Raw genomic sequence first — 230,686 nt, forward strand, 5'->3', positions numbered from 1 at the left:
ATAGTTGCTTTAGCAAGACCAGGACCGATCGATTGCGCAACTTCCATTGTAGATACTGGGTTGTCAAATTGGCGCTGACTGCCGTCAGGAAGAGTAATAATAGGCATGCTATGTCCTTTACAGTGGTGTTGCATACCAAGCAACACATGTTATTCAAATTTAGAAGCTATTTGTTGGAAAATAGTTGAGAGTCGACAAAGGTCTCTCAGTAACACGAATACCGGACCATTATCGGAACAGCAGATTGTACCTAGCTCACAAATAGAATGCAAAGAACGATTTACGCTGTCATGCAATCTTCATCCATCGTCGACAAACGACTGCCAGTTTAGGAATCTGTCGTTAATCATTTAAACAAGATTCAGGTAGTTAATTAAGCTATAAGCTTAAAGTAGGTTCAATGGCTGCTGCCACTTGGGCATCGGTTGCATTGATAGGCAAAGTAAACGAACGATACTGATCACCAGATAAGCTGAGTGAACGGTCAATTTCCGCTAAACAGTGCACGACCTGCCCTTCAAGAATGAAGGAAAGTTCAATTTCTTTCGAAGAGATGAAGCCACTATTACGGAACTCCAATTCCTGATAGATACCTGAGCGAGAAGAGAAAGAGCCTCCACGTAAAAAGCCTTTTTCTACATCCGCTTTCACCATCGTAAAGCCCGCTTGCTCAATAGCCTGAATCACTCTCGATGCTACTGGCAACGGTTTAACTTCAATATAGTCACGGTCGCGAGGGTCCATGGCGAAGTCAATGTCTAAGGTTGTTTCTAACCAAACATGGCACTGATTTTTTAATGCGTTGACCAGTGTGATTGGTGTTTCATCATCTAGCTTCAATTGAAACGGTACTTGCTTCTCTTGATTAGCTTGAATCACGAAGGGGTCAACGGCTTTTAACTGATCAAGCGTAAACGTCTCGTATCTGACGCTGTCATCCACTTCTACTTTCATTTCCGTATTCAGTTTGATGGTGATGGCATCTATCCGCTGTTCAACATCGCCACCAATAATGTGGACATGGCCCGTAAGAGTCGAACCTTGGTAAACACTCATCTCATCCAAAATGGTATCCACTTTTGCCGAGCCAATTCCTAATGATGCTTTTAACTTTTTAAACATTTCTTCCCTTACGACTTTGTCATTTTTATTGTGGTTACCATCTGTTTACACAATTGCTTGGTGCGCTTCAAGCTATAGACAACAAGAATACGGGCTATTTCCCTTATTCAGTAAAAATAGCAGCGCTGTGCCTACACGAGACATCACGTCAGATGACGAAAAGTTGCTGCAAAACCTGCCCTTTCGACGCAAGTTTGAGAGAATCATTTGCTATTCTCACTTAAATTGAGCACTATTTGTATAGTCAATTAAAGGAAAGTCACGATGTCTGTACCACTCTACATACAAATTAAGCAATTTATCCTGGATAAAATTGAAACCGGAGAGTGGATGACCGGACAACGCATCGCAACCGAGTTCGAGTTAACCGAACAATTTGATGTCAGTAGGATGACGGTAAACAAAGCGATTCGAGATCTCGTTAACGAAGGCAAACTTCAGCGCCGACCGCGACTCGGCACATTTGTCTGTGATCCCGTTGAGAAATCGGAGTCACCACTGTTAGACATCCGCAACATTGCTCAGGAAGTCAGTGAACGCGGCCGTCAATATCGCAGCAAGGTGCTGAAACAGATCGCGATAAAAGCCGATGCGACTATCGCCACTAAGCTTGGGGTTATGCTTGGGACGACCGTATTCTATAGTGAAATTATCCACTACGAGGACAGCACTCCAATCCAGTTAGAACTGCGCTGGGTCAATAGCCAATATGCGCCAAGTTACCTGGACCAAGACTTCACTGATATCACGCCAAACCAGTTTTTGTCCGATAACTGCCCGCTCAGTGCCATCGAGCATACCGTTGAAGCTATCATTCCGGATAGCCGCATAAAGCTTGATTTAAAAATGCAAGCTAACGAGCCCTGCCTGCTATTAAACCGCAGAACCTGGAGCCAAGATAAACTCGTCAGTACTGCCTTGCTCTACCATCCAGGCAACAAGTACAAACTGAGTTCTAAAGTGCTCATTTAATCGAGTGGGAATAACAATCCCCCTACTCTTCGATCACACCTTTACAACATCAACCTTGTCATCGATACTTTCTTGTTATACACATTTGTATATACATTTACTGCTACCAACCAAATAGGATACAAAAATGGATTTGCTGATTGAAAATGCGCGTCTGGTCACTATGACGCAAGGGGAAGCAGGATATCTGCCTACATCACCTGCGCGTGTCGGTATTCAATCGGGGAAAATCGTCGCCATCAGTACTTGTTCACGTGGTGAAGACGACCCTAAAATCGAGTCACAGCTAGATCCTAAACACTACCCGCAAAGTCTCGATCTACAAGGCAAGCTAATGATGCCGGGTTTGATTGATTGCCATACTCACCTTATTTATGCCGGAAATCGTGCCAATGAGTTCGAGATGCGTTTAAACGGGGTGCCATATCAAGAGATTGCTCAACAAGGTGGTGGTATTCTCTCTACCGTAAAAGCAACACGAGCCGCAACCGAAGCGCAGTTAGTTGAACTTGCACTGCCACGTTTAGACGGCTTGCTAGCCAGTGGTGTGACTTCGGTAGAAGTGAAATCAGGCTACGGGTTAACGCTCAATGACGAGCTCAAAATGCTACGTGCCGCAAAAGCACTAGAGCAAGAACGAAAGGTGAAGGTAACGACAACGTTGCTTGCCGCCCATGCGTTACCTCCAGAGTTTGCTGGTCGCGCTGACGACTATATTGAACATATTTGTCAGGACATCATCCCTCTTGTCGCAGAAGAAAAACTCGCCACCAGCGTCGATGTTTTTTGCGAGTCTATCGGCTTCAACTTAGCGCAAACAGAAAAAGTGTTTGCCACGGCAAAACAACACGGCTTAAAAGTAAAGGGCCATACAGAACAGCTCTCTAACCTCGGTGGTACCGCGCTTACCGCACAATATAATGGTCTTTCTGCCGATCATATTGAGTTCCTTGATGAAGAAGGTGTTGTCGCGCTTTCTAAATCCAACACCATCGCAACCTTACTGCCAGGTGCGTTTTATTTCTTGCGTGAAACGCAACTGCCACCAATCGAGTTGCTGAGAAAGCACCAAGTACCGATGGCGATCGCAACCGACGTTAACCCAGGCACCTCGCCATTTTCCGATATGACCCTGATGATGAATATGGCATGCACCCTATTCCGTCTGACACCGCAGGAAGCACTGCGAGGCGCAACTCAACATGCAGCAAAAGCATTAGGTTACGAAGGTTCCCGAGGAGTGATCAAAGTTGGCTTTGATGCTGACTTCTCGGTTTGGGATATCGACCATCCAGCCGATCTGAGTTATCAAGTCGGTGCAAAACGTCTGGTAGGTCGTATAGTAAATGGTGAGTACATTGCACATGGAGGCCTGTAATATGTCTCATCCAGACTTACATAACCCACTATTTCATTGGCAAGGCCGTCATGATGCGGAAGACGGAAAACTCGGTCAACGTATCCACCATGTCGTCCAACATCAGTCAGTCAACGAACTGGAAAAACAACCGCATGGTGTCTCAATATTAGGCTTCGCAACCGATGCGGGTGTAGCCAGAAACAAGGGCCGCGTAGGAGCGAGGAAATCGCCAGACTTAATCCGTCGCGCTCTGGCGAATCTCGCTTGGCACAAAGATGCGCCAATTTATGATCTCGGTACAGTGGTTTGTGAGGACGATTTATTGGAAGAAAGCCAGGCGCGTTGTGCCAATACAATTTCTCAAGCACTGCCCCACACCCCGGTTATTGTTCTGGGTGGTGGACACGAGATCGCATGGGCATCGTTCGCGGGAATTGCAGAGTACTTTAAGTCACATCATCCAGATAAAAAGCCGAAAATTGGCATTGTCAATTTCGATGCACACTTCGATCTACGTGCTTTTGAAAGCCCGATAGCCGACGTGAAACCAAGCTCTGGTACGCCATTCAATCAAATTCATCACTTTTGCCAACGCAATGACTGGGCTTTCCACTATGCCTGCTTGGGTGTCAGTCGCAGCAGCAACACTCAGGCTCTATTCCAGAAAGCCGACGACTTGAACGTATGGTACGTGGAAGATCATCAGCTTAGTTACCTGAACCACAACTACCATTTGACACAACTGCAACACTTTATCGACGATTGTGACTACCTGTATCTCACGATTGATCTGGACGTATTTCCAGCAGCAACGGCTCCTGGTGTGAGTGCGCCAGCTGCTCGTGGCGTGAGTTACGATACGATTGCGCCATTCTTAGAGCGCATTCTTCATTGTAAAAACAAGTTGATGCTGGCCGATATCGCAGAGTACAACCCAAATTATGATGTCGACAGTCAAACGGCACGCTTAGCCGCCCGTTTGTGTTGGGACATTGCCAATGCAATGGCAGAGAAGTAGCAGGAGTTATTATTTAAGCTTCTGACACTAATGCAGTATTCAAAAGCTCTATCTAAAACATGTAATGCCGTTCGCTTAGCTGCTAACGGCGTCTTTAAGCCTCCAGTCATCCTGAACAACGACGAAGGAGTGTGATTCAGGATCTAATTTCTGAGCACTTTATGGCCGAAATATTTCATTAACTGCTCACCGCGCTGCGATTAGATTCCTAGTCTCGCTAGAGCTCGCTGGAATGACTCAGATAAAATCGTTAAGCGATTGATATTACATCTAAAACATGGGGCTTTTTTATGTCTATACTTTTATCATACAACTTCACACCCAAATACCGTCATATCATAAGCACGGAACGATGAGGTTGGTAAGTTTGAAAGTGAATCAAGTATGCGTTATTAACCATTTATCTTTCAATGACTACATGGTCATTAAGATAAGTTAAAATGTCACTGGATGGACCATTGCCCGTCAGTGTTTCGCATATAATCCCTTACAGTTTTGGTTACTACGTAAAAATTATGTTTCTAACACCTTATTTTTCTAACAATGAGCACCAGTTTCAGTTCACTCGCGAGCAGGCAAGTCACTTTGCTAAACGCGTAGCTGGTGATTACAACCCAATCCACGATGAAGACAACAAACGCTTCTGTGTTCCAGGCGATCTACTGTTTGCCGTACTTCTGAGCAAAGAAGGCATTAGCCAAAAAATGCGTTTTAACTTCTCTGGTATGGTGAATAACGGCGTTGCGCTTCATATCGAGAATAAGTGTGAGAAAGAAAGTGCTGTGGTTGATGAGGCTGGCAAAGAATATTTGCATATGTCTCGTGAAGGGGAAACTAATCACGACGCCGCATTTATCGAGCACGTAGTGACAAATTACGTTCAGTTTTCTGGCATGAACTTCCCGCACATCATGGTTCCTCTTATGGAAGAGCAACAAATGATGATCAACTGCCAACGTCCATTAGTGATTTACGAAAGTATGGAAGTTGAGTTTTCTCGTCTGGACCTAACCCATCCAGAAGTAGAATTTACTGGCGCAACATTCGACGTAGAAGGCAAACGTGGTGTTGTGACGTTGAATTTTGCCTTCAAAGAAGATGGTGAAGTTGTCGGCAATGGTATCAAGCGTATGGTTGCAAGTGGTTTAAAACCTTACGACCAAGAAGCGGTCGACGATCTGGTTCAGCGTTTCCACGCGCGTAAGGACGCATTCTTAGCAAAGTTCATTGAGGCAGCCTAAACACTGCCTCAAGCTCCTAAGCACATACCTTCAGCGGTAACGACCCACAAGGCGTTGCCGCTTTTCACAACGCTTCCCAGATTTTTCTCCATTTGCCCTTCACTAACATACTCTGCTCCTCCCCCGAATCAAGCGCCGCTGAAAACGAATGAACGCATTGAGATTGAACCTAACTCGACTCCTTGCGAGGTATAAACCAGTTCCTCTTTCAGATTCGATGCACCCGCGATCGTCAATGCAGGAGCGTAATGTTCGAGTGTCGGGTTAGCCATACGCATTAAGCTCCCCATAGAAGCGACATCGGCTAATGATTTAAAGTCACGGTTATTCAGCTTCTCAGCGACAAACTGATCAAACTCAATCGCCCAGTCGTGTGGTTTTCCATCAAACTGCAAAGCTCTTAAGTTGTGAACAATATTGCCCGAGCCAAGAATCAACACCCCTCGGTCACGTAATTCAGATAGTTTTTTACCGATGCTTAAGTGCCAGTTCATGTCTTTGGTAATATCAATAGATAGTTGAAATACCGGAACATCTGCAGCCGGAAACAACGAATTCAGTACCGACCATGCACCGTGGTCCAGTCCCCAGGTATCATCCGTGTGAACATGATGATCCGATAATAAAGCCGCAACTTCATTCGCTAGCTGTGGGTGCCCTTTCGCCGGATATTGCTTCTCATATAACGCATCTGGGAAACCGTAAAAATCATGAATAGTACGAGGTAATGCGGAAACATCGACCAGCGTACTGCCCTGTGTCATCCAGTGTGCGGAAACCACCAGTATTGCCTGAGGCCTTGGCAGTGTGCGTCCCAGTTCCACCCAGCTACGTGTGAATTCATTATCCTCAATGACGTTCATTGGGGAACCGTGACCAAGAAATACCACCGGCATTCTTGGCGAAGCTTTAAATCTGTTTTTCAGCTTTTGAAGTGAGGACATAACGCTCATCGCTTTTCCCTTATTTTTCAGTGCCACATCATGGCGTGCTTAACTTGGTATGAGGAAATTATGTACTCTGCACACTTTCAATACAATGACGATTATGTAGAATGATATTCAACAAAACGTTCCTAATATTGGAGTATTAAGATGGACCTGGTTTTTGGCTTAAAAGCGTTTGTGGCGACTGCACAGACCGGCTCTTTTACTGAAGCAGCACAAAGGCTCGGCGTATCGAACCGGATCACCTCTAAATATGTGGCTCAATTGGAGGAAAGGATTGGTGCGCAGTTATTACAGAGAACCACTCGCAAGGTAGGCCTTACGCCCACAGGCCAGGCGTTGCTTGCTCGAGCCCCTACTCTGTTAGACGAACTCGATGACCTTCTTGGCGCAATATCTGAAGAGTCCAAAGGATTAACTGGTGTACTGCGTGTGTCCGCACCATTAACGTTCGGCGAAATCTACATCACTGGCTTACTGAGCCGCTTTTCAGCCCTGCATCCACAGCTCTCCATCGATCTCCGTTTGAGTGACTCCTACGTAGACTTAGCCACAGAGGGCATTGATTTAGCATTTCGTATAGGGATGCCAGACACGGCAACGTTGAAAGTAAGAAAGCTTGGTGAAATAACCAGTTGTGTCGTCGCCTCACCTGAATACCTGAAACTACGAGGAACACCAACTACGCCTCTGGATTTGAACGATCACTTTTGTATTATTGATACCAACCGGAGAGGCCATAACAAGTGGCAATTTTATCGCGCTAAAGAAGAAACCGCCGTCATACCTGAGAGGAACCTGATGGTGAATAGCGCCCGCATCGCAAAAGACTGGGCGATAGATGGGCGTGGGATAGCTATTTGTCCAGATTTTGTTTTACAACATGATCTTGAGAGCGGAAAGCTAGTCAAACTGCTAGACGAATACAGCATGAATACACACCCGATTAATGCGGTGTATTTAGAAGGAAACGTAATACCGCGGAAAGTCCGGGCGCTGATTGATTTCGTGGTAGAAGACTTTGTCAAAAGACCACCTGGAGCTATTTAAATCAAATAGAAATGGCCTTCTGTCATAGAGAAAAGATCAGCAGCTATACCCAGCGGCGAACCCGGTTTTTGTATTTCAGGTAGTCTTCACCAAACAGCCTTTCTAACACGTGCTCTTCAGGTTTTATTTGGTAGCGATTCATGTAAGAGATAAATAGCGCACCGCAGAGGATTACACTAAGATGCTGCCACCACAACCCTAACGCGATAATAAGCAGCAACAAAGCAACATACATCGGGTTACGGGTATAAGCGAAGACACCAGTACTCACAACCGTTGTGGCAAACTCTGGCTTAACTGGATTGACGGTCGTCTTTAGTTTGCGGAATTCATAAAGTCCAGCAATACCAATGAAGCCCGATAAAAGGGTTAGAATTGCGACAACAAATTCGACAAAAGGCACGGTGATCATAAAGTTTGGCGTGAGTCCTTTCAGCCAATACATAAGCAAAACCACCAGCAAAAATACCGCGACTGGCGGCACTCTAAGTTCAAGTTTTCTCAAGGTTCAAATCCTATGAAGTCTCAAGTTAATGAGTCAATAAAAAGCCCAGCAGAACTGGGCTTATTCTTCATTGAAGTGATTAAATAAGGGTCAGCAACGCCTGAACCGGATGCTTCGGCTTGGTTCCTTCAAAGCGTTTGACCTGGCTTCGACAAGAGTAGCCCGTAATGAGACATCGCTCGTTATCCAACTTATCTAAGTTTGGCTTCCAGCTTAGATTGTAAATATCTCTCGACATTTCCAACTTATCCACTTCGTGACCAAAAGTACCCGCCATACCACAGCAACCAACCGGTACGGTATTTAGTACCGCACCAAAGTGAGCAAAAATCGCCCCCCACTCTTTTTCGGCATTTGGCATTTTGGTTTTTTCTGTACAGTGGGCAAACAGATACCAGGGTTCTTGTTGCGCGGACTCTACCGCAGCGAAATTCTCCAGTCTTGGATAGAGCCACTCGTGAGCAGTCAGCACATCAAATTCACCGCGCTTATCGCCCAGAACTTCGTTGTATTCGTCTCGGTAACAAAGCACCAACGCAGGGTCAACACCAACCATCGGAATGCCCAAATCGGCAACCAGAGATAAAAACTTCGCGGTATCCGTCGCTGTTTCGGAGAACTGGCGTAAAAAGCCTTTGATATGCTGAGCTTTACCATTTGGTTTAAATGGCAACAGAACCGGATTCATTCCCAGCTTTCTGGTCAGCTTAACAAAATCTTCTACAACGTCGGCATCGTAATAGCTGGTAAACGGGTCTTGAACAATCAGAACGTGTTTACTCTTCTGTTCCGAAGATAACTTCGATAAGGCATTAAGGTCATAAGCGGTAGTCAGAGACTCAATACGCTTGTGCAAAGTCGGCACAGACAGCAAAGGCGCATCCACGTAACCCACTGTCGATGCGGTTAAGCTTTTCACCCAAGATTGCTTGATAACACTGTTTACAACGCTTGGTGCTTTCGCCATCAGCGGTAGCATGGTTTCAATATTCGCCACCAAGTAATCTTTAGCCGGGCGTTGGTAGCGAGAGTGATAGATGTTTAGAAAGCGAGAACGGAAGCTTGGTACATCCACTTTAATCGGACACTGGCTGGCACACGCTTTACAAGCCAGACAGCCATTCATCGCCTCATAAACTTCATGTGAGAAGTCATATTCGTGACGACGGTTAATTGAATGGCGAACACGATCGATCATGGTTTTGATCGAAGCTTTGCTTTCCAGCGCTTGTTTTTCAAGGTCGAGAATATCGATACCTTGTTCCGTCAACTGACGCAACCATTCGCGGACTAATCCGGCCCGACCTTTCGGAGAGTGACGACGATCAGCCGTGACTTTCATCGATGGACACATTGGTGAGCTGGTGTCGTAGTTAAAACACAGGCCATTACCGTTACACTCCATCGCTTGCTTGAAGCTGTCGCGAACCTGAACATCAATCTGACGATCAAAGTAACCACGTTTGGTGTCAGTTACTTTCACTAACTCTGCATCACTGTCTAACGGCGTACAGATTTTCCCCGGGTTCATCTTGTTGTGAGGGTCAAACGCCGCTTTCACACGTCGAAGCTCGGTAAATAGCTCTTCACCAAAGAATTCCGGCCCGTATTCTGAGCGGAAACCTTTACCGTGTTCTCCCCACATCAAGCCGCCGTATTTCGCCACCAGCTTAACCACTTCATCTGAAAGTTCATGCATCAGCGCTTCTTGCTGAGGATCGCACAGATCCAAAGCAGGACGAACGTGCAGTACGCCCGCATCAACATGGCCAAACATACCGTAATTAAGCGACTTGCCGTCAAGCAGCTCACGGAACTCGGCAATAAAATCGGCTAAGTTTTCTGGTGGAACACACGTATCTTCAGCAAACGGTACCGGTTTAGCACGACCTTTAGCCGCACCCAGCAGACCTACCGCTTTTTTACGCATGTTGTAAATGCGGCCAATGCTCGCCACATCATTACACACCTGATAGCCAATAATGCCCGCTTCTTCTGTTTCGAGCATGGTATCAAGTTTGGCGGTTAACGCCGCGACTTGAGAGGCGATCTCCTCAGCATCCTCGCCTGCGTATTCCACCATGTTGATACCAAGCATCTCTTTGTCTGGTACATCCGTGATGAGATCGCTGACCGTATGCCAAACAATATCTTGTTTCGCTAGGTTAAGAACTTTTGAGTCAACCGTTTCTACCGACATTGCATTCGCTTGCACCATCAGTGGCGCATTACGTAAAGCGGAGTCAAATGTATTGTATTTAACGTTGACCAAGGTACGCACTTTAGGAATACGAGTCAGGTTTAATTTCGCTTCCGTAATGAAGGCAAGTGATCCCTCTGCACCACACAATACGCGGGTGATATCAAAACTATCATCCTCTTCGTTCAGTGCATTTTTCAGATCGTAACCGGTTAAGAAACGGTTTAATGGCGGAAATTTGTCATTAATTTGCTGACGCTTTTCACGACATACGGATTCGGTGACATTCAGTGCGGTTGCTGCAAACTCGCCCTCTTCTGGCAAACCATGAGACAAGTCTGATTCTAAAATCGAGCCATCGGCAAACACGGCTTGTAACGACAGGACGTGATCGGACGTTTTGCCATATTTTAGTGATCCCTGACCAGAGGCGTCAGTGTTGACCATGCCGCCGATAGTGGCGCGATTACTGGTGGATAAGTCAGGTGAGAAAAAATAACCATAAGGGCGTACTGCATCATTTAACTGGTCTTTTATCACACCAGTTTGAACGCGCACCCAGCCTTCTTCCTCGTTAATTTCAAGCACGTTGTTCATGTGGCGAGACAAATCAACCACAATCCCTTTTGTCAGGGACTGCCCATTAGTGCCAGTACCACCGCCGCGAGGTGAGAACGTGATTCGCTCATACTTTTCTTTATTGCTCAGTTTACCAATAAGCGCAACATCTTGCGTCGTTCTTGGGTGAACAACAGCCTGAGGTAACTGTTGGTACACACTGTTGTCAGTGGAAACCGCGAGTCGGCTTGAATATTGGCTTTCTATATCGCCGGTGAATCCAGCTTGTTCAAGCTCTTTTAAAAAAATCAGAACAAGAGGGTCGACGTCAGTTTGCGAGTGTAATCTTGGTAACATTTGCTTCCTGCCCCTACGACGCTGATCCTATCAGCTGCGGGTTATCTAATTATAATACTCAATCCTCAAGCTGGTTCTCGATAGAGTCTCGAGCCAGACAATAGAGTCAGAGTGGAGTGATTTTATTCGGGTTTGATCACTTTACAACATTTGAAAAAGCGATTAAATCAGAATCTCAATACAATATTGAAACTTATGCTTTATTTCTTGACTATTAATGCCTTACATTGAAAGAGAAATAGCCTTTCTCAATGAGCTTTCAGAATGAAAAAAAATAAAGTAGTAACCACGGAAGATATCCTTCTAAAACTTTGCCAGTCAGTTTCTGGCGTGCTTACCTCAGCCACTTCTTCTCAAGTAAACTATTCCGCCATGGTGCAAAAGATTCACAAAACCAGTCTTAAGCCTGATTTTGGTTGTTTTGTCCTGTTTGATGGCGGATTTACCGGCTTAGTTGTCATTAACTTTACAGCCAAAGCAGCACTTGAGGTATACACCAACTACATGCGCAACATGGGGATGCCGGAAGAAGAACTCGCCATTTCACATACGTCCGATGAAGTTGCCGACGTACTCGGTGAGCTGATGAATCAGCTAGTCGGTGACTTTACCAATAAAATCCGTAAAGAGCTGCAAACCAACATCACGCAAAATCAGCCCAAAATGCTGTCACTCAATAAACAAGTGATCTTACAAGTGGACACCAACCTTGATCGCCCTCAGGCTCGCCGTGTCACTTTCTCGACCGCCAACAACAATATTTTTTATCTCGAACTGGCCATGGATAAGACCGAATTCATTCAGCTTGAAGAATTTGAAATCGCTGAAGACGAAAATCCAGATGATATTCTAGAAGCCACCCGTAAAAAAATGGCAGAAAAAGAAACTCAGCAATCACAAGCGACTGATGATGCCATCGACTTGTTAAACCAGCTTGGCTTATAGTTCCTGCCGATTTCATCGGTCTTAAGCCAATGTCAGTGAAATCCAACCTTTTTAGTGTCACCTAAAAACTCAGCCTCGGCTTACGTCGGGGCGCTTTGCTTCTTTAACCGGCGCATTGTATTTCGTTTTTATGTCAAAAAAGGTAATATATCTGACTTCATAAATTTTCTGCTCTCGTAATTGGTTGTCGATGGATAAACAAAAAGCCCTGAAAAAAATCGCCAAGTGTTTAGAACTGGGAAACTCTGCCAACGTCAATGAGGCCGCTAACGCCATCAAGATGGCGCACCGCCTGATGATGAAGTATGGTCTGGACAAAGATGACATTGAGTTCATCAAAATGGGAAAAACACAATCTTCCCATCTGCTACCCGCGAACATAAGTTCTACCATCTTGCGCGTGATTCGTGGCATCAACACCAAATTTGGCGTTGAAGCGGTTTTGTTGAATCATAAAGGGCTTAAACGCGTGGAGTTTATTGGCGAAGCCGACCGTGCGATTTTCGCCGCCTTCGCGTTTGATATTATCTATCGCGAAATGAACGAAAGCACAGGCCAATTCCGCAACAGTTTTGCGGGTAGTGGTACTTCTTCAATGGAAGTGACACGCCGCGTGAACTCGTTTGTCTCAGGTTGGGTTGAAGGTGCGATTGAAAAGCTACCAGTGATCTCCCCTGACGAAGAGTCAGCCAACAAAATCAATGATTACATCGACAAAGAATTCAAAAACATTGATCGCGAAACCTTCAAGAAACAACTTAAAGAAGCGATGAAAAACCTCACTGCAGACTATGAAGTTGGTTTGAAGAAGGGCCGAAAAGTGTCTGTAAACCGCGGGGTGGGCGGTGAACAAGCAAGGAAAATGCTGGATAATCACTCAGAGTAGTCTCCCCAATTCTTTAAGTGGGCCAAATATTTTAACTGTGTAGTAAATACGTGGTGCTTATTTGGCCTGAGTAAGACAATTCTTACAATTTTCTGGTTCCATCTTACTTTCACCTAACAAAACTCGACAATGACTGCTTAATAATTTATGTCTAATCTTATACCCAAATAACCTCGAGATGCTTGGTTCAGCGAGAATGACTTGGCTCTCAGACGCGGCAACGATTTGAAGATCTAGTGGTTCTAAATCAAAAATCGTTAACAAAGGCTGTGAGTCAAGACAACTCGCCCTTTGGGAGCGTGTCACTGACACAATTTCTGCGTCAAATAACTTGGAAAGAGCTTGCTATTCCGCTGCATGTTCTTTCTTTGAGAGTAGGCCTTGAACTAGTATCAGTGACAACGCTCTGAATCCTGCATCTTGAAGTCATTTGGGTATATAAAGCAGCATTTCGCCTCACTTTTATACGGAGATTTTCCCTTGAAAAAGCTGTCTATTGCACTTGCCTTAGTACTTGCTCTTACAGGCTGTCAAGCCACTCAACGTCAAAACGCCACTACAGGTGAATACGAAACCAATTCCACGACTTTAGGCGCTATAACGGGTGCCGTCGCTGGTGCAGCAATCGGGCTAGCAACGGGTGACAATGCTAAAGAGCGTCGTCAACGAGCTTTGATTGGTGCAGCCGCTGGTGGTGCAACCGGTGCTGGCGTGGGTTACTACTTTGACAAACAAGAAGCGGCACTACGTCAAGAATTACTGAATTCTGGTGTACAAGTTCAACGTGTTGGTGAAAACCAACTGCTGCTTCGTATGGAAAACGGTATTGGTTTTGCGTCAGATTCATACCAACTGGATTACGGCATCCACAACACACTTCGTGGAGTTGCTCGCATCCTGGTTGAATACCCAGATACCAGCCTTGTGATTGACGGCTACACCGACAGCACAGGCAGTGAGTCACACAACCAGTCACTATCTGAAAACCGTGCAGAATCGGTACGTCAGTTCCTGATACAGCAAAATGTGGCAGCTGGACGTGCAATTGCACGCGGCTATGGTGAACGTAACCCACTTTGTTCAAATCAGACAACTGAAGGTCGCGCTTGTAACCGTCGCGTTGAAATCCAAATCTTGCCTCTGAAGTGATTTGATAGCACCATTAGGTAATTACGGATAATTACCGGAGCAGGCCTAGAAACGACTTCTAGGCCTGACAAATCAATGTCTTTCAGAACCACCTTTATTTTTATCTTCAGTACTTGCCTCTCAGGCCTCGTATTAGCCTCTCACTCCCCTTCATTAGCGGAAGAGCAATTTGAACTGGCACAACAACTGGCAACGAAGACAGACTCAACGTCGCCAGAAGAAGTTCGCTACTGGTTAGAACAATCCGCAAACCAAGGTTACCTACCCGCGCAAAAACAGTTAGCGGAAGATTTTACTCAGGGATTAACGGGGTTAGTATCCAACCCTCAAGCCGCCTACTGGCTGAGTTCCATTGCTCTGAGTGATCCAACCGATAGTGGCTACGCCCTTGCCAGTTTCTTGGAAAAGCACCAGAAAAACATCACCACCGATGATTTAATCGAAGCATGGTATCAACTTTCTGCAAAGCAAAACAAAGATGCAGAAACCGCGTATAACCATTTCCTAGAGCAACGTTTTAATCAGTTAAGAGCCAAACAAGTATCGGCAATGACTGAGTTGGACCAAAGATCCGCTGAAGCGCAACCAATGCAATCAGACGGCATAAACCAAACTAAAGGGTTTAGCACCGAGCCGTTTCTTGCTATTGGGTTCTGTGGGTTGATGCTGAGCGCCGGTTGGTTTGGGTATAGAAAACAACAGCAGAAGCGCAAACTTCAATTGGTTGATGAAGAAAATCGAACCCGACAACTGGATGTGCAAGTGAAAGAGTTGGAATTCACCAATAAGCAATTAAAACGCCAGTTGGAGCAGGTATTTAGAGAGTTTAAGAAAGTCAAATCTGAATCCGCTCCCCATGATCTGACCATTGCCTGTGCTGTGTTTGGTTACACGCCAAATTCGATTCCACAAGCTCAAGCCGTAAAACTACGTTATCGTCAATTATCCAAGCTTTACCATCCCGATGCTCAAGGAGGTGAAGCAGAGATGAAACGTCTTAATCAAGCTTTTAGAATAATTACACAAAATGTTACAAAAGCGTGAATTTTCAATATTCATTAGAAGCCACAACCTTTCAGATCCCACAAACAGGGAGCTGCAATCGATTTCCTTCTCAAAACAATTAACAGACATTTAACCTTTCCCACTTGTTTGTGTCATAATGTGCTGCGAAAAATAACACCTAAAGACTCTAATTTTTCTAGGTGGGGAGAAAAATCAATGTTCACTGAAGAAGGCACCTGTGATTGGTGTAAAAAACCAGCTCTTACTACACGTCATGACTATTTAGATGGTAAGCATCATCACTCATGCAAATCTTGTTACGATATGGCCAAAATCGATGTCCGCCTATTTAACCAAGGTGAAATGAAAATGCGTGAGCGTATGACTCAACGTGCAAGCTGAAATAACTCAATTCAACAGAACTGATTTCTAAAGGCGCCTCCAAGGCGCTTTTTTGTTATCTGCCCTTCTCAATAGCCCTTTAAACTCCCGGCGAACACCCTGAAAGTACTGTATAAACCGACCACAGCCACTGTATATACAGTAGTTTCTTACCTCAATACAAAGCTAGCACTGTTAATCACTTCACACTTTACAAGTCGTATCAAACATATCAGTAAAAACATTACTCCTTTATTTTCAATACCTTAAAAAAAGCCTAACAAAAAGACAAATACAGGATGCCACTATAAGCATAAAAACCAGTTGATCAGTTCCATAAAACAAACTACTGTATACACATACAGCATGTATAAAGGAACAGTAAGATGCAGTTATACGGTCAAACTCAAACATACTCTCGTTACAATGTACTGGCACAAGCTACTCAGCCTATGGACGTATCTGATCAGCTTCTTTCTAAATTGGCTGTTCTGTCTCAGCAGAAGCAATGGATCTTATTTACTTCCGAGTGCCCTCGTCCCAACTTTGATCAGCTCACTGCTTCCAATATTTGTTGTAAAAACGTTATTCAGATGAAGCCATCCCAACAGCTTTCTGAGGTCGAAATTGTGGTTAAAGCGATCCGTTCAGGTAACGCCAGTGCGGTGGTCGCATCAAATGACATCGCACCGATGAATCAATCCATGTTGCGAGACATTGGCCTGCGTTATCAGTGTGAAGTCTTTTTCGTCGAAGGCAGAGTAAACCAGTATCACTAACAAGTTCGACGTTATCCACCCTGCACCTCGCCTCCTTTTAAAGGGGGCATTTTTTACCTGCGACTTAGAGAATTAATAAATAAGGCAAACGTTTGCTTTTTCTCTGGCGAGTTAAAATAGTTCTGGTATGATGCCCACATTCGATTTATTCAGCGACTTACTTTGGCTGAATATCTTCTCTTTATGACGTTTGATTAAGATGATAGGAATGTCGCAATGAGCCTTGCTAATCAAGTACTTGCCGTCAATGACGACCTGCCAATTCGCACTCACAAACCCGTTCACAGCGGTAAAGTTCGTTCAGTTTACTGGTTAACTGAAGAAGACAGCGCCCGCCTGATCAAAGAAAAAGGATACGATGTCGCTCCAGACGCGCCTCTGGCGATCATGGTGATCAGCGACCGTATTTCTGCTTTTGATTGCATTTGGCATGGAGAAGGCGGTCTGAAAGGTGTGCCTGGTAAAGGTGCCGCGTTAAACGCGATCTCAAACCACTGGTTCAAGCTATTTCAAGACAACGGCTTGGCTGATAGCCACATCTTAGATATTCCTCACCCGTTTGTTTGGATCGTACAGAAAGCAAAACCAGTTAAAATCGAAGCGATTTGCCGTAAGTACATCACAGGTTCTATGTGGCGCGCCTACGCAAATGGTGAGCGCGAGTTCTGTGGTATTGAGCTTCCTGAAGGTTTAGAGAAAGACAAAGCACTTCCAGAGTTATTGATGACGCCTTCTACAAAAGGCATTTTAACTGGCATTCCGGGCGTACCAGAAGCAGACGACGTGAACATCACACGTCAGAACATCGTCGATAACTTCGAAGCATTTAACTTCTCTAGTGCAGACGATATTGCACTTTACGAAAAGCTATTAAAAGAAGGCTTTAATGTAATTAGCAATGCGCTAGAAGCCATTGATCAAATCTTTGTCGATACGAAGTTTGAGTTCGGTTACGTTCACGATGCAGCAGGCAACGAAAAACTGATTTACATGGATGAAGTTGGCACGCCAGATTCTTCACGTATTTGGGATGCAAAAGAGTATCAAGCAGGTAATATCGTTGAGAACTCAAAAGAAGGTTTCCGTCAGTTCCTGTTGAACCACTTCCCTGACCCAGATATTTTGCTGAACAAAGAGCGTATGCCTGAGCGTGAAGCACTGGCTCGTGACAATGAACTACCAGTTGAGTCATTGATGGACATTTCCAAGACTTACATTGGAATTGCTGAAAAAATCACTGGCAAGCCAATCACGCTAAGCGAAAATCCAAAAGCCGAGATCATTGACATTCTTAGCAAAGAGTACGGGTTAATCGACTAAATCATTCGATACCCATACTGAACTTTTCTAATACAAGAAGCTCGCATCAATGCGGGCTTTTTTTGGCCTACGGTTAAATCAAGTTAAGCAATAATTAGCGTGATTCCGACAATCTTGATATTGAATGAGTTATTTCGATTGGATGGTAGGTATGAATGACCAAATAGCGACTATTAGGAAAGTGATAACTCAATCCCAGTGAGTGACCACTCTAATCTAACTCTAACCTTGTAAAAGCGGTAGAGGTAGACCTATAGCTTGATATTTAGAATATCTTGCTCTGTTGTGTCCACTTTCAAATGGCTTCGAGATTCAATATATTCAATCTGTTTTAAGTCTAACGAATATGGCATGACAATACGCAGTTCATCGATCCCCTCACCTTTTGCCAGGCGAGTTAACTCGACCAGATTCGACTCGTCACTATGACGAGAAGACATCGACTTTAAGGCTGCGTCCCACAACCGATCTTCTGGTTCCCTAAGTTCTGCAAGGTTCTTTTTCCACATCAGACCAAAAATGGGGGCGATAGTGGCAAACGCTTCTAGGAAGGTCCACCTCTTACTGGCGGTTACCCCTAAAAAAGTGGTGTAGTCGAATTCAATGCACGTTTTTTTATGTTGATCCACTCTATGCTCCGACACTCGAAATGAGATATACCAACTATCGTCCAACTATTTTGATATAGCAATGGGATATAAGAGAATAGTCTTTTATGCCCTAATTTATAGTCAAAAGGAAATATTAAAACCAGCCTTGTAACATGTGATGTACAGCTTTATCTACATGCGCAATCAATTGATTAATATTTCAAATTAAAAAGAAACAACTACATAGATATTTAAAATATAAATGCCTGACCAATATGCATTCACATAAAGAATGGTAGTGTATTACGAAAATACCAAATCGTTATTATTTCACATCGATAACGCGACTGGCTTTTTTATATTGTACTTTCCAACCTGACCAACGTGGCAGTTCCCAACGCTTTGGATCGCCTTTTCGGCTTCCTTCACTGTATATAACATGGACCAGCTTGCGACTGGCGAAGTACTCAACATCCAGCTTGAGTTCAGCAAGCAATAATTTTAGCGGGAATTTTTGAGCAAAATCCTCGTATTCCCATTCTGGAACACCTGCGAAAGGCAAATCATCAGCATCGAAGAGCGCCATGTCTTCAACGGATGCAACACCCAGCGTTTGAAGTTGCTCAGTTAGCCAACCAGAAAGCGTTAGTGATTCCATAGCCGCAATATCTATCGTTTGTTGATTGAGTCCAAGTGAGTTATACAGCTTCCAATGTCGGATCTGCTGTTTTCTTAATGGTGCAAACCCCGGCATTAAGGTTTCATCTTCGATCATTTCTACGATAGATTGAATGGCAACGTCCCCTTGCAACTGCTGATATTCTGTTACGACGGTCCGACCAGCGTACACTAGGCTCATGGTTGCCCGTGGTGATTCTTTTTCATAATTGGTTTCGCCTTGTTGCCACTCTCCCAAGCTAAGGTCTTTAATGAGCGATAATGGAACTGGCATCATCACCGAAGCAAGATTGAGTGTCTGCTTTACACCTCTGCCGGGCACACTATGGCTATCCAACACTAACGCGGCTTCTTCGTTGTCAGGGAAACGGCTATTACGTCCTGTCACCATCTCCATCATGCCGTTCCCCAATGCATCTCGGCGACGTGCTCTGCGTACAAATAGCAGTTCAGGGTGAAGCTCTGCGATTGCATGACAGAGAGAATCGCGCCTGTATCTCGATGCAACTTCCAGTTGTGGTAACTCAAACAGCTCCCGCATTTGTTTAGCCAGTCCTTGCGCTTCTTCCAGCACATTTGCATCTACTGAAATTCCTGGTAATTGGTCACCGCGAACTAAACGAATCATCAGAGAAGCATCACATCCCCAAAGCTCTTCTTTCGCCAACGCTTCTGCCGCTTCACCACTTTGCAATTGATATAGCTGAGCTGGAATCGAAAGCGCGGCAGCTAAATCGATCATGGCTTCTTTTTCAGCTCGGGTTTGAATACGAGTCACTAAGTCAGCAAACAAGGCATCAATCGGCAAGGGATACACTTTTCTGCCATGCTCAGTGACCTCACCTTGGTCATCTACCGCTTGCATGGCTTTTAAGGTGTCAAACGCCAGGTTTAATGATTTGTCTGGGATCCTATCGAGAAACGGCAACTCTGCTAGACGGAATCCACAACAAGCGGCGGCTAACATCGGCTCAACTAATTCTTCTCGGTGCAGCTCGGGGGGCGTTATTAACTCTAAAGGCGCATGTTCTCCGTACAGTCTTATACAGGTCCCCTGCGCAACGCGACCTGCTCGTCCCATACGCTGTGCTGCGCTGGCCTTGGAAATGTTGCTTAGCGTTAATGCGGTGCGCCCGTTTCGCTGTACGGTTCTTCGCTCCAAACCACTATCAATCACAACTCGAATGTTGGGAATGGTCAGTGACGTTTCAGCCACATTGGTCGCAAGTACAACTTTTCGTTGATTTTGAATGGTCAAGGCTCGATTGCGTTCTTCATCACTCACAGAAGCGTGTAGCTTTACCACCAATACACTTTCCAGGCTTTGCAGCATCTGGGCGCATTGAGTGATTTCTTTACGACCAGGAAGGAATACCAGAATATCGCCTTCTTCATCCTCCAACGCTTCTTTAACTGCTCGAACGACATCATTCTCACAGCCTTTTTTGTTTGGAAGATAACGGCTATCAGCACTTCGATAGGTGACTGAAACAGGGAAACAACGACCTTCAGAGCGAAGACGTTTAGCCTGTAAGTAATGAGTCAGTTTCTCTCCCTCTAAGGTAGCGGAAGTGACAATAAGTCGATGGTTATTTTCCTGTTTCAAAAGCGCCGTAAGCAGATCAATGTCCCAACGGCGTTCATGAAACTCATCAACCATCACGATATCGAAGCTTGCCAGCTTATCTTCTGCGAACCACCGCAACGCCACTCCCGGCGTAACAAAAACCACTTCCGTGTTCTCATCAAAATAAGCATGCAGCTTAATCGCATAGCCGACTTTCACACCAATGGGCTCACCCGATTGCTGAGCCAGAAACTCAGATAATGACGTGCACGCAATTCGGCGTGGCTCAATCACTAAAACACGGCCATGACTCGCCGCCCACAAGGGTAAGCGTGTTGATTTACCCGATCCTGTTTCAGCTTCGACAACAAGATGGTTGTGTTTCAGGTTTTGATCAAATTCAGCTTTTAGGCTATCGATAGGTAATAGAGACATAAGATGTGGGATTTGTTCTGATAGTAAAGCGCATTATACCGAAATAATGGCGAGATACATGGCTGTGCGAAAATCACTTTAATTGCAGCCAATATCTTGAACGCTTTTGAGTATATATTTCCGCCAAACGTGAATTATTTTGCAACATTACCTTGATGTGTATCAACGAATGTTTACAACTAAAGTCGGAAACCGTTAAAATTTAGCGCGCATCCTTTAACCCTACATAAGGCACCTAATGAACAACGACAAACGCCCGCTATATATTCCATATGCGGGACCCGCTCTTATGGCAACTCCTCTTTTGAACAAAGGCAGTGCTTTTTCTGCTGAAGAACGCAGTTCATTCAACTTAGAGGGCTTGCTTCCTGAAGCCACTGAAACCATCCAAGAACAAGTAGAACGTGCTTACCAACAATACAAAGGTTTCGAAAGTGACATGGATAAGCATATTTATCTACGTAACATTCAAGACACCAACGAAACTCTGTTCTACCGCTTAGTACAAAACCACGTTTCCGAGATGATGCCAATCATCTACACGCCAACCGTTGGCGCAGCCTGTGAGAACTTCTCCAATATTTACCGTCGTGGCCGTGGCCTTTTCATTTCTTACCCTAATCGTGACCGTATTGATGATCTGCTGAATAACGCAGCAAACCACAACGTAAAAGTGATTGTTGTTACCGACGGTGAGCGCATTCTGGGCTTGGGTGACCAGGGTATCGGTGGTATGGGCATTCCTATCGGTAAACTTGCTCTTTACACCGCTTGTGGTGGTATTAGTCCAGCTTACACACTACCAATCGTACTGGATGTTGGCACGAACAACCCTCAGCGATTGGCTGATCCAATGTATATGGGCTGGCGTCACCCTCGCATCACAGGTGCCGAGTACGACGCGTTTGTTGAAGAGTTCATTCAAGCAGTACAACGCCGCTGGCCCGATGCTTTAATTCAGTTCGAAGATTTTGCTCAAAAGAATGCAATGCCTCTGCTTGAGCGATACAAAGACCGTATTTGTTGCTTCAACGACGATATCCAGGGCACAGCCGCAGTTACTGTTGGTTCTCTGCTTGCTGCATGTAAGGCTGCGGGCACTAAACTGTCTCAGCAACGCATTACCTTCTTGGGTGCTGGCTCTGCTGGCTGTGGTATCGCAGAAGCGATCATCGCTCAAATGGTTTCGGAAGGTATTTCTGACCAACAGGCTCGCTCTCAGGTTTACATGGTCGACCGTTGGGGCCTACTGCAGGAAGGTATGCCAAACCTTCTTGATTTCCAACAGCGCTTGGTACAGAAACATGAAAATACCAAAGAGTGGGAAAATGAAGGCACTGGTTACTCACTACTAGACGTAATGCGTAACGCGAAGCCGACTGTGCTTGTTGGTGTATCTGGTGCTCCAGGCCTATTCAGCCAAGAAGTCATCGAAGAGATGCACAAACACTGTAAGCGCCCTATCGTGTTCCCGTTATCAAACCCAACCAGTCGTGTAGAAGCAACACCAAACGACATTATTCGTTGGACAAATGGCGAAGCGTTGGTGGCAACGGGGAGTCCATTCGCTCCAGTTGTACACGAAGGAAAGACTTACCCGATTGCTCAGTGTAATAACAGTTACATCTTCCCTGGTATCGGTCTCGGTGTTCTTGCAGTGAATGCAAAACGCGTCACTGATGAAATGCTGATGGAATCTAGCCGCGCACTTGCGACGTGTTCTCCTTTAGCGATTAATGGTCACGGCGCGCTTCTTCCACCATTAGAAGAGATTCACCTCGTATCGAAGAAAATCGCTTTTGCTGTCGCTAAAAAAGCAATCGAACAAGGTGTGGCACTTGAAATCACCGACGAAGCACTTCACGTTGCGATTGAACAATCCTTCTGGCAACCGGTTTACCGCCGTTACAAGCGAACATCGTTCTAAATTTAACCGCAAAATAATAACTCGCCTAAAAATTAGCCCCTAACCCATAGGGGCTTTTGTTTTTTAAACGTTTTTTTATCATCCTAACCGTATTTTGGCACAAATGGACTTCTCTCTTTTTGTTTGTATCAGATATGATGAGACATACACTTTCATTTAAGGATAAAAAACGTTTTGTTGTTTTCTCGTATAAGGTCAAAGTGGATGCTCAAATTTACATGGAAGCGACTTGCTTTGATTTTGTCGATCGCTGTACTCGGCTTGCTGATATCCGTCATCGCTATCGACAGATGGGTAGTATTGCAAGCTAAAGAGAATATTTTTACTGACTACGAACCAATACCCCAACATGAGGTAGCCGTCGTACTCGGCACTAGTAAATACATCGGAAAGATCCTCAACACTTACTACACCCATCGCATCAACGCTGCAATTGAGCTTTACGAGCAAGGTAAGGTGAAACAATTTTTGCTCAGTGGTGACAACGCCCACCGCTCTTACAATGAGCCATGGACGATGAAACGCGATCTACTCAAGGCAGGCGTCCCAGAAGAAGTCATTCATCTCGACTACGCCGGTTTTCGTACGCTCGATTCGATTGTACGTGCGAAAAAGATATTCGCTTCTGAACGCTTCCTTATTGTGACTCAGCGTTTTCATTGTGAACGCGCTCTATTCATCGCTAATGCATACCACATCGACGCACAATGTCTTGCGGTTGCCGGGTCTGTTACCAACAAACAGAAAGCGTCAATGCGCATGCGCGAACTGCTTGCCCGCGTGAAAGCATTTCTCGATCTTTACGTTATAAATACGCAGCCGAAATTCCTCGGCCCTCAAGAGCCAATTTTCGCTGTCAAAGAGCCCATCGAACCGAGGCAAGTTCCTGTCGAATAGCCAACAAAGCTGACTTATGGCTCTAATAATACTTCTATAAAAAGAATGGGTAGCATTCTACCCATTTCTAATTCTCGACATCACATTTTCATCTTTGCTCTGCGATTCAAGCCAAACTTAACTCCTCATCCAATGTAACATTTGGGCAATAAATAAATACAAGTCAGTTACCTTGCCATAAAAAACCGACAAAAAGGCAATGAATAAGGAGCACACCCTATGACCGCACTCGCTGTGACATTGAAGAACTGGTTCTTCACTCGCAACAGCATGATATTGAATGCAAATATCCTGCTATTCATTATCTTGTTTAATACCCTACCCTTTGAACCACAAGTCGTAACCGGCATTAGCATCTTGGTTTTTGTTGCGATTTTGTGGCTAACGGAAGCCATTCACGTAAGTATTACAGCATTGTTGATACCGTTACTCGCCGTGTTCTTGGGCGTGTTTAATACACAAGCCGCGCTCAACAACTTTTCTAACTCAATCATCTTCTTGTTCTTAGGTGGTTTCGCCTTAGCGGCAGCACTACATAAACAGAAGTTAGACCAAGCGATTGCTGATAAGGTGTTGTTAATCGCCCAAGGAAAAATGTCGGTCGCCGTCTTTATGCTGTTTGGTGTGAGTGCGGGTCTGTCAATGTGGATCTCTAATACGGCAACCACGGCAATGATGCTTCCTCTGGTACTAGGTGTGATGAGCAAACTTGATGGCGATAAAAACCATCGTACATTCTTATTCGTTCTGCTTGGTATCGCATACAGTGCGTCAATCGGTGGTATTGCGACACTGGTTGGTAGCCCACCTAACGCAATTGCAGCAGCCGAAGTGGGACTTAACTTTACCGAGTGGATGGAGCTTGCACTGCCAATCTCATTATTGTTGATGCCAGTTGCGGTTCTGGTTCTGTACGTCATGACAAAGCCTGATTTAAGCCATAAGTTTGAGCTTGACCACACTCCTGTCGAGTGGACTAATGGCAAAAAAGTCACTTTAGCGATTTTCCTCCTGACGGTTACGCTTTGGATCTTTAGCAAGCCAATCAATGCGATGCTAGGTGGCTTTGCGAAATTTGACACTTTAGTGGCAATTGGCGCGATCCTTCTTCTGGGCGCCTCTCGCTCGGTTGAATGGAAAGACATCGAAAAAACAACCGATTGGGGCGTATTGATTCTGTTCGGCGGTGGTATCTGTTTAAGTAACGTCCTGAAAGAGACGGGAACCAGTGTTTTCTTAGCACACGGCTTGTCAGGCTTTCTGGAGCAGGCAGGCGTTCTACTGACGATTCTTGCCGTCGTTGCCTTCGTTGTATTCTTAACTGAATTTGCGAGTAACACCGCAAGTGCAGCACTGCTAGTACCTGTTTTTGCAACCATAGCTGAAGCACTCGGCATGTCGCCAGTGATTCTTTCAGCATTGATTGCGGTCGCAGCATCATGTGCGTTTATGTTGCCAGTAGCGACGCCACCAAACGCGATTGTATTTGGTACAGGTCATATCAAGCAAAAAGAGATGATGCGTATCGGTCTTGTTCTTAACATTGCATGTATTGGTGTACTGACACTGTTTGCTTGGCTTTTCTGGTAAGCCTAGCACTCACATTAGCACTACACTGCTGTACCTCATTACTTATTTCCCCCTAAATGGTGTACAGCAGTTTCCCGACAGGTGGCCAATTGGCCACCTTTTTTAGCTTAGTTCCCAAAATTTAAAGCTCCTGATTCCCGCCAACATTCTATTCACCCCTGCCCCTGACTTTGCATTCGGTATATACTGTGCAAAAACACAATAATGAGTAATGTTATGTCCTTAATTGCAACAGGTACGCTGAACAAAATGCGTGCTTCTCTGGATGGTGCAGTAAGTTACCGTCTTCCCGTCGGTGATGAAGAAATAGACCTTTCTCCATTCCTTGGTCAAACCTTAACGCTTACCCATACTGGCAATATTTTCTGCTGTTCATGCGGCAAGAAAACCAAAAAAAGCTACTCACAAGGTCACTGTTTTGTTTGTATGAGAAAACTGGCAAGTTGCGATATGTGCATCATGAAGCCAGAGACATGTCACTACGAACAAGGGACTTGTCGAGAGCCGCAATGGGGCGAAGAAAACTGTATGGTGGATCACTTCGTGTATCTGTCGAATACTTCCAGCCTTAAAGTCGGTATCACTCGTCACACGCAAATCCCAACACGCTGGATTGATCAGGGCGCGACTCAAGGTTTGCCGATCTTTAAAGTAAAAACCCGCCACATTTCTGGCTTAATTGAAGTTGAACTGGCAAAACATATTGCCGATAAAACCAACTGGCGCGCATTGCTTAAAGGTGATGGAGAGCCGATTGCGCTTCAAGACCGATTTGCGGAACTGCTTCCTCTGGTTGAAGACAAAATCGCCGAAATCAAGCAACAGTACGGTGAGGACGCAATCGTGGTGTTAAATGAGAACATCACAGATCTTAGCTACCCAGTACAACAACACCCGACAAAAATCACCTCGCATAACTTCGACAAGAACCCTGTGGTAACAGGCACTCTGCAAGGTATTAAGGGTCAATATCTGATCTTCGATACTGGCGTGATCAACGTGCGTAAGTTTACTTCTTATGAAGTTGAAGTGAGCGCTTAGAACTGCGTAAATCAAAAAAGCTCGAGTATTACGCTCGAGCTTTTTGTTATCTATTTGGATTCATACAAATCAGGAAAATTAACTGGTCAGGGAACAGGGTTCGATACGCAAACTCTATTTGCCATGGATGGCAAATCGAAGCCCCATGGATGGGTTGATGCGTGTTTGTGTTCGATGCCTGCTTTCTGGTTCTCTATAATTAACTATGACCACTTTCTTACTTAGGTTGGATTCACTAGGCATCCAGAATACTTTCAATCACATCAAACAACATATCCACTTCTTCAAGTGTGTTGTAATGCATGCAACCAATTCGCACAACACCACCGGTCTCTTCCAGTCCAAGCTGACGAACTAAACCCAATGCGTAAAAATGCCCGTTCCAGACACAAATATTGTGCTCACCCAGTGTTTTGGCAATAAACTCTGGCGAATATCTATCGAAAGTCAACGCAAATGTTGGTGTACGAAGCTGCGTATATTCCTTATCGATGCCATACAGTTTGACGCCCTCTAGCGCATCTAATCGCTGTAAGAAGCGCTCACTTAATCGCTGTTCATGCTGAGTGTAAAGCGCAAAACTTTGTTCCAGTCTTTGGCGAAGTGGTAACCCTTCTTCACCAAACTGCGCTAAGTATTCAACGGCTGCGGTTACGCCAGCCAAGCCTTCAAAACTTTGCGTCCCTGTTTCAAATCGGCCTGGGCCTATATTCGTTGCTGGCTCAACTTTATATGGACGAATGCTGTGTAGCCACTGGTCTGCAACATAGGCGATTCCGACATGTGGACCGAAGAACTTGTAGGCAGAACATGCCAGGAAATCACATCCTAACTCCTGTACATCCACAAGATGGTGCGGCGCATAGTGCACAGCGTCGACGTAAACTTGAGCGCCAACTTGATGCGCCATTTCCACGACACTTTGAATATCGACAATTGACCCAGTGGTATTAGAAGCATAAGTGACTGCGACCAAGCGAGTTTTTTCTGACAACAAGCTTTGTAGATGTTCAAGATCAAGCGTACAGTCATCCTCATTGATACGAACCTGATGAACGACTGCGCCTTTGTCTTCCGCAGCCTGCTGCCAACTCGACACGTTTGAATAGTGATCTAAGGCAGAAACAATAATTTCATCGCCCTCTTGCCACTCTCGGCTGATCGCACGACTTAATTGGAAAGTCAGCGATGTCATGTTTGCACCAAATACAATGTTGCCAGAGGACGGCGCATTCAATAGCGCCTGAGCTGATTCTCGCGCACTTTGCATCACATTAACGGTCGTTTGGCTAGAAAAATAGTGCCCACCTAAATTCGAGTTGTAGTAACCAAGGTAAGCCACCATAGCATCGAGTACTGACTGTGGTACTTGCGAGCCACCAGGGCCGTCAAAAAAAGTAACCGGTCTGTCGTTATGGTACTGCGCTAACGCAGGAAACTGCTGTCTGATTTGATTAAGATTGAAGTTCATTACGCTTGTCCGTTGCCGTAAGTACAAATACATCCATATGGCCAGCTTTATCGTCAATCACAGAGCGGATTGGACAGGCGTTATGCCAGAGTTTACTGTCTGCCAACATTGCGACTTCGCCGTTTTCCAGCACCTTACGAAAGAATGGTGCTTGGTTGTGGCTGCTGTATAGCATGATATCACCACCAATGATGTTGTGACGGCCAACCCCTACCATTGCGATGTGATCAAAGCCATCTTGGTGTACACCTTCTGGTGCTACTTGAGTCTCATCTTCAAAGGCGGTGATGCGGATTTGGTGAATTTCGATTTCTTGTCCATTCACTAGGTGATTCGCATTAACAAACAGCTCGCACATTTCTCTAAAGCCTTCACTAAGCAGAATATTCTTTTCAATCGGCTCAAATTGGCGAACAACATCACCCTGGAATCGGTTGATATCTGAAGACTGAACAAAGCTGTTTTTGTTCAAATCGATGACTTTGCCATTTTCAAAACTGACAACAGAGTAACGTCTCAATCGGTATTGGCCATCGGCATGATCCGTATGTGGTAGCGTTTCAAAAGATGGTGAAAGTTGCTCAATTGCTGCCATGCTGAGCTGGGTTAAATGTAGAGTATTCTCGCGTGAATGTAACATCATTTGCTCCTTTAATGAGGCACATTTAATTAACATTTAATTTACACGATAGGTTACGCAAATATTCTGCAATTACCAGCTTTTGACGTTGATAACTTCAGCAAATATCAAAAAATACAATAAAAAACCACAAAATGAAGATTAGATAGTTCCATGTTTCAGATTTTAACTTTGGCAACATTTGAAACTAGATATCTCTACTGTCATTAGAATTTTATGCTAGAACAAAAAGTAACCTACTACTTCAGAGTAAGTTCTAACCTATAACCAATTATTCGATCTCTATCTTGGTTTATGCTTTTAAAGCTATAAGAATTTCCATACAATCGAAGGAAATGTTCAGCCCTTTTTGGAGCCATAATGAGCGACGTAAAACATTGTAAACTATTAATTCTCGGTTCTGGCCCTGCGGGTTACACGGCGGCAGTGTACGCTGCACGTGCAAATTTAAACCCAGTGCTGGTAACAGGAATGCAGCAAGGTGGTCAGTTGACCACAACAACAGAAGTTGAAAACTGGCCTGGCGATGCAGAAGGCTTAACAGGTCCCGCGCTAATGGAACGCATGAAAGAACATGCAGAGCGCTTTGAAACCGAAATCGTCTTTGACCACATCAATGAAGTTGAATTAACTCAACGTCCTTTCCGTCTGAAAGGTGATTCTGGTGAGTACACCTGTGATGCATTAATCATCTCGACAGGTGCGTCAGCAAAATACTTAGGTCTTGATTCTGAAGAAGCTTTCAAAGGCCGTGGTGTATCCGCTTGTGCTACTTGTGACGGTTTCTTCTACCGTAACCAGAAAGTGGCGGTTGTCGGTGGTGGTAATACAGCGGTTGAAGAAGCGCTTTACCTTTCAAACATCGCATCTGAAGTGCACTTGATCCACCGTCGCGATTCTTTCCGTGCGGAAAAGATCCTAGTGAACCGCCTGATGGATAAAGTCGAAAACGGCAACATCATTCTTCATACCGATCGTACCCTTGATGAAGTACTTGGCGACGACATGGGTGTGACTGGTGTTCGCATTAAAGATGTTAATACCGACGCTACAGAAGATGTCGATGTAATGGGTGCATTCATTGCGATCGGCCACCAGCCAAATACACAGATCTTTGAAGGCCAGCTTGAAATGAAAGATGGTTATATCATCGTTAAGTCTGGCCTGGAAGGAAACGCGACCCAAGCGAGTATTGAGGGTGTATTTGCAGCAGGTGATGTGATGGATCACAACTACCGTCAAGCAATCACATCAGCGGGTACAGGCTGTATGGCAGCACTGGATGCAGAACGCTTCCTTGACGCACTGAATGACAAATAACTTTTCACATTTGTGTCATATCCTTAAAGCCCAGCGGTATTCCCGCTGGGTTTTCTTTTGTATACTACCGCCTCATTAAAACAATTATTATTAAGCCTTTACAATGGATAAGAAAAAGCATAGCAGCTTGAACAAGTGGCTTAAGCAACAAAGTAAGTTAGCCAAGCGCTGGCTTATGATTGCGATCGGCCTAGGCGTACTTTCAAGCGTGTTTTTATTGGCTCAAGCAGCCCTGCTCGCCTCTATTCTTCATCAATTGATCATCGAGCAAGTCGATAAAAGTGAGCTCATTTGGCACTTTGTCGGTCTGGGCGGAACCGTTATTGGCCGTGCAGCCTGTACTTGGGGCCGTGAAATTGCTGGTTATCGTTGCGGTGAACAAATCCGAGTTTATATTCGCCAACTTATCTTAGATAAAGTCCATAAGTTGGGTCCTGCATACATCAAAGGTAAACCAGCAGGTAGTTGGGCGACGCTGATCTTAGAGCAAGTGGAAGACATGCAAGATTTCTTTTCTCGCTACCTTCCTCAAATGTCGTTATCGGTATTGATTCCTTTCATCATTCTGATCGTCGTGTTCCCAATAAACTGGGCGGCTGGTTTGATTTTCCTGGTTACTGCTCCTCTGGTTCCTATTTTTATGGCATTGGTCGGTAAAAAAGCCGCAGAAGCTAATCGAAAAAACTTCAAAGCCTTACAACGCTTGTCTGGGCATTTCTATGACCGTTTACAAGCCATGACGACAATCCGTCTGTTTGATCGAACCAAGTCTGAGACAGAAACGTTAAAGGGTGCATCGGAGGTTTTCCGTACTCGAACTATGGATGTGTTAAAAATCGCATTCTTATCTTCGGCAGTTTTAGAGTTCTTCACCTCTATTTCCATTGCAATTACAGCGGTTTACTTTGGTTTCAGCTACATCGGTGAGCTAAACTTTGGCTACTATGGTGCAGGAGTCACTCTGTTCGCAGGTCTATTTATTCTGATCTTAGCCCCCGAGTTTTATCAACCACTGCGTGACTTAGGCACTTACTACCACGCGAAGCAACAAGCGGTTGGCGCGGCAGAAAGTATTGTCGATTTTCTGGAGCTGGATGTTGACCACGTGAAAGGCGGTAATCATATCCTAGACCAAGATACCCCAATCGAGATTGAAGCCAATGATCTCGTTATCTTGAGCCCAGAAGGCAAACAGCTCGCTGGGCCTCTTACCTTCTTACTAAAAGCAAACCAGAGTACGGCACTCGTTGGCCCAAGTGGTGCAGGTAAAACCAGCCTGGTAAATACCATTCTTGGTTTTATGCCCTATCAAGGAAGCCTAAAAATTAATGGCTGTGAACTGTCGCAACTCGATCTTGCCACATGGCGTAAAACCATTAGCTGGATTGGTCAAAACCCAATGTTGCTTCATGGTAGTATTCGTGACAACGTCACCCTGGGTAAGCAAAATGTTCATGATGATGCGGTTAATGCGGTTTTGAAGGACTCATTCGCCGCAGAATTTGTTGAAATGCATGGGCTGGATTACCCAATTTCAGATCGTTCCGGTGGTCTGTCAGTTGGTCAGGCACAACGCCTTGCCCTCTCTCGTGCTATGCTGCAAAACGGACAATTTTGGTTGCTCGATGAGCCAACTGCGAGCTTAGATGCGCGCAGTGAAAGGCTGGTGATGGAAGGGATTGGTAAATATACCCAATCGACCACAAATTTGATGATCACCCATCAGCTCTCTCCCCTTAAGAGCGTCTCACAAATTTTAGTGATGCAAAACGGTCAGATCGTACAACGTGGTGACTACAGCACTCTCTCGTCCGAGGAGGGTTTATTCAAAGAGATGTTAACGGCTAACTTAGCACAACAAGAATCAGACAAGGGGAACTTGGATGCGTGATTTACTCCCTTATCTAAAACTGTATAAAAAACATTGGTTTGGTTTGTCATTAGGGATGCTATTGGCTTTCCTGACGCTTGCAGCTTCAATTGGACTATTAACCCTTTCTGGTTGGTTTATTTCTGCTGCTTCGGTCGCAGGGTTAACCATCGCAAGAGAAACCTTCAACTACATGTTACCAGGTGCGGGTGTCCGTGGTGCTGCCATGGCACGTACCGCTGGCCGATGGGGTGAGCGTGTGGTGAGCCACAATGCCACATTTAAGCTGCTCACCGATTTACGTATATTCTTCTTCGAGAAGCTTTCTCCGCTTATTCCGGGTCGAGTTTCAACCATGCGTGATGCGGACGTGCTTAACCGCCTGGTTGCTGATGTCGATGCGATGGATCACGTCTATTTGCGCCTTGTCAGCCCGGTGATCATTGGTATATTCGGCATTCTGAGTTTAACCGCAGTGCTGGCATTCTTTGACTGGCACTTGGCAATGCTGTTGGGTTCCGTGCTCACTGTTATGCTGCTGGTTTGGCCAGTGCTGTTCTACAAACTCGGCAAAAAGAATGGTGCGCACCTGACACATCGCAAAGCTGAACTGCGCGTTGCCACTCTTGACTGGCTGCAAGGCTATAGCGAGCTGAGCATTTTCGGTGCAGAAGCGCGTTACCGCAACTTGATTTTAGACAAGCAAAAACAGCTGCTTTCCAATCAGTTTGTTAACGCGAACCTCACTGGGATGGCATCAGGTCTACTGATGCTGGCTAACGGTCTGACACTGGTCATGATGTTATGGTTTGCGGCAGATGGCGTTGGTGGTCGAGCTCCGGATCCGTGGATCGCGCTTTTCGCCTTTGCAACCATGGCAAGTTTCGAAATCCTAATGCCTATTGCAGGTGCGTTTCAGTATCTGGGTCAAACCTTGACGTCGGCACGCCGTCTGAACGAGGTTATTCTGGCTAAACCAGATGTTGTTTTTCCTCAGCAGTCGAGTCGTGAAGACAAACCGTTGGATATCGAGTTTGACAACATTAGCTTTGCGTATCCGGATGGCCAGCAAAAAGTGCTGAACGATTTATCGCTATCTCTACCTCTGGGTTCAAAAACCGCAGTGGTTGGTCAAACTGGTTCGGGCAAGTCGACACTCATTCAACTGCTGTGTCGCTACTGGGACGTAAACCAAGGTGAAGTTCGCATCGGTGGTGCTGCACTTCAGGATTGGTGTGAATCTGATCTTCGCGCAGCCATTACCGTCGTAAGCCAACGTGTAGACGTATTAAACGGTACACTACGTGACAACCTACTGATGGCTGCGCCCGATGCAACTGATGAACAACTCTCTGAGATCCTAATCAAAGTTGAACTTGGTGCTTTACTTGAAGAGCCAGGATTAGATTCGTGGTTAGGTGATGGTGGCCGTCAGCTTTCCGGTGGCGAAAAACGACGCATTGGTATTGCACGAGCACTGTTACGTGATGCCCCTATCCTACTCTTGGACGAACCAACTGAAGGTCTCGATAAGCGTACGGAACAGAAAGTGATGGCACTTTTCAATCAGCATTTTACTAATAAGACAGTGGTCTTCATCACTCACCGACTGATCGAGTTAGAAAACATGGATAACATCTGTTTGATGGAACAAGGCGAGATCATCGAGCAAGGCGATCATGAAACGTTGCTCGCTCAACACGGTCGTTACTACCAGTTGTTGCAGTCTCTATAGAGATAAAAGATACACAAAGGGCTCATGGTTAGATGAGCCCTTTTTCTTCGGCTTAACCAAGCAGAGAATAGCACTGTCTAGACCTTTGACTTAGATAGATAAGTCGCCATTTCTTCTTCTGGAACCATACCACCGCCCGTCGCCCAAACGAGATGCGTTGCACCATTCAGTTTCTCTTCGCTAATTTGCATACGAGCCAGATATTCACAGTTATTCGACACATGAATCGCACCGACTATTCCAGCAAGCGCAGACGGCTCGAGACGAATATTTTCAAGCTCGCTCAACTCACCTAAATGATGGTACATACGCTCATCGGAAATGGTGTAATACCCATCTAACAACCTTTCCATTGCGCGCCCAACAAAGCCAGAAGCCCGCCCCACTGCGAGACCATCAGCGGCGGTAACATTATCAATACCTAAGTCCTGAACTGAAATTTTGTCATGCAAACCGGTATGCACACCTAATAACATACAAGGGGAATGGGTTGGTTCAGCAAAGATACAGTGAACGTTATCACCAAAAGCCATCTTGAGCCCAAATGCAACGCCACCAGGGCCGCCGCCAACCCCACATGGAAGGTAGACAAACAGCGGATGGTGTTCATCGACAGCAATACCTAACTCTTCAAACTGTTGCTTTAGTCGCTCCCCTGCAACTGAGTAGCCCAAAAATAGAGTTTGTGAATTTTCGTCATCAATAAAGAAACAGTTAGGGTCTTGTTCTGCCTCTTTACGGCCCTGCTCCACCGCAACACCGTAATCTTGCTGGTATTCAATCACGTTAACACCATGAGAGCGGAGCTTATCTTTCTTCCATTGGCGCGCATCGGCTGACATGTGGACTGAAACGGAAAAACCAAGTTTTGCACTCATGATGCCAATCGACATACCTAAGTTACCAGTCGAACCTACGGCGATAGAGTATCGTTGGAAAAACTGGCGAAACTCCTCGCTGAAGAGTTTGCTGTAATCATCCCGTTCAGTCAGCAATCCCGCTTCCATCGCGAGCTTTTCTGCATGCGTCAGAACTTCGTAAATGCCACCACGCGCTTTGATAGAACCAGAGATAGGTAAATGGCTGTCCTTTTTCAACATCAAACGTCCTGAAATTGACGTTTTATATTGCTCTTCCAGACATGCTTGCATCTTAGGAATATCAACAACCGGCGATTCAATAATACCGTTAGAGGATTCTGTTTCAGGGAAAGCTTTCATCAAATAAGGGGCAAAGCGCTTAAGTCGTTCACTAGCGGCATGTATATCTTCCTCATCTAAACCCACATAAGGCAAACCTTCCGCGATAGAAGTTAGGTTTGGGTTGAACCAACTAACTTCTTTAAGTTCGATAAGTAGCGCTAAAAGTGGAAACTGCTTTATCAGCCCTTCAGTATTCAGCTTGGTCATTTTACCTTCCTGGAATTGTGTAAGTTTAGATAAACAAAAGCGCCGCAAGTGCGACGCTTTGAGTAGTTCAGTGTTGGTTCAAACTACGCGTACTGTTCTTCGAACTCTTTCATAAAGTCTACAAGCGCCTGAACACCCTCAAGTGTCATTGCGTTGTAGATTGACGCACGCATACCGCCTACGGCACGGTGACCTTTCAGAGACTTCAGGCCTTTAGCATCAGCTAGCTCTAAGAAAGTACTATCTAGCTCTGGCTTCGCTAACTGGAACGGTACGTTCATGAGTGAACGGTTCGCAGAGTGAATACCGTTACGGTAGAAGTCTGACTGATCAATGTAATCGTAAAGTAGTGCCGCTTTTGCACGGTTCACTTTCTCGATACTCTTAACACCACCTTGCTCTTTTAGCCACTTGAAGACTAGGCCAGATAGGTACCAAGCAAACGTTGGAGGCGTATTGAACATTGATTCTTTTTCTGCAAGTACAGTGAAATCCAGAATGCTAGGCAGTTCTTGTTTTGCCATACCCAATAAATCATCACGAACGATCACGATAGAGATACCAGATGGGCCAATGTTTTTCTGAGCACCAGCGTAGATAACGCCGTATTGAGAAACGTCGATTTCGCGTGAAAGAATCGTAGAAGACATGTCCGCGACAATTGGTTTGTCAGTCACAGGTAGATCGTTGATTTCAATGCCGTCGATGGTTTCGTTAGGACAAAAATGAACGTAAGCCGCGTCTGGCGCAATTTCCCACTCACTTGCAGGTTTTACTGCCAGTTTGCCGTCAATTTCTGTTTTCGCATCAAAAACATCCGGTTCACAGTATTTTTTCGCTTCTGCAACTGCACTTTCTGCCCAGTAACCGCCATCAATGTAAGTTGCTGATTTTGCTTCACCGAGAAGGTTAAGCGGGACCGCAGCAAACTGAGCGCGAGCGCCACCTTGGCAAAATAGGACTTTGTAGTTATCTGGAATGTTTAAAAGGTCACGCAGGTCCTGCTCAGCTTCTTCTGCAACTTTAATGAACTCTTTACTACGGTGACTGATTTCCATCACTGAAGTACCCAGCCCTTGCCAGTCTAATAGTTCTTTTTGTGCTTGTTGCATAACTGCTTTTGGCAGACCAGCTGGTCCTGCGCTGAAGTTAAATACGTTGTCCGTATTTTGTTCCATGATGCTCATCGCTCCTGCTAAATATATGTCGAAATTAATGTACTCAAATAATCTCGAGATGTGGGCTTGGGAAGGCTTTTAGGGTCATCAGCGCGAACACTGTTTATCGCGCGAAAACTCTCTAACAAAGTTCCGATGCCTTCATCTTGATATATGTTGGGTATATCACGTTTTTGCGGCGATAAAAACAAGAAAAGAGGTCCTACGACCTCTTTTTAAATTGGAAACGCCATATGAGCGTAATTAACTAACGCTAACTGCCTACTTTTGCATCAAAGCTGGCATCAATAGCGCGATCAACGGAAACTCGTGGCCATTTTCGAATTTTAACTTCCCGTCACCAATTTGAGCCTTAAGCTGGTAACCACCGTCGACTTTGTCTATCAACTCCATGATTAACAGCTCATCTATCCCTTCTTCGATAAACGGGTAATGCTCTACCAATTCATCGGAGAAGTAAGTACTCAAAGCTCCGTTAGTGACATTGACCAACTTCATCGGATTCTGAGTGATTTTCTCGGTACCTTGTGGGACAGACAACTCCCATTCGTTGTGAAACTTGCCTTCACCAAACGCGAGTGATAGTTCGTTAACGGAAAGGTTAAAACCTTTGTTAAACAGCGTATCGATGTGTGGTAAAAGACTGTTAATTTCTTGCTCGCTCAACACTGCTGAGCTCTGATAAATCGCCATAATCTTATCGAACGATTGGCTATCGACATCTGCAATGGAAAAATCGAGCTTAAAGTCGTCAACATCGGTGCCATCCGTCAAACGCATCGTTTGCGCTGCAAGATTGAACTGGCTATTCAGCTTTTCTCCGGTCTCATCCGTCGCAGTGTTACCACTGTAGTTCGCATTTTCAATTAAAAATATTTGGGTCATAGCGGAGTTAACCACATCCAGCTTCTCTAAAGAAAAAGCCTGTTCGCCTAACCAGTAGCCTTTAACTTGTTTGCCTTTGCCCTGCCCGCTTAAACCATTTAAATGCAGTTCGTCACCATTGACGAAATCAACCTGAACATAAGGGACTGAAACCTGGTAATTGAGGTCTCCCAAAACAGTCACGTTACCAGATACTTTCACCGGGCTCGTCGAGACCGAAAGATCTTCAGCTTCATTTCGGTAATGCCAACTATCCAAATCAAGTGTAAATGCGGTATTACCATTGAGCTGAGTCTGACTATGCAAAGTAAGCGGCACAAAGTCGCTATCGACTAATTTTGAGTCAGCAGTGAGACTTGTCAGCCCATGGCTAACATCACTGGTTACGTCAAAGGTTGTTGGGACGTTGTCACGGACAAGCTGTGTCTGCAACTCAGGGTCAACTACTGTATATCGGGTTAACACAACCGACGACAAGTAACCGCGTTGGTACTCAATCACTTCTCCTTTGATCATTTCATCGTTCATATTCGCGATGCCATCTTCAATGATGGACTGACCAATCTGACCTACTGCAAGAGGCCAACAGAGCGCGAGTGAGATTGCACCGCCAATGGCGCCAAGTTTTTTTAAATTTTGCATAACGTCACTTTTCAGGTATTTGTGTTCAGTCTAACCCAAACCCACGGTGGATAAAACATTGAGATAAATCAGACTATTGTTGCTTATTCTAGACCATTAATCAGGAATCATACTCAGCTCGCACTCATTCCATAATTTTATTGATAGAGTTTGCTTGAAGAAGTTTTAATCGGAGCTCAAACACCTGTGAATCGCTACGCTGTATTGTGTCTCGACAACAATCCAATCAGTGCTGAACAGTTTCGGTTGGAGCTGTCTGCTTTCGCAAGCAAATTTGACATTTTTTCTGTTGAATCCATTGAAGAAGCACAAAATGCGCTTGAATATCTCGAACAACAGAATCAAACGGTCGCACTCGTCATCGCCAGCCACCATGCTCATTTCAACGGCGTGGATTTTCTGGTAGGTCTTGACCGAGCACCACACACCGAGAGCGCGCGAAAAATCCTCATCAGTTGTTCCTCAGATATCCAAGCAATTCTTACCGCCGTCAATGAAGGTAGATTAGACCACTGTCTAACCAAACCCCTCCCTGATAAGGTTTTGTATATTACCGTTCAAAAGGAGCTGACCCAGTTTATTTTACGTTACTGTCATGAGGACTTGCTCGGCTATAGCCAAGTACTGGATCAGCATAAATTGCTTCGAGCTCATGTTGAAAATCAAATGCAGAAATATCAAGCGGGGTTTCTGCATGACGACTATCATTCAATGCCAGATGAAGAGCTCACAGAGCAGGTTATTTCTGCCTTACAGCTGTTTTTCAAACACAGTGATGATACCCACGCCTGCCGAACCTACTCACCAGAGCATCTATTGACCGTTGAAGGTGAACCCAACAACTTTCTCTGGTTTATTACTAACGGAGACGTCGCGCTATATAAGAAAGATGAGCAAGGAGTTCAGCGAGAAGTCGTTCGCTATACAAAAGGCAACATTGTCGGCAGTATGTCATTTGTGACAGGTGAAAACTCCTTTTCTACCGCCCTAACGTTATCGACAACGGAAGTGATAAAACTCGACCGACAAGTGTTCCACAATGTCATGCAGAGTGATTCCAATCTACTGCCGTTGTTCACCAACTTACTACTTCGCCACTTCAATCGACGTTTGCAACGCAGTATCAATACCAAACTACAACTGCAAAAAACGCTAGAGTCGCTAGAATCGGCTCACCAGCAATTAATAGAGCGAGAAAAAATGGCCATGCTCGGTCAGCTGGTAGCGGGTGTGGCCCATGAACTCAATAATCCTATTGCAGCGATTTTAAGGGGGGTAGAAAATCTCACTCATACCCTCGAGAGTCTACTCACAAAACTTCCTAGTTCTGATCTACAGAGCAAGGGCGTACAACTTCTGTCTCAAGCCCAAAACGCTAAGCCTGCCTCTACCGCAGAATTAAGAGCGCGAACAAAACAACTTAACCCTATCCTGCCCGATCGCTCGTTAGCAAAAAAAGTCGTACAACTAGGTCTGGAGTCAGATAGCGAGTTGTTAACCCAATTAGCTAAGAAGGTGGATAGTGCTGCTGAGACACTTGGCACACTTGAGCAATATCATAAGGCAGGCGCTTCATTGCGTTCCATTAACGTATGTGCAGTCCGTATTGCCGACATGGTAAAAAGCTTGAAAGGTTATGCGCGTGCTGACGATGAAAGCATGCATTACGCCGATATACACGAAGGTATCGAAGATACATTGGTTATCTTTGAGAACAAATTAAAACTTCACCAAGTCTCAACCGACTACGAAAAGTTACCTCGTATTCTTTGCCAGCCAATCGCTTTGCAGCAAGTTTGGACAAATTTAGTTTCAAACGCCATTGACGCATTTCCGGACAAAGGCGTGTTAAGAATCCAGACAAAATTAGTCGAAGAAAATAACAAGCGATATGCCGTTGTCTCATTCGAAGACAATGGGTGCGGCATCCCAGAATCACAAAAGACGTCGATTTTTGAACTCAACTTTACGACCAAAAAAGAAGGCAATTTTGGCTTGGGGATCGGGCTATCTATCTGCCATCAAATCGTTTCCGCTCACCACGGGTGGATTGAAGTGGAATCAGAACTCAACAAGTACACTCGTATGACAGTCTGGCTGCCAGTCATCGAAGAAGGAGATGAAATATGACAAAGTATCTGATTTTATGCGTCGATGACGAAAGAGAAGTCTTGGATAGTGTGTTGCAAGATTTGGCACCCTTCGAAGAACACTTCATTTTAGAAGGCGCTGAGTCCGTGACAGAAGCAAGGCAAGTCATTGAGGACATGGCGGAAGAAGAAGTAAGACTTGCACTCATTTTATGTGATCATATTATGCCGGAACAGACCGGAATTAGTTTTTTGATCGAACTAAGTCAAAGTGCCGACACGAGAAGCGCACGCAAAGTACTGCTTACAGGCCAGGCTGGGTTGGAAGACACCGTTGAGGCTATCAACCACGACAGTTTAGACTATTACATCGCCAAACCTTGGAAAGGGGATGAGCTAAGGCAAGCGATAGTCTCCCAACTGACTTCATTCGTGATCGAAAATGATGATGATTTATTATCTTGGACAACCATCCTCGACTCAGTAGCCATTCTAAACGCAATGGCAGAGCGCAGAGCAAGTTTTGGTGAATAAACAAAACCATTAGAAGTGCGCCATGATTACATACATGGCGCATTTTTTGCTTAAACCGAATAACAATTAAGTTAATTGACAAAACTTCGACACATTTATGTTGGTCGTAGACCTTTCTTTTGATTATGATGTCGGACAAATTAGATTACAGTTCAAGTGCTTGCTTGAACTCATGGAAAAATAAACAAGGTTTATCGTTAGTTATGCGTAAGACACTATTAGCCACAGCCCTATTGTTAGCATCAAGCCATGCCCTAGCTGCAAACGGCAATACGCCAGCAACTATGAGCAACTTCAGCTACGACTACTTCGAAGCTCGCATTGGCGCAAGCCCAGTGACATTTGGTGCTGGGGTCAGTAAATCAATTCACCCAAATGCACACGTTGTGGCTCGTATCGATTCTGAGTTTGAAAGCGACTTTGATTCAGCTGCGGGGTTTGGTTTTCATTCACCGCTAAATAACTGGGCAGACTTAACGGGCGAAATGCTAATGCGTGTTGTCCAACCATCTCACTCAAGCAGCACAGATGTGGGTATGGAACTAAACCTAGGCGTTCGTCAATGGTTGGGGCCTCAATTAGAAGTGGGCGGTAAAGTTGGCTATGTTTCTATTGATGACAACGACGACTGGATGGGCTCTGCCTATGCACGTTTCCACTCAACTGAGTTGTTCTCTCTAGGTGCAGAAGCGCGTATTAACGACTTCTATGGTGATCAAGTGATGTTCACTACACGATTCAAGTTCTAGTCATACCAATCACAGTAAGTAAGTGATCAGAAATAGCGTAGGAAAAATGCTTGAGAACAAGGCAAAATTTTTCGATAAGTAGTTATTCTACAATCAAACTTCTTTTACAACGAAAAGTTAACGCCGTTATCGAGTGTATTAACAAGCTAGAATGACCAGTTATTTACTACGATTGGTATCATACCGATTAAAAACAAAAAACCGAGGCCTTAACCTCGGTTTTTTTTGGTTCCAATAATTATCTCAAAACCGTAGTCAAAAGTGTCGACATCCCTTTTCTACTTTGACTATTACTTAAGCGAATTACTAACGCCAAAGCAAAGTTAATTGTTGCAAGAATCCGTCGCCTTAATCACACAGTTCCAACAACTGTTTTTTTCGTGGCTCTTGAATTAGCTTCCAGTGCACTCCATCTATCGCACCAGCAAACTTCCACAACAGTTTAACATCTACATCGTTGCCGTAGGCCTGTCTAACTTTATTGAAAACTTCCACAGGCCCGAGTTCCAAGAATGCCTCAACATCATCAACACCGGCTTTTTTCACCATACGCTCGAGCGTCAGTTGCATGTTAGGTAGATCTCTCAGCCGTCTACTCGCTGAAGATTTTTGGTATTTGCGTTCCTTAACTGAGTACTCAATTGATCTTTTTAACAGTTCATCCAACCCGGAAAAGCCGGATTCAAATAGGTCCGTTACATCATAGTAGTTAACGGTTGCCGTCGTTTGTCTCTTGACGTGCTTATATTTTTCACAATTTAGCCGAATCAGTTCTTCGTCTAGCCTATTACCTCCACGTAAATAACAACAATCGTTACTAACAAGTGCAAACATAGCTTCATCGCAAAATAAACCGATGCCGCCGAACATGGAACGTTTCTGATACTGGCTAAAATTGCGTACGTACTTAAAAAAAGCTTGGTCTGTCATGTCCATTGACCTCTTTAATCTGAATAAATTACCCCGATTAGCGATGTCACCAGATAAACAGCAGCTTATAGCGAATTTCAAAATGTCGATTTGTTGGCGATATATTTGTGAGTTTTGCTTGCCAACTTGGTTAATCATACTTAACGACGAAAAATAAGTTAGGACATAAATCACATATAAAAAAGTAAAAATTCCTCATACGTGATTGATTTCACAGTTATCCTTCTTTTAGTGGTATTTTTTTGACACCTTGCAGCCGCAAGTGAAAAATCATCATAATACATGCGGTAATTATGAACACAGCGTACGCATTTCATTGATAATCCGCATAATGTAAGGGTACACTGTACCAAAGATTATAAGCACAACGTCATAATGGAACACCTATCATTTTTTTGGCTACCAAATAACAAAGATAAGCTTTTAAAAGCGCTAGAATCCGAATTCGCCCAACTGGTAGAACAATCTATTACTATCGGTAAGATTTCTTTACCGCCGATACCTGATGTTGTGCTCAAAATTCAGCAGTTGTGCCAGGAAGAAAACACAACGATCGCCGATATTGCGAACTGTTTGTTAGAAGATCCCGGACTAGCAGCCGTTGTGGTACGGGTCGCGAACTCGGTAATTTTCAATCGTAGAAACATCACCTGTAATGATTTAACAACCGCGGTCTCGCGTTTAGGCATTCTGCGCGTACGTGACATTGTTACAGCTCAAGCGATTGAACAGATGAAACATTCGTTAAACCTAACGAATGAATGTAACGCGATAATGGTGAAAAGTGCAGCGGTCTCCCGTGAACTTGGTGCTGCGATGGTGTTAATTGTGCAAGAGTTCCGCAAGCACGATTCTGTGACGTATGGCCACCTTGAACAAGAAAAAGCATTGTTAGTCGGTTTGTTAGCAGATATTGGACTATTTTGTCTTATTAATGAGTACAATATGTACCTCGAAAGAGGCAACTATCTGGATCAAGATATTGCGTTACAAATTTTCCAAACACGTTGCGCTACAACCAGTAAACTGGTGTTGGAACGCTGGGGATTTGATAACGATTACAGAGAAGTGTCATCGAACCAAAAGTTCACAACATCACGCCCAGATGTCAGTTACTTAGACATAGCCAGAATTGCCAGCCATTTGTTGATGTTCCGCAATCAAGATGAGCGCATTAACGAACACGAAGTGGAATTCAATCTAACGGGAGCTGAGATACTCTATGACCTCAGCAATATGGATGATCAGGACTTCCGTCAGAAAATGAATACAGTTTTAACGACCAGTGGCTTATAAACTTTATTTTTAATCGAAACGTCATCCACAGTAAATGGATCCACCCAAGGTTGAGTGAACTTTTATCTGTGGCCAATTTTGGCTTATCTCACAAAGGAATAATTGAGTTTTATGTTCTCAGGGATGCTCTTCATTTTTGCCCCACTCGTTGTCGGGTACTTAATTCCTATTTCTCGCACTTCGATACTCGAGAAAATTAACCAATCTACGTCTTACCTTATCTACGTTATTCTGTCGTTGATGGGGCTGAGCTTGGCTGCACTTGATAATCTGGGCAGCAATTTACAAAGCATTCTGCTTTATGCAAGTACTTTCTTTTTGTGCTTGAGTGTGTGCAACCTTTTGGCATTGCCTCTCGTCGATAAGATTATTCCTCTCAAAACGGATCAAACCCACAGCAAGCTACCTCTTTCTTCAATGGCTCTCGAGTCTGCCAAACTGATCCTCGTCGTCGGTGGTGGTTTAGTGGCAGGTTTAATCCTTCCTATTGAGCTATCTTGGGTAGACACTGCAAGCGAATGGATACTGTTCCTCTTGCTGTTCTTTATTGGTATTCAACTGCGCAATAGCGGTCTTACCCTCAGACAAATTTTGTTAAACAAGCAAGGCATGGCAATCGCTGCCGTTATCATTGTCACTTGTATGCTTGGTGGCGTTATCGCTTCTCTTGTCTTGGATCTTCCTCTATATAAAGCATTGGCAATGGCATCTGGCTTTGGTTGGTACTCATTAGCTGGCATCTTGATGGGCGACGCGTTTGGTCCCGTATTTGGCGGCGCTTCTTTCCTGATCGAGCTGATGCGTGAATTGGTGGCATTAGTTGCCATTCCACTGTTTATCCGCCGTTATCCGTGTACCGCGATTGGTTATGCCGGCGCAACAGCAATGGACTTTACTTTGCCCGTTATCCAGACAACGGGAGGTGTACGCTGCGTACCTGTTGCCATTGTTAGTGGCTTTATTTTGAGCTTGCTCGTGCCTGTGATGATGCTTTTCTTTGTATCACTTGCTAGCTAGATCTCAGGTTTTGTCTTTAACATCCATTACAATACGGCAAAAATTTAAAAACCTAATTAACGTTGAAGTCGTCAATAAAGTAACGACAGCTTAATTCGCTATTTGAATCAACAGCCCAAGGCTCTCTTAGCTCCAACATGAATTAAGGTTCATTCATCGCCGAATGAAATTTGACGTTAATAAAGGAATAACTATATAGAAGGAAGAAGAATGAAACGCTTTGTCGTTGCCGCGCTCCTCGCTACAAGCTCAACTTTTACATTCGCCGCAGATCAACAATGTCTGGCCAATAAGTATGATGGCTACGTCGATGCTTCTCTACAGTGGTATCAAGATCTCGTGGACCTGACCGTTACTCAGTACCCGGAGCTGGATGAAGTAAGCCAATGGTTTTTAGATGGCCGTAAACACCACTTTGAGCTCAACCGTGAAGCGGTACACTATTTTCTTAAGAATGACCCAAGCCGCGTAGCAACAGAGCAACCTATTGAGGCGTGGCTAAAACTCGAGCAACACGATGTTAAGCAACTGGCTAGTCGCAGTGACAAGCTGGGTGAGGCTGCACAAAAAACATTTAGTGACCGCCAATCAACCAACCACGAGAAGAACTACGACCTTCGCTCTGCTTTCGCAGATCTTCTAAGCCACCCTCAGAAAATTGACTCGGCGCTTAATAAGTATAATCAGTCAATTGAGAAGCTAGAAAAACAACAATGTGAATAAGCATCGATAGCCAAATAACCGAATGGTTTAGGTTTCCCAGCCTTGTTAGAGACAGCAGAAGTCGGTGACAAGGCTTAACCACCGTTTCATGTTCTGAGACAGCCTTCGTAACTCACATAGATGTTGCGTACAGCACTCTCTACAAACATGAGACCGTAGAGAAACCACCATCAAAGTTATTGGCATATGACTTGGCTTTCATTCCATCAATATGGCTTTACAGAATTAAAACGGGACTTTGAAACCGTTTTGGTTTAGATTGTGCCGCTCGCATCACCCAAATTACTACAAATGATTCTTTGCTATGGTTAAGGAACAAAAAACCGCTGACGTTAGTTTTGAGAGCTTATTAAAGATCTTCACTGTCCCTGAAGGTCCGGACTCGACATTAACAAAAATTGAAGAAGGTCTCTCTAGAAACTTGAATCAATTTCTTCGTGAACACATCGTGGCAGAAGAAAAGCCTTTACGTGAAATAGAGAAAGACTTTTCTTCTGCTCAGATTCCTGAGCAACCTGAGTTTGTGTCAGACCATACCGAGCACTTGTTAGACACCTTGGTGTCGCACTCGGTTCATACGTCAGCTCCAAGCTTTATCGGCCATATGACATCGGCATTGCCTTACTTTTTAATGCCGCTGTCTAAAATTATGATTGCCTTGAACCAAAACTTGGTGAAGATCGAAACGTCGAAAGCATTTACGCCATTAGAGCGCCAAGTGCTGGGTATGCTGCACCGATTAATCTACGCTCAGCCGAATACCTTTTACGACCAATGGATGCATAGCGCCAACCATTCTCTCGGTGCGTTCTGCTCTGGCGGCACGATTGCGAATATTACTGCCCTTTGGGTTGCCCGCAATAAAGCATTGAAAGCAGACGGCGAATTTAAAGGTGTTGAGAAAGAAGGCCTATTCAAAGCCATGAAACATTACGGCTATGAAGGCTTAGCTATTATGGTTTCTGAGCGTGGTCACTACTCACTTAAAAAAGCGGCCGATGTACTGGGGTTGGGTCAGGAAGGCCTAGTCGCAGTAAAGACGGATGCAAATAACCGCATTATTGTCGATGATCTCAAAGCGAAAATCAGCGATCTCAAGAAGCAAAATATCAAGCCGATTGCGGTGATTGGTGTAGCGGGAACCACTGAAACTGGTAATGTTGATCCTCTCGCTTCGATTGCTGAAGTTTGTCAGGAACACGATTGTCATTTTCATGTGGATGCCGCATGGGGTGGCGCGACATTAATGTCTAATCATCACCGACACCTGCTGAATGGTGTTGAGCTCGCAGACTCAGTGACAATTGACGCGCATAAGCAGCTTTATATCCCTATGGGTGCGGGCATGGTTCTGTTTAAAGATCCAGATGCGATGAGATCCATCGAGCACCACGCTCAGTACATCTTGCGTAAAGGTTCTAAAGATTTAGGCAGTCACACCCTGGAAGGCTCACGTTCTGGTATGGCGATGTTGGTGTATGCGGCAATGCACATTATTAGCCGACCTGGCTATGAACTGCTGATCGATCAAAGCATCGAGAAAGCACGCTACTTCGCGGATTTAATTAAGAAACAGGACGATTTTGAGCTGGTTTCTGAGCCAGAGCTATGTTTGCTCACCTACCGTTATCTACCGTCTAACATCCGTGAAGCCCTAGAGAAAGCAGACGGTACACAGAAAGAAGAATTAAATGGGTTAATCAACGAGTTAACTCAGTTTATTCAAAAGCGTCAACGTGAAACTGGTAAGTCATTTGTTTCTCGTACCACGCTTAACCCGGAACAATGGGATCGCCTGAGTACTATCGTTTTCCGGGTAGTTCTTGCAAACCCTCTAACCTCGACAGACATCTTTGATGCTGTGTTGGACGAACAAAGAGTTATTGCACAACAAGCACCAAATTTAAACGCAAAAATCCAAGAATTAGTTTCTAAGATTTTGGCTTCTTGACGATAAGTTCGGGTTACATAAACTTGAAAATTTCTTTCTTTTTAATGTAACTCACTAATCATTATTGACTGACCAGAGTTACAAACCTCAGATTCCCCATTCATTTCTGTAGTTTTCAGAAAATTTTGTTTGAGGTTTGTCAAATTCTCACTAAATAGTAACCGTATTTGGTTTAGTCGAATTAAAGATAAGGTTTATACTGAAACTATGGCGCTGGTAGCTTTCGTTAACGCCCTTCACTACCGAGAAACTCATGAGTTTCTATCCGTTAACAGAGCCAGCGAGTTGTGCTCTATACCCTCGTGAACACTATGAATACATTAGAAAAAATTCAAAAAAATCTGGAGAATTTCAGTAAATCTGAGCGCAAAGTTGCAGAAGTAATTATGGCGTCTCCACAAACTGCTATTCACTCGAGCATTGCCACGTTAGCTAAAATGGCCGACGTAAGCGAACCCACTGTAAACCGCTTCTGTCGTCGACTGGATACAAAAGGTTTTCCAGATTTTAAACTTCACTTGGCACAGAGCTTGGCGAACGGTACTCCATATGTAAACCGTAACGTCGAAGAAGATGATGGTCCTGATGCGTACACGCACAAGATTTTCGAATCTACGATGGCTTGCCTGGATGTAGCGAAAAATAGCCTGGATGCAATGCAAATTAACCGTGCTGTCGATTTGCTGACTCAAGCGAAGCGCATCTCTTTCTTCGGCTTAGGTGCATCCTCTGCCGTTGCCCGAGACGCGCAAAACAAGTTTATTCGCTTCAATATTCCTATCACTTGCTTTGAAGATATCGTCATGCAGCGCATGAGCTGCATTAATTGCAGTGATAATGATGTGATTGTTTTGATTTCTCATACTGGCCGTACTAAAAGCCAGGTAGAAATTGCCAACCTTGCTCGTGAAAATGGCGCGACAGTTATTGCAATTACCGCAAAAGATTCGCCGTTAGAAAAAGCAAGTTCTTTGGCGATCACACTCGATATCCCTGAAGATACAGACGTATACATGCCAATGGCTAGCCGCGTTGTACAGATGACAGTGATTGATGTTTTAGCTACGGGCTTTACGCTTCGTCGAGGTACGGGCTTTCGTGAAAACCTCAAACGAGTGAAAGACGCACTCAAAGACAGTCGCTACGATAAATTAAGCCAATACTGATTATCGTTATAAAGGGAGCAATTAAGCTCCCTTTACTATTCCTTCTTCCCCAACTACAGCCAGAAACGTTTTATTCGTCTACACTCGTCAGGTCCGTTGTTGATTCGATCACCTCAACAAAGCTCGCTTGCTGGACACTATCAACGTCAATATTACCTCTACAATCACAGACTTGCTTCAGAATGAAAATAAGTCGTTCTTCATTCAAAGGTAACGGGTTTCCCTTTATCGCAACAGACTTAAGGGCATCACTCGCGACCTGCTCAAATGACGTCTGACACACACCAAATTGTCCAAGTGAAGGTAACTCTAACTTATCCAGCACCATTTTCACCCAAAGCACACCATCATGTTCATGCGCATTTGTACGATCTGTAACAAGTTTGGCAAGCTTTTTATAGCGATTAACTACGTCCATCCTGCCCGCTTTTTTCGCAGCATAGATATTTTCCTGCATCACATGAGGCGCTAAGCGCGCGGTTATCACACTATGAGGAGCGTCAAGCTTGCCACCTAGAGCAGAAGCTAAACCATGTGCGGCACCAAGTTTTGCATTAGTGATCGCCATTCCGCCCAACAAAGCTGCAAAGGATAAATCTGATCGCGCTTTATGGTCGTTGTGCTTACACCCAGCAATGACTGAGCGACTTAACCGACGTAAGCCTTCTTCGCACACCATATCGGTTAATGGGTTTGCTTCACCACATACATAGGCTTCCATCAAATGGGTAAACGCGTCCATTGCACCACGCCCTGAGGTATAGGGATCGGTATCGTAAGTTAAGGTTGGGTCGACAATCGCAACGTCCGCGAGCATATCCGGACTTCTCAGGCTGACTTTGACTTTGTCTTGCCCGGATTTTAATACCGCATTTCGAGTTACTTCAGATCCTGTACTTGCGGTGGTTGGAATCGCGATAAAGTGTAGAGGTTTTGCCTTTAGCGGTACATTTCTGCCAACGACTTCAACATAGTCATAAACATTACCATGATTGGGAATGATAGCCGCTAATGCTTTACCCATATCAAGCACACTGCCACCACCCATAGCAATAACCATATCGGGCTTAAATTTTCGGCCCAGCACCGCGGTTTCCTCCACCATGGTGATATTTGGCTCACCACTAATCGCAACATGCTGATATCGCATACTCTGAGCTTTGAGATAATTTAGGATCGGTATTGCCCTTTGCTTGTCCTTGCCTGTGACTAACAATACGCTGTAGCCGAATTGATTGATGATAGATAACGAAGACTGTAGAGCACCTTCACCAAAAATAATCCTGGTTGCAGTCATGAACTGAAACATACACTTCCTCCTACAAACAATAACTCCCAATAGATTGCTACGATTTAGAGTAAAAAAAGTTGACCAATCCCACTTTGCCACCAATAGCCATATAAAACATATGCTTTTATGCGTTAGTTCACATAGTGAATATGAGGAGTTTTTTTGTGCAATAGCTTTTGCCTATATAACCAAGAGGAAATTGCTACTTTATTTCCGTATTTGGATCGGGCATAGTTAGCCCAGTAAAAGAGAGCCACTTAAGCAACGCGTTTTTGTCTGCTTTCAAAAAAGAATAGATTTAGGAGAAATTAAAATTATGTTCGTTGTTATCTTCGGTCGCCCAGCATGTCCTTACTGTGTTCGTGCAAAAGAGCATGCAGAAACGCTAAAAGCAAAACGTGATGACTTTAACTACCGTTACGTTGATATTCATGCTGAAGGCATCTCTAAAGCGGACCTTGAGAAAACAGTAGGCAAACCAGTTGCAACTGTTCCTCAAATCTTCATCGACCAAGAGCACATTGGTGGTTGTGATGAGTTTGAAGCTTACGCGAAAGAGCACCTAGGTCTATTCGACGTAGCGTAATAACACAATAGAATTTGTTAAAAGCCGCTTCCTATTGCGGCTTTTTTATTATCTTTCATATAGTTACTCCCCTAAGCCTGCTAATGGAAAAACATAAAAAATTTCACTTATCTTTTTGCTATATTTAGTTACAATTCCCAACTCTAATCTTTCTTGGCACACACTTTATCGAGCCACACAGTGAACATAGACGTCGTATATCTTCTCGAACAAAACCCTATCCTTCTAATCTTCGTCGTATTAGCCATCGGCCTTGCCTTCGGAAAAATCCGATTTGGTAAATTACAACTAGGTAACTCCATCGGAGTGCTCATTACTTCGCTTATTATGGGCCACTTGGGCTTCTCTTTTAATGCTGAAGCGTTAACTATTGGATTTATGCTGTTTATCTACTGTGTAGGTATCGAAGCTGGCCCCAACTTCTTTGGTATCTTTTTTAGAGATGGTAAGCATTACTTTATTCTCAGCATGACTGTTCTGGTTACTGCAGTCTGTTTAACTTATGGGTTAAGCCATTATTTAGGGCTCGATTTCGGGCTTTCTGCAGGTATGATGGCGGGCGCACTAACCGCGACGCCTGTACTAGTAGGTGCACAAGACGCGCTTAACTCAGGTTTGGCGACGATACCACGCAATATGGACTTTTCGCTGGTATTAGAAAACTTATCTGTTGGTTATGCAATGGCTTATCTGATTGGCTTAATCAGTATGATCATGTTCGCCAAGCTGCTGCCAAGACTACAGAAACAAAACCTGTCAGATTCAGCACAACAAATCGCTCAAGAGCGTGGACTGGGTAATTCTGGGCAGAGAAAAGTCTATCTCCCAATCATTCGCGCCTATCGCGTTGGACCAGAATTGATTGACTGGACGGATGGCAAAAACCTACGTGAGCTGGGTATTTACCGTCAGACAGGCTGTTACATTGAGCGAATTCGCCGAAATGGTATTCTCGCCCACCCTGATGGTGATGCTATCCTGCAAGAAGGCGATGAGATCGCACTGGTTGGTTTCCCAGATAGCCACGCTCGATTGGATTCCAGTTTTCGCAACGGCAAAGAAGTCTTTGATCGCAACTTACTGGATTTACGCATTGTTGAAGAAGAAATCGTGGTAAAAAGTGACGCGATAGCCGGTAAACGTTTATCCGACCTTAACTTGTCTGAGTTTGGCTGTTTCTTAAACCGCGTAGTACGTGCTCAGATTGAAATGCCAATGGACTTGGACATCGTGCTCGCCAAAGGTGACGTGCTTCAGGTCAGCGGCGAAAAAAGCCGTGTGCACGGTCTTGCAGAAAAAATTGGTTTCATCTCGATTCACAGCCAAATGGCAGACTTACTGGCATTTTGTAGCTTCTTCATTCTGGGCATTATGTTTGGCCTGATTACAATGACATTTGGTCAGGTGTCGTTCAGCTTGGGTAATGCGGTAGGCTTATTGCTTTCGGGTATTACTCTGGGCTTCTTGCGTGCCAACCACCCTACTTTCGGTTACGTGCCACAAGGGGCACTGAACATGGTTAAGGACCTGGGTTTGATGTTCTTTATGGTCGGCATTGGACTCAGCGCTGGTGGAAAAATGTTCGAGCATCTGACACAAGTCGGCCCGAAAGTCATTGGTATTGCCTTTATTGTTAGTGTGGTTCCTGTGGCACTGGCGTATTTAGTTGGCGCTTATGTCCTCAAAATGAACCGTGCATTGCTTTTTGGTGCCATTATTGGCGCCCGTACGTGTGCACCAGCCATGGATGTGGTTAACGACTACGCCAAGTCGACCATTCCTGCACTTGGTTATGCAGGTACATACGCAATAGCGAACATCTTAATGACATTAGCGGGTACGATTCTCATCATATTGAGTTGATTTATCAACGTTCAAACATAAAAAAGGCGCTCAGTGAGCGCCTTTTTACTATATAAAATAAGCAATTAGATTTGAATGAAATCTGCTTCTACTGCTGGGTTCACGTCTACTTCGTAATCCACACCGTCAACACCAAAGCCGAATAGCTTCAAGAACTCTTCTTTGTACTCAACGTAGTCAGTCAGCTCTTTTAGGTTTTCAGTCGTAATTTGTGGCCATAGGTCACGACAGTGTTGCTGGATGTCTTCACGAAGTTCCCAGTCGTCCAGACGAAGACGGTTCATGTCGTCCACTTCTGCCGCAGAGCCATCTTCTTTGTATAGACGCTGGCTGAACATACGGTAGATCTGTTCCATACAACCTTCGTGTACGCCTTCTTCACGCATCTTCTTGAATACCATTGCAATGTACAGTGGCATTACAGGAATGGCAGAACTTGCCTGAGTCACAACCGATTTAAGAACCGCAACGTTCGCGCTACCGCCAGTTTGTGCTAGCTTCTCGTTAAGTGCTGTTGCTGCGCGATCCAGGTCCATTTTCGCTTTACCTAGCGCACCATCCCAGTAGATTGGCCAAGTTAGCTCAGTACCGATGTAGCTGTATGCGACCGTCTTACAACCTTCTGCAAGTACACCAGCTTCAGAAAGTGCGTTGATCCAAAGTTCCCAGTCTTCACCGCCCATTACGGTTACTGTGTCTTTGATCTCTTCTTCTGTTGCAGGCTCAACGCTCGCTTCGATGATCACGTCTTTGTTGGTATCAACCGCTGTCGAAGTGTAAGTTTCACCGATAGGCTTTAGAGATGAACGAATCAGTTCACCTGTTTCTGGCAATTTACGTACTGGAGACGCCAGTGAGTAAACCACCATATCAATCTGACCAAGGTCTTGCTTGATCAGCTCGATTGTTTTCTCTTTTGCTTCGTTTGAGAAAGCATCGCCGTTCAGGCTCTTCGCGTATAGGCCTTCTTCACGCGCCAATTTTTCGAAAGCGGCAGCGTTGTAGAAACCTGCAGTGCCTGGCTTCTTCTCTGTGCCTTCTTTTTCAAAGAACACACCGATAGTTGATGCACCGCCACCAAATGCCGCAGCGATACGAGAAGATAGACCGTAGCCACTTGATGCACCCACAACAAGAACGCGTTTTGGCGCGTTTTTAATTGGGCCTTGTGCTTTAGTGAAAGCAATTTGTTCTTTTACATTAGCTTCACAACCAACAGGGTGCGTAGTAGTACAGATAAATCCACGAATTCTAGGTTTGATGATCATATTCAACTTCCTTTAAAAAACCTTGTAAGGATAAAAGTTTCGCTCGGTGTTCGCATCTAATTTCTGTAAAAATGCTTCGAAAATGCAAGTGGTTGGAGCACTCTATTATCAATTTTTAATCGACATAAACAAAAAGCACCTCAAAGAGGTGCTTTCATCGATAACTCAAATCGCTCGTTAAGCGGCTGAATTAAGATGTGACTTTTTTGGCGCATCGGTACGAAGTTCCGAAAAGTCATGGCTGAAGTGATCGACTTGAATCGCTTTGTAACGCAGTTTGTCTGCCGCTTTAATCTTATCGACTTCTTCCTGGGTTAATACGTCAGCTTCTAGCGCTTGTTGTAAGCGGTCATCTAACAGGCCTTTACGAGCAACCTTACCATCTTTAACACCCTTAATTAGCTTGCGCTCTAATGGTTTGATCTCGTACATCGCAAGGAAAGCGTTTTCCATCAAACCGATATTGTCGTCATCTGCTTTACCTACGTAGCATAAATGAGTCAAGCGGTCACGTTGTGCACCCGGCGTCATGATAGCTTCTGCAATGCGCGTACTCAGTTCATCACTAGGCTTGTTGAAGTGGTTGCCCAATGGGAATAGCAGCCCCTTCAGTACTCCACCAACGTATTTCACTGGGAAGTTAGTATAAGCTTCATTTAGTGACTTAGCCGCGTTGTATAAACAGTGCTGAACTGCGTAGTGAACGAAGTCTAGATCGCCTTGCTGACGGCCTTCATCTTCGTATTTCTTAAGTGCTGCTGATGCCATGTACAAGAAGCTTAGGCCATCGCCCAAACGGGCAGAGATCATCTCTTTACGTTTAAGGTCACCACCAAGAGTCAACATAGCGAAGTCTGCACTTACAGCAAGATCTCGGCTTAGACGCGTGATGTCTTTGTAGTACTTCTTAGTTGGACCGCTCATTTCTGCTTTGATAAAGCGAGAACCTGTTAGTGCGGCACCCAATGCGCCAAATGTGTTCCCTGTCGCGTGCTTAATGTGTTTGAACAGTAGATCATCAAACTCTCTCGCACCTTGCTCTGCATCTGGGTTTGCTGCCGCTTCCATCTCTTTTAATACATATGGATGACAACGAGTCGCACCTTGGCCAAAGATCATCAGGTTACGAGTCAGAATGTTTGCACCTTCTACGGTAATCGCAACTGGAATACCCACGTAGTGCTTCGCCAGATAGTTCATCGGGCCATCCTGGATTGCCCGACCTGCGTGAATATCAAACGAATCGTTAAGAAGCGTACGTGCCATCTCAGTCATATGATATTTAGCAATAGCGGTGACGATCCCCGGCTTCTCTTTCATGTCTAACGACGTAGTTGTCAGGGTACGCGTCGCTTCAAGAAGGTAAGTTAAACCGCCGATGCGACCCATCGCCTCTGCCACACCTTCGAATTTACCGATAGACATACCGAACTGTTTACGCACGTATGCATAAGCACCCGTTGTTCTGGTTGTTAGGTGTCCGATAGCCGCGCCGAGTGCTGGCAGTGAAATACCGCGACCAGCCGACAGACATTCAACCAGCATACGCCAGCCTTTACCTGCGTAATCCGCACCACCAATCAACCAATCCATTGGAATGAACACATCTTCACCGCGCGTTGGGCCATTCATGAATGCAGAACCTAGCGGGTCGTGACGTTCCCCAATTTCAACACCCTCGTGATCGGCAGGAATCAGTGCACAAGTGATACCCACATCTTTTTTGTCACCAAGTAGACCATCAGGATCTTGCAGTTTAAATGCAAGACCAAGAACCGTCGCTACAGGGGCTAGAGTAATGTAGCGCTTGTTCCAGCTGAGGCGAATACCCAGCACTTCTTCACCATTGTGTTTGCCGTAACAAACAACGCCCTGATCGGGGATACCACCTGCATCGGAACCTGCTTCAGGGCCTGTCAGTGCGAAACATGGGATATCAGTACCGTCAGCAAGACGTGGCAGCCAGTAATCTTTTTGCTCTTGTGTACCATAGTGAGACAGTAGCTCACCTGGACCCAATGAATTTGGTACCATTACCGATACAGCCGCACTGATGCTTCGGGTCGCAATGCTCGAAACAATCGTCGAGTTAGCATGTGAAGAAAACTCGCGGCCGCCATATTCTTTAGAAATAATCAGAGAGAAGAAACGCTCTTTACGTAAGAATTCCCACACTTCTGGCGATAAATCTCGGTCTTCTTTTACGATCTTTTGATCGTCAAGCATATCGAGTAGCGTTACGAGCTCGTTATCCATAAAGGATTGCTCTTCTGCTGTTAACGTCGGAGTTGGGTATTGGTGCAGCGTTTTAAAATTAGGTTTGCCGGAAAACAGCTCTGCATCCCACCAGACACTACCTGCTTCCATTGCTTCTCTTTCCGTGCTGGACAACGGGGGTAGTACTTTTTTAAACAACTTAAATGCTGGGTCACTAATCCATTTTCTTCGTAAAGAGCTCATTGTTCAGATCCTTTTGTTCACGTCACTAATTTATTATTGGTTTAACTAACAGCTTACTTGCTCAGGTCAGTTACTTCGCTGACATACCAGCTGACAAGTAAGGAATTAACAAATCGACAACAGACTTAATATCGACTTCTTTATTAAATTTACTATCTGCAAGCTCTGATAGTGCTTGACTAGATGCCATCGTAAAGACACACGTTCCGAGCGTAAAATGTAATCGCCAGAACAGTAGCTCTTCCGTTAGCTCAGGGTTCGCTTTCATGATAGAGGCATTAAATAATTTCAATACTTCGTCGTAACGAGTGGTGATAAACCAACGCAGGTGCCCTTGGACGTCCGTATAACCCCGGCCTAGTAACAGCATAAATAAAGCGGTGCCATTAGGCCTTACATCATTTAAGGTCGTTAACGGTAGCCTCAACGATTCAAACACTTCTTCCATGGTGTAATCATCGCGTGTATTTAGCTCGATGAGAGAGGTTTTGATACTCGGCATCAGTGCTTCTAGGTATCGGTCTAAAACCGCTCTAACCAGCGTCTTCTTATCGCCAAAGTGGTAATTTACGGATGCAAGATTTACATTGGCTCTGCCAGTAATGGTTCTCAGTGATGTATCATTGAACCCATACTCTGCAAACAACCCTTCTGCGACATTAAGTATTTTTTCTTTTGTTGAAGTTCTCGGGGCCATTTTAATCACTCGTATTAAACAACTGTTTAAAATATACCTCGAACAGTGAGATTAACAAACGATTAACATCACATTTTCAAAATTTATTCTTTCAACAAAAAGAGTCAACGTTTTAAATTTCAAATGAAGTCATTTTAGTGTGATAACCATTCACAAAAGGAGCTCAGGCAGCTCGGTGAATTACAGGTAATAAAGTGCCGACAATATTGCCCAGAGATACAATGATTTAAATAGTCACAGCAAAATGTGCGGCACATTGGGGAAATATTTTTCAAAATAAATGGAACTGTTGGGAAAATGCTCGGTCTCAATATATGTAACAACTAGGGCATTTTAAGTTTCACTGGCCGTCAAACTTTTCCATCTACTTGTTACGTTGCTGCTTTTTTCTTATTAACTCCTATGTTTGTATCCGCCCAGTCAACGTTTCGACTGGGCTTTTTTTCGTCTGGAACATTTCTCTTAGTTCTACCTACAAGATTACAGGCATAAAAAAACCTCCCTTTTGGGAGGTTTTTCATTGAGTTACGCTTGCGCCTTTTTTGGTAAAGACAGATGCAACAACACGTAACCGATTATCGCTGCAGTCGTCGATCCCATCAAAATACCCAGCCTAGCGTAGGTATCGAACTCTGGACTCACATTTGCGAATGCGAGTGAAGAGATAAAGATAGACATCGTAAAGCCAATACCACAAAGCACAGAGACCGCGAAGATATGTTTGAAACTGATACCTTCTGGTAGCTTCGCCACGCCTAGCTTCACTGCCGCCCAGCTGAAGGTAAAAATACCCAGAGGCTTACCAACCAACAAACCAAGCGCAATACCTAATGGCAACATTGAAGTTAAGCCAGATAAAGATACGCCTTCTAACGAAATACCAGCGTTTGCAAACGCAAACAGCGGAAGAATACCAAACGCCACGTATGGGTGAAGAGCATGCTCCATGTGTTTCAGCGGTGAATGCTCGCCAGGCTTACCTTGAAGCGGGATAGCAAAACCGATTACCACACCAGCAAGCGTCGCGTGAACACCCGATTTAAGAACAGCAAACCAAAGGATGGCACCTACAATCATATATGGTGTTAGTTTGGTCACCTTCTTAGCGTTTAGTACGAACAGTACACCCGTCATGACGAAACCAACTAACAACGCCATTGTAGATAGATCGCCTGTGTAAAACAGAGCAATAATGACAACAACACCCAAGTCATCGATGATCGCCAGAGCAAGCAGGAATACTTTTAGGCTTACCGGAACTCGTTTACCCAGAAGAGCCATGATACCCAATGCAAAAGCAATATCTGTTGCTGCTGGAATCGCCCAGCCAGAAACCGCTTCAGCGTCACTCGCATTAAATGCCACATAAATTAGAGCAGGTGCCAACATGCCGCCTACCGCTGCAATCGCAGGGAAGATCGCTGTTTCTTTTGATTTCAACGCACCTTCAAGCAACTCGCGTTTAACCTCAAGGCCAATTAATAGGAAAAACACAGCCATTAGGCCATCATTGATCCAGTGTGATACAGACATACCGAAAACATAAGTATGCAGAATAGATTGATAAGTTTCGCCCAGAGGTGTGTTTGCAATAGTCATCGCAATCGCGGCAGCAATTACGAGAAGAATGCCTCCTGCGGATTCCATTTTGAAAAAGTCACGAATAGCATCGTTCATACATTTACCCTTATATTTATTATCTTAATAAACGATCGACAAAGAATGACATGAGTTTATAGCGGTAAGAAACTTTAGAATAATCGCTTGTTCAGAGTATAAACTTCGTTATTTCCGATAATTGACTCACAACACATCGTATTTTCCAACAATAACTTTATGGTTTTTACGACCAGTTGCATATCGGTTCTTTGCTATTTATTAATCAGTATTACTCACAATTCAGCATAACATGATTAAAATATCTATGATAAACACAGAGAATCATCATATTGATGTCAAACTACAGGAACAAAAAAACCACCTCAAGGGTGGCTATATAAATAAAAACAAATGGTAGTTAGCTAAAAACTAGTAGCCAGTTAATTGCATAAATCCCCATGCCTCGTTGGAACCCGATGCTAATGTAGGGCCTTCCCAGTAAGGGATAACAAAAGGGAGCCACATATTCGTGTTAACGACACGAGTCGTTAGATCAATGTCGTACTCTGGCACATCAATAACCCATTGTAATGGCAAGCGTTTTCCGTTCGACAAGCTGGTTACTTGTATCGGCTGAATCGTGATCTCTTTTTCTGACAGGTTAATCACTTTACCCGAACGTGTTGATAAGGTGCCAAATATATGAGGCATTTGACCATGATGACGATATCGGCTTACCGTCAACGCTCTGCCATCATCGAAGTTGAATGTGAACCAGTCCCAACCCTGTTGTCCTTCTCCGATTAGACCACTGCCCCACTCTTTTTGAGTCCAGGCCGTTCCTGATACCGGGATTCTTTGCCCATCGATATTCAGATTACCTTTCACATTAAGGAAAGGGGCACTAAAGCTAAAAGAGGCAACCGACTGCAAGGCATGCTTGACCTGAAAACCTCTGTCGCCATTAACAACAAATGGCCCACTCGTCTGCGTATTAAGGTCAACGCTGAACTCATCTGTCGAGACAACCAGTTTACCGGGGAAAGGTGTCGTGCCAAGCGATCGCCAGTTCCAATTGTCAATCCATAAGCTGAATGGACGGTTTTGCATCCCAGCCTGACCGATGCCACCGCGCGCAACACGTTGCTTTTTCCAAACCTGACTACCATGGCTGATGACAATATGTGAGATATATAGTTGTGGATTTTGCCAACCTTTGGTTTCACGTTCATCGGTAGCAACTCTAAAATAGCTCCACTGAACGTTATAGATCCCACCATTGTTATCTTGCAGCTTAGCAAAGTAATTCCACCATTCATGCTGGTATTCGGGGTGAAACCTAAAATCAGCTGGCAGTGAAACATGCTCATCAGGCAAAACCGGTTCGAAGATGGTTTGCCCCTCTCTGGTCAGTATCGAGTTTATCTCAGCCTCCTGAGTAACCGTCTCTTCCGACCAAAACGGCGAGTATAGAGAGCCTAGCAGTACACCCACTACCGCAATAAACAATACTGCTGCCAAGAAGCGCTTTTTGGAATTCTTTCTTGCCACTACAACGCATCCCTCAATGACTTCATTGGTGTACTTTTGATCATTCTAATAACAGGCAAAGCACCTGCCGCCATGATAGCCAACATTGCCCAAGCGATCGTCTTAGCGTATTCCCACGGGATCGTCTGTAACTCCAGTGACCAACCAAAAGATTGTCTGATAATAATATCCACAATCACATGAGCCAGCGCCAAACCAAGAGGCACTGCGATCAGCGCCGATATCGCCCCAAACGCGAACAGCTGTAAGCCACCGAGTAAAACAAGCTCTTTCCCGGACACGCCCATACATCTGAGTAATGAGAAGTGTCGCTGCCGAGATAGTTCACCTGCCAGTGTCGCAAAGAACAGACCGAAAACCGCGATGATAAGAGTAATATTGCCCAGCGTACCAGCGATAGCAAACGTATGGTCAAAAACACGCATTGCTTGGTTATAAATATTGCTATCATCAAAAATGCGATCCTGAGATAAGCGGAACACATTTTCCAACCTATTTTTCAGTCCTGCACCATTCACATTCTCTTCAAGGACAACGCCAAGCCCCACGTTACCCGTTCCTGCAAAAGCATACAGCCAGCTTCGATGAGACATCATCACTTGGTTATACGGGTTGCCATAGTCATAGTAGACACCTGCAACCTGCCACCCTTCACCAAGCGGCGCATGAAGATCAATCACATCACCAGGTCGAATATCGAGCTTTAATGCCATCGACTCACTCACCATCACGCTTTTACCATGATGTAACTGATACCAATAACTGGGCACACCTAGCTTAACCGTTAAGGAATCGAGTTCCCCTTCAGAAGGTCCGGTACTGACAACTTGTAGAACGCCCTTATCAGTAGGCAGATCTTTTTCCCAGCGCCACCACACGGACTTCACTTCAGGTTGCTGTTGTAACCAGCCGCTCATACGTGCCGCGTTATTGTTGTTGGGGTAAACATAAATGTCCGCCGCCAGACGTTGATTAAGCCATTTGTCGGTTGTATCTCTGAAACTTCCAACCATGGTTTCAACGCCAATGTTTGCGGCAAGTGCAAGCATAAATGCCATGCTCGCAACGCCACGATAACTCATACTAGCCGCGGCATCGGCGAAGAACCACCGGACTCTCACCCAGCGCAACGAGTAAGAAAAACTCTGAAATAGATGCCACATGATAAATGGCATCAGAAGGGCGACACTTAACATCATTAATGCGACGATGGTAAATCCGATCTCCTGTGTTTTCGGCGCTTGATATACGGCCACGGCGGCCACACAAAAAGCACACGCAGCCAATGCTTGCCAAGAGAACTCTCGGCCAGCAAAACGCATCAGAGAAAGACGGGAAGACAAGCGAATTGGTTGTGATTTAAGTAGGCGGATTAGCGGCCACAAACAAGAAATTAGAGCCCCCATCGCAGACATGATTAAGCTGTATATGCTCGATTTCCAAGACCAGCCGATAGATAAGCCAACGTTTGCATCGTACAAGTCGCTCAAACTTGCCGATACTGTCGGAATCAGTTCATTCGCAAGAATTATCCCGAAGAAATTACCACATGCCCAGGCGACCGTAACTAAAATAGAGAGCTCAAGTAATAAGGCTTGGGCAAGCTGCGTCCCAGACACACCTGCTTGGCGCAGCATCCCGACTAAGCGTTGACGCTGAATCAGAGACAAAGACATGGCTTGATAAAAGATAAACAATCCAACTAAAAACGACAGCATTCCCATCGCCGTTAAGTTCATATGGAATGCTTTCGTCAGAGATTCTAGCTCGTTGCGCGTATTGTGAGTCAGTGTCATGCCATTTGGCAGCATTTTCTTCAGAGCTGACAGCTTCTCTTCTGACATTTCACCACATAAAATCGAAGACAAGCCCGAGCTACGCTTCAACATGCGTAGTAAAGAGATATCCGTGATCAGCCTCGTGCCTGAAAGCAGACTATTCTGGTCAACTTGAAGCGGGCCCAGACGGCTACCATCGTTCATCTCAATAAAGTCACCATCTTGCCAACTCATGTAAGAAGCCAAGTCTTGGCTGATTAAGATAGGATAAGGGGGCTTCATAATTGACAGAATTGGCATTTCACCTAATGACTTCCCCTTTTGCAGAGGAATCATGGCTACCGGGTCAATACCAACCAACATCAGATTCATCTCTGACTTAGCGTCTAAATGAATGACATCAAACGGGGCACATTGATTAAAGCCAGCTCGGCGCAGTTGGATATAGAAACCTTGAGGAACTTTGTTGGCCGAATGTTTGGTACTGATTCGGTAAGGTAGCGGGTTAGAGAAAAGTCTCTCACCTGTTGTATAACTCTGTTTTGCATGTTGGTTAATGGAAGTAACACCAACAAGAAGTGATACGCCTAACGTTAAACCCAACCAGACGAGAATAATTTGCAGTGGGTAACGACGGTAATGACCGAGTAGTGCCTTAACTACGGGCCATAACATGCAGTTGCCCTCCTTGCAGTCGGATTTTACCTTCCATGTGATCGGCGACCTTCTCACTGTGGGTCACCAGCAACAATGTGCAATTCAGTTGGCGAGCAAGTGTAGTTAATAAACGCATTACCGCTTCAGCGTTTCGTTCATCCAAACTTCCAGTCGGTTCATCGGCCAGAAGAATTTGTGGCTCCATATAAAGAGCTCGAGCGATCGCAGCGCGTTGTTGCTGGCCACCAGAGACTTCTTCAGGATAACGGCCAAGAAGCGGCATCAAGTCGAGCGCGGAGAGAATCTGACGCCACAAACCTTGATCTTCCGGCAAGCCTTTGAGTTGACGACAAAAACGAATGTTATCCGCAATGTTTAGGGTCGGAAGGAGGTTAAATTGCTGGAAAATATTGCCGATATTATTTCTGCGATAGAGTGTTCTTAAGTGCTCAGGAGCATCATGCATCGCAAAACCGACAAACTGGATCTCTCCGGAGTCCACCGTATCAAGCCCAGCAATCAAATTAAGTAAGGTACTCTTACCTGAGCCACTCTCACCCATCAGAGCGACTTGCTCACCGCGTTGTAATGTTAATTCTGCCCCTTGTAAAACTGGGTGAAATTCTCCCCCATCTACATAGCCTTTACATAGGTCTGACAGTTTTAACATTAATATAGCCGCTCAACAGGTATCTAAAATCGGGGTATGAATCTACACTAAAATCCGACCAGTAGGAAGTAATTTGAATACTAGATCACATTATCAAACCGCAAATGCAACTCGACTCACCTTATCAAACTATTTTTATTGAAATTAAAGGAAAATTACTATCACTAAACGTATACATTCCCTTTGTAGGTGCACCCTTTACTTAATTATTTCCCAATTAGGTTTTTCATCCACTTTTTACTTCTAACACGTGGTAGGGAAATCACCCACTTCACCACTTCCTCGGTTAAAAAGAGCAAGTACACCCATTGAGGCTCCCAGCCAAGGTAAATAGCAGCAAAGGCAGCAAGCGGGATACCAATAACCCACTGTGCTATCAAATCCTGATAAAGACAGAACTTAACATCACCGCCCGCACGCAGAACGCCTACTATGACCATCATAGGAATGGAACGCAATATCACACCAATCGCCAGAATCAGCATGAACTGCTCTGATAGTTGACGCGTTTCTGGCGTCAAAGCGCTGAACGCATTCAGTATCCACTGGTTTGAAACCAACAATACTAAAGCAACCATAACTGCGATCAGAAGATTCAAAATCAGCGTTGCCCAGGCTTGATAGTAAACGGGTTCAAATTTCTTTGCGCCTAACTGATTGCCCACCAACACTGCAGCGGCATTCGACAAACCTATCATCATTGCCAACGCTATTGATTCAACGGGCGTCATCACTGACAGAGCCGCTAAGCCTTGGACGCCTGCTTGCCCCATAATCGCATGATAGACAAACAGCCCACCAGCCCATGCCAAAAAATTAAATGTCGTGGGTAATGACAAACTAAGAAAGCGCGTAATTTTTTCCAGCACTAGTCCAGCACGGATGTCATTCCAACCAAACGCAAGAATATGTTTCTTCGCCCATAAATAACCGAATAGGCAGCCCACTTCGATGGCACCGCTAATTACTGTCGCGATGGCAGCCCCGGTAATACCAAGGGCAGGAAAACCAAGGTGACCGAAAATCAACACCCAGTTCAACAACACATTCGAGACGATTCCAATTCCACTAAAGAATGTGCTTAAGCCCGGTTGGTGCATCGCTCGTAAACCAACGGCCATACTAGCAACACAAGCAACAGCAAACATACTGGCTGAAGAGGCCACCAAATAGTTAGCCCCCAGTTCAATAACCTGCTGTGAATCGGTGGTTAGACTCATGATGGGCTCTGGAAAGACCACAAACAAGAAAACGGCCATTGCGGCAAACACCATTGATATCACCCAAGTCAGAGATGTACTCTCTCTAACGCCCGCTTTGTCTCCGGCTCCCCAGTATTGAGCAGTCAACAATGCTCCACCGGTTGTGACACCGACTAACATGATGGTGGTGACAAACGTGGCTCGAGCGGCTACCCCAACAGCGGCAATTTCAGCCTCACCAAGCTGGCCGAGCATTAATACATCGACCAGGCTACGGCTGGAAAACATGATGCTTTGAAGTGTGATTGGAAGCGCTATGGCAAACAAACGACGTAAAAATGCCTTATCGGCGTGAATTAAAAGCTGAGAAAAAAAAGACACGAGCACTCCAACGACAACTTATTGAAAGAAATGGAAAAGTGTCTCATGATTATACTTGGCGGTGATTATTCCACCAACAAAAAAAGGACAAATAATGAAAAAGGTGTTGGTACTTGGCGCGTCTGGATACATAGGCTCTCAACTTCTACCTCTTCTGCTTGATAAAGGTTACAGCGTCACAGCAGCGGCGCGACATATCGATTATTTAGAATCAAGAGCCCGCCCTCATCCAAACCTGACTCTGAAATACCTCGATTTGGCGGACGCTGAAGCGACGTTATCGATTGTGACCGATTTTGATTTGGTGTTTTTTCTGGTCCACGGTATGGCTCAGGGCGATGACTTTGTCGAATACGAGCTTAACCTTGCGCTGAACTTCAAACTCGCGTTAGAAAGAAGCAAAGTCAAGCATGTAATTTATCTGAGTGCAATCCAACCCCAGACAGGGAACTCGCGTCATTTAGCCGCACGGAAAGCAACCGGAAAAATCATTCGTCAGTCCGGTGTTCCAGTTACAGAATTGCGTGCTGGCGTGATTATCGGTCCAGGCTCTGCAGCATTTGAGATAATGCGTGACTTCGTCTATAACCTACCCGTTTTAATCACACCAAAATGGGTAGACTCCAAAGCCAACCCGATAGCGCTTGCGAACCTTAATCATTACTTACTCTCCCTGGCCGCAGAATCACCACCAGCAGACAGTTTGATTTACGAAATTGGAGGGCCAGACACCCTCAGCTATCGAGAACAATTTCAAGTCATTTGCCAGGCAACCAACAAGCCATATCGATTGTGGTCTACCCCAATCCTTACTCCTAAAATGGCATCTTACTGGCTCGGGCTGGTTACTTCCGTTCCATCAAGTATTGGCAAGGCGTTACTTGCGGGATTAGAACACGATTACATTGCAGAATCTGGGGCTATTGAAGCGAAATTTCCGCAAGATATGATCAGTTACGAACAAGCGGTAACAGAGGCAATCGCGCACGAGGGAACGTTTGTTCGCAGTAATGTTTGGGGTTTCGAACCCGCGGCCTTAAAGCGTTGGCAGCCCGGATATGGTTACTTTCCCAAGCAGGCCGGAGCTAGCATCAAAACCAAAGCATCCGCAGAATCTTTGTGGAAAGTTGCCCAAAAAATTGGTAGCCGAGAGAAAGGATACTACTTTGCAAATATTCTTTGGCGCACACGCGAATGGATGGATATCTTTTTTGGTGGCGGTAAACCCGTTCGAGTCTCCCCTCCCGGACCGGAGCTCAAAGTAGGTGATTTCATTGACTCATGGAAAGTCATCCGTTGTGAAGAAAACCAGTTCTTATCACTGTTTTTTGGCATGAAAGGCCCTGGGCTTGGACGCTTAGAAATCACTATTAAAGATGGGGGCGATGAACGAGAGTTGGATATAACGGCGTGGTGGCACCCGCAAGGTTTTCTGGGGCTGCTTTATTGGTTTGCGATGATGCCGGCCCACCTATTTATCTTCAGAGGTATGGTGAAAGCAATAGCAAATGAAGCGCAAAACGATAATTCGAACTCTGCTGGCGGGGCTGATACCAGTAAGGCATAGAAAAGTAGAGCTTATAAAAAAGCATCAGAGACATTACAAATCTGATGCTTTTCTGTTTATCAAAGCGAAGAAATTACGCTTGGAAACTTAGCGGGATCTCTGCTAGCTGATTGCCTTCGTTAGCAGGGAAGATTAGGTACTCACCATGGTATTTAACAATCGATTTGTAATCCGTAACCTTATGCACCATAAAGCCCGCCTGCGATGCTTTTTCGACGAACTCAGCATGATTACCGCGCACAAACCAACTCATGGGTTTAACCAATAACTCACCATCAAAACAGCTTTCACACTGATCGGTACAAAGTGCTAATGAGTTTGGACCTTCGGTAAAAATCTGAACCTTACCGCATCCCAACAATTGCTCAGAGGTAGACACTTCCCAGCCGTCTTGCTCCATGAGATCCAAAAAGGCGTCAATGTCAGAATCTTTAATCGCTTTGGCTTCTTCTCCTTCAGGGAAGAACTGTGCGTAATAGGCTGAGATACGTTTAAAAATAAACAACAAGCCGGAATCATTCCCTTTTGAACGTCCCGCTTTTTGCCAACGAGTCAGGTCATCGCCCACAACTCGGCCAAAATTTTGCGATTTCAGTGCTTTTGTTACCCAACGTACCAAGTAATGGTTGTTAGCCACAGGCGCATTCGCCAGCTTACCTGAGCGATGCTGCGCATCTAAATCTGCCAACGCAGAGTTAACCAGGTTCTGAATTTCTTTGGTGTAATCCGACATTACGCCTTTCTTCCTAAAGTCCAATAAAACAGTGCTGACAGCACTGAACAAGCAAACATAACAATGAGCATTGGCCATGCAACGCCACCCGGAAGTGCCGCCACGAACGCACCAATCAACGATCCCATGCCGAATCTTAATGTGCCGGCTAGTGACGATGCAGTACCTGCCATGGATGGATAGCCACTTAAAAGTAGTGCCATAGCGTTACTGCCAATCGTCGATAACGTACCAATAAAGAGCACAACAAAAGGTACCGTGCCCCATAAACCTAAATCCAACAACCAGGCCACTAACAAACCAATACCGGCCAAAAGCTGTACAGACAGACCAAAACGAAGCATGGCATGCGACCCCACTTTTTTCACTAAGCGGCCGTTAATGCTGGTCATGATGATCATCGCGACAATATTCAAACCAAACAGGTAACCAAAATAGTCAGGTCGAACACCGTATATATCAATATAGACAAATGAGCCCGCGGTAAGGAAAGCAAACATTCCAGAGAATGAAAATGCGCCAGCTAACATCAGGCCCAGCGCTTCTGAGCTAGAACACAAACGAGCGTAGTTTCTTAGCGTGGTACGAAAGCGTAAAGGTTGACGATTTTCTGGTTTCAATGTTTCAGGAATCTTCCAAAATACCATTGAAATAACCACCACGGCGAATATCGCCAGTACCCAGAAGATCGATCGCCATCCAAACCAAATCGCAAAGTGACCACCAATCATCGGCGCAACCAGCGGCGCTATTGTGATGACGAGAGTCACGAATGACATCGTACGGGCGAAGTCTTCACGCTCAAACATGTCGCGAACGACTGCCTGGATAATAACCGCCGCTGCGGCTCCAGCGAAACCTTGTGCAGTACGAACATAAGTAAGAGCGTCAATGCCATTTGTAGTCGCACTCACGACGGCCGCTAATCCGAAGAAAAACACACCTAAAATCAGAACAGGTCTGCGTCCAAAGCTATCTGAGAGCGGGCCGTGGATTAACTGTCCGATCGCAAAGCCCGCGGTATATGCCGTTAACGTAATTTGTACTGCGCCTGGCGCGACACCGAGATCTTTCGCGATCGCCGGCATCGCAGGCAAATACATATCAATGGCAAGCGGAGTCAGTGCACCAATCGCCCCAAGAACGATGAATAGTAAAAAGGAGATTTGGGATTGCGGAGCACTTTGAGCTTTTTCTGTCATTCTTTTACCTCTAGTTGTGTCCTAATCACTCACACCCTGTCATGGATGCAGTGATCGATGAAGCTTCTCATGTCGTTGATTGTAGGAGTAACGGCAACGCCACAATCTCGTTTTACAAGGTTCAAAAGGACGAATGGATACCAAGATGCTGCAAACGACTCGAACAATAAAGCGCATGATAACGATTCAAATTCATACGCTGACGATGAGAGTAAAGAAGATGGACAATGAAGCCCACTCCACCATTTTTCACCACATCGGATGTTTTACGAGAAAAGTAAGTGTCTTAGATAAACGAGCCTCAGTTAATAACTTGAGGTTTGACACTGACTAAAATTGTCTGGCACTAAATCTATTTGGTAGGAGCCACCATTCTGAGCGATTTCCTACCAAAAAACCAGTTCCCAATAGGAACTAAATAATTTCCTAGAGCGATGATTAATTCCAGATTGAATCAATTTCACCTTGAGTCAAATAACGGTAATCACCCGGTTCGAGTGCTTCATCAAGCTCGATAGAACCAATGCGTTCACGATGTAGATACTCAACTTTGTTCCCGAGCGCAGCAAACATGCGTTTCACTTGGTGATATTTGCCCTCAACGATGGTTAGCAACAACTCATTTTCAGCTTCATTCACGATCTCTAAATGCGCTGGTAACGTCGCTTCCTGCTCATTGCGCAGCATGATGCCTTCGGCAAGTTTGTCAGCATAGTCAGGCTGAATAGCATCAACTAGCCAAACACGGTAGGTTTTTTCACATTTGTGTTTTGGTGAAGTAATGCGGTGCGACCACTTACCATCATCGGTAATGAGCACCAGACCAGTAGTGTCAACGTCCAGACGACCAGCAAAATGTAGATTCTCGATTTTTGGCTCATCTAACAACATGAATGCGGTTTGATTAAAGCCATCTTCATGTGAACAAACGAAATCAGCAGGTTTGTACAACATAATGTAGCGCGGCCCCGGCGCAGCAACTACACGGTCTTCCCACATGACTTCCGCACCTTCCGGTACCTTGAATGATCCACTTTTTTGAATGTCACCATCAACGGTCACTTCACCACTTTTGATGATCTTTGTCGCCTGCTTGCGCGTCGCACCCAGAGCGTCACACAAATATTTATCTAAACGCATGAATACCTCATTGAATTATACCCAAATGCTCTCCGAATCGTGGTTCTAAGATCACTTGGGTATAAAAGTCAGGTATTATAACGTCCCTAGTTGGAATAGTTGAGCAATTTCACATTTTTTCATGTATACACTTCGTCCCTATCAAGCTGACTCTGTAAAAGCGGTCATTCATTACTTTCGTAAACACTCGACACCTGCCGTGATTGTGTTGCCAACTGGTGCGGGCAAAAGCCTGGTGATTGCTGAATTGGCTCGTCTGGCTAAAGGGCGAGTGTTAGTTATGGCGCATGTTAAAGAACTGGTTGAGCAAAACCATGCCAAGTACGAAGGTTACGATTTAAAAGGGTCTATTTTCTCTGCAGGCCTTGGACGCAAAGAAACCGACCAACAAGTTGTCTTCGCTTCCGTCCAGTCGGTGGTAAGAAACTTAGAAGCCTTCAAAAACCAGTTCTCACTGCTGGTGATTGATGAATGCCATCGTGTGCCAGACGAGAAAAACAGTAGCTACCAGAAAGTGATTAGTCATCTGAAAGAGCTCAATCCCGGCATCAAGGTTCTTGGTCTTACCGCCACCCCATATCGTTTAGGCATGGGTTGGATTTACCAGTACCATACTCGCGGACAGGTTCGAACTGAAGAACCACGCTTCTTCCGTGACTGCATCTTTGAATTACCGATTCGCTACTTGCTCGATGAAAACTTTCTGACGCCAGCGCGAATGATGGACGCGCCCGTTTTGTCTTATGACTTTTCGCAGCTGAAACCCGCCAATACCGGGCGCTACAAAGAAGCGGAAATGGACATGGTGATCGACAAAGCCAAACGTGCTACGCCTCAAATCGTCGAACAAATCATTCAATACGCAAAAGACCGACATGGTGTGATGATTTTTGCCGCCACGGTTCGTCACGCGCAGGAGATTCATGGTTTATTACCTGAAGGCCAAACCGCAATTGTCATCGGAGATACGCCGACACCGGAGCGTGACGCCATCATTCAAGCGTTCAAAAATCGTGAAATTAAATATTTGGTTAACGTGTCGGTATTAACCACTGGGTTTGATGCACCGCATGTTGATCTGATTGCCATTTTGCGTCCGACAGAATCAGTCAGTTTGTATCAGCAAATCGTTGGCCGCGGGCTACGTCTGTCCGAAGGTAAGTCCGAATGTTTGGTTCTGGATTACGCCGGCAACAGCTACGACTTGTATCAACCAGAAGTTGGCGACCCCAAACCCGATTCCACCAGCGAGGTCATCACCATTCCCTGCCCTGCCTGTGGTTTTAATAACAACTTCTGGGGCAAATTGGACAGCAATGGCTTTTTGCTGGAACACTTCGGCCGCCGTTGCCAGGGTTACTTCGAAGATGAAGACACGGGTGAACGCGAGCATTGCGGTTACCGATTCAGAGCGAAATATTGTGGGGAATGTGGTGCTGACAACGACATTGCTGCGCGCATCTGCCACGAATGTGACGCCACATTAGTCGATCCGGATAAGAAGTTGAAAGAAGCGCTCAACCTCAAAGACGCATTGATATTCGAGTGCACGGAGATGGACTTGTCTGTATTCAAATCCAATGACGGCAAGTCCCAGTTAAAAGTTACCTACTCGGGAGAACCATACCAAGGTGAAGGGAACGCGTTAGTTCATGAGTTTTGGTCTCTCACTACCAAAAAGCAAAAACAGAACTTCAAAGATCAATTTGTTCGTCCTCACCTCGCGGACAAGCATCGTCCGTTTGAAGAAGCATCCCCTACTCGAGTCGTGGCGAATCAGCACCGATTTCGCTTACCGCAATTTGTCATAGCCAGAAAGTCAGGGCGATTTTGGAAACTGCGTGACAAAATTTTTGATGATGAACTGAAGTAGCGTTTACCAACTCGGGCGATCCATTTCTATGCTGGTAACCAGTGAACCTCTCCACTTTCTTGCTGACAGGTTCACCTTCTATTCATATACCGCTGCCTATAATCCTGCCAATTCTTCTGAAAAGGTTTTATTATGAACAAATCAACGAATTCTCAGCGTGTTGCGTTGTTTTTAAGTTTGCTTCCGATGCTAATTTCGGTACCTACGTTCGCACAACAAAAGGATCGGTTGGCATCACAAGACGGCCATGCGATTGTACAGGATGTCATAAAACCTGGCACCGAGATTGAATTTGATGAAGACCAGGATGAAGTCTACCGCGCGGTGCAAAATGGAGATATTCGACCATTCTCCGAACTCTACGCAACGGTCGAAAAGGACTTGTTTGGTCGTATTATTAAAGTAGAACTCGAAGAAGACAATCATGCGTGGGTTTACGAATTAAAAATTCTCTTTGACAACAACGTACTAAAAGTTGAGTACGATGCAGCAACATTAGAAATGCTCGAAGTGAAAGGTCGTAACTTCAACAAAGCACTGAAACCACAGCAACAAATAAATGAATAAAAGAAGCCACTATGAAAATACTTGTTGTCGAGGATGATCCTCGCATTGGTGAGCAAATCATCGAGACGTTGGAAAACACTGGCTGGGTACCAGAACTCTCTCAAGATGGGATTGACGCGCTATATCGTGCGACAACAGAAGAGTGGGATGCGATCGTTTTAGATCTCGGCTTGCCTAAGCTAGATGGTTTATCAGTATTGAAAGGCATCCGTGATGAAAACATTAACACGCCTGTGGTTATTCTTAGTGCCCGCGACGCGTTGACAGAGCGTGTTGAAGGACTGAATGCCGGTGCCGATGATTACCTCACCAAGCCTTTTGAGATGGTGGAATTGATCGCCCGTATCCGTGCCCAGCTTCGCAGAGCCTCTGGCAATGCTTCTCCTGTCATGCAAATTGGCGATCTGAGTTTGGACACCCGCACCTCTAAAGTGATGTGGAAAGGTGAACCGATTAACTTAACTGCGCTCGAGTACAAAGTGGTTGCCTACTTTGTACATAATCCAGACAAAGTGATTTCACGGACAGAGCTGGTCGAGCATATTTACAAACAAGACTTCGACCGAGACTCGAACACCATTGAAGTGTTTATTGGTCGTATCCGTAAAAAAATTGCCCCTAAAATCATTAAAACTGTCCGAGGATTAGGGTACCAATTAAATGCCAAATAAATATCGACTGCCGCTGTACCCTTTAAAACGGCTCAGTATCAAAAGCCGACTGGTACTGGCTGCCGTCGTTTGGTTAACCGCAATGATCCTGGCTGCTGGCGTCACCATTCCGACTCAAGTGTATAACTACATGGTGGATGATACTCGCTCACAATTGAGCGTCTTCATGGACGAGATCGCTGCGCAATTAGAAATCGACAAAACGGGCCACTTATCTCTCGCGGCACAACTTTCTGACCCACGCTTTAACAGACCTTATAGCGGTTTATACTGGAGCGCTTCAACCAAAACTCACCTCGAACGTTCTCGCTCTTTATGGGACAAAAGAATCGAATATAAAGAGCTTGATAAAGACGCTTATGGCGCTCGCGATGAGAAACTAATTACCTTGGAAAAAGTACTGTATTTACCCGACTACAATGGCCCGATTCATGTTGTTGTCGGCATTGATGAGGCCCCAATCAAAAATACGCTTCAAACGTTAATTGGCCAATTATGGTTAATTTTAGGCTTGCTGTTTGCTGGCGTGCTTACCGTTATTCTGGTGCAGATAGCATGGTCTTTAAGCCCTCTGACTAAATTACAGAAAGAGCTGGCAGAGCTTAAATCAGGAAATAAAACCAGCCTGGAAGAGACCTACCCCAAAGAGATCTCACCCTTAATCTCCGATCTTAACGCGCTACTCTTTCATTATCAGGAGCTTTTGGAACGGGCACGAAATCATGCCGGGAATTTATCCCATGCGTTAAAGACACCATTATCTGTCCTGAAAAACGAAGTCCGCACCTTGGATACAACCGTCCAGTCCCGATTAGATGAACCTCTGAATCAAATCCAATCGCACATTGATTACCACTTAGGGCGAGCGAGAATGGCGGGATCAATGAATATCCTCTCCGTCAAAGCCAATCCAGCGCAGCGAGTCGATGCCATTTCTATGGCCTTTGATAAAGTCTACGTCCAACGTGACATCACTTTGGTCAATGAACTCGACTCTGAATTAAACGTGGCGGTAGAGAAAAGTGATCTTGACGAGATGTTAGGTAACCTACTTGAGAACAGCTACAAGTGGGCAAACCAAATGATCCGCGTCCACTCCACTCAAGATAAGGAAAATATCCGCCTTATCATAGAAGACGACGGCCCGGGAATTCCTCAAGAGCAGTTAGAGCGTGTGACTCAACGAGGCTTTAGACTGGATGAAGAAACGCCGGGCTCTGGGCTGGGGTTAAATATTGTCAGTGAAATGGCGCATAGTTACCGCGGACAGTTAGATCTAGAATCAAGCAAAATGGGTGGGTTGAAAGCCACACTGATATTGCAGAGAAGCCGAGCATAAGCACTTTATTAACACTCTACTCTCGCGTTTAATAAACTGGCAAGTTGGTGAAAATAAACGCAAGTGGCACGATTTTTGTCCGACCGAATTAAAATGCCGCTATCAGACACACTTTATTAGGTTGTTTTTGTTGATTTAGATGCAATTTGGGTTGCTGAAGTTCGAGTGGAATGATAGTATCCGCGCTCGCTTGAACAGTTCCTGTTTCAAGCCTTACCACAAACAACAAGGTCGCATTGTTGATTGTGAAAACTTTATTTTTACTAATTTGAGAGTAAATACTATGAAATTCGAAGCAGTAGTACGTACTGAACTAGGTAAAGGTGCGAGCCGCCGCCTACGTCACGCTGGCAAATTCCCTGCAGTTGTATACGGCGGTGAAGAAGCAGCAGTAGCTATCGTTCTTAACCACGACGAAATCGTTAACCAAATGGACAAGCCTGAGTTCTACGAAGCGCTAGTTCTAGTTATCGATGGCAAAGAAGTTAACGTCAAGCCACAAGACGTTCAACGTCACGCGTTCAAGCCAAAAGTTGAGCACATGGACTTCATCCGTATCTAATTCCCTACCAAGGAATTACTCGGATTAAATCCAAACCTTTTGCATAAAAAGATAACCGGACTTACCAACCGACCTATCTTAAAAAATTTCAAAACCCCGGAGACTTACCACCTCCGGGGTTTTACTATTTTAGGCCTTTAATCTTTCTTGCTCAGAAAGAACCGTGCTGTCTCAGAAAACTATCCACTGCCCTAACAAGTATAAAGCCATGCGCTACCTGCTTCTTAATTGAGACAACAATAGAAAAATCTAAAATCCCACTCTTTATCTGCTTGATGCCTCAAAATATGCATCCCGAATCCCATCAATAGGGTGCAATTCTATTAACTGCTTCACAAAAATAGCCCCCAAAAAGTACAAGTTAGACTCTAAAAACCGTTTCTGTTTATTTGTAGACAACGCTTGCAGGCTTGCTAAGTTGTTGATTTGATACAAATATAAATAAGATCTTGATCACTAAACTTTCATGTTAATTCCGTATATTGCACGCCGTAACAATAACAAAATCACAAACAAAGGTTCTCCTTATGCAATTTTCCAAATCTCTCTTGGTATTTTCAGTAAGCGCGATTTTAGCAGGATGTGGTTCAGACAGTGATAGCATCGCTACAACTTGTGCAACCGCTGATTCATGTACTAAATTCACCGTTCTTCATACTAACGACAACCACGGCCGTTTTTGGCATAACTCTTATGGCGAATACGGCATGGCTGCACGTCACACTCTAATCCAATCTATTCGTGCAGAAGTGGCAGCAGACGGTGGTGAATCCATTCTCCTGTCTGGTGGTGACATCAATACCGGCGTACCAGAGTCAGACATGCAAAATGCGAAACCTGATTTCATCGGCATGAACCTTATCGGCTACGATGCAATGGCGGTCGGCAACCACGAATTTGATAACTCATTAGATATCTTAGATATGCAAGCTGAACTGGCAGATTTCCCTATGCTAGCAGCGAATATCTACAAGAAAGATACTGACGGTAACGTCACCGATGAACGTTACTTTGCACCGTACAAAGTGTTCACGATTAACGGCCTAAACGTCGCGGTTGTTGGTCTTACGACAAAAGATACGGCAAAACTGGTTAACCCGGACAACGTAGCGGACATCTACTTCGCAGATCCTCAAGACGAAATTAAGAAAGTTCTTCAAGAAATAAAAGACAACGAAAATGTCGACCTTGTATTCGCAACGACTCACATGGGCCACTATCACGATGGTAACCATGGCAGTGAAGCTCCGGGTGATGTACTGCTAGCCCGCTCTCTTGAAGAGGGTCAATTGGATGCCATCATCGGTGGTCACTCGCAAAATCCTGTTTGTATGGAGCCGGGCACCAACGAATACGCGGACTTCAATCCAGGCGATGACTGTACACCAGACCAACAAAATGGCACTTACATTATGCAAGCTCATGAATGGGGCAAATATGTGGGTCGCGCCGACTTTGAATACTTTGACGGAAAACTGCACCTAGCCAACTACGCATTAATTCCAGTTAACCTACTCGATGAAAGCGACGAAGTGATTGGCGAATATATCCAGCCAGACGCGACGGTCCAAGATACGCTTCGTACCTATCAGGAGCAAGGGCAAGAACTGCTCGATGTTGTTGTATCAAACACCGACGGAAAACTGGAAGGCGATCGCAACGTAGTACGTTCACAGCAAACAAATCTGGGCCACCTTCTGGGCGAGGCATACCGTAAATACAAACTAGTCAATGCTGACTTTGGCGTGATGAATTCTGGTGGCGTACGCGACTCAATCCAGGCGGGTGATATTACTTACCGCAGCGTCCTCACCGTACAGCCATTTGGAAACTTCGTAACTAAAGCGACCATGACAGGCCAGGAAGTAAAAGATTACCTGGACGTTGTGGCAACGAAATCTGCAGGCTCTGGTGCTTATGCGCAACTGGACAACATCACTCTGGATGTCGATTGTGATGCTGGCTCTGTATCAATCACGGATATTAATGGCAAAGGCTTCGATTTGAACGCAACGTATACCTTCTCTGTTATCAGCTTCAGTGCCGCTGGTGGGGACGACTACCCAGTCATTGACGTTGAATCAACCCAAATGACCGATGCTTCTGTATTACGAGAGTTCTTTGTTAATAATCCTCAAATTTCAGCGACTGATTATGAAAAGAATTTGGACAACATCCAATACTTCAGCAACAGCCAAAATGTAACAGGATGCCCAGCAACAAGTAGCTAATCATTTGATTTTATAAAATTTCATAGAGGCTCGATGGGGAACTTTCGAGCCTAAGCTTCTTCCTCAAATAACCGGAACCATCTCGCCCCGGTTATTTTCTTTTGCATAAATTGCTGAAAATTATCCACCTTCACAAACTGTTCAAAAAATGTTCATTTGTATTGTTGACGCCCCTGTGTTGGGCTTCTATGTTTGATAAGGTCTTTCGAATATACAGGCTCGTTAATTAACTTTTCCGGACAAATTGATCGGTAGTGAGAGCGAGTGTGAGAAAGATGCGAATGGCGTTGCAAACACTGCTCTCAAACAACTTGTCTTTGGACTTCCAACTACGGTGACTCGCCTCAACGCGTACACCAATGAGCAGCGATTCGGGGCGCCAATGTGTGTCAAATGCTGCCATCGAGTTCTGGAGGTCAAAAATGAAACGAGCCAGCAATAGCTACCGACTTCAAATGATAAAGGAAGTGGTTACCCGTAGAGAACGAGAAGCCTGTACGGATCCTATGGCGAAATATATCCATAGACTGATGGATGAACATCCGGCGAGTAAATTAGATGTTGAACTCAATCATCGATTTGCTGGAAATCACTTCGACGAACAAGCAGGAGGTTGGATTAGCGATACTTGGTCCATGAAAATGAAGTAGCGCCAGATGCCTGTTTTACAGAGCGTAATGTTTACAGAGCATAGTATGGATAGGAGCTTCCCGGCTCACAAGACGTTAATGCGGGCCGGGAATAAACGCTTTAATGCCCGTCTTTTTAAAACAAATCTTGTTGCGGTGAAGTCTCTTCTTTTGGCTGTTCTGTCTTTCCCTTCCCTGCCAACAGTTTTCTTCTGTAGCGCTGACGACATAACTTAATCACATGAAGCTGCTCAGCAGGTGTGTACTTCTGCCAGTTAAATCGCTCTTCTCGCTTACGCATACACCCTTTGCAGTAACCCTTTTCATCAGCGCTGCAAATGCCAACACAAGGGCTGGGGACGCTAAAAAACTCCAATTGCTCCATGCTAAAACCGTTCTTTAATTGTGAATGTCAAAAACGACTCAAATACAACAATACATTGCTGATATCCGGCGGTAAACTGCGTTATGTCAGGCTGATACGAAACTATTACCGTATGCTGACAAAAAACAGTGTTTTATTAATTACACTTCTTTTCGTTTTTTATAACGGAGTCTATTAAATGAAGCTTAGTCTAAAAACGTTGGTTGCTGCAATCTCCCTTCCGGTTCTAATGACTGCATGTGCAAACAACGGTGATAATGTGAAAAAAATAACGGCTCAAGATTTACAGCACCACAATTGGGAGCTGGTTCAAATCGATGGTAAAAACCTCGAACTTACTGAACGTCAAAAAGCACCTCGCCTGGAAATTGGTGAAAACCTCACAGCTAACGGTAATGCTGGCTGTAATAATTTCTTTGGTCAGGCTGAACTAAAAGACAACCAACTGCGCATCGAAAAAATGGGCATGACCATGAAGATGTGTGTTGGCGATATCATGAATGTCGAAAAAGCGATGTCAGCAACACTATCCGATTGGAGTGACATCACACTAACAAAAGATGGTCTGGTTCTTAAAAACGCAGAACACGAATTGACATTTACACTGCGTGACTGGATGAACTAATCCAATACCACGAGTTAAGTGATATTAAGAAAGCAGCCTAAGACGGCTGCTTTCTTGCTTTCAACCCCTCAAAATGCGCTGGTCTGCTTCTCTAATCTCAGCCGATGTTCGAATGACTCTATTCATCTGAAAGAATTTCTCGCTCCACACGGTCACTCTTACCTTGAAATAGCACTCAAGTATTCACGTTCTATTTTCTCTAATTGACCTCACATTGATGGTAATTCTATGAGTCAATGCGTTAACCCCAAGGGCATTCACGTTGATAATAATAATAGATAGCTTACTATCCATGTAAGAGATTGAATTCTATAAGCCTTATCGCACTCATCGAAGTAAGAATAAATTAACGTAACGCGGATAATGTATGAACAAGCTACTGAGCACCATTGGCATTTTAGCCACAACTTTCGCTACCAACACGTTTGCCGAAGACTGGCAAACCATTGAAAAACAAGCAAACGGACAATCTGTCTACTTTCATGCCTGGGGAGGCAGCCAAGAGATCAACCGCTATATCCAGTGGGCGGGTAAGGAACTTAAATCTCGCTATAATGTGACGCTCAACCATGTCAAAGTCACCGATATTTCTGAAACTACGACTCGACTTATCGCTGAAAAAGCCGCTGGGAAAAACACTGAGGGCAGTGTCGATATGGTTTGGATCAACGGTGAAAACTTCAAATCGATGAAAGACAACCAGCTTTTATTTGGCCCGTTTGTTGATACTTTGCCAAACTGGCAATACGTCGACAAAACGTTACCTGTCGATGTGGATTTCTCCGAGCCGACCGACGGACTTGAAGCGCCGTGGGGCGTGGGTCAGTTAGTCTTCATTCATGATACGGAAAAGTTGAATAACCCTCCTCACTCTTTTGCAGAAATGCTCAGTTATGCACAAGCGTTTCCTAATCGTCTGACGTATCCACGCCCACCCGAATTCCACGGCACCAGTTTCATCAAAGCCTTATTGATCGAACTGACCAATAATGACCCAGCCTTGCAGCAGCCAGTAGATGCCAAGTCATTTGAGCAAATCACGCTGCCGTTATGGCAATACTTAGATACGTTCCACAAAGTCGCTTGGCGAGGTGGTCATCAGTTCCCGGCTGGCACGGCAGAAACGCTACAGTTACTCGACGATGGTCAGATTGATTTAGCCATTACGTTCAACCCGAACGCGGTTTTTTCTGCACAGTCGAGCGGTACCCTTGCTGAGACGACGAAGGCTTATGCCATGGATGCTGGTGCGTTATCCAATATCCATTTTCTGGCCATCCCATGGAATGCAAACGCCAGTGCTGGTGCGCAAGTTGCGATAAACTTTTTACTAAGCCCAGAGGCACAGTCTCGTAAGGGCGATATCAATATTTGGGGTGATCCTTCGGTGCTAAGTAGCAAGTATTTGACAGGCACGGCCAAGAATACTCAACAATTTAAATCGATTAGTGAACCACACCCAAGCTGGCAAAACGCGCTAGAGCAAGCGTGGCTAAAACGTTACGGGAATTAGTACAGACAAATGTTAAGAGCGCTGTATTTAGTTATTATCGCAGTTTGTATTTTGCCCACCATCCCCGGCTTACTTGGGGTGGTGGTTTCTGCGCTCGGCTATATCCCTCCCATCGGCCTGACCCAGTTCTCGTTAAACGGCTTTGCTGCCGTATTTGATTGGCAAGGGGTATGGACCTCTATCGGACTCACCCTCTACTCTGCTATTTTCAGCAGTTATTTGGCGTGCTTGCTCACTTTTGCCATTTTACAATCGGCTTGGAATAGCAAGTTCTGGCGTAAAATCGAGGTTGTCCTTTCGCCTTTATTAGCCATGCCGCACGTTGCTTTTGCTATCGGCTTTGCCTTTTTGTTTGCTCCGACAGGCATGGGGGTTCGCGTTGCTACTCAATTTTTTGGCTTCGACCCGAACGCACAAACCGTGAACGATTTAGCGTTGCTGATTAAAGACCCGCATGCACTGGGCTTAATCATCATGTTGGCACTAAAAGAGACACCTTTCCTGCTACTGATGAGCATTCCGATTTTGCAGCAGCTGAATGTCGAAAAGATTGAAAAAGTCAGCCACTCAATGGGTTACAGTAGCGCACAAACCTGGTGGAAATGCATCTTCCCACAATGGTTAGCGAAACTGAGATTCCCCATGCTGGCGGTGATTGCCTATAGCTTATCGGTTGTCGATATTGCTCTGATCATCGGCCCGACAAACCCACCTACTTTTGCTGTGTTGGTTTGGCAGTGGTTTAATGACCCTGATTTGGCGCTTTTGCCAAGAGCGGCTTCGGGGGCAGTGATTTTATTTGTTATTGCCACAGGATTAATTGGCTTTACACGTCTTGTAGAGTGGGTTTTCACCAAAGGCGTTAAACGTTGGCAATACTCCGGCCGCTCAGGACTCAGTTTGCCCGGGAAAACGCTGTTTTCCCTAATCACACTACTTACTTTTGTTATCGTACCCTTAATGGTGCTTTGGAGTTTTGCTCAGCGCTGGCAGTTTCCCGATCTCTTACCCACCCGCTACACCCTGCGCTTTTGGCAATATGAATGGGATAGTATTTTAGGCACGATAGAGCAAAGCATCATCATCGCTGTGCTCAGTGCTTCCATTGCTTTAATTCTGGCGCTCATTGCCCACGAATATAGACTTCGCCACCGCTGGCAGGTGCCAGACTACATCATTGCTGTCCCGATGCTGATTCCACAATTGTCGGTACTTTTTGGCATACAGGTCGTTACCTTGTACTTTAACAGCAATGCCTACTTTTTCTGGGTTTGCTGGGCACATGTCTTCTTTGCTTTTCCGTTTGTCTATTTGTCGCTGGACGGCCCCTGGCGCAGCTTCAATAACGGCTTAACTCGTGTTGCCCTCAGTTTGGGGAAAACACCGCTCCAAACCTGGCTAAAAGTAAAACTGCCCATCCTGCTGCCAGCCATTGTTTTCGCCTGGGCTGTAGGTATCAGCGTCAGCTTGGCCCAATATCTGCCAACACTGGTGCTTGGCGCGGGTCGAATCAGTACAATCACAACGGAAGCCGTGGCGCTTTCCAGTGGATTCGACCGTCGGGTCACAGCAATTTACGCGATTTGCCAGGCGTTACTGCCATTAATGTTCTTCTCTTTTGCTATTTTGCTTAGCCGTTTAAACGGTAAATATCACCGACTTTCAATCAAAGGTTTACTTAACCATGAGTCTTTGTCTCAAAAACCTCGCCATCCGTAAAAACAATGGCGACACACTTTTCTCCGGATTTACTATCACCGTCGAGAAAGGCGAAATTGTAACCCTGATGGGACCAAGCGGCTGTGGTAAATCGACGCTGTTAGATGCCATCGCCGGACATCTCTCGAACGAGTTTCATTATTCAGGATGCGTGACACTTAATGATGAAGCTCTTGATTCTCTGCCTGCGCACAAACGCAAAGTAGGAATTCTGTTTCAGGATGACATGCTCTTTCCTCATTTAACGATATGGGAAAACCTGGCCTTCGCACTGCCCAATTCCATCAAAGGTAACGCAAGAAAAGAGCACGCGATGCAAGCCTTGAAGCATATCTCTTTACTCAAAATTGCCAACTCTTTCCCCGATCAGGTTTCGGGTGGTCAACGAGCCCGTATTGCACTCACGCGTATGTTGCTTGCACAACCTAAAGCAGCACTTTTGGATGAGCCATTTAGCAAGCTCGATAAAGACCTGAGAGTGCAATTTCGCAACTGGGTGGTTGAGCAACTTCAGCAAGCCAATATCCCGGCGATAATGGTCACTCACGATGAAGATGACATTCCGGAAGGAAGTCGCTGTATCACCTGGCCATGGGAGGCTGAGAATGCTTGATCGTTTCAGTATCAAAATCATCAAATGGCCACTGAGTCAAAGTGCGAAATTCGTCGATAAGTTTGGCATCACGGCTAATCAAACCACCCTGTTTGGTTTTGTTGTTGGCTGCTTGGCTGTGCCAGCCCTAATCACAGAGCATTATTTAACCGCTCTGTTGTTTATCCTGCTCAACCGGTTTTGTGATGGGCTGGATGGTGCCTTAGCGAGAATTCAGGGAATTACCGACGCTGGCGGCTTCCTCGATATCAGCTTAGACTTTCTGTTTTATTCCCTGATCCCTTTCGGCTTTGTGCTCGCTAACCCGGAACAAAATGCCATTGCAGGTGCTTTTTTAATTTTCTCGTTTGTCGGAACGGGTAGTAGCTTCCTGGCATTTGCGATCATGGCCAGTAAACAGGGTATCGATAATCCGGTTTATAGACACAAATCGCTCTACTATATGAGTGGCTTGACTGAAGGCACTGAAACCATTGGGGCGTTTATCGCATTTTGTATTTTCCCTCAGCATTTCGCCCTGATTGCCTATTTATTTGGTGCAGCCTGCTGGTTTACTACCTTCACCCGTATCTATTCCGGTTTCCATACCCTCAAAGACCATTGACACGGCTCGAAACGTCAGTTGCATTGAAGATTTTTGAGACAAAGTACCGTTAAGTAACTGTTTTATAGAAACTCTCAGCACAGACTAAAATAGGGGTATATACTCTTTGGGTACAGAAACCATTTGGAGGTTATATGAAAAAATACGTCAAGCTAGGCATGTTGCTCACCCTTTCCGTCGTCGCGCTAGGGGGCTGTAGCTCTCCTAACCCGTACGGTGATGCATATGGCTCGGCAGACACACGAAAAGTTCAGCAGGTTTACTACGGAACAGTGGAAAAAGTTGAACCAGTGACCATTGATGCCTCTACACAATCTAACGCCATCGGGACAATCGCGGGCGCAGCCATTGGTGGCATATTGGGTTCAAAAGTCGGTGGCGGATCAGGCTCTGACATCGCTGCTATTGGTGGTGGTCTGTTGGGGGGGTATGCGGGTAGTAAAACCGCCGAAGCAACCGCGAAACGTAACGGCGTCAACCTAACCATTCGCCTCGAGGATGGAGACATCATCTCTATTGTTCAAGAAGCGAACCCAAATATGATCTTCCAGCCTGGCCAGGCGGTGCAAATCAACATGTATGGTAGCGACGCAAGGGTCGTTCCTCGTTAATCTGAGCACGTTTAATCGGCGCCCAAGCTCCGAAGTTTTGATTCGAATCGATAGTCCGCGCAAGCATGGTCACATTCCCCGTACGCTTGCGCGTTTCTTTTACTATGACTAGATTTGATCGTCGTCAATGGAACATCAAACTTCTGGTATTTTCGATGTGTAAATGACATCAAGGTGTTAGCATGGCTTTATTCAAGATAACTTTGGAATCGCTATGTCTCCCACTGTCGATCACGTTTTACTTAATATCGCATTAAACCTCAGCTCTAATCGTTCTCATGATCACCAGTACCAAAGCCTAATCGATGGTGTCGCACAAGTCTTTCCATGCGATGCCACCTGTCTGTTTATCTTTGATGAAGATGGCTTCCTCACACCCGTTGCGGTAAAAGGCTTATCAAGTTCGGTACTTGGACGTCGCTATTTCCCCAAAGCTCACCCTCGGCTAGACGCCATTATCCAAAGCCGGGAGCCCGTTCGGTTCGATGCTGACTGTCCATTGCCTGATCCGTTTGACGGTACATTACTAACTGAAGATCAATGCATTGATGTTCACGACTGCATGGGATTTAGCTTGTATGTGGAAGGTCAACTCGTTGGAGCCCTGACGATGGATGCTCTGGCAGTAGGCGCGTTTGATGATATCGACCCCGTTGCTATCGAAACCTTTGCGGCTTTAACCGCAGCAACGCTACGTAACATCGCTCAATTAAAAGCGCTCAAGACTCAAAACCAAAAGCAGAAAAATGTGACTCAAACGCTTATCCAGCAAGCTCGTTCACAAAAAGGAGAGATGATTGGATTGAGTCCGCAAATCACTCAACTACGTAACAACATCGCCACGGTAGCTCAATCTGACTACGCAGTTCTGATTACAGGTGAAACGGGTACGGGTAAAGAGTTGGTCGCGCATTCGGTTCATGCACAATCCCACCGCAGCGATAAGCCAATGATCTACGTAAACTGTGCTGCCCTGCCTGAAGGGCTGGCTGAAAGCGAACTGTTTGGTCATGTCAAAGGCGCATTTACCGGTGCCAATAGCCACCGTGCCGGTAAATTTGAACTGGCCGATGGCGGAACGATTTTCCTTGATGAAGTGGGCGAACTGCCTTTGATTTTGCAGGCAAAACTGCTGCGCGTTATCCAGCAAGGCGAACTTCAGCGTGTGGGTAGCGACCAGCATTTGATGGTAAATGTGCGCATTATCGCTGCGACCAATCGACAACTGGAAAAAGAGGTCGAAGCTGGTACATTTCGCGCAGACCTTTTCCACCGTTTAAATGTATTCCCAATTCAAGTGCCACCACTGCGTGCTCGTGACGGTGACATTCCTGTTTTAGCCGGGTATCTTCTTGAAAAAGTACGCCAGCAATTCAACGCACCTAATTTACACGTCCATCCTAAAGTGTTGACTCAACTTGAATCTTTACCTTGGTACGGGAACGTCCGCGAGCTCGAACACACCTTAACTCGAGCGGCTTTGCACGCGATTCAACAAGCTGCAAGCACGATCATGCTAAGCCATTTTGATACCTCGCTGGCACTTGATGATGTAAAAAACACATCACATTACCTACCGAAAGAAAGTCAGCCGATGCGAGAGTTAGTCGAAGGTTATCAGCGTGATTTGATTGAACATGCTCTAAGCCAAACTGGTGGAGTTTGGGCAAAAGCAGCAGAGTTTTTACAAATGGATCGCGGTAACTTATATCGAATGGGTAAAAAATTTGGGATCAATAAATAAGCACACATGGCAATGCGATGTAATTAAGACATCAACCACGTTGTCTTAATTACATCACTCCACTCATCAAAAATAAACAAAACCCATAATAATCAATAAGATAAGAACTGGCACGCATCCTGCTCTAGTGTTCATCATCACGACTATTAAAACAAACACTGGAGAACCCAATATGTTCTGTATTCAATGTGAACAGACAATTCAAACCCCTGCTGTTAAAGGTTGTTCTTTTGCACAAGGTATGTGCGGTAAAACATCTGAAGTATCTGACCTACAAGACGTGTTGGTTTACACACTACAAGGGGGTTCTTTTTGGGCATCAAAAGCACTTGAATTCAACATCATTAACGATGAAATCAATCAATGGGCACCAAGAGCATTCTTCTCTACACTGACGAACGTAAACTTCGACCCTGAACGTATCCTTGAGCTAACGTCTCAAGCCGCGAATTACAAAGCACTGCTCAAAGAACAAGTACTGTCTGCTGCGACTTTGTCAGACACGGATCTTACTGACATTCCTGCTGTTGCCAACTTCGAGCTACCAAACAGCGCTGAAGCTATCCTGGAATTTGCGCCTCAAGTCGCGGTTAACCGTGGTAAAGACCAAGTGCATGAAGACGTGATTGGTTTGCGTCTACTTTGCCTGTACGGTCTTAAAGGTGCGGCGGCATACATGGAACACGCGCGCGTTCTTGAGCAAACCAACAACGACATCTACGCCGAATATCATGAAATCATGGCGTGGTTAGGTACCGACCCGGAAGATCTCGGTGAACTGCTTGATTGCTCAATGCGCATTGGTTTGATGAACTACAAAGTAATGGAAATGCTAGACCAAGGTGAAACGACGACCTTTGGTCATCCAGAGCCAACAACGGTCAACGTCAAGCCGGTAAAAGGCAAATGTATTCTGGTATCTGGTCACGATTTGCATGACCTGGAAAAGATTCTGCAACAGACCGAAGGCAAAGGCATCAACGTTTACACCAACGGTGAAATGCTACCTGCACACGGCTACCCAGAACTGAAGAAATACCCTCACCTGGTGGGCAACTACGGCAGTGCGTGGCAAAACCAACAGAAAGAATTTGCCAACTTCCCTGGCGCCATCGTGATGACATCAAACTGCCTGTTAAGCCCAGACGTCGGTCAATATGCAGATCGCTTATTCACACGTAGCATTGTTGGCTGGCCTGGTGTGGCTCATATCGAAGGCGATGACTTCAGCCAAGTGATTGAATGTGCAGTGGCACAAGACGGTTTCCAACACGATGAAATCGAACACCACATCACGGTTGGTTTCGGTCGCAATGCACTGATGAACGCCGCTCCCGCAGTTATCGACCAAGTGAAACAAGGCAACATCAAACACTTCTTCCTAGTGGGTGGTTGTGACGGAGATAAAGCGGAGCGCAGCTACTACACCGATTTCACAGCAGAAGCGCCGGAAGATACGCTAATCCTGACGCTAGCGTGTGGTAAGTTCCGCTTTAACAAAAATACGTTCGGCGATATCAACGGCATCCCTCGCCTGTTAGATGTAGGTCAGTGTAACGATGCGTACTCAGCAATCCAGCTTGCTCTAGCACTGGCTAAAGAGTTTGACTGTGACATTAATGAACTGCCACTCACTCTCGTGCTTTCCTGGTTCGAGCAAAAAGCGATCGTTATCTTGCTAACGTTGTTCGCTCTGGGCGTGAAAGGCATTTACACCGGTCCTACTGCACCGGCATTCCTAACACCAAACCTAATTGCGATCATCCAAGAGAAGTTCGATATGCGCAGCATTGGCAATGTTCAGGATGACCTAAAAGCTATCCTAGCAGCTTAATAAACTTGCTTGTTACTCGCCTCCTTCACTGGAGGCGTTATCTATTTCGAATTAAAAATAGCCACAACCAAAGAGATTGTTATGTTTTTTGAATGGCAAGGCAACCAACCAGTCACGCTCCGTTGTATCGACAAATATTTCGAAACACACGATACCGTCAGCATCAAGTTGGCCGAATTAACCGAGTCACTTCTGTTTCAATTTAAACCCGGTCAGTTTATTAACCTGGGTGTCGAAATTGATGGAAAATTGGAATTTCGTGCCTATTCAATCAGCTCTGTTAATGAAGATGATCACCTTCAACTTACTATCAAGCGTGTAGCTGGCGGTAAAGTCTCTAACTACATCGTTGACTCGCTGCTGCTCGGTGATACCGTTCAGGCTTTGCCACCAGCAGGCGAATTTAACTGCATCGACCACCCACCCGTTTTACGTAATGGCGAAACAAAAGCGCTGCTGATCAGTGCTGGTTGCGGCGTCACGCCCGTATTTTCGATGGCAAAACACTGGTTGAGTAATCAGGGTGAGAATGACATCGATGTGGATATTGAATTTCTTCATATTGCGCGTAGCCCGGAAGAGACGATTTACTATGATCAGCTAGAAACGTTCGATGCTGTGTATCCAAACTTCCACTTAAAACTGTTGCTGAAAAATCGAGAAGGCACCTCGCACCCGCAAGGCCGTTTGAATGCAGACTGGCTGCAAACGCTTGTTCCTGATTTCAAACAACGCACGGTATACCTTTGTGGACCAAGCCAGTTCATGCAAGATGTTCACGCTTATTTGAGTGAACTTGGTTTTGATATGGCGAACTTCTACCAAGAGAGTTTTACACCAGCGGCCAGCGAAACAGTAGCCAGTGAGCCAGCGGTTGTGTCCGATGAAACCGCCAGTGTCTCCGTCCCTGACTTTAGTCGAACCCTCGACGCACAAAAGGGGCAGGTACTGGCCGATGTACTTGAAGGTGCAGGTTTACCGTTAATCGTGGCTTGTCGCAGCGGCATTTGTGGCTCTTGTAAGTGCAAGGTTGGTAAAGGCAGCATCTCTTCCACCAGCCAAGAAACATTGACGCCAGAAGAGATAGAACAAGGCTATGTACTCGCCTGCTCATCAACCATTGAAGCAGATCTTGAAGTGCAGATTGGTTAAGACCGCTGGTAGTAATGCGCTGGTATTAATCTTTTATTATTTGCCGTCATTCCGACGAGCCTAAGCGAGATCAGGAATCTAATATCAGCGTGTTAAGACATGTTAGGAATCGCTCACTCTGAGAATAGACTCTGAATCACACTCGTGCCTTGCTGTTCAGAGTGACGGAGTATCGCGGAGATGCCAGCCGTACTCAAACGGCTGGTATTATAGATAGGTACAACTTTCGTTTCGTCGTAATTACTTCTAGCTAAACAGCAACACTTTCAGTGCCGCTTCGCTGTCCACATCCATAAACTCTGGCGGGTTATCCAGACGCTCGCGGAACGTCAGTTGTGGCGCTTCTTCTTGCATGCTTTCTATCAAGAATTCACTGGTCACTGATGGTGAGTTCACACACGCCATCACTTGACCACCTTCTGCCAACAAATCAGGCAATCGACGCAGAATCTTTTTGTAGTCTTTGGTAAGCGCAAAGCTGCCTTTTTGGAAAGAAGGTGGGTCGATAATAATCATATCGTACGGGCCAGATTTCTTAATTTTGCCCCACGACTTAAAGATATCATGCCCCATAAAGCTGACTTGATTTGTATTGTGACCATTCAGCTTGTGGTTCTCTCGACCTTTCGACAGCGATGCTTTCGCCATATCTACGTTGACGACTTTATCCGCGCCACCTGCAATGGCAGCGACAGAAAAGCCGCAAGTGTAGGCAAACAAGTTAAGCACGTTTTTATGCTTGGCATTTTCGCGTACCCAATCACGGCCGTAGCGCATATCCAAAAACAAACCGAAGTTTTGGTTGCGGCCAATATCTAACTGGTATTTCAAACCGATTTCTTCAACGACCGGGCGAGCATCTAACTCACCAACAAGCACTTCTGAAGGTGCGCCATCGGCATAACGGTGCTGAAGTACCATTGTACGGCCTTGTTTGCTCGCCCACAGCTCTGATTCAGCCAACGTATTGAGGCCACTTTTCAGTTCAGCGAGAAACGCGTCGTCGACTTCTTTAAACAAGTTAATGATCAACTGACCTTGTAACCAGTCGCAAGTGATTTGCTCTAGACCTTCAAAACGACGGCCACGGCCGTGAAATAATCGACGAATTTCATTTGGAGCTTGTGCGAGCTCGGTTTCTAGATGCTGAAAAAACAGCGGAAGTTGTGATGCTTGCATCGAGTTCTCTTTTTAATCTTTCAAACTTTTATTTGATGGTTGGCCAGTTCAATTCCCAAGGCGAAAGCCAGCTATCCAGGCCTTGAGAGACGATTTCATTGTGCCATTTGCTCCCAAGCGCTTTGTGGTCTCTCGGATCGCAGACAAAGCGATATTGTTCATCTTGATATTGAAAACAGAGCGAAAAGGCATGCAGGTAACCACGATCCGCCTCGCTACCCGCATTATAAATTGGATCGCCGACAATACCTGAGCCAACCGATTTTAATGCCACGCGGATTTGGTGCGTTTTGCCAGTGTGTGGCTTACACAAAAATAGGCGCTCACCGGGTTCTGCGGCAAGGGAGAAAAACTGTGTTATCGCAGGATTATGTTTGCTGTTTACCAGTTTCCATGATGAACGGCGTGAACGTTCCATATCGCCAATCACCAAACCTTGTTTCTTTTTCGGCTTTTTCGAGCCAATCGCCAGATAGAATTTTTCCACTTGTCGATCAGCAAAGGCTTGAGATAACGCACTGGCCGCTTTGACGTTGCGTCCGAGGAGCAAAATACCCGACGTCATTTTATCCAGTCGATGGACGAGATAAAGCTGTTCATCGCCACTCTGCTTGGCCACTTCTTGTAACAGCATGGTGTCGCCATCGTCTTTGTGAACAGAAACATTAGGATGTTTGTTGATGATCAGAAAGTCTTGATGGGTATGTAGTATATCGAACATAAAAACCTGGCTCCGCGTTTGGAGCGAGAAGTATACCGATTCTGATTGATTAGGCGAGCTTAAACTGCCCCATTACCTTTCCAGTTCTCAAACCTTAAGTTTTTTCGTGACTTGCTATAAACGTGTGACAGCTCAATCATTAAGCCAATATAACAAGCATAAAAAAACGGGAGCCAACAGAGGCTCCCGTTTTAAAAGTGAATATGCTGGAGGTTTACAGCTTCTTCGAGAAGATAGCTGCCAAACCGATAATCACGATACCAAGTACCATGATTTCACCTTTACCACTGTCAAATCCTGATTTGATGCCCATGAAAGCAACAATGGCAATCGCGACCGGAATAACGTACTTCACTAGGTTGTACCAAAGCCCAAATAGTGGGAAAGCCACTTTGCCGTCATTGGTGATCTCTTTTTCAAGCTCATCACGATTGAGTCGCCAGCCTGCAAAGATACACAGTAACATACCACCAACAGCCATAAAGATTTTATCAGTCAGTAGGTCGAAGATATCAAATGCGCCAGTACCAAACAGTGTTGGTCCCATGCCACCCAGTGACAAAGAAGCGAATACACACAATATTGCCATTACTGAGCTTGCTGAAAGCACTGCTTTTGAACGCTTCATACCTTTTTCATCGATTAGGTAAGAAACCACAACTTCAAGCAGTGAAACCGACGACGTTAATGCAGCCGCAGTCAAACCAACAAAGAACATGATCGCAAACAGGAAGCCGATTAGACCGCCCATTTCAGCAAACAGTTGTGGAACAACAACAAATACCAGACCAGGACCTGCTGCTGGCTCAATGCCGAAAGCAAACATCGCCGGGAACATTGCAATACCCGCAAGAATTGCGACGCCCGTATCCATGGCAGTAATCATGCCTGTAGTTTGCACCACGTTTTCTTTCTTCTTCAGGTAAGAGCCATAAGTAATCATACAGCCCATACCCAAACTTAGTGAGAAGAACGCCTGACCAAGCGCAGCAAGTACAACACTGCTGTTGACTTCAGAGAAGTCTGGCATGAACAAGAACTCAACCCCTGCCATTGCGCCTGGTAACATCAGACCTTTTATTGATACGACAATCAAAATAAGGAATAGAAGCGGCATCAAAACCTTACCCGCCTTCTCGATACCACCAGAAATACCTTTCATAACAATGAAAATATTCATGAACAGGTAAACCGCCATCCATATCAGAGGCTGAAAAGGATCAGAAATGAAACCACCGAAGCTGTCACCGATAGTTTCAGGTGTACTCAACAGGCCCCCGCCCACTTTAAAGATGTACGCCAGAGCCCAACCGCCCACGACAGGGTAGAAACCCATGATCAGCAGACCACTCAGCACCCCCATCACGCCAGTAAACGTCCAGCGTCGATCGGTTGATTTAAATGCACCAACCGCAGATCGACCAGTTTTACGACCAACCGCGAACTCGGTCAGCATTACGCTAAAACCAATAAAAATGACAAAGATAAGGTAAATAGCGACAAATGCGCCACCGCCACCTTCTCCTGCCGTGTAAGGGAATTTCCATATATTACCTAAGCCAACAGCGGAACCCGCTGCGGCCATAACGAAGCCTAATTTAGACCCCCACGTATCACGTGGTGCTGTATTAGTTGTAGCCACGTTTTTTCTCCAAAATTAAATGTGTTGTGTTTGCATAGAGATAGGCGTCGAAAATGTGTGTTTATATTAAGTTATACACTTATAAAATTATTGTTAGACGCACTATCCATCAGTAAACCAGTTCCCCGTTAAAATTAAAAGTCTCAACAAGTATATTTATCGCGCAATTGCTGCATCACGCATGTTATATGCTGTTTTTTTATCCATCGATTAAAGATTAACCTTGTAACTTAAGCAGGAATAACAGATTCCCCTGTTATGAACTCAATCCCTCATATAAAATCACTTTAATTCTTAATAAAAAGCGGTTTCCCCAACACACTTTTATGCCTAATATCCTTAATGGGCGTAATAATTTGAGCGTATATGGATAAGTTTTATCATTTTCTTACTCTTGCTGGCATTGGGCTATATTGGTTGCTCGTCGCTGGTGTCACCATCCGTGTGGTGTTAAAACGACGCGCCGTGAGTGTTTCGTTAGCCTGGTTAATGATCATTTATATTCTTCCGGTTCTTGGTGTCGCCTGTTATTTCCTTTTCGGCGAACTGAACTTGGGCAGAAAACGAGCTGAACGGGCAAAAGTGATGTTCGCCCCTTTTGCCGAGTGGTTCAGCCAGCTCAATGATTGTCACGCGCACATGCCAGAAACCATGGGACGTCATATCTATCGCATTGATGAACTGTGTAATAACCGTCTCGGGCTACCAGCACTCAGCGGTAACACACTCTCATTGCAGCAGGCCCCCGAGCAAATTTTGCATTCGATCATAGAAGATATCGAAAACGCCCAAACCAGTATTCGGATGGTGTTCTACATTTGGCACCCTGGAGGTTTGGCAGATTCCGTCGCCTCCGCGCTTATTCGCGCTTCCAAGCGAGGTGTAGACGTAAAACTCTTGCTTGATTCAGCGGGCAGTCCAAGATTTTTCAGAAGCCCTTGGTACCGGATGATGAAGGATGCGGGCATAGAAGTGATACAAGCATTGGAAGTAAAGATGTGGCGTATATTCTTGCGTCGTTTAGATCTGCGCCAACACAGAAAAATCATTGTTATTGATGATGAGATCGCCTACACCGGCTCAATGAACCTCGTCGATCCGGCTTACTTTAAACAAAGTAGTGGTGTCGGCCATTGGATTGACATTATGGTTCGGATTACTGGCCCAACGGTTAATGTGTTGAGCGCGATTCACTGCTGGGACTGGGAAGTCGAAACTGGCGAGCGTCAACTTCCGAAGCGACCGGTATGCAAAATCGATAGCTATCAGTACCAGCACCCGATACAAGTGGTACCGTCAGGTCCGGGCATGCCCGAATACCTCATTTATCAGGTTCTAACGTTAGCCATTAATCAAGCCAATCGTTCAGTGAGAATTACCACTCCATATTTTGTTCCGAATACGGATTTACTGGAAACACTGAAAATGACCGCGCAGCGAGGTATCGAAGTTGAACTTATCATTCCTCATAAAAATGACTCGGTCATGGTTCAATGGGCTTCTCGTGCCTTTTACAGTGAACTCCTCACGGCAGGTGTGAAGATTTATGAGTTTTATGGTGGCCTGCTGCATACAAAGTCCGTGGTTATTGATGAGCAGTTTTGTTTAGTCGGCACCGTAAATATGGACATGCGCAGCTTGTGGCTGAATTTTGAGGTCACGTTGGCCGTAGATGATGAAGACTTCACCAAAGAGATGTCATCTCTGCAAGACAGTTACATCAAACAGTCCTATCCAGTTGAAAAAAAGGTTTGGGATAAGCGGAGTCTGTTCTCGCGATTCTTAGAACGCGTGTTCTATCTTTTTAACCCTCTTCTGTAATGCTCTCTGACAATTAAAACGCCAATCCCGCACTAAACTCATTGGCGCGGGATTGTTTTATCGGGCTGCTGTAAACCCCAGAATAATTGAGATACCTCTAACTAGACTCACTAGGTATTCCCTTAGGCTATTAGGTGTTCCAAGTGGTTATGGCGTGATAATAGAGTTTTCCCTTGCAAACAACCCGTAGTCCATGTTTTAAATACTCAAAATCGTTTTATTTAAACAGGGAATTGATATGTCAGAGGGTAAAAAGACCAAACTGATTACCGCAGGCCGCGATAAAAAGTGGACAAATGGTGTCGTTAACCCACCCGTTCAACGCGCTTCAACCATCGTATTTGACAGTGTTGCTGAGAAAAACCAATCAACCATCAACCGCGCAAACAAAACGCTGTTTTATGGACGCCGTGGTACCAACACGCACTTTGCTTTTCAGGATGCCATGGTTGAAATTGAAGGCGGTGCGGGATGTGCTCTCTACCCTTGTGGCACCGCTGCGATTTCTAACACTATCCTGTCTTTTGTAGAGACTGGCGACCACATTCTCATGGTTGACACGTGTTACGAGCCGACACGTGATTTCTGTAACGTCATCATGAAAAAAATGGGGATAGAGACAACCTACTATGATCCAATGATCGGCGAGAACATTCGTGATTTAATTCAACCGAATACCAAAGTACTTTTCCTCGAATCTCCTGGTTCAGTCACCATGGAAGTGCAAGATGTTCCAACTCTGGCGCGTATTGCCCATGAACACGATATCATTGTGATTCTCGACAATACCTGGGGTGCGGGGGTTAACTTCTCTCCATTCGACCATGGTGTGGATATTTCAGTACAGGCTGCCACCAAATACATCGTCGGTCACTCAGACGTGATGCTGGGTACGGCAGTGGCTTCAGAGAAGTACTGGGATCAGTTGCGTGAACAAAGCTACTTAATGGGACAGTGTGTTTCTCCTGATGATGTGTACCTTGGCTTGCGCGGCCTGCGTACTTTAGATGTTCGTCTTCGCCAACATGCAGAGAGCAGCTTGAAAGTCGCTAAATGGTTAGAAGCTCGACCTGAAGTGGAGCGAGTGCTTCATCCAGGACTGGAATCGTCGCCAGGCCATGAATTTTTCAAACGCGACTTTACCGGCGGTAATGGTCTGTTCTCATTCGTACTCAAAACATCATACCCGAAAGCGACGACCGCTTTGCTCGATGGAATGAAACACTTCAGTATGGGCTACTCTTGGGGTGGTTTTGAGAGCTTAATTCTTGCTAATGAACCAAAGAGCTTTAACAGCCTACGCACTGTCGCACACCCACATTTTGAAGGTACTTTAATCCGCCTTCATATTGGTTTGGAAGATGTTGATGACTTGATTGCTGATCTTGAAGCTGGGCTGGCACGATACAATGCCCTGATTCTTGAGAATGAAGCTTCATTGTCGAAATAGTAATACTCAATTCTATAAGTAGAAAGTGAACTATTTTCTCAACTGAGTCATTCCAGCGAGCCTTGGCGAGACGAGGAATCTAATATCAACGTGCTGAGAAGCTGCAGAAAGTAATTTAGCTGCTACGAACTCGGATAGTAGATTCTGAATCACGCTCCTCCGTCGCTGTTCAGAATGACCAGGTGGATTAAATGCGCCGCTCGCGGCGCATTTATTGTATTAACTAAACAACGATGATTTAGCCCGACAGCTCCGTTTTACACGGACATCCGACGATATGATCATCGACCATGCCGACCGCTTGCATAAACGCATAGCAAATCGTTTCGCCGACAAACTTAAAGCCTTTTTTCTTGAGAAATTTACTCATCGCTTTTGATTGCTCGGTTGAAGCAGGTACTTCACTCATATCCTGAAATTGATTGATCACAGGTTTATGCTCAACAAACTGCCACAAAGCATCTGACAGACTGCCATACTCATCAATCAGCTGCTTGGCCGCTTTTGCGTTGCTGAACACTGAATTGATCTTGCCGCGATGTTTGACGACATCATAATTTTCTACGATATATTCAGCTCGCTCTTCACCGTGCTGCTCCAAAACATCTAAATCGTAGTGTTCAAATGCTTCTCTGTAGCCTTCGCGCTTCTTGAGTATGGTAATCCAGCTCAGTCCTGCTTGCGCACCTTCAAGCGTGATAAATTCGAATAGTACTTTGTCGTCATAAACGGGAACTCCCCATTCGGCATCATGATACTCACGCTCCAACGGGTGGTTCATCGCCCAAGCGCAACTTATGTGTTCTGTCATTTCAAGTCCTTATAAAAACGCCCCTGACTCAATACGATCTGTTGACCTAGCCAGAGGCGTTAACGATTTTTGCCAATTCTATTTCGGTACAGCTACTTTGTGGAAAAGACGGTACAACACGGGTACAACAACCAAAGTCAATACCGTCGCAAAGCCTAAACCGAACATGATTGTCACCGCCATTGGCTTGAAGAAAATATCGGGTAAAAGCGGAACTAAACCAAGAATAGTCGTGATGGCCGCCATACATACCGGGCGGACACGACTCACAGCGGCATCAACAACCGCAACGTAGGCTTCTTTACCTGACTTCATCTCAAGCTCGATTTGATCGAGTAGAACGATACCGTTCTTCAACACCATACCCGACAGACTTAAGAAACCAAGCAATGCCATAAAACCAAATGGTGTATTCAGTGCCAACAAACCCGTTGTAACCCCGATCAATGCCAAAGGTACAGTGAGCCAGACTATCAGTGGCTCTTTGACCGAGTTGAACAGGAATACAGTAATAAGGAACATGAACAAGTAGCCCATTGGCATTGTCGTAAACAACGATTCCTGAGCATCACCTGATGACTCGTATTCTCCTCCCCACTCGATAGAGTATCCCGATGGCATCTCAATTGCTTCAATTTGGGGTTGTAGACGCTTTTGCAATGTTGAAGCCGTTTCTTCACCCAATATGTCTGGATCAGCCATCACTGTGAGCATACGTTTACGGTTTTTACGCACGACGATTGGATCTTCCCAACGCATGTCATAACCCATCGTGACTTGTTGTAGCGGTATGAACTCACTTTTCGCCGGGCTCCAGATTTTCATGCCTTCGATATTACGAATATCGATCCGTTCATTTTCAGGTAATCGAGCCACAATTGGCATCAACGTCGTCCCATCACGGTAAAGACCAATGGTCATACCCGAAAAAGACATGGAGAGATAGTCGTCAACATCTGACTTAGTGATGCCGTAACGGCGAGCTTGGCTCTCATTAAACTGCGGCTCAAGCACCTGTGTACGCTCTCGCCAATCATGTCGAATATTCGTCGCGGCAGGGTCAGCGTACATGATATCCATTACTTGAGCGGCCAGCGTGCGAAGCACCGTTGGGTCAGAACCGATAAGGCGCGCTTCTATTTTCGCACCACCTCCCGGGCCTAACTCAATTTGTTTAAGTTTGTAGTTTATCTCTGGATAGTTGGCATTTAAATGCGCTCTGAAACGTACCATCAATGGCTCTAGCGCTTCATAGTTTTCCATTCGTGTGGTGATTTCACCATAGGCGGCATAACTCTTCTCTGGCGCATACGTCAACATGAAGCGCTGCAAGCCTTTCCCTGCCGTCGTCGTAATATGTTCCACATGTTCTTGTTGCGCTAACCAATGCTCAAGTTCGTTCAGCTTATCATTGGTTGCTCTAATATCCGTCCCCTCAGGTAACCAAACATCCAACTGAAAAATCGGTGTTGTTGAAGATGGGAAGAAGGACTGTTTTACAAACATAAATCCGTACACACTGGCCGCAAGCCCTACAATTAACACTACAACGGTGAACCAGGCTCGGCGCATACAGAACTCGAGAAATTTCTTATAGGCAACAAAGACAATCCCATTATACGGGTCGTTCTCCTCGCCTTCTGCTTGCTTAATCTTCTGGCCTTTGAAGAAAATATCCGCAAAAAATGGCGTCAAAGAAATCGCAGTGAACCAGCTCAGCATTAAAGAGATAAGCAGTACGGTAAATAAAGTACCACAGTACTCACCAGTTGAATCCTGCGAGAGCCCAATTGGCGCAAAGGCGGTGACCGCAATGATCGTGGCACCAAGCAAAGGCCATTTAGTTTGGGTAACAATATCGGTTGCCGCTTGTAAGCGCGTTCTTCCCTTTTGCGTACCTATTAATATCCCTTCAACAACGACGATGGCATTATCCACCAGCATCCCCAGCGCGATAACCAGAGCCCCTAAAGAAATACGCTGCAGATCAATCGCGAGGTATTTCATAAATATGAAGGTACCAAGAACGGTTAGCAGTAAGATCAAACCGATAAGCAATCCAGAACGAAGACCCATAAAGAACAGCAATACGACGATCACTATCCCAACCGCTTGTGCAAGACTAATAACAAATCCGCTGACTGATTTGTCCACTTCTTTCGGCTGACTGTAAATTTCTGAAATCTCAATTCCGACAGGTTGTTGATACTTCAGCTCAGCAAGTCGGTGATCAAACACTTTCCCCACTTCTACAACGTTGACGCCTTCTGCAAACGAAACACCGACATTCAGTGCTAAGCTGCCATTGAAATTAACAATGTTCGTTGGAACTTCAATGTAGCCACGTTTAATTTCAGCCACGTCTTTAAGGAAAATCAGCCCCTGAGCACCCACCTCAGTGATCAATAAATCACCCAACTCATCGACATTCTGGAACTGCCCGGTTGGTTGGATACGGATATACTCATCACCAATTCTGATCGCACCAGCATCTGAGATAACGTTTTGAGTTGAGAGGAGACTGAATACAGTATCAGGAGACAAGCCCAGACTACTCAATTTCTTCATTGAGATTTCGATAAAGACCTGTTCTTGTTGTGTGCCAGACACAGATACTTTACTCACGCCATCTACAAGTTCGAGCTCCCGTCTCAGGTAATCCACATAGTCCAGAAGTTCTTTGTAGCTGTAACCATCTCCGGTCACTGCGAGTAAAATGCCGTAGACATCACCAAAGTCATCAATTACCTGAGGATCATTCACACCTGGAGGTAATGTGCCTTTCAAGTCATTAACTTTGCGCCGTAACTCGTCCCAGATTTGTGGTAGGTCGTCCGGACCGTAATTGTTTTTCATCGTTACGGTAATTTGTGACAGCCCACGACTCGAAATAGAATTCACCTCATCCACATACATCAACTGCTGAATCGCTTTTTCAAGCGGGTAAGTTACCTCTTCTTCCACTTGCTGAGGTGTGGCTCCGGGATATGAAGTCACCACCATAGCGTCTTTAATGGTAAACGCAGGGTCTTCCAGACGTCCTAGCCCCAAAAATGCCGCGATCCCGCCGATCAAAAAGATCAACGACACCATCCAGCTGATCACATGATTTTTAATGAAATACGCTGCGATACCTGTTACGTCTTCATCCGTTTGAGGCACTCTATTTTGCTCGCTCATAAACCTGCCTCCTGCTCAACCACTTCTACTTGCATGCCTTCTCTGAGCCTCGATACACCAGCGACGACAACTTGATCGTTTAGTTCAAGTCCATCCAATACCTGTATGGACGTCTTGGAGGCTTTGCCTATGCGGATCTGTTTTCGAGAAACGGTGCTATCGTCATTGAGTACCCAAACAAACTTGTTTTCCCGATTAAGCGCATCCCCATCTGCGTTAAAAATCGCTTCAATAGGTACATTGAGTCCCACATCCAAATCCAAACCAACCTTTTCATCCTTTGAGGTAACTTCAACCGCCATTCCATCAAGAATGTACTCATCTTTTGGCATCGGTAGTGAGAGCGTTACCGTAAAGGTGCCAGTGGCTGGATCAGGCTCAGTGGTAAACTCTTTAACGGTTCCCGTGTATTCATTACCACTCGGAACTCTCACCACCGCCTGAATAGAGGTGAGCCTTTCTTCTGTGGGTGGTTGTTTCACATACAAACGATCCGGCAATTGAATCAATACCTCAAAACGTTCCAAACTATGGATATTGACCACGTGTTGACCAACCTGAACGTTTTCAAATTGGTCTATATTAACCCTAGAAATGATGCCATCTACTGGCGCTTTTAGCGTTGTGAATGACAAACGTAACTGAGCAAGCTTCCGCTCTGCCAGAGCAATTTGGCGCTGCGCGGCTATTTCATCAAATTGTGATTTTGCCAGTAAGCCTTTATCGACAAGAGGACGAGAACGACGGTATTGGCTGTCCACCACAGAAAAACGAGCCGTGGCGTTATCCACATCCAGTTGATAATCCGTGGGATCTAACGTTGCGATGATGGCACCTTTTTTCACCATATCACCTTCCTTTACCCTGACGCTGCTGACTTCTCCAGCGACTCTGAAACTGAGGTGGGAACGATCGGCCGCATTCGCTACGGCAGGAAAGTACAAGTTATCGTCGACCTTGCTTCCCTCTAGTGAAACCACTTTCACCCGGGGTGTTTCTACCTCTTTTGCTGGGCTTTTATCACCACAACCAGAGATAAAAAGAGACGAGCAGAGAATGGCTAAGGTTATAATTCTTCTCATATTACAACCCTCTTTCCTTAACCCAGGCTCTCACTTTGATGCCGGGTTCTATCACGTTGACACCTGATATTACGATCACATCACCATCATCAAGTCCTTGTAGTACCTGTTTTTGTTCATTCAGTGTGATCGCAGCTTTGGTTACGACACCTTGCTCATCAACGCGCCAGACGTAGTTTTGCCCAGATTCTTCAAATAGTGCAGAGTCCGGAATAGTGGTAGTATCTGAGTTCTGTGAAGTTACGAGTACGTTGCCCGACATCCCGGGTAGAATCCCCACCCCTTCGGGCCTTTCCATCACCATGGTGACTTTATAACTGCCCGTTTTTGGATCGGCTTCGGTATCGATTTCCTGAAAAGTTAAATCAAAAGATTGCTCAGGGAAGGCATCAAATTCCATCTTTGCAGAGACGTTCACTCCCGGGGCATAGCGATTGAGCAAGTGACTAGGAAGTTGAAACATGACCTTCATCAACTGATTGGTTTGAATATTCATCACGCCCTCTTTTGCCGCAACGTATTCATGGTTTTCTGCCGGTAAATAAGAAATCGTGCCATCATAAGGAGCAAGGAGTTTGGTGTAGCTAAGATTGGCTTTCGCCTGATCCCACTGAGCTTTGGCGGAGTTGTGATTGGCTTTCGCTTCATCAAAATCCTGCTCTGATACAACTTGATCGACACGAAGCTTTTTATACCGTTGGTATTGCACGTCCGCGAGCGCAAAATTTGCCCTCGCTTGTTGTTCTAGAAGCGTATATTCATCAGGATTCAATGTTGCCAACACATCACCTTTACTGACGAGTTGGCCTTCGTGAACATCAATCGTTTGAAGCAAACCGGGCACACGAAAGGCGAGTACGGCTTTATCTCCGGAGTCAGTCGTTGCAGGGAAGTAACGATCAAACTGTGAATGACCCACAGAGACGGTAAAAAGTTTAGCGGGGCGAGATTCTGGTTCTGGTACGGGTGGAAGCTCTTCACCACAACCCGATAGAACGGCTGAAATGGCTATCGGAATGAGCAATTTTTTCATGACATTCATCCAATGAATACAGAGACTACATTTAAAATAGATGAACAATGCTCAAGCTGCCACATGGAACAGGGGTAATATTGCTTTAAAATTAGTAATTTGTGAAGGAAGAGCAGACTTGTTGCCTGCTCTTAACGTGGATACTTAGAGAAGCGCCTCAGAGTTTACTGAATTCTCTGTCTACTCTGAATGTATCAGAAGTGACATACGCTTCCATGTTGCGAATTTTACTATCAATACGTTCGAAATCTCGTTCAAGTACGCCCAATAACTGCTCTGGGCTTTGGCCTTTCTGCCACGGTTTACTCTTTAAAGTATGATCCTGCTGCGCCTTGATGTTTTCCGAATACGTCATCGGCTGCTTTTCCAACATAAACGCCAAAGCAACATACGCGAGAAGCACTAAAAACGTACCACCTAGCAAGCCAGCAGAAATAACCAAGATACGAATCAGCCAGACTTCCACACCAAAATAGTTGGCAAACCCGGCACACACGCCAGCAAGTTTTCCATTTGCAGGATCACGATACAATTCTCGTTTATTCATACTTGCGTCTCCAAGTTGGTGACTCTGCATCTAGTATCCTTTCTAATGTATCCACCCTGGACTGCATGGATTCTGCTTTTTCGGATAGTACCTGAAGGCGTTCCAGATCTTGACTCGACAGTGCACTATCCGTTTTTCGTTTACTGCGATAGTGTAAGAAAAGCCATAGTGGAGCGACAAAGATTAAAAAGACAATCAGTGGTCCAGTCATAAAAAATGTCGACATAAATGGCTCCTTTCTTATTTATCTTGTGATGACATCTGTTCTTTCAGTTTTGCCAACTCTTTTTCAATTTCATCTTGCGCCTGAAGCTCTGCAAATTCCTGCTCTAACGATTTTGACTGGCCAGTGCTCGAATAAAGGTCAGCTTCCGCTTCCAACTCATCGACTTTGCGTGAGTATTGTTCAAACTTAGCCATGGCTTCGTTAGTGCGGTTAGTGTGAAGATGTTTTTGAACATCGCGACGATTTGATGCGGTTTGGTTACGGATCGCCAGAGCTTGCTGTTTCGCTCGTGTTTCCGCAATTTTATTTTCCAACTTACCGATTTCACCAGTCAGCTTATCAATAGTCTCTTCAACCAAGGTCTGCTCTGTGTGCAGGCCTTTTATTAACTGTTCCAGCTTTTGCTTTTCGATCAGTGCGGCACGCGCTAAATCTTCACGCTCTTTTACTAACGCAAGGCTGGCTTTTTTGCCCCATTCATTGATCTGATCTTCGATAGCCTCAACTTTACGAGCCAACTCTTTTTTGTCTGCGATCGCTTTCGCCGAGTTAGTACGAACTTCTACCAGCGTGTCTTCCATTTCTTGAATGATGAGACGGATCATTTTTTCAGGATCTTCCGCCTTGTCTAACAATGCACTGATGTTTGAGTTAACGATATCTGCAAAACGAGAAAAAATACCCATGACGGAACTCCTCTTTTTCCTATTAAAACCCGACAAGGTGGTGATTGACCTTGTCTCTACCTAAATACATAACAAGTTGCGTGCCAACTTATTCTTTTCTTTAAAATCAAATAGTTATGCATTTTATTGTTGTTATGCACCATTGTGCTATGATGTTTTTCACCAACTGTTGGTGAATTTCACCAATTCGAATTTGAGTTCACACCTAGGCAGCTAAGTAAGAAGGAATCTATGAAGCAAAACCTGATTGGTGAATCGCCCGCTTTTCTCGCTGTATTAGATAAAGTATCACAACTTGCGCCAATTGAACGCCCGGTACTCATTATTGGTGAGCGCGGTACCGGTAAAGAGCTTATTGCACAGCGTTTGCATTATTTATCAAGACGTTGGGACAAGCCACTTCTGTCGTTAAATTGTGCCACATTGAGCGAAGGTTTGATTGACTCTGAATTGTTTGGCCATGAGTCCGGCTCGTTTACCGGGTCAAAAGGCAAACATAAAGGCCGCTTTGAGCGAGCAGAAGGCGGCACCCTCTTCCTCGATGAGTTGGCGACTGCCCCGCTGTTGGTGCAAGAAAAATTACTGCGCGTAATCGAATATGGTGAATATGAACGTGTTGGCGGGCACACGGCTTTGAATGCCGACGTGCGATTAGTCTGCGCGACCAATGCCGACTTGCCAAAACTTGCCGAGCAAGGCGATTTCCGCGCCGATCTGCTCGACCGGCTCGCGTTTGATGTCATCATGCTGCCCCCGCTCCGTGAACGAAGAGAAGACATTCTCTCTTTAGCGGAATACTACGCCATCAAGATGTGCCGAGAACTTCAGCTTGAATATTTCGTTGGTTTTACCGCGGAAGCAGAGCGCTCGCTACTTGAATATCCTTGGCCAGGTAACGTTCGGGAGCTTAAAAACGTTATTGAACGCGCGATCTACCAGCACGGCTTAAATGCCGATCCAATTGACCAGTTGATATTCAATCCTTTCGCAACCGTCTGGGACAACGCTTTGGGTCACTCGAATGAACAGGTGGAAGCGGAACCGGAAGTCACAGAACAATGCACTCACGTTCAATTCCCGCTCGATTACAAACAGTGGCAGGAAGAACAAGATATTAGCTTGCTCAATCGTGCGCTGGAAGAGGCCAAGTTCAATCAACGTCAGGCTGCAGAATTACTGGGGCTTAGTTATCATCAATTACGTGGAATGGTTCGAAAGTACGGGCTGGTAGGACAAAGTTAACTCTCAGGTTTTGCTCGTTGTTTGTTATCACAAACAGAAACGTGACCTAAACACGCGTAACTATTTAGGTCTACAGTGATAATTAGACTAGGTCTTTTTATCTAACACACTGCGAGCAAAAGATTTTGTATTTGGAGCAAGTTCACAAAGGTGTTAAATTAGCGGGATCATTTTCGCTTGTTAACTCTGGATGAGTAACTTCAAATGAAACAAGCAAGATCCAATGAACATTTCATATTATGAATGCTTTTATAAGATTATCGCTGAGCCTCATAGGGATTAGCTTACTCACCGCCTGTGGCGATGAGATCGACCATAACGATATTCGCCAAACAAGGTTTGTGTTTTGTGGGCAAGGTAAGCCAACAACATTTAATCCACAACTGGTTGATAGTGGTATTACCGCTGAAGCGCTTAGCCCTCAGTTGTACGACACATTACTTACGATTGACCCAACATCCCATAAACCGATCGCCAGTATTGCAGAAAACTGGTCGGTGAATGAGGATGGGACTGAGTACACGTTTAAGCTCAAGCACGGAGTTCAATTTCAGACCACCTCTTGGTTTACGCCCAGCCGTGCACTGAATTCGAAAGACGTGGTGTTTAGCTTCAAACGAATCATCGATGATAACCACCCTTTCCATCTAGTGGGCGGCGGTTTGTATCCATGGTTTGCTGGTCTGGACTTCAAAAACCTACTGCAAGATGTGATTGCCGTCGACAATGACACCGTCATGTTTAAGCTTTCAAAACCAAACTTTTCTTTTCTGGCTAACATCGCCACCAGCCATGCAATCTTGTTGTCGGCTGAGTATGGACAACTACTCGCTGCTAAAGATCATAAAGAGCTAATTGATCAATTACCGATTGGCACAGGGCCATTCCAGCTAAAAGAATTTCAGGTGAATGATTTAATTCGCTTAGAGCGTCACCCTCACTACTGGAACGTTCCTGCGAAAATGGAACAAGTGGTATTTGATATCTCTCATCGTGGAACGGGTACCTTGGCCAAGTTACTAAGAAATGAATGTGATGTGTTATCTTCGCCAATTTCGAGTCAGATACCAGTTATACAGGAAAATGACAATCTAGAGTTGAAAGCGACACCAGCGAACAACGTCTCTTTCATCGCGATTAACACGAGTAACCCAGCACTGACCGATCCTCGAGTTCGTCAAGCGCTCAACCTTGCGATTAATCGACAAAACATATTGGATTCCGTCTATTACGGAACAGGTACTCAAGCTTACACCCTGCTCCCACCAAACTCATGGGCTTATCAAAAGGACAGTGTCAAAATACGTTACGATAGAAACTACGCTCTCGCCCTACTTCGCGAAGCTGGCTATCAAGAAGGCTTGGCGCTCACCATGTGGGTTCCGTTAGAACCTCGTGCGTTCAACCCAAGCCCTCGTAAGACTGCTGAGCTAATCCAAGCTAACTTCGCCGATATTGGTGTTGATTTAACCTTGTTGACGGATGATCGATTTGAACGTGTCGATTTAGATAATCTGGACAATCTTGATCTACTGCTCACGGGGTGGATTGGCGATACAGGTGACCCCGATAATTTCTTCCGTCCATTATTGTCATGTGAGTCTGAACGGGTTGGTCTGAACGTTTCCATGTGGTGTAACGACGATTTTGACTTCTTACTGGATTTGGCAATAGAGACACAAGAACCAAGATATCGTTTGAACCTATATCGACAAGCGCAAAACATTTTGAATGAACAGTTCCCCGTTATTCCACTCGCGCATGGTGTGCAATTCCGTGTTCACGACAAATCGCTGACAGGCTTCAAATCAAGCCCTTTCAATGCACAACCATTTGATAGAGTTGAGAGAGTTCACTGATGCTTTTGTATACCATTCGACGCTTTAACCTGTTTTTCATCACATTGATGATCCTCACTTTAGTGGGTTTCTCTCTATTGCGTCTTGATCCAATTTCACATTGGGCACAAGTTGACTTTTGGTCGGGTTGGCAAAACTACCTTGTTAACCTAACACAACTGGATTTCGGCTACAGTAAGAGTGGCAATGCCATTTTCGATGAGTTAGCCATCGTGTTTCCGGCCACATTAGAGCTGTGTTTTTTTGCCTTTCTTGTTTCGCTTCTAATTGGGATCCCACTAGGAACCCTAGCAGGTATGAAGCAGGGCAAAGGTCTAGATACCAGCATTTCTTTTTTAGCCATGTCTGGGTATTCTGCGCCAATCTTTTGGGTCGCACTGCTACTTATCATGGTGTTTTCACTTGAATATCAATTTTTCCCAGTAGCTGGTCGCTATGATCTGCTGTACGAAATCGATCACATCACAGGCTTTGCTATTGTCGATGCCTTTATGGCCAAAGGCGAGTATCGAGTTCACGCGTTACAAAGTGTTATTGAGCACATGGTACTGCCATGTTTGGTCTTGGCTCTCGCGCCAACCACCCAGGTCATTGGTCTCATGCGATCGTCGGTTGCCGATGTGATGAGTCAAAATTACATTCGAGCCGCGAGAATTAAAGGTCTTTCTAATAGAGAGATCATCACTCAGCATGTGCTGCGCAATGCGATTCCCCCGATCATCCCGAAAGTCGGCGTTCAGCTATCAAGTATGATCACCCTTGCGATCATTACCGAGTCTGTTTTCAACTGGCCGGGTATTGGTCGCTGGCTACTGGATGCATTGGCGAACCAAGACTATGCCTCAATCCAGGCAGGGGTTATGGTGCTTGCGACACTGGTTCTGACCGCCAATATCCTTTCGGATTTGATTGGTGCCACGATTAACCCTCTGGTGAGAAAGGAATGGTATGCTAACAAATAACGTTTATCAGGAAGAACACATTCCCACTCAATTCGAGCGATTCTGGCGTAGTTACCGTGCTAACGGTTTGGCAATGTTTGGCTTGTGGTGCCTAGTGTTCATTGTATTAGTCACCCTGTTTGCTCCATTCATCGCGCCGTTTGATCCTCAGGCTCAATCTGGTGAGTTACTCGTGCCACCATCTTGGTCACCATCAGGTTCTGTCGATTACTTCTTGGGAACGGACGATTTAGGACGCGATATTCTGTCACGTCTTATCATCGGATCTCAGCTGACGTTTGGAGCGGCGGTTGGCATAACAATTACTGCAGCCATCATCGGTTGCCTCATTGGTGTATTAGCTGGTATGACTAAGGGGCTCCTTTCTAGTACCTTGAACCACCTGCTCGACACAGTAATGTCGATTCCCTCGCTACTTTTGGCGATCATTTTTGTGGCATTTCTGGGATTTGGCGAGTTCAATATCTTGCTCGCGATCTGCTTGGCACTCATTCCGCGTTTTATTCGCTCGGTGTACATTGCAGTGCATTCTGAGGTCGAAAAAGACTACATTATGGCGGCACGTCTGGATGGCGCAAATGATTTCTACCTACTGTGGAGCTCGATACTGCCAAACGTACTTACCGTCATCGCCGCAGAGTTCACTCTGGCGCTTTCTACTGCGATTTTAGACATTACCGCGTTGGGCTTTCTGGGGTTGGGAGCACAAGCACCAAGCACTGAATGGGGCGCGATTTTGGGCGATTCAGTCGAACTTATATACATCGCTCCGTGGACAGTAACCCTACCAGGCCTCACTATCATGTTTACTGTCATTACCCTAAACTTAGTAGGTGAAGGGGTACGCCGATCGCTTAATGCGGGGATCGAATAATGCCGTTATTAGACATTCGTCATTTGACCATTGAAATTGAAACACCTCAGGGAATGGTTCGAGCTGTAGACAGAATGAGCCTCACGTTAAATGAAGGTGAGATTCGCGGTTTGGTGGGTGAATCGGGCTCAGGAAAAAGTCTTGTTGCCAAAGCCATTGTTGGCGTCAACAAGGATACCTGGCGAATCACCGCAGACCGGATGCGCTTAGGGAATATCGATCTTCTTCAACTTACTCCTAAAGAGCGGCGGAAAGTAATCGCGCGAGACATTGCGATGATTTTTCAAGAGCCTTCGACCTGTTTGGACCCTTCAGAGGAAGTCGGCCGCCAACTGATTGAATCGATTCCATCTCGATCTTTTGACGGTAAATGGTGGGAGCGATTTAAGTGGCGTAAAAAACAAGCGATTGCCTTACTGCATAAAGTTGGCATCAAAGATCACAAGCGGATAATGGGCAGCTATCCTTACGAGCTGACAGACGGTGAGTGTCAAAAAGTCATGATTGCCATGGCGATTGCCACCAAGCCTAAGCTGCTGATTGCAGACGAGCCGACGAATGACCTTGACCCAATCACTCAGTCGCAAATTTTACGTCTGTTGAGCCGGATGAATCAGCTCAACAACACCACGATCTTGCTTATTGGTCACGACTTAACCACTATCACTCAATGGGCAAACCGCATTACCGTGATGTACTGTGGTCAATCGGTTGAGTCTGCTGACACACGTAAGATCATTGCGGCACCGAAGCACCCTTATACCGATGCTCTGCTAAAGGCGATGCCAGATTTTAACGATTGGGTACCACACAAACAGAAACTCCAATCTCTACCTGGCTCAATTCCACCTTTGCAGCATTTGCCAATTGGTTGTCGATTAGGTCCGCGTTGCCCTTATGCGCAAAAGCAATGTGTTGAAATTCCGCACACCCGGCGAATCAAGAATCATAAGTTCAACTGTCACTTTCCACTCAATACGGAGAAAAAGTCATGAGTGCGCTACTTGAAGTCGATAATTTGTCGAAGCAGTTTGTCACGCGCTCAGGTTTTTTTAAACGTGAAACGACTGTAGCTGTAAAGCCTGTCAGCTTCACTCTTGAACCGGGACAGACCATTGGCTTTATTGGGCAAAATGGCTCTGGTAAGTCGACACTGGCTCGTATGCTGGCTGGTGTTGTAGCACCAAGTTCTGGCGAAATTCGCGTAAATGGTGAACGTTTGGAACATAAAGATTATGCGACACGCTGCAAGCTGATTCGTATGATTTTTCAAGATCCGAATACCTCTCTCAACCCTCGCATTCAAATCGGTCGCATATTAGAAGGTCCGCTCAAGCGAAACACCAATATGCCGCCGGATGCGCGTATGAAACGCGTTAAAGAAACCCTTCGTCGAGTTGGCTTGCTGCCCGAACATGCCTACTTTTATCCGCAGATGCTGGCTGCTGGACAAAAGCAGCGTGTCTGTCTGGCTCGCGCTTTGATACTCCAGCCATCGATTATCGTTGCTGATGAAGCACTAAACGGTCTCGATATGGCTATGCGCTCGCAGATTCTGAACTTGTTCTTAGAACTACAAGAAGAGATGGGCTTGTCTTTCGTTTACGTATCGCAGCACATCGGTATCGTCAAACACATTACGGATAAAGTCATGGTCATGCATGAAGGCGAAGTGGTTGAATGTGGTGATACCCAACAGGTTCTAACTCACCCTGAGCACCCGATTACTCAGCGGTTGGTTGAAAGTCACTTCTACAAGGCGCCCAACCACTCAATGTAACGAAAAAGCCTGCATTATTTGCAGGCTTGATTAATTCTGGTACTAGTAAATCGTCTTTGACTTAACTATCGACTATCTTCGGCCCGCGATTTTGCGCAGTTCAAAATCAAACTCATCCGGAAACAGAACCACGCCCTCTTCGTTCTGGTTTGGGAATATCACAACCGAAAGCTCGTCATCTTCTAGTCCCACCGTCCAGCGACTGTGCCACTTATTCAGTGAGATGGCTTCTGGCTCGCAATCTTCCCAATCACCTGTCGCCCATTGCTGAGCAAACTCTTGATTGGGCCAGACAGGAACACAATCGTCATCTTCTGTATTAAGCATCACGCAACCATGTTCATCTTTTAGAATCCATACTTTGCGATTCGCGACGATCTCTTTTACGCAGTAGTTCAATCGTTGCTCTTCATTGTAACGATTGATGGTATCCATTTGCTCTTGGGTCAATGCCTCGGACATATTGGTCTCCTGTTTCCCATAGAAAAATGCCCACCTATCGGCGGGCATTTCAATTATAAGCTGGTAATGTGAAAATTACGCTAATTCAGTTTGAAGCCAAGGCCAGCCTTGCTTCTTACGGCTTAGAGTATTTTCCATCATTAGCATGCCGTTGTCCTCATGCTTAACTAGCTTCTCTGCCCACTCACCTTTGTATAGAAGACGAGTTTGAGCCGTAGTGATGTCTGTTAGCATTACGGCTGCAAATGCTAGGTTGTCGTTTACACAACGAGCTTCTAGATCCGCTTCAAGCGCTTCGATCATACCGTCAACTTGCTCTAGTGTTGCAAGTTCAACCTGACCTACTACTACGTCACGGCCGTTGAATGGGTAACCCTTCAGGTCTTTTTCAACTAGCTCAGCAGCTGATAGACCTTCGATGTTTGTTTTCGCGATCAGAAGATCTTTGATGAATACGTCAACATCTTGTACGTCTGCAATTGCAGCTAGCTCAGCAACGGCGTCTTTGTCTTTTTGAGTACAAGTTGGAGATGCGAAACCTACTGTGTCAGATAGGATCGCTGACATCATTAGCTTAGCGATTTGTGGAGTGATCGCGTGACCTTCGATCTTGAACATGTTGAATAGAACCGTGTTGGTACAACCAACAGGCCAGATCCATGCTTCCATTGGGTTCACTGTCATCACATCACCTAAACGGTGGTGGTCAACGATACCCGCGATTTCAGCTTCAGCGATGTCATCAGGTGCTTGCGCTAGATCTGAGTAGTCTACTAGCCAAACGGTTTCACCCGCTACTGAAGTGCGAAGTTCTGGAACTTCTGCGCCAGCTACTTCAAGAATGTGCTGAGTTTCACGGTTGATTTCACCCTGACGAATTGGCATTGCTTCAACACCACGCGCCTTAAGAAGTTCAGTTGCAACAAGTGCACTACAAATACTATCACTGTCTGGGTTCTTATGACCTACAACTAGAATCATGTTTCTTCCTATTCAAGTCAATTTGATACGCTTCCGAATAATGGCACCGTGTGCCATGGAAGCTGTTTGCTCACAAAGGCCAGTACTTTACCTGATTTAACGGACTTTGACACGAAGAAAAGTGCATAACTCGGTTGCGAATAATTATCATTAATATATAATGATAATTATTACCATTTGCATTTGAGACGATAATGAACGCGACGAGATTTTTGCATTCAGCCCAGCACCTGCTTCGACCAACTCAGTTCCGATTAGCGTATAAACGCCTGCTCATACCTGCCTTTATGCTCGCACTGTTGGTAAATGGCAACACTCGTGAAATCGCGGTGACAACACTATCCGATTCCTTTTGGGCTGTTTCATGTTACGTGTGCGCGACTCTGGTGATTTATCATTATCTATCCCACTTCCTATCGAAAACTAATCGCTTCACCGAGCTATACCGTCATTCTCAAACCCACCAGGTTTTTTTTGCTGCCCTTCTTGGCGGACTGCCGGGATGTGGCGGTGCGATTGTTGTGACCACGCAGTTTATTAGTGGGCGAGTCGGTTTTGGTGCCATTGTTGCTGTATTAACATCAACAATGGGTGACGCGGCTTTTTTGCTGCTCGCCGCTAAACCTGTGGTCGGTATTGGTGTAGTGGTAACGGGTATCGTAGTCGGTACAATTTCTGGACTGGTTGTAAACGCTTTTCACAAAGAGGATTTTTTGCGTCCCGTCCATAAAGTAAACCCAAATGAACCATTTATTCCTCAAAGCCAAAGCGAAGGTTATAGCGCTCAGGAACAGAAGGCGATCAATTTACAAGGCACTTTCTGGAAATGGCTTATATTACCAACCAGTATTGTCGCGCTGATGATGTCCTTCCAATTAGATATCAATCAGCTGCTTAACTTACCAACAAATACCATTGAATGGATTGGGGCGATTTTTGCGGTCACGACGATGTCACTCTGGGCAATGACGAAAGAGTTGGGTTGTTATCAATCGACAGTATCCGAAGATGAGAAAATCATCGACTCCCACCCAATTCAAAAAGCGGCGCAAGACACCAACTTCGTCAGTGCGTGGGTAATTATTGCCTTCATTGCGTTTGAGTTTACGACTTACTTTTCCGGGCTGGATGTCGCCACTTCTCTCTCAAATTGGGGAATTTGGATGCCATTAGCCGGATTGATGATAGGAATACTTCCTGGTTGTGGACCTCAAATTTTAGTGACAAGTTTATACTTGTCCGGTGCTGCGCCTTTTTCAGCACAAATAGCCAATGCCATCTCGAATGACGGTGATGCCCTTTTCCCGGCTATTGCGATGGCACCCAAAGCAGCATTAGTTGCTACTATTTACTCATCTATTCCTGCATTTATTGTTGGTTATGGTTATTACTTCTTATTTGAGCTATAGCCGCTTCAAAAAGTAAAAGAGCCTCATTTGAGGCTCTGTACTCAACCCATCACCCTATACTGTGACGATCGCTCTTGCATGGAGTCCTTTATCTAAACTGACTAAAAACATCTGACAAGCATCTTGGTTGAGCTTTTCTCCCGTCCAGAAATCATACCAGTCGACTGGTTTGTCCGAAGTCAGTGTAAACTCCGTTGCGTCCTGATTGGAGTAGTTAAACAAACAATGCAGATCATTCTTGTTGGTTAGCTTCAAGAATGCGTGGTTTAAACTCAACGCCGAGAAAAGTGCAGATTCCTGGCTGCGACGTTGGCGCAACATAAGTTTCGACAACGTTTTGCTCGCAAATGGGGTAATCTCTGGCAGAGGATCGCCAGAAAGTAACAAGCCACCACAAGCCAAAAGTACAGTACGATGAAATTCGTAGTCCTCACGCGAAGCCGCTTGATTTGGTAAAGAGGTAAACGTTGCGCAGTCTGGGTCAATCTGCCAAAGCTTTCGGTGCTGCCAACTGCGGTAAAATGTTTCTTTGGCGAGCTGTTCGAAACGATGACTATGACGTTCAACGTCATCGGATACACGCATCGCATCCACCAGCCCCAGCGAAGGCCACATTGGCGCGTTGCAACCCAGCAGCCAAGCGTCACCTGCCCCTTTCGCTATCGCTTCCATACCCATTCGGTACGCTTCTACGCCTGTCACTCCAGACTGACTGCGTTTTCCCTTGAGGGTACCCCAATAGTTTGCATCCAGCTTAAACAGTTCGACACCCCACTTTTCACGCATGACAGACACCACATGAGTAAGGTGATCTTGGACTTCTGGAAGAGAAGTGTCGAGAATATACCACGGTGTGCATCGCCAGCCTCCATAGGTGACATCCTCTGCTTTCATTAAACTGCCATCATGATGGCGCACAAACCAGTCAGGGTGTTGCTTGAACACTTCCGATTCTGGTTGAGCAATAAACGGCGCCATCCAAATCGCTGGCTTTTTCCCCTTAGAACGAATGTTCTGAATTAACTCTTTTACACCACCAGAAAACTTATCGGAAGGCGTCAGCCAGTCGCCCATAAACGCCTGATAGCCATCATCAAGTAACACCCACTCCAGATCCGCCAATTTATCGCTCATACACTCGACGTTTTGCAGAATATTCGTTTCTGTCACTTCTGCATAATAGGCGTACCACGAGCACCAACCTATAGGCGCACATTGTGTGACACCGTTACGCACCGGATGATTATCTGCAATCATCTTGCTGTATTGTTGGTAAAGTGCTGCCAATGATGTTCCGCTCAGCACGGTAACGGACTCCAAGGTATTTGTTTCCCAGTCCGTCACTTGCGTGTGTTCACCATCGATAGCCGCAGACAGAATCCACTGCTCTTCATGTTGCTGAACATCAAAATAGCCTGCGAATCGACGGCAACTGGTAAAACCAAATAACGTATATCCATCAGAGTCTTCCACGACTAAGTAGTTGTAGTAACGCTTGGGGGCATCTTGGGGGTAGATCCGATAACTCGGACTGTTATCAGGACAGCGACCAATATCTATTGGCTGGCTGATGGTCCCTGAGGTTTGGGCCAACATCTGGAAACCGTCTCCGACCACACGAGCACCATGTTCATATAAAAATGGCACTTCAAAGAGTACTTCGCGATCGGTAAAGGTTTTCTGGTGAATGCCAGCAAAAGAAAAATAGGCTTGATTGGAGATGATATCGACTTGGAGGTCGTTATCAACGACAGAGATTTCTACACGGTTAGCAAACTGAAAGGTTTGAGTCATATTATATCTACTTAGTTATTATTATCTTTATACTTGGTTCAATATGAACCGTTTAGGCACGGTCACCATTATCCTACGGTTGAAAAGAGGAAATCGTTAGTTGCCTCACGAATACTCCCAGTGAAACACAATTGTCGAGATAACGCTCACCCAATTCAGCTAAAAAAATACCAGCCCGGAGGCTGGTATCATGTTTCGTTCTTATACTCTTATTAAGCAACTTCGATTGGACCACCGAATGATGTGACCGGCGGCACTTTACCTGTGAACTTCTCAAAGTCGACGATACAAGTGTTTGCAGAAGTAGCCTGTGCAAGCTCAGAAGAGCCGATGTCTTGCGTTAGCGTGTTAGGGTCGCCGTAAGTACAGATGGCGCCTTCTTTCTCGTTCAGAGGGCCATACCAGGCGCCTTCTTCGATACGAACCACACCACGTGGGTAACTGTCGGTCAGAACCGCACCCGCCAAAAGCTGACCACGACCGTTAAATACACGTACCAAGTCACCATTTTTGATGCCTTTCGCTTTTGCATCAACCGGGTTGATGTAAACAGGCTCACGACCTTGCACTGCGTAAGTAGCACGGAACTCTTCAGATTCACACATTTGTGAGTGCAGACGCTTATCCGGGTGACAAGACTGTAACCAGAACGGGTATTTGTCTGAACCCGGACCACCGTGTGAACGTTCTGATTTTTCGAACCACATTGGGTGCTCTTGGCAATGTTCGTAACCGTACCGACCGATCTTACGGGAAGTAATCTCGATGAAACCAGATGGCGTGCCCAATGGATTCAACTCTGGGTCCTTACGGAAATCCGCATGGCGAACCCAAGGTTTACCTTCACCAAAGTCCAGTACACTCTTCTCCCAGAACTCGTTGAACTCTGGCATTTCGAATTTGCCTTCATTGGCTTTCTTACAATCGTTGTACAGGCTTTCGATCCATTCCATCTCACTCATACCACGAGTGTACTCTTCACGGCGGCCAAAGCGTTGTGTCAGTTCACTCATGATCTGGAAGTCAGGTTTAGATTGGAACAGTGGATCCACCAAACGGTGCATTGCCACCAAACCACGGCTTGAGTACGAGCCATAAACGTCGATATCGTTGCGCTCCCACTGAGTACAAGCTGGCAACACGATATCAGAGAAGCGACAAGTTGCCGTCCAGGCAAATTCAATGGTCACAACCGTTTGTAGCTTCTTGAACGCTTTCTTCATGCGGTTGCGATCTTGGTGATGGTGCCATGGGTTACAACCCGAGATAACCATCATTTTGAAATCTGGCAGCTTAACTTTACCGCCGTTGTAATTGATCTCTTTACCTGGCTCCAGAATAGCATCAATCCAACGCGCTACCGGGATAGTGCGACTGTAGCCGTTGAAATCATTGTTATCCCACTTCGGCTTCATACCTTGGTCAAGGTTACGCGGGAAGCCGCCAGGACCGGCGAAACCCGTTGATGGAACACCGATACTTGAGTAGTGGTGACCATAAGAGATACCGCCGCCAGGCAGACCGATCTGACCAACCATTGCTGCGACAACGGCTGCTGCCCAGTATGGCTGCTCACCGTGCTCCTGACGCTGAATACACCACCCCATCAGGATCTGTGTACGGCCATTTACCAGCATACGGGCGAATTCGCGAATCTTATCCGCCTTCACGCCACAAATTGATGCCGCCCACTCAGGAGTCTTTTCCGTCTTATCTTTGGTTTGACCCTGAACGTATTGAATGAACTCTTCAAAGCCCAGACAGTAAGTCTCAATGAACTTCTTATCGTAGAGCTCTTCGTTGTACAGCACGTGTGCAACAGCCAGCATGAACGCCACGTCGGTCATCGGGTTGATGTACAGATGATCGTTCTCTAGGTAGCGCTGAGTTTTGTTCTTCACTGGGTCGACAGACAGAACGTTGATCTCACCTTTCGCGACTTTCTCTTTTAGCTGTTCTAGATACTTGAAAGATTCGTGCGTTTCACAGTTCCAGCCTACCTGAAGGTTTTTCACTGGATCGTTCGCCCACAAAACAATGTTGTCCGAGTTCTCTAAGATTTCAGACCAAGACGTACCTTGTGCATAAACTTCTGTTGAACCGAGTACGTAAGGCATGATGGTTTGGCCCGCACCTGTCGAGTAGTCGCCAACTTTCGTGATGAAGTTACCATGCATGCCAACTGCACGTTGCATGTGTGCGGTACAGTTGTTGAACGCACCTGTTTGGTTCCAGCCAGTTTGGCCAGCGTGCAGTGCCCACGGACCGTATTCTTTCTGTACACGCTCTAACTCACGGTAGAACAGGTCCAGCGCTTCATCCCACGTTACACGGATAAAACGGTTGTTGCCGCGAGTATCTGCGCTGTACTTGTGCTTTTTCAGCCAATCCAGACGAACCATTGGGTAACGGACACGCGAAGGGCTGTAAATGATGCCCTTGATGCCGTTAAGCATCTCTGTCGGGTTCTTATCAAGCTCTAATGGTTTGATCTCCTGAACCTTACCCGCGTAGATATGAGCGCGGAATGCGCCCCAGTGCGAGCCCGTCACTTTCCAGGTACCTGTCGATTCCGCGGCTTTTGCAGAAGCTGACGCTAATAAGCTTGGACCGATAACTGACGCGGCACTTGTCGTTGCTACGCCTTTAAGAAAACTTCTTCGTGTAATAGCCATTTAAAATTCTCCAATCCGACGCTTATTAGTGGTGGCCTTCAGCATAATCTGAAGAGTGCTTCTGTAGATATTTCAAGATAAGCGCTTCGCTGTCCGTATCCAGGTTGACGAACGCTAACATACCGTCGAACATACCTGGCCAGGTGTTCGCGTCGAAGTGCTCTTCAGCAGGTTGCGTGTGACATACTGAACAGTTAGTTTTGTACGCTTCACGTGATTTTTCCCATACTGGGTTGATATCGTTCAACGTCGACTCTTTCTTCAGCCAAGCTTTCGCTGTCACTTTTTCCCATGGGAGACCAGTGAGTTCGTCAACACGCTTTTCACCTGTCGTCACCATGTTGCTGTCGGTAGACGCTTCTTTTAGCAGAGATGCTGTCGCAATGTTCTTACCGAAATCTTCTTGGATTACACGACCAAAGCCTTTCGCTTTACGCCAGCCATCGATTTCAATTTCAACAAAGTCGCCTTTTTCTTCGATAACTTTTACGGACGATGCCGGGTTCAGAAGACCCGCTTCTTTAGTACCTTGCTCATCAAAGTAAAGTGGAAGATGACGAATGCTGACTAGCTGCTGACCTACTGCGTAATCCGTGTTTGATGTCATTTGTTCCAGATCGCCCACAATACCGCCGATGCTATCCATACCTGCAGGTAAGTTGTGCGCAATGCCTTTGTGGCAATCGACACAGCTTTGATCTTTCTCTGCGGCTTGTTTCATTTGGATACGCGCGGTCGGAGACATCTGGTCGAAGTCCATCGAGTCGTAGTTATGGCAGTTTTTACATTCAAGAGATTTGTTCGCAGAAAAACGATCCCATTCATGTTTGGCTAACTCGATACGGCGTTCTTCAAACACCCCTTCTTCATCGTAGTTACCAAATACTTGTGCAAACACCTCTTTAGAAGCCTGCATCTTACGCGCGATTTTATCTGTCCAGTTATGTGGAACGTGACAGTCAGGACAAGTCGCACGCACACCAGAGTGGTTTTTCCAGTGAACCGTGTCTTGTAGTTCAACATAAACGTTGTCGCGCATGGTGTGACAGCTGATACAGAACTCTTCCGTATTGGTTGCTTCTAACGCTGTGTTGAAGCCACCCCAGAAAATAACGCCTGCGATAAAGCCACCCATAGTTAGCACACCAAGGCTGATATGCACGGCAGGGCGTGTCATCGTACGCCACAGTTTAATGATTATTGATTTCATTATTTGCTCTCTTAAAATCTTTTCAAAAGTGTGGTTATGAGCTCAACGGCTTACATACCGTGCGCACCAGGAGGTCCAAAGAAGAACACCTGCAGCATCCATACGATGAATCCGTAACCGCCAACGAAACCCACACTTAAAATTGGAAAGAGCACAACCGCGATAAAGAAAAACGACTTCCATTCAAGGGAGCGTTTTTCACCGCACTCAATATTATTAACATCTCTCATACATTTGCCTACTTTGTATTTAGTGTTATTGAAAAGCTCAGGAAATAGAGCTTAAGTTTTTTACAATTTATAACCGAAAATGTTAGTCCATATTAATAGTAGGGTTCAATCAAATAACGCCCTTCACCCCTTGTTATTCAATACTTTTTTGAGTTCGAACGGAGATGTGTGGGATTGATATTGTTTATTAAAAAACATGAACAGATATGAAAAAATAAGTCTTTTAAACAAATGTTAAATTGGCAACAATATAAAAACACAAATAACATTTTCAAGTTAAACATTACGGGAAAAATGCATTTTCATAGCGAAGAAAAACCAAATAATGTAAACAAATTGATAAGAAATGATTTAGAAAGGAGACTTTGACTCGCATTTAAAGCATTCAAAAAATATGAGTTAATATAGAAAGGGTAAAGAAGAGAATTTAGGAGAATTGATGGACAGCGTAGTAGATATTAGCTGGATAAAACTGGCGATATTTAGTTTGATTTTGCTCATCCCTCTGGCAATTAACTATCGCTACAAATTGGGAATTGCGAAAGATACTTCGATCAGTGTTCTCCGTATGACAGTGCAGCTGATCCTGATAGGCGTTTACTTAGAGTACCTCTTTCACCTAAATAGTTTACTGGTCAACGTGCTATGGATAGCCGTCATGATTGTGGTTGGCGCAAGCACGATTGCGGGTAAAGCTCGCTTACCTAAAAAACCATTGATGCTACCTCTGATCACAGGGCTTGTTTGCGGTCTATGTCCGCTTCTTATTGCTATGACGGTAGGTTTAGTTCGACCGACTCCTCTTTATAGTGCCCAATACATGATTCCTCTGGCAGGCATGTTGTTAGGTAATAGCTTAAGCAGCAACATCATCGCACTGCAAAACCTCTTTACCGCCTTTGAAGAGCGTAAGACAGAATACGAAGCGGCGATTTCACTTGGCGCTTCTCCCAAATACGCGTCATTTCCTTTTGTGCAAGAGGCGCTAAGAAAGTCCATGGCACCAATCTTAGCGTCAATGACCGCAACTGGCCTCGTGACACTCCCTGGGATGATGACTGGACAAATCTTGGGAGGCGCAAGCCCTCTGGTCGCGATTAAGTATCAATTGGTGATCATGCTAGCGATTTTTGTCATGTTAAATATATCAGTGGTTATCACCCTAGAAATGACATTGAGCAGTGTGCAAACCAAAGAAGGCCGGATTAGAGTAAAAATTGAGCAAAAAAGTTCTACAAAATAAGTTCGAAGCACTCGCATATAACCGTTTAATTTTATAATATTTTCTGTACTGAGAGAGATACACACGATGTTTAAGACAGGTTATCCACAGAAAATGTGGATAAGCAATGAAAACATATACGCAATCAGAAACATAACCGGTTGTCTGGAAAAAGGTTTTTCCTACACACAACGGTCATAAATTGATCACTTGGCTGAAATACTCTAGTTTTACAGTGCAGGGAGTCGCAAAAAGGAGCAACTATCATGGATGTATTAATGGTCTCTGAAAGGTACGATGAATTATTGTCTGATGCGCCACTGGAGTGGCTAGTGCAGGAACCAAGCGAAATGACGTCCCACTGGGTGCCTATCGAGTTTGGGATTAACGAAGAGTTAGTATAGCTGCATAGGTTTAAAGCGAGCAGACGCAAGACCTCAGACAAGAGAAAGGCGAGCTATTTGAGCTCGCCTTTTTACTAATCTGAAATAGAGAAGATCACTGATTATCTCAGGTGTTTGTCTTCATCACGCAGGTAAATCATCCAATACCACATACCGACAAACACACCACCGCCGATAATGTTGCCTAACGTAACAGGGATTAGGTTGTTGAAAATGAAACCTGTCATGTTCAAATCCGCGTAATTCGCTATATCTGCACCAGTCATTTGCCAGAAAGCCTCGGGGGCAAAGTACTTAATACCGATTGCCATTGGAACTTGGAACATATTCGCAATACAGTGCTCGAAACCTGCCGACACAAACATGGCGACGGGCAGAATCATTACCGCAATCTTATCGGTTAACGTACGTCCACTGAATGTCATCCAGACAGCAATACAGACTAAAACGTTACACATAATGCCCAGCGCGACGGCTGCAAAGAAACCGTGATGTAATTTATGCTGGGAAATAGCCATGGCATTTAAGCCGACCTGCCCGCCGTCAAACATATACTGCTTGCTGACTAGCATACAAGCCACCAGCATAGCGGCACCAGCCATGTTACCAAAGTAAACCACAAACCAGTTTTTAACTAACGCCTTCCAGGAAATTTTTCCACTTGCACGCGCCACCAGAGTCAACACCGAGCTGGTGAAAAGCTCTCCACCCGTGACCACTACGAGGATCAAACCAAGGCTGAATGCTAGACCACCAATTAAACGAGTGATACCCCAAGGTAACTCCCCTGCACCTGTCGTTACAGTGGTATAAAAAATGAATGCAATACCAATGTGAAGCCCTGCGGAAATGGCAAGTAAGAAAGATTTAGCAGGTGCTTTAGTCGCTTTACCTACACCAACTTCAGCAGCGCGTTCAGCAGCTTGCGGCGGTAGTAATGAGTCAAACTGATTGAAATTCATGGTGGCGTAACATTTAGAAACAATTAAGGAGGCGGCGATAATCGCGCGATTTTCACACTTTTTCAAGGGGTATTTGTAGTGTTAACTAAAAATATTGGTTATGGGATATTTATCGCCAAATTTGAACCATTAAAAGGGGAAATTTTTGCTGTCATTGATATGTGACAAGAATATTTTCTTTCGAGTAAAAATCCCACGTTATATCAGCCTGATAGCAATACAGTTAACACTTCTCGCGGTTTTGTGTTGCTCTAGCTGGTTTTTGAGACTAGCTTGGATAAAAAAGCGCAAAGGAATTATTTATGAAATATTCAGCGGAACACATGGCCGAATTGAATCTACTTCTTCAGTTCGATTTAAGCAGCGCAGCAACGGGCATTAAAGTTCACAAAGATGCGTCCGAAGAAACCCAAAGCGCCATTGCTCGTCTGTATGAGAAACAACTCTGCACCTTGCCCGATGGTGGTTACTTAACGGACGAAGGTATCGAAGTCGCAGAGCACGCGGAAAAAATTCTACGGGTGCTCGCTGCAAGTTAACAAACCACTTTCAAAATGCCACTTATTTTAGGTGGCATTCACATATTTCCCCAATAGGTTTACACTTATTCCTGACACACTGAAGTTTGACTAACCCAATCAATCACATATATCGATACGCTGGTAAAGACACCTGTATAGTATCCCCTCCCTTTCTTCAGTGAAGAACAAAATACGCAGAATCCTGTTTAACAACTTTAACTAAGTCGGGAAAAGACATATGGCAAACACATTGATTGTAGGTGCAGGCTGGCTAGGCACACCACTCGCCGAAGCTTTAGTAAACGCGGGCCAAACCGTTGTCGTGACTCGCCGCAGCCAGGAAAGGTTGGATGCATTGCCTGCCACACTCACCAATGCTGAGCTACTCGATCTCAGTCAGGCAAACGCAGAAATAAAATTGCCAGAGCTTATCCAACGTTATCAAATCAAGCACATCGTCGGTGCGTTTCCACCTGGGTTTAGAAAAGGTGGTGGTCAAGAGTATGCTCAACAATGGGCAACCCTAGTTGAAGCCGCGAAGCAGCAAGAGATTGAAAAGTTAGTGATGATCAGTTCCACGACGGTCTACCCTAATTTGCCTTCTGACATGAATGAAGATTCCGCCTCTCTTTCATTGGCACAAAACCATCCTCATTTTTCTGAAAACGCACAGATCATGTTACAAGCCGAGCAGTCTGTCATCGACTCGGGTATCGACTACGCTATTTTACGCTGTAGCGGATTGATCGGTCCCGACAGGAATCCAGCTCGCTTTGCTGCGCGACTAAAACAAGTCAGCCGCAAAGCCCCTGCGAACATGGTCCATCAAAAAGATGCGGTTGCCGCTGCAAAATTTGCGCTGGCGCATATCGATAACGAAATTGTTAACGTGACAACACCCAATACCGTCAGTAAAGCCGAGTTCTATCAGGCCGCAATCACTAAGAGTGGTACTGAAGAACTATCTCTGCCTCCAGTGACGGAAGATGCCGACAAGCGCATTGTCGCAGATAAGATCATTTCGCTCGGTTATCAATTTCAATTTAACTCAACGCTGGATGCACTATGAAGCTTTATCAACATATCGAAACGCTCTGGGATTACATGCAACTTAAGCATCAGCTAGAACCAGCGGATTGCTTGTTAGTCATGTGCAGTAATGACCTTCGTGTCGCAGAACATTCCGCAAAGCTTTACCAGCAAAAATTGGCACCGTTAATCATATTCTCTGGTGGAACGGGACGCTTTACTGATGGTTTATTTGACAAGAGTGAAGCCGAGACTTTCGCAGAGATAGCGCAAGCGGCAGGTGTCCCGGCTGAGGCAGTATTGCTAGAAACAAGCTCGACGAATAGTGGAGAAAACATTCGCTTTACTCATCAGTTACTCGAAGACAAAGGTATTTTGTGTGACTCAGTGATATTAGTGCAAAAACCATTTATGGAGCGTCGAGCTATCGCCACGTTCGAGAAACAATGGCAATCGCCCTATTCTCAGCTTCAAGTGAGCTCCACGGCTCACCCATTCTTCGACTACATAAATGAAGAGATGCCGCTAATGATGGTGCTAGAAGCACTGATGGAAGACTATTCTCGCGTCAAAACTTACCCTGATAAAGGGTATCAGACCGAGCAGGTTATCCCCGAAAATGTCGAGTTGTCTTATCAGGCTTTACATCGCAAGTTCGGTTTTGGCTTAGCTTAAACCCGCTAAGATGTGCAATGAAAAAGCCACCGACTTCAACTTCGGTGGCTTTTCTGAATCAGTGTAGCGAGCGAATAAAACTACTTTCCTAACGCTTCTTTGTAATGCTGGCGACAAACTGAAACATAGCGTTCATTCCCGCCTATCGCGACTTGGTCACCCTCTTTGATAGCAACGCCATTTTCATCCGTACGAATAACCATATTCGCTTTGCGACCACAGTGACAAATCGTCTTCAGTTCAACCAGTTTATCTGCCCATGACAACAGGTACTTGCTGCCTTCAAAAAGTTCGCCAAGAAAATCGGTACGAAGACCATAACAAAGCACAGGGATATGTAGCTTATCCACCACTTCTGTCAGTTGATATACCTGCTCTTTGGTTAGGAACTGGCACTCATCAACCAAAATACAATGTCGCTTTTCAACCTCGTTTAACGCGGCAATCTCTTGATATAAATTGCTGTCCTGACCAAAAAGATGGGCGTCTGACTGTAAACCAATTCGAGAGCTTACTTTGCCCACACCGTAGCGGTCATCAAGTGCTGCCGTAAATATCACTGGCGTCATGCCACGTTCTTGGTAGTTAAAAGAAGATTGAAGAAGAGTCGTTGATTTACCCGCATTCATCGCAGAGTAGTAGAAATACATCTGAGCCACAGAGCATTACCTGAAGTTAAAGTGATTAATTTATGGGAATGGAATTAGAAAATAAAAGGGCTGAATCATCAGCCCTTTAAAAAGAAAATTCAATTACTTACGACGCCACGTTGTGCCTTCTGGACCATCTTCAAGCACAATGCCCATCTCAGTCAGCTTGTCGCGTGCCATGTCTGCGTTTGCCCAATCTTTAGCTGCACGAGAATCGTTACGCAGTTTGATCAATGCTTCAATTTCTGCCACTTCATCATCATTACCGGCGTCACCTTTCAGGAAGGCTTCAGGATCTTGATAAAGAATACCGATAACATCTGCAAGCTCACGCATTAATGCGCCAAGCTCGCTCGCTTTCTCGATGCTTTCTGTCTTCAGGCGGTTTACTTCGCGCGCCATATCAAACAGTACTGAGTAAGCTTCAGGCGTGTTGAAATCGTCATTCATCGCGTTAGTAAAGCGAGAAACGTACTCTTCGCCACCAGCTGGTGCTGCTTTCAAATCAAGACCACGTAGAGACGTGTACAGACGTTCTAGTGATGCACGCGCTTGGTTTAGGTTATCTTCACTGTAGTTAAGCTGGCTACGGTAGTGACCAGACATCAGGAAGTAGCGAACTGTTTCCGCATCGTAGTAACCTAAAACGTCACGGATGGTGAAGAAGTTACCCAGTGATTTAGACATTTTCTCTCTGTCTACCATCACCATGCCGCTGTGCATCCAAGTGTTCACGTACTTGGTATCGTGTGCACAGCAAGACTGAGCGATCTCATTCTCGTGGTGTGGGAACTGAAGGTCAGAGCCGCCGCCGTGGATATCGAAGTGGTCACCAAGAATTGAAGAGTTCATTGCAGAACATTCAATGTGCCAACCTGGACGACCTGGACCCCAAGGAGATTCCCAAGTTGGTTCACCTGGCTTCGACATTTTCCAAAGTACGAAATCTAGTGGGCTGCGTTTCGCGGTTTCGATATCAACACGAGCACCAGCCTGAAGCTGATCCAGATCTTGCTTCGACAGCTTGCCGTATTCGTCGAACTTGCCTACTTCAAACATGACGTCGCCATTGTCAGCAACATATGCGAAACCACGCTCGATCAGCTTTTGAACCAGTTCAATGATTTCAGGGATAAACTGAGTTGCGCGAGGTTCAATATCTGGGCGCTTCATGTTTAGCGCATCGAAGTCAGCGTGCATTTCACCAATCAGGCGTTCAGTCAATGAATCACAAGATTCACCGTTTTCTGCGGCTCGCTTAATGATCTTATCGTCGATATCGGTGATATTACGCACAAACGTTAGATCGTAACCTAGGTAACGTAGGTAGCGAGACACAACGTCAAAAGACACAAAAGTACGACCATGGCCAATGTGACAGAGATCGTAGATGGTAACTCCACAGACATACATGCCAACTTTGCCGGCTGTAATTGGTTTGAATTCCTCTTTCTGTCTTGTGAGTGTGTTATATATCTTTAACATGATCTCTATCTATGATTGTGAATGAATACAAGAAGGCCGAGTATAACAACTCCGACCTTATTAGGTAATAGTAATTAACCTATAAAACGATAATCGGCTAAACTTCAAGCACAAAATAATTAATTTCTTCTTCCTGAGTTTTTAAAGCGTTATAACTTAGGCTAGAATCTCGGGCTCAATACAACACAGTAAAGGACAGTAGCATGATCACCCTTCACACTAATTTTGGTGACATCAAGATTCAACTAAACGAAGAGAAAGCGCCAGAAACAAGCGCAAACTTCCTACAGTACTGCCGCGACGGTTTTTACGACAACACGCTATTCCACCGTGTTATTGATGGTTTCATGGTTCAAGGTGGCGGCATGGAGTCAGGTCTGCGTGAAAAATCAACACGTGCACCAATCAAAAACGAAGCAAACAACGGCCTTAGCAACAAAGTAGGTACGCTTGCTATGGCACGTACTATGGAACCGCACTCAGCAAGCTCTCAGTTCTTCATCAACGTAAACAACAACACATTCCTGGATTTCCGTAGCGAAAGCCTAGACGGTTGGGGTTACTGTGTATTCGGTGAAGTTGTAGAAGGTATGGACGTAGTTAACCAAATCAAAGGCGTTAGCACTGGTTCTTACGGCATGCACCAAGACGTACCACTAGAAGACGTGGTAATCACTGGTACAACGATCGAAGAGTAATTCTTACGAACTTAATTTAATGGGGAGGCATCGCCTCCCCTTATTTCTATGACAACATTATTTATATCAGACCTGCACCTTACGCCGTCACGCCCTGACATTACAGAGTGTTTTGTGACGTTTATGCGCACAGAAGCCCCAAAAGCCGACGCTTTATACGTATTAGGCGATCTTTTCGAGTTTTGGGTCGGTGACGATGACAAAACGCCTTTCGCAAACCAAATTCGGACCGAATTTAAAGCACTTACCGACAGCGGTGTTCGTGTCTTCTTTATTCAAGGCAACCGTGATTTCCTGTTAGGAAAACGTTTTTGCCAACAAACGGGGATTATGCTTCTTGATGATGTTTGTACCATTGATCTTTATGGCAAAAAAGCGGTGATCTTACATGGCGATACCCTTTGTACAGACGACATAGATTATCAGAAGTTTCGTAAAACCGTTCACCAACCATGGTTGCAATGGGTCTTCAACCATATCCCATGGTTTATAAAGAAAAAAATCGTCGCCAAAGTTCAATCAGATATTCGAGATGACAAAAGTAACAAATCCTTAGAAATCATGGATGTCAACCAAAGCGAAGTAGAGAAAGTGATGTCTCAACATTGTGTCGACCTGATGATTCATGGTCATACCCATCGTCCCAACACACATAATTTTGACGTTAACGGAATTAACAAAACACGCATAGTTTTAGGTGACTGGTATACGCAAGGCTCAGTTTTACAAGTAAATTCTGACCATTTTGTTCTACAAACAAGGCCTTTCAACTCATAAATGACGCAAAACCTGTTAAGAGCTTACAATATTCGGACTTAAAGCATAGATATTTTACCAAAAATCGTTATCATCATATGACTCAGTTAAGCAGAATGAAGTACCTAATTGAAGTATTCTTACGTAGCTCGCCAACCAATTCTAGATAGAGAAAAGCGAACCATTGGTTATGAGCTTCTCTTTCGCGACGGCCCCAAAAATACCTTCCCTGAAGTAGAACCTGAGCTGGCTACCAGTCGATTGCTGTCCGATCATTTTCTATCGACGCATTACAATACATTAGGTAACAAGCTGGGGTTTGTTAACTTCCCCCAGCAGAGTCTGATAAATCTGGTTCCGACGTTGTTTCCAAAAGACTCATTAGTTATCGAGGTTCTGGAAGATTGCGAGCCAACTGAAGAGCTGTTTAAAGCGATTAAACATTTGCATAAGTATGGTTACAGAATAGCCTTGGATGATTTTGTACCGACCAAAGCCTGGAAACGATTTCTTCCTTATGTATCCATTATCAAGTTTGACATTCGCTTGGTGCCAATAGAAAAAGCGGCAATTTTCATTCAATCTCTTAGTCACTACAACATCGATTTTCTTGCAGAAAAAGTCGAGACCTATGAGGAGTTTGAACAAACTCTAGAAGCGGGATTCAATTACTTTCAGGGCTACTTCTTCAGCAAACCGGAGATGATCAAGAAAAAGCAACTGAAACCCTCATTTCTGGCAGTTATCCAATTATGTAAAGAGATTGCGGATAAGCCCATCGATTTTGATGAAGTTGAACGACTCTTTTCTATTGATCTTTCACTTTCATACAAACTACTGACTTACGTTAATTCCGGTTATACGCTCGCCACCAAAATTAAGTCATTCAGACAAGCTCTGATTTACTTGGGTGAAGATCGCTTGCGACGATTCATCTCACTCGTAGCCATCGCTTCTGTCCAAGATGACAAACCGGATTCCCTGTATACCCTTGCAATCCAGCGCGCCCGAATGTGCGAATTATTGCTGAGCCTGATGAAGACGAAATACGATCCGGGGCAAGCCTTCCTGACTGGGATGTTTTCACTGCTTGACTCGCTGCTCGATCAACCCCTGAGCGATGTGATCAACGATATCCCTGTGGATGACGATATCAAATTAGCGCTCACAAGCCACAAAGGTGTATTGGGTTACTTGCTGTCGATGACTATCGATTATGAACAAGCAAACTGGGAGCGAGTTGAGAAATATTGCGCGGCTCTAAGACTCACAGAAGAGCAACTTGTCGAAGCATTTAACCAGTCTACCGTCTGGGCTCAGGAACTGCTTTCCCAAAGATCTTAGCTGTTGCTTGTTTTGCTAAAGTAATTGCAGTGTATAATCCATCTCATATTACCTCACCAACGTGAGGCTGTTTAATTCAATAGAGATTTCTTTTTTATGTCTTCTTCTTGCCCGTGCGGCTCCAATCTCAGTTACCAGCAATGCTGTCAAATTGCCCATTGCAACCATGCCAACGTAGAAACACCCGAGCAGCTAATGCGCTCACGCTACAGTGCTCATGTTCTGGGTTTGGTGGACTATGTGGTCGCGACTTATCACCCGAGTTGTCATGCTGAAGCACAGCGAGAAGGCATTGCGCAGTCTATCGATAGTGATTGGTGTCAGCTTGAAGTGATAAAAGCTGAAGCAGGCAGCAACGAAAATGAAGGGTTTGTTGAATTCAACGCCTACTTCAATGAAGACGGTAAACGCTACTCCCTGAGTGAGCGCTCACGCTTTGTCAAAGAGAATAGCCTTTGGTACTACATTGACGGTACGTTTCCAGAAGAACAGCCAGAGCAAGACCCACGCCTGAGCCAGCCCGTCAGCAGCCTAAAAGTCGGCCGTAATGACCCATGTATTTGTGGTAGCGGTAAAAAATTTAAGAAGTGTTGTGGGTAGGAATAAGGTTCTAGGTTCTAGGTTCTAGGTTCTAGGTTCTAGGTTCTAGGTTCTAGGTTCTAGGAAAAGATTACGGATTATTTTGCAACCACCTAAAGCCTTCCTTTTAAACCGTCATTCCGAGGAGCCTTAGCGACATCAGGAATCTCCTAACAGTAGGTACGTAAACCAAAGCAGGCACCCTTAATAAAAGCAAACTCGGATATTAGATCCTGAATCACGCTCCTTCGTCGCTGTACAGGATGACCTAATTGGGCGGTAAATTTCCGTAATCTGTAATCCGTATACCAAACCAATAAACACCAGAACTTACGTTTATCACTGAATTGGTCGCATTCTCCCCTAGTACCTAGGAACCAGGACCTAGATTCTGAAAACCTAGGCCCTATCTTTTTTACTTATGGCGTTCTTTAAGCTTATTCACTACGTCGTTCATAGACAGGCCTTGGTCTTGCAGCAAGACCATTAAGTGATAAATTAAATCCGCCGATTCGCACACTAGTTCCGCCTTGTCACCCGACGTTGCCGCAAGCGCGACTTCAACGCCTTCTTCGCCCACTTTCTGCGAAATACGCTTGGTGCCACGGGCATAAAGGCTGGCGGTGTAAGAGGACTCTGGGTCGGCGTCCTTGCGGGCAGCCAATAGCTGCTCAAGTTGATGAAGCCACACCATTTGCGACTCTTCTTGCGGATCCCCATCCCAGCACGTTGTAGTACCCGTGTGGCAGGTTGGGCCAATCGGGTTCACCTTAACCAGCAAAGTATCATTGTCACAATCGAGTGAGATGTTCACCAGCTGTAGAACGTTTCCCGAGGTTTCCCCTTTAGTCCACAAACGCTCTTTGGTGCGAGAGAAAAACGTCACCTGACCTGTTTCACCCGTTTTTACCAGTGCATCCTGGTTCATGTAACCCATCATCAGAACTTGGCTTGACTCGAAGTCCTGGACGATAGCAGGTACCAGACCATCCACCTTCTCCCAGTTGATTCGCTCTTGTAGCGAACTTACTTCGGCGGCTGCAAAACTCATACTCGTACCTCTATACCTTGCTGTTTTAAATACTGTTTCAACTCGCCAATATTGATGACTTGTTTGTGGAATACTGACGCTGCTAATGCGCCGTCAACATTCGCTTTTTGGTAAGCTTCTGCAAAGTGTTCCATCGCACCAGCACCGCCTGAAGCAATCAGAGGCACCTTACACACTTCACGAACCATATTGAGCTGCTCAATATCGTAACCGTTGCGCACGCCGTCTTGGTTCATCATATTCAGTACGATTTCACCAGCGCCGCGTTTTTGTACTTCTTGCACCCAATCACGTGTTTCCCATTGTGTTGCTTTGGTACGCTCTTCATCGCCAGTAAACTGGTAAACCTGATATTTTCCCGTGTCCTTGTCATAGTATGAGTCGATGCCGACCACAATACATTGAACACCAAACTTATCAGCCAGATCCGTAATCAGCTGTGGATTCGCGAGAGCCGGAGAGTTAATGGAAACCTTATCGGCACCAAACTCCAGAATACGCGCTGCATCTTCTGCAGATTTAATACCACCAGCCACACAGAAAGGAATATCGATGACTTCGGCTACACGCTTCACCCAACTTTTATCAACCACACGTCCGTCACTGGATGCCGTAATATCGTAAAATACCAGTTCGTCCGCGCCTTCTTCTGCGTAGCGCTGCGCAAGAGGGACAATGTCACCGATGATTTCATGGTTACGGAATTGTACCCCTTTCACCACCTGACCATCACGCACATCAAGACATGGAATTATTCGCTTTGCCAACATGTGAATGCCTCCTCTGCTGTGAATTTACCATCAAGCAATGCGCGGCCAACGATTACACCTGCCACTCCGCTGCCTTTCAGCGCTTCGATATCGGTTAGTGAACCGATACCGCCTGAAGATTGAAACTGAACTTGTGGGTACTGCTTGCAAAGATCCACGTACAGATCAACGTTAGAGCCTTCAAGCGTGCCGTCACGAGAAATATCCGTACACAGAACATGCTTCAGCCCTACGGTCAGATAGTCGTCGATAAGCGCTTCTATCGTAACACCAGAATCTTCCTGCCAACCAGAGATAGCAACTTTACGTGTGCCATCCGGGTCGATGTTGATATCTAAAGCCAGAACGATCTTCTCTGCTCCGTACTTTTCCATCCAGCCTTTTACTAGCTCTGGCTGTTTAACGGCTGTAGAGCCAACTACAACACGCTGAGCGCCCGCTTCTAACAGATCCACAACGTCCTGTTCAACGCGAACCCCCCCACCAATCTGAATGTTGGCTGGAGTGCTTGCCAATAGTTTTGCAATCAGATCAAGCTGTCGTGCAGACGTGTCTTTTGCACCTGTTAAGTCAACCAAATGCAGCCAATTTGCACCCGCTTGATGATACAGGTTGAACTGCTCTGCTGGATCAACTTTGTATTCAGTTACTTGTCCGTAATCACCTTGGTAAAGACGAACCACCTGTCCTTCAATTAAATCAAGAGCTGGAATAATCACACTAAATTCCTTTTTATAATTCTAAGAAGTTTTGAATAAGCTTCGCGCCCGCTTTTGAAGAACGCTCAGGGTGGAATTGCACTCCGTAGTAGTTGCCGCTCTGTACTGCTGCGGTGAACGGATTGCCGTAATTACACTCAGCAATGGTGTAATCTCCGACTGGCATCGCAAAGCTGTGTACAAAGTAGAAGTACTCACCCTCTTCGATGCCTTTAAACAACGGGTTACCCGGTTTCGCAGTAACCGTATTCCATCCCATGTGTGGCAGCGGTAAATCGCCCGTTTGAAGCAGTTTCACTTCGCCATCACAAAGACCCAGACATTCAACCAGCTCATCGGCTTTTTGGCCTTTCTCTTGAGAAACCTTACCCAATAGTTGCATGCCCAGACAAATTCCAAGAAGCGGCTTTTCGACCTTTTTCACCAGCTCGATTAGATCGCGCTCCTCAAGGTTTTTCATCGCTTCGCTTGCTGTACCTACACCTGGCAAGAAAAGTTTATCCGCCGCCAAGACGACTTGAGAGTCTTTTGAAACGGTTACTGTGTAGCCAAGGCGCTCGATGGCAAATCTCACCGAAGAAACGTTGGCACAGCCAGTATCAATAATCACAACTTTTTGTTCTGTCACTGAACTCTTCTCCTATCAATACGCTAAGAAATGGCCTTAAAGAACGCCTTTACTACTTGGCAGTTCGTTACCTTCTACTTTGATCGCCTGGCGCAATGTGCGGCCGAAGGCTTTAAACAAGCTTTCAATGATGTGGTGATCATTGTCGCCAGCAGAAGACAGGTGCAGAGTACATGCTAACGTATCGGTCAATGAGCGGAAGAAGTGCACCACCATTTCTGTCGATAAATCGCCCACTTGCTCACGGCCAAATTCCGCGTCGAATTTAAGGAATGGACGGCCTGATAAATCTAATGCACATTGTGCCAGACACTCATCCATCGGTAAGCTAAAGCCAAAGCGGCCAATACCACGTTTATCGCCTAGTGCTTCTTTCAGTGCCTGTCCAAGTGCAAGCGCGGTATCTTCGATAGTGTGGTGATCATCGATGTGAAGATCGCCTTCTACTTTGCATACCATCTGAAAACCACCGTGAGTTGCGATTTGATCAAGCATGTGATCAAAGAAACCCAAACCCGTTGAAATGTCGTTACCGCCTTGCTCATCAAGATTCACGGCAACTCTGATGTCCGTTTCTTTGGTTGTACGAATAACTTCAGCGACACGCGCTTTTACTGTCAGATCTTTCAGAATTTGCTTCCAACCCATGGTCTCTGGGTTGTATTGAATACCACGGATGGCCATGTTTTCAGCAAGTTGAAGGTCCGTAGGACGGTCACCAATCACAACCGAATTCTGGAAGTCGACTTTTCCGCCCTGAAGGTATTCTTTCACCATACCTAACTTAGGTTTACGGCAAGAGCAGTCTTCGTCGTCAAAGTGAGGACAGATAAGAACGTCATCAAACTTCACGCCTTGAGATTCAAAAATCTCCATCATCATATTGTGTGGCGCATCAAAGTCTTCTTGTGGGTAGCTATCTGTACCCAAGCCATCCTGGTTAGTCACCATCACTAAACGGTAACCTGCGTCTTGTAAAGCAAGCAAGCTTGGGATCACGTATGGCTCTAATTTCAACTTATCGAGGCGGTCTACTTGGAAATCAATCGGAGGCTCAACGATCAGTGTGCCATCACGGTCAATAAAAAGGATTTTTTGTTGTTTGCTCACTAGAACATCCTTATTGCTAATCTTGGTTGGCTCCCACTCTATTGTGAGAGCAAAGTAACTTTATGGCTTTACGAATAGTAGTTTCGAATAAATCCAAGTGTCTTTTCGCACTCTTCGCGATTGCCGACACTGATACGCACACAGTTTTCAATCGGCGAGTTACGTAAAATAATGCCCGTATCCCATGCAGCTTTGAACAGCGCGTCACCATCTGGGAATTTCACCAACAGATAGTTCCCCCAGCCTTCGAACACTTCGAGCCCAGGAATCATGGTCAAACCAACTTGCAGGTAAGCTCGGTTGGCGTTGAGGTCCAGAACCTGAAACTTAGCGCGAGCTAAACCGGCTTCCGATAATGCTTGTGTCGCAATATCTGCAACCGGAACAGGTACAGGATAAGGTGCGATAACTTTAAGAAGTACATTAATCAGCTCTTCATTTGCAAGCGTAAATCCACAGCGCAGACCAGCAAGTGCAAATGCTTTCGATAACGTACGCAGGATCGCTAAGTTCGGGTATTGCTCCAGTAAGTCTACCGTTGAGGCTTCAGGACAAAAATCGATGTAGGCTTCATCCATAACCACAATCGCGCGATCTTTGGTCATCTCAAGAAGAGAGACGATGTCTTCGCGCTTAACCAAGTTACCGGTTGGGTTATTCGGTGAACAAACAAATACCAGCTTCACATTATCGAGATTCGCCTCAATACCCGCCAGATCAAGTTGCCAGTCTGAAGTCAGTGGTACAGTCTTACGCTCAACACCAATCGTTTCTGCGCTGATCGAGTACATACCGTAAGTTGGTGGACAATAAAGGATGGCGTCTTCACCCGGCTCACAGAAAGCACGTACGAGTAGCTCAATACCTTCATCAGCACCACGTGACGTCAGTGTCTGCTCCGGTTTCACGCCAGCATAAGCAGCGTATGCCGCAATGAGTTCTTTTGGCTGACACTCGCTGTAGCGATTAAGACGAGCAAAATCGGTTTTGTATTCATTATCAAATGGTGATTCGTTGGCATTCAGCCAAACATCACCGGTACCGCCAATACGGCGAGCAGATAAGTAAGGCGTTAATTCCTGGACTTGTTTACGCGCTAGCTTTTCCATCTCAATGTTTCCTTGTTACTTCGCTGCCAGTTTTTCTACACGAATCGTTACTGCACGCTTGTGTGCATCCAGACCTTCCGCTTCCGCCATGGTAACAACCGTAGGAGCCAGGTTTTTCAGGCCTTCAGCAGAGAGTTCTTGAACGGTCATACGTTTAGAGAAATCCGCTAAGCCAAGGCTAGAGTATGTGCGAGTGTAGCCGTACGTTGGAAGCACGTGGTTCGTACCTGACGCGTAGTCACCCGCAGATTCAGGCGACCAGTCACCCAAGAAAATAGAGCCAGCGTTATCAAGCAGAGGCAGCAACTCACGCGGGTTTTTAGTTTGAACAATTAAGTGCTCTGGGCCGTAGTAGTTAGAGATAGAAACCGCTTGAGTCAGGGATTCAGCGATAATGATCAAACTTGATGCTAGTGCCTTTTGTGCGATGTCCGCACGCGAGAGCTGTTTCAGTTGACGTTGTACGGCATCTGTTACTTGGTCTGCGATGATTGCAGAAGGAGTAACCAGTACTACTTGGGAGTCAGGACCGTGCTCTGCCTGGCTCAGTAGGTCAGCAGCGATAAAATCAGCGTCAGCCGTGTCATCAGCAAGAACCAACACTTCAGACGGACCAGCAGGCATGTCAATCGCTGCGCCACGGAAATCATTGCTTACCTGGCGTTTTGCCTCTGTAACATACGCGTTGCCTGGGCCGAAAATTTTATCAACTTTAGAAACCGTTTCCGTTCCGTAAGCCATCGCTGCAACCGCTTGGCCACCACCAACATTGTATACTTCGTCGATGCCGCAAAGTTTTGCAACGTACAGGATTTCATCAGCAATTGGCGGAGGAGAACAAAGCACCACTTTGCGACAACCTGCAATTTTTGCTGGTACACCAAGCATCAAAACGGTTGATGGCAATGGCGCGCTGCCCCCCGGGATGTACAAGCCGACTTTTTGGATTGGACGAGTTACTTGCTCACACATTACACCCGGTTGAGTCTCAACTTTAATTGGCTGAGGCTTTTGCGCTTTGTGGAACTTAGCAATATTGTCATAAGCTTGATTCAACGCGCTTTTCATCTTCTCAGACAGACGATCGGCAGCTGCATCAATTTCACTAGCAGAAACACGAATTGAATCCGGCTTCACGCGGTCAAACTTTTCAGTAAGTTCTACAAGTGCTACATCACCTTCGCTACGCACTTTCGCAATAACGTCTGCAACCGCAGCAGTAATGTTTGCGCCTTCTGCGATGGCAGGACGCTCTAAAATCGAATCTTGTTGATTCTCACTCAGTGATTGCCAAACAACTGTTCTCATGACCCTTACTCCATCATTTTTTCAATTGGTAGCACGAGAATTGAGCTCGCACCTAGCTCTTTTAGCTGTTCCATTGTTTCCCAGAACAGATTCTCAGAGCTCACCAAGTGAACCGCCATTTTCTGCTTGTCTGCTGATAATGGTAATACAGTTGGGTCTTCCGCACCCGGTAGTAGCGCTTTAATTTGTTCCAGCTTTTCTGCTGGCGCGTGCAGCATGATGTATTTTGACTCTTTTGCTTGCTGAACACCTTGCATACGCGTAAGTAGCTTGTTGATCAGCGCCGTCTTATCCGCGTCGAACTCACCCAAGCGTTGAATAAGCGTTGCTTTTGATTTGAAGATGACTTCGGCTTCTTTAAGACCGTTTGCTTCTAATGTTGCACCTGTTGAAACCAAGTCGGCAATCGCATCAGCCAGACCAGCACGTGGTGCAACTTCTACAGAGCCTGTGAGCATACAAGCTGAGAACGGTACACCGGCTTTATCCATGTATGCTTTAAGCAGGTGTGGGTAGGTTGTTGCGATGCGCTTGCCCGCTAAATCTTGAGGGCCGTTATATTCTTCGTCCTTATCGATGGCAATAGACAGACGGCAACCACCAAAATCAAGGCGGCGAAGTTGAACAAATTCACACGGCTCACCTTGTACTTTACGGTCTAAACGCACTTCTTCCAGTTCGTTTTCACCGATGAAACCTAAGTCAACAACACCATCCATAACCAGACCTGGAATATCGTCATCACGTACGAGTAGCAAATCAATTGGCATATTTTCTGAATGAACCACAAGACGCTCACCCATTAGATTAAACTTCACGCCGCACTGTTTAAGTAGAGCTTGGCTCTCTTTGCTAAGACGACCTTTTTTCTGAATTGCGATTCTTAAGCGTTGTGATTGCATTGCTATGTCCCTGTACAAGATATTGAAAACTAACTATTTTTTAAACCAAAAACGAAAAAACCCTCGGAAGAATGTTATCTCCCGAGGGTTTTAAATCTGAAATTCTTTGATTTTAACCTCCGGGAGTTTCCTGTCTCCCGGGTATGCGCACATCTCCCGAAAGACTAGATTGGGTGATGATGGTGATGAATGTTCATTACAAAATTGCGCATACTTATTTAGACTCTGGTTCGTTGTTCTGTTGGTAAACAACACTAACCAAGCTGATTGCTTTTTTCAACTATTAATTTCAAAAAAATTCAATTTGTATAGTACAAATAAAAAAGGAGGCCGAAGCCCCCTGTATTTTTTATCATTAATTCAATCAGTTAAGCACTCTGGCATGATTCTATTTTCGATTTAGACAACCAAGAGAGTACGCTACACACAATCACAAAAGTCACAGTGGCTGCTGTGAATGACATTGCGATAGACGCCGTCATCCCCAGAGTAACGAAGCCAACGCACGACACTAGCGCCACAGATAGCGCATAAGGTAGCTGTGTCGACACGTGGTCAATATGATTACAACGAGCGCCAGTTGATGACAAAATCGTGGTGTCTGAAATTGGAGAGCAGTGGTCACCAAATACCGCACCAGCTAGAACTGCGCTCAACATAGGCAGCATAAGTGCAATATCGGTAGCACCCGCCATATCACCCGCGATAGGCAGCATGATACCGAACGTACCCCAAGATGTACCTGTCGAGAATGCCATCAGACCAGACAACAAGAACAGAATCACTGGTAGCCAGTGTGGGTCAATATTACCTTGTGCCAACGTTGACAGGTAAGAACCCGTTTTCATGTCACCGATAACCGAGCCAATAGTCCAAGCAAAGACTAGGATCAAAATAGCGCCAAACATGGATTTTGCACCGATCCAAAGCGTGCGGATGATTTCACCCAATGGAATACCCTGCTTAAGCACAGTAAATAGACCAACCGCCAGGCCAAGCAAGCTACCGTAAATCAAAGACATGCCCACATCGGTATTCTCGAATGCACCCAATAGTGCGAATTCTTTACCATCCGCAGCCAAAGCCTGACCGCCGGTGTACATCATAGCCGCAATGGTTGCCACAATCAGTGTTACGATAGGTAGAACCAAGTCAGATACCTGACCTTTCTCGCTCTCTCGAATATCTAGCTCTTCGTTAATTTCATGAGCTTCAGGCGTATCGTTCTCTTTATCTTTATCAAAGCCACGGCCTTGAGACGCTGAAATTTCGTGCTCACGCATTTTACCCACATCCAGGCCAAACCACGCAACCGCAAACACCATCAATAAAGCGAATACCGCGTAGAAGTTCATAGGAATCAAACGAATGTATGCACCCAAAGCGGAGTATTCAGTGATGCCATGTGACACTAAGATGCCACCAATAATAGTGATAATGTAGGCACCCCAGCTCGATGCAGGCATAATCACACACATCGGAGCCGCAGTTGAATCCAGAATATAGGCCAGCTTAGCGCGAGAAACATAGAAGCGATCGGTTACAGGGCGAGAAATTGCACCAACCGCCAGGCTGTTAAAGTAATCGTCGACAAAGATGAATACACCTAAAAAGGCAGCAAGAAGTTTAGAACCACGCTTACTCTTAACGCGAGATTGTGCCCACTCAGCAAATGCTCGAGTACCACCAGAAAGTGTCAATAATGCCGTTGTCATCCCTAACAAGATTAGGAAGCCAACAATACTCATATTCCAGGAGTTAAGGCCGCCGTCTTCAATAAAGACAGAAGAGACTTGAGTACCTACATAGCTAGCGGTATCACCAAGTGACCAACTATTTAGCAGCACCGCACCAAGTACGACACCAACACCGAGAGAAATTAATACACGACGAGTCAAGATCGCCAGAGTCAAAGCGACTAGCGGTGGCAATAATGAAACAGGAGAACTAGAAAAATCTATTAAATTCATGATCTTCAAAAACCAAAGTTTGGCTAGAGATCTACTGCAGACAAGTTACGTTTTACTTAAACGTACTCATGTTGAACTTAGCGACAGGGAAGCGAACACTCCACCCAACCCTACAGTAGCGCTCCATAGTTTAATGTAAATATACTATGGCAGTGTTGTTCCTTTCGGATACAACCCCAACAAGTAATGTTGATGGATTACTTGCTTCGGCAATCTTCGCCTTCCACTATTATTCATTGGCATCACCCCAATAATAGCTACTCTTCGAGACTGCGCCTCTACGGCAATAAAAAACAATTGACCGCCAATTATACAAATTAGCAACAAATTATCTGTAATATTGCATCAGGTGGCGCCATTGTACTTATGATGAGAGTCAATGCAACACATCAAACTAAATTAAACCTATAAAACTCAGTTAAACCAATCTAAAGTGTTAACTCACTCCGATGTTACCCAAATCATTATTGTGCAACTAACATCATTTCAATTACGCTTTCTATGAAACTTTATTACTACATTCAATTCCCATGTTTTTTGTAACACTGATAATTAAGGTAAATGTAATGCGAATACAAAGAGACTTTATCTTTACCGCCAAGTAAAAGCATCTAGGCGCTTAATAAAAGTAATTACACAATTTCTGTGATTAAAATTATGCGGGCTAACTTGAATTTCCACCTTATAAGTTTTAATTCTCAATAATAATATTACTTTCTCTAAAAAAGTGGCCAAAATTAAACGAAATCATGATTTAGTATTTGCACATAAGTAAAAGATAAAGTTAAATATAAGGACTTACTATTTATTTGTAGCATGGCATTATTTCATCGTAACGATAAAAGGTGCCAAACACATTAACCTATTAATAGGAATCGTTATGTCTGAGCTGACTAAAACACTTCTAAATATCCGTAGCCTTCGTGCGTTTTCTCGTGAGCTGACTCTTGAACAATTGGAAGAAGCTCTAGATAAACTGTCTACTGTTGTAGCAGAGCGTAAAGAAGCGGAAGAAGCGGAACTCGCAGCACAAGCTGAGCAAGAAGCTAAGCTTGCTGAAATCGCAGAAAAAATTGCTCAAGACGGTATTGACGTTGAAGCTCTTATTAATGCGCTATCAGGCGAAACTAAGACTAAAGCAAAATCTAAGCGTGCGCCTCGCCCTGCGAAATACAAGTACACTGATACTAACGGTCAAGAAAAAACTTGGACAGGCCAAGGTCGTACACCTTCTGCAATCCAAGAGCAGCTTGATGCAGGTAAATCACTGGATGATTTCCTAATCTAATTTCTGGATATATAAAAGGCTCCTCAGGGAGCCTTTTTTGTATCTATTAGACAAATAAAAATGGCGCATTTCATAATGCGCCATTTTTTACATTTGTAAATGAGCTGTTAACTTAGACTATATTAACGCTCCCAATATGCCTCTTCCAGACTATCTTCGCGCTCTGGTAAGCCTCGTGAAAGACGTGGAGAATGCTGAACCAGCACTTCATAGCTCGCACGGTTTGCGTATTTGCAAACTTGCGAAAAAGAAGAGTAAGTTAAATACTCGTTGGTGTGCTTACTTGAGTTAGGCACATTTTCTTTATGGTATTTATTTGCCGCCATGTCATGTAATACCGCAGACAAAGCCGCATCACCTGCACCATTGGTATTCTTAATTTTTTCCGGACCACCCATATATGGTGAAATATGAGAATACACTTTAATCGGTGTTTCACAGGCGTCTTTTTGTGCTGGTCGGCTAAATTCGTAGCGATTAAACTCTGCAATTGATCCTGGCAGCAATGGCAAAGTGGTCTCACGCTTGGCGTTATCTTCTGTATAGCCAGCCATAAATAATCCAACAGGACCAGCAGTACAAAGAACTAAATCTGCCCAGTCCAGCGTCTTGTCTGATGCAGCTAAAGGATCAGACTCACCAGTCAGAGCTTCGGCTTCATCTTCATTCATAGCAACAACAGAAACATGGTCACGAATAAATTCTTGCCAATATTGAGGATCGTCCTGAATTACAAATTTTGTACCCAATGTGAGTACAACTGGCACATCATACTTTTTCGCATACTCGATCGCCTTCATGGTTGCTTCGGGCATTGGGTCGCCCTCTTTGCAACGTACGAGGTAAGAAGTCAATAAAAGCGCAGACGCATTTTTGAAGATTTTCTCTGGGATGCTATCGGGATGAAGTTGGTTCATCTGACCTTCGCTGATAGCAAAAGTACGTTCACCGTCTTCTGTAATAAGAGCAAAACAGCGCCCTATTGAGCCATTAACACCTTGAAGGTAGTTAAGATCCATACGACTTGATGTATTACACAAATAACGGTAGCCGTAGCTGCCAATTCTAATGTCCTGACTCATTACCCCAAGCAAGGTAGAACGATCATCAGCTAGAACAGAGTAATTGTGCAAAGTGTTGCCAATCGTACCACCAGCGTATTCGTTGGTGATGAGGTTCTCTTCTTTTAGATACTGATAAAGCGCTTCTGCCGTTGCATCATCAATAACCAATGAGTGACCTTTACTCAAACCATATTTCTCAATCACATCTGTCGACACTTTTGCTTCAATATCGACCAGAGTTTGATCAATGCCGATGATGTGAGTACGCGTCATCTTCTTGCTTTCTTGTGCTTGACTGACTAATGGGTCACGAGCATGAACAGGAAAATAATGCTTGGATTTGCGTTGTCCAGGAAATTTCATATTGTTAGTCTGAGTAAGGGATGAAAAAGAAAACGGATTCTATACCGCGAATAATATTGCGGCAATAAAAGCGATTATAGCAAACGTTTGCCCGCCTCTTTTTTCTCTTCGATGACTTATTCTCCTTCCATAAAGCTTAAATCTGGCAGTTGATCCAGGTGCTCGCTATAGCGTTTTAGATTAAATTCACCTTCGTTTTTCATCACATCAAATACTTCAATCGACATCGCACATGCCATCATTGCCACTGCATCTTCGCGAGACGTCCCCGTCATCATTAGACGCATCAGAGTTTCTTTGGCTTGAATCGGATTGCCATCTTCTAATTGGTTTTCAACAATCTCAATTAACTCAGCTTCTTGCATAAATTGGTTTTCTTCAGTCATCTTGATATTACCTCTTGGATTTTTGGCAACTATGCCATATATATCCCTTCTATACTTATCGAATTCTCACGCCGTATTTTCTTTCGGTTAAATTTACATCAAAATCGAAGTGTGAGTTCGATCTCGGATCTGTCACCGGTCTGTGGATTCTGGTAGAATCTGCCTCCCGTTTATTTAAGTGGTGTTTAGTAATGTCTGACAACAGCCAAAAGAAAGTCATCGTCGGTATGTCCGGCGGCGTTGATTCATCTGTTTCTGCGTATCTTCTAAAGCAACAAGGCTACCAAGTTGAAGGCCTGTTCATGAAGAACTGGGAAGAAGATGACAACGAAGAGTATTGCACAGCAGCAGAAGATTTAGCCGATGCTCAGGCAGTATGTGACAAGCTTGGCATCCACCTACACACCATTAACTTTGCTGCCGAATACTGGGATAACGTATTTGAGTATTTCCTTGCGGAGTACAAAGCAGGCCGAACGCCTAACCCAGACATTCTTTGTAACAAAGAAATTAAGTTTAAAGCGTTCCTTGAATTTGCTGACGAAGTACTGGATGCAGATTACATCGCGATGGGCCACTACGTACGCCGTTCTTTCCCAGAAAACTCTTTACCTGGTGAAGAACAGGAGAAGCCACAGATGCTGCGTGGCCTGGATAGCAACAAAGACCAAAGCTACTTCCTATACACATTAAGCCACGAGCAAGTTGCGCGCAGCCTGTTCCCAGTTGGTGATTTAGAAAAGCCGGAAGTACGCCGAATCGCGGAAGAACAAGATTTAATCACAGCGAAGAAAAAAGATTCTACCGGTATCTGTTTTATCGGTGAGCGTAAGTTTACTGAATTCCTTGGCCGTTACCTACCCGCTCAACCTGGTAACATCGAAACGCCAGAAGGCGAAGTCATTGGCCAGCATCAAGGACTGATGTACCACACGCTTGGTCAACGCAAAGGTCTGCACATTGGCGGCCGTAAAGGCGGCGGTGGTAATGAAGACCCATGGTTTGTTGGTGAGAAAGACCTCGAGCGTAACGTGCTGATTGCCGTTCAGGGTAAAGATCACCCAATGCTTAAATCAGAAGGTCTACTTGCATCACAACTGCATTGGGTAGATCGTGAGCCAATTCGCGATGTTATGAAGTGCACAGTAAAAACTCGTTACCGTCAGCAAGATATTCCTTGTACAATCATCCCTATCGATGATGAGAACATTAAAGTGATCTTTGACGAGCCACAAATTGCAGTGACTCCAGGTCAATCCGCTGTGTTCTATAAAGATGACGTTTGTCTGGGTGGCGGTATCATCGAACAACGCATTAAATATTCTCAAGCTTAGGAGTTGTTACGTGGCGAATACACTTTATGACCGTACTATCGCGTTTGCTGGCATTTGCCAGGCTGTTGCTTTGGTTCAACAAGTAGCGAAAAACGGACATTGTGATCAAGATGCCTTTGAAACATCCATTAACGCTATTTTGAACACCAATCCAGCCAACACGATTGGTGTATTTGGTCGTGAATCCAACCTGAAGCTCGGTCTGGAGTGTCTGGTTAAAGGTATTGATAGCACGCCATCTGGCAGCGAGCTGACTCGCTATATCATCAGCCTGATGGCATTGGAACGTAAATTGACTGCCCGCAACGACGCCATGTCACAACTCGGTGATCGAATCCAGATGGCACAGCGTCAAACCGATCACTTCGAGTTGATGGACGATCAAATGATCAGCAACCTGGCAAGCATTTATCTGGATGTTGTCAGCCCTATTGGTCCGCGTATTCAAGTTACGGGTACTCCTGCAGTACTACAACAAACCTCAATCCAGCATAAAGTACGTGCTCTGTTATTATCTGGTATTCGCAGTGCCGTACTTTGGCGTCAGGTTGGTGGTAAGCGTCGTCACTTGATCTTTGGTCGCAAGAAAATGGTCGAACAAGCACAGATCCTGTTGGCCCGCATGTAAGAATGACAACTATCAGCTCGCGTTTATCGCGAGCTGATTTTTTTTAGATGAAAACCACTCTCGCGCAAACGTTTGCGCAATGTTCGTGACAAATGCCATAGTTATTGGTATAACGCTCACGAAATTTAGAAACCCAATTCAGGAGAACATCATGGAACTGTCAGCATTGACTGCTGTTTCACCAGTAGACGGCCGTTACGGAAGTAAGACGATTGCGTTACGCGAAATTTTCAGTGAATACGGTCTACTTAAATACCGTACTATCGTTGAAGTCCGCTGGTTACAAAAGCTAGCTGCTACTGCTGAAATCGCAGAAGTGCCAGCATTCAGCGCAGAAGCTAACCAATTCCTAGACGACCTTGCTGCAAACTTCTCTGAAGAAGATGCGCGCCGAATTAAAGAAATCGAGCGCACAACTAACCACGACGTAAAAGCGGTTGAATACTTCCTAAAAGAAAAAGTGGCTGATGTTCCTGAACTACACGCAGTAAACGAATTCTTCCACTTTGCATGTACTTCTGAAGACATTAACAACACATCACACGCTCTAATGCTAAAAGAAGCGCGTGAAACCGTAATTCTTCCAGAAATTCGCAACCTAATCGACGCGATCAAAGCGCTTGCTGTTGAATACCGCGACATTCCACTTCTGTCTCGTACACACGGCCAGCCAGCTTCTCCATCAACAATGGGTAAAGAGATGGCTAACGTGGCGTACCGCATGGAGCGTCAATACAAGCAGATCGAAAACGTTGAAATCCTAGCGAAAATCAACGGCGCAGTAGGTAACTACAACGCTCACCTTTCAGCTTACCCAGAACTAGACTGGCACAAATTCAGCGAAGAGTTCATCACTGAATCTCTAGGTGTAACTTGGAACCCATACACAACTCAGATCGAACCACACGATTACATCGCTGAATTGTTCGACGCGGTTGCACGTTTCAACACAATCCTAATCGACTTTGACCGTGACGTTTGGGGTTACATCGCACTAGGCCACTTCAAGCAAAAAACTATCGCTGGTGAGATCGGCTCTTCTACGATGCCGCACAAAGTTAACCCAATCGACTTTGAAAACTCTGAAGGTAACCTAGGTCTTGCGAACGCAGTATTCGGCCACCTAGCGCAAAAACTGCCAATCTCTCGCTGGCAACGTGACCTGACTGACTCAACCGTTCTTCGTAACCTGGGTGTTGGTGTTGGCTACGCAGTGATTGCATACACTTCAACACTTAAGGGTATCAGCAAGCTAGAAGTTAACCGTGAAGCACTACTTAAAGAGCTAGACAATAACTGGGAAGTGCTTGCAGAGCCAGTGCAAACAGTAATGCGTCGTTACGGCATCGAGAAGCCATACGAGAAGCTGAAAGAGCTAACTCGTGGTAAGCGTGTCGACGGTGAAGCAATGCGTGTATTTATCGACGGTCTTGAGCTTCCTGATCACGAGAAAGCACGTCTGAAAGAAATGACGCCAGCGAACTACATCGGTCAGGCAATCGAGCTAACTGATAAGCTATAAGCGCTAATTTAATTAGCCAGACATTGAAAAGGTTGACGTGAAAGCGTCAACCTTTTTTGTTTTATACGGGTTCAGATAATGGCAAAGATACGTAACGTTATTGTCTTTGAAAAAATAACGTTATGGTCCCTACTTCGACACCAAACTTCTTAATTTTAGTCAGGTTAAAAACGTGTCTGTCATCCTGACGATAAAGCCAGTCATCAAAAGTAACAGTAAAAGTGTCATCATCTACTTTTAACTCAAAATCATATTGCCACTGCAATGCATTACCTCGCTCTTGACCAGTTGCCACGCCAATAATATCGTCTGCTTTTCCCTGATAACGGTTATTTTCCAGCTTGTTAATCACCCATATTCGTTGGTCTAGCTCGCCATCTTCGAATACGAAATCCTCCACTAGCGTCAACTTATTGCCTTTTACAGTGCCAACAATATCCACTTCGAAGCGTCTGGTTTGCTTATCGGTATAGTCTTGAACCATCCCCCACGCTTTCACATTGCCCTCAAAGTAACCAAACAGATCAAAACTAGGCTTGCTGGTCTGATAATTGTCTATGTCTGCTGAGCATGAGCTTAGAAAAATGGTAACGATGCTAACCGTCACAATGATTAAACGATTGAAAACATTCATTGCCTTACCTGTCCTATTAGTTGTTTACGAAGCTTCGGGAACTCAGTTTTTGGTGACAACCAAATGGAGAGAAAAGCATCATTCAATCCCTCATCTTCAACATAACCCACAGTTTTAGAGGCGCTGTCCCCGGATTGACGATAAAGAAGCTGCCCCGCTTTCCCGTCTGTCACGTAAGCAAGCTCATCGCCTTTCTTTATATTCGGGTACATCTTATTGAGCTCAGAAAGCCATTGTTGACGTCGCTGCTTATTCACACCGAGCTTTTGCCATTGTTCGTCCGTTACCTCAAGCAGCTGTTGCTTAGTGACGTCACGCTGATAATAAATTTCGAGCGCAATTGGATGAGGAGAGACATCAGCACTAACCTGATAGCGTCCTTCCGGCGCCCTTAAACGTGACTCATAAATATCAAAGATAAACCAAGTCAACTTTGCTTCACCGACCGTTTTCCATTGACGCCATTGCGCTGTATTCACATGGGCGGTATGGGCACCCGCACTCTGTGCATACAGCGGAATCGGCAAAATGAGTCCAGAAAGGAGTAACACGCTAATTAGATTCTTGGTTAACTTTCCCTGTAAGCTTTTCATTTCCATACACCCTAAGTATCAGTAGCGTTACGACGCACCATTCCACGAATAAAACCATCAGTGTGAAAAAGACATCGTAACCAAAATCAACTGCTTGGAGTTTGTAACCAGCGAAATAACTCGCTGATCCCCCAATGCCGCCTATTACTGATACGTAAGTTTTGGGGAAACGATACAAAACTGGCTTAAGCTGGTAGGCATACCAGGTAAACATTAGCCACAGGCATAGCAACCACAGTGGCAACCATAAGGTTGGAAAGATCAGAACAGAAAACTGTTGATTTAGGCTATCAAGGGCAAGCCCGAACACGACAACCACAACGATGGGTTTCAATGCAGCCGCATCGTTCAAGGCACAGTAGGCAATGGTGACCAATGTGAAGCAAAGGGTAAACCATTGCCACTGATAGGTACCGAGTACCGCTGCAAGCCAGCAAAGTTGAAACCAGGTTGAAGCAAGCAACACTCTCATGACGAATTAAGGTCGCTGAAAAGTCATGTGCACTGTGCTAATGGTTCGTGCTAAAAAACCACCCTCGCAATAACTCATGTAATAACGCCACATTCTAATAAATCGGTCATCATAACCTAGCGCGCGAACTTGTTTCTCAGCTTGATTAAACCGGCGATGCCACTCATTGAGTGTTTTCGCATAATCGAGGCCGATATCGAACAGGTCTCGTACGACAAGATCACTGTACTTTGTCGCCGCTTGAGTCAGAGATGTCACTGACGGTAAAAATCCACCTGGAAAAATGTACTTCTGAATAAAATCGACGTTATTGCTGTAATATTCATAACGCTGATCGGCAATAGTGATCGCCTGAATAGCCATTAAACCACCGGGTTTCAGCAGTGACTCACACTTCTTAATATAAGACGGCAAAAACGCTTTCCCCACCGCTTCAATCATCTCTATCGAAACTAACTTGTCATACGTGCCATCAAGGTTTCGATAATCTTCTTTAAGCAAGGTGATTTTATCCGACAAGCCTTTCTCTTCAATCTGTTGCTTGGCGTAGGCGTGCTGTTCTTCTGAAATGGTGGTGGTGGTCACCCGACAGCCATACTGCTCAGCCATATAAATCGCCATCGCGCCCCAACCGGTACCAATCTCAATAACGTGATCGGATGGTTTTAGCTCGATCTGTTGGCAAAGACGATCCATTTTATTGATTTGCGCTTGCTCTAGTGACTCGTTATCTTGGTGATACAGCGCCGAAGAATAAAGCATGTTGCTATCAAGAAATGATTCATACAGCGCATTGCCGAGATCATAGTGCGCATGAATATTTTTGCGAGAATTATCCTGGGAGTTGCGGTTAGCCCAATGGCTGACTTTGTAAAACAACTTGGTTATCCAACTGCCCTGCTCCTCTATTTGATCTAATGCGCGCATGTTTATCGCCATTAGCTTCATCAATGCCGTCAGGTCTGGGCTATCCCACCAGCCATCCATGTAAGCCTCACCTGCAGCGATACTGCCGCCTCGTAAAATTCGTGAGTACAAGCCGGGATGTTTCACCTCAATGGTAGCAACAACAGCCTGACCGTTATACGAACCATCAGGCGCAGAAAACCGTTCACTTCTTTCTGTCGTTTCTGAATTAAAGCTCTCAATTAAGGTTAAACAACCAAATTCCATTTTTTTCAAACATTGAACGATCACTCTGCGAGCCGCTTTTTGAGTTGTAGTCAGTTCGCACGGTAATGTGATTACACTACTATTCAACATGCAGAATTCTCCTTGTTATTTCTTTTCTTATTTTTCTTTTCTGGCTTTGTATTACTTTCATCTGAGTATTTAGGATGAGAATAAAAAGGCGCACCTTTTCTCCATAACTTTAATGCGTGCCAGTAAATCCCCAATACCACTTTTACCGTTTGGATAGGAGTCACAACTAAGCATGTCATCAGGCTTTTGCTTGATAAAACTTTCGCTTTCATCGCCATTGTGGCATCAAAATGTTTATCACCTTTGTGACACTCTAAATGGATATTGAGTTTGTCGGTCAGCGGTTTAATCTTCCACTGGTATTGTTGGTCAATAGGGTTAAACGGAGAGACATGGAACGCTTTCTCTTGTTTCCAGCCAAATTGCTCATCATCCTGATCAGCAGAAACGGCATAATAGTGACGCTCATTCCACGGTGTATTGCTTACTTCAGCCAGCAAATATTTCCATTCACCCTGCTTGTTATAAACATAGTAGAAATTAACCGGACTAAAATAGAGTCCTAAATAGCGCAGGTGACACACCGCAATAACTCGACCATCACATTTCACGCCTGTCAGGCGTTCTAATTTGTCTTGTACTGCCTTTTTAAGGCTGCCCTCACCGACATAATCACTGCGCTTAAACCTCGCCCAGTGCCACCAGCGGGTACCGAAACCCCATACTTTACTTTCAAGCTCATCAATTTCATCGAGATCAATAGCCGGCATAAATAACGAATAATTCAGTTCATGCGACACGGGCGTGAATCGTCGGTGTCTTACATTGCCGATAAACAACCGGCTGTTCATCCCGCTAACCATATTACGCCGCCCCTTTCTGTAGAGTAGCCACCGTCTGTTCTCTGGTTTTGTTTCCCAGCGCTTTCACCACATCTAATGCGCTACGTACGCCATCTTCGTGAAAGCCGTTGTACCAATAGGCCCCGCAAAACCAAATATTCGAAACACCCTGAATCTCATCCTTCCGCTGTTGAGCCGCTATAGATTCGGTGGTAAATACCGGATGATCGTAAGTGAACGTGCTTAGAATTTTGCTCGCATCGATTCTGTCTGTACTGTTCAACGTCACGCAAAACGTGTGTGTCGCGTCCAAGTGCTGGAGTATATTCATATTGTAGGTCAGCGATGGAAGTCGTCGTCTTTCCCCTTCACATCCTTCTAACAGATAGTTCCAGGAAGCCCAGGCTGCTTTGCGTTTTGGCAGTAAACTCGAATCAGTGTGTAAAACCACTTCATTCGCTTGATAAGCCATATCACCGAGAATACTTTGCTCCTCGGCGGTTGGTTCATTGAGTATTCTCATTACCTGATCACTGTGGCAAGCGAAGATTACTTCATCGAACCACTCTGTGGTTCCGTTTACCTGTAAAAGCACTCGGTCTTTTGTTCGCGTCACACTTTCCACTGGGCTGTTGAGACGGATATTTTGTGCAAACCCTTGAGTCAATGGCGGAATGTAAGCGCGAGAGCCACCTTTGATCACATACCACTGTGGACGATTCGTCACATCAAGCAAGCCATGATTCAAGAAGAAACGTAAGAAAAACATCAACGGAAATGCACGCATATCCGCAAGTGTCGAAGACCAGATCGCCGCGCCCATAGGAAGAATATAGTTATCGGTGAAGAACTGGCTAAACTGGTGCTCATCGAGGAATTCACCAAGCGTTTGCATGTTTGTCGGTTCTTTGCCTGCAAACGATTTTGCTAACTTATTAAAGCGAAGGATCTCAAAAATAAAACGATAGAACTTTGGATTTACCCAATTGCGCTTTTGCGCGAACAGTGTCGAAATCGTATGACCGTTGTACTCTAACCCGTTACCCTTGTTGCGGACGCTAAAGCTCATTTGAGTTGGTATACCTTCTACGCCAATTTCATTCATCATCTTGATAAAATTTGGATAGGTACGGTCGTTATAAACGATAAAACCAGTGTCAATGGCATAGTCTTTTTCATCAACAGTGACATCAACGGTTGCGGTGTGCCCACCGATGTAATCATTCGCTTCAAATAAAGTGATGTCATGGTCTTTGTGCAAGTAATAACCGCATGTCAGTCCGGATATCCCAGTGCCTATAATTGCAATTTTCATATTTTCTTCCTTTTTACGACACGAGTTTACGCATTAAGCGGGCTTGCCAGCGGTATGGAAACAACGAAATGAAGCGAAGAATGCTGGTAAACCTCGCAGGAAAATAGATGTGACTTTTGTTTGCTGAAAGCTGCTTCCTGATCGAATCAGAGGCTTGCTTGACAGAAATGATCATCGGCATTTCAAAGGTGTTTTTGTCGGTCAACGGCGTCTCGACAAAACCAGGAAAAACCGTCACCACTTGTATGCCTTTCTTGGCGACATCTAACGCTAAAGTACGCGCGAAATAACTGACTGCAGCTTTTGACGCGCCATAGGCTTCCGCTCTCGGTAGCGCGACTTCCGACGCAATCGACCCCACGATCACGATGCGGTGACCTGGCTCAAAATAGGTCTGGCAGGCTTCGACGCAGTTTGCTACGCCGATAACATTAACGTTCATTACCCGCGCCAAAAGTTTCGCGTCAACGTGGCCATTGTCCATGTACTCACAATCACCCGCGTTGAAAAACCAGGTGTCTGGAACAAAGCTAAGTGAAGACAGGGCCTGCATGGTTTCTTCGTAACTCGTTACGTCAAAGCGAAGCGTTTCTATCAGCGAAGAATGTTTACTTAACTCATCAAGTACACTTTCGTTACGCCCGCAAGCGATCACGCGCCAACCTGAATCTGCGTAATCGAGGGCAAGCTGCTTGCCAATTCCTGATGTCGCACCAGTAATCAAAATATACCCACTCATTGTCCGATCCTCTGCTTTACCATTTTTACCACTGCTCCAAGTAGCGGTAGGTTTTCATAAAGCATTTCTCCGAGATCGAAGTAATCTCGGTGGTAGATGACTTGACCGTCAGAGAACTTAAGATGAGACGCACCGTTAACCGTAATGGGTGAACCGTTTTGCAGTTTGGGATGAAGTAGTTCCATGGTCCAGGTAATAAAGCCGCTTTCTCCTACCTGTTGGTGCTCATGAATATCAAAGTCGCAGCGGATAACATTGGTGTAGAGTGACTGGAAGTATCGGTAGAGCGCAATCCTACCCTCCAAACGATGGGCTGCGTCTTCAAACACCACGTCAGGGTGATATACTTCTTCGAGCAGATGTAGATTCTCTTTGCTGAGCTGCTGGTAAACATCGACGACAGACCGTATTTCCATTTCGTTGCTCCTACGACGCACCTTAAATTACAAATGTTGTACAAAAATATCATACGTACAACATAGACTAATCAATCAAAGTTGTACAAAAAATATTTTGTATAACTTTGTTTCACTAGATTAAATACGTGATTAAGGAGGATAGCGATCAGGCAGACGAAAAAAAGGCTTGGTAAAAACCAAGCCTTTTCAGAAAATTATTCGATTAGTACTGTTGATTGCGCAGAGCGTTAATACGCTTGTCGAGTGGTGGGTGGCTCATTAATAGCTCTGTCAAAGACTGCTTACCGTTGATACCAAACGCCATCATTGTGCCATCTAACTTCGATTCCTGGCTCATTTTCAAACGCTCAAGAGCGGCAATCATTTTCTCTTTGCCGACCAGACTAGCGGCACCTGCGTCTGCATGGAACTCACGGTGACGGCTGTACCACATGGTGATGAAACTTGCTAAGAAACCGAACACCAGTTCCAGCACCATAGAGACACCAAAATACACCATCATGTTTGAACCCTGACCTTCTTCTTCATCATTAGACGCCACAATGTTGGCGATAAAACGGGACAAGAAGATCACGAACGTGTTCACCACACCTTGCATCAGGGTCATTGTGACCATGTCACCATTGGCAATATGGCTCACCTCGTGTGCCAACACAGCTTCGGCTTCATCACGAGTCATGTTATGTAACAGACCCGTAGAAACCGCAACCAAAGAGTCATCACGCTTTGCACCTGTCGCGAAGGCATTTATATCTGGTGAATCATAAATTGCCACCGTTGGCATACCGATCCCTGCTTGCTGAGCCTGACGGCCTACTGTCTCCAACAACCAATGCTCTGTTTCGTTGCGTGGACTCTCGATAACCATACCGCCGACTGAACGCAGCGCCATGCCTTTTGACATCATTAATGAAATGAGTGCACCACCAAAGCCAAAGACAGCAGCCATAACTAACAGGCCAGACAGACTGCCCGGCTGCATTCCAGTTGTAGCGTAAACAATATTCAGAACAACACTAAGTACTAGCACGACGGCCAGGTTAGTTGCCAGGAATAACATAACTCGCTTCATTACTTTTCTCCGAGGAAGCTTATTGTTGTAAAAGCCGATCCCATTTGGTTTCGTGCTCCGTTGCGTTATAGATATAGTCTATCGATGTTAAAAACAAGGTTAAGCAATAAATTGCAACATTTGTTTTCTCAGCTGAAATAAATCGTAAATTTTTATAGTCTAAAAACAGTATTTTAGACTAGGTTTAGACTTTGGTCTTATTGTCCCGTTGAATGAGCGTGCTAAATTCAACTCAGATGAACGAAAACCGAGCTTACACTGAACGCTTAGCAAAGCCGAGTAGCTCAAAGATTCCATGTCTTGAGGGAAAAAAATCATGGTAGAAACGAACGACTATCAAATGGCTATCGATTTACTACGTTGCCACCTAGGTATCTCAGAGGACGAGGCAAAGCAACAACTTGGTATTTCGACTGATGATCATATGGCTAATCGTATTGCAGAAACGCAACACGCATTGATGGGACTCGGTAACGACAAGTAATCCTCGTAAGGTTAACGAATAAAGAAAGGGCTGCGTTGTGCAGCCCTTTCGTTTTTCTGTTTTAGCGTTGAAGCAGAGGATCGATGTTAATGTATTTACCGAGCTCTTTGCGCTTAGCACTTGGGACATACGGAATTTCACCTAATTTAGGCACACCTAAACGGGTTTCCAGCATTTCGATGATGTCCGCATAATGCTCCGTACCCGGGTTCACGCGATTTGCTACCCATCCAACAAGGTTCAATCCATCGGCTCGAATTGCCTCTGCTGTTAAAAATGCATGGCTCAAACAACCCAGTTTAATACCAACAACCAAAACAACTGGAAGCTGCTCTTGTTTAACCCAAGTAGAAAGATTGTCTGTATCCGAAACGGGGACGCGCCATCCCCCCGCACCTTCAACCAATACGACGTCAGCCTGAGATTTATGCTGAGCCAGTTTTTCACTTAAAACGTCGTATTTAATCTCAACATCTTCATGTTTCGCGGCGATATGCGGCGAAGTCGGAAGCTCCAGTGCATACGGATTTATATCGTCGTAAACCACTTCTAGAGTTGCAGCCTTTTGTAAATGCAACGCATCTGAATTACGCCAGCCTTGCTCTGTCTTTTCGCTGCCTGCCGCTACTGGCTTATAACCAATGGTGTTTAACCCTTTTGCCGCTAACGCTTGCAGAATGGCTTTAGACGCTACCGTTTTTCCTACATCAGTATCCGTACCAGCAATAAAAAAAGCATCAATCATCGATGTATTACTCCAAAACAAACCTGATAACTTGCAGGTAAAAGACCTTTATCGTTTTTGAATTCTTGGTACGCACGTTCTACGTGTAAAAGTTTGCGGCGGCTTGTCAGTGCTGGAGAGCGCCCACTAACATGGGTTGCTCCGATACCTTTAAGGTCCCGCATAACAGAAAACGCAGAGTCGTACCAAACTGTGATGGAGGTCAAGTCTAGATGATGGTCATTGCAGTGAGCTTGCGCCAACGCAATTTTTACCTGATTGAGCGTTATAAAGTTATTGACGTGTTGATATGCATCAATTTTTTTCCATGATTCACGTAGTTCGAAAAGTGAACCATCGACAAGAGTAGAGAAAAAGCCTGCTCCCCCTTCTTTCAGAATTCGGCGTACTTCACGCAGCGGATAGCTTAAGTCGCTACACCACTGCAGCGCCAAACTAGAGAAGACAAAATCGAAGTGATGATCATCAAAAGGCAAATTTTCTGCGTCGGCTAACACATAACTTGCTCGTTCGTCACCACATCGTTGATGGGCTTTGTTTAGCATCTCTTGAGAGATATCAGCGCAAACCACTTCAGCGCCTCGTTGTTGGAGCAATTCAGAGAAGTATCCTGTTCCACAACCGAGATCTAAAATGCGCTTGCCTGATAAATCTTCGGGAAGCCTTTCTAATAACCGATTCCCGACATCACGTTGAAAGGCTGCATGAGCATCATAGGTATCGGCGGCTTTACCGAATGAAATAGCGATAGCACTCTTATCTTGACCGTCAAGAGCCAGGTCTCTCTGTTCTGCTTGATTCATTACCGCGCTCCTAGTGCTTGTTCAAGTGCGTGAGACAATGTTTTGATTTGATCTTTGCTGTGATTCGCCGTCAGGGTGATACGTAATCGGGATGTCCCTACCGGAACCGTCGGCGGTCGAATCGCCGTAACCCAGAAACCGTGTTGGCGACACGAGTCTGCGACAGTTAATGCTTTTTCTGCATCACCGATAACAAAAGGCTTAATCGGTGTCAGCGTATCCACAAATCCATCGATATCTTGTAAACACTCAAGATAGTAAGCACTTAGCTCAGCCAGTTTTTCACGTCGCCACCCCTGCTCCTGAACGATGGAAACCGCATGAGTCAATGCAAAGGCTTGAGCGGGCGGCATTGCTGTCGAATAAACGTGATGGCGCGCGAATTGAGTCAGGAAATCACCGGTTACTGCATCACATAAAATCGCAGCACCTGACATACCAAATGCTTTACCAAAAGTGACAACCAGAATTTCAGGTTTTACGTTAGCACGTTCACAAGAACCGCCGCCGGTATCTCCGAGAACCCCAATACCGTGCGCATCATCCACTGTCAGCCAGGCGTCATTAGCTCGGGTGAGTTTGGCGATTTCTTCGAGTGGCGAGCAATCACCATCCATACTGAAAACGCCTTCCGTCACCACTAAATGGTTACATTCGTTGTTGATAAGCGAGTGGAGATGCTTGAGATCATTATGTTTAAAGCGTTTCATTTTAGCGGGAGACAACGCACCAGCTTCCATTAAAGACGCGTGATTAAGCCGGTCTTGCAATAAGACATCTGACTTTTCCAGCAAGGTAAACAGTAATGCCTGATTGGCACTAAAGCCCGAGCCAAACAATATTGCACGCTCATATCCCAACCACTCAGTCAGTGCGGCTTCTAGATTACTGTGCGCAGCACTAAACCCTGTCACCATGGGAGAAGCACCGCTGCCACTGCCGTAGACACTTAACCCTTGCTGCCAGGCACGAATCAACGCTTGATCATTGGCCAAACCGAGATAATCATTGCTCGAGAAGTTGATATAGCGTTTACCAGCATGTTCCAGAGTGGACTGGTTACCAGCAAAAACGAGATTCATTGAACGATTCAGCCCCTGCTCTTTGCGCTGAGCAAGAGCTGATTCGATACGAGACTTAAACGCTGGCATCGTAGAAAAGGTCGTCTTTAGTCGGGCGAGCAGCAACGCGTTCTACCACACGGTCAAGCAGTTCGTTCTCTTCGATTTCATCCGGCTTTTGCGAAACTTCCTGACTGTTGATGCCCAACTTGTTAAACAGCATCATATCTTTGTCTTCAGAAGGGTTTGGTGTTGTCAGAAGCTTACAACCGTAGAAAACAGAGTTCGCACCAGCCATAAAACACAACGCTTGCATCTGCTCATTCATGTTTTCGCGTCCCGCAGACAAGCGAACCGCAGATTGAGGCATCATGATTCGTGCGATAGCAATGAGACGAATAAAATCAAACGGCTCAACATCTTCGACTTTTTCAAGCGGTGTGCCTTTCACTTTAACCAGCATGTTGATTGGTACACTTTCTGGATGAGTCGGCAGATTAGCAAGTTCAACTAATAAACCAGCACGGTCGTTGGCACTTTCGCCCATACCAATGATGCCGCCCGAACAGATTTTCATGCCCGCATCACGAACATGAGATAGCGTGTCCAGACGATCCTGATAAGTGCGAGTAGTGATGATATTGCCGTAAAACTCAGGTGAGGTATCTAAATTGTGGTTGTAATAATCCAGCCCCGCATCCGCGAGTTGATTCGCTTGCTCTGGCGTCAACATACCCAGCGTCATACAGGTTTCTAAACCCATACCTTTCACGCCTTTGATCATATCCGTCAAATGCGGCATATCACGCTCTTTCGGGTTTTTCCACGCCGCGCCCATACAAAAACGGGTAGAACCTGCGTTTTTCGCTTTTTGCGCCGCATCGAGGACACGCTCAACTTCCATCAAACGCTCTTTTTCAATGTCGGTGGTATATCTCGCACTTTGAGGACAGTACTTACAGTCTTCTGGGCACGCACCCGTTTTGATTGACAGCAAGGTGCTGACTTGAACGTAATTGGTTTGTTGGTATTGACGGTGTACAAGTTGTGCTTCGAACAGAAGATCCATGAATGGTTTTTCCATTAGCTCTTGCACTTCTGCATGCGTCCAGTTATGACGTACTTCCACGTGTAATCCTTTGGTCACTTTTTTTGTTGTGTTGACAGTCTACCGAGTCCCGTTAAACTGTCAACATAAGCACAAAATCAAAAGTTTACTTCTGGTTATTTTTTGAACCACACTAATCTTGGAATTACACATGGATCTTGCCTTCGACCGCCAACATATCTGGCATCCCTACACTTCTACTCTCACTCCTCTGACCTGCTACCCAGTTGCTTCGGCAGATGGGGTCTATATTAATTTAGAAGATGGTACCCAATTAGTTGATGGTATGTCGTCTTGGTGGTCAACGATTCATGGCTATAACCACCCCCATTTAAACCAAGCGGCACATCAGCAAATTGACCAAGTTTCGCATGTGATGTTTGGGGGAATTACTCACCAACCCGCTATTAGTTTGTGTAAGAAGCTACTCTCACTAGCGCCTGACAATCTCGAACACGTTTTTCTTGCCGATTCAGGCTCTGTAGCCGTCGAGGTAAGCCTGAAAATGGCATTACAATACTGGCATGCAAAAGGCGAACGCAGACCCAAATTCCTTACCTTAAAACACGGTTACCATGGTGACACGTTTGCCGCAATGTCGGTTACAGACCCCGACAACTCGATGCACTCGCTATACAAAGGTTTTCTGCCAGAACATATCTTTGCAGACTCTCCGACATGCGGTTATTGGGATGAATGGAATCCAAACGATTTGACTGATTTCGCGCACAAGATCGAGCAGCATCATCAAGAGCTTGCCGCAGTGATCCTTGAGCCGATCGTACAAGGTGCGGGGGGGATGCGTATTTATCACCCTGAGTTCCTAAAAGGGGTCAGAGCACTTTGTGATAAATATGAGCTTTTATTGATTGCTGATGAGATTGCGACAGGGTTTGGACGAACAGGCAGGCTTTTCGCTTGTGAGCATGCCTCGATTCAGCCTGACATCCTTTGTGTTGGTAAAGCATTAACTGGTGGCTACATGACATTATCCGCCACTCTTGCGACGAAACATGTCGCCGATACGGTTTGCGGTGGCGAAGCTGGTTGCTTTATGCATGGGCCCACTTTCATGGGTAACCCGCTTGCTTGTGCGGTAGCGACTGCAAGTTTAGAGCTTATCGAGCAAGGAGGCTGGCAGCAGCAGACTCAGCAAATAGAAGCGCTGTTTTCTGAGTTGTTACCCAAGCTGGAACAGTATGAACTGGTGAAAAACACCCGTTGCCTAGGTGCGATAGGCGTAGTAGAGACTCACCGTCCGGTTAACATGGAAACCATCCAAGCGCTATTTGTTGAGCAAGGGGTATGGATTCGTCCATTTGGCAAGCTCATTTATATGATGCCACCATTTATCAGCGAACCCGAACACATTGGTAAGTTGGTCAACGCGATTGAGGCAGCCTTGCAACGTGAAGACTGTTTTACGTAATCTCAACCTAAGTAAGAAAGTGACCATACTTAATGCTAAAGAACCAGTAAACAGGCATCGAACACAAACACGCATCAACCCATCCATGGGGCTTCGATTTGCCATCCATGGCAAATAGAGTTTGTTTATCGAACCCTGTTCCCTGACCAGTTAATTTTCCAGATTGGTATAGCACCAACACAGCCGTTTTTGATCGTTAAATATTAAAAAACCCAGCTCGAAAGCTGGGTTTTTGTGTTCTAGTGGCTAATACGATATTGGGTATATATTAACCGATGTGCGTTGCACCGCCCATGTACTTTTGAAGTGCTGTTGGGATAGCAATGCGACCATCGGCTTCCTGGTTGTTCTCAAGAATAGCAACCATAGTACGACCAACTGCCAGACCAGAACCGTTTAGCGTGTGCACAAGCTCAGGTTTCTTCTCGCCTTTACGACGGAAACGCGCTTGCATACGACGAGCCTGGAAATCCCACATGTTAGAACATGAAGAGATTTCACGGTAAGTTTCTTGAGCAGGAACCCACACTTCCAAATCGTAAGTCTTACGTGCGCCGAAGCCCATGTCACCAGTACATAGAACCACTTTACGGTAAGGAAGTTCCAGAATTTGCAGCACTTTCTCAGCGTGACCAGTCAGCTCTTCAAGTGCATCCATTGAGTCTTCTGGCTTGGTGATTTGTACTAGTTCAACTTTGTCAAACTGGTGCATACGAATCAGACCACGAGTATCACGACCGTAAGAACCTGCTTCTGAACGGAAACACGGTGTGTGAGCTGTCATCTTAAGTGGCAAATCAGCTTCGTCAGAAATCGTGTCACGTACCATGTTGGTTACTGGTACTTCAGCGGTTGGGATAAGCGATAGTCTACGCGGCTCTTCGTCGTTCACTTTCTCTTCAAGTGGCTCTGTGTGGAAAAGGTCTTTACCAAATTTAGGTAGCTGACCCGTACCAAATAGGCTGTCAGAATTCACTAGGTACGGTACGTACATTTCTGTGTAGCCGTGTTCTTCGGTATGAAGATCTAGCATAAACTGAGCGATTGCACGGTGTAGGCGCGCGAATTGACCTTTCATTACGATAAAGCGTGCACCGGTAATTTTAGTCGCGCTCGCGAAATCTAGGCCATCGCCCATTTCACCTAGGTCAACGTGATCTTTCAGTTCGAAATCGTAGGTTTTTGGCTCGCCCCAACGAGAGATCTCTACGTTGTCGTCTTCATCTTTGCCGTCTGGCACATCGTCAGCTGGCAGGTTTGGAACAGATAGAGTGATCTCTTCAAGTTGAGCCATTACGGCGTCAAGTTCCACTTTTTTCGCATCAAGATCGCTACCTAGTGTACCGATTTGTTTCTTGATCTCTTCTGCGCCTTCTTTGTCGCCAGCTGCCATTTTTTGGCCGATTTGCTTGGAGATGGAGTTACGCGTGGATTGTAAATTTTCAACTTCTACTTGAATGGACTTGCGTTGTTCTTCAAGGTTACGGATAGTCTCGACGTCTAGCTTAAAGCCACGACGTGCCAGTTTAGCAGCTGTTTCATCCAGCTCAGTTCGAAGTAATTTAGAATCCAGCATTGTTAATCCTATGCTTTTGTAGTTGTGAAATCGCGCACCAGCATCTTGCGAATACGCTATAAAAATTTACCAAATAAATGTATCCAAAAACGCCTACTTTTCATAGCGCTTTTGTGGGCTATTTGCGTCTAAAGTAGCCAAGTAATCTAACTTTTCGCCTATTTTGGTCTCTAGACCACGATTTGTCGGCTGATAGTACTTACGATCGCCCATTTCTGGCGGCAGATATTGCTCGCCGGCTGCATACGCACCCGGCTCATCATGAGCGTAACGATATTCGGCGCCGTAGCCCATGTCTTTCATCAAGCTCGTTGGCGCATTTCTCAAATGGTGCGGCACTTCATATTCAGGTAAGTTATGCGCATCAGTGAGCGCTTGTTTCCACGCCACATAAACGGCATTACTCTTAGGCGCACACGCAAGGTATACGATCGCCTGAGCAATCGCACGTTCTCCTTCTGCGGGGCCAACACGCGTAAAACAGTCCCATGCAGAGAGCGCCACTTGCATGGCACGAGGGTCAGCGTTGCCAACATCCTCAGACGCAATCGCGAGTAAGCGGCGTGCAATATACAAAGGATCACATCCCGCAGAGATCATTCTCGCCGCCCAATACAGCGCTGCATCTGGGTTCGAGCCACGAATTGATTTATGTACTGCAGAGATTAAGTCGTACCAAATGTCGCCCTTGTTATCGAAGCGAGAGACTTTTTCCCCTGCGACTTCGGCAAGTAGCTTAAGAGTAATCTCTTTCTCACCATGTGCATTGTCTTCGGCCATATCGTAGAGCAATTCAAGGTAGTTCAGCGACATGCGAGCGTCACCATTCACCAGCTCTGACAAGCGATCCAGAACGTTATCAGCAAAGTGTGCGGGGGTGCCTCCCAAACCACGCTCTTTATCGTTAATCGCTTGATTAAGAGCCTGTGCAATCTCGTCTTTATTCAGTGACGTCAGTTTGTATACTCGCGCCCGAGACAACAATGCATTATTCAGTTCGAAAGACGGGTTTTCTGTGGTTGCGCCGATAAAGGTAACCGTACCATCTTCAATATGCGGAAGGAAAGCGTCTTGCTGAGACTTGTTAAAGCGATGCACCTCATCCACGAACAATATCGTGCGGCGACCCGCTATTTTATTTTCTCGTGCTTTATCAATCGCAGCACGGATTTCTTTCACACCAGAAGTCACCGCCGAAACACGCTCAACCTCTGCATTGGCGTAATTAGCTGCAACTTCTGCTAACGTCGTTTTCCCTGTGCCAGGCGGTCCCCACAAAATCATAGAGTGGATGTTGCCCGCTTCCAGAGCACGGCGTAAAGGCTTTCCCGGACCTAAAATATGCTGCTGTCCAATATACTGCTCGACCGTTTGCGGCCTCATACGCGCAGCAAGGGGACGAAAATCTTCGTCCCCCGAGAAATCTAGTGTGTAATTCGTCACTACCCGTTAATTCCTTTGGTCATCCACTTCCACTCCTTTTGGAATCGTGAATGTGAATCGGTTGGCTTTTGGTTTTCCTAACTTCACGTTACTGAATTTGAACAGGCCTCTTTGACCATCTTGTTCAATCACATTGAAGCCTTTTACGATACCTTTTGCATCAATATTAATCTGGAAACGACCTTGAGTTGAATCGACGGCTGTCGGGATCAGTGTGAACTCGTTCCCTTTTTGAGATACTTTGTAATTGTCCCAGTCACTTGCGCGATTACGAGTCAAAAGCACAAATGGTGTTTGTTCTGCCGCTTGTTCTTGCCAGTAGATGCTCACTTGCTCGATGAACGGGCTGTAGTACCAAAGTGTTTTACCATCAGACACCAGTAAGTTTTCATCTGGGAATGTCGTGCTCCAACGGAACAAGCTCGGACGGGCAATTTCAACCGTCCCTTCCCCTTCCATCACCGTTTCCCCTTCTGGGCTGATGACTTGCTGAGAAAAGTCCGCACTGAAACCTTCGTTAATGGCTAAACGCTTGCTTAACTCTGTTTTTGGCGATGCGGCATGCGCAGTTGAGAATAAAGAGAAGCTTAAAACAAGCGCGGAGATGAATTTCGCTGAAAATCGTTTTTTCATTCAAATACCTATCACTGGGGTCGAAAGACCGAATATTACTCACCTCATTTGGACTGAGGTGAGTAATACAAGTTCATTAATCTTTTGGTGGCGCAGGCGCGAGAACTTCTCGGTTGCCATTGTGACCAGGGGCACTGACGATACCCTGTGCTTCCAGTTGTTCAACAATGCGAGCCGCTCGGTTATAACCAATTTTAAAGCGGCGCTGCACACCGGAAACTGAACCACGGCGTGACTGAACGACGTGTTCAACCACTTGGTCGAACAACGGATCGACATCTTCATCGGCTTCCATCTGCTCACCTGGGAGCAAACTTTCCGGACTCTGATCGCCACTAATAATCTCGTCGATATAGTTTGGTTTACCACGCGCTTTCCAGTTGTTCACGACCGCATGCACATCTTCATCAGAGGCAAACGCGCCGTGTACACGGGTGGTATGACTAGAGCCTGGCGGCAAGTAAAGCATATCACCCATACCCAGTAGCGATTCTGCACCACCCTGGTCTAGGATCGTACGCGAGTCGGTCTTGGTTGAAACCGTAAACGCAACACGGGTTGGGATGTTGGCTTTAATCAGACCGGTAATCACGTCTACTGACGGACGTTGTGTTGCCAGAATCAAGTGAATACCGGCCGCACGCGCTTTCTGCGCCAAACGTGCGATCAGTTCTTCAACTTTCTTACCGACAACCATCATCAGGTCAGCAAATTCATCCACAACAACAACGATGTATGGCAGTTTCTCAAGCAGCGGCGGCTCGGTATCCATGCTATCGCCTTCTTGCCAGAATGGGTCGTGAATTGGGTGACCCGCTTCAGCGGCCATCTTCAGCTTCTCGTTGAAGCCTTTCACATTACGAACACCAAGTGCGGACATCAGTTTATAACGACGTTCCATCTCGCCAACACACCAACGTAGGGCGTTAGAGGCGTCTTTCATGTCTGTTACCACTTCAGAGAGCAGATGTGGAATGCCCTCGTAAATGGAAAGCTCCAACATTTTCGGGTCGATCATGATAAAGCGCAGATCTTCCGGAGACGCTTTGTACAGCATACTCAGGATCATGACGTTTACGCCCACCGACTTACCAGAGCCAGTGGTACCTGCCACCAGCACATGAGGCATTTTAGCAATATCGGCAATAACCGCTTCACCTGCAATGTCCTGACCGAGCACGACCGTTGTCGGAGATTTAGCCTGCTCAAATTGAGGGCTGTTGATAACGTCGGAAAGGTATACGGTCTGACGACTCATGTTGGGCAGTTCCAAGCCAACATAAGGTTTACCCGGAATCACTTCAACAACACGTACTGCCATTGCAGACAGCGCACGCGCCAAGTCCATTGAAAGGCCGGAAATACGACTAACTTTTACACCCGGTGCCAAATCCAGCTCAAATCGAGTGATAACAGGGCCAGGATAAATACCCACGACGTCAGCTTTAATTTTGTAGTCTGCCAGCTTGCTTTCAACCAACCGAGCGACCTGCTCTAGCGCGTCACGATCAATAAAGTTTTCGCGTTTTTCCGGGTGATACAAAAGCTCCAGTGTTGGTAATGGCTCTTCAGGCACAGGCAGGTTTTCTTCTTGTTTCATCAAGAATGGGTTCTGCGTTGCCGCAACTTTTGCCTGGGCTCCGGCTACCATGTTCTGGAACGCCGCCACGTCTTGATCACCTTCCGAAACCTCTTCAACTTCGGCCACTGGAGCTGGCTCAAATGTGGCACTCGTTGTTGGTTGAGGCTGAGAGCTTACAACGTGTTGGTTTGATTGCGTTATCGACGGTTCTGGTTGAGGATCGTCAACTGAATACACTGGAGCCTCAGGCTGAGCAGCAACATACTGATCTTCGTCATCAACAACATCAAAGTTGGAAATCGTTGGTTCAATATGCTCGCCGGGCTCTGTCTGCTCAGAAATGTTATCCAAAGAGGCGGGATCTATCACTGGCTCTTCAAATGGTACTGAATCAACGTGAGCCTGCTGTGCTTGTTCCGCTGCGAACTGAGCGTACTCAGCGTAGTCCGGTTCACTTGGGAATGATGTAGAATCAGTCTCTTCAGGTTCAACTGGACGTTGTGGCTCTGAATAATTCTGTTGTGTCGATGTTAGCGTTTGTTCAGGTTGCTCTTCCAACGCCCAATCGTCTGCTTGCTGAGCGGCCGCTTCCAACTCTTCAATCGTAACATTCAACTGTTTAGTGCGTTCCACCGATGGGTCAACGTGACTCATACTGAATGCCTCTGCTTGAGGTTCTGGTTTGGAATACGCTGCTGGCTTTTCTACTGCAACCGAAACAGGTTTTACCGAATCCGCCAACGGTTTTGACACGCGCGGTTCTGGCTGAGTTTGCGGCATATAAATAGGATATTCATGCAGCGCTTCTTTAGGCTCTTCGACATCATATGCGGTCAAGTGAGGAAGTGGTTCTTCTTCCTGTTCAATCTCAGCGCGTCTTGTGGTGACTTTATCTTCGATAAACTCATCAAGCTGAGGTTCTAAGATCTCCTGCTCCGAGCCTCTCAACTTATTCGCAATACCGTTGACTATGCCTAGTGTTCGCTCACCTAGCCACTCGACAATGTTCAACCAGGAAATTCCGGTAAATAGAGTAAAGCCCGCACCCCATAAGAACAGCAGAACTAACGTGGTTCCCAAAATGTTAAGCGTAGGGAGTGCGAGACTAGAGAGAACGTCACCGACGATGCCTCCAGATGAGAAGTACCAGATATCGTCAAAGTTAATATCAGCCAAGCCACAACTGGTCATAATCAGGACAACGAGACCAAGTAACCTCGTCCCCCAGAGCATAAGATCGATGGGTTCATCTTCGCCGCGCTTACGACAAAGCACCCATGCCGCCACCGCCAACAAAAAAGGCAGAGGGTAAGCCAATGAGCCAAAAGTAAAAAATAGAGTATCGGCTAGCCAGGCACCAAATAAGCCACCGGCATTGTCGATCTCTCCTCCCCAAGCAGTTTGGGACCAGGAAGGATCAGCGGGGCTAAAGGTAAATAACGCTACAGCAAGTAGCGCTGAGCTAAGAACGCCTACAATAAAGCAGCACTCTTTCAAGCGTTGGAAGCCATTTAAGCGTGAAGACTGAGGCTCTTCACTTGTTTTGATGATGGTTTCGACTTTCTTTGCGTTCTCTTTGAACATAAATCAACTTGCATATGGAAATGAAATAGGAATTTGCAAAACATTCCGAGCGGCATAAAGCCGCTCGGTAAATTGATTTAACCATATCAAAGAGAAAAACCCAATGACTCTATGCGGAAAGCGGAAGCATATACCGCTTTCTTTGCAAGAATTTAACGAGTTTTGATCACTAGCTGGTTAGATTGTTTCACTTCTTCCATCACTACGTAGGTACGAGTGTCGTTTACACCAGGTAAACGTAGAAGCGTATCGCCAAGTAGTCGACGGTAAGCCCCCATATCTGATACACGAGTTTTAAGAAGATAGTCAAAGTCACCTGACACTAGATGACACTCTTGGATATCATCCAGTTTTTGAACCGCAGAGTTAAACTGTTCGAACACATCTGGTGCACCGCGGTTTAACGTAATTTCAACGAACACTAATAGTGAAGCGTCCAAAAACTGCGGATTCAGTAACGCAGTATACCCTGTAATGTACCCCTGACGTTCTAATCGACGTACACGCTCCAAACACGGTGTTGGAGAAAGTCCAACACGCTTTGAAAGTTCTACGTTCGAAATACGACCGTCTTTCTGCAATTCATTAAGAATGTTGCGGTCGATACGGTCTAGTTCCTTGGACGGCTTTTTATAGTTGTCTGCCATTTTTTATTCCACCTTATTACTTCCTTGCAAAAAAATATACTACAACTTTTTAATATTTGGTGCCAAATTTTACAAACCTATAACTATACTAGTTATTAATTCGACAATAACACCCTACAAATAGTTAAAATAACCATTATAGAAAGAGGATACAGGATGATCATTGGCGTACCAAAGGAAATCAAAAACCACGAATATCGTGTCGGTATGATCCCAGCAAGCGTGAGAGAGTTAATCTCACATGGTCACCAAGTTTTAGTTGAGACCAACGCAGGTGCCGGCATTGGTTTTACAGACGATGATTACATCGCTGTCGGCGCATCCATTCTCCCTCATGCTGCAGACGTTTTCGCGCAAGCAGACATGATAGTAAAAGTTAAAGAACCCCAAGCAGTCGAGAGAGCAATGCTCCGCGAAGGGCAAATTTTATTTACTTATTTACACCTAGCACCAGATTTTCCACAAACTGATGAGCTAATCAAGAGCAAAGCTGTCTGTATAGCCTATGAGACTGTAACAGATAATATGGGTCGTTTGCCACTGTTAGCACCAATGTCTGAAGTGGCAGGTCGGATGTCTATTCAAGCGGGTGCACAAACGCTAGAAAAATCTCATGGTGGCCGCGGTTTACTACTAGGAGGCGTACCTGGTGTTGAACCTGCGAAAGTGGTCATTGTTGGCGGCGGGGTCGTTGGCGCGAACGCCGCTCGTATGGCTGTTGGTCTTCGTGCAGATGTCACCATTCTTGACCGTAATGTAGACACACTGCGTAAACTTGATGAAGAATTCCAGGGCTGCGCTAAAGTCGTTTATTCTACAGAAGACGCGATTGAGAAGCATGTTCTGGAAGCTGACCTTGTAATAGGTGCGGTTCTTATCCCTGGTGCTGCAGCACCTAAACTGGTGACAAAAGAGCATATTGCGAAGATGAAGTCAGGCGCAGCGGTCGTTGACGTTGCTATTGACCAAGGCGGCTGTTTTGAAACCTCTCATGCTACCACGCACGCAGAGCCAACTTACATTGTTGATGAAGTCGTTCATTACTGCGTAGCAAACATGCCAGGTGCTGTTGCCCGCACTTCTACTTTTGCATTAAACAACGCGACATTACCTTACATTCTGAAACTAGCAAATAAAGGCTATCAGAAAGCACTTCTCGACGAGAAAGGTTTCCTTGAAGGTTTAAACGTCATTCATGGCAAAGTAACTTGTAAAGAAGTGGCAGACAGTTTTGGTCTGGAATACGTGGAAGCAGAACAAGCGATTGCAATGTTTAATTAATGACAAAATAACTCAATTCTGTCACGTTTTGTTTACAAAAGCCCACAGCTAAGTGGGCTTTTTCATATAGAGCATTTAGGTATAAATAATAACTAATATCTATATGCGTAAATTAAAATGTTTCGTGGCGTGACAGATTTAGCGCAAAATTCCGACAATCTGGCACGGTAACCGCGTTGCTCAAGATAAAGTGCTTTATCTAGTGCTAACCAAATCTCCAATGGACGTTGAAAAACCAATTGAACTAAGCTCATCCTTTCCATCTGCCAAAAGCGTTCTTCCGCTACCCCTTCCAATGCGTTAAAGTCAATCGACTGACCGATATTGAGCCCCTTTTGCTCTGCAGCCCAAACACAAAAAGCCTCAAATCCTTCACTTAATTGTGATTTGCGGATACTGGGAACCGGTTGATATTCTTCAATGCCTAGCACCTGACGAGTAATTAGATCAAAGCCAAGCCTGAAAATCATTTCTTGCTGACGATGACGGCGTACACGTACCCCACCCGTCACCGTTTGTTGCAAGGGGATACGAAGTTCTTGTTTCGACAGCGCTAACGCAGAGTTTTGCGCAAGCTCCGATAGTGGTTGATAGGTTTCGCCCTCAATAAGGTGATAACAGCACGGAGAAATCGTCATTGCCGAGACTCCTGCTTCACTGCCGTACTCAAGCAAACGCACATGTAAGTCACCACAAGCATGCAGCGCGACGGCATGTTGCGTAGGTTTAAAAACCGCTTTCGCTTTGGCATCAAACGCGTCGCCTTGAATAAACGTCATCTTCCATTGATGTTCATTAGCCACCAACTGTCCCGACTCACACAAGGACTGTTGATATTCAAAGCTGGTAACAGGCTGATCCGTTTGTGTGGTCAGAATACGTCCGAGGTATCCCTTACCCGAGCACCACTCTAACCACTCATTACCGCAATGATTCTGGATGGCAGCTTCGCCCATAGCAACAATTTGCTCAAGTTTACGACCAGGCACACCGCTATCTAAACCGCGTTCAAGCGCCAGACCTTGCAGTGGTAGCGCTTCTAAGTGGGTATGCTCAGACAATGATTTGAGTACAGGTATGTAAGCACTAATTTCAGTCAACGCTTCTTCTGGCTTTGCTTTTAAGCGTTCAATTTGAAGGGTGGAAAGAGACGATAACCACTGACAAAGCTCGGGGTACTCTTCTTGCCAAGGTAATGCCGGATGAATGCTGCTCTGAAATGGTTCAAATCGCCACAACGATTGGTTTTCAATCAAGCAGTCATTAATAAATTGGAATCGAGTGTTCATTAAGCCCCCTACTAGCGGGGGCGTATTATATACCTAAGAAAACCTTTCAGGAACACTCGACTTGGGTGTAGGCATGTAATGACCGGCTATCGGACTGGCAAATCAATATCTTTAAACATCTCTTCTATTTCTACGTTTGACTTCAAAGAGATAGCTTGTTCTACCACAGGTCGAGTCAAGTGTGGCGCAAATCGTTCCATAAAATCAAACATATAAGAACGAAGGAAGGTACCACGACGGAAACCAATACTTGTGGTGCTTGCGCCGAACAAATGGCTCGCATCAATCGAAACCAGATCACTATCCTGCTTCTCGTCGACGGCCATACTTGCAATCACGCCAACACCAATGCCCATACGTACATAGGTTTTGATCACATCAGCGTCCGTTGCCGTAAACACCACGCGCGGTGTCAGGCCTTCGCGATTAAATGCAGTATCAAGTTCCGAGCGACCGGTAAAACCAAATACATAAGTGACCAGCGGATATGCCGCTAGATCATGGATGGTGATGTTGGCCTTCTTCGCCAGAGGGTGATCTTTCGGCACAACAATAGAACGATTCCAGTGATAACAAGGCAACATAATCGCGTCTTGATAAAGGTGTAATGCTTCCGTCGCTATCGCAAAATTCGCCGTGCCTTTCGCAATCGCTTCTGACATTTGAGAAGGTGTACCCTGGTGCATGTGCAAAGACACTTTTGGGTAACGAGTAGTAAAACCTTTGATCACATCCGGCAATGCGTAACGTGCTTGTGTATGCGTTGTCGTAATGTTCAACGTTCCCATTTCAGGATGCGTATGCTCACCGGCTACCGCTTTAATACTTTCGACACGTCCTAGGATTTCCTGGGAGATTCGAACGATTTCTTCGCCCGCACCCGTCACCTGAGTTAAGTGCTTACCACTTCGCTCGAAGATTTGGATGCCCAGTTCGTCTTCCAGTAACCTCACCTGCTTACTGATACCAGGCTGTGAGGTATATAAACTCTCTGCGGTAGCAGACACGTTCAAATTATGGTTTACAACCTCAACAATATACTTCAGTTGTTGCAGTTTCATCGTAATCCCTTACTCGTTGCCGAGAGACTTAAATCAAAAGCTAAAATGTTCACTCATTTTTGAGCGATATAATAATAAGTTATAACGCGACATACACTAAATGAACAGTAATTTCTAACATATACCTGAAACTCATACTAAAAGTTAGACGCAAATTAATATGCACATGATAGAAGCTTTCAATCGTCGCTTTATTGCTGCGAACAAGTTCGTATAAATTAAAACGTGTGGCGGGCTAAATAATCCAATAAATGGGGTGCCTTGCTTGTTGAGATTCATGTATTCTTTAGTGCTAGCCGCAGAAAACTAAAAGCAGACGCAAAGATATGAATATTGGTTTAATAATCGCTTTGGTAGCCATCTTATTGGTCTTAATCCTAGGCTATAACATGATGTTGCAGTACAAGGTCAAAGTAGAAACTGCAAAAAGACAGGAATCCGCTCGCTACGTCGCTTTGATTGACGGTACTGAAGAACTTATTGGTCATGCTCACCATATTCCTTTCAGCCCAGATCTACTGTTATGCCTCAACAATCGAATTCTTGATGCTTTAGAAAATATGCAACAACTCGACCCAAAGAATAAACAACTATCCCAACGGATCGAAAATCTAAAGCAGCAAATTGAACAGTTAAAATCCAACGATCAAGCTGGTGATAGTACAACATTCAAGATGCCAAGCAGCGATAAACAAGCTATTGCGATGTTAAAATTGGTAAAACGCCTGAGAGATACGGTTCGTAACGAACACAACAAAGGCCGCTTGGATACGCCAACTTACGTCAGTGAAAATGCGCGTTTGGAAACCATTCAAATCCGCATCAATATCGAAAACGTGATTAAAAGAGCCAATGACTCGATTGCTCGCGGTCAGCCAGGCACCGCGCTTCAACTACTGCGCAAGGGCATTGACGCATTGAGTACTAAAAATGACGCTTATTCCATTCAAGCCAAACAAAAACTTGAAGAAATGCTGGGTGACTTAGATAAAAGACGTCAGGATAAAAACAACGCAGAAATTCAACAACTGGCCGATAAAGAGCGTGACAATGATATGGAAGTGCTCTTCGGCGAGAAGAAAAAGTGGTAATATCTGCTTAGCTTTCCACTCATGGAAAAGGCTGCTCTGGCAGCCTTTTTTATATCCAGGCTTCCAGTGGATAAAAATCAGAACGTAAAGTATTAAATTAACATGATAAATTTAGACGCCTATCAAGATCTTCTTGCTCCGATCAATCAGTTTCTACAATGCAGCACACCTGACAAGTGGGTTGAAGAAGCGAAAAAACCACAAAACCTTCAAACCATTTTGTTAGACCACTTACTTTGCGAGCTTAAAGCAGGCCAATCGGCAATGTTTTTGATCCGGAAATACGCCGTTGATCAAACCAGTTCACACGCCTTATTAGATTGGTTTAAACCTTACGAAGACTTCGCTTATCGTAATGTAGGCTGTTTAGAAACATTGAAAGGTAAGAGCAATATTTCCAAATCAATCATGGCGAAATCAGACTCCCCTTATAGTCAGGAGCTGATTGATAAAATGGTGCTTTTGATCAAAGAAGAGTTACACCACTTTTATCAAGTGCTTGAGATTATGCAAAGCCGTGGCATTGAATACCAGAACATCCCGGCGAGCCGCTATGCTAAAGGGCTTATATCTCACATGAAAACCCACGAGCCAGAGACCTTGATCGATAAGCTTATCATTGGCGCTTATATTGAAGCTCGCTCCTGCGAACGCTTTGCGAAACTGGCGCCACATATGGAAGAAGATATCGCTAAGTTCTACATTTCCCTGTTGCGTTCCGAGGCCCGTCATTATCAAGACTATTTGGTGCTGGCTGAGCAAATCGCAGGGAAAGACATTAGCGAACGTATCGAATACTTTGGACGTGTCGAAGCGGATCTCATCTTAACGCCAGACGAAGATTTCAAATTTCACAGTGGCGTACCCGCTTAATCGTCGGATAAAAAAGAATAAAGCCGGATCATGCTTCTTTAAGGCCCGGCTATTTTGTTAGGTGAAGAAACTGAATAGAATTTCATCATTCTACTATTCCTATCCCCCTACTTTGTGGCTTAATAGCTTAAACAATAATAACTTTTCTTTACGGGTACCCGAATGGACTCGGTTTTACATCAGTTGCAATTTTCTCTTTCGATTACAGGCCCTATCTGTTTGATGTTAGTGCTCGGGGTGGTCTTTAAACGTATTGGCTTAATTGATAATAACTTTATCGATGTAGGTTCAAAGCTGGTCTTCAAAGTGACGCTTCCTGCCATGCTCTTCATCAGCATTGTGTCTTCAGAGCACGACTTTGCTGCAGCCAGTCATTTCGTTAATTTTGGCGTCATTGCCAGCATTTCGTTTTTTGTTTTTACCTACCTTTCCGTCAAGTTCTTATTTCCATCTTCTCCCGATCAAGGTGTGCTCATTCAGGGCGGATATCGTGCCAATACTGGCATCATAGGCCTTGCTTATGTATCTAGTGCTTATGGCCAGCAAGGTGTCGCGTTAGCCGCGCTTTATGTTGCTGTCACCACCTTTATCTATAATGTGCAAGCGGTGATCTGCTTATCACCGAAAGGGGCAACATCTGTCTCTCAGGCTGCAAAATTGATGATTCGGACACTCACGAAAAACCCGCTAATAATTGCTATTGTTGTCGGGATGCTTTTTTACATCCTCTCTATCCCAGTGCCTCAAATCGCGATTGATGCGGGTAGTTATTTGTCGAAGATGACATTACCGCTCGCACTGTTATGTACGGGCGGTTCACTAAATTTACGCTTGATGAGGCAGGAGAAAGGTCCATCGTGGTTTGCTAGTAGCTACAAGTTGCTGGTTGCGCCAGCAGTGATCACAATAGTCGCCTATTTGTTCGGATTCAGAGGTGTTGAATTAGGGATTCTATTTTTTATGAATGCGTCACCTGTTGCGGCTGCAAGTTATGTTATGGCTCGTTCGATGGGAGGGAACTCTGTGCTGGCGGCAAACATTATTGCTATGACAACCGTTCTTTCCGCATTTACCTGCACGCTAGGAATCATTGTGCTGAATTCTCTGCAACTGATTTAAAAACTAAAATCAGCAGGACCTCCTCTCGTTAGTTGCGCTATTCTCATCGTCAATCATGATGGGCAAGCGTGACTTTTCTGATCAGATGAAAGAATTCCCGCGATTCCGATTCAGACAAACAAGCAAAAAAATCCCGCTGTAGGTTAATCATGACCTCATGCACTTTTTGCAACGTTTGTTGGCCATCCGTTGTCAGACTTAGCATTTTGATTCTTCGGTTAGATTCACACTTAGAAACCTGCACTAAACCACGCTTTTGCAAATTATCCACCATGCGCTTCGCCACGCTACGCTCGCAGATTACGGCATCCGCTAATGCTTGCTGACTCATTGGCTGAAACTCGTCGATTGCCGCTAACGCACTCGCCATTTCTAAGGTGATCAAACTTTGACGAGATAGCTCTGCCTGTGCACGATTTCGATACATACGTTGCATCACGCCACAAACAAACATAGGGCTATTGTCCAAAACGGTAATAGGGGAAATCTTTTTTTCTTTCATGATTGATTAATCTGGAGCGCACATACACAAAGAGCGCCGAAGCGCTCTTATATTACTAAATTATCAGTAGTATACCTTAGTTCAAGCTATAAGGGCCTACTTTTGGGACTCGGACTCTTGAGCCAACGCCTGTTGTTCTTCAAGTTCTTGTTCTTTTCTCGCTTTGCGGTCAAACAAACGTTCTACCACAACGAAGAAAACCGGAACAAAGAAGATACCCAACAATGTGGCACTCACCATACCACCAAGCACACCGGTACCTACTGCGTTTTGACCCGCAGAACCTACCCCTGAACTGATTGCCAGAGGCACAACGCCAAGACCAAATGCCAATGATGTCATGATGATTGGACGTAGACGAACTCGGATTGCATGCAACGTCGCTTCAATAAGCCCTGCACCTTTTGCGTAGTACTCTTTGGCAAATTCGACAATCAGAATCGCGTTCTTGGTTGCCAGACCGACGGTGGTCAATAGACTTACCTGGAAGAACACATCGTTATCCAAGCCTCGTCCCATCACCGCAAGCACCGCACCAAGCACGCCCAGCGGCACGACTAGCACAACCGCAAACGGTACAGACCAACTTTCATAAAGCGCAGCCAATACGAGGAACACGACCAGAATCGACAACGCGTATAGCATCGGAGCCTGGTTGCCAGATAGGCGTTCTTCATAAGAGATGCCAGTCCATTTCACCTGGAAGCCTTCAGGTAATTGTTTGACCAGCCCTTCAATTTCTGCCATCGCATCACCAGTACTGACGCCAGGAGCAGCACCACCTTGGATATTCATCGCAGGCAAGCCATCAAAACGTTGCAGCTGAGGAGAACCATACGTCCACTCACCATACGAAAACGCTGAGAATGGCACCATGTCACCGTTGGAGTTACGTACGTACCAAGAATCAAAGTCTTTCGGCTGCATACGGAACTCGGCATCACTCTGCAACATCACCTTCTTAACACGACCGCGGTCAATGTAATCGTTGATGTAAGCTCCACCCCATGCAGAAGACAAGATTTGGTTTACATCATCAATGCTCACATTCAAAGCGCGTAGCTTCGCGTGGTCGACATGCACTTGGTACATCGGCGCGTCAGACTGCCCGTTAGGACGCACACCAACAAGGTTTGGATTTTGCGCCGCCATACCAAGTAACTGACCTTGCGCTGCGACCAATGCATCATGCCCTTGGTTCAACGAGTCTTGAAGATAGAAATCAAAACCAGTCGCGTTACCTAATTCTTGGATTGCCGGGGGCGCAAAGGCATAGACCATCGCTTCTTTAATGGTCGAGAAGTAACCCATCGCTCGTCCCGTTAGTGAAGCGGCATCCATTCCCGGCTCTTTACGCTCTGACCAGTCCTTCAAGTTAATGAATGCCATACCCATATTTTGTCCCTGACCCGCGAAACTAAAGCCAGCCACGGTAAATATCGAGTTTACGGCATCTTTTTCTTCTTCAAGGAAGAACTCGCGTACCTTGTCGAGCGTTTTCTCAGTTTGCTCCTGCGTTGAGTTCGGTGGCAAAATCGCCATTGAGAAGACAGTGCCTTGGTCTTCATCAGGTAAGAAAGACGTCGATAGATTAGTAAAGAACCAGCCAGCACCTACGGACAACGCAACAAACAACACCATCATACGACCCGTACGTTTTAATAATCTTGCTACGCCCGATTCGTATTTTGAGGTTAAGGAGTCAAATTTACGGTTAAACCAGCCAAAAAAACCTTTCTTCTCAGACAGCTCGGCATCGCCTTTCTTCAGCAGGGTCGCACACAGCGCAGGCGTCAGGATGATCGCAACCAGTACAGAGAGCGTCATGGCTGCAACGATCGTTATCGAAAACTGACGATAAATAACCCCGGTAGAACCAGTCATAAACGCCATTGGTACAAACACCGCAGACAAGGTCAAACCGACACCAACCAATGCGCCCGTGATCTGGCCCATCGATTTTTTGGTCGCTTCTTTAGGTTCAAGCCCATCTTCGTGCATCACACGTTCAACGTTCTCTACTACTACGATGGCATCATCCACCAGCAAGCCGATCGCCAGAACCATCGCAAACATGGTTAATGTGTTGACACTAAAGCCTGTCGTATACAAAACAGCAAACGTACCGAGCAGTACAACCGGAACCGCAATAGTCGGGATAAGCGTTGCACGGAAGTTCTGTAAGAACAGGTACATGATCAAAAATACGAGAACAATCGCTTCCAGTAGCGTCTTCACCACTTCATGGATAGAGGCTTCAACGAAAGGCGTAGTTTCAAACGGATACGCGATCTTTAAGCCCGCCGGGAAGTTTTCCTGCAACTGCGCCAAACGCTCTTTCACCGCCGTTGCGGTCTCCAGCGCATTCGCCCCAGTCCCCAGAGAAAGACCCAAACCCGATGCCGGGAAGCCATTGTATTGACCCTGGATGTCGTAACTTTCAGCGCCACGTTCAACACGAGCAACGTCTTTCAGGTAGACGTTCGCGCCGCTGGTATCAGACTTAAGAATGATATTTTCAAATTCTTCGACACTACTCAAGCGACTCGCAGAAGAGATGGTTGCGTTCAGCAGTTGTCCTTCCTGTGCGGGCGCCGCACCAAGCTGACCTGACGAAACCTGAGCATTCTGCTCACTGATCGCGCCAGCGACATCAATCGCAGTCAGATTAAACTGGGTCAACTTGAACGGGTCTAACCAAACGCGCATTGCGTATTGAGCACCAAATGCCTGGACTTTACCTACGCCAGAAACACGGCTGATAGGGTCTTGGATATTGGATACAACATAGTCAGCGATGTCATTCTGTGTATAATTTGGATCTTCGGAATACAGAGCGACAACCAACAAGAAAGAAGTATTCGATTTCTCAACCACAATACCTTGGCTTTGAACTTCACTCGGTAACGAGGTCAGCGCCAACTGCAATTTGTTTTGCACCTGTACTTGAGCAATATCCGGATCGGCTTCGCTATCAAAGGTCAGCGTGACCGTCGCGTTACCAAACGCATCACTGCTTGATGAAAGGTAGCGTAAGTAGTCAAGACCAGTCATGTTTTGCTCGATCACCTGCGTAACGGAGTCTTCAACCGTTTTTGCGGACGCGCCCGGGTAACGGGCAGTGATCGTCACCGTAGGCGGCGAAATGGTTGGATACTGCGATACCGGTAAATTCATCAGGGACATGACCCCTGCCAGCATGGTCAGAATAGCCAGAACCCAAGCAAAGACCGGACGATCGATAAAGAATCGTGCCATGATTACTCCTGTTCACCGGTTTGAATGCTTACAGAACTACCCGGCCCTACCTTTTGTAGACCAGCCGTAATCACTTTATCGCCCGCTTTTAGGCCGTCGATAATACGCCATTGGTTATCAACTACTTCAGCTGTCGCTACCGGAGTCGAGACAACTTCGTTGTCTGCGTTAACAACCATGACGGTCGCTTGTCCCCTCGCATCACGAGTTACCGTGTTTTGAGGAACAAGTATCGCTTCAGGGTCCACACCCGTAATTACTGTGGCACGAACAAACATACCTGGTAAAAGCAACCCATCTGGGTTAGGGAATTCCGCACGAAGCGTGACACTGCCGGTGCTCTCATCGACATTCACTTCGACAAACTTCATCGTGCCTTTGTGCGCATAGGTCGAGCCATCTTCTAATTCTAAAGTTACTTCGGCTGACTCGTCTTGCTGGATATGTCCTTCCGCCAGAGCAGATTTCAGACGTAGCAATTGAGCTGATGACTGCACGATGTCGATATTAATTGGATCAAGCTGTTGGATCGTCGCTAACGTGTCAGACTGGTTAGCAGTAACCAAGGCACCAGCGGTGACACTTGATTTACCAATGACACCACTGATAGGAGCCTTAACCTGAGTGTAAGACAAATTGATTTTCGCAGTATTGATGGCCGCTTTTGCTACTAACGCTTGAGCTTTCGCTTCTTTATAAGCCGCTTCCGCCTCATCGAGATCTTGTTGACTGATCGATTTTTTCGAAATTAGGGCACGGTAACGCTTAACCGTTGCAAAGGTGGATTCTTCAGTCGCATTCGCGCGGATCAATTCTGCTTCAGCACTTAATAGAGCCGCTTGGTAGGTTGAGTCGTCAATCTGATACAGAGACTGACCTTGTTCGACAACACTACCTTCTACAAAGTTACGTTCCGAGACAATACCACTCACCTGTGGGCGAACTTCTGCTTCTTTGAACGCACGGCTGCGACCCGGCAACTCTACGGTTAACATTTGACGAACAGGTTCAACCGTCATCACTTCAACTTCTGTTGCCTGTGCGGCACCACCGCCTTGATTCGTACCTTCTTGACTTGGTTGGCATCCAGCCATAAATAGGCTCGACGCAATCAACAGCGATAGCGTAGTTTTACGTCTCATTAAACATCTCTCTTTCTTACTTTCTCTAAAAACCATTTAGGCACTGAAAATACCTAATAAACTTATGGTTATAGTGGCCAAAGTTACATTTAAAAAATTACTTAGGATGATAATTACCCAGTGTTGTACATACAACAACATTTACACTTCTATACGCTTACAAAATACGTTTGTCTAAAAGGTGTGCTCGAGATCTCAAAATTGGTCATTTTGCGTTGGAAATCACATTTTTCTGTGTGCAATTACAACACTCTAAAAAGCGTCAATTTGATTAAAATATCACCATTGGTTTGTACAAAAATTTGATCCCAAGTCCACAGTTATTTCTTATAAGCTTAAGAAACCGTTCTTAGATAACCAAAAGTAATTTTAGTTAATGCACGAAAAATGACCCAAGTTTGTGCCAGATTCCGTTCGTTTAACAGCTAACGGCATGTTTGAACCTTCAGTCATCCTGAACAACGACGAAGGAGTGTGATTCAGGATCTAATTTTCGAGCACTTTATGACCGAAATTATTTCATTCACTGCTCCGCACGCTACGATTAGATTCCTAGTCTCGCTAGAGCTCGCTGGAATGACACAAATCAAACCGTTAAGCTATTGGCATTAAAAGTTTATGCCTGCGTGCTTATTCTTAGTACTACAAGCCTTGTTAGGATCAATGAACAGATTCTTTTCTTCTTTACCTATCGCTACGCACGGCGAACCTTAGCGACTGAGCGTAGGTGCATCATCCCCACCAACAAGCCCCACAATGTCGCGCTCACACCAAGAAAGCTGATCCCAGATAGAGTGATAAGAAACGTAAACAGTGCAGATTCTCGGTATCCTTCGTCATGAAAAGCCGATTGCAAACACATCATTAACGTCCCTAATAAGGCAAAACCCGCTAAGATTTTGGTGACTTCGTCCGGAAGAGATAAAAAGATCGCCACGACTGTCGTCGCGAACACACCAGCAATCAGATAAAACACCCCAGCCCATATCACTGCGCGGTAACGTTGTGTTTTGTCCGAATCTACTTCTGGTGTCATACAAATTGCGGCTGAAATCGCGGCAAGGTTGACACTAAAACCACCAAATGGCGCTGACAAAATATTGGTGATTCCCGTGCCCATTAAAATAGGTTTCACTGGCGTGTCATATTGATAGCTTTTCATCATCGCAATACCAGGCAGATTCTGAGAAAGCATCGTAATGATATAAAGCGGGATGGATAAGTTCAGCATCGCACTGAGATCTAAACTTGGAGTGACCCACATAGGCTGAGCAATAGAGAGTTCCTCGATGTTGAGCGCCGCGTCTTCCACCGCAACCGCGCAAACAACACCCAGGATAAGAAGTACGAGCATTGCGTACCTTGGCATCGTATTTTTCGCCAATAAAAAGCCAGCAAACATAATTAGAAAGGTGATTGGTGCACCGCTGACTGCCTGAAAGCTGCCCAAACAGAACGGCAGTAAAATAGCCCCAAGCATCGCAGTGCCAAGTTGTGGCGGAATGCGTTCAAGCGCTCGACTCAACGGCGTAATGAGTCCGGTTAATAAGATGAGAACACCGGAAATGACAAAAGAACCGATGACTACCGACAGTTCATACTGCTGTGAAGCAACGACCAACATCGCGGCTCCGGGTGTCGACCACGCGGTCAGTATCGGCGTTTTATAAAACCATGAATAGGCGATGGAGGTTAACCCCATTGTGACGCCCAAGGCTAACAACCAGCTTTCTATTTGATTGGGTGTCGCACCAGCAGAGGTCGCCGCCTGAATGATGATCACCACCGAACTGGTGTAGCCTACTAACACGGCTGTAAACCCTGCTGACAAGTGACTTAAATTGAACAGCTTTTTCATCCTTCGTTCTTCCCTGCTTTGTGATAAAATCTTCGTGCGCTATAACATACAACAAAAAGATAACACTGTGCGCAATAACGCACAACAAGGTATTTAGTTATGAATGAATCCGCATTTAAATCCGAGATCGCTCATCACCTGAAATCTGAAAGGAAAAAAAGAGGATTGAGTCTGGATGCCACTTCAAAATTGACCGGAGTTTCAAAAGCGATGTTAGGGCAGATAGAGCGACAAGAATCCAGCCCGACGATTTCGACACTTTGGAAAATTGCCAGTGGACTGGACACGTCATTCTCGGCGTTTTTTGCTAATGATCCAGAGCTGCGCTCCGCAGATCACGCGTTTCCTGAAGACGCTAAAATGAAAGTAAATACGCTGTTTCCTTATAAAGCAGATTCAGGCTTGGAAATGTTTGAGATCACCCTAACCGGACATCATCGCCAAATGTCTTCCCCACATGGTGTTGGCGTCATCGAACATATTCACGTGCTTAAAGGTGAAATGAATGTCTACTTCAATGATGAATGGCATCACTTGGCAACGGGAGATAGCATTCGCTTTTTTAGCGATCAACCGCATGGATACGAAGCAGCGACTGAGACCACAACGTTTCAAAACATCGTTTGCTATCCAAAATAACGGTCTATATTGAACGTTGATTGGAACGAACCTCCCATTCAGGCACTTAAAAGGGCGACAGAAAGTGTATAGGTCTCAGATTAAAGACTACATTTTAGATGCCGATGCCCCAACCAGTTCCCCTAAATATGGTGTCACTGGCAACGAATAGTTGGGCTTTATTTCTTCCTGTGTTTAGCCAGAGCGTTGATGCTCTGGTTTCTTTTTGTCTAGGGTTATTAGCTGACGAACCGTCTGGCACATATTGAACGCTAAGTCACGGCGTATGCTTTCGGCGTCATGCAGTACCCGAGCTCGGTTTGCGCTGACATAAATACACTCAGGCCTGCTGATAGACACCTTTTGCATTTCTGCATACAAAACTTCTGCCTGAGACGCGAGCAACTCACAGTGTGAATGCCAATTGCAGCAATGGTTAGAGTGATAAATCATCAACGATAGCGCCATTTTTCCCTTCTCGTTTGACTCGGTACATCATCTGATCGGCACGAATCAGCAACTGTTCAACGTCGTAACCTATATTTAAAGACGTACTTACACCAATACTAGCGCCGACAGAAACGAAGAAATCATCATTGATTTCGATACATTCAGTAAACGCACTTTCTATGTCACTCAAAATAGAAGGCAGAACGGAAATATCTTCCAACGAAATCGCCACAACGAACTCATCGCCACCCCAACGAGCGATGATGTCATTCGGGCGTAAGATACTTCTTAAGCGAGAGCTCAGTTCCTTCAAGACAATATCACCCGCCTCATGACCATGCTCATCATTCACGACTTTGAAATCATTTAAATCCAGCCATATCATGACTAGATGCGCACCACTTTCTTCCGCCGATAGGCACAATTCTCTAAATCGGACATCTCCACCACGTCGATTGTAAATCCCCGTCAGTGCATCGTGCGTAGCATTGTAGACAAAGGCTTTTTCTTTGTGTGCACGATCCGAGATATCGTAAACCACAAGTTCAACAAAACGCTGTAAATTTTGCTTTTTCTCATGATCTACGCGTGAACATATCACTCTCAACCAAACATCTTCTTTGCGGTTTAAGCGGAAATCTTTAAACGCACTGGGGCTCTCCTCACGGACGTCTTTTAACAGTGATTCAAACTCTTTCTTATCGTCAAAAAGATCAAGCAGTGCCACTTCATTCATGTGTGGCTCGCCATACTGAAAGATCGCTTTAAATGACGGGTTTGCCAAATAAACCTGATTACTGTCATCTATCAACGCAATGCCTGCATGAGAATGCTCAAAGATGATCCTAAATTGACGCTCCAGTTTGAGAATTTGTTTATTTTTCGCCGCTTCACTACGATAAAAGTTAGAGATTCTGTTCATCAGACTGTGAGTGTTTTGAGCCAGAAAGCCAATTTCATCACTTGACGAAACTTGAATAACGTTCTCAGATAAAGGCCCATCAACGGGCGCGTGGCGGATTTGTTCTAACAATTGATTTAACGGACGAGAGACAAGTTGACGGAAGATCACGAACACACAAAGCAGGATCGTCCCCACCAAAAAGGACTGCCAAATAACCAAAGAGATCCCTTTATCACGAGCCTGCTGGTGAATGTAGACTCGATTGAGAAAAACCTCTAATGTGCCGAGCTTTGCCCCACCAAACGGGGGTGTTAAAACTTCTACGATATCGCTCTTATCTCGTGATATCTCACCACTAATCACAAGCGTGTCTTCATCGACACTAAAGCGTACACCTTTTATTTCAGGATTACCTACCAGGCTGGCAGTAATATCTGATGCGAGATCGATATCCGACAAATACGCGGCCATGGATGCGTTATATCGGATCATTGAGACCAACCGTTGCACACGCTCCTGAGCCAGTTGCTGAACTTCGCCGTACGTATATTGGTAACTGATAAAGCTGGTGATGGGGATAAAAATGATGGCAACAGCAAATATCAATGCCAACAATTTGAATCCTATCCGGCTATTGATCCACTGATAGAACGAAAACAACTTTGACATCGATATTCGAATCTCCATAAGTGTCTTTGGGCACATAACCAATTGCGTTAGAATTATCAGCGACAAGCTTGACGATATCATGCTCTCGGGGAACCTGCATTGGCGGTGTAGCTCGGCCACTAAACATCAGCCTTGCCCAATACGCATTGACTTCGCTTAAAGACATATCCACCAACGAGTGATAAAACGCTTTGCGAACCAGAGATGCACTTGGCGCATCGAGTTTCACTACTGCTCCTCCACTAGGAAAGTAAGGAGAACGTCCCATAAAAAGATCGACCAATTGCTGTTTTGAGATGGTATTGAGTGGGTTATCTCGATTCACAATGACAGCCAAATCCTGGCTCCATGCGCGTATCGGCATGCTGCATGACAGTATAAATAGTAGAACGAGAACTCTTTTCATAGGCGTCAAAATATAAAGCTCACACCCAAGGTGAATACGTTTACTTGCTCGTCACTCGTACTATCGCCACCTTCCCATAACATAGATTTGCCCGCAGACACCCAACTATGATCCCATTGTCCTTTTATGGCAATATTTGTGGCCACGTCCCAACGAACGCCCAGTGAAACCGAACTTTGCTCAACATCACTTTCGCTCAGAGCAATCTGTAAGTAACGGCGAAGAGACTCAGGCAACTGAGCATTAGCCGATTCGGGATGATGAGTCGAGTGAGTGTGAGCGACTAACCCATATAGAGCCATATTATCGAAGCGTTTAACAACGCCTGTATAGGCAGCAAACGAAGGCAATAATGTGGCTAACTCGAGCTCCATATAAGAGGCTTCTGCCAACCATTTCCAAGTCGCATTTCGATACTCAAACCCAGTGGTAAAGTATTGAATCGGCGAGCGATCCATTGCGAACTGAGCCATGGTTTCAGGCATACCTGGCAAGTGAGAACTGTCTGCAAGGAAGCTTCTCAAATCCACACCAGAACCATGGACAGAAGCGAGCTCTGTCCGGGCGTATCCTGCTCGATAAGTGAAACCACCGTTTTCATAGTGAAGTGAAGCTCCGGTAAACGGAACCAGCTCGAACTCAGACTCACCAGTTTGGTATTTGAACGTACTGCCCGAACGGCCATAAAAAATCTTCGCAGAGAAGTGACCATGTTTAAGCGAACGGCGGTACAGAATCTCAGCGCCATCATAGTGATAAAAAGGAATCGTACCGTAGAATTCAACTGGCGGGCGCACCCAGTCGTAGGCATAGCTGATATTTCCGACATCACCTATCAAAGTAAGATCACTGCCGATTCTGCCAACACGCACATTCCATGTATTATTAAAGTCATAACTGACGTTTGCCCACGTTACGGCTTCATCCAGGCTATTGTTGACTCTGTCTTTACCGACAACCTGAATCGAAGCTTTTAATGCATCCGTGAACTGAACGTCCGTTTGTAACCCGATAAGGGAATCTTGGCTTAAACTCAACTGCCTAGTTTTGCCCTCTTGCGTGATATCCCGACGAAAGCCCAACGTCTCTGAATCGGAATATGCGCCACTTAACGAACCAAAACCGCGAAACTCCACCATATCAGTACCAGAGTAGCTGATTGAAGGAACAATCAATGCCCCTAGCAACACTCCCCGTAACTGTAACGTCATGGTTACTCCCTTACCCCAAAAGACTCGCTGCACAACCACCACCTGAGCTAAATAAGCAATCTCATCACTGATGGCTATGAAAAACCTATAAATAGTACATTAGTTTGTAAAAATTTGAAGACAATCAATCTTATATATCAAGAATATTTATATAAGTCGTACAACAAGGGCATGAGATAAATCAATGGCAGGTTTTAAAACAATAAAGGCACAGGCACAGGAGCTTAATGCCAATCGCTTAACGGTTTTATCTGCGTCATTCCAGCGAGCTCTAGCGAGACTAGGAATCTAATCGCAGCGCGCTGAGCAGTTAATGAAATATTTCGGCCATAAAATGCGCGGAAATTAGATCCTGAATCACACTCCTTCGTCGTTGTTCAGGATAACTGGAGGCTTAAAGACGCCGTTAGCTGCGAAACGAACGGCATTTAGCCACAGGAGCTGGGGTTTTCCATGCGATCCTCAGGGTAACGTATCAAAAAGACACGATGACCACATTCGAACATTTATCCATTCCACCAGCTCAAGCAGTATCCGCATATGTGCCCGTTGTAATATAAGGAATCACCTAGCTCGTTGTAGGCAACCACTTGATAATTAAGTGATCTTTCAGATTCTCACCCCGCGTCATTATACGTGGTGACATTCACCCCAACGTCAGTCTAGGATAGATTTTGCTTATCGCGTTCTTACTACCACTCAGACACTAAAAGACGGTTCTTCACTCCTCTGACTTGTAACCCCATAGCTTCGAATACTGCTTCAAAGTCAGCACATTGAGGAGGTAAGTTAGGCAAAGAGAGTGACGCTTCGGTAAAAAAACGCTGTCGATGTTGTTCGCTGTCCCCCCACGCTAACAACCACCATTCCAAAATGCGACGTTTAGAATGGTTTAATCGTCTAGGTGTCGGTATTCGATCACTTTTACTTCGATTCTCTTTGCTCGTCGTTGGCAGCAAGTTCCACCTATCATTATTTGGCCAAAATGTGAAAGGCAGGCAGTGATCCACGTCATATTTATCTTTCAACACGGTATCGCTCCAAGCACTCGTAATATCCGCCCCCGCCTCTCTCAACTCCTCAACACGTTTGCGAACATCTCGCGTATCACGGGACGCATCGATCCAAACAAGGCAATCATGATAAGTTTGCAATGAGATACCACGTGTACGATTGAGCTCAAAACGCTGCATTTCTTTAATCCACTGATTCACCACCAACGGTTCAATCCATGAATGATAAACACGAAAGCACTCCCATAGCTTTTCATCCAAAACAAACTGACCATAGCTAGAGAAGAATTCGTTATCTAAAATGATCGCATCGGAACGTTTACGACGGGTCGCTGGCGGATGAATATCAAATAACCTATTATGTTTCTCACCTTGATAGATAAAGGTGACAGGTCCTGCTTTTATGGTGCTCAATGTATGTGTAAAGAGCTTTTGAATCGCACGAGCTTCATACCCAAAAAACAAAGCACCAATACATAAATCATCAGCGGCTAAATGTTTGAGCTGATTCCAACCATCATCTTTCACAAAGCCTAGGCCTTTGCTGGTATTTGAGTTCTGCTGAATGCCATGCCCCTCAATATCAATATCGACGAGACGTTTGAACTGCCGAACCCAATAGAGCGCAACGAGCCCCGCTGGAAGGGCAATTGTGCCATCACTGCGGTCCAATACTGATCCGGGATAAGCATCAGCTATGCGCAGCAAAGTCCTTAATAGCGCTAGTTTGTAGGTCGCAGATTTGTTGTCGTTAACAATTATTCGACGTACAGTATTTAAGTTACCGGAGCCATCATCGGGTAAATTCAAAACAACGGTTTGCCAATGAACATCATTGCGCTGCAAGGTATCTCGACTATCTGAGACCAACTGAACTTGCAGAGCATGATCTTGCGCTAACCGTTCTAAATCCTCAACCGATACTGGATAACTTTGGCGACCGTCACTAAAATCACCGTGACGAAGGCTAATCACTAGCTTACCGTTTGGCGCTAACATGTTTGATAGTTTACGAAAGGCTCTCTCACGATGGGACACGGCTAAGTGCATCCAAACGGCACTCACCAATATCAGGTCAAAACGCATACCGAGCGTGACAGTATGTTCAAGGACAGGTAAGGAGTCATTCAGCCAAGTCACATCTGAGCCGGTGTTTTCCTCACCTAGTTCTCGCAAAGGTTGGCTCGGTTCAATAGCAATCACATCACAGCCATGCTCACTGAACCACTTCGCATCTCGCCCAGACCCAGCGCCAACATCCAGAACATTAGCGCCTTTTTCTGGCCAATACTGCTTCCAAGACTTGTGCACAGACTCAAATGCAAGAGAGTCATACTGCTTAGCTAGCTCTACAGCGTTTTTATTGTAATAAGAGATATTAACAGACATAAACCAAGCCATCGTACACCACTCAATGATGATAATTAGCTTGGTTGCATAAGACGATTAAGTATTAATAAATAATGAGTTATTGTGACTTTTATCACAATAAGTTATCGAGATAGGTGGCGCTACGTAGTGACTTTCTGATTTTCAGGTACAAAAAAAGACGCCCTAGGACGTCTTTTTTTAAGAATGTGGCGGTGAGTGAGAGATTCGAACTCTCGATACGTTGCCGTATACACACTTTCCAGGCGTGCTCCTTCAGCCACTCGGACAACTCACCGAATCAAATTGTGGTTAGCATCATTGGCTAACGAGGCGCTAATTTAATGATTATGTGCCCTATGGTCAAGGCTAAACATGAAAAAAAGCTCCGTTTTTCTGTTGTTTGCTCACTAAGTAACTAAATTGAACAAAACAGTGTCAATTAAGCGCCTTGGTAGTAGCCAGGAACCCGAAACCAACGGCGGCACATGTCTAAGAAATAACCGTAAAGTACACCCATCCCGCAAGATACAACAGCATTACTTGCTACCGCTGTGATGATCTGATCGGTTGATGCACCAACCGCTAGTAGAATACCCGCGTAAACTGGAGATTGGAAAAGCACGTACGCGATAAGATCAGACACGTTTTTCATAAATGAAGACGGTGAAACTCTATGGCCTTGACGTAATACCCAATCACGGAAAACACCATACGGCCAAGCAATAGCAATGTTAACCGGTATCGATAATGTGCGTGATGCCAGAGACTGTTCGAATGTCATTCCTGAAATCAAAATCTCGATAATCATCCCTGTGACAAAGCAAAAAACCACCATAGCAAAGGTATCCGCTGCGGCATTACGAATACAAAATGGTCCACGAGACTTCATTTAGCAACCTCTAAAATCAAACACTGCAATTAATAGAAAAATAAATACGATTAACTACACATTAGCTAACCATCCAGATTATATCGCTATTAAATCACAACAATTGTAGTTTATGGTTCTATTTTTAAAATAAAGATGTAAATTTATAACCAAAATTTGCAACGAAAGTAGTTTAATGCACCTATTTGGACAAAAACTGCACTTTTATGATCCAAAATGGCGTAAAAAACCAAAAATTCTCGGTATTTAAGGGAGTTAGAAGTGGATAAAAGGTAATTTTGCAGAACAAAATCTGGCACCAGCAGCAAAAAATAAATTGCTTATGCTACCTGTATGGGACAATTCAGAACTTCCCAAATTTTTAGTTAGTCGGCCGATAAGCAACAATGACCAACGTGCAGGAAAGTGAAGTAGGTTAGGGAGAGGCAAGCATGACAGTTAGCGCATCGATATCCGCAGGCTCAGGGGCCACCTGACGTTTCAAATTACTTTCGATACGTGCAGTGATTTGGGCAAGTTCTTCATTAGAATGCGGTGTAATGTGCTTAATGATGGCTGAAAATACGTCCAGTGCTTGATGAAGGTCGCCATTATCAAGAGAAATATAGAAGCTAAGTAGCAATGTGTCCGTGTTTACTTGGTGAGGATAGTTAGCCTTTTGGCTCTTCGGGTCTTGATACTGATAGAGTAAGTCTGCATGGCGGTATAGCGCGTCTTCGAGTTCCGATACGACCACTGGCTTGGCAATGATATGGTTCACCCCAGCTTCCGTCATCAGTTGTTGTGTCTCTTTAAAGACATCTGCTGTACAGCCAAAGATGAGAACTGACTTTGTTTGTGAATCCATTGCTCTGATGGCAGATACCGCACCAATACCATCTAATACAGGCATATGGTTGTCCATCATTATTAAGTCAAACTGCTGCTTTCTAACTTGCTCTACGGCTAACTGACCATTTTCAACTCTTGTACATTCAAACCCCTTGGCGCACAAAAACGTTTCCATGATCATGGCATTAGTGGTGTTATCTTCTGCGATTAACGCCTGTAAACCAGTGCAGTCCAGTTTGTGTTTAAGAGCCGATCCCGTTTTGTCTGGCTCGCAGGGCGTCAACTCAAGCTCTACGGTGAACGTGGTACCAACGTTTTCCCTACTTTCAACCAAAATACAACCGCCCATGTGTTCAGCGATCTCTTTCACAATCGCCAATCCTAGCCCTGTCCCGCCAAAGCGTCTGGTTGTTGAAGATTCTGCTTGCTCAAATGGGCGGAAGATCCGTTTCTGAGCCTCTTTAGGAATCCCGATGCCAGTATCTTTAATCGCAATACTCAGTTTGGTTGCACTTTGAGTAATATGCTCGCTTAGTCTGACCTCTACTTCACCCTGGTCGGTAAACTTGATCGCATTGTTTAACAAGTTGAATAAGATTTGGCGTAATCTTGCTTTGTCGTTGTTATACCACCGCCCGGATGGTATCTGTGAAACGACACGTAGCTGTAAGCCCTTCTCTTCGCACAAGGTGTGATACACACTTTTGATACTGCCAATGATCGATTCAACCGGAAATGGTGAATTAGAGAACTCGACATGACCCTGCTCGATTTTTGAGTAATCTAGAATCTCGTTAAGCAGTGTCATCATGTGATCGCCTGATTCATATAGCGTGCTTAACTGCTTTCTTTGCTCATCGGTTAGTTTAGTTTTCAGCAATATTTGGGCGGAACCCAAAACACCGTTCATTGGTGTACGAATTTCATGAGACAAGGTCGCCAAAAAGGCTGTTTTTGCATTGGTTGATGCCTGAGCTTTTACCTTTTCATGTTCCAAGTAAATAGTCTTTTCATTAAACTTATTGATGAGGTGTCCTATCTCGTCTTCACTGTCGTAATCAATATTGATAATCCCACCTGTTTTTGAGTCATCAATCTTTGCAGCTATCCTGACAATAGGCTCAACGATATAGCGGTTAAGTAAGTAATAACCAACCAGTACACACAGCAGCAAAAACGGAATGATACCGCTCTCGACACTCATCACCTGAGCAAAAACCTGATCGGCAACGCGCTCTTTCGCATTCACCACTTCCATTCGCCAGTTAAACTCGCCGAAGTGAAGCTCACTAATATACACCCCATCTCGCAACTGAAAATTGTGTTCGATAATCGCGTTAGATTCAGCATCGCGAATGATAACGCCCAACGAATATTGATTGGTGTGCTCTCTAATAAACTGGAACAAAGCCTCTAAAGCAAGATCCACCGTTGCGACTCCGGCGAACTCACCGTCTCTATAATAAGGGGCGGAAGCGGTGATCATTTGAACATGGGTAAAAGTATCAATGTAAACCGAAGACCAAAGAATGGAACCTGATGGTGCATTGGCAGCAACGACGTACCAGGCTTCCTTATCATATCCTTCCGATTCAGGGTTATTGTACGAATGAATTTGGTCAATACTCCCTTCCTGATTCTTGTTGAAAAACAGGCTGGTATATTTACTCTGGTTGGCATGTTGCTCAGGCTTTGGCCACAGACCACCACTGACAATCATGTCACCACTCAAACGCAATATCTGAGGAATAGTGGTACTGAAAGAATCGGTTTGTTTTTGGCTCTGAGCTAACCCTACGAGGCTGTTAAGGACGCTGGTTGAAGTAAGCAGTGGTTCTTTAATCTGAGAAGCTAACAGCTGGGTTCGTAAGTTAAGGTTTTGTTCTAATTTTTCACGCACTGGCGGCTCAAGCACCAAGTACACCACCGAACCAACCGTAGCGATAAAAAAACACAGGTATAGCGTCAGTGCAAAGATACTTTTTCTTCTCAGTGATGAGCGAATTTCCATAGGTCGAAACAAATAACCCCTGATATCGATTTATCATTCATTGATTGGTAAGATGGCCGCAACCAACCAGCCCATGAACAAATGGTATTCTATTTTGAAACTACAAGACATTCTTTCTCTTCCAGAACTTGATGGAAAACTACTAAACCTAGCGAAAACTCAAGGCTTTGTAACAGCAATGGCCTCTGCACCAAATGTATTGATGCCTCAAGAGTGGCTACCATTCTTGTGGGGTGGCGAAGAGACAGCGCCTTTTAGTGATGGCGAACAGTTAGAACTGTACATTGATGAAATTGTACAGATGTGGAATGAAACTCGACCTGCACTGCTTGACGGAACCTGGGGTTGGCCTGAAGGCTGTGCGCTGGATGAACAAGACATCGTAACCACCACCACTCGCGATTTCTGTGAAGGGGTATTACAAGGTTGGCAGTTAGCACGCGACGACTGGGAAACACTGATGCCAGAAGAGAGCGAAGATAACGCGCTACTGGGTGGTGTGCTGCTTTCTCTGACGATGCTTTACGATCCAGAAACCACCATTGAAACGCTGGCAGAGCAAGGTATGGAAGGGCTTGAGCAATTCGAAGAGATCTTCAATGCAATGCCAGTCATGCTTTGCGGTTTGACGCAACGCGGTGTGACGCTAGCTGAAGAACAATAATCCATTCTCATTAAGCCGCTGACCATCAGCGGCTTTTTTGTATTCCGCTTACCCAACTATCGAAAAAGCACTCGCTGCATCGACATTTAATTAGGTAAATAATTCATCCCGTTCGTCCATGTCACTATTTTGTAAAAACAATATTACAATCCCTTAGTTTCTTTGTTAGTATCTGCGCCCCATTTTGGTTAATTGAATGTTGTGATGCAGATAACGACAAACCGGCAAATAAAACAGAAAGTAATGGCGATCTACGTCATTGCCGCTGTGCTGTTTCAGATATATTTGCTGGCGACAATGGCTCTCAACCCATCACAAGTTCATAACAAAAACTGGCTGTCTGAAGCTCAGGGAGAAAAGATTCTACTCTGCACTGCAGAAGGCTTTAAGTGGGTGGACATTAAAGATCTGATTGAAGATAACACCATGGGTTCACCTTCAAACACAGACGTCCATGACCCTCTTAAGTTCAGCTGTCCGCTATTAGACGTATGCCAGTTTTCAATCTCAGTGCTTGCGATGGTTATTGCTGCTATCGCTCTATGGCTGTGCCGAGTAACAGCGCCCTTTGTCAACTACTTGCACATCCATTGCCAACGCAAAATCTACCTATCATTAGCGCCTAAGCAATCTCCACCAACGGCTTTCCTTGCCTAGTCCGGCTCTCATGCCGCACACCTAATTTATCCAAAACAATTAACGATACCCGCCTTTGCCACAAAGCTGCGGGAGGCATTGGTACGTCTGAATAACCATCGACGTCCAAGGAAAATTATTAGAAAGGAAAGTCCATGTTCAACAAAGCACAAGCACCAAAAGCTCTCATTACTGCACTTAGCTTTGGCTTACTCACCGCATGTAACGGCGGTTCTAATTCAAGCTCGGCTGCAAAAGCTGAGCCTGCGATTGAAAATGTTACCCTCGAATTTGCGGCACGTGTTGGCCAGCAAGATATCCAGTGTCAGCTAATGGACTCTGCGATCGCCGGAGTGACGAATGCTCACCCGGAATTTAAAGATGTACGCATGTATATCTCTGAAATAGAGTTGATTGATGATAATGGCACTGCTACCCCACTTGATCTTATCCAAGATGGTAAGTGGCAATACCAAAATGTCGCGCTTCTGGACTTTGAGAGCGGTATCGATAGCTGTGCAAATGGTAACCCAGCGCTGAACCATCAAATCACAGGGCAAGTTCCACAAGGCAACTACACAGGTATTCGCTTTACGCTCGGTGTGCCTACAGAGTTAAACCACGTTGGCATTGATGGAGATGATGCAATCTCTCCACTTGATGTGATGGGGATGAACTGGAGCTGGCAAAATGGGCACAAACACCTGCGTATGGATGTAGATGGCTGGAATATCCACTTGGGAACAACGGGTTGTGAAGTGATTGACGCTGAAGCCGAAACCATTGATTGCGATTCATCTCGACCGAATCGACCTCGCTACCAGTTTGCTAATTTCAACCCTTCCACTAACGTTATTGTGTTTGATTACCAACGTCTTGTGGCAAACAGTGATATCACATTTAACACTGCTGACACTCCGCTGGGCTGTATGTCATCCAGTGTCGATCCAGAGTGCCAAGGCGTGTTCGACAACCTCGGCCTTGATTTAGAAACTGGTAAATGTACTGCAGGTGATTGCAGTAGTTCTCAATCCTGGGTATCGGTGGAGTAAGCCCTATGTCAGCAAACCATAAGTTCGGTTTGCTGGCATCGCTCACGATATTTGCGATCGTAGGCTGTGACAGCGAATCGAGTTACAACGCAACACCATCAAACTCGGTGAATGAGTTTGGTTTTGACTTTCAAACGGGCTCTCTTCCTCAACCTAAAGAACCAGCGGATAACCCGGCAACAGAGGAAAAGTTTCAACTTGGCAGGCATCTGTTTTATGACACCAAGCTTTCTGGTAACCAGACAATGTCATGCGAGTCCTGCCACCAGCAAGCCCTAGCGTTTTCCGATGGGGTAAAACTACCAACAGGTTCAACAGGTGAAGTGCTGCATAGAAATTCTCAAACATTAACCAACGTTGCCTATAACGCGTCTTACACTTGGGCGAACCCAGTTTTAAAAGAGATTGAACAGCAGTTGGTGATTCCACTCTTTGGAGAGTTTCCTGTCGAACTGGGCATTAACGACTCAAATCGAACCGAGATTCTGCAACGCTTTGCGACTGATGTCAGGTATCAAAACTTGTTTAATGCCGCGTTTCCCGACCAGCAGGACACGGTGACCTTCCCTAACATCATCAAAGCACTTGGTGTGTTTACTCGCGCATTGATTTCTAAAGATTCCGATTTTGATCGCGGTACGATGAGCAGTGCTGCGATGCGTGGGCAAGATCTCTTCAACAACGAGAAAACGGAATGTTTCCATTGCCACAGCGGGTTTAATTTTAGTGATTCAACGCTGCACGATGATTCTGTATTCGTCTCTCGGCCGTTCTTCAACACGGGGTTATACAACATTGATTCGGAGGGGAGCTATCCCACTGAGGACAATGGCCTGTTCACCGTAACGCAAGATCCTAAAGACAAAGGTAAGTTCCGACCGCCAACGCTGCGCAATGTCGCGTACACCGCACCATATATGCACGATGGAAGCATCGCGACTCTTGGTGAGGTATTGGATTTCTACGCCAATGGAGGGAGAAATATAACCTCAGGCGAGAATCAGGGAGACGGGCGCAACAACCCGAATAAAAGTGAATTTGTTAAAGGCTTCACGTTAAGCCAAGAGGAAAAACAAGACATGCTGGCGTTTTTAAATGCGTTAAGTGACGAAGTATTCATCTCCAATCCCCGCTATGCCAACCCATTTGTTGAGGAGGATGCGCAATGATTCGTTCACTAACCTTGCTCGCTTTATTGTTTTTTGTGAATCCTCTAAGCGCGGAACCTAAGACAGAACCGAACTTACTAGACAAAGTGAATCTCCAGACCAATATTTTTGCTCAGTTTGGTTACTACCAAACGGACAGAGAGTCTTCCTACGCGATTCCCGGCGTGATAACCGACAATAGTGCTTTCCACTATGAAGAAGGCTTACAGTTTATGCATGGTGAACTCGGCTTTTTGGCCAGCTTAGACAACATTGTGGCGACAAAACTGATAATCGGAAGTCATCATGGTGAATCCATCGAGCTAGAAGAGCTGTGGCTTCAGCCTTATCTGCATCAGGATTGGACGTTACGTGTCGGCCGTCAACTCAGTCAAATTGGTCTATATAACAGTACACATGAGCATGATTGGCGCTTTTTAGATACGTCATTGACTCAGCAAGCCTTTTTGGGTAGCCAATATACCGACGACAGTGTGCAGATATCTTATGCTCAGAACAGTTACGATCTCACCTTCTGGGTCGGACGAGGAAATAACTTCCCAGCGCAATTTGATGACAGTTCCGCTTCACCTTCTGCTTATGGCCTTCATTATCAATGGTTCCATCTTCGTAATGATTACCAACTAAAAATCGTCTCTAGTGCCGCCTACTTTGAAGCAACACAGCGAAGTCAGCAAGAATCCGACGGCCACTCACACTCTCTTGAGGCTTCTGACTCGCTGATTTTTGATGGGGATACCACGTTAGTCACTATTGGTGGCAGCCTAGAGTGGCATGACTTTAATTGGGAACTGGAGTGGATGGGCCAATCTATTGATTCTAAGCTAATCGACTCGCAACAGATCACAACAGAACTAGATGCATTTCAACATGGTATTACCACGCAGTTAAGTTGGCAGTACAACAATCTAGAGCTCGGTGCTCGCTATGACTGGCTTCTGACCGATAACGACGTCACCAATACAAGCGAAGAGATCGAAACAGTATTAAATGCAACAGGCCATACTCCACAGCGATTCAGTGCTATCGCTAACTGGCAGTTTGCCCCATATCAACTGTTGCGATTGCAAGGCAGCTACGAATCCATTTTACAGACCGAACAAGCTGCATTTTGGCTTGTGTATCAAGGCGGCCTGACATGGTTAACTCAATAAATACTAAAGAGATCATTATGAAAAAATACCTTAGCCGCTTCATGTTATGTTTCGCAGCACTGGTCACTACCGTAGCCAGTGCCCATGAATATACGACAAACAGCATTAGAATTGACCACCCCTGGAGTCGGGAAGCACCGCCCAATGCAACCGTAATTGCAGGTTTCTTTCAGCTAAAGAACCTGTCCACCAGAGATGATTTTTTGATTAGCGCTTATACCCCTATCGCCGAGCGAGTGGAGATTCATCAGCATGACATGAGTGATGGCGTGATGAAAATGAAGAAAATCGATAATGTCCGCGTAGGCACAATGAAAAGTGTGATGTTTGAGCCAGGCGGCTATCACTTGATGATCTTCAATCCCGAGCAATCATTCAAACAAGGCGAGCGTTTTCCGATGACGCTTGAATTTAGAAACGCAGGAAAAGTAGACATAGAACTCGCTGTCGAAGCAAACAGTCATACTCATTCACATTAATAATAAAGGAGCCTTTCGATTGGGAAGGCTCCTTATATTCCACTTGGCGAGTCCATCTATTCTCATCAGAACAAAAAGCCCGACGCTACAAAATCACGTGGGGAATATAACGCGCCATATCCTGAGTGACTAAATTGCTGTCCTCACGAATCGAGATACCCGCCGCTCGGTCGTTGACCAGCCAGCTGCCGATTAATGTATGACTGTGTCCAAATTTCGGTAAAGGATGGTATTGCTGAACAATGTTTTTGCTCGATTCATAAGGTCCAGGCGTTTTCACCACGCGCTGACCATTTTTTACGATCTCGATATTCGCCCCTTCACGGGAAAACAGCGGTTTAATCACATAGTCTTTTAAGCTTGCCGCTTTGGGATCAGCGGCAAAATAGGCGGGCAGTAAATTGGGGTGATTAGGAAAGCGTTGCCAAAGTAATGGCAGCAAAGCTTTATTCGAAAGAATGGACTTCCACATCGGTTCTAACCAGTTGACATTCGAGGTTGAGAGATAAGAGCTGTATGCATCCTCAAACATAAATTCCCAAGGGTAGAGTTTGAACATCCAGCGAATCGCTCGGTTGTCCGCATCAACAAACATCCCCTCTTCCGTCACGCCAATATCTTCAACGTAGACAAAAGCCGTTGATAACCCGGCCTCACGTGCGCAGTCTTCAAGATATTGAACGGTGCCTTTGTCTTCTTCGGTATATTTGCAGCAGCTAAAGTGCAGCGTTTGTCCCGGCTGTAGCTTGGCAATCTCAGCGAAGCGCTCGATAAGGAAGTCTTGCAGTATATTAAATTGGTCTGCGCTTTGGTGAATACGCCCTTTATTCACCACATCTTCTAACCACACCCACTGCCAAAATCCAGTTTCGAACAGGGATGTCGGCGTGTCAGCATTGTTTTCTAGCAACTTGGCTGGTCCTGAGCCGTTGTAGGCGAAATCCATTCGTGAATAGAGGGACGGTTCATTGCGTTTCCATGAGGAAGCGACCTGAGACCACATGGCTTCAGGAATTGCACATTGCGTCAGCAATCGTTCACTGCGCACCACTTGGTCAACAATTTCAAGACACATCTGGTGCAGCTCTTCAGTGGGATCTTCAAGATCCTGTTCGATCTGCGCCAGAGTAAACTGATAATACGCGGTCTCGTCCCAGTAAGGCTGGTCGTACATGGAATGGAAGCCAAAACCAAACTGGCGTGCTAGTTCACGCCAGTTTTCTCTTTCTTGAATTTCTCTTCGAAACATAGTGTCAGTTAACCGCCGCGACTACCGGAAACCGCTTTGCCAAAGCCGCCTCGGGACATAGCACGTCCAATTGTACCGCCGCCGCTTTTGTTCAATCGGCTGCTCGCTACTTGTGTCGGTTGGTTGCGATACGAGCCATAGAACTGCCCTGCTCCGTTGTAGTATTTCGACTTATAACGATACATTGGCTCGGAATAGTAGCTCTTGTTGTACCCGCTCAAGTTGCTAAGAGCACGACTGAAAAAGAAACCACTGACAAAGGGAACATAGGAGTGATAGCGAGAACTGTAATAGCAGTCATCTTGGTAGAAGTCGTTCTCACACTCATGCTCTGTGGTATAGCGTGGCGCGTTCTGCTCCGCTCTTGCCATCGCTTCCTGATAGGCAATCTCACATTGCTCGCTGAACCCAGGTTCCGATGACTTGCACTCATCGGCATCAAGATAGATAGCACCTTCGGTCGTTGACTCCTGTGTCGCAAGGTAGAATATACCACCAAAGGCCGCAAACGGGATAAGTCGGCTGATTTTAAAGCGCTTATCCATGGATGAACGTTTAACGTTAGAGCTGCGTTTCATCGTTCCTCCTAATACGTCATGCAGGCGGAATTAAGTACACCCACAGAAACGGATACTGCGGCAAGCACGATACCCGCGGGTACCTCGTTGTTTTCAATCCGCTCTGATACTTTTGGCATCAGAATAAAACGAACAATACCAAACGCAATAAGCTGAGCTAATAACGCGACAACGCCCCAAACCATAAAATCAATGATGCTGACTGAGTTTTTCGCCGCGCCTGCAATTGCCAGACAGTAACCAAGAAAAGCACCACTTAACGCCACCGCTGCCGCGGTATTTTGCTCTTCTTTGATAAGTTGCCATTCATCATAAGGGGTCAGTTTTATATAGACGAACTTGAACGCCAAAACGAAAACAATCGACACTGAAAAATAGAGTAAGAAATAAGGAAAGCCCGCTAACAGGTCTGCGATGATGTGCATTATTTGTCCTTGGTCATTTGGTTCCATGCAAAATCTTCAATACGTTCATCTGCGATATAAAAAAGTTTGCTGTTTGGTGGTACGTCAGTATCTAGGTCCGGGTTTAGCTCAATACCGTCGCCCAGATCGATGGCAATAAGCGTTGCATGGTGATGCTGCTTAATAAATCCAAAGATGTTGTCAATCTTAGTGGTTGGTTGATTGTCAGGATAGATCACGGAGTATTGTGTCATGCCTCTAGTTGAGGCAAGCAATTCCTGATGCAGCGCACTGGAGCCAGGATCCACCGCTGCCTTGGCTAACATTTCAGCGCCAACTGCTGGAATACACTCGGCTTTGGGACAATGCTGGCTCAGTAAACGACCCAGTGCTTCGTCTTTAAAATAGGCGAGCAAATGTGCATTGGGGTTCACCGAGGCACAATACAGTGCGGCGGACAGAGTGATATCATCTGATAAGTTATCGACAATAATACAGCTCGCCTCAGTGATGTTGGCGTTTTTCATCTCCTGCGAGTCGGTATAGCTGGTTACTTTGATAAAGTGAATTTCACCCGGTAGCGGGTTTTCAATATCCGAGCGACTGCACAGTACAACGGGACGTTTTCCTGCTTCTTCATGCTGTAACATACGGATCAAATGCATGGTTCTTGACCCATTCCAGCCCAACAATACGATATGGTTTTCCACTCTTACTCTCCGTTTACCGATAATACCCGCACGCCAATACTCCACAGCAGCCCCTGCCACACGCCCCAAAAGCGCCGCAAACAGGCTCAACCCTCCTGGAATAACAAACAAGACCACAACCCACTTACCTAAGTCCGTCACCGGAGAATGGTCACCATAACCGACCGTACTCGCTGTCACCATCAGGTAATAGATGAAGCTAGAAAAGTTTTCCGTGAGTTCTGCCTCGCCCGCCAGAACCAATAGCCCCCATGAAAGCGCGATATATAACAGGCTAATAAAAAGAAGGTTGCGGGTGCTTAGCTTAAAAACGTGCGAACTTAACCACTTTTTGACGACCAGCCACACTGCCATAAGTATTCAGTCCCTAGATGCTTTACGTCTTTCAATAGTAACCTATTGATTGTAAGACACAAAAAAACCAGCCATATTCGGCTGGTTTTTGAGATTCATCTTAAGGTAATGCGAAAAAACTACGCGTTACCCTTTACCTGCATGTTAAGCTGCTCTGCGAAATCTAACATGCGGTTGAGTGGGATAAGAGACTTCACGCGAAGCGCTTCATCAACAAAGATTTCATGCTCTTTACCACCTTCACGAAGCGCTTGCTCAATCGCTTTCAAGCCGTTCATCGCCATCCAAGGACAATGAGCGCAGCTACGACATGTTGCACCAGCGCCAGCAGTTGGGGCTTCGATCAACTCTTTTTCAGGAACAAGTTGCTGCATCTTAAAGAAGATGCCTTTGTCTGTTGCCACGATCATTTGCTTATGAGGCAGCTCTTTCGCGGCTTTGATAAGCTGACTTGTAGAGCCAACAGCGTCCGCCAATTCAACCACACTTGCTGGTGATTCTGGGTGAACAAGAATCGCAGCGTCTGGATAAACGCTCTTCATTTTGCGTAGCGCGTCGGCAGAGAATTCATCGTGAACCACACATTCGCCTTGCCATAGCAGCATGTCTGCGCCAGTTTTGTTCGCAATGTATGAACCCAGGTGACGGTCAGGACCCCAGATGATTGGTTTGTCTTCTGCATCCAGGTGTTCAACGATTTCAAGCGCAATACTTGACGTGACAACCCAGTCTGCACGAGCTTTAACCGCTGCAGAAGTATTGGCGTAAACTACGACCGTATGGTCAGGGTGAGCATCACAGAACTCACTGAATTTATCCGCAGGACACCCAAGGTCAAGAGAACATTCCGCCTCTAACGTTGGCATTAGAATGCGCTTTTCTGGAGTTAGAATCTTCGCCGATTCGCCCATAAAGCGAACGCCACCGATGATCAATGTGCTTGCCGGGTGACGGTTACCGAACTTCGCCATTTCTAGCGAGTCACCAACAAAACCGCCAGTCTCTTCAGCCAACGCCTGAATTTCAGGATCGGTGTAGTAGTGCGCGATAAGGACGGCATCTTTTTCTTTGAGCAGCTTTTTAATGCGCTCAATGTAAGACGCTTTCTCGTCTTCGCTCAACGGAACAGGTTTTGGCGGGAATGGGTAAACAGTGTCGATTTTATCTAGTATATGGCTCATTGCTCTTGCTCTACGCAACTTCCTTTAATCCGCGTATTGTAACCTCGTTAATTTTCAAAAACCAACCCATAGCGAGGATTTCTGGAGGTCTAGCCGTATATCTTTGTTCCAATTAACACTTATTAACTTAATACGTAGGGCCAATAAAAGAAAAAGGAGCCAGAAGCTCCTTTTAGAAATAATCAAACATAGTGGTTACAGCTTAGCGCCTGCAATTTTCGCTGAGGCACTATTTGGGTACTCATCGACCACTTGCTGATAGAACTTCTTCGCCTGCTCAGCATTGTTGTTACGCTCAGCGATATCGCCTAGCTTCACCAATGCATCAGCTCGCTTGTTAGAATCTTTGTAAGAAACCACTGCAACAAAGCTTTTCGCGGCTTCTTTATCCTGCTTCTTAGCGTAATACAATTGGCCTAACCAATAATGTGAGTTTGCTGAGTAGGTAGAGTCAGGATAATCCTTCTGGAATTGCTGGAATGCGGCAATTGCGCCAGCGTAATCACGCTTTTTGAGGATAAGATCCACCGCGTCTTGGTAAGCCGTTTGCTCATCAGCATTCGGCGTGTACTGACCGCCTGTTTCTGCTGGCTGCGTTTCTTGAGAAACGGGAGCTGACTTCATCTCACCACGCATACGATCAAGCTCAACGAAAAGCTCTCTCTGCCTCTGAAGCATTTGCTTCATTTCATGGTTGTTTCGTTCCAACTGACCTCTTAGGTCACTGATCTCTCGTGACATTTGGTCAATTTGCTCTTGCATTTGGAACTGAAGACGGCTGCGACTTTGCAGTAGACGTTCTAATCGCTGAACATCCGTTTCGGATGAGCGACTTGAAGATGTGCTGTTGAGATCAGATACTGGAGCTGGTGCAGCGAACGCAAAGCTCGCTGCACTTGCCAGTAACGTAAGCGCAACAGCGCGCTTAGTGTTACTGAACAACATGAGGATTCCCTCGAATTAGTATACTAAAACCGCACGACGGTTTTTAGCGTAAACGTCATCAGACTGGCCCAGAAGAAGTGGCTTCTCTTCACCGTAGCTAACGATTGAAATTTGGTCTGCCTGAACACCTAACGCTTGTAGGTAGTTTGCAACTGCTTGTGCACGACGCTCACCTAGCGCGATGTTGTACTCTGGAGTACCACGCTCATCAGCGTGACCTTCAATAGTTACGCGTAGAGATGGATTTTTGCTTAGGTAAGCCGCGTGAGCTGCTAGCATCTCTTCGTAATCACCAGCAATTGTTGAGTTATCGAATGCAAAGTAGATAGTTTGAGTTTCGCGTAGTGCTTGTTCTTTTAGCTCTTGCTCTGTTAATTGACCCGCTTGATCCATAGGCGATACGACTGTTGTTTCAACAGCACCGCTTTGGTTAGTTGCATCACCAGTGCTTGAAGCTGCGTCGTCACTTGAGCTACACGCTGTCATAGCCATAACTGGAAGCGCGATCATTAGCCCTTTTAGAACCTTGTTAAGTTGCATCTTATTTTCCTTTATTAATCTATCTTATTATTACAAAAACGGTGACCACGCAGGCGCTCTTACACGTCCATTTGTCGCAGGTAATCTCGCTTTAAATCGACCATCAATGGAAACCATCGAAAGTACGTTTTTCTTATTGTACATGGAGCTATATACAACCATGCCACCGTTCGGAGCAATACTTGGAGACTCATCAAGTAAGGTCTTGGTAAGGACTTGAAGAGCGCCCGTTTCTAAATCTTGTTTTGCCAAGTTAAAGCCTGAATCACTGCGATTCACCATTACCAGGAATCGGCCGTCTGGCGTGATTTGACCACTCAGGTTCTGACTACCTTGCCAAGTTAAACGATTTGTATCACCGCTGCCCAAATCTACTTGATAAATCTGAGGTTTTCCACCCCTATCCGATGTGAAAACTAACGATTTTCCATCTGGGTGCCAGAACGGTTCTGTATTATTTGATCTGCCACGCGTAATTTGTGTGAGCTGGCGAGATCTCAGGTCGAATGTGTAGACCTGTAATGACCCCGTCTTCGACAGAACAAGTGCAAGTTTGCTGCCATCAGGCGAGAATTTAGGTGCACCGTTATGACGTGGGTAAGAGGTGATCTTTTCACGTTCGCCAGTGTAGATGTTCATGATATAAATTTCAGACTGACCATTTTGAAAGCTAACATACGCTAACTTTTGGCCATCTGGTGACCAAGACGGTGACATCAGGGGCTGTTTAGAGCGAAGTACCAAGCGCTCGTTATAACCGTCGTAATCAGAAACACGCAGTTGATATGGGAAACGTTCTGTGTCACTCACTACCACATAGGCGATTCGGGTCATGAATGCGCCGCGGTCACCCGTCAGCTGCTCATAAACCAAATCGGAAATACGGTGCGCGTATTCACGCATACGAGATGCTTCTACGGTCGCGACTTTGTTGAACAACACATGGTCTTTAGATAGCACCAATTCGCCATCACTGCCTAATGCTTTACCCTGACCACCAGTTAGCTGACCACGAACAACATCAACGAGCTGGTAGTTAACCACGTAGTTGCCCTGCTCATTTTGAGTAATTGAACCTGTCAGTAAGGCATCAACCCCCAGGTTGGTCCATGAATCAAAGTTAACCTCAGATTCATTAAAAGGCGTCTGTGGCATTTTATTGGTAGGTACCGGGCTGAATTTTCCGCTGCGTTGTAAATCAGAGGCAATCACCGCAGAAATATCTGTTGGCAGCGCCGTAGCACCTTCCCATTTAAATGGAACCACAGCAATAGGTCGTGCAGAATCAATACCGTCGGTAATAACCAACTCTAGTGCAGCATTCGCTACATTTGTCATACTGCTTAGCAGTACAAACATTCCTAGTAAAAGGCGTTTAATCACGTCTCTGTTCCTTTTAGTCCAAAGCAACCGTTAAGTTGATGTCTTTCAGTTTTTCATTGACCGCAGCTTCTGACGATTTAGGGAACGTCCCAACTTGTGCAATCGCTCTTTTTGCTGCCGCACAAACTCGCGTATCGCCACCAAGTACGGTAACACCAGCAACCATCATATCTGATCCTGTTGGAATCAGTTTGATGTTTACCCTACACTCCTTTCCCAGCAAATAGTCATCCTTAATCAACTTTTGCTGAATACTCTGTTTGTATATTGATGACATACGCGCGATTTCACTGTCGACAAATTGGTTACGAGCAGCACTATTTTTGCTTGCTTCATCTTCCAAGCCAGCAAAAATGTCATCCAGTGCCGCTTCTTGTTGTTTACGTTCACGCTCGGCTTTCTCAGCAGCTTCACGAGCTTTACGTTCGCGCTCAGCCGCCTCTTTGGCCGCTTTTTCTTTAGCGATACGGTCTTGCTCAGCTTTTTGCGCGGCTTCACGTTCACGTTTGGCTTTTTCTTCAGCCTCTTTCGCTGCTTTCTCGCGCGCCACACGTTCTTGTTCCGCTTTCGCAATCGCCGCTTCTTTCGCTACACGTTCCTGCTCCGCTTTACGTACCGCCTCTTCTTTAGCTTTACGTTCTTGTTCAAGCTTAGCAGCTCGCTGTTGCTCTTTGCGAACACGTTCCTCTTCGGCTTTGCGCTGCTGCTCTTTTTTCTTGCGATCGGCTTCCGCTTCACGCGCGGCTTGAGCGTCTTTAGCTTGTTGCTCTTTCAGCTTACGAATTTGCTCTTCTTCAGCTTTGCGATTTTTTTCCAGCTGCTCAGCTTCGCGTCTTAATTTATCAAGGCGCTCTTGCTCTTTCTTCGCGGCTTTTTCACGTTGCTGACGAATTTCATTCGCCTGCTGTTGAACAAGCTTAGGGTCGATAACAACCGCCTGAACCATCTGTCCTGTTGGTTCAGGTTTTGACATGGTTAGATCCGTACCCCAAAGCAATGCAACTACCAACAGGGCGTGCAAGCCCACCGATATCAATATCGGCTTGGAGTACTCTTTCGTCTGGTTCTTTTTTTCTTTCATGAATGGTTGACGTTTATTCCTCGATATCGGTCAGAAGCCCTACTTTAGGGATGCCAGCACGACTCAATTCATCAAGTAAAAGGACGACATCTGCATAAGGTGTCGCTGCGTCGCCACCTACCGCAACAGGTGAATCAGGTTTAAGCGAACGCTCAGCTTTAACACGTACAATCACATCTTGCAGTGATAAGCCACGTTGAACTTCTTCATCGTTGACGCTTAAACCCAAGTTACCATCGCGATCAATTTCGATAATGATAAAACTGCTATCAGTATCTCCTGCTAGCTCCTGAGTTGGTGTCGCGTTCGAGGTCTTTGGTAGCTCAACATCAACACCTTGCGTCACGAATGGAGCGGTGGCCATGAAAATGATCAACAGTACCAGCATCACGTCGATATAAGGAACAACGTTGATCTCTGCCGTCATTTTGCGCTTTTTAGGTTGGTAACCCGCCATGCTTTATTCCTTATCCGCGCTGTCTCGGCCAGCCATCGCCTGGCGATGAAGGATGCTGTGGAATTCTTCTGAGAAAGTCGCGTAAGTGTGTTCAAGCTTACTTACTTTGTTGCTTAGTCGGTTGTAAGCCATTACCGCTGGGATAGCAGCGAACAGACCCATTGCTGTCGCGATTAACGCTTCTGCGATACCTGGTGCCACCATCGAAAGGGTTGCTTGTTTTACTTCACCCAATGCGATAAACGCGTGCATGATGCCCCAAACTGTACCAAACAGACCAATGTACGGGCTGATGGAACCTACCGTGGCAAGGAAAGGTAAGCTGGTTTCTAGCTCATCAACTTCACGAGCAACGGCAACGCGCATTGCACGCCCGGTGCCTTCCATAATGTAAGCTGGTGAGTTCGCGTTGCTCTTACGCAGACGGGCAAATTCTGTAAAACCGGCGTAGAAGATCTCTTCTGTGCCGATGATTTCGTCTTTACGACCTTTCACTTTTTGATAAAGCTGAGAAAGATCAGTACCTGACCAAAATTTATCTTCAAATGATTCTGCATCTTTTGATGCGTGGGAAAGCACTTTGCTGCGCTTAATGATCATCGCCCATGACGCAATCGACATACCAAGTAATGTCAGCATCACGAGTTTTACCAACAGACTTGCCTGAAGAAAAAGATCTAGAATGGAAATATCAGCAGTCACTATTTGTTAGCTCCGAATTAATAAACGCTGGGATAGCTATTGGTTTCATTTTCTTATTATCGATACATGCTACCTTAACAAAGGTACTGCACAATATGCGACCTTGATCATTGACCAACTCTTGACAGAATTGTAAAGACGCACGTTTTATTTCTGACACTCGGGTCAAGACTGTCAAATGTTCGTCCAGCTTTGCCCCTTGTTTGAAATCGATATCCATGTGTCGGACAACGAAACCGATGTTTTGTTCCAGCAGCACCTGTTGAGAGATCCCTTTTGCGCGCAACATTTCAGTACGGGCACGCTCAAAGAATTTTAGGTAATTTGAATGATAAACAACGCCACCCGCATCTGTGTCTTCATAGTACACGGTGATCGGCCAGCGGAATGAATTAGATGTGCCTTGCAAGAGAGTACCAATAGAGTCAATTCTTTAAAGTAGTTACTATAACTTAAGCAATATGAATTGGTACCAAGTGAGCGGAATATTTTTGATTTTTGTAGAAAAAATAAAAGCCAGACAAGGTGCCTGGCTTTTAATCGATGATGAAACAACCGACTTTATTTCAGCTTATTTCAAGTTATGAGAAATAGAGTGCAGTTAAGTACAATAAGATAGTCAGTGAGAAGTATGGGCTGAACAACACTTGCCAATACCAACTTCTCGGCTTGAAGCCAATGCCAAACACCATGCTTGAACATATTGCCCAAATCAGTGCTGGAGCGATAACGGCGTTAAACCCACCAATCGCTTGGCTGTACGCCTCTGGCTCCCACATTACCAATCCAACATGCATAAAGCCGAGGATGAGAGATAAGACCCTCAGCAGAGTCTTATCTGTTGGTTGATGTAACTTCGCTACCTTATCAGCGAGATCACTCACTGTCTTTATCCATCATTTCAGAGTGCTCTAACCAAAGAGCGTTGATGATACCGAATGCACAAGCAAGTAGTACACCTAGAATCCATGCGAAATACCACATAGTGATTGCTCCTTAGTAAAGTGAGTTTTTGTTGTCTTCAATGTATTTATCATCCAATCGGCCGAACATCTTGTAGTAAGTCCAAGACGTGTAACCCAGAATGATTGGCACCATAACAAACGCAACCGCTGTCATTAGGTTAAGCGTTAGCTCAGATGAAGTCGCATCCCACATCGTCAAGCTGTGGTCAGGCATTAGGTCTGACGGCATGATGAATGGGAACATCGCAAAGCCAGCAGTGAAGATAATACCCGCAACACCAAGGCTTGACGTAATGAATGACGTCGCACACTTTTCAAGACGAGAAGCCAGAACAGTAAGAAGCGGCATCGCAACACCTAATACCGGCGCAGCCCATAGCAGTGGGTAGCTTTCAAAGTTATTCATCCACGCACCTGCTTCGCGAATCACCTCTTTGTTCAGAGGGTTAGACGCTGCATTGGTATCAATACCGCCAACAATGACGTAGCCTTCAATGTTCTGAACCCAGAAACCAGCAACAACAAACGTTACCACGGTTAGCAGACCAGTAAGCTGAGCGACGTTACGCGCACGAGTATGAACTTCACCAGTAGTCTTCATCTGTAGCCAGCTCGAACCTTGCATCAGGATCATGAACAAGCTTACTAGGCCACACAGCAACGCAAATGGGTTTAGCAGACCAAAGAATGAACCGTGATACGTTGGCATCAGGAAGTCACTCAATTGGAATGGAACACCTTGTAGAAGGTTACCAAACGCAACACCAAAGATAATTGGCGGTACAAAGCCACTGATTGAGATACAAATGTCCCAGTTTCTGCGCCATTTTGGATCTTCAATTTTCGAGCGGTAGTCCAGGCCAAGAGGACGTAGCCATAGCGCTGCAAGCGTCAGGATCATTGCCAGGTAGAACCCAGAGAACGATGTTGCGTAAACTAGAGGCCAAGCCGCAAACAATGCACCACCCGCAGTGATAAGCCAAACTTGGTTACCATCCCAGTGTGGAGCGATTGAGTTAATCATGACACGACGTTGTGTGTCGCTTTTACCGATAACAGGTACAAGCGCGCCTACACCCATATCGAATCCATCAGTTACTGCAAAACCAACTAGTAGAACACCGATCAGTACCCACCAGATGAATCGCAAGATTTCGTAATCAAACATATTGTTGTCTCCTTGTCTTACGCTTCTACTTGGCGGCTAACTTTGTCTTCAACAGAGTCAGCATTTTGCTCGAAGTGGTAACGGCCAGTTTTCAGGCTGCTTGGACCTTTACGAGCGAATTTCACCATTAGATAAACTTCTGCAATCAGGAATGCAGTGTAGAGCGCCAGAATCGCGAATAGTGAAGTCCAGATTTCACCGGCTGTCAGTGCTGAAGCAGCCACATGTACAGGGAGAATCTCACCCACCGCCCATGGTTGACGACCAAACTCGGCGACAAACCAACCCGCCTCGATAGCAATCCATGGAAGTGGAATACTGAATAGCGCAGCTTTAAGCAGCCATGTCTTCTGAGTGATTTTCTGACGACACGTTTGGATGAACGCTAAGCCGAATACGAATAACATGATGAAGCCACACGCAACCATGATACGGAATGACCAGAATAGTGGCCACACGGTTGGGATAGAGTCATCTGCTGCAGCTTGAATCTGTTCTTCTGTCGCATCAACAACATTTTCTGTGTAGCGTTTTAGCAGTAGACCGTAACCTAGGTCACCTTTCACTTCATCGAACGCTGCCATGTTCTCTGCAGATTTATCACCCGCACGAAGCTTCTCTAGCAGCTCGTACGCATACATACCCGTACGGATACGCTCTAAGTGTTGATCATGCAGGTCACGTAAGCCCGTTACTTCCTTATCGATAGAACGGGTAGCAATAATACCCATTACGTAAGGGATCTTAATTGCGTAGTCAGTATGCATGTCTTCTTGGTTAGGAATACCAAACAGCGTAAACGCAGCTGGTGCTGGCTCTGTGTGCCATTCAGCTTCGACTGCAGCAAGCTTCACTTTTTGGACTTCACCAAGCTCATAGCCTGATTCGTCACCAAGAACGATGGTAGATAGAATCGCTGCCATACCGAATGAAGCGGCAATAGCAAATGAACGACGAGCGAATGCAACGTCACGACCTTTTAATAGGTAGTATGAACTGATGCCTAGAACAAACATTGCGCCACAGGTGTAACCAGAAGCTACCGTGTGAACGAACTTAACCTGAGCGACTGGGTTAAACACAACTTCAGCAAAGCTCACCATTTCCATTCGCATGGTTTCGAAGTTGAATTCCGCACCAACTGGGTTTTGCATCCAGCCGTTCGCAATCAGAATCCATAGTGCTGAGAAGTTAGAACCTAAAGCCACCAACCAAGTTACCGCTAAGTGTTGACGTTTAGATAGACGATCCCACCCGAAGAAGAATAGACCAACAAAAGTTGACTCCAGGAAGAACGCGACGAGTGCTTCAATCGCTAGTGGTGCGCCGAAGATGTCACCCACGTAGTGCGAGTAATAGGACCAGTTCGTACCAAACTGGAATTCCATGGTAAGGCCAGTTGCCACACCAAGTGCAAAGTTAATACCAAACAGCTTACCCCAGAACTTGGTCATGTCCTTGTAGATTTGCTTGTTTGTCATTACGTACAACGACTCCATAATGGCCAGTAGGAAGGCCATACCAAGGGTCAATGGTACGAATAGGAAGTGATACATCGCAGTCAGTGCAAACTGCAACCGCGATAGATCAACTACGTCAATCATGGTAACTCCTATGTGTCGGCTGAATGACACTCTCTACATATTGCAATCCATAATCAGGTGTTATACACACATGAAATATGTTGAATTGTCACAACTTTTTGTTGCGAAAATGTGCTTCATTGGTTAGTTAATTGTTAAGCATCAGCTAATATAGCCACGGCTAATATTACTTGTAAAAACACTTTGTTTCAAAAGATTTATAGCCAGAATGCGCTTTGATACACATCAATATTTATGCACAGAACCTGGACAAAAATCCATCACCTTGACGCAAATCAAACAACACCTGACGTAAATGTTAAGGCTGGGTAATCAAAGGAGAACTTGACGGGCTACAGGCAAACATTAGCGCAACAACTAGAACTTTTCTGTTAACTAAAAAGGAATTAAAGAAATTCAATAAATGAGATATAGATCACTAAAAGTGTAAGAGCTGAGCAATTTTGCCTAATGTTAATCGCTTAACGATTTTATCTGTGTCATTCCAGCGAGCTCTAGCGAGACTAGGAATCTAATAGCAGTGCGCTGAGCAGTTAATGAAATAATTTTGGCCATAAAATGCCCGGAAATTAGATCCTGAATCACACTCCTTCGTCGTTGTTCAGGATGACTGGAGGTTTAAACATGCCGTTAGCTGCTAAACGAACGGCATTTAGTATTTTGCCCGGCCTTTCTTACTTGCTACTTTTCGATTCCAAAGTGAAGATAAGCCCGATCAGTGGCAATTCTCCCCCGTGGTGTTCGTTGTAAATAACCTTGTTGAATCAGATAAGGTTCCAACACGTCTTCTATCGTGTCTTTTTCTTCACCGATAGCCGCTGCCATGTTATCGAGGCCAACCGGACCACCGCCAAACTTCTCCATAATCGCCAGAAGCAGTTTACGGTCCATATAGTCAAAGCCCTGAGCATCAACATCAAGCATGTTAAGCGCTTTGTCAGCGACATCAGCACAGATGTGGCCATTGCCTTTTACTTCCGCATAATCACGCACACGACGTAATAAACGGTTTGCAATACGAGGCGTACCACGAGCACGACGTGCAACCTCTAAAGCCCCTTCCGGCTCCATAGAGAGACCTAAACAATCCGCACTACGCTGGACGATGTCCTGTAGGTCTTTAATTTTATAAAACTCAAGGCGCTGAGTGATACCAAAACGGTCGCGTAATGGTGACGTCAACGAGCCAGCGCGTGTCGTCGCACCAATTAAGGTAAACGGCGGAAGATCGATTTTAATTGAACGTGCAGCAGGTCCTTCACCAATCATGATATCCAACTGGTAATCTTCCATCGCAGGATAAAGCACCTCTTCAACCATTGGGCTTAGGCGGTGAATCTCGTCAATAAAGAGAACATCGTTTTCTTCTAAGTTGGTGAGCAGCGCGGCTAAATCCCCTGCCTTTTCTAACACAGGGCCTGATGTGGTACGAATGTTAACTTCCATTTCATTCGCAACGATATTGGCGAGTGTGGTTTTACCCAAGCCCGGAGGACCAAAAATCAGCAGATGATCTAACGCTTCATTACGCAGTTGCGCCGCTTTGATAAAGATCTCCATCTGGCCTCGAACGTGATCCTGACCTTGGTAGTCTTCTAGCTTTTTCGGGCGGATTGCACGGTCAATGACGTCTTCTTCCCTAAACGCCGGGTTTTCTGGAGCGATTAAACGATCAGCTTCAATCATCTTGTTACCTTGAAAAATGGTTACCTGAGACTTAATGCCACTCGCTCAGGAGTGGGTGGCATGTTTATGAGTCTCGTCATCCTGTACAGCGACGAAGGAGCGTGATACAGGATCTTCTATCCGAGCACTATATGGTCAAAATTGTTTTATTAACCACTCAATGCGTTGCTATTAGATTCCTAGTCTCGCCAAGGCTCGCTGGAATGACGCAGAAAACATCGTTAAGCGATTAACATTATGCCTTGAGACTGGCGTTACACCATTGATTTTAGCGCTTCACGGATCAGCTGTTCGCTGTTCATATCCGGTTTAGCGATTTGAGAAACAACTTTCGAGGCTTGCGTTGGTTTATACCCCAGAGCAAGCAGCGCACTGATCGCTTCCTCTTCCGCGTTATTCGATGTAGCTGATGCAGAATCGGATGGCGCAGCATCTGTGAACGGGGTAAACAGGTCACCCGCTCCCCACCCTTTCAGACGGTCTTTCATTTCAACCACCAAGCGCTCAGCCGTTTTCTTACCAACGCCAGGCAACTTAACGAGTGTTGAAACATCCTCTCGCTCAACGCATGTAACAAACTGACTTGCTGTCATACCAGACAAAATGCCCAAGCCCAATTTAGGGCCCACGCCATTTGCTTTAATCACTTCACGGAACAGCGCACGCTCTTTTACGGTATTGAAACCATAAAGCAGCTGAGCATCTTCGCGAACAACAAAATGAGTATAAATGATGGCTTCTTCGCCGAGGTTTGGCAGCTCGTAAAAACAGCTCATTGGCATCTGAACTTCATAACCAATGCCGTTAACTTCAATTAAAACTTCAGGTGGTTGCTTTTCTAGCAAGGTGCCGCGAAGACGTCCAATCACGATAAATACTCTTTGGAAATGAATTTGCGACAGGATAATAAAGAACTGGATAGACATCCAGTTAATTTTATCGGTAGCGCCCTTTTCGTGCGCTGGTCGCCTTTCCTGCCAAAGCCACTAATGTTTTGTTGGTATTGGCATGACAGATTGCTACGCCGAGTGCATCAGCTGCGTCGGCTTGCGGTTTTGCCGGTAGCTTTAGCATCTGCTGAACCATATGCTGAACTTGCGCTTTATCCGCTCCCCCCGTTCCAACCACGGCCTGTTTAATCAGACGTGCTGCGTATTCATACACAGGTAATTCCGCATTTACAGCCGCTACAATTGCACTGCCTCTAGCCTGTCCCAGCTTTAGAGCAGAATCGGCGTTCTTCGCCATAAAAACTTGTTCGATAGCGAATACATCGGGCTGAAACTGAGTGATGATTTCAGTGACACCGGCGTAAATTTGTCTGAGTCGCCCAGGAAGCTCTTTTTCAGATGTACGGATACAGCCACTACCAAGGTATTGTAAATGGCGGCCTTGTTGGCGGATGACACCGTAACCGGTAATACGTGAGCCTGGGTCAATGCCCAAAATAATTGACATGAAGTTTCCTAATCAACAACTCATTAAATTTATTAGAATATATTTCATTAAAACAAAAACTCCCGCAATTGCGGGAGTTTTTATTCAATTGTTGTGCGCTTATTCTGTGTCTTTTTCTTTTGCTACCGTTACCGCAACTGCCAGCTCTTCTAGTGCTGTTGGGTTTGCAAGGCTTGGTGCATCTGTCAGTAGACACGCTGCCGCTGTTGTTTTCGGGAACGCGATAACATCACGAATGTTCTCTGTACCACATAGCAGCATAACCAAACGGTCCAGACCGAATGCAAGACCTGCATGTGGAGGCGTACCGAACTTCAGTGCATCTAGCAGGAAGCCGAATTTTAGTCGTTGCTCATCAGCCTCAATACCTAAGATATCGAATACTGCTGCCTGCATTTCTGCGTTGTGGATACGCACAGAACCACCACCGACTTCGTAGCCGTTTAGAACCATATCGTAAGCGTTTGAGTTCGCTGCCGCTGGGTTTGCTTTTAGCTCTTCCGCTGTCACACCTAGCGGTGATGTGAATGGGTGGTGCATCGCGTGTAGATTGCCTTCGTCATCTTCTTCGAACATAGGGAAGTCAACAACCCACAGTGGCGCCCATGCAGACTCGTCGGTTAGCTCTAGGTCTTTACCTAGCTTCAGACGTAGTGCACCCATTGCTTCTGCAACGATGCCTGCTTTGTCAGCACCAAATAGGATGATATCGCCAGATTCTGCTTGAGTGCGATCTAGAATGCCGTTGATCACGTCTTCGTTTAGGAACTTAGCCACTGGAGATTGGATACCTTCCAACCCTGCAGCGCGGTCGTTAACCTTCATCCACGCCAGACCTTTCGCGCCGTAAATACCAACAAATTCACCGTAACCGTCGATTTGCTTACGAGTCAGAGACGCACCGCCTGGTACACGGATTACCGCAACGCGACCTTTCTCGTCGTTAGCCGGGCCAGAGAATACCTTGAACTCAACGTCTTTAACCAGGTCAGCAACATCTACTAGCTCTAGTGGGTTACGTAGGTCAGGTTTGTCAGAGCCGAAACGACGAATTGCTTCGGCAAACGGCATTACTGGGAACTGACCCAGGTCTACGTTTAGTAGCTCTTGCCACATATCGCGAACCATGTTTTCAGTCACTTCACGTACTTGATCAGCCGTCATGAATGACGTTTCGATATCGATCTGAGTGAATTCTGGCTGACGGTCAGCACGCAAGTCTTCGTCACGGAAACACTTAACGATTTGGTAGTAACGGTCAAAACCAGACATCATTAGCAGCTGTTTAAATAGCTGTGGAGACTGAGGAAGCGCGTAGAAGCTGCCTTTATGAACACGGCTTGGTACCAGGTAGTCACGAGCACCTTCTGGCGTCGCTTTCGTTAGTACTGGAGTTTCGATATCCAGGAAGCCGTTGTCATCTAGGAAACGACGCACAAAGCTAGATGCTTTAGCACGCAGCTTGATGCGGTCACTCATTTCAGGGCGACGTAGATCCAGGTAACGGTACTTCAGACGTTGCTCTTCAGAGTTCTTTTGGTTGAAGTCTAGAGGCAGAACGTCAGCGCGGTTGATGATTTCAAGACCTTTCGCAAGGATCTCAACTTCACCGGTTGCCATGTCTTTATTTACCTGGCTTTCTGGACGAACACGAACTTCACCCGTTAGTTTGATACAGAATTCATTACGAAGTGTGTTAGCCACTTCATACGCATCCGCCATATCTGGATCTACAACTACCTGAACGATGCCTTCACGATCTCGCATATCGATAAAAATAAGACCGCCTAAATCACGGCGACGGTTAACCCAGCCGCAAAGTTCTACAGTTTGTCCTGCAAGGGACTTGTTCAGGTGACCACAGTAATGGGTACGCATAATGAAATTCCCAATCTCTCAAAAGTTGTTGACTACGCTCTGTCGGCGTCATTGCCAAGCAGAGTAAAGATTCAGTTATACGCTGAAAGTCTATGAAAATCGACTACTCAGCGTACAATTAAGTGTGTTTTATCATTCACTGGTGCTTTTTAGTACTACAACTGTTCAAAACCGCACCAGAGAGAAAAAATAGGTGCTGATTATAACGTGAAATTACCTATTTCAGCAAAACTCTCGTAAAGTGAACACAGGATTAAATGTAAAGAAGAATAATGGATAACTTACCCCTTCGACTTGGACTAACCATGTGGTCACATAACCTGTGGCAACAAAGCTTTTATGGCAGTGGCACAAAGCCAGCAGAGCGTTTAGAGAAGTACGCACAGGTATTCCATACTGTAGAAGGCAATACCACGTTTTATGCGACACCGTCACTTAATACTGTTCAAAACTGGAAAGCGGCAACGCACGACGATTTTAAATTTACTTTCAAGCTGCCAAAAGCCATCACCCACCAGCAAATGCTGAGAGGATGCGATGAGCAGCTACGTGACTTTATGAAAGTGATGGAGCCATTGCATGAGCGAGTAGGCCAATGGACAATCCAGTTGCCAGCCGCTTTTGGACCTGAATACCTCGACCGTTTAAAAAAGTTCTGCGCCAGCTTTCCACCGAGTTTCCCTCTTGGAGTAGAAGTGCGTCATATGGCGTTTTTCGCCAAAGGTGACGAAGAGCGTGCACTCAATCAATGGCTGTTAGAAAGTGGTATTGACCGAATCATTATGGACAGTAGACCTGTGTTTGCGGCCAAACCAGACAACGAAGCGATCATCGATGCTCAGATGAAAAAACCCAAAGTCCCAGTACACGCCATTGCTACCGCTTCTCACCCTATGATCCGCTTTATTGGTCACCCGCAAGAGCAGCAAAATTACGACTTTTTCACGCCTTGGTTGAGCAAGCTGCCGCAATGGATTAACGAAGGTAAGCAGCCTTATGTGATGATTCATACCGCCGACAATATTGTCGCCCCGGAGCTGGCAGCGAATTTGTACAAAATGCTGCAAAAAAGCGTGGTATTACCTAATTTGGCGCCATTTCCTGCTAACGATGGCAACGCCCAGTTACAGATGTTCTGACTCAATCTAAAGCAATACATGACAGGGGCGCGAATTTCCCATAAAATACGCGCCTTTTTTGATGTCTGACGTTTTTTTGAAGACTAGTTTTTTTGAAGACTAATAGTCCCGTCAGCTTGTAGCAGAGATTTGGTTATGAACCCTAAGAACAATCCAGATACTATTTTTTCGGCTCCAATCGATAAAATTGGGGATTTCACCTTTGATGAACGCGTAGCGGAAGTGTTTCCAGACATGATTCAGCGTTCCGTTCCAGGGTACAGCAACATCATTTCTGCGATTGGCATGCTTGCAGAACGCTTTGTTAAGCCTCATTCAAACATTTATGACCTTGGTTGCTCTCTAGGTGCTGCGACGCTTTCTATGCGCCGTCATATCAAACAAGAAGGTTGTCAAATCATTGCCGTCGATAACTCACCAGCCATGGTAGAGCGATGTAAGTTGCATGTGAATGCTTACCGCAGCGACACGCCTGTCGATGTTGTAGAAGCCGATATTCGTAATATCGAAATTGACAACGCATCGGTTGTGGTACTGAACTTCACTCTGCAGTTTCTTTCGCCAGAAGATCGTTATACGTTGTTAGAAAAAATCTACGCGGGTCTGCGTCCAGGCGGCATCCTAATTCTGTCAGAAAAATTCGTGTTTGAAGATGAAACTTCGAACGAGCTATTGATTGACCTGCACCACGATTTTAAACGCGCAAATGGCTACAGTGAGCTAGAAATCAGTCAAAAGCGCAGTGCGATTGAAAATGTGATGCGCCCAGATTCAAAGAAGGATCACAAAGAGCGCTTCGAAAAGATTGGCTTCTCGAGCTACGACGTTTGGTTCCAGTGCTTTAACTTCGGGTCTATGTTTGCCATCAAGTAACGATTCGCACTCAAACTCACTTTACTTTTACACCATCACCTCAGCGATTAACTAACTATTCAGTGATTAACTAATTATGTTTAACTTTGCAAATTTCTATCAATTAATTGCCCAGGATACACGTCTTCAACCGTGGCTAAACGTGTTACCACAACAGCTAACGGACTGGCAAAATGCAGAGCACGGTGACTTTGGTCGCTGGTTGAAAGCACTGAACAAAATCCCAGAAGGGTCACCGAACCAAGTTGACATCAAAAACTCGGTCACCATCAGTAATGACACGCCTTTTCATGAAGGTGAACTGAAAAAGTTAGAGAACTTGCTGCGTACCTTCCACCCTTGGCGTAAAGGCCCTTACACGGTGCACGGTATTCATATCGATACCGAATGGCGCAGTGACTGGAAATGGGATCGTGTACTTCCGCATCTCTCACCATTAAAAAACCGCAGCGTGCTTGATGTCGGCTGTGGTAATGGCTATCACATGTGGCGCATGCTAGGTGAAGGCGCTCGTCTCTGTGTCGGCATTGACCCCTCTCACCTGTTCCTGATTCAGTTCGAAGCGATTCGTAAACTGATGGGCGGTGATCAACGAGCACACCTGTTGCCATTGGGTATTGAACAGCTACCAAAACTAGAAGCGTTCGACACGGTATTTAGCATGGGCGTGTTATATCACCGCCGTTCCCCGCTTGATCACCTTATTCAGCTGAAAGACCAGTTGGTTTCAGGTGGTGAGCTTCTGTTAGAAACGTTAGTGATTGAAGGCGATGAGAACGCAGTACTTGTGCCAACATCTCGCTATGCTCAGATGCGTAATGTATATTTCTTCCCATCAGCGAAAGCGCTTAAAGTTTGGTTGGAATTGGTTGGTTTTGAAGATGTTCGTATCGTCGATGAGAATGTGACGACGGTAGGTGAACAACGCACCACAGAATGGATGACTCACAACTCCCTACCAGACTACTTAGATCCAAACGATCCAAGTAAAACAGTGGAAGGCTACCCAGCGCCACGCCGTGCCGTACTTGTGGCTCGTAAACCATAATTAACTTAGATTTCTGACATTGTTCTAACTCACTGCTTCTATTAAGACATTACCCTCTCACCTTATCTTTTCAAGGGTGTAGTTCGCACCCTTGATCCAAAGCTTTTCATCACGATTCCTCACTCTATAAGAGATAGAGAAGATTCTTACTTGTGAGGGTTTGGCGATATAAGCTAAACTCTTAAAAATCAAACAACTTAATCCATCCTAAGGTCTTCAATGTTATTACGATTGACTCCGGTTGTTGCCATCGTCTTATTATCTGGATGTACACTTACCAAAGGCGAACAGTACCACCAAGAAACGTTAGCCGCTATCCAGTCCTCCGAAACAAACGTCAATAATCGTATTGCCACTCTGGAGCAGCAGCTCAGTAGCCAGTCGACTCATATCGACAACCTTGAAGGCCAGGTCGATACATTAAAAGGTGAACTCCTTACATTTCGTGACGAAGCCATGGCCGAAGTGAAAAAGCCGAAAGAACCGATCATTGTTCAGGCTCCTACACCAGTTGAACCAACGCCAACGCATAACATTATTCTCGGCTCTATTGAGAAAGTGACTATAGATTCTATCAAGCAGACTTTCGATGCACGTGTCGATACCGGTGCTGCCACTTCGTCTTTAAACGCTATCGATATTGAAGAGTTCGAGAGAAACGGAAAAAACTGGGTTCGCTTTCATCTGGCCGACAACACTAAGTCTGAAGAAGAAAAGAATATTTGGATTGAGGCTCCAGTCCTGCGCTACGTGAAGATACGTCAATCCTCAGCAGATGAGCTTGATCGCAGAGCCGTTGTCGAGCTGTGGGTCAAAGTTGGGAAAATCCATGAAAAAGCGCAATTTACGTTGGCAGATCGCTCCCACATGAACCATCCTATTTTATTAGGTAGAGAATTTATTCGTGACATCGCGTTGGTCGATGTTAGCCGCACATATATTCAAACAGAAGAAAACTAAGAATAATAAGGTAGATTATGACGTCAAAAATACCGTTTTACGTATCCGTCATTTTGTTGATGGTTGCGGGCATTGCTTTGAGTATGTTTAGACACCAAACTTACGGCGTGCCATGGACTCCGGGTGAAACACGTCAGGTATGGGATGTAGAAGCTCGTATTGAATTCAATGCCAACGGCAACGAAGTGAAAGCGTCACTTGCCGCTCCCCATACACAAAGTGGTTACACACTTATCGGCGAATCTGCCTCTTCTTCCGGTTATGGCGTCTCTTACATCAATTCAGATTCTGGCCGTCGTGCAGAATGGTCAATCCGCCAGGCCAGAGGCCCTCAGACTATTTACTACAAAGCGCAGTTTCTGGTGGATCCACAGGCTCAGGTGACCCCTCTCCCACCAGCTGATGAGATTATCCCTCCAACCCTTTCGGCACCGCAACAAGCTGCTGCAAACGCACTAATTGAACGAGCAATGAGTCGCTCTGCAGACAACGTGACATTTGCACGTGAGCTGATCAAAACGTTGAACGATCCGGACAGCCAAAACTCAGCGCTGCTGCTGAACGATTTTGACCGCACCGATGCATTGCACAAAATCCTGCTTTCTGCGGGCGTAGAAAGTAAAGTTGTGGGTGTTATTGAGTTGGAAGATGGGCGTCGACGCCAGACCATTCAACCAATGGTGCAAGTGTGGTCAGGTAAAGACTGGGTTCTGTTCTCTCCAAACTCAGTACAAAAAGCTGTGCAACCTAACCTATTGGTTTGGGATGAATCCAACGTCTCTCTGCTCGATTTAGTTGGCGGTAGTAATAGTCAAGTGCACTTCTCCATGATCAAGCAGGACATGACCCCTCAGCAGGCGACCAACAATAAAGTGGAAGCTGATGGCTTAATGAACATCTCTATCCATAGTCTGCCTCTTGAAGAGCAGGCGATGTTTAAGACCATCATGCTGATCCCAATTGGCGCACTGATCGTAGTATTCCTCCGTGTGATCATTGGTCTTAAAACCTCAGGTACCTTCATGCCTGTTTTAATTGCGGTCGCTTTCGTCCAAACCCAGTTGATTACGGGTATTGTCGGCTTCTTGCTTATTGTCGGTACTGGCCTGATTATCCGCAGCTATCTATCGCGGCTGAATTTACTTCTGGTCGCGCGAATATCCGCAGTTATCATTACGGTAATCATGATCATCTCGGTGTTTACTGTTGTTGCATTTAAAATCGGCTTGACAGAAGGCCTAACCATTACTTTCTTCCCGATGATCATCTTGTCATGGACCATCGAACGTATGTCGATTCTGTGGGAAGAAGAAGGCGCGAAAGAAGTGGCGCTGCAAGGTGGTGGCTCGCTACTAACAGCGGTACTGGTTTACCTGGCAATGACCAACTCGTACATCCAACATCTGACGTTTAACTTTATCGGCCTCCAATTGATCGTACTGGCCGGCATTCTGCTGCTTGGTACATACACAGGCTACCGTCTAACAGAGCTACGCCGTTTCAAACCATTAGCGGAGGATTAAACGATGCTTGAACGTTTTACTTCGCCATCAAAACTTCGCCATAAAGGCATTATGGGGATGAACAAGCGTAACCACAGCTATATTGGTCGCTACAATGATCGTTCCAAATACCCATTGGTGGATGACAAGCTGAAAACCAAGATCATCGCTCAGGCCGCAGGGGCGACCGTCCCTGCCCTTATCGGCGTTATTCACAACCAAGCCGAAGTCAAAACCATCCACAACATGGTGAAAGAGTGGCCTGGCTTTGTGATTAAACCTGCTCAGGGGAGTGGTGGTAAAGGTATTCTGGTTATTACCTCTCATAAAGATGGGGTATACACCAAGCCATCAGGTGCAACCATTGGTAAAGAAGAAGTCGAGCGCCATATCAGTAACGCGCTTGCCGGACTATTTTCTCTTGGTGGCAAGAACGACGTTGCCGTGGTAGAGAACCTGATTAAGTTTGACGACTGCTTCGATGGCTTCAGTTATGAAGGCGTGCCAGATGTTCGTATCATCGTGTTTAAAGGCTACCCTGTCATGGCGATGATGCGTTGCTCAACAGCCGCTTCTGATGGTAAAGCGAACCTTCACCAGGGCGCGGTAGGCGTGGGGATTGATATCGCCACGGGTAAAGCGATCAGAGCCGTGCAATTTGACCAACCTGTCACTCACCATCCTGACACGGGCAAAGACCTGTCAACGCTGGAGGTTCCACATTGGGAACGCCTGCTTGAACTGGCTTCTAGTGCTTGGGAAATGACCGGCTTGGGTTACATGGGCACAGACATGGTGTTGGACAAGGAAGAAGGTCCGATGGTTTTAGAGCTCAACGCTCGTCCAGGTTTGGCGATTCAAATCGCGAATGGTATGGGTTTGCTGCCTCGTCTGAAGCACATCGAAAGCCTTGGCACTCCGGCTGAATACCCAAAACCAAAAGAGCGCGTCGCATATGCAGCAGCGCATTTTGGTGTTAAGCCGCAGTTCTGATAATACGTTTGCTCACTGAACCTCAAACATTCGGTTCAGTGAGTGGAACTAGCATAAAACCCGCTGATTGCTAGGCTACCTTTTATTTTTGAGCGATATACCTCGTTTTCACTTTAAAGCGATAAAACGCTTGTCTCAATCAATGATCTATCTAACAAATTCAACAGAGAACGTTTTTTTTATACTCAACACTTTGAGTATGATTAGAGCTCCCCTTACTCAACTTATGAGGTTGAGACATGTTAGTAAAAGATACAAATAATAAAGAACCATCGCTTGTTGACCATGAGACGCTAGACCAGCATTTACAACGCTTGTCAGAGATCTCTATCCAGGCACTTGAAGAGCTTGCTGAAATGCTTGAAGTTAAAGCAGACGTTTCAGAAGAGTAGCATTTAACTTTCTAAAGCTAAGTGCTCAAAAAGCCGAGACTGTCGTCCTACAGCCTCGGCTTTTTTATCTGTTCGTGAGCATCTCGTCACTAACCTGCTTTGGCTGCGGCCGATTCAGACTCATGACAAACCGCATACTGTGACTTAACCTGATCGGCTATCTTCTCCGCAATCATTATCGTGGGCGCATTGGTATTCCCACCGATAAGCGTTGGCATTATCGACGCGTCAACCACTCTTAGCCCTTCTAAACCATGGACGACTAAATCCTTATCCACCACCGCCAGTGGATCATCTGATGGTCCCATTTTACAGCTGCCGACAGGATGATATTGGGTATCAGCCCGGTTGCGGATATCCTGCTCAATGGCATGGTCATCGTTTGCATCTACCAGATAAAAATTCTCGCCTCGAACGTCATCAAATGCCCGGCTTTCCAACATCTGATGTTGTTTCTTCCATGCTTTGATCATGATACCCATATCGTCAGGGTGACTAAAAAAGGCAGGATCAATCAGCGGTACGTCATAGGGATCGGCGCTTTGTAGTTTGACAGTCCCCCTACTTTTCGGCCTTAGTAACGTGACGTGCGAACTATAGCCATGGCTAATATGAACCTTGCGTGCATGGTCATCAACAACGGCAACCACAAAAACGAACTCCAGATCAGGCACATCGATAGTCTCGTCAGAGCGAAGAAATCCTATCCCCTCTGCAAAATTGCTGCTCATTTTACCACTGCGCTGATTCATCCACTGAGGTAACGCTTTACCCACTTCAGCGATCATTCTAAACGAGACGCCAAAAGACTCTTTCTTATCCAGGCATTTGTAGCTGTGCACCAGATCGATATGGTCTTGTAAGTTTTCGCCAACACCTGGTAACTCATGAACTTGCTCAATATTATGCTTGTCGAGATCGGCTTTGGCTCCGACACCAGACAAAAGCAAGATTTGTGGAGAACCAAACGCACCCGCCGATAACATCACTTCACGGTTGCATTTAATCTGGAAACGCTTTCCTTTTAGCCCGTATTCGACACCAATGGCACGTTTGCCTTCAAATAGAACCTTGTGCGTGATGGCTTTAGTCAGCACCGTCAGATTCGGTCGGCTCAAATGGGGCGTCAAATATGCTTTTGCCGCGCTGCATCGCTCACCATCACGCTGTGTAACCTGGGTGTAAGTCGCACCAAACTGCTGCTCACCATTAATATCCGCACTGCGGGGAACCCCAATGGATTCGCATGCCGATAAGTATCGCTCAACAAGCTTACTCGGCGAGCGTAAGTTCGCAACATTCAAAGGACCGCCCTGACCATGGTATTCGTTGTGGTGAACCTCGTTGTTTTCCGCTTTTATGAAATACGGCAGGCACTCGTCGTAGCTCCAACCCGTATTCCCAAGACTTGCCCACAAGTCGTAATCATATCGATGCCCTCTCGAATACATCATGGCATTGATCGAGCTAGAACCACCTAACGTTTTACCTCTTGGCTGATAGCCTCGGCGACCATTTAATCCGGGCTGGGATACTGTTTCAAAGCCCCAGTTGTATAATTTGGTCGGCATCATGGCAACCGTACCGACCGGCGTATGTATAAATGCACTATTGTCCTTACCACCAGCCTCGAGCAGACAAACCGTCACGTTCGGATCCTCAGATAAACGCGATGCTAAAACACAACCTGCCGAGCCACCGCCAACAATGATGTAATCGTAGCTTTCCATTATTGACCTCCCCAAGGCAGCAAGTTAGCCCTGATTCTCTGCCATAGGCGCAGATAAACCACGCTCCTTGAAGAAACACGCGACACGTGAATGCGTAATCCTTTCGCTGATTTCGTCATATTTCATCCTTTGAATAAACTTGGTCATTCCAAACAGATTAAGTAAGGCGCGCAATGCAGCGCCAAGCGAGTGGTCATAAGGGGAAGACATCATCCGACGTAAAGAACCTGCCTTCCCAACCACCGAAGAGGTGTTGTATCCGCTATTTTTTATTATTTAATTGCGGATCGGGTTTACCGACAAAAACACGTAGAATCAGTTTTTGTACCCAACTTCCGTACGGAGGCGAGAAAAGCTGAATGGGGAACCAGTCTCGCATTTGCAATACCGAACGTGCATGGCTTAACTCTCTGAATCCTTCTTCACCGTGATAATTCCCTATCCCTGAATTACCTACGCCACCAAACGGTACCGAGTGATTGAGAACATGCCATCCCCAATCATTCACGGTGACACCGCCACTGTGAGTGTTTGTAAGTACGGATTCGCGCTGTGTCTCATTGTTAGTAAACAGATAGCAAGCGAGAGGACGTGGCCTGTCGGTTATATATTCAATCACTTCATCAATGGAACGGTAGGTGTGAACCGGAAGCAAAGGGCCAAAGATCTCTTCCTGACAGATACGCATATCCGATGTCAGATTAGTGGCAATATAAAGCGGCGTTTTACGTCCTTCACCACAATCCAGGCATTGAAGAATCTCAGCGCCCTTTTCTTTTGCATCATTCAGCAAATCATGGAATCGCTTATGCTGGGCGTCATTCACGAGCGCGGTATAGTCCTGATTCGCTTTAATCTCGCCATACATGGCTTGATGAGCAACTTTTAGTGCTTCGACAAACTCTTGCTGTTTGCCTTCCGGTACAAAAGCGTAATCCGGGGCGATGCAAATTTGCCCCGAGTTCATTCCCTTACCGTGCGCAAGGCGTACTGCCGCTTTTTTAACATCGTAGTCTTCAAATACTATCGCAGGCGATTTACCACCTAGTTCAAGCGTTACGGGCGTTAAATTGGCAGCAGCGTTTGCCATGATAGTTTTGCCACTCGCGGGCGAGCCAGTAAAAATCAGATGATCAAATGGCAAGTGAGAGATTTCCATCGCTTCAGGGTGATCACCATCAACTACACGGACCAAATCCTCCGGATAAATCTCGGCTAACATGCGGCGCAACTGTTTTGTTGTCTCTGGGCAATTAGGCGGCATCTTGATCATGCAGCGATTGCCCGCTGCTAAAGAGGTGATCATTGGCCCAATAGACAGGTAGATAGGGAAGTTCCAGGGACAGATAATGCCCACCACACCTTTTGGCTGGTATCTGACTTCCAGCTTGTTACCTTTAAACAACCATTCTGTTGGCCGTCTGCTGGGCTTCATCCAGCTTTTCAGATGTCGAACAACATGGTTAATATCCAAAATCGGAGCAAGTACATCGGCCATTAGCGACTCCGTGTGGCTACGGCCGCCGAAGTCCTCATTCATCGCTTCTGCCAAAATATTCTGATAGCGAGAAAGTTGCTTTTTCAACGCCAGTAACCTCTGCTTTCTGACGTCTAACGATGCTAATGGCTCTGCTTGATAGGCCAACTTCAATTCAGCAAACCAAGTGGCCAGTTCACTAGAGTTCAATGCATCACCCGTTGCCATATTTTGGCTGAGGTCAATCGCCTCACCTTGTTTAGCCAACACATTCATATTTCTCTCCCATCCTACAATTTATTGCATTACAACATTTTGATAACATTAATCACAGGTTACAAAATGACAAAAACCGGTGATATTCGGACAGCTTTGAGAACAACATGACAGAATATCACTCAGATAAGCGCTAGGATGATCAACTTCGGTAGAGGGAAAACAATGGAATACACCGCAGTTTATGAGCCAGATACACAAGCTTTCGGCATTTTAGATTTACAACTGCTCAAGCGCTATTTAGATCCTGGAGTCAGCGTCGAAACCTTACTTGATGGCAGTGGCATCAATGCTTCTCAGCTTTACGCGCCAGATACGCATATCACTCTGGCTCAAAAGCTGGTGATTTTTAGTAACGCCCTTAGCCACTCAGAAGAACCAAGTTTAGGGCTCAAAATAGGTCAACAGGCCAAGTTCAGTGATTTCGGTGTGCTCGGTTATGCGGTCTTAAGCAGTAACACACTATTTGATGCGTTGGTGATGGGGTTTAAGTATCTGCGTCTCGCAGGGCCAGTTCTTAAAAAGAAAATGTGGGTAGAAGACAACTTAGGTTACTTCCGCGCCGAGCAATTAATCGACCTTCAATCCATATTGCCATTTTGCTGCGAATACTGGTTTTCAACCATCCAGAACTTATGTGAAGAAGTGATGCAGCACCCCTTTCCTTCGACGGTCATTCGCTTTCCTTATCCTGAGCCAGAGTACAGTGAGCTGTATAAGCAAGTGTTTCACTGTGACATCGAGTTCAATAGCGACCGATTGGAATGGCAATTTGATGCGCAAAGCATTTACGAACCACTGCCTGCAGCGAACCCTATCACATTACAAATGTGTCTGAAGTCTTGTGATGAAATGCTGGCTAAAGTCAGTGGTAACGCTTGCTTAAAAGATAGGATAACCCAGATATTTATTGAGCGGCCGGGCAACTACCCTTCTGTGGAAACGCTCTCATCCGAGTTGGGAATGTCGTCGAGAACATTAAGCCGTCATCTCAAACAAGAAAATACCAGCTATCAGCAAATTCTCGATCAAGTGCGTTTTCGTTTAGCTCGTCACTATCTGGCTTCAACACAAATCAGTATCGAAGATATCTCCGAACGAATTGGTTTTTCTGACAGCGCGAACTTCCGTCATGCCTTTCGTAAATGGAGTGGCTGTTCGCCAAGGCAATACCGGCAAACAAAATCGACAGAAAGTGCGACGAGCTAAACTCAATATAAATCCAACACTAGAAAACGCCCGCACATCATTAGTGAGGAGTGATACCAACCTAAGTAAGAAAGTGGTCATACTTAATTTTAGAGAACTAGAAAACAGACATCGAACACAAACACGCATGAACCCATCCATGGGGCTTCGATTTGCCATCCATGGCAAATAGAGTTTGTTTATCGAACCCTGTTCTCTGAGCAGTTAATTTTCCAGATTAGTATGAGTTGGCTAGTTTAAATATGAGCCACTTTTCAGTTACTTCAGTCATTCCAGCGAGCCTTGGCGAGACTAGGAATCTAATATCAGCGTGCTGAGAATTTGTAGAAATTATACTAACAACAAAGCACTCGAAGAGTAGATTCTGAATCACGCTCCTTCGTCGCTGTCCAGAATGACGGGGAATTAAAAATGCCACTCGCGGTTAAGCGAGTGGCATATCATTAGCAGGTAATTAACTTCAAAGCGAAAGGTTAAGACTCAAACTCTTCTGCCATTTCCTGAGCTTCGCTCTTCGGCTTATCTGTCTGACCAAAGCCACGCAGACCCACAACGTGTACATGCTCGTGATCTTTAAACACCTTACGCACCAGTTTGTAGGTTGTGCCTTTCTCTGGGCTGATGTTCTCTGGGGCTGCAATCAGAAGCTGCATATCCAGACGGTCACACAGTTCAAATAGTGTCGAGATAGATCTCGCATCCAGACGCGCTGCCTCATCAAGGAACAACAGACGACAAGGAATGATGTCTTTACTGCGCAGACGACGGGATTCTTCTTCCCAGCTTTGTACCACCATCAGCAGGATCGACTGACCGGTACCGATCGCCTCACCAGTAGATAGCGCACCAGATTCCGCCTGTAGCCAACCCTCTGAACCACGGTTCACTTCCACACTTAGCTCCAGGTAGTTACGGTAATCGAGTAACTCTTCACCAAGAACCTGTGGAGAACGTTGCCCCATGTCGATATGTGGGTTTACACGCTGGAACAGCTTCGCCATCGCTTCTGAGAAAGTGAAGCGTGAAGACTCAAACAAGTCTTTGTGTTGTTCCTGCTGAGCAGACAGACCGTGCAATAGCACCTCGTGGCTTTCGCGAATCTTCACATTCAGACGCACACCTTTCACCTGACCAAACGAGATGTTCGATAAGCCCTGGTTGAGCATACGAATACGGTTTTGCTCACGCTGAATCGTCTTCTTGATGATGCTCGCTGCCGACTCAGAACTGATTGCCAAACGGTTTTCACGCTGGGTTAACTCTTCTGTCAGACGCGCCAGTTCCACTTCCATCTCTTCAATCGCTTCTACCGGATCATCGGTACGAATAATGTCCTGACGGATTCGCTCACGCAGATGCTGGTAAACGGCAATGTAGAACAGAACCTTGCGTTCAGGACGTGCGTTGTCTTCCGACAGACGCAGAGAATCACGCAGGTCATCATTGTTCGCAACCGCGAGACGAAGAGCACCCAACGACTTATCTGACATCGAACGGAGTTCGTCCGCAGACATGTACGCCAGTTCACGTTTATGCAGGCGACGTTCAACATCGTTTTCACGCGCAAGACGAAGTACCGAACACCAGCCAGCTTTCGCAGCTACCACAAAGGTACGAAGCTCCGCATATTCTTTCTGCACTTTCTTCAGACGCTTAGCCAGACCTTTCATCTCTAGCTCAGTTGAAGTGATAGTGCGCTCATACTCGCTCTTACGGCTGCGAGACGTGTGCAGACGCTCTTGCAACTCGTCACGACGACGCATTGCGCGCTCTTCTGCACCTTCATCCGCGTTAACACCGAACTCTTGCAGCTCCTGTTTAAACTCCTGAACCGTTTCCAGTTTCGCTTGGTGTGAACTCTTCAGCGATGCCAATACCTGGTTGTACTGGTTCATCTGACCTTGCGCTTGTTTCAACTCTTCACGAGAGCGAGAACGCATTTGCTCGGCCTGGACCAACTTGCCTTTGAGCTGCTCGCTCAGTTCACTACTCTTATTGAGCAGATCAACCGAATCTGAGTAGGCAAAGTAATGACGACGTTCTACCAAATCGGACAGAGCAAAGATTTGCTTTTTAAGATCTTGCAGTTGCTCGTCGGCTGCCTTGTATTCTGCTTCTAGCGCATCAAACTGTTCAGGGTCCGCATCCAATGCTGAGACAATCTTCTCAAGCTCAGCAACGGCTTTCGCATGGTTGTTCAGGAATGCTTTCGCCTCTGACAATTGCGCGATTTTCTCTTCCAGTTCATCAAAACGCGCTTGAAGGGTGTCGTCTTCAATCAGTGCCATGTTCGGTGCTAGTTTGTCGAGTGAAGACAGCGCTTGCTTGCTGGTTTGCAGTTGTGAACGTTGTTGTTGTTCTTTTGCTTCTAAATCAGCCAGTACACGTGCGATTTGGTTACGCTTTTCACGTACATTTGCCAATGCTTGTTCTGGATCAGCTTCAAACGCCACATGAATGTGGTGAGCAACAAACTGGTTGAACGCTTGATACAAACGCTGCATCTTCTGTGAGTCGAATGCTGCTTTGGCGTGCTTCTCAACCACTTCTTCTCGTTCGTTACGCAGTAGCTCTAAACGTTGCTCGCGTGCCGCACGGCCAAACAGTGGGATTTCCGGGAAGCGTGAGTAACGCATTTGACGATCGTTCATACGAACGCATACTGCGCCTTCCAGTTCTTCCGCATCGAATGAGCTATCATCAAAGGCATCAATGTCACCTTCGATGATGTACAAATCTTCAGGACAGTCGTCCAGCTCAACCAGTTTCTCTTCGATGCCTGACAAATCAGAAACTACGATCGCATGACGAGCCGGGCCGTACATCGCACTGAAGTATGGCGCATCATCGATGGTAATATCATCGTAGATTTCAGATAGCAATACGCCGCCCAGCGTATCTGCAAGGCCTTTCAGGCGCGGGTCATTTGAACCACCTGGTGAGGCTAAACGTTCGATCTCGCTTTCCAGCTGAGTACGACGTTCTGCCAGTTTGTCTTTTGCCAGAGACTGCTGTTTCTCTTGCTCAAGCACCACCTGCATATGGCTCATTACCGCATGGCGATCTTCTAACTCTGCACCACTTTGTTCACGCAGTTTTTCCAGCGCATCATTGGCTGCAATCCAGGCTGGGGCAATCGCTTCCAGCTTGTTGATTTCCGCCGTTGCATCTTGCTCTAAACGACGCTGTTCGCTGCGCTGTTCACGCACCTCTTCTTGCGTCATTTCCAGAGAGTCAATCTGCATCGCGTGACGTTCACGTTCCTGTTCGAAAGTGATTTCGTCCGTTAGCTCAACATGGAACCGCTTTTGGTATTCCGTTACCAGTTCGCTCGCCTGACGCTGTTGGTTCAGACTACGCTCAAGGTCGCGATGTTGTGCACGCCACTGTTGTTCGTTCTGAGCGATTTGCTGAGATTCGCGCGCTTTGGTAATCGCAATTTTTGCCTGTTCAGCGGCGTCTTTACGCTCCACCTGACCAGCAATGCTTTGAACCAGTTTCAACGCCGTTTCAAACTGTTCCGCCGCAGCCGATGACATATCCAGCTTGTGCTTCACCGACAGTAGCTCGTTGGTACTGTCCGTTTGTTTATTTTTCAGATCGGCAACCAAGGCTTGCGCGGATTCAGCCGTTAGGCTGTCATCACCAAGAAGCTGCTTCGCTTTATCAAGTGCCTGAACCGCTTGTTGGTATTGAAGGGCACGCGTTTGCTGCACATCTAGTGCCTGCTGGTAATCCGCAAGCTGCGTCTTAAGGCTATCCACTTCTTCTTCAGAAACGGTCGCTTGCTCTTCAGCGTTCATTACACGCTCTTGCGCTTCTTCAACGACCATCATCTGTTCTTCAAGACGCTCGCTCAGCTCTTCAAGATCTTCCTGATAACGTACGATCTTCTCTTGCTGACGCAGTGCATTTTGCACCAGTTGCAAGTGATCCGACGCAGCTTGGTAGTCCTGCTCTAGCGCCGACTCTGAGTCAACCAGCAGCTCAAGCTGCTCTTGCACTCGGTTAAGCAGGTTGTTTTGCTCAATCAAGGTCTCGCGAGAACCAAAAAGCTCAGAACGTAAAGACAGGGTCTGCTCAAGTTTTTTGCGACGCTCGTTAGCATGGCGCATGTAGTCAGCGGCCACATAGTTGGTGGACTCTGTGATCAAATGTTTGAACAAGTCACGGTCAGCCTGCGTGGTTTTAATCGCTTCCAGTGTCATGCGGTTTTCACGCAGAGCAGATTCCATATCCTGGAAGGCTTTCTTCACGCCACCGTTTTGTGGCAGAAGGTAGTCACGCAGAGAACGAGTGATCGCACTGGAGATACCACCGTAAAGTGATGCTTCAATCAGACGATAGAACTTAGAACGGTCGCCTGAATTACGCAGTTTCTTCGGAATGACACCGAACTCAAACATTTGCGCATGGTAATCGACGATAGATGAGAAGGCTTTAAATTGAACGCCTTCAAACTCTGAGATGACGTCTTTAACTTCGTTAATCTGACGCACGCGAGCTTGAGTCGCCGATACGCTCTCAACAAGAACATCGGTCGGTTTTACATGGCTAGGAAGGCCTTGGATAACAAACGGCTTGATGTCTACTTTCTTATCACGGCCCGCGACTTGCTGCAGTTTTACCGCAAAAAGCAGACGTTGGTTACGTGAGTTAACCACATCCAGCGCCGCATAACATGCGCCTGGTTGCAGCTTACCGTACAAACCTTTATCGCGAGACGATTGGCTACTGCCCGCCTCTGTCGTATTGCGGAAATGAAGTAATGTTTGGTCTGGAATTAAAGCGGTAATAAATGCCGCCATTGTGGTTGATTTACCAGCACCGTTACCACCAGAAAGCGTCGTAACCAAACCATCGATATCAAACGTACGGGCAAAGAAACCGTTCCAGTTGACCATGGTCAGCGATTGATATTTACCACGTTCAATCATGCTCATGCTTCACCCTCTTCTGTCATTTCTTCTTGGGCTTGTTCTTCTTGATCTTCTTCAGACAACAGACTGCCTTGGCTTGGTTCTTTGGTATGAACCACGGCTTCACCGTCACGGATCAGACGTAATTGAGCTTCACGCATATCATCACCGACACGCACATCCGCACCAAATCGGAATACCGCTTCACTGATACTGAATTTACCGGTTTCGCCGATATTGATGATCATGCCAAGGCGGCGCAGACGGCGCAGCGAAGTACGTACTTTTTCAAACAGCTTCTCTTTATCCAGGTCTGAGCCAGTGGCGCGGTTGGTCACCAGCTTCATCAACTTATTTTCATCCGCTAGTGCCAGCATCTCGTCGTAAAGTTCCTGATTGGTAAAGATGCCTTCATGAGCCAGACGTTCTGGGCTCAGGTAAAGAAAACACAATACCTTACCCACCAGCATATCCAGCTCAGATAGGACACTGCGGCCAATTAGAGAGGTAGAACGTGGACGAAGATAGAAGAAACCTTCTGGCGCTTTCACCAGCTCAGTGTTGTAGCGCTGATAGAAAGAAGACAACTCAAGTTCAAAATCCGACAACAATGCGTGGTTGTCTAAATCTTCGCTTGAGATATGACGCCCTGCTCGTAGCATGCTGTCTAATGCTGGGAACAGAGGGTTAGAAATTGCTTTTGCCAGTTTATCTGACATGTATTCATTAGTATCGGTCGATGACATTCGCTTGTACCTTTGCCCCAAATTCGTTGATTGATTTCCAGTCTGGTTGAATGGCTTGATAATCCGATTCTGAATAGCCCAGACGAACGGCCTGATCAACAATAATTCGAGCTAAATCAAAGTGATGAGTAAATGGATGTTGTGCAAGGTAATCTCGTAGTACCACGCTCAAATCGATTGGTGTGCCCTGCTCTTTATGAGCTTTTAGCATCTCACCAATACGCTCTGACAACTCATCATTGACTTGTTGAAATTCTTCGTATTCCACTTCCATCGGAACTTGGCCTGTTACCTCGTCATCACGCAGTACCAAAGCTTCGTCACGAAGGTCGGATAATCGCTCAGCATCTGCATAAGTCAGATACCAAGGCATATCAAAGTAATCTTTAATCGATTGACGCAATCGAGAACTGAACGCACGGTTCTTATCCATATCGATGGCGGTACGGATAAATTTATGTACATGTCGGTCGTAGCCAATCCAGAGATCGATCGCTTGCTGTCCCCAACTGGTGATTCGGTCCAGCTTCATTTGCAGACCAAACAGGGCTTCTTCAATAAACTCAAGCTCAGGATCGCCATAGACAAGCTCCTGAATATCGAGTATTTGAGTTTGCAGCTCATCACTGGCTGCCTGCAAGGTATCTTGAAGTTCACGCAGTGTGCTGGATGTTTCAGACAATAACGCTTCACAGTTATTAATCGCTTCACGCCAGTCTTTATTCAGCAGGTCAGCAATCTGCTGTTTCACAGATTGTTGCTGCTCGTCCATAACACGCTGGTTAAGATCGATTTGATCGAAGATCTCGCCTACGGAATATTTAAGTACTCCATACACGTTTTTCTTCCAGTGACCCGGTGTGCCACCTTTTTGGGCTGCTTCAATTGCTTTCGCCATTTCATCCGCAACCATAGACAGCTGAATAGAAAGGCGCAGTTTTGAGAACTCACGATGACGCACGTAGTAATCAGTAATGCCTATCGCCAGTGGCGACAAGCGGTAGATACTCGCCCCATCTGTCACTTCACTGACAAAACGGCTGATAAGGCGCTGCTTAACCATCTCGTTGATGGCATTGTTTGCCCTGAAAGCAGAGGCCTCCCCCGTTTCATCAAATAATCGAGTGACGATAGCGAACGCATCGTGCAGTTCACCTTCACCCAATTCATCGTCAAACCTTTCATTACTTAGTACTGCGATGGCAATTAAAAATGCCAAGCGCTCTGTGGTCAGGTTCAACGAGAAATCTTGCTGCTTAACCCAGCCAACCAATTCATCAATAGGTTGTTCTGCAGCATCGAGAGTCATCTCACTCATTGTTATTCCTGTTTTCTTTCTTTTTGGCCCACACGTGAATGTAGCGACCTAATGAGAGGTATGGCTCTTGTCGACAAAGTTGTTTTTCTAGCGCCAACACATCTTCAAACTCGTAATCACCCATGTATTGCATATTTCCTATGTAATCACTGAATGAGCGAATACCAGATTTACCACAAATACTGAACCCCGAGTCTTCTATCCATTGGTAGACTTCTTCTGGTTTCAAGCCTTTTTGCGGCTGTAGTTTAAATCTTTTCCGGTGAGGCATACCGTCCAAAATATGAGGAATGTTGCCACAAACCACGTTTTTGTAGACTAAACCATGGTGGTTATAGAACATCACCGATGCAATGCCTCCCGGTTTCACTTGCTCCAATACCGTTTCGAGAGCGGTTTTAGGATCGACCAACCACTCCATCACCGCATGAAACATGGCAAGATCCACCTGGCTTTCCATGTGCTCGCCAATGGACTGGACAGGTGAATGAATCAGGCGATACTGCTCAAGCAAACCGTTATTTTCAATATCCTGTTTGGCTAGTTGCAGCATTTCCGAAGATAGATCACATAACGCGACACGATGTCCGAGCTTAGCAA

At 45.5% G+C, this 230,686-nt stretch carries 202 protein-coding genes, 1 tRNA gene, 1 riboswitch and 1 other annotated feature (2 of these 205 running past the window's edge); of the genes, 89 read left to right on the plus strand and 114 right to left on the minus strand.

Annotation, left to right across the window (positions count from 1 at the left end; translation table 11 throughout):
- Positions 1-107 carry the 5' end (the start) of a threonine--tRNA ligase gene (gene thrS, locus OO774_RS09535; protein WP_264901863.1) on the minus strand. 1,822 nt of this gene lie to the left of the window's left edge, so only the first 107 of its 1,929 coding nucleotides appear in the window; its start codon is at positions 105-107; the stop codon falls past the left edge of the window.
- A gap of 271 nt (positions 108-378) precedes the next feature.
- Positions 379-1,122: a sporulation protein gene (locus OO774_RS09540; RefSeq protein ID WP_264901865.1), complete on the minus strand. Its 744-nt coding sequence runs from the start codon at positions 1,120-1,122 to the stop codon at positions 379-381.
- 264 nt (positions 1,123-1,386) lie between these two features.
- Between OO774_RS09540 and hutC the strand changes: the two genes are divergently transcribed.
- The 4 genes from hutC to OO774_RS09560 all read left to right on the plus strand — a co-directional run bounded on the left by hutC (position 1,387) and on the right by OO774_RS09560 (position 5,713).
- Complete coding sequence (gene hutC, locus OO774_RS09545; RefSeq protein WP_264901866.1) at positions 1,387-2,094, plus strand: histidine utilization repressor; 708 nt, start codon at positions 1,387-1,389, stop codon at positions 2,092-2,094.
- 127 nt (positions 2,095-2,221) lie between these two features.
- Positions 2,222-3,472 carry an imidazolonepropionase gene (hutI, locus tag OO774_RS09550; protein WP_264901868.1) on the plus strand — a complete coding sequence of 417 codons (1,251 nt, stop codon included), beginning with the start codon at positions 2,222-2,224 and terminating at the stop codon, positions 3,470-3,472.
- A 1-nt stretch (position 3,473) separates the two neighbouring features.
- A complete protein-coding gene (hutG, locus tag OO774_RS09555; RefSeq protein ID WP_264901870.1) occupies positions 3,474-4,472 on the plus strand; it encodes a formimidoylglutamase in 999 nt (332 codons plus the stop codon).
- Positions 4,473-4,987: 515 nt separating this feature from the next.
- Complete coding sequence (locus OO774_RS09560; RefSeq protein WP_264906099.1) at positions 4,988-5,713, plus strand: DUF3581 domain-containing protein; 726 nt, start codon at positions 4,988-4,990, stop codon at positions 5,711-5,713.
- A 128-nt stretch (positions 5,714-5,841) separates the two neighbouring features.
- Here OO774_RS09560 and ygiD read toward each other — a convergent pair whose 3' ends face one another.
- Positions 5,842-6,666, minus strand: coding sequence for a 4,5-DOPA dioxygenase extradiol (gene ygiD / locus OO774_RS09565; protein ID WP_264901871.1), 825 nt, complete (start codon positions 6,664-6,666; stop codon positions 5,842-5,844).
- 141 nt (positions 6,667-6,807) lie between these two features.
- Here ygiD and OO774_RS09570 point away from each other — a divergent pair, with 141 nt between their 5' ends.
- Positions 6,808-7,710, plus strand: a complete 903-nt coding sequence (locus OO774_RS09570) for a LysR family transcriptional regulator (RefSeq protein WP_264901872.1) — start codon at positions 6,808-6,810, stop codon at positions 7,708-7,710.
- A gap of 43 nt (positions 7,711-7,753) precedes the next feature.
- On the opposite strand, the gene OO774_RS09575 is transcribed toward OO774_RS09570, so the two are convergent.
- Together OO774_RS09575 and OO774_RS09580 are read right to left on the minus strand one after the other, a co-directional pair.
- Entirely contained in the window at positions 7,754-8,215 is a 462-nt protein-coding gene (locus OO774_RS09575) for an isoprenylcysteine carboxylmethyltransferase family protein (RefSeq protein WP_264901873.1), read from the minus strand.
- A gap of 79 nt (positions 8,216-8,294) precedes the next feature.
- Positions 8,295-11,330, minus strand: a complete 3,036-nt coding sequence (locus tag OO774_RS09580) for an FAD-binding and (Fe-S)-binding domain-containing protein (protein ID WP_264901875.1) — start codon at positions 11,328-11,330, stop codon at positions 8,295-8,297.
- Positions 11,331-11,594: 264 nt separating this feature from the next.
- On the opposite strand from OO774_RS09580, the gene OO774_RS09585 reads away from it, so the two are divergent.
- The 7 genes from OO774_RS09585 (at position 11,595) to OO774_RS09615 (ending at position 17,795) form a co-directional block, all read left to right on the plus strand.
- Complete coding sequence (locus tag OO774_RS09585) at positions 11,595-12,275, plus strand: DUF3334 family protein (RefSeq protein WP_264901876.1); 681 nt, start codon at positions 11,595-11,597, stop codon at positions 12,273-12,275.
- A gap of 190 nt (positions 12,276-12,465) precedes the next feature.
- Positions 12,466-13,161 carry a DUF2786 domain-containing protein gene (locus OO774_RS09590; protein ID WP_237315500.1) on the plus strand — a complete coding sequence of 232 codons (696 nt, stop codon included), beginning with the start codon at positions 12,466-12,468 and terminating at the stop codon, positions 13,159-13,161.
- A 480-nt stretch (positions 13,162-13,641) separates the two neighbouring features.
- Positions 13,642-14,310: an OmpA family protein gene (locus OO774_RS09595; protein ID WP_264901879.1), complete on the plus strand. Its 669-nt coding sequence runs from the start codon at positions 13,642-13,644 to the stop codon at positions 14,308-14,310.
- Between the two features lie 75 nt (positions 14,311-14,385).
- Complete coding sequence (locus OO774_RS09600) at positions 14,386-15,354, plus strand: J domain-containing protein (protein ID WP_264901880.1); 969 nt, start codon at positions 14,386-14,388, stop codon at positions 15,352-15,354.
- A 177-nt stretch (positions 15,355-15,531) separates the two neighbouring features.
- Entirely contained in the window at positions 15,532-15,717 is a 186-nt protein-coding gene (locus OO774_RS09605) for a hypothetical protein (protein WP_264901881.1), read from the plus strand.
- 365 nt (positions 15,718-16,082) lie between these two features.
- Entirely contained in the window at positions 16,083-16,475 is a 393-nt protein-coding gene (locus OO774_RS09610; RefSeq protein ID WP_264901883.1) for a SulA-like leucine-rich domain-containing protein, read from the plus strand.
- A gap of 216 nt (positions 16,476-16,691) precedes the next feature.
- Positions 16,692-17,795 carry a phosphoribosylaminoimidazolesuccinocarboxamide synthase gene (locus tag OO774_RS09615; RefSeq protein ID WP_264901884.1) on the plus strand — a complete coding sequence of 368 codons (1,104 nt, stop codon included), beginning with the start codon at positions 16,692-16,694 and terminating at the stop codon, positions 17,793-17,795.
- Between the two features lie 251 nt (positions 17,796-18,046).
- Here OO774_RS09615 and OO774_RS09620 read toward each other — a convergent pair whose 3' ends face one another.
- Together OO774_RS09620 and OO774_RS09625 are read right to left on the minus strand one after the other, a co-directional pair.
- Positions 18,047-18,424, minus strand: coding sequence for a transporter (locus OO774_RS09620; RefSeq protein WP_264901886.1), 378 nt, complete (start codon positions 18,422-18,424; stop codon positions 18,047-18,049).
- A 286-nt stretch (positions 18,425-18,710) separates the two neighbouring features.
- On the minus strand, positions 18,711-21,065 hold the full coding sequence (locus tag OO774_RS09625; protein ID WP_264901887.1) for a helicase-related protein: 2,355 nt from the start codon (positions 21,063-21,065) through the stop codon (positions 18,711-18,713).
- Positions 21,066-21,303: 238 nt separating this feature from the next.
- Between OO774_RS09625 and OO774_RS09630 the strand changes: the two genes are divergently transcribed.
- The 4 genes from OO774_RS09630 (at position 21,304) to OO774_RS09645 (ending at position 26,520) form a co-directional block, all read left to right on the plus strand.
- Positions 21,304-22,992: an NAD-dependent malic enzyme gene (locus OO774_RS09630; protein ID WP_264901888.1), complete on the plus strand. Its 1,689-nt coding sequence runs from the start codon at positions 21,304-21,306 to the stop codon at positions 22,990-22,992.
- Positions 22,993-23,166: 174 nt separating this feature from the next.
- Positions 23,167-23,889, plus strand: coding sequence for an ElyC/SanA/YdcF family protein (locus OO774_RS09635; protein WP_264901889.1), 723 nt, complete (start codon positions 23,167-23,169; stop codon positions 23,887-23,889).
- Positions 23,890-24,108: 219 nt separating this feature from the next.
- The gene (locus OO774_RS09640) at positions 24,109-25,479 is read left to right on the plus strand and encodes a DASS family sodium-coupled anion symporter (protein ID WP_264901890.1); all 1,371 of its coding nucleotides are present in this window, start codon (positions 24,109-24,111) and stop codon (positions 25,477-25,479) included.
- Positions 25,480-25,695: 216 nt separating this feature from the next.
- Complete coding sequence (locus OO774_RS09645) at positions 25,696-26,520, plus strand: DUF2797 domain-containing protein (RefSeq protein ID WP_264901891.1); 825 nt, start codon at positions 25,696-25,698, stop codon at positions 26,518-26,520.
- A gap of 235 nt (positions 26,521-26,755) precedes the next feature.
- Here the strand turns inward: OO774_RS09645 and OO774_RS09650 are convergent, their stop codons facing one another.
- Entirely contained in the window at positions 26,756-27,991 is a 1,236-nt protein-coding gene (locus OO774_RS09650; RefSeq protein ID WP_264901892.1) for a cysteine desulfurase-like protein, read from the minus strand.
- Positions 27,975-28,631: a 2OG-Fe dioxygenase family protein gene (locus OO774_RS09655; protein WP_020333016.1), complete on the minus strand. Its 657-nt coding sequence runs from the start codon at positions 28,629-28,631 to the stop codon at positions 27,975-27,977. The genes OO774_RS09650 and OO774_RS09655 overlap by 17 nt, the downstream gene beginning before the upstream one ends.
- 360 nt (positions 28,632-28,991) lie before the next feature.
- On the opposite strand from OO774_RS09655, the gene trxB reads away from it, so the two are divergent.
- The 3 genes from trxB to cydC all read left to right on the plus strand — a co-directional run bounded on the left by trxB (position 28,992) and on the right by cydC (position 33,556).
- On the plus strand, positions 28,992-29,951 hold the full coding sequence (gene trxB / locus OO774_RS09660) for a thioredoxin-disulfide reductase (RefSeq protein WP_264901894.1): 960 nt from the start codon (positions 28,992-28,994) through the stop codon (positions 29,949-29,951).
- A 103-nt stretch (positions 29,952-30,054) separates the two neighbouring features.
- Positions 30,055-31,842, plus strand: coding sequence for a cysteine/glutathione ABC transporter permease/ATP-binding protein CydD (gene cydD, locus OO774_RS09665; RefSeq protein WP_264901895.1), 1,788 nt, complete (start codon positions 30,055-30,057; stop codon positions 31,840-31,842).
- A complete protein-coding gene (gene cydC, locus OO774_RS09670; protein ID WP_264901897.1) occupies positions 31,835-33,556 on the plus strand; it encodes a cysteine/glutathione ABC transporter ATP-binding protein/permease CydC in 1,722 nt (573 codons plus the stop codon). Before cydD ends, cydC begins: the two co-directional genes overlap by 8 nt.
- A gap of 77 nt (positions 33,557-33,633) precedes the next feature.
- Here the strand turns inward: cydC and OO774_RS09675 are convergent, their stop codons facing one another.
- From OO774_RS09675 to OO774_RS09685, 3 genes are all read right to left on the minus strand, one after another.
- Positions 33,634-34,965, minus strand: coding sequence for a D-serine ammonia-lyase (locus OO774_RS09675; protein WP_264901900.1), 1,332 nt, complete (start codon positions 34,963-34,965; stop codon positions 33,634-33,636).
- Positions 34,966-35,048: 83 nt separating this feature from the next.
- The gene (serC, locus tag OO774_RS09680; protein ID WP_264901902.1) at positions 35,049-36,143 is read right to left on the minus strand and encodes a 3-phosphoserine/phosphohydroxythreonine transaminase; all 1,095 of its coding nucleotides are present in this window, start codon (positions 36,141-36,143) and stop codon (positions 35,049-35,051) included.
- Between the two features lie 261 nt (positions 36,144-36,404).
- A complete protein-coding gene (locus OO774_RS09685; protein WP_264901903.1) occupies positions 36,405-37,670 on the minus strand; it encodes a YdgA family protein in 1,266 nt (421 codons plus the stop codon).
- Positions 37,671-37,856: 186 nt separating this feature from the next.
- Here OO774_RS09685 and OO774_RS09690 point away from each other — a divergent pair, with 186 nt between their 5' ends.
- From OO774_RS09690 to OO774_RS09700, 3 genes are all read left to right on the plus strand, one after another.
- Positions 37,857-39,800 (plus strand): ATP-binding protein, encoded by a 1,944-nt coding sequence (locus OO774_RS09690; RefSeq protein WP_264901904.1) that lies wholly within the window; start codon positions 37,857-37,859, stop codon positions 39,798-39,800.
- A complete protein-coding gene (locus tag OO774_RS09695) occupies positions 39,797-40,294 on the plus strand; it encodes a response regulator (RefSeq protein WP_264901906.1) in 498 nt (165 codons plus the stop codon). Before OO774_RS09690 ends, OO774_RS09695 begins: the two co-directional genes overlap by 4 nt.
- A gap of 203 nt (positions 40,295-40,497) precedes the next feature.
- Entirely contained in the window at positions 40,498-41,043 is a 546-nt protein-coding gene (locus OO774_RS09700; RefSeq protein ID WP_264901907.1) for a hypothetical protein, read from the plus strand.
- Between the two features lie 348 nt (positions 41,044-41,391).
- Here OO774_RS09700 and OO774_RS09705 read toward each other — a convergent pair whose 3' ends face one another.
- Positions 41,392-41,979 carry a TfoX/Sxy family DNA transformation protein gene (locus OO774_RS09705; protein WP_264901908.1) on the minus strand — a complete coding sequence of 196 codons (588 nt, stop codon included), beginning with the start codon at positions 41,977-41,979 and terminating at the stop codon, positions 41,392-41,394.
- A 369-nt stretch (positions 41,980-42,348) separates the two neighbouring features.
- Here OO774_RS09705 and OO774_RS09710 point away from each other — a divergent pair, with 369 nt between their 5' ends.
- The 5 genes from OO774_RS09710 to OO774_RS09730 all read left to right on the plus strand — a co-directional run bounded on the left by OO774_RS09710 (position 42,349) and on the right by OO774_RS09730 (position 48,126).
- Complete coding sequence (locus OO774_RS09710; RefSeq protein ID WP_264901910.1) at positions 42,349-43,269, plus strand: HDOD domain-containing protein; 921 nt, start codon at positions 42,349-42,351, stop codon at positions 43,267-43,269.
- A gap of 111 nt (positions 43,270-43,380) precedes the next feature.
- Complete coding sequence (locus tag OO774_RS09715) at positions 43,381-44,286, plus strand: lysine exporter LysO family protein (RefSeq protein ID WP_264901911.1); 906 nt, start codon at positions 43,381-43,383, stop codon at positions 44,284-44,286.
- Positions 44,287-44,496: 210 nt separating this feature from the next.
- Positions 44,497-45,009, plus strand: a complete 513-nt coding sequence (locus OO774_RS09720; protein WP_264901913.1) for a hypothetical protein — start codon at positions 44,497-44,499, stop codon at positions 45,007-45,009.
- 304 nt (positions 45,010-45,313) lie between these two features.
- Complete coding sequence (gene panP / locus OO774_RS09725) at positions 45,314-46,960, plus strand: pyridoxal-dependent aspartate 1-decarboxylase PanP (RefSeq protein ID WP_264901915.1); 1,647 nt, start codon at positions 45,314-45,316, stop codon at positions 46,958-46,960.
- Between the two features lie 311 nt (positions 46,961-47,271).
- Positions 47,272-48,126, plus strand: a complete 855-nt coding sequence (locus OO774_RS09730) for a MurR/RpiR family transcriptional regulator (RefSeq protein ID WP_264901916.1) — start codon at positions 47,272-47,274, stop codon at positions 48,124-48,126.
- 70 nt (positions 48,127-48,196) lie between these two features.
- Here the strand turns inward: OO774_RS09730 and OO774_RS09735 are convergent, their stop codons facing one another.
- Positions 48,197-49,435 (minus strand): iron-containing alcohol dehydrogenase, encoded by a 1,239-nt coding sequence (locus tag OO774_RS09735; RefSeq protein WP_264901917.1) that lies wholly within the window; start codon positions 49,433-49,435, stop codon positions 48,197-48,199.
- A 298-nt stretch (positions 49,436-49,733) separates the two neighbouring features.
- Here OO774_RS09735 and OO774_RS09740 point away from each other — a divergent pair, with 298 nt between their 5' ends.
- Together OO774_RS09740 and OO774_RS09745 are read left to right on the plus strand one after the other, a co-directional pair.
- Positions 49,734-50,003: a GrxA family glutaredoxin gene (locus tag OO774_RS09740; RefSeq protein ID WP_014231567.1), complete on the plus strand. Its 270-nt coding sequence runs from the start codon at positions 49,734-49,736 to the stop codon at positions 50,001-50,003.
- Positions 50,004-50,183: 180 nt separating this feature from the next.
- Positions 50,184-51,866 carry an aspartate:alanine antiporter gene (locus OO774_RS09745; protein WP_264901920.1) on the plus strand — a complete coding sequence of 561 codons (1,683 nt, stop codon included), beginning with the start codon at positions 50,184-50,186 and terminating at the stop codon, positions 51,864-51,866.
- Positions 51,867-51,931: 65 nt separating this feature from the next.
- On the opposite strand, the gene fabV is transcribed toward OO774_RS09745, so the two are convergent.
- From fabV to OO774_RS09785, 8 genes are all read right to left on the minus strand, one after another.
- A complete protein-coding gene (fabV, locus tag OO774_RS09750; RefSeq protein ID WP_264901922.1) occupies positions 51,932-53,134 on the minus strand; it encodes an enoyl-ACP reductase FabV in 1,203 nt (400 codons plus the stop codon).
- Positions 53,135-53,311: 177 nt separating this feature from the next.
- Positions 53,312-55,594, minus strand: a complete 2,283-nt coding sequence (locus tag OO774_RS09755) for an acyl-CoA dehydrogenase (RefSeq protein ID WP_264901923.1) — start codon at positions 55,592-55,594, stop codon at positions 53,312-53,314.
- 70 nt (positions 55,595-55,664) lie between these two features.
- Complete coding sequence (locus OO774_RS09760) at positions 55,665-56,291, minus strand: TetR/AcrR family transcriptional regulator (protein WP_264901925.1); 627 nt, start codon at positions 56,289-56,291, stop codon at positions 55,665-55,667.
- 525 nt (positions 56,292-56,816) lie between these two features.
- Complete coding sequence (gene nhaA, locus OO774_RS09765; protein ID WP_264901927.1) at positions 56,817-57,968, minus strand: Na+/H+ antiporter NhaA; 1,152 nt, start codon at positions 57,966-57,968, stop codon at positions 56,817-56,819.
- A gap of 351 nt (positions 57,969-58,319) precedes the next feature.
- Positions 58,320-59,441 carry a lipocalin-like domain-containing protein gene (locus tag OO774_RS09770; protein WP_264901929.1) on the minus strand — a complete coding sequence of 374 codons (1,122 nt, stop codon included), beginning with the start codon at positions 59,439-59,441 and terminating at the stop codon, positions 58,320-58,322.
- Positions 59,441-61,894 (minus strand): ABC transporter permease, encoded by a 2,454-nt coding sequence (locus OO774_RS09775; protein ID WP_264901931.1) that lies wholly within the window; start codon positions 61,892-61,894, stop codon positions 59,441-59,443. The genes OO774_RS09770 and OO774_RS09775 overlap by 1 nt, the downstream gene beginning before the upstream one ends.
- A complete protein-coding gene (locus OO774_RS09780; protein ID WP_264901933.1) occupies positions 61,875-62,546 on the minus strand; it encodes an ABC transporter ATP-binding protein in 672 nt (223 codons plus the stop codon). The genes OO774_RS09775 and OO774_RS09780 overlap by 20 nt, the downstream gene beginning before the upstream one ends.
- 206 nt (positions 62,547-62,752) lie before the next feature.
- Positions 62,753-64,129 carry an MATE family efflux transporter gene (locus OO774_RS09785; RefSeq protein ID WP_264901935.1) on the minus strand — a complete coding sequence of 459 codons (1,377 nt, stop codon included), beginning with the start codon at positions 64,127-64,129 and terminating at the stop codon, positions 62,753-62,755.
- A 94-nt stretch (positions 64,130-64,223) separates the two neighbouring features.
- Between OO774_RS09785 and OO774_RS09790 the strand changes: the two genes are divergently transcribed.
- Positions 64,224-65,696, plus strand: a complete 1,473-nt coding sequence (locus OO774_RS09790; RefSeq protein ID WP_264901937.1) for an SDR family oxidoreductase — start codon at positions 64,224-64,226, stop codon at positions 65,694-65,696.
- Between the two features lie 73 nt (positions 65,697-65,769).
- On the opposite strand, the gene OO774_RS09795 is transcribed toward OO774_RS09790, so the two are convergent.
- From OO774_RS09795 to rsuA, 3 genes are all read right to left on the minus strand, one after another.
- Positions 65,770-66,429: a DUF2913 family protein gene (locus OO774_RS09795; RefSeq protein WP_264901939.1), complete on the minus strand. Its 660-nt coding sequence runs from the start codon at positions 66,427-66,429 to the stop codon at positions 65,770-65,772.
- Complete coding sequence (locus OO774_RS09800) at positions 66,429-67,631, minus strand: Bcr/CflA family multidrug efflux MFS transporter (RefSeq protein ID WP_264901941.1); 1,203 nt, start codon at positions 67,629-67,631, stop codon at positions 66,429-66,431. Before OO774_RS09800 ends, OO774_RS09795 begins: the two co-directional genes overlap by 1 nt.
- 438 nt (positions 67,632-68,069) lie before the next feature.
- Positions 68,070-68,771: a 16S rRNA pseudouridine(516) synthase RsuA gene (gene rsuA / locus OO774_RS09805; RefSeq protein ID WP_264901943.1), complete on the minus strand. Its 702-nt coding sequence runs from the start codon at positions 68,769-68,771 to the stop codon at positions 68,070-68,072.
- A 121-nt stretch (positions 68,772-68,892) separates the two neighbouring features.
- Between rsuA and OO774_RS09810 the strand changes: the two genes are divergently transcribed.
- From OO774_RS09810 to OO774_RS09840, 7 genes are all read left to right on the plus strand, one after another.
- Positions 68,893-70,644, plus strand: coding sequence for a DEAD/DEAH box helicase (locus OO774_RS09810; protein ID WP_264901945.1), 1,752 nt, complete (start codon positions 68,893-68,895; stop codon positions 70,642-70,644).
- 132 nt (positions 70,645-70,776) lie between these two features.
- Positions 70,777-71,211 carry a PepSY domain-containing protein gene (locus tag OO774_RS09815; protein WP_264901946.1) on the plus strand — a complete coding sequence of 145 codons (435 nt, stop codon included), beginning with the start codon at positions 70,777-70,779 and terminating at the stop codon, positions 71,209-71,211.
- A gap of 11 nt (positions 71,212-71,222) precedes the next feature.
- Positions 71,223-71,882 carry a response regulator transcription factor gene (locus OO774_RS09820; protein WP_264901947.1) on the plus strand — a complete coding sequence of 220 codons (660 nt, stop codon included), beginning with the start codon at positions 71,223-71,225 and terminating at the stop codon, positions 71,880-71,882.
- Positions 71,872-73,221 carry an ATP-binding protein gene (locus tag OO774_RS09825; protein WP_264901948.1) on the plus strand — a complete coding sequence of 450 codons (1,350 nt, stop codon included), beginning with the start codon at positions 71,872-71,874 and terminating at the stop codon, positions 73,219-73,221. The genes OO774_RS09820 and OO774_RS09825 overlap by 11 nt, the downstream gene beginning before the upstream one ends.
- Before the next feature lie 283 nt (positions 73,222-73,504).
- Positions 73,505-73,783, plus strand: coding sequence for a 50S ribosomal protein L25 (gene rplY, locus OO774_RS09830; RefSeq protein ID WP_264901949.1), 279 nt, complete (start codon positions 73,505-73,507; stop codon positions 73,781-73,783).
- A 527-nt stretch (positions 73,784-74,310) separates the two neighbouring features.
- The gene (ushA, locus tag OO774_RS09835) at positions 74,311-76,014 is read left to right on the plus strand and encodes a bifunctional UDP-sugar hydrolase/5'-nucleotidase UshA (protein WP_264901950.1); all 1,704 of its coding nucleotides are present in this window, start codon (positions 74,311-74,313) and stop codon (positions 76,012-76,014) included.
- A gap of 422 nt (positions 76,015-76,436) precedes the next feature.
- Positions 76,437-76,664 carry a hypothetical protein gene (locus OO774_RS09840; protein ID WP_264901952.1) on the plus strand — a complete coding sequence of 76 codons (228 nt, stop codon included), beginning with the start codon at positions 76,437-76,439 and terminating at the stop codon, positions 76,662-76,664.
- Between the two features lie 115 nt (positions 76,665-76,779).
- Here OO774_RS09840 and OO774_RS09845 read toward each other — a convergent pair whose 3' ends face one another.
- Positions 76,780-77,028 (minus strand): DUF1289 domain-containing protein, encoded by a 249-nt coding sequence (locus OO774_RS09845; protein WP_264901953.1) that lies wholly within the window; start codon positions 77,026-77,028, stop codon positions 76,780-76,782.
- Between the two features lie 178 nt (positions 77,029-77,206).
- Here OO774_RS09845 and OO774_RS09850 point away from each other — a divergent pair, with 178 nt between their 5' ends.
- From OO774_RS09850 to OO774_RS09890, 9 genes are all read left to right on the plus strand, one after another.
- A complete protein-coding gene (locus OO774_RS09850) occupies positions 77,207-77,653 on the plus strand; it encodes an META domain-containing protein (RefSeq protein WP_264901955.1) in 447 nt (148 codons plus the stop codon).
- Positions 77,654-78,020: 367 nt separating this feature from the next.
- On the plus strand, positions 78,021-79,166 hold the full coding sequence (locus OO774_RS09855) for an ABC transporter substrate-binding protein (RefSeq protein ID WP_264901957.1): 1,146 nt from the start codon (positions 78,021-78,023) through the stop codon (positions 79,164-79,166).
- Positions 79,167-79,175: 9 nt separating this feature from the next.
- On the plus strand, positions 79,176-80,885 hold the full coding sequence (locus tag OO774_RS09860; protein WP_264901959.1) for a thiamine ABC transporter permease: 1,710 nt from the start codon (positions 79,176-79,178) through the stop codon (positions 80,883-80,885).
- On the plus strand, positions 80,851-81,498 hold the full coding sequence (locus tag OO774_RS09865) for an ATP-binding cassette domain-containing protein (protein WP_264901960.1): 648 nt from the start codon (positions 80,851-80,853) through the stop codon (positions 81,496-81,498). The genes OO774_RS09860 and OO774_RS09865 overlap by 35 nt, the downstream gene beginning before the upstream one ends.
- Complete coding sequence (locus OO774_RS09870; RefSeq protein ID WP_264901962.1) at positions 81,491-82,102, plus strand: CDP-alcohol phosphatidyltransferase family protein; 612 nt, start codon at positions 81,491-81,493, stop codon at positions 82,100-82,102. Before OO774_RS09865 ends, OO774_RS09870 begins: the two co-directional genes overlap by 8 nt.
- Positions 82,103-82,236: 134 nt before the next feature.
- Positions 82,237-82,713 carry a glycine zipper 2TM domain-containing protein gene (locus tag OO774_RS09875; protein WP_264901963.1) on the plus strand — a complete coding sequence of 159 codons (477 nt, stop codon included), beginning with the start codon at positions 82,237-82,239 and terminating at the stop codon, positions 82,711-82,713.
- A 214-nt stretch (positions 82,714-82,927) separates the two neighbouring features.
- Complete coding sequence (gene norR / locus OO774_RS09880) at positions 82,928-84,457, plus strand: nitric oxide reductase transcriptional regulator NorR (RefSeq protein ID WP_264901964.1); 1,530 nt, start codon at positions 82,928-82,930, stop codon at positions 84,455-84,457.
- A 172-nt stretch (positions 84,458-84,629) separates the two neighbouring features.
- On the plus strand, positions 84,630-86,291 hold the full coding sequence (gene hcp / locus OO774_RS09885; RefSeq protein WP_264901966.1) for a hydroxylamine reductase: 1,662 nt from the start codon (positions 84,630-84,632) through the stop codon (positions 86,289-86,291).
- Positions 86,292-86,372: 81 nt separating this feature from the next.
- Positions 86,373-87,443: a hybrid-cluster NAD(P)-dependent oxidoreductase gene (locus OO774_RS09890; protein ID WP_264901968.1), complete on the plus strand. Its 1,071-nt coding sequence runs from the start codon at positions 86,373-86,375 to the stop codon at positions 87,441-87,443.
- A gap of 246 nt (positions 87,444-87,689) precedes the next feature.
- On the opposite strand, the gene OO774_RS09895 is transcribed toward OO774_RS09890, so the two are convergent.
- The 3 genes from OO774_RS09895 to OO774_RS09905 all read right to left on the minus strand — a co-directional run bounded on the left by OO774_RS09895 (position 87,690) and on the right by OO774_RS09905 (position 90,928).
- On the minus strand, positions 87,690-88,622 hold the full coding sequence (locus OO774_RS09895) for a class I SAM-dependent methyltransferase (RefSeq protein WP_264901970.1): 933 nt from the start codon (positions 88,620-88,622) through the stop codon (positions 87,690-87,692).
- A gap of 28 nt (positions 88,623-88,650) precedes the next feature.
- Positions 88,651-89,343 carry a TIGR01621 family pseudouridine synthase gene (locus OO774_RS09900; RefSeq protein WP_264901972.1) on the minus strand — a complete coding sequence of 231 codons (693 nt, stop codon included), beginning with the start codon at positions 89,341-89,343 and terminating at the stop codon, positions 88,651-88,653.
- A 214-nt stretch (positions 89,344-89,557) separates the two neighbouring features.
- Positions 89,558-90,928, minus strand: a complete 1,371-nt coding sequence (locus tag OO774_RS09905; RefSeq protein ID WP_264906100.1) for a sodium-dependent transporter — start codon at positions 90,926-90,928, stop codon at positions 89,558-89,560.
- A 423-nt stretch (positions 90,929-91,351) separates the two neighbouring features.
- On the opposite strand from OO774_RS09905, the gene cls reads away from it, so the two are divergent.
- A complete protein-coding gene (gene cls / locus OO774_RS09910) occupies positions 91,352-92,806 on the plus strand; it encodes a cardiolipin synthase (RefSeq protein ID WP_264901974.1) in 1,455 nt (484 codons plus the stop codon).
- 238 nt (positions 92,807-93,044) lie between these two features.
- Complete coding sequence (locus OO774_RS09915) at positions 93,045-94,256, plus strand: cystathionine beta-lyase (RefSeq protein ID WP_264901976.1); 1,212 nt, start codon at positions 93,045-93,047, stop codon at positions 94,254-94,256.
- A 238-nt stretch (positions 94,257-94,494) separates the two neighbouring features.
- Here OO774_RS09915 and OO774_RS09920 read toward each other — a convergent pair whose 3' ends face one another.
- The 7 genes from OO774_RS09920 to pspA form a co-directional block, all read right to left on the minus strand.
- Positions 94,495-95,067, minus strand: a complete 573-nt coding sequence (locus OO774_RS09920; protein ID WP_264901978.1) for a DNA-3-methyladenine glycosylase I — start codon at positions 95,065-95,067, stop codon at positions 94,495-94,497.
- A 78-nt stretch (positions 95,068-95,145) separates the two neighbouring features.
- The gene (gene vmeI / locus OO774_RS09925; protein ID WP_264901980.1) at positions 95,146-98,247 is read right to left on the minus strand and encodes an efflux RND transporter permease subunit VmeI; all 3,102 of its coding nucleotides are present in this window, start codon (positions 98,245-98,247) and stop codon (positions 95,146-95,148) included.
- Positions 98,244-99,329, minus strand: a complete 1,086-nt coding sequence (locus tag OO774_RS09930; protein ID WP_264901982.1) for an efflux RND transporter periplasmic adaptor subunit — start codon at positions 99,327-99,329, stop codon at positions 98,244-98,246. The genes vmeI and OO774_RS09930 overlap by 4 nt, the downstream gene beginning before the upstream one ends.
- 1 nt (position 99,330) lies before the next feature.
- A complete protein-coding gene (locus OO774_RS09935; RefSeq protein ID WP_264901984.1) occupies positions 99,331-100,362 on the minus strand; it encodes an efflux RND transporter periplasmic adaptor subunit in 1,032 nt (343 codons plus the stop codon).
- 157 nt (positions 100,363-100,519) lie between these two features.
- Complete coding sequence (gene pspC / locus OO774_RS09940; RefSeq protein ID WP_264901986.1) at positions 100,520-100,909, minus strand: envelope stress response membrane protein PspC; 390 nt, start codon at positions 100,907-100,909, stop codon at positions 100,520-100,522.
- On the minus strand, positions 100,902-101,135 hold the full coding sequence (pspB, locus tag OO774_RS09945) for an envelope stress response membrane protein PspB (RefSeq protein ID WP_264901988.1): 234 nt from the start codon (positions 101,133-101,135) through the stop codon (positions 100,902-100,904). Before pspB ends, pspC begins: the two co-directional genes overlap by 8 nt.
- A 14-nt stretch (positions 101,136-101,149) precedes the next feature.
- Positions 101,150-101,821, minus strand: a complete 672-nt coding sequence (gene pspA, locus OO774_RS09950; RefSeq protein WP_264901990.1) for a phage shock protein PspA — start codon at positions 101,819-101,821, stop codon at positions 101,150-101,152.
- Between the two features lie 231 nt (positions 101,822-102,052).
- On the opposite strand from pspA, the gene pspF reads away from it, so the two are divergent.
- From pspF to OO774_RS09980, 6 genes are all read left to right on the plus strand, one after another.
- Positions 102,053-103,063, plus strand: a complete 1,011-nt coding sequence (pspF, locus tag OO774_RS09955; RefSeq protein WP_264901991.1) for a phage shock protein operon transcriptional activator — start codon at positions 102,053-102,055, stop codon at positions 103,061-103,063.
- A gap of 239 nt (positions 103,064-103,302) precedes the next feature.
- Positions 103,303-104,922 carry an ABC transporter substrate-binding protein gene (locus tag OO774_RS09960; protein ID WP_264901993.1) on the plus strand — a complete coding sequence of 540 codons (1,620 nt, stop codon included), beginning with the start codon at positions 103,303-103,305 and terminating at the stop codon, positions 104,920-104,922.
- Positions 104,922-105,884, plus strand: a complete 963-nt coding sequence (locus tag OO774_RS09965; RefSeq protein ID WP_264901995.1) for an ABC transporter permease subunit — start codon at positions 104,922-104,924, stop codon at positions 105,882-105,884. The genes OO774_RS09960 and OO774_RS09965 overlap by 1 nt, the downstream gene beginning before the upstream one ends.
- A complete protein-coding gene (locus tag OO774_RS09970; RefSeq protein WP_264901997.1) occupies positions 105,871-106,758 on the plus strand; it encodes an ABC transporter permease subunit in 888 nt (295 codons plus the stop codon). Before OO774_RS09965 ends, OO774_RS09970 begins: the two co-directional genes overlap by 14 nt.
- On the plus strand, positions 106,758-107,753 hold the full coding sequence (locus OO774_RS09975; RefSeq protein WP_264901999.1) for an oligopeptide/dipeptide ABC transporter ATP-binding protein: 996 nt from the start codon (positions 106,758-106,760) through the stop codon (positions 107,751-107,753). Before OO774_RS09970 ends, OO774_RS09975 begins: the two co-directional genes overlap by 1 nt.
- Positions 107,750-108,538: an ATP-binding cassette domain-containing protein gene (locus tag OO774_RS09980; protein WP_264902001.1), complete on the plus strand. Its 789-nt coding sequence runs from the start codon at positions 107,750-107,752 to the stop codon at positions 108,536-108,538. The genes OO774_RS09975 and OO774_RS09980 overlap by 4 nt, the downstream gene beginning before the upstream one ends.
- A 72-nt stretch (positions 108,539-108,610) precedes the next feature.
- On the opposite strand, the gene OO774_RS09985 is transcribed toward OO774_RS09980, so the two are convergent.
- Together OO774_RS09985 and OO774_RS09990 are read right to left on the minus strand one after the other, a co-directional pair.
- Complete coding sequence (locus tag OO774_RS09985; protein ID WP_264902002.1) at positions 108,611-109,000, minus strand: DUF2750 domain-containing protein; 390 nt, start codon at positions 108,998-109,000, stop codon at positions 108,611-108,613.
- Between the two features lie 75 nt (positions 109,001-109,075).
- Positions 109,076-109,981 (minus strand): manganese-dependent inorganic pyrophosphatase, encoded by a 906-nt coding sequence (locus OO774_RS09990; protein WP_264902003.1) that lies wholly within the window; start codon positions 109,979-109,981, stop codon positions 109,076-109,078.
- Positions 109,982-110,175: 194 nt separating this feature from the next.
- Here OO774_RS09990 and OO774_RS09995 point away from each other — a divergent pair, with 194 nt between their 5' ends.
- Positions 110,176-111,390 (plus strand): putative manganese transporter, encoded by a 1,215-nt coding sequence (locus OO774_RS09995; protein ID WP_264902005.1) that lies wholly within the window; start codon positions 110,176-110,178, stop codon positions 111,388-111,390.
- Positions 111,391-111,444: 54 nt separating this feature from the next.
- Here the strand turns inward: OO774_RS09995 and OO774_RS10000 are convergent, their stop codons facing one another.
- From OO774_RS10000 to torE, 4 genes are all read right to left on the minus strand, one after another.
- The gene (locus OO774_RS10000; protein ID WP_264902006.1) at positions 111,445-113,184 is read right to left on the minus strand and encodes an alpha-galactosidase; all 1,740 of its coding nucleotides are present in this window, start codon (positions 113,182-113,184) and stop codon (positions 111,445-111,447) included.
- Between the two features lie 212 nt (positions 113,185-113,396).
- The gene (gene torA, locus OO774_RS10005) at positions 113,397-115,859 is read right to left on the minus strand and encodes a trimethylamine-N-oxide reductase TorA (protein ID WP_264902007.1); all 2,463 of its coding nucleotides are present in this window, start codon (positions 115,857-115,859) and stop codon (positions 113,397-113,399) included.
- Between the two features lie 25 nt (positions 115,860-115,884).
- The gene (gene torC / locus OO774_RS10010) at positions 115,885-117,069 is read right to left on the minus strand and encodes a pentaheme c-type cytochrome TorC (protein WP_264902008.1); all 1,185 of its coding nucleotides are present in this window, start codon (positions 117,067-117,069) and stop codon (positions 115,885-115,887) included.
- A gap of 50 nt (positions 117,070-117,119) precedes the next feature.
- Positions 117,120-117,299 (minus strand): trimethylamine N-oxide reductase system protein TorE, encoded by a 180-nt coding sequence (gene torE, locus OO774_RS10015; protein WP_263838440.1) that lies wholly within the window; start codon positions 117,297-117,299, stop codon positions 117,120-117,122.
- Positions 117,300-117,738: 439 nt separating this feature from the next.
- Between torE and OO774_RS10020 the strand changes: the two genes are divergently transcribed.
- Both OO774_RS10020 and OO774_RS10025 read left to right on the plus strand, forming a co-directional pair.
- Positions 117,739-118,542: an ABC transporter permease gene (locus OO774_RS10020; RefSeq protein WP_264902010.1), complete on the plus strand. Its 804-nt coding sequence runs from the start codon at positions 117,739-117,741 to the stop codon at positions 118,540-118,542.
- A gap of 245 nt (positions 118,543-118,787) precedes the next feature.
- Positions 118,788-118,925 carry a hypothetical protein gene (locus OO774_RS10025; RefSeq protein ID WP_264902012.1) on the plus strand — a complete coding sequence of 46 codons (138 nt, stop codon included), beginning with the start codon at positions 118,788-118,790 and terminating at the stop codon, positions 118,923-118,925.
- Between the two features lie 101 nt (positions 118,926-119,026).
- Here the strand turns inward: OO774_RS10025 and focA are convergent, their stop codons facing one another.
- Positions 119,027-119,887, minus strand: a complete 861-nt coding sequence (focA, locus tag OO774_RS10030; RefSeq protein ID WP_264902013.1) for a formate transporter FocA — start codon at positions 119,885-119,887, stop codon at positions 119,027-119,029.
- A 302-nt stretch (positions 119,888-120,189) separates the two neighbouring features.
- Here focA and OO774_RS10035 point away from each other — a divergent pair, with 302 nt between their 5' ends.
- The 3 genes from OO774_RS10035 (at position 120,190) to OO774_RS10045 (ending at position 122,112) form a co-directional block, all read left to right on the plus strand.
- Positions 120,190-120,426 (plus strand): TIGR02647 family protein, encoded by a 237-nt coding sequence (locus tag OO774_RS10035; protein WP_264902014.1) that lies wholly within the window; start codon positions 120,190-120,192, stop codon positions 120,424-120,426.
- 220 nt (positions 120,427-120,646) lie between these two features.
- Positions 120,647-121,477, plus strand: a complete 831-nt coding sequence (locus OO774_RS10040; RefSeq protein ID WP_264902016.1) for an NAD(P)H-binding protein — start codon at positions 120,647-120,649, stop codon at positions 121,475-121,477.
- The gene (locus OO774_RS10045; RefSeq protein ID WP_264902018.1) at positions 121,474-122,112 is read left to right on the plus strand and encodes a YdcF family protein; all 639 of its coding nucleotides are present in this window, start codon (positions 121,474-121,476) and stop codon (positions 122,110-122,112) included. Before OO774_RS10040 ends, OO774_RS10045 begins: the two co-directional genes overlap by 4 nt.
- A gap of 80 nt (positions 122,113-122,192) precedes the next feature.
- Here OO774_RS10045 and OO774_RS10050 read toward each other — a convergent pair whose 3' ends face one another.
- On the minus strand, positions 122,193-122,771 hold the full coding sequence (locus OO774_RS10050; protein WP_264902020.1) for a thymidine kinase: 579 nt from the start codon (positions 122,769-122,771) through the stop codon (positions 122,193-122,195).
- 93 nt (positions 122,772-122,864) lie between these two features.
- Positions 122,865-124,247, minus strand: coding sequence for a cysteine--tRNA ligase (gene cysS, locus OO774_RS10055; protein WP_264902022.1), 1,383 nt, complete (start codon positions 124,245-124,247; stop codon positions 122,865-122,867).
- A gap of 203 nt (positions 124,248-124,450) precedes the next feature.
- On the opposite strand from cysS, the gene OO774_RS10060 reads away from it, so the two are divergent.
- The 4 genes from OO774_RS10060 to OO774_RS10075 all read left to right on the plus strand — a co-directional run bounded on the left by OO774_RS10060 (position 124,451) and on the right by OO774_RS10075 (position 127,645).
- Positions 124,451-124,945, plus strand: coding sequence for a peptidylprolyl isomerase (locus tag OO774_RS10060; RefSeq protein ID WP_264902024.1), 495 nt, complete (start codon positions 124,451-124,453; stop codon positions 124,943-124,945).
- A 48-nt stretch (positions 124,946-124,993) separates the two neighbouring features.
- On the plus strand, positions 124,994-125,722 hold the full coding sequence (lpxH, locus tag OO774_RS10065) for a UDP-2,3-diacylglucosamine diphosphatase (protein WP_264902026.1): 729 nt from the start codon (positions 124,994-124,996) through the stop codon (positions 125,720-125,722).
- A gap of 108 nt (positions 125,723-125,830) precedes the next feature.
- Positions 125,831-127,045: an EAL domain-containing protein gene (locus tag OO774_RS10070; protein WP_264902028.1), complete on the plus strand. Its 1,215-nt coding sequence runs from the start codon at positions 125,831-125,833 to the stop codon at positions 127,043-127,045.
- A gap of 96 nt (positions 127,046-127,141) precedes the next feature.
- Complete coding sequence (locus OO774_RS10075; protein WP_264902029.1) at positions 127,142-127,645, plus strand: YchJ family protein; 504 nt, start codon at positions 127,142-127,144, stop codon at positions 127,643-127,645.
- A gap of 394 nt (positions 127,646-128,039) precedes the next feature.
- Here the strand turns inward: OO774_RS10075 and hisIE are convergent, their stop codons facing one another.
- The 9 genes from hisIE to tet(35) form a co-directional block, all read right to left on the minus strand.
- A complete protein-coding gene (gene hisIE / locus OO774_RS10080; protein ID WP_264902030.1) occupies positions 128,040-128,675 on the minus strand; it encodes a bifunctional phosphoribosyl-AMP cyclohydrolase/phosphoribosyl-ATP diphosphatase HisIE in 636 nt (211 codons plus the stop codon).
- Positions 128,672-129,445, minus strand: a complete 774-nt coding sequence (gene hisF, locus OO774_RS10085) for an imidazole glycerol phosphate synthase subunit HisF (protein WP_237315599.1) — start codon at positions 129,443-129,445, stop codon at positions 128,672-128,674. Before hisF ends, hisIE begins: the two co-directional genes overlap by 4 nt.
- A complete protein-coding gene (gene hisA, locus OO774_RS10090) occupies positions 129,427-130,164 on the minus strand; it encodes a 1-(5-phosphoribosyl)-5-[(5-phosphoribosylamino)methylideneamino]imidazole-4-carboxamide isomerase (RefSeq protein ID WP_264902032.1) in 738 nt (245 codons plus the stop codon). Before hisA ends, hisF begins: the two co-directional genes overlap by 19 nt.
- A 13-nt stretch (positions 130,165-130,177) precedes the next feature.
- The gene (gene hisH / locus OO774_RS10095; protein WP_264902033.1) at positions 130,178-130,792 is read right to left on the minus strand and encodes an imidazole glycerol phosphate synthase subunit HisH; all 615 of its coding nucleotides are present in this window, start codon (positions 130,790-130,792) and stop codon (positions 130,178-130,180) included.
- A gap of 36 nt (positions 130,793-130,828) precedes the next feature.
- Entirely contained in the window at positions 130,829-131,902 is a 1,074-nt protein-coding gene (gene hisB / locus OO774_RS10100) for a bifunctional histidinol-phosphatase/imidazoleglycerol-phosphate dehydratase HisB (RefSeq protein ID WP_264902034.1), read from the minus strand.
- A 68-nt stretch (positions 131,903-131,970) separates the two neighbouring features.
- The gene (hisC, locus tag OO774_RS10105) at positions 131,971-133,011 is read right to left on the minus strand and encodes a histidinol-phosphate transaminase (protein ID WP_264902035.1); all 1,041 of its coding nucleotides are present in this window, start codon (positions 133,009-133,011) and stop codon (positions 131,971-131,973) included.
- A 15-nt stretch (positions 133,012-133,026) separates the two neighbouring features.
- Entirely contained in the window at positions 133,027-134,319 is a 1,293-nt protein-coding gene (gene hisD / locus OO774_RS10110; RefSeq protein ID WP_264902036.1) for a histidinol dehydrogenase, read from the minus strand.
- A 5-nt stretch (positions 134,320-134,324) separates the two neighbouring features.
- Positions 134,325-135,221, minus strand: coding sequence for an ATP phosphoribosyltransferase (gene hisG / locus OO774_RS10115; RefSeq protein WP_264902037.1), 897 nt, complete (start codon positions 135,219-135,221; stop codon positions 134,325-134,327).
- 51 nt (positions 135,222-135,272) lie between these two features.
- Positions 135,273-135,410: a sequence feature (His leader region), on the minus strand.
- Positions 135,411-135,589: 179 nt separating this feature from the next.
- The gene (gene tet(35) / locus OO774_RS10120) at positions 135,590-137,191 is read right to left on the minus strand and encodes a tetracycline efflux Na+/H+ antiporter family transporter Tet(35) (protein WP_264902038.1); all 1,602 of its coding nucleotides are present in this window, start codon (positions 137,189-137,191) and stop codon (positions 135,590-135,592) included.
- Between the two features lie 108 nt (positions 137,192-137,299).
- Positions 137,300-137,480: riboswitch (Lysine riboswitch) on the minus strand.
- Positions 137,481-138,071: 591 nt separating this feature from the next.
- On the opposite strand from tet(35), the gene OO774_RS10125 reads away from it, so the two are divergent.
- Positions 138,072-138,479 (plus strand): H-NS family nucleoid-associated regulatory protein, encoded by a 408-nt coding sequence (locus OO774_RS10125; protein WP_014231482.1) that lies wholly within the window; start codon positions 138,072-138,074, stop codon positions 138,477-138,479.
- 122 nt (positions 138,480-138,601) lie between these two features.
- On the opposite strand, the gene OO774_RS10130 is transcribed toward OO774_RS10125, so the two are convergent.
- Positions 138,602-139,906 carry an inosine/guanosine kinase gene (locus OO774_RS10130; RefSeq protein ID WP_264902040.1) on the minus strand — a complete coding sequence of 435 codons (1,305 nt, stop codon included), beginning with the start codon at positions 139,904-139,906 and terminating at the stop codon, positions 138,602-138,604.
- Positions 139,907-140,022: 116 nt separating this feature from the next.
- A complete protein-coding gene (locus tag OO774_RS10135; RefSeq protein ID WP_264902041.1) occupies positions 140,023-140,292 on the minus strand; it encodes a hypothetical protein in 270 nt (89 codons plus the stop codon).
- Between the two features lie 191 nt (positions 140,293-140,483).
- On the opposite strand from OO774_RS10135, the gene mnmA reads away from it, so the two are divergent.
- The 3 genes from mnmA (at position 140,484) to purB (ending at position 143,776) form a co-directional block, all read left to right on the plus strand.
- Positions 140,484-141,626 (plus strand): tRNA 2-thiouridine(34) synthase MnmA, encoded by a 1,143-nt coding sequence (mnmA, locus tag OO774_RS10140; protein ID WP_264902043.1) that lies wholly within the window; start codon positions 140,484-140,486, stop codon positions 141,624-141,626.
- 10 nt (positions 141,627-141,636) lie between these two features.
- A complete protein-coding gene (gene hflD / locus OO774_RS10145) occupies positions 141,637-142,254 on the plus strand; it encodes a high frequency lysogenization protein HflD (RefSeq protein WP_264902045.1) in 618 nt (205 codons plus the stop codon).
- A gap of 151 nt (positions 142,255-142,405) precedes the next feature.
- Entirely contained in the window at positions 142,406-143,776 is a 1,371-nt protein-coding gene (purB, locus tag OO774_RS10150) for an adenylosuccinate lyase (protein WP_264902047.1), read from the plus strand.
- A 97-nt stretch (positions 143,777-143,873) separates the two neighbouring features.
- On the opposite strand, the gene OO774_RS10155 is transcribed toward purB, so the two are convergent.
- The 9 genes from OO774_RS10155 to htpX form a co-directional block, all read right to left on the minus strand.
- Complete coding sequence (locus OO774_RS10155) at positions 143,874-144,410, minus strand: DUF3833 domain-containing protein (RefSeq protein WP_264902049.1); 537 nt, start codon at positions 144,408-144,410, stop codon at positions 143,874-143,876.
- Positions 144,407-145,003 carry a chalcone isomerase family protein gene (locus OO774_RS10160; protein ID WP_264902051.1) on the minus strand — a complete coding sequence of 199 codons (597 nt, stop codon included), beginning with the start codon at positions 145,001-145,003 and terminating at the stop codon, positions 144,407-144,409. Before OO774_RS10160 ends, OO774_RS10155 begins: the two co-directional genes overlap by 4 nt.
- Positions 144,963-145,475 (minus strand): DUF2878 domain-containing protein, encoded by a 513-nt coding sequence (locus tag OO774_RS10165; protein WP_264902052.1) that lies wholly within the window; start codon positions 145,473-145,475, stop codon positions 144,963-144,965. The genes OO774_RS10160 and OO774_RS10165 overlap by 41 nt, the downstream gene beginning before the upstream one ends.
- A 6-nt stretch (positions 145,476-145,481) precedes the next feature.
- On the minus strand, positions 145,482-146,738 hold the full coding sequence (locus OO774_RS10170) for a cyclopropane-fatty-acyl-phospholipid synthase family protein (protein WP_264902054.1): 1,257 nt from the start codon (positions 146,736-146,738) through the stop codon (positions 145,482-145,484).
- Positions 146,732-147,541, minus strand: coding sequence for a DUF1365 family protein (locus OO774_RS10175; protein WP_264902055.1), 810 nt, complete (start codon positions 147,539-147,541; stop codon positions 146,732-146,734). Before OO774_RS10175 ends, OO774_RS10170 begins: the two co-directional genes overlap by 7 nt.
- A gap of 1 nt (position 147,542) precedes the next feature.
- A complete protein-coding gene (locus OO774_RS10180) occupies positions 147,543-148,835 on the minus strand; it encodes an NAD(P)/FAD-dependent oxidoreductase (RefSeq protein ID WP_264902057.1) in 1,293 nt (430 codons plus the stop codon).
- 13 nt (positions 148,836-148,848) lie between these two features.
- The gene (locus OO774_RS10185) at positions 148,849-149,574 is read right to left on the minus strand and encodes an SDR family oxidoreductase (protein ID WP_264902059.1); all 726 of its coding nucleotides are present in this window, start codon (positions 149,572-149,574) and stop codon (positions 148,849-148,851) included.
- Positions 149,571-149,990 carry a nuclear transport factor 2 family protein gene (locus OO774_RS10190; RefSeq protein WP_264902061.1) on the minus strand — a complete coding sequence of 140 codons (420 nt, stop codon included), beginning with the start codon at positions 149,988-149,990 and terminating at the stop codon, positions 149,571-149,573. Before OO774_RS10190 ends, OO774_RS10185 begins: the two co-directional genes overlap by 4 nt.
- A 205-nt stretch (positions 149,991-150,195) precedes the next feature.
- Positions 150,196-151,065, minus strand: a complete 870-nt coding sequence (gene htpX / locus OO774_RS10195) for a protease HtpX (protein ID WP_264902063.1) — start codon at positions 151,063-151,065, stop codon at positions 150,196-150,198.
- Between the two features lie 316 nt (positions 151,066-151,381).
- Here htpX and OO774_RS10200 point away from each other — a divergent pair, with 316 nt between their 5' ends.
- Positions 151,382-151,549 carry a hypothetical protein gene (locus tag OO774_RS10200; RefSeq protein WP_264902065.1) on the plus strand — a complete coding sequence of 56 codons (168 nt, stop codon included), beginning with the start codon at positions 151,382-151,384 and terminating at the stop codon, positions 151,547-151,549.
- A gap of 61 nt (positions 151,550-151,610) precedes the next feature.
- Here the strand turns inward: OO774_RS10200 and bioD are convergent, their stop codons facing one another.
- The 4 genes from bioD to bioB are packed head-to-tail and all read right to left on the minus strand — an operon-like array spanning position 151,611 to position 155,287.
- Positions 151,611-152,294 carry a dethiobiotin synthase gene (gene bioD / locus OO774_RS10205; RefSeq protein WP_264902066.1) on the minus strand — a complete coding sequence of 228 codons (684 nt, stop codon included), beginning with the start codon at positions 152,292-152,294 and terminating at the stop codon, positions 151,611-151,613.
- Positions 152,291-153,097: a malonyl-ACP O-methyltransferase BioC gene (gene bioC / locus OO774_RS10210; protein WP_264902068.1), complete on the minus strand. Its 807-nt coding sequence runs from the start codon at positions 153,095-153,097 to the stop codon at positions 152,291-152,293. Before bioC ends, bioD begins: the two co-directional genes overlap by 4 nt.
- The gene (gene bioF / locus OO774_RS10215; RefSeq protein WP_264902070.1) at positions 153,097-154,248 is read right to left on the minus strand and encodes an 8-amino-7-oxononanoate synthase; all 1,152 of its coding nucleotides are present in this window, start codon (positions 154,246-154,248) and stop codon (positions 153,097-153,099) included. Before bioF ends, bioC begins: the two co-directional genes overlap by 1 nt.
- A complete protein-coding gene (gene bioB, locus OO774_RS10220) occupies positions 154,235-155,287 on the minus strand; it encodes a biotin synthase BioB (RefSeq protein WP_264902071.1) in 1,053 nt (350 codons plus the stop codon). The genes bioF and bioB overlap by 14 nt, the downstream gene beginning before the upstream one ends.
- Positions 155,288-155,417: 130 nt before the next feature.
- On the opposite strand from bioB, the gene bioA reads away from it, so the two are divergent.
- Positions 155,418-156,695 (plus strand): adenosylmethionine--8-amino-7-oxononanoate transaminase, encoded by a 1,278-nt coding sequence (gene bioA, locus OO774_RS10225; RefSeq protein WP_264902073.1) that lies wholly within the window; start codon positions 155,418-155,420, stop codon positions 156,693-156,695.
- Between the two features lie 268 nt (positions 156,696-156,963).
- Here the strand turns inward: bioA and serS are convergent, their stop codons facing one another.
- From serS to lrp, 5 genes are all read right to left on the minus strand, one after another.
- Positions 156,964-158,271 carry a serine--tRNA ligase gene (gene serS / locus OO774_RS10230; protein WP_264902075.1) on the minus strand — a complete coding sequence of 436 codons (1,308 nt, stop codon included), beginning with the start codon at positions 158,269-158,271 and terminating at the stop codon, positions 156,964-156,966.
- A gap of 93 nt (positions 158,272-158,364) precedes the next feature.
- Positions 158,365-159,714 (minus strand): replication-associated recombination protein A, encoded by a 1,350-nt coding sequence (locus OO774_RS10235; protein WP_264902078.1) that lies wholly within the window; start codon positions 159,712-159,714, stop codon positions 158,365-158,367.
- A 6-nt stretch (positions 159,715-159,720) separates the two neighbouring features.
- The gene (gene lolA / locus OO774_RS10240) at positions 159,721-160,347 is read right to left on the minus strand and encodes an outer membrane lipoprotein chaperone LolA (RefSeq protein WP_264902080.1); all 627 of its coding nucleotides are present in this window, start codon (positions 160,345-160,347) and stop codon (positions 159,721-159,723) included.
- Positions 160,348-160,423: 76 nt separating this feature from the next.
- Entirely contained in the window at positions 160,424-163,513 is a 3,090-nt protein-coding gene (locus tag OO774_RS10245; RefSeq protein ID WP_264902082.1) for a DNA translocase FtsK 4TM domain-containing protein, read from the minus strand.
- A gap of 152 nt (positions 163,514-163,665) precedes the next feature.
- Complete coding sequence (gene lrp / locus OO774_RS10250) at positions 163,666-164,160, minus strand: leucine-responsive transcriptional regulator Lrp (RefSeq protein ID WP_005378234.1); 495 nt, start codon at positions 164,158-164,160, stop codon at positions 163,666-163,668.
- A 156-nt stretch (positions 164,161-164,316) separates the two neighbouring features.
- Between lrp and ald the strand changes: the two genes are divergently transcribed.
- The gene (gene ald / locus OO774_RS10255; RefSeq protein ID WP_264902162.1) at positions 164,317-165,441 is read left to right on the plus strand and encodes an alanine dehydrogenase; all 1,125 of its coding nucleotides are present in this window, start codon (positions 164,317-164,319) and stop codon (positions 165,439-165,441) included.
- Positions 165,442-165,533: 92 nt separating this feature from the next.
- On the opposite strand, the gene OO774_RS10260 is transcribed toward ald, so the two are convergent.
- Together OO774_RS10260 and cysB are read right to left on the minus strand one after the other, a co-directional pair.
- Positions 165,534-166,730, minus strand: coding sequence for an SAM-dependent methyltransferase (locus tag OO774_RS10260; RefSeq protein WP_264902164.1), 1,197 nt, complete (start codon positions 166,728-166,730; stop codon positions 165,534-165,536).
- An 86-nt stretch (positions 166,731-166,816) separates the two neighbouring features.
- Positions 166,817-167,791 (minus strand): HTH-type transcriptional regulator CysB, encoded by a 975-nt coding sequence (gene cysB / locus OO774_RS10265; RefSeq protein WP_264902165.1) that lies wholly within the window; start codon positions 167,789-167,791, stop codon positions 166,817-166,819.
- Between the two features lie 326 nt (positions 167,792-168,117).
- Between cysB and OO774_RS10270 the strand changes: the two genes are divergently transcribed.
- From OO774_RS10270 to OO774_RS10280, 3 genes are all read left to right on the plus strand, one after another.
- Positions 168,118-168,882 carry a DNA repair protein gene (locus OO774_RS10270; protein ID WP_264902167.1) on the plus strand — a complete coding sequence of 255 codons (765 nt, stop codon included), beginning with the start codon at positions 168,118-168,120 and terminating at the stop codon, positions 168,880-168,882.
- A gap of 102 nt (positions 168,883-168,984) precedes the next feature.
- A complete protein-coding gene (locus OO774_RS10275) occupies positions 168,985-169,755 on the plus strand; it encodes a tRNA isopentenyl-2-thiomethyl-A-37 hydroxylase MiaE (RefSeq protein ID WP_264902169.1) in 771 nt (256 codons plus the stop codon).
- A 162-nt stretch (positions 169,756-169,917) separates the two neighbouring features.
- Positions 169,918-170,874: an AEC family transporter gene (locus tag OO774_RS10280; RefSeq protein WP_264902171.1), complete on the plus strand. Its 957-nt coding sequence runs from the start codon at positions 169,918-169,920 to the stop codon at positions 170,872-170,874.
- A 49-nt stretch (positions 170,875-170,923) separates the two neighbouring features.
- Here OO774_RS10280 and OO774_RS10285 read toward each other — a convergent pair whose 3' ends face one another.
- The 4 genes from OO774_RS10285 to OO774_RS10300 all read right to left on the minus strand — a co-directional run bounded on the left by OO774_RS10285 (position 170,924) and on the right by OO774_RS10300 (position 177,634).
- Positions 170,924-171,376, minus strand: a complete 453-nt coding sequence (locus OO774_RS10285) for a MarR family transcriptional regulator (RefSeq protein ID WP_264902173.1) — start codon at positions 171,374-171,376, stop codon at positions 170,924-170,926.
- A 96-nt stretch (positions 171,377-171,472) separates the two neighbouring features.
- Positions 171,473-174,634, minus strand: a complete 3,162-nt coding sequence (locus OO774_RS10290) for an efflux RND transporter permease subunit (RefSeq protein ID WP_264902174.1) — start codon at positions 174,632-174,634, stop codon at positions 171,473-171,475.
- A 2-nt stretch (positions 174,635-174,636) separates the two neighbouring features.
- The gene (locus tag OO774_RS10295; protein WP_264902175.1) at positions 174,637-175,776 is read right to left on the minus strand and encodes an efflux RND transporter periplasmic adaptor subunit; all 1,140 of its coding nucleotides are present in this window, start codon (positions 175,774-175,776) and stop codon (positions 174,637-174,639) included.
- Between the two features lie 694 nt (positions 175,777-176,470).
- Entirely contained in the window at positions 176,471-177,634 is a 1,164-nt protein-coding gene (locus tag OO774_RS10300; protein ID WP_264902177.1) for a benzoate/H(+) symporter BenE family transporter, read from the minus strand.
- Positions 177,635-177,733: 99 nt separating this feature from the next.
- Between OO774_RS10300 and OO774_RS10305 the strand changes: the two genes are divergently transcribed.
- The gene (locus OO774_RS10305; protein ID WP_264902178.1) at positions 177,734-178,273 is read left to right on the plus strand and encodes an XRE family transcriptional regulator; all 540 of its coding nucleotides are present in this window, start codon (positions 177,734-177,736) and stop codon (positions 178,271-178,273) included.
- Positions 178,274-178,447: 174 nt separating this feature from the next.
- Here OO774_RS10305 and OO774_RS10310 read toward each other — a convergent pair whose 3' ends face one another.
- The 8 genes from OO774_RS10310 to OO774_RS10345 all read right to left on the minus strand — a co-directional run bounded on the left by OO774_RS10310 (position 178,448) and on the right by OO774_RS10345 (position 188,007).
- Positions 178,448-178,720, minus strand: a complete 273-nt coding sequence (locus OO774_RS10310) for a hypothetical protein (RefSeq protein ID WP_264902180.1) — start codon at positions 178,718-178,720, stop codon at positions 178,448-178,450.
- Positions 178,689-180,275 (minus strand): sensor domain-containing diguanylate cyclase, encoded by a 1,587-nt coding sequence (locus tag OO774_RS10315; RefSeq protein ID WP_264902182.1) that lies wholly within the window; start codon positions 180,273-180,275, stop codon positions 178,689-178,691. Before OO774_RS10315 ends, OO774_RS10310 begins: the two co-directional genes overlap by 32 nt.
- Positions 180,238-180,612, minus strand: coding sequence for a hypothetical protein (locus OO774_RS10320; protein WP_264902183.1), 375 nt, complete (start codon positions 180,610-180,612; stop codon positions 180,238-180,240). Before OO774_RS10320 ends, OO774_RS10315 begins: the two co-directional genes overlap by 38 nt.
- Before the next feature lie 74 nt (positions 180,613-180,686).
- On the minus strand, positions 180,687-181,892 hold the full coding sequence (locus tag OO774_RS10325) for a hypothetical protein (RefSeq protein WP_264902184.1): 1,206 nt from the start codon (positions 181,890-181,892) through the stop codon (positions 180,687-180,689).
- A 692-nt stretch (positions 181,893-182,584) separates the two neighbouring features.
- Positions 182,585-184,294 (minus strand): class I SAM-dependent methyltransferase, encoded by a 1,710-nt coding sequence (locus OO774_RS10330; protein WP_264902185.1) that lies wholly within the window; start codon positions 184,292-184,294, stop codon positions 182,585-182,587.
- Positions 184,295-184,483: 189 nt separating this feature from the next.
- Positions 184,484-184,571 (minus strand) — tRNA-Ser (locus OO774_RS10335).
- 144 nt (positions 184,572-184,715) lie between these two features.
- Complete coding sequence (locus tag OO774_RS10340; protein WP_264902187.1) at positions 184,716-185,165, minus strand: L-alanine exporter AlaE; 450 nt, start codon at positions 185,163-185,165, stop codon at positions 184,716-184,718.
- 415 nt (positions 185,166-185,580) lie between these two features.
- Positions 185,581-188,007, minus strand: a complete 2,427-nt coding sequence (locus tag OO774_RS10345) for a hybrid sensor histidine kinase/response regulator (protein ID WP_264902188.1) — start codon at positions 188,005-188,007, stop codon at positions 185,581-185,583.
- 52 nt (positions 188,008-188,059) lie between these two features.
- Between OO774_RS10345 and OO774_RS10350 the strand changes: the two genes are divergently transcribed.
- The 6 genes from OO774_RS10350 (at position 188,060) to OO774_RS10375 (ending at position 193,161) form a co-directional block, all read left to right on the plus strand.
- On the plus strand, positions 188,060-188,671 hold the full coding sequence (locus OO774_RS10350; protein ID WP_264902190.1) for a YecA family protein: 612 nt from the start codon (positions 188,060-188,062) through the stop codon (positions 188,669-188,671).
- 243 nt (positions 188,672-188,914) lie between these two features.
- A complete protein-coding gene (locus OO774_RS10355; protein WP_264906101.1) occupies positions 188,915-189,328 on the plus strand; it encodes a hypothetical protein in 414 nt (137 codons plus the stop codon).
- Between the two features lie 134 nt (positions 189,329-189,462).
- Complete coding sequence (locus tag OO774_RS10360) at positions 189,463-190,359, plus strand: MbnP family copper-binding protein (protein WP_264902191.1); 897 nt, start codon at positions 189,463-189,465, stop codon at positions 190,357-190,359.
- 5 nt (positions 190,360-190,364) lie between these two features.
- The gene (locus OO774_RS10365; RefSeq protein WP_264902193.1) at positions 190,365-191,528 is read left to right on the plus strand and encodes a methanobactin export MATE transporter MbnM; all 1,164 of its coding nucleotides are present in this window, start codon (positions 190,365-190,367) and stop codon (positions 191,526-191,528) included.
- Positions 191,525-192,682, plus strand: coding sequence for a hypothetical protein (locus tag OO774_RS10370; protein WP_264902195.1), 1,158 nt, complete (start codon positions 191,525-191,527; stop codon positions 192,680-192,682). Before OO774_RS10365 ends, OO774_RS10370 begins: the two co-directional genes overlap by 4 nt.
- Positions 192,683-192,699: 17 nt before the next feature.
- Complete coding sequence (locus OO774_RS10375) at positions 192,700-193,161, plus strand: copper chaperone PCu(A)C (RefSeq protein WP_264902197.1); 462 nt, start codon at positions 192,700-192,702, stop codon at positions 193,159-193,161.
- Between the two features lie 85 nt (positions 193,162-193,246).
- On the opposite strand, the gene OO774_RS10380 is transcribed toward OO774_RS10375, so the two are convergent.
- The 20 genes from OO774_RS10380 to aspS all read right to left on the minus strand — a co-directional run bounded on the left by OO774_RS10380 (position 193,247) and on the right by aspS (position 211,504).
- Positions 193,247-194,410, minus strand: a complete 1,164-nt coding sequence (locus tag OO774_RS10380) for a glutathionylspermidine synthase family protein (protein ID WP_264902199.1) — start codon at positions 194,408-194,410, stop codon at positions 193,247-193,249.
- An 8-nt stretch (positions 194,411-194,418) separates the two neighbouring features.
- Complete coding sequence (locus tag OO774_RS10385; protein WP_264902200.1) at positions 194,419-194,988, minus strand: DUF1190 domain-containing protein; 570 nt, start codon at positions 194,986-194,988, stop codon at positions 194,419-194,421.
- A gap of 8 nt (positions 194,989-194,996) precedes the next feature.
- The gene (locus tag OO774_RS10390) at positions 194,997-195,413 is read right to left on the minus strand and encodes a DUF350 domain-containing protein (RefSeq protein ID WP_264906102.1); all 417 of its coding nucleotides are present in this window, start codon (positions 195,411-195,413) and stop codon (positions 194,997-194,999) included.
- On the minus strand, positions 195,413-196,456 hold the full coding sequence (locus OO774_RS10395; protein ID WP_264902202.1) for an ion channel: 1,044 nt from the start codon (positions 196,454-196,456) through the stop codon (positions 195,413-195,415). The genes OO774_RS10390 and OO774_RS10395 overlap by 1 nt, the downstream gene beginning before the upstream one ends.
- Positions 196,457-196,575: 119 nt before the next feature.
- The gene (gene nadA, locus OO774_RS10400) at positions 196,576-197,637 is read right to left on the minus strand and encodes a quinolinate synthase NadA (protein WP_264902204.1); all 1,062 of its coding nucleotides are present in this window, start codon (positions 197,635-197,637) and stop codon (positions 196,576-196,578) included.
- Between the two features lie 195 nt (positions 197,638-197,832).
- On the minus strand, positions 197,833-198,579 hold the full coding sequence (ybgF, locus tag OO774_RS10405) for a tol-pal system protein YbgF (protein WP_264906103.1): 747 nt from the start codon (positions 198,577-198,579) through the stop codon (positions 197,833-197,835).
- Positions 198,580-198,597: 18 nt separating this feature from the next.
- Positions 198,598-199,122, minus strand: a complete 525-nt coding sequence (pal, locus tag OO774_RS10410) for a peptidoglycan-associated lipoprotein Pal (protein WP_264902205.1) — start codon at positions 199,120-199,122, stop codon at positions 198,598-198,600.
- Between the two features lie 30 nt (positions 199,123-199,152).
- Positions 199,153-200,505 carry a Tol-Pal system beta propeller repeat protein TolB gene (gene tolB, locus OO774_RS10415; protein WP_264902207.1) on the minus strand — a complete coding sequence of 451 codons (1,353 nt, stop codon included), beginning with the start codon at positions 200,503-200,505 and terminating at the stop codon, positions 199,153-199,155.
- A gap of 13 nt (positions 200,506-200,518) precedes the next feature.
- The gene (gene tolA / locus OO774_RS10420) at positions 200,519-201,586 is read right to left on the minus strand and encodes a cell envelope integrity protein TolA (RefSeq protein ID WP_264902209.1); all 1,068 of its coding nucleotides are present in this window, start codon (positions 201,584-201,586) and stop codon (positions 200,519-200,521) included.
- 13 nt (positions 201,587-201,599) lie between these two features.
- Complete coding sequence (locus OO774_RS10425) at positions 201,600-202,043, minus strand: ExbD/TolR family protein (protein ID WP_264902211.1); 444 nt, start codon at positions 202,041-202,043, stop codon at positions 201,600-201,602.
- Between the two features lie 3 nt (positions 202,044-202,046).
- Entirely contained in the window at positions 202,047-202,745 is a 699-nt protein-coding gene (gene tolQ, locus OO774_RS10430) for a protein TolQ (protein WP_264902213.1), read from the minus strand.
- Entirely contained in the window at positions 202,735-203,154 is a 420-nt protein-coding gene (gene ybgC, locus OO774_RS10435) for a tol-pal system-associated acyl-CoA thioesterase (RefSeq protein WP_264902215.1), read from the minus strand. Before ybgC ends, tolQ begins: the two co-directional genes overlap by 11 nt.
- Positions 203,155-203,326: 172 nt before the next feature.
- On the minus strand, positions 203,327-203,629 hold the full coding sequence (gene ybgE / locus OO774_RS10440) for a cyd operon protein YbgE (RefSeq protein ID WP_264902216.1): 303 nt from the start codon (positions 203,627-203,629) through the stop codon (positions 203,327-203,329).
- Entirely contained in the window at positions 203,622-203,729 is a 108-nt protein-coding gene (gene cydX / locus OO774_RS10445) for a cytochrome bd-I oxidase subunit CydX (RefSeq protein ID WP_000270284.1), read from the minus strand. The genes ybgE and cydX overlap by 8 nt, the downstream gene beginning before the upstream one ends.
- A 12-nt stretch (positions 203,730-203,741) precedes the next feature.
- Positions 203,742-204,878, minus strand: coding sequence for a cytochrome d ubiquinol oxidase subunit II (gene cydB / locus OO774_RS10450; RefSeq protein ID WP_264902217.1), 1,137 nt, complete (start codon positions 204,876-204,878; stop codon positions 203,742-203,744).
- Positions 204,879-204,895: 17 nt separating this feature from the next.
- Entirely contained in the window at positions 204,896-206,482 is a 1,587-nt protein-coding gene (gene cydA / locus OO774_RS10455) for a cytochrome ubiquinol oxidase subunit I (RefSeq protein WP_264902218.1), read from the minus strand.
- Between the two features lie 681 nt (positions 206,483-207,163).
- Positions 207,164-208,168, minus strand: coding sequence for a Holliday junction branch migration DNA helicase RuvB (ruvB, locus tag OO774_RS10460; RefSeq protein ID WP_264902221.1), 1,005 nt, complete (start codon positions 208,166-208,168; stop codon positions 207,164-207,166).
- A gap of 254 nt (positions 208,169-208,422) precedes the next feature.
- Positions 208,423-209,037 carry a Holliday junction branch migration protein RuvA gene (gene ruvA / locus OO774_RS10465; protein ID WP_264902223.1) on the minus strand — a complete coding sequence of 205 codons (615 nt, stop codon included), beginning with the start codon at positions 209,035-209,037 and terminating at the stop codon, positions 208,423-208,425.
- 67 nt (positions 209,038-209,104) lie between these two features.
- Positions 209,105-209,626, minus strand: a complete 522-nt coding sequence (gene ruvC, locus OO774_RS10470) for a crossover junction endodeoxyribonuclease RuvC (protein ID WP_264902225.1) — start codon at positions 209,624-209,626, stop codon at positions 209,105-209,107.
- 99 nt (positions 209,627-209,725) lie between these two features.
- The gene (gene aspS, locus OO774_RS10475; protein WP_264902227.1) at positions 209,726-211,504 is read right to left on the minus strand and encodes an aspartate--tRNA ligase; all 1,779 of its coding nucleotides are present in this window, start codon (positions 211,502-211,504) and stop codon (positions 209,726-209,728) included.
- Between the two features lie 272 nt (positions 211,505-211,776).
- On the opposite strand from aspS, the gene OO774_RS10480 reads away from it, so the two are divergent.
- From OO774_RS10480 to OO774_RS10510, 7 genes are all read left to right on the plus strand, one after another.
- A complete protein-coding gene (locus OO774_RS10480) occupies positions 211,777-212,643 on the plus strand; it encodes a DUF72 domain-containing protein (RefSeq protein WP_264902229.1) in 867 nt (288 codons plus the stop codon).
- Positions 212,644-212,778: 135 nt separating this feature from the next.
- Entirely contained in the window at positions 212,779-213,516 is a 738-nt protein-coding gene (gene cmoA / locus OO774_RS10485; RefSeq protein ID WP_264902231.1) for a carboxy-S-adenosyl-L-methionine synthase CmoA, read from the plus strand.
- Positions 213,517-213,592: 76 nt separating this feature from the next.
- Complete coding sequence (gene cmoB, locus OO774_RS10490; protein WP_264902233.1) at positions 213,593-214,564, plus strand: tRNA 5-methoxyuridine(34)/uridine 5-oxyacetic acid(34) synthase CmoB; 972 nt, start codon at positions 213,593-213,595, stop codon at positions 214,562-214,564.
- Positions 214,565-214,783: 219 nt separating this feature from the next.
- Positions 214,784-215,524 (plus strand): ATP-dependent zinc protease, encoded by a 741-nt coding sequence (locus OO774_RS10495; protein WP_264902235.1) that lies wholly within the window; start codon positions 214,784-214,786, stop codon positions 215,522-215,524.
- Between the two features lie 17 nt (positions 215,525-215,541).
- Complete coding sequence (locus OO774_RS10500; protein ID WP_264902237.1) at positions 215,542-217,047, plus strand: inactive transglutaminase family protein; 1,506 nt, start codon at positions 215,542-215,544, stop codon at positions 217,045-217,047.
- A 3-nt stretch (positions 217,048-217,050) separates the two neighbouring features.
- The gene (locus OO774_RS10505) at positions 217,051-218,019 is read left to right on the plus strand and encodes an alpha-L-glutamate ligase-like protein (protein WP_264902239.1); all 969 of its coding nucleotides are present in this window, start codon (positions 217,051-217,053) and stop codon (positions 218,017-218,019) included.
- A 239-nt stretch (positions 218,020-218,258) separates the two neighbouring features.
- Positions 218,259-218,411, plus strand: coding sequence for a hypothetical protein (locus OO774_RS10510; protein ID WP_264902241.1), 153 nt, complete (start codon positions 218,259-218,261; stop codon positions 218,409-218,411).
- An 89-nt stretch (positions 218,412-218,500) separates the two neighbouring features.
- On the opposite strand, the gene OO774_RS10515 is transcribed toward OO774_RS10510, so the two are convergent.
- Both OO774_RS10515 and OO774_RS10520 read right to left on the minus strand, forming a co-directional pair.
- Positions 218,501-220,141 (minus strand): GMC family oxidoreductase N-terminal domain-containing protein, encoded by a 1,641-nt coding sequence (locus tag OO774_RS10515; RefSeq protein WP_264902243.1) that lies wholly within the window; start codon positions 220,139-220,141, stop codon positions 218,501-218,503.
- A 262-nt stretch (positions 220,142-220,403) separates the two neighbouring features.
- Positions 220,404-221,894: a coniferyl aldehyde dehydrogenase gene (locus OO774_RS10520; protein ID WP_264902245.1), complete on the minus strand. Its 1,491-nt coding sequence runs from the start codon at positions 221,892-221,894 to the stop codon at positions 220,404-220,406.
- Positions 221,895-222,059: 165 nt separating this feature from the next.
- Between OO774_RS10520 and OO774_RS10525 the strand changes: the two genes are divergently transcribed.
- Positions 222,060-223,103 (plus strand): AraC family transcriptional regulator, encoded by a 1,044-nt coding sequence (locus OO774_RS10525; protein WP_264902247.1) that lies wholly within the window; start codon positions 222,060-222,062, stop codon positions 223,101-223,103.
- 473 nt (positions 223,104-223,576) lie between these two features.
- Here OO774_RS10525 and mukB read toward each other — a convergent pair whose 3' ends face one another.
- The 4 genes in view from mukB to cmoM are tightly spaced (at most 2 nt apart) and all read right to left on the minus strand, a layout consistent with a single transcriptional unit that may run on beyond the window.
- Positions 223,577-228,040: a chromosome partition protein MukB gene (mukB, locus tag OO774_RS10530; RefSeq protein ID WP_264906104.1), complete on the minus strand. Its 4,464-nt coding sequence runs from the start codon at positions 228,038-228,040 to the stop codon at positions 223,577-223,579.
- Between the two features lie 2 nt (positions 228,041-228,042).
- Complete coding sequence (gene mukE, locus OO774_RS10535) at positions 228,043-228,768, minus strand: chromosome partition protein MukE (protein ID WP_065299393.1); 726 nt, start codon at positions 228,766-228,768, stop codon at positions 228,043-228,045.
- The gene (mukF, locus tag OO774_RS10540; protein WP_264902251.1) at positions 228,749-230,086 is read right to left on the minus strand and encodes a chromosome partition protein MukF; all 1,338 of its coding nucleotides are present in this window, start codon (positions 230,084-230,086) and stop codon (positions 228,749-228,751) included. Before mukF ends, mukE begins: the two co-directional genes overlap by 20 nt.
- On the minus strand, positions 230,079-230,686 hold the 3' portion of the coding sequence (gene cmoM, locus OO774_RS10545; protein WP_264902253.1) for a tRNA uridine 5-oxyacetic acid(34) methyltransferase CmoM. It continues 193 nt past the right edge of the window; only the last 608 of its 801 coding nucleotides appear in the window; its start codon lies beyond the right edge, outside the window; its stop codon occupies positions 230,079-230,081. Before cmoM ends, mukF begins: the two co-directional genes overlap by 8 nt.

The sequence above is a fragment of the Vibrio sp. STUT-A11 genome (genome assembly GCF_026000435.1).
Classification (GTDB): Bacteria; Pseudomonadota; Gammaproteobacteria; order Enterobacterales; family Vibrionaceae; genus Vibrio.

Bases quoted from the DNA above. Each gene is read 5' to 3' on its own strand.
- OO774_RS09540 (WP_264901865.1), bottom strand. From the start codon at position 1,122: ATGTTTAAAAAGTTAAAAGCATCATTAGGAATTGGCTCGGCAAAAGTG.
- hutC (WP_264901866.1), top strand. From the start codon at position 1,387: ATGTCTGTACCACTCTACATACAAATTAAGCAATTTATCCTGGATAAA.
- hutI (WP_264901868.1), top strand. From the start codon at position 2,222: ATGGATTTGCTGATTGAAAATGCGCGTCTGGTCACTATGACGCAAGGG.
- hutG (WP_264901870.1), top strand. From the start codon at position 3,474: ATGTCTCATCCAGACTTACATAACCCACTATTTCATTGGCAAGGCCGT.
- OO774_RS09560 (WP_264906099.1), top strand. From the start codon at position 4,988: ATGTTTCTAACACCTTATTTTTCTAACAATGAGCACCAGTTTCAGTTC.
- ygiD (WP_264901871.1), bottom strand. From the start codon at position 6,666: ATGAGCGTTATGTCCTCACTTCAAAAGCTGAAAAACAGATTTAAAGCT.
- OO774_RS09570 (WP_264901872.1), top strand. From the start codon at position 6,808: ATGGACCTGGTTTTTGGCTTAAAAGCGTTTGTGGCGACTGCACAGACC.
- OO774_RS09580 (WP_264901875.1), bottom strand. From the start codon at position 11,330: ATGTTACCAAGATTACACTCGCAAACTGACGTCGACCCTCTTGTTCTG.
- OO774_RS09585 (WP_264901876.1), top strand. From the start codon at position 11,595: ATGAAAAAAAATAAAGTAGTAACCACGGAAGATATCCTTCTAAAACTT.
- OO774_RS09590 (WP_237315500.1), top strand. From the start codon at position 12,466: ATGGATAAACAAAAAGCCCTGAAAAAAATCGCCAAGTGTTTAGAACTG.
- OO774_RS09600 (WP_264901880.1), top strand. From the start codon at position 14,386: ATGTCTTTCAGAACCACCTTTATTTTTATCTTCAGTACTTGCCTCTCA.
- OO774_RS09605 (WP_264901881.1), top strand. From the start codon at position 15,532: ATGTTCACTGAAGAAGGCACCTGTGATTGGTGTAAAAAACCAGCTCTT.
- OO774_RS09610 (WP_264901883.1), top strand. From the start codon at position 16,083: ATGCAGTTATACGGTCAAACTCAAACATACTCTCGTTACAATGTACTG.
- OO774_RS09615 (WP_264901884.1), top strand. From the start codon at position 16,692: ATGAGCCTTGCTAATCAAGTACTTGCCGTCAATGACGACCTGCCAATT.
- OO774_RS09625 (WP_264901887.1), bottom strand. From the start codon at position 21,065: ATGTCTCTATTACCTATCGATAGCCTAAAAGCTGAATTTGATCAAAAC.
- OO774_RS09630 (WP_264901888.1), top strand. From the start codon at position 21,304: ATGAACAACGACAAACGCCCGCTATATATTCCATATGCGGGACCCGCT.
- OO774_RS09640 (WP_264901890.1), top strand. From the start codon at position 24,109: ATGACCGCACTCGCTGTGACATTGAAGAACTGGTTCTTCACTCGCAAC.
- OO774_RS09645 (WP_264901891.1), top strand. From the start codon at position 25,696: ATGTCCTTAATTGCAACAGGTACGCTGAACAAAATGCGTGCTTCTCTG.
- OO774_RS09650 (WP_264901892.1), bottom strand. From the start codon at position 27,991: ATGAACTTCAATCTTAATCAAATCAGACAGCAGTTTCCTGCGTTAGCG.
- OO774_RS09655 (WP_020333016.1), bottom strand. From the start codon at position 28,631: ATGTTACATTCACGCGAGAATACTCTACATTTAACCCAGCTCAGCATG.
- trxB (WP_264901894.1), top strand. From the start codon at position 28,992: ATGAGCGACGTAAAACATTGTAAACTATTAATTCTCGGTTCTGGCCCT.
- cydD (WP_264901895.1), top strand. From the start codon at position 30,055: ATGGATAAGAAAAAGCATAGCAGCTTGAACAAGTGGCTTAAGCAACAA.
- cydC (WP_264901897.1), top strand. From the start codon at position 31,835: ATGCGTGATTTACTCCCTTATCTAAAACTGTATAAAAAACATTGGTTT.
- OO774_RS09675 (WP_264901900.1), bottom strand. From the start codon at position 34,965: ATGACCAAGCTGAATACTGAAGGGCTGATAAAGCAGTTTCCACTTTTA.
- serC (WP_264901902.1), bottom strand. From the start codon at position 36,143: ATGGAACAAAATACGGACAACGTATTTAACTTCAGCGCAGGACCAGCT.
- OO774_RS09685 (WP_264901903.1), bottom strand. From the start codon at position 37,670: ATGCAAAATTTAAAAAAACTTGGCGCCATTGGCGGTGCAATCTCACTC.
- OO774_RS09695 (WP_264901906.1), top strand. From the start codon at position 39,797: ATGACAAAGTATCTGATTTTATGCGTCGATGACGAAAGAGAAGTCTTG.
- OO774_RS09700 (WP_264901907.1), top strand. From the start codon at position 40,498: ATGCGTAAGACACTATTAGCCACAGCCCTATTGTTAGCATCAAGCCAT.
- OO774_RS09705 (WP_264901908.1), bottom strand. From the start codon at position 41,979: ATGGACATGACAGACCAAGCTTTTTTTAAGTACGTACGCAATTTTAGC.
- OO774_RS09710 (WP_264901910.1), top strand. From the start codon at position 42,349: ATGGAACACCTATCATTTTTTTGGCTACCAAATAACAAAGATAAGCTT.
- OO774_RS09715 (WP_264901911.1), top strand. From the start codon at position 43,381: ATGTTCTCAGGGATGCTCTTCATTTTTGCCCCACTCGTTGTCGGGTAC.
- OO774_RS09720 (WP_264901913.1), top strand. From the start codon at position 44,497: ATGAAACGCTTTGTCGTTGCCGCGCTCCTCGCTACAAGCTCAACTTTT.
- panP (WP_264901915.1), top strand. From the start codon at position 45,314: ATGGTTAAGGAACAAAAAACCGCTGACGTTAGTTTTGAGAGCTTATTA.
- OO774_RS09730 (WP_264901916.1), top strand. From the start codon at position 47,272: ATGAATACATTAGAAAAAATTCAAAAAAATCTGGAGAATTTCAGTAAA.
- OO774_RS09735 (WP_264901917.1), bottom strand. From the start codon at position 49,435: ATGTTTCAGTTCATGACTGCAACCAGGATTATTTTTGGTGAAGGTGCT.
- OO774_RS09740 (WP_014231567.1), top strand. From the start codon at position 49,734: ATGTTCGTTGTTATCTTCGGTCGCCCAGCATGTCCTTACTGTGTTCGT.
- fabV (WP_264901922.1), bottom strand. From the start codon at position 53,134: ATGATCATCAAACCTAGAATTCGTGGATTTATCTGTACTACTACGCAC.
- OO774_RS09755 (WP_264901923.1), bottom strand. From the start codon at position 55,594: ATGAGCTCTTTACGAAGAAAATGGATTAGTGACCCAGCATTTAAGTTG.
- OO774_RS09760 (WP_264901925.1), bottom strand. From the start codon at position 56,291: ATGGCCCCGAGAACTTCAACAAAAGAAAAAATACTTAATGTCGCAGAA.
- nhaA (WP_264901927.1), bottom strand. From the start codon at position 57,968: ATGAACGATGCTATTCGTGACTTTTTCAAAATGGAATCCGCAGGAGGC.
- OO774_RS09775 (WP_264901931.1), bottom strand. From the start codon at position 61,894: ATGTTATGGCCCGTAGTTAAGGCACTACTCGGTCATTACCGTCGTTAC.
- OO774_RS09780 (WP_264901933.1), bottom strand. From the start codon at position 62,546: ATGTTAAAACTGTCAGACCTATGTAAAGGCTATGTAGATGGGGGAGAA.
- OO774_RS09790 (WP_264901937.1), top strand. From the start codon at position 64,224: ATGAAAAAGGTGTTGGTACTTGGCGCGTCTGGATACATAGGCTCTCAA.
- OO774_RS09795 (WP_264901939.1), bottom strand. From the start codon at position 66,429: ATGTCGGATTACACCAAAGAAATTCAGAACCTGGTTAACTCTGCGTTG.
- OO774_RS09800 (WP_264901941.1), bottom strand. From the start codon at position 67,631: ATGACAGAAAAAGCTCAAAGTGCTCCGCAATCCCAAATCTCCTTTTTA.
- rsuA (WP_264901943.1), bottom strand. From the start codon at position 68,771: ATGCGTTTAGATAAATATTTGTGTGACGCTCTGGGTGCGACGCGCAAG.
- OO774_RS09810 (WP_264901945.1), top strand. From the start codon at position 68,893: ATGTATACACTTCGTCCCTATCAAGCTGACTCTGTAAAAGCGGTCATT.
- OO774_RS09815 (WP_264901946.1), top strand. From the start codon at position 70,777: ATGAACAAATCAACGAATTCTCAGCGTGTTGCGTTGTTTTTAAGTTTG.
- OO774_RS09820 (WP_264901947.1), top strand. From the start codon at position 71,223: ATGAAAATACTTGTTGTCGAGGATGATCCTCGCATTGGTGAGCAAATC.
- OO774_RS09825 (WP_264901948.1), top strand. From the start codon at position 71,872: ATGCCAAATAAATATCGACTGCCGCTGTACCCTTTAAAACGGCTCAGT.
- rplY (WP_264901949.1), top strand. From the start codon at position 73,505: ATGAAATTCGAAGCAGTAGTACGTACTGAACTAGGTAAAGGTGCGAGC.
- ushA (WP_264901950.1), top strand. From the start codon at position 74,311: ATGCAATTTTCCAAATCTCTCTTGGTATTTTCAGTAAGCGCGATTTTA.
- OO774_RS09840 (WP_264901952.1), top strand. From the start codon at position 76,437: ATGAAACGAGCCAGCAATAGCTACCGACTTCAAATGATAAAGGAAGTG.
- OO774_RS09845 (WP_264901953.1), bottom strand. From the start codon at position 77,028: ATGGAGCAATTGGAGTTTTTTAGCGTCCCCAGCCCTTGTGTTGGCATT.
- OO774_RS09850 (WP_264901955.1), top strand. From the start codon at position 77,207: ATGAAGCTTAGTCTAAAAACGTTGGTTGCTGCAATCTCCCTTCCGGTT.
- OO774_RS09855 (WP_264901957.1), top strand. From the start codon at position 78,021: ATGAACAAGCTACTGAGCACCATTGGCATTTTAGCCACAACTTTCGCT.
- OO774_RS09860 (WP_264901959.1), top strand. From the start codon at position 79,176: ATGTTAAGAGCGCTGTATTTAGTTATTATCGCAGTTTGTATTTTGCCC.
- OO774_RS09865 (WP_264901960.1), top strand. From the start codon at position 80,851: ATGAGTCTTTGTCTCAAAAACCTCGCCATCCGTAAAAACAATGGCGAC.
- OO774_RS09870 (WP_264901962.1), top strand. From the start codon at position 81,491: ATGCTTGATCGTTTCAGTATCAAAATCATCAAATGGCCACTGAGTCAA.
- OO774_RS09875 (WP_264901963.1), top strand. From the start codon at position 82,237: ATGAAAAAATACGTCAAGCTAGGCATGTTGCTCACCCTTTCCGTCGTC.
- norR (WP_264901964.1), top strand. From the start codon at position 82,928: ATGTCTCCCACTGTCGATCACGTTTTACTTAATATCGCATTAAACCTC.
- hcp (WP_264901966.1), top strand. From the start codon at position 84,630: ATGTTCTGTATTCAATGTGAACAGACAATTCAAACCCCTGCTGTTAAA.
- OO774_RS09890 (WP_264901968.1), top strand. From the start codon at position 86,373: ATGTTTTTTGAATGGCAAGGCAACCAACCAGTCACGCTCCGTTGTATC.
- OO774_RS09895 (WP_264901970.1), bottom strand. From the start codon at position 88,622: ATGCAAGCATCACAACTTCCGCTGTTTTTTCAGCATCTAGAAACCGAG.
- OO774_RS09900 (WP_264901972.1), bottom strand. From the start codon at position 89,343: ATGTTCGATATACTACATACCCATCAAGACTTTCTGATCATCAACAAA.
- OO774_RS09905 (WP_264906100.1), bottom strand. From the start codon at position 90,928: ATGGCCGCAGCGGGTTCCGCTGTTGGCTTAGGTAATATATGGAAATTC.
- cls (WP_264901974.1), top strand. From the start codon at position 91,352: ATGGATAAGTTTTATCATTTTCTTACTCTTGCTGGCATTGGGCTATAT.
- OO774_RS09915 (WP_264901976.1), top strand. From the start codon at position 93,045: ATGTCAGAGGGTAAAAAGACCAAACTGATTACCGCAGGCCGCGATAAA.
- OO774_RS09920 (WP_264901978.1), bottom strand. From the start codon at position 95,067: ATGACAGAACACATAAGTTGCGCTTGGGCGATGAACCACCCGTTGGAG.
- vmeI (WP_264901980.1), bottom strand. From the start codon at position 98,247: ATGAGCGAGCAAAATAGAGTGCCTCAAACGGATGAAGACGTAACAGGT.
- OO774_RS09930 (WP_264901982.1), bottom strand. From the start codon at position 99,329: ATGAGAAGAATTATAACCTTAGCCATTCTCTGCTCGTCTCTTTTTATC.
- OO774_RS09935 (WP_264901984.1), bottom strand. From the start codon at position 100,362: ATGAAAAAATTGCTCATTCCGATAGCCATTTCAGCCGTTCTATCGGGT.
- pspC (WP_264901986.1), bottom strand. From the start codon at position 100,909: ATGAATAAACGAGAATTGTATCGTGATCCTGCAAATGGAAAACTTGCT.
- pspB (WP_264901988.1), bottom strand. From the start codon at position 101,135: ATGTCGACATTTTTTATGACTGGACCACTGATTGTCTTTTTAATCTTT.
- pspA (WP_264901990.1), bottom strand. From the start codon at position 101,821: ATGGGTATTTTTTCTCGTTTTGCAGATATCGTTAACTCAAACATCAGT.
- pspF (WP_264901991.1), top strand. From the start codon at position 102,053: ATGAAGCAAAACCTGATTGGTGAATCGCCCGCTTTTCTCGCTGTATTA.
- OO774_RS09960 (WP_264901993.1), top strand. From the start codon at position 103,303: ATGAATGCTTTTATAAGATTATCGCTGAGCCTCATAGGGATTAGCTTA.
- OO774_RS09965 (WP_264901995.1), top strand. From the start codon at position 104,922: ATGCTTTTGTATACCATTCGACGCTTTAACCTGTTTTTCATCACATTG.
- OO774_RS09970 (WP_264901997.1), top strand. From the start codon at position 105,871: ATGCTAACAAATAACGTTTATCAGGAAGAACACATTCCCACTCAATTC.
- OO774_RS09975 (WP_264901999.1), top strand. From the start codon at position 106,758: ATGCCGTTATTAGACATTCGTCATTTGACCATTGAAATTGAAACACCT.
- OO774_RS09980 (WP_264902001.1), top strand. From the start codon at position 107,750: ATGAGTGCGCTACTTGAAGTCGATAATTTGTCGAAGCAGTTTGTCACG.
- OO774_RS09985 (WP_264902002.1), bottom strand. From the start codon at position 109,000: ATGTCCGAGGCATTGACCCAAGAGCAAATGGATACCATCAATCGTTAC.
- OO774_RS09990 (WP_264902003.1), bottom strand. From the start codon at position 109,981: ATGATTCTAGTTGTAGGTCATAAGAACCCAGACAGTGATAGTATTTGT.
- OO774_RS09995 (WP_264902005.1), top strand. From the start codon at position 110,176: ATGAACGCGACGAGATTTTTGCATTCAGCCCAGCACCTGCTTCGACCA.
- OO774_RS10000 (WP_264902006.1), bottom strand. From the start codon at position 113,184: ATGACTCAAACCTTTCAGTTTGCTAACCGTGTAGAAATCTCTGTCGTT.
- torA (WP_264902007.1), bottom strand. From the start codon at position 115,859: ATGGCTATTACACGAAGAAGTTTTCTTAAAGGCGTAGCAACGACAAGT.
- torC (WP_264902008.1), bottom strand. From the start codon at position 117,069: ATGAAATCAATAATCATTAAACTGTGGCGTACGATGACACGCCCTGCC.
- torE (WP_263838440.1), bottom strand. From the start codon at position 117,299: ATGAGAGATGTTAATAATATTGAGTGCGGTGAAAAACGCTCCCTTGAA.
- OO774_RS10020 (WP_264902010.1), top strand. From the start codon at position 117,739: ATGGACAGCGTAGTAGATATTAGCTGGATAAAACTGGCGATATTTAGT.
- OO774_RS10025 (WP_264902012.1), top strand. From the start codon at position 118,788: ATGGATGTATTAATGGTCTCTGAAAGGTACGATGAATTATTGTCTGAT.
- focA (WP_264902013.1), bottom strand. From the start codon at position 119,887: ATGAATTTCAATCAGTTTGACTCATTACTACCGCCGCAAGCTGCTGAA.
- OO774_RS10035 (WP_264902014.1), top strand. From the start codon at position 120,190: ATGAAATATTCAGCGGAACACATGGCCGAATTGAATCTACTTCTTCAG.
- OO774_RS10040 (WP_264902016.1), top strand. From the start codon at position 120,647: ATGGCAAACACATTGATTGTAGGTGCAGGCTGGCTAGGCACACCACTC.
- OO774_RS10045 (WP_264902018.1), top strand. From the start codon at position 121,474: ATGAAGCTTTATCAACATATCGAAACGCTCTGGGATTACATGCAACTT.
- cysS (WP_264902022.1), bottom strand. From the start codon at position 124,247: ATGTTAAAGATATATAACACACTCACAAGACAGAAAGAGGAATTCAAA.
- OO774_RS10060 (WP_264902024.1), top strand. From the start codon at position 124,451: ATGATCACCCTTCACACTAATTTTGGTGACATCAAGATTCAACTAAAC.
- lpxH (WP_264902026.1), top strand. From the start codon at position 124,994: ATGACAACATTATTTATATCAGACCTGCACCTTACGCCGTCACGCCCT.
- OO774_RS10075 (WP_264902029.1), top strand. From the start codon at position 127,142: ATGTCTTCTTCTTGCCCGTGCGGCTCCAATCTCAGTTACCAGCAATGC.
- hisIE (WP_264902030.1), bottom strand. From the start codon at position 128,675: ATGAGTTTTGCAGCCGCCGAAGTAAGTTCGCTACAAGAGCGAATCAAC.
- hisF (WP_237315599.1), bottom strand. From the start codon at position 129,445: ATGTTGGCAAAGCGAATAATTCCATGTCTTGATGTGCGTGATGGTCAG.
- hisC (WP_264902035.1), bottom strand. From the start codon at position 133,011: ATGGAAAAGCTAGCGCGTAAACAAGTCCAGGAATTAACGCCTTACTTA.
- hisD (WP_264902036.1), bottom strand. From the start codon at position 134,319: ATGAGAACAGTTGTTTGGCAATCACTGAGTGAGAATCAACAAGATTCG.
- hisG (WP_264902037.1), bottom strand. From the start codon at position 135,221: ATGCAATCACAACGCTTAAGAATCGCAATTCAGAAAAAAGGTCGTCTT.
- OO774_RS10125 (WP_014231482.1), top strand. From the start codon at position 138,072: ATGTCTGAGCTGACTAAAACACTTCTAAATATCCGTAGCCTTCGTGCG.
- OO774_RS10130 (WP_264902040.1), bottom strand. From the start codon at position 139,906: ATGAAATTTCCTGGACAACGCAAATCCAAGCATTATTTTCCTGTTCAT.
- OO774_RS10135 (WP_264902041.1), bottom strand. From the start codon at position 140,292: ATGACTGAAGAAAACCAATTTATGCAAGAAGCTGAGTTAATTGAGATT.
- mnmA (WP_264902043.1), top strand. From the start codon at position 140,484: ATGTCTGACAACAGCCAAAAGAAAGTCATCGTCGGTATGTCCGGCGGC.
- purB (WP_264902047.1), top strand. From the start codon at position 142,406: ATGGAACTGTCAGCATTGACTGCTGTTTCACCAGTAGACGGCCGTTAC.
- OO774_RS10155 (WP_264902049.1), bottom strand. From the start codon at position 144,410: ATGAATGTTTTCAATCGTTTAATCATTGTGACGGTTAGCATCGTTACC.
- OO774_RS10160 (WP_264902051.1), bottom strand. From the start codon at position 145,003: ATGAAAAGCTTACAGGGAAAGTTAACCAAGAATCTAATTAGCGTGTTA.
- OO774_RS10165 (WP_264902052.1), bottom strand. From the start codon at position 145,475: ATGAGAGTGTTGCTTGCTTCAACCTGGTTTCAACTTTGCTGGCTTGCA.
- OO774_RS10170 (WP_264902054.1), bottom strand. From the start codon at position 146,738: ATGTTGAATAGTAGTGTAATCACATTACCGTGCGAACTGACTACAACT.
- OO774_RS10175 (WP_264902055.1), bottom strand. From the start codon at position 147,541: ATGGTTAGCGGGATGAACAGCCGGTTGTTTATCGGCAATGTAAGACAC.
- OO774_RS10180 (WP_264902057.1), bottom strand. From the start codon at position 148,835: ATGAAAATTGCAATTATAGGCACTGGGATATCCGGACTGACATGCGGT.
- OO774_RS10185 (WP_264902059.1), bottom strand. From the start codon at position 149,574: ATGAGTGGGTATATTTTGATTACTGGTGCGACATCAGGAATTGGCAAG.
- OO774_RS10190 (WP_264902061.1), bottom strand. From the start codon at position 149,990: ATGGAAATACGGTCTGTCGTCGATGTTTACCAGCAGCTCAGCAAAGAG.
- htpX (WP_264902063.1), bottom strand. From the start codon at position 151,065: ATGAAGCGAGTTATGTTATTCCTGGCAACTAACCTGGCCGTCGTGCTA.
- OO774_RS10200 (WP_264902065.1), top strand. From the start codon at position 151,382: ATGGTAGAAACGAACGACTATCAAATGGCTATCGATTTACTACGTTGC.
- bioD (WP_264902066.1), bottom strand. From the start codon at position 152,294: ATGATTGATGCTTTTTTTATTGCTGGTACGGATACTGATGTAGGAAAA.
- bioC (WP_264902068.1), bottom strand. From the start codon at position 153,097: ATGAATCAAGCAGAACAGAGAGACCTGGCTCTTGACGGTCAAGATAAG.
- bioF (WP_264902070.1), bottom strand. From the start codon at position 154,248: ATGCCAGCGTTTAAGTCTCGTATCGAATCAGCTCTTGCTCAGCGCAAA.
- bioA (WP_264902073.1), top strand. From the start codon at position 155,418: ATGGATCTTGCCTTCGACCGCCAACATATCTGGCATCCCTACACTTCT.
- serS (WP_264902075.1), bottom strand. From the start codon at position 158,271: ATGCTGGATTCTAAATTACTTCGAACTGAGCTGGATGAAACAGCTGCT.
- lolA (WP_264902080.1), bottom strand. From the start codon at position 160,347: ATGAAAAAACGATTTTCAGCGAAATTCATCTCCGCGCTTGTTTTAAGC.
- OO774_RS10245 (WP_264902082.1), bottom strand. From the start codon at position 163,513: ATGTTCAAAGAGAACGCAAAGAAAGTCGAAACCATCATCAAAACAAGT.
- lrp (WP_005378234.1), bottom strand. From the start codon at position 164,160: ATGGCAGACAACTATAAAAAGCCGTCCAAGGAACTAGACCGTATCGAC.
- ald (WP_264902162.1), top strand. From the start codon at position 164,317: ATGATCATTGGCGTACCAAAGGAAATCAAAAACCACGAATATCGTGTC.
- OO774_RS10260 (WP_264902164.1), bottom strand. From the start codon at position 166,730: ATGAACACTCGATTCCAATTTATTAATGACTGCTTGATTGAAAACCAA.
- cysB (WP_264902165.1), bottom strand. From the start codon at position 167,791: ATGAAACTGCAACAACTGAAGTATATTGTTGAGGTTGTAAACCATAAT.
- OO774_RS10270 (WP_264902167.1), top strand. From the start codon at position 168,118: ATGAATATTGGTTTAATAATCGCTTTGGTAGCCATCTTATTGGTCTTA.
- OO774_RS10275 (WP_264902169.1), top strand. From the start codon at position 168,985: ATGATAAATTTAGACGCCTATCAAGATCTTCTTGCTCCGATCAATCAG.
- OO774_RS10280 (WP_264902171.1), top strand. From the start codon at position 169,918: ATGGACTCGGTTTTACATCAGTTGCAATTTTCTCTTTCGATTACAGGC.
- OO774_RS10285 (WP_264902173.1), bottom strand. From the start codon at position 171,376: ATGAAAGAAAAAAAGATTTCCCCTATTACCGTTTTGGACAATAGCCCT.
- OO774_RS10290 (WP_264902174.1), bottom strand. From the start codon at position 174,634: ATGGCACGATTCTTTATCGATCGTCCGGTCTTTGCTTGGGTTCTGGCT.
- OO774_RS10295 (WP_264902175.1), bottom strand. From the start codon at position 175,776: ATGAGACGTAAAACTACGCTATCGCTGTTGATTGCGTCGAGCCTATTT.
- OO774_RS10300 (WP_264902177.1), bottom strand. From the start codon at position 177,634: ATGAAAAAGCTGTTCAATTTAAGTCACTTGTCAGCAGGGTTTACAGCC.
- OO774_RS10305 (WP_264902178.1), top strand. From the start codon at position 177,734: ATGAATGAATCCGCATTTAAATCCGAGATCGCTCATCACCTGAAATCT.
- OO774_RS10310 (WP_264902180.1), bottom strand. From the start codon at position 178,720: ATGGCGCTATCGTTGATGATTTATCACTCTAACCATTGCTGCAATTGG.
- OO774_RS10315 (WP_264902182.1), bottom strand. From the start codon at position 180,275: ATGTCAAAGTTGTTTTCGTTCTATCAGTGGATCAATAGCCGGATAGGA.
- OO774_RS10325 (WP_264902184.1), bottom strand. From the start codon at position 181,892: ATGACGTTACAGTTACGGGGAGTGTTGCTAGGGGCATTGATTGTTCCT.
- OO774_RS10330 (WP_264902185.1), bottom strand. From the start codon at position 184,294: ATGTCTGTTAATATCTCTTATTACAATAAAAACGCTGTAGAGCTAGCT.
- OO774_RS10340 (WP_264902187.1), bottom strand. From the start codon at position 185,165: ATGAAGTCTCGTGGACCATTTTGTATTCGTAATGCCGCAGCGGATACC.
- OO774_RS10345 (WP_264902188.1), bottom strand. From the start codon at position 188,007: ATGGAAATTCGCTCATCACTGAGAAGAAAAAGTATCTTTGCACTGACG.
- OO774_RS10350 (WP_264902190.1), top strand. From the start codon at position 188,060: ATGGCCGCAACCAACCAGCCCATGAACAAATGGTATTCTATTTTGAAA.
- OO774_RS10355 (WP_264906101.1), top strand. From the start codon at position 188,915: ATGGCGATCTACGTCATTGCCGCTGTGCTGTTTCAGATATATTTGCTG.
- OO774_RS10360 (WP_264902191.1), top strand. From the start codon at position 189,463: ATGTTCAACAAAGCACAAGCACCAAAAGCTCTCATTACTGCACTTAGC.
- OO774_RS10365 (WP_264902193.1), top strand. From the start codon at position 190,365: ATGTCAGCAAACCATAAGTTCGGTTTGCTGGCATCGCTCACGATATTT.
- OO774_RS10370 (WP_264902195.1), top strand. From the start codon at position 191,525: ATGATTCGTTCACTAACCTTGCTCGCTTTATTGTTTTTTGTGAATCCT.
- OO774_RS10375 (WP_264902197.1), top strand. From the start codon at position 192,700: ATGAAAAAATACCTTAGCCGCTTCATGTTATGTTTCGCAGCACTGGTC.
- OO774_RS10380 (WP_264902199.1), bottom strand. From the start codon at position 194,410: ATGTTTCGAAGAGAAATTCAAGAAAGAGAAAACTGGCGTGAACTAGCA.
- OO774_RS10385 (WP_264902200.1), bottom strand. From the start codon at position 194,988: ATGAAACGCAGCTCTAACGTTAAACGTTCATCCATGGATAAGCGCTTT.
- OO774_RS10390 (WP_264906102.1), bottom strand. From the start codon at position 195,413: ATGCACATCATCGCAGACCTGTTAGCGGGCTTTCCTTATTTCTTACTC.
- OO774_RS10395 (WP_264902202.1), bottom strand. From the start codon at position 196,456: ATGGCAGTGTGGCTGGTCGTCAAAAAGTGGTTAAGTTCGCACGTTTTT.
- nadA (WP_264902204.1), bottom strand. From the start codon at position 197,637: ATGAGCCATATACTAGATAAAATCGACACTGTTTACCCATTCCCGCCA.
- pal (WP_264902205.1), bottom strand. From the start codon at position 199,122: ATGCAACTTAACAAGGTTCTAAAAGGGCTAATGATCGCGCTTCCAGTT.
- tolA (WP_264902209.1), bottom strand. From the start codon at position 201,586: ATGAAAGAAAAAAAGAACCAGACGAAAGAGTACTCCAAGCCGATATTG.
- OO774_RS10425 (WP_264902211.1), bottom strand. From the start codon at position 202,043: ATGGCGGGTTACCAACCTAAAAAGCGCAAAATGACGGCAGAGATCAAC.
- cydX (WP_000270284.1), bottom strand. From the start codon at position 203,729: ATGTGGTATTTCGCATGGATTCTAGGTGTACTACTTGCTTGTGCATTC.
- cydB (WP_264902217.1), bottom strand. From the start codon at position 204,878: ATGTTTGATTACGAAATCTTGCGATTCATCTGGTGGGTACTGATCGGT.
- cydA (WP_264902218.1), bottom strand. From the start codon at position 206,482: ATGATTGACGTAGTTGATCTATCGCGGTTGCAGTTTGCACTGACTGCG.
- ruvB (WP_264902221.1), bottom strand. From the start codon at position 208,168: ATGATTGAAGCTGATCGTTTAATCGCTCCAGAAAACCCGGCGTTTAGG.
- ruvC (WP_264902225.1), bottom strand. From the start codon at position 209,626: ATGTCAATTATTTTGGGCATTGACCCAGGCTCACGTATTACCGGTTAC.
- aspS (WP_264902227.1), bottom strand. From the start codon at position 211,504: ATGCGTACCCATTACTGTGGTCACCTGAACAAGTCCCTTGCAGGACAA.
- OO774_RS10480 (WP_264902229.1), top strand. From the start codon at position 211,777: ATGGATAACTTACCCCTTCGACTTGGACTAACCATGTGGTCACATAAC.
- cmoA (WP_264902231.1), top strand. From the start codon at position 212,779: ATGAACCCTAAGAACAATCCAGATACTATTTTTTCGGCTCCAATCGAT.
- cmoB (WP_264902233.1), top strand. From the start codon at position 213,593: ATGTTTAACTTTGCAAATTTCTATCAATTAATTGCCCAGGATACACGT.
- OO774_RS10495 (WP_264902235.1), top strand. From the start codon at position 214,784: ATGTTATTACGATTGACTCCGGTTGTTGCCATCGTCTTATTATCTGGA.
- OO774_RS10500 (WP_264902237.1), top strand. From the start codon at position 215,542: ATGACGTCAAAAATACCGTTTTACGTATCCGTCATTTTGTTGATGGTT.
- OO774_RS10505 (WP_264902239.1), top strand. From the start codon at position 217,051: ATGCTTGAACGTTTTACTTCGCCATCAAAACTTCGCCATAAAGGCATT.
- OO774_RS10510 (WP_264902241.1), top strand. From the start codon at position 218,259: ATGTTAGTAAAAGATACAAATAATAAAGAACCATCGCTTGTTGACCAT.
- OO774_RS10515 (WP_264902243.1), bottom strand. From the start codon at position 220,141: ATGGAAAGCTACGATTACATCATTGTTGGCGGTGGCTCGGCAGGTTGT.
- OO774_RS10520 (WP_264902245.1), bottom strand. From the start codon at position 221,894: ATGAATGTGTTGGCTAAACAAGGTGAGGCGATTGACCTCAGCCAAAAT.
- OO774_RS10525 (WP_264902247.1), top strand. From the start codon at position 222,060: ATGGAATACACCGCAGTTTATGAGCCAGATACACAAGCTTTCGGCATT.
- mukB (WP_264906104.1), bottom strand. From the start codon at position 228,040: ATGATTGAACGTGGTAAATATCAATCGCTGACCATGGTCAACTGGAAC.
- mukE (WP_065299393.1), bottom strand. From the start codon at position 228,768: ATGTCATCGACCGATACTAATGAATACATGTCAGATAAACTGGCAAAA.
- mukF (WP_264902251.1), bottom strand. From the start codon at position 230,086: ATGAGTGAGATGACTCTCGATGCTGCAGAACAACCTATTGATGAATTG.